We start from the raw sequence: 228,086 nt of genomic DNA, 5'->3' as shown, positions 1-228,086 counted from the left end.
CGCTCGCCGGCCGGGCGCGGCCGCGCGTCCGGGCTGATCTATCCGCTGTCGCTGGCGATCTATTGCACCTCCTGGACCTTCTTCGGCTCGGTCGGCTTCGCCACCCGCGCCTCGACCGACTTCCTCGCCATCTATGTCGGCCCGATCCTGATGATCGGGCTCGGCGCCGGCGTCCTGCGCCGCGTGATCCAGCTCGCGAAAGCGCACAACATCACCTCGATCGCCGACTTCATCGGCGCGCGCTACGGCAAGAGCCAGGCGGTGGCGGCGACGGTGGCGCTGATCGCGATCATCGGCTCGGTGCCCTACATCGCGCTCCAGCTCAAGGCGGTCGCCTCCTCGCTCGAAACGATCCTGAGCGAGGACCAGGCGTTCTCCCACATCCCGATCCTCGGCGACATGGCGCTGATGGTGACGCTGGCGATGGCCGCCTTTGCCGTGCTGTTCGGCACGCGGCAGACCGACGCCACCGAGCACCAGCACGGACTGATGCTGGCGGTCGCAACCGAATCCATCATCAAGCTGATCGCCTTCCTTGCCGCCGGCATCTTCGTCACCTTCTGGATGTTCTCGCCACACGAATTGATCGAGCGCGCGATGAGGACGCCGGAGGCGGTGCGCGCCATCAACTATTCGCCGTCGATCGGCAACTTCCTCACCATGACGCTGCTGTCGCTCTGCGCGATCATGCTGCTGCCCCGCCAGTTCCACGTCAGCGTGGTCGAAAACTCCTCGGATGCCGAGGTCAGCCGCGCGCGCTGGCTGTTCCCGTTCTATCTCGTCGCCATCAATTTGTTCGTGATCCCGATCGCGCTCGCTGGCCTCGTCACCTTTCCGTTCGGCGCGGTCGAACCGGACATGTATGTGCTGGCGCTGCCGATGGAGGGCGGCGCGGGACTTCTCAGCGTCGCCGTCTTCGTCGGGGGGCTGTCGGCGGCGACCGCGATGGTGATCGTCGAATGCGTCGCACTCTCCATCATGGTCTCGAACGACCTCGTGGTGCCCCTGGTGCTGCAGCGGCGGCCGGAGGGGCGCACCGGCGGCGCCGATTTCAGCGACTTCCTGCTGCGCTCGCGCCGGCTTGCGATCTTCGCCATCATGGTGATGGCCTATTTCTACTACCGCGCGCTCGGCAACACCCAGCTTGCGGCGATCGGCCTGCTCTCCTTTGCCGCCATCGCCCAGCTCGCGCCCAGCTTCTTCGGCGGGCTGTTGTGGCGGCGTGCCACCGCGCGCGGCGCCATCGGCGGCATGCTGGTTGGCTTCGCGGTGTGGCTCTACACGCTGTTCATCCCGAGCTTCATGGATTCCTCGACGGCGGGCATCCTGCTGCTCCAGCACGGCCCGTTCGGCATCGAGGCACTGCGGCCGCAGGCGCTGTTCGGCGCCGACCTGCCGCCGCTGATGCACGGCGTGATCTGGTCGCTGTCGCTCAACATCCTGACCTATGTGCTGCTGTCGCTGGCGCGGCGGCCATCTTCGATCGAGCTGGTGCAAGCCGATCTGTTCGTACCCAACACGCTCGCGCCGATCTCCCCGAACTTCCGCCGCTGGCGCACCACCGTTACGGTGCAGGACATCCAGACCACGGTCGCGCAATATCTCGGACCCGACCGCGCCCGGCATTCGTTCGAGGCATTTTCGGTACGGCGCAATGTTCGCCTGGAATCCGGGGCGCCCGCCGATTTCGAGCTGCTGCAGCACGCCGAGCACCTGATCGCTTCTTCGATCGGCGCGGCCTCGTCGCGGCTCGTGATGTCGCTGCTGCTGCGCAAGCGGACGGTCTCGGCGAAGGCGGCGCTGAAACTGCTCGACGATTCCCACGCCGCGCTGCATTTCAATCGCGAGATCCTCCAGACTGCGCTCAACCATGTTCGCCAGGGCATCGCCGTGTTCGACGCCGATCTGCAACTGATCTGCTCCAACCGGCAGTTCGGCGATCTCCTGAACGTGCCGCCGCATTTCATCCAGTTCGGCACGCCATTGCGTGAAATCCTGGAATTCATGGGTGTGAGCGAGCCGGACAATCCGGTCGAGCGCGAAGCCATGCTGGAGCGGCGGCTCGCGGCTTACACCACCGACGGCGAGCCTTATCTCGAGCGCCTGCCCGACCGCCACATGGTGATCGAGATTTTGACCAACCGCATGCCCGGCGGCGGCTTCGTCATCACCTTCACCGATGTCACCCCCACATTCGAGGCCGCCGAAGCGCTGGAGCGCGCCAACGCGACGCTCGAAAAGCGGGTGCGCGACCGCACCGAGGAGCTGACCCGGCTGAATTCCGAGCTGGCGCTGGCCAAGAGCGCGGCCGAGGACGCCAGCATCTCCAAGACGCGATTCCTGGCGGCAGCCAGCCACGACATCCTCCAGCCCCTGAACGCGGCGCGGCTGTATGTCACCAGCCTGGTCGAGCGCCAGCACAGCGGCGAGGAGACGCGGCTGGTCGAGAACATCGACGAATCGCTCCAGGCGATCGAGGAGATCCTCGGCGCACTGCTCGACATATCGCGGCTGGACGCCGGCGCGATGACGACCTCGATTTCGAGCTTCAAGATGGCCGATTTGATGCGCTCGCTGGAGATCGAGTTTGCGCCGATCGCGCGCGCCAAGAACCTCGAGCTCGCCTTCGTGCCCTGCTCGCTGCCGGTCGAGTCCGATCGGCTGTTGCTGCGGCGCCTGCTCCAGAACCTGATCTCCAACGCGATCAAATACACCCCGCGCGGACGCGTGCTGGTCGGCTGCCGCCGCCAGGGCCCTTCGCTGAAAATCTGCGTCTACGACACCGGCGTCGGCATCCCGCCGGTCAAGCGCGGCGAGATCTTCAAGGAATTCCACCGCCTCGAACAGGGCGCGCGGATCGCCCGCGGCCTTGGACTCGGCCTCTCGATCGTCGAGCGTCTTGCACGCGTGCTCAAGCACGGCATCGCCATCGACGGCAACAAGAGCGGCGGCTCGGTCTTCTCCGTGACGGTGCCGACAGCCAAGGCGATCACCCACACCGCTGCCGTCACCAGCGCGACGCCGCTGGCGCGTAGGCCGATCTCGGGCGCCCTCATCGTCTGCATCGAGAACGACGCGGCGATCCTCGACGGCATGCGCACGCTGCTCAAGGCCTGGGACGCCGAGGTGATCGCGGTCGCCGACCCCGAGGGCGCGATCGCCGCGATCGAAGGCGCGGGCCGCCGCGTCACCGGCCTGCTGGTCGATTATCACCTCGACCGCGGCAACGGCATTGCCGCCATCCGCGAGATCCGCCGCCGCTTCGGCGACGGCATCCCTGCGATCCTGATCACTGCCGACCGCAGCCCCGCGGTGCAGGTCGCCGCGCGCGAGGAAAATGTCGCGGTGCTCAACAAGCCGGTGAAGCCGGCTTCGCTCCGCGCCCTGCTGGGACAGTGGCGCACGCAGCAGATGGTGGCGGCGGAGTAAGACGCGGTCAGTAGTCGGTCGAGACGCTGAGCGCGCGCCACTTCTCGAGCTCGTCGAGGCGTTGCCGGTCCGTCGCCGCGATGGCGTTCACGGCGTCGCTGCCGAACGCGATCCGCAGCGGTGGGCTGTCCATGTCGACGAGCTTCAGCACAAGTGCGGCGGCCTTCGCCGGATCGCCAGGCTGGCGGCCATCATAATCGCGCTGCATCCTGACGGCCGCGCCAACGACGGCATCGTACTCCGCCCGCCCTTCGCCGGTCGCATGCGCTGACTGCGCAAAGCCGGTACGGAAGCCGCCGGGTTCGACGATCGTCACGTGCACGCCGATCAACGCCATCTCGCGCGCCAGCGATTCCGAAAAGCCCTCGATGCCCCATTTTGCGGCTGAATAGGCCGCGCGTGCGGGGGCTCCGATCCGTCCGCCGACGGACGAGAACTGCACGATATGCCCGCGGCGCTGCCGGCGCAGCACGGGGATCGCCGCCTTGGTGACGATGATGGTGCCGAGCAGATTGACCTCGATCTGCTGACGGAACGAGGCCAGGCTCGTATCCTCGACCGATCCGAGATCGCCATAGCCGGCATTGTTCACGACCACATCGACGCCGCCGAACGCCTCCACGGCGAGGCCGATGGCCACTTGCGCGGCCGCCTCGTCAGTCACGTCGAGCGTTGCGAGCCGCAGTCTTTCCCCAAAGCGTTCCCGCATCGATTCGAGCGGACCGAGATTCCGGGCAGTGGCAACCACCCGGTGGCCCGCCGCAAGCGCGGCTTCCGTGATGGCGCGTCCGAGCCCGCGTGAGCTGCCGCTGATGAACCAGATCTTTGACACGGTGGGCTCCTGACCGCTCAGGGCGCAAGCCGGGTGAAGACGTAGTCGTGGCTCTTGGCGCGGGCGTCGTGGCAGGTGAAGCAGGTGCGGTGCTGGGCCTCGTCGACCGGCTTGCCATTGATGAAGCGGCCGAATCCCCAGCCGCCGGTGGACGCATATTTCCTGGAATCCTTGACCATCACCTGCACCGTGGTGGCCGCGCCGGGGATCGTCGCGGATGCGAATTCCGGTGACTGTTTCCGCTTCCACGCGCGCTTGACCAGAATGGTGCCATCGGGGAACGGAAGCTTGCCGGCCTGATAAGCGTCGATTGCCGTCTGGTTGCCGACAACGGCGCGAAGCTCGTCGAGTGGCGCCGCCTCCTCGGCGGGCGCGATCAGCTCCCACTGCTTGTAACCCGCAGGAATCGTGACGCCGAAGATCGGCGATGCGTCTGCCGTGTTGCCTTGTGCCGGCCCCTCGGCGAGAGCGATCGAGACCAAGTAGGGCACGCAAGTCAGGAGAACGACGAGAAGGAGCGCGGCAAGCGTGAGAGCCGTCGCATAAGAGCGCTTTTTCATTTCAGGTTCGATGGACGTCATGACGTTCCTTCATGCTGGGAGCGCGGCATAGCCTCGGTCCAGCCGCGCTGGACCGAGGCATCGAATGAACGCTCAGGCGCCGTCGGCGTCGATGACGGCCTTGGCGAAGGCTTGCGGCGCTTCCTGCGGCAGATTGTGGCCGATGCCGCCGGTGATCAGGCGGAAGTCGTACCGGCCTGAGAACCTCTTGGCATAGGCGCTGGGGTCGGGATGCGGCGCACCGTTGGCGTCGCCCTCCATCGTGATCGTCGGGACGCTGATCACCGGAGCTGCGGCGAGCTTCTTTTCGAGCTCCTCGTATTTCGCTTCGCCCTGGGCGAGCCCGAGCCGCCAGCGGTAATTGTGGATCGTGATGGCGACATGATCCTTGTTGTCCAGCGCCGCAGCGCTCCGGCTAAAGGTCGCGTCGTCGAACTTCCATTGCGGCGAGGCGAGCTTCCAGATCAGTTTTGCGAAATCATGCGTGTACTTCTCGTATCCGGCTCGGCCGCGCTCGGTCGCGAAATAGAACTGGTACCACCATTGCAGCTCGGCCGACGGCGGCAGCGGCGCGTTGCCTGCGGCCTGGCTGGAGATCAGATAGCCGCTGACCGACACCAGCGCACGGCAGCGATCCGGCCACAACGCAGCGATGATATCGGCGGTGCGCGCGCCCCAGTCGAACCCGGCGATAACAGCCTTCTTGATGTCGAGCTTGTCCATCAGCGCGATGATGTCGACGGCCATGGCGGCGGGCTCGCCGTTGCGCGGCGTCTCGCTGGAAAGGAAATGCGTCGAGCCGTAGCCGCGCAGGTACGGGATGATCACGCGATAGCCGGCCTTTGCCAGGATCGGCGCGACATCGACGAACGCGTGAATGTCGTAAGGCCAGCCGTGCAACAGGATCGCCACGGGACCGTTCGAGGGACCTGCCTCCGCATAACCGACATTGAGGGCGCCGGCGTCGATCTGCTTGATCGGACCGAACGACGCATTCGATGCGGACGACTTCGGCGCGTCCGTTTCGGCACGGGCGAGGTCGATGACACCGAGACCGACGGCGACGGTTCCCGCGGCGACGCCGAAAAATTTGCGGCGGTGCTGGTCGATGATCTGTTTCATGGTGGTGCTACCTTGTTGATAGTTGGTGATGTCCGTCAGATCAGCGCGACCGTGACGTCGATATTGCCGCGGACGGCCTTGGAATAAGGGCAGGTCTGGTGCGCCTCATCGACGATGCCGCGCGCGATCTCGCGGTCGAGGCCCGGCAGGCTGACGTTGAGGCGCGCGCTGAGCGAATAGGCGCCCTCGTCGAGCACGAGATCGATCTCCGCATCGATCGCGCATTTCCGGGGAAGCTCGATCTTGCGCTTGCGGGCAGCGATCTCCATCGCGCCTTCGAAGCAGGCCGACCAGCCGGCCGCGAACAATTGCTCAGGATTGGTGCCGATGCCTGTGCCGCCCGGCGGCGACAGCTTGACGTCGAGGCGGCCGTCGGAGCTGCGCGATATGCCGTCGTGTCGTCCGCCGCTGGTGTGGGTGCTGGCCGTGTAGAGCAATTTTGCCGCTTGCGTCATGAAGGTCTCCTTGCCGTCGCGCAACTGACTAGCAGCGGCGGCGGCAGGACTCCCGTTTGGACTTGTGAGAAGTTGTGAGGCCCCGGCGCACAGTCCCGCCACAAGGCCTGCATCAGCGGTCTGATGCCGATGCAGGTGCGGCCTTGCCGGATTGCGATCATCTGGCTATCCGGTCCGTTTGAAAGGACAACATTTCGCCATGACCGAGTCGGCCGGCACCGCAACGGGAACCCAATCGTTCGGGCCATTCACCGTGACATCGCATGAAAGGCTCGTGATGCGCGACGGCGTCGCGCTGCCGCTCGGCGCGAAGGCCTTCGACACGCTGATCGCGCTGATGTCGCGGCCAAACGAGGTCGTCAGCAAATGGGACCTGATGGCGCTGGTGTGGCCCGGGCTGACCGTCGAAGAAGCCAATCTGCGCTTTCACGTCGCAGCCCTGCGCAAGGCGCTCGGCGACGGCAAGGACGGCGCCCGCTACATCACCACGCTCTCCGGCCGCGGCTATTGCTTCGTGGCGCCGATCTCGAACGCGGAAATCGCGGCAGAGCGGCGTCCCGCGCAGCGGACGGAATTACCACCCGTCAAGCTGCCGAACCGGCTGCAACGGATGGTCGGGCGCGACGATGCGGTCGCCGCCGTCTCCAACAAGCTCATCGGCTCGCGCTTCGTCACGATCGTCGGCCCGGGCGGCGTCGGCAAGACCGCCGTTGCGGTGGCGATCGCGCACGACCTGCTCGAGACTTTCTCCGACGCCGCGCATTTCGTCGACCTCGCCGCGCTCAGCGATCCCGATCTCGTGATCACCTCGATTCTGCTGATGCTGGGCTTGCCGGCGCAGACCGACGATCCCCTGCCTGCACTGCTCGCGCATCTCGGGGACAAGCGGATGCTGCTGATCCTGGACAATTGCGAGCACGTCATCGCCGCCGCGGCGCCGCTGGCAGCCGAAATCTTTCACGCGGCGCCCCATGTCCATATCCTCGCCACGAGCCGCGAGGCCCTGCGTGTCGAGGGCGAGCAGGTTTATCGATTGGCGCCGCTCGCCGTTCCGCCTGACAATCCCGGGCTGACCGCGGCAGCCGCGCAAACTTATCCCGCGCTTCAGCTCTTCCTCGAACGTGCCATGGCCGGCGGCGCGCAGATCGCGCTCGACGATGCCAATGCCGCGATCGTCGCCGGTATCTGCCGCAAGCTCGACGGCATGGCGCTGGCGATCGAGCTCGCCGCCGGCCGGGTCGAGGCCTACGGCCTGGAGCAGACGGCCGCACTGCTCGACGAACGCCTCAATCTGCTCTGGCAGGGCCAGCGCACCGCGCCGCCGCGACAGAAGACGTTGCAAGCGACACTGGACTGGAGCTACGGGCTCCTGTCCGACACCGAGCGCCTCGTGCTGCGCCGGCTTGCCGTCTTCGCCGGTCACTTCACCATCGACGCCGCGCTCGAAATCGTGCCGGACGAGCGCGTCGACCGCTCGCGCCTGTTCGATGCCATCGACAGCCTGGTCGCCAAGTCGATGGTCGCGCCGCGACCGGTCGGCGCCATGATGCGCTACCGTCTGCTCGACACGACGCGCGCCTATCTGCTCGATATCGAGCCGAACGAGACCGCGCTTGCCGCCCGCCACGCAACCTACTACCGGCGATGGCTGGAGCAGGCCGGCACGACATGGGCGACCGTGCCGAGCGCCGACGAACGCGCGATCCATTTCTCCGCGCTTCACAACGTGCGCGCCGCGCTGGACTGGTGCTTCGGCACGGGCGGCGATGTCGGCATCGGCATTGCGCTCGCCGCCGCGGCGGCTCCGATCTTTCTCGCCATGTCGCTGCTGATCGAATGCCGGCGCTGGTCGGAACGGGCGCTGCTTGCGATCGATCCGCCCTCGCGCGGCAGCGCCGAGGAAATGCACATCCAGGCCGCCCTCGGATTGACCTTGATGTTCACGCGTGGCGGCAGCGAGGCTGCGCGTGCCGCCCTGAGCAGGAGCCTGGCGATCGCCGAGGCGCGCGGCGACGCGACGAACCAGCTCCAGCTGCTCGGCCGCATGCACATCTTCCATGAGCGGATGGGACAGTTCGACGCCGCGCTCGGTTATGCGCAGCAGAGCCTCACGGTCGCCGAGACGCTCGGCGATGCCGCCTCCATCGCGCTCGCCCATTCGCTGCTGGGTGTCTCCTTGCATCTGGCCGGCGAGCATCGCGACGCCCTGAGCATGCTGGAGGCCGCCTGGCACGGGCCGGGCACGGAGCGGATCAGCACGGTCCACGGCTTCGATCACCGCAACCGGGCCGGCATCTCGCTCGCGCGCGAGCTTTGGTTGCAGGGCCGGCCGGCGGCTGCGCGGCAACTGGCGCGGCAGACGGTCACCGAGGCCGCGCAGATGGACCATCCGATCACGCTCTGCATCGCGCTGATCTGGGCGGTCTCGATCGATCTCTGGAGCGGGGATCTCGACGGCGCGGAAGAGAACCTCGACCGCTTCATCGCACATGCCGAAACGCGCTCGATGGGCCCTTATCTCGCGGTCGGCCGCGGCGTCAAAGGCGAGCTGGCGATCCGGCGCGGCGACGCCGCTGGCGGCGTCGAGACGATACGGGCCTGTCTGCGAGAGCTCCACGACGCCGGCTACGAGCTGCTCACCACGACCTTCAACATCGCACTCGTGCATGGCTTGTTGGCGCTCGGGCAGATCGAGCGGAGCGCGCGCCTGATCGACGACGCGATCGGCCTCGTCGAGCAAGGCGGCGACCATCTCTACATGCCCGAGCTGCTGCGCATGAAGGGCAATGTGTTGCTGTCACTGCCGGAGCCGAACCGTGGAGAGGCCGAAAACCACCTGATGCAGTCGTTGGAACTGAGCCGTCGCAACGGTGCAAAAGCCTGGGAGCTGCGGGCTGCGATCGATCTCGCCGAGTTCCTTGCTGAACGTGGCCGGTGTGAGGAAGCGAAGCGGTTGCTGCAGTCGGCGCTCGAGGGCTTTGCCGAGGGCTCCGAAACTGCGGATATCAGGGCCGCCAAAAGGCTCCTGGGGTGACACAGGTTGGCAGTGCGCGCCGGAACGACGGGCTTATCCCGTCGGGGTGCCCTGCTTCCACTGGCCGCCGGCGATCTTCGCCGCGGCAATCACCGCCTGCGTGCGGCTCTCGACGCCGAGCTTTTGCAGGATCGCCGAGACGTGCGCCTTGATGGTGGCTTCGGAGACGCCGAGCTCATAGGCGATCTGCTTGTTGAGGAGGCCCTCCGACAGCATCATCAAGACCCGGACCTGCTGCGGCGTCAGCGTCACCAGGCGGTCACGCAGGCGCGTCATGTCGGGATCGGCGGCAGCCGATAGATCGGTGTCGGTGGGAACCCAGACGTCCCCCTCCATCACCTTGAGGATCGCGTCGCGCAAGGTCTCGACGCCGAATCGCTTCGGGATGAAGCCGGAGGCGCCGAAATCGAGCGAGCGGCGAATCGTGGCGCTGTCGTCGGAGGCCGAGACGATCACCACCGGGATGGCCGGGTACTGCGCGCGCAGATAGATCAGCCCGGAAAAGCCGGAGATCCCGGGCATCGAGAGGTCGAGCAGGACCAGATCGACGTCGGATGTCTGTTCCAGCAGCTTGGTGAGATCCTCGAACGATCCCGCTTCGTCGATCCTGGCCGAGGTCAGGACGCCCGCCACCGCTTGCCGCAACGCGTCGCGGAACAGGGGATGGTCATCGGCAATGACGAGATGGGTCGAAGGAGCGCTCATCGTTCTCTTGCTGGCATTCACACCGGGCCAGTAGGCCGGCCCGGGGCCTTGGTCAATTCTTTCCCGACCGGCCGTGGCATGCAAGTGGGCATTATCCCTTTGCGGGAACGGGGTTAACCCATGGTCGAGCGCGATCGTGCCGGATTGAAAGGTCCGCGGCGTCAGGTGCGCGTCAGTGCGCAAGGCCGAAAGTCGTATTGGGGCGGGTTTCACGCCGATGTTACCTTGGAGCCAAGACCTGGGTTGATCCGGCACGACCGGATATCCGGGGCGCGAGGAAACGCATTTCGGGGAGCGACTCAACATGTCGACAATGGCTGTGTCTCAAGCGGGCGCGGGAGGAATGACGAAGGACGAACGGTTCGTCATTCTCGCCTCCTCGCTCGGTACCGTCTTCGAGTGGTACGACTTCTACCTCTACGGTTCGCTGGCCGGCATCATCGGCGCGCAGTTCTTCTCGGCCTATCCGCCAGCAACCCGCGACATCTTCGCGCTGCTGGCCTTCGCCGCGGGCTTCCTCGTCCGTCCGTTCGGCGCCATCGTGTTCGGGCGCGTCGGCGACATCGTCGGCCGCAAATACACCTTCCTCGTCACCATCCTGATCATGGGTCTGTCGACCTTCATCGTCGGCCTGCTGCCCAATGCGGCGACCATCGGCATCGCGGCCCCGATCATCCTGATCGCGCTGCGCCTCGCCCAGGGCCTGGCGCTCGGCGGTGAATATGGCGGTGCGGCGACCTATGTCGCGGAGCACGCGCCGAACGGCAAGCGCGGCTATTACACCTCGTTCATTCAGACGACCGCCACGCTCGGCCTGTTCCTGTCGCTGCTGGTGATCCTGTTCACTCGCAGCGCGATCGGCGAGGCCGATTTCGCGGCCTGGGGCTGGCGCATCCCGTTCCTGGTCTCGGTGCTGCTGCTCGGCATCTCGGTCTGGATCCGGCTCCGCCTCAGCGAATCCCCGATCTTCCAGAAGATGAAGGACGAGGGGAAGAGCTCGAAGGCGCCGCTGACGGAAGCCTTCGGCAACTGGCAGAACGGCAAGCTCGTTCTGCTCGCGCTGCTCGGCGGCGTGATGGGCCAGGGCGTGGTCTGGTACACCGGCCAGTTCTACGCGCTGTTCTTCCTGCAATCGATCCTGAAGGTCGACGGCTATACCGCTAACCTCCTGATCGCCTGGTCGCTGCTGCTCGGCACCGGCTTCTTCATCGTGTTCGGCGTGCTCTCCGACAAGATCGGCCGCAAGCCAATCATCCTCGGGGGCTGTCTGATCGCCGCGCTGACCTTCTTCCCGATCTTCAAGATGATCACCACCAACGCCAACCCGGCGCTGGAAAAGGCGATCGAGTCGGTAAAGGTCGACGTGATGGCGGATCCCGCGGGTTGCGGCGACCTGTTCAACCCGGTCGGCACCCGCGTCTTCAGCGCGCCTTGCGACACCGCACGCGCCTACCTGTCGGGCGCGTCGGTCAGGTACTCGACCGTGCCCGGCCCGGCCGGCTCCGGCGTGAAGGTGGTGGTCAACGGCAAGGACATCGCCTACGCCAACGCCAAGGACGGCAATCCCGCGCTGCTCGCCGCAGTGCAGGCAGCTGGCTATCCGAAGCCGGGCGATGCGGGCATCGTGAAGATGTCGCATCCGTTCGACATCTTCCGTCCGCAGGTGGCCGCGACCGTCGGGCTGCTGTTCATCCTGGTGATCTTCGTCACCATGGTGTACGGCCCGATCGCCGCGATGCTGGTCGAACTGTTCCCGACCCGCATCCGCTACACCTCGATGTCGCTGCCCTACCACATCGGTAACGGCTGGTTCGGCGGCCTGCTGCCCGCGACCGCGTTCGCGATCGTGGCTTCTACAGGCGATATCTATGCGGGTCTCTGGTATCCGGTCATCTTCGCATCGATTACCGTCGTGATCGGCTTCTTCTTCCTGCCCGAGACCAAGGACGTCGACATCAAGGCGACCTGATCGACAGCAGCGATCGACAATACGAACCGGCCGCGGTCTCCGCGGCCGGTTTTGTTTTGGGATCAGTGATTGCTGCCGATGAATTGCAGCACCACCTCGCGCCGGTGCGGGCGCCTGCGGTGCTCGATCAGGTAGATCGCCTGCCACGTACCGAGCGCGAGCTTGCCGTTCAGGATCGGGACCTGAAGCGAGGCCCCGGTTAGCATCGTCTTGATATGCGCCGGCATGTCGTCCGGTCCCTCGGTGTCGTGCGTCCAGCCGCCGTTTTCAGGCGCGAGCCTGGACAGCGACGTGGTGAGATCGACGAGCACGGACGGATCGGCGTTCTCCTGGATCGTCAGCGAAGCCGAGGTGTGCCGGATGAACAGCGTCAGCGCGCCATCGCGCGCCTGAACCTCATTGATGAACTTCGCGGCTTCGCTGGTGAGATCCGTGAAGCCGCGGCCGGGCGTCTGCACGGTCAGCAGTGACGATGCGACGGTGGTGGCTTGCACCGACGATGGCGCCGAGCGCGTGACGGATTTGCCTGATGTCATGAAAGATCTCTCAACTCGGAATGCCGCCGTAGGGTGGGCAAAGGCGCGTAGCGACGTGCCCACGTCTTCTAACGTCACGGTGGAAACATGGTGGGCACGGCGTAAGAACGCCTTTGCTCACCCTACGGCAGCTCAACGCATGGATAGCGCGAAGAGGTCCTCAAATCTTCCCCGAGACGTCCTTCTGCACGCGGTTGGCCATGTCGATCAGCCGGCGCCAGGCCTTTTCCAGGAACGACATCACCCGATCGACATCCTGGTCGCTGGGCAGCGGAATCTCGATCTTGCGGTCCCCCTCGGCGACCTTCGGGTCCTTCTTGAGCGGATCGGATTTCGGCAGCGCCTCGTCGATCTTGCCGGACACGGTCGGCCCCGCCGCGATCTGCCCCTTCAGCTTCTCGACTTCGGCCTGGAGCCGGCCGATCTCGGCGTCGAGCGCGGTGCGTTCGTCGGGCACCGCGTAACAGGCCCAGCCGGCGCCATTCCTGCTGCAGGTCGATACCGTGCCGGTGCGGGTGTCGAGCCGCAGCACGCCTTCGGGGATGGGCGTCATGCTGTAGCGGCCGTTTTCGCTGTCGGGCGCGGACTGTGCGGTAACCAGGCCGCCGCCGATGGTCATCATCGCGGCGAATACCGCCGCTGCAAGCCATGATGCTGTGGATGAATTTGCTGGTCTCATCGCGCTCTCCGCCATGGCGCTTCTGTGGCTCTCTTCAATTCTACACCGCGGCGAGGCGATCTGCCGCCCAAAACGCGCCACCGATATCAACGATCGCGGCAATCCCTTTGATCCCGCCGGCAGGACGAAATGGTGGTCGCATTCGCCGATCATGAAGAGAGCTGCTGCGGTGCGGCGTCACGCTGTGTGCAGCGTTGCCGGGCGCGCCAATATCATCAAGTAAATCAGATACATAATAGAACGCGACGCAATCGTGACTTGGCTTGACTTGATTATGGGCCATCAGTATGGTCCGCGCGGCTTTTGAGGGTGGCGGGCGTAATTTCCATTCAGCCGCGGCGTTTCGGGTCTTCGTTGCATGACACAGGGCACGGGACACGGCGAGAATGGGGATCGCGATAGATCGTCCGAGGAAGCTGCGCTTTCCGAACGGCTCGGAAATCTTGATCAGCGGTTGTCCGAATTCCGGGACCGACGAATCAAGACCGAGCAACCCGCAGGTGACGGTGAAGACAGAGCGGCCAGAGCTTCGGCGATGGCGCTTGGTTTCCGGTTATCCTCCGAGTTGGTCGCCGGGGTCGTTGTCGGAGCGGGGATTGGCTGGGGTTTCGACCGCTTGCTGTCGACGTCGCCTTTCGGATTTATCGTGTTCCTGCTGCTGGGCTTCGTGGCCGGCGTGGTGAATGTGGTGAGAACGGCAGGCGCGGGTCAAAACAGGCGCGGTGATTCTTAAGCGATCCGCACCAACAGAGGAATGATCGTGCCGGCCATGCCGGTACGGGCCGGCCCGGCCGGCAGACCGAGACCCGCCGGCATTGCCCGGCAGACCAAGAGATGCCGCGCTGATGAAAATCGACCCGATCCACCAGTTCAACATCGAGCCTCTCTTCACCCTGGGCCATATCGGCAATCACACGATCGCCTTCACCAATTCGTCGCTCTACATGCTGGTGGCGGTGGCGATCATCTCGTTCCTGATGCTTGCCAGTGGCACGCAGCTGGTTCCCGGGCGCCTCCAGTCGGTCGCCGAGATCTCCTACGAATTCGTCGCCTCGACCATCCGTTCGACGGCCGGCGCGGAAGGCATGAAGTTCTTCCCGCTGATCTTCTCGCTGTTCATGTTCATCTGCGTCTCGAACCTGGTCGGCATCATCCCCTATACCTTCACGATCTCGAGCCATCTGATCGTGACGGCCGCGCTCGCGCTTTTGGTCTTCTTCACCGTGCTGATCTACGGCGTCGCCAAGAACGGCCTGAAATTCTTCTCGATCTTCGTGCCTCACGGCGTCCCCGGCTACATCCTGCCGCTGGTGATGTTCATCGAGATCCTGTCGTTCTTCCTGCGGCCGGTCTCCCACAGCGTCCGTCTGTTCGCCAACATGCTGGCCGGCCACATCGCGCTCAAGGTTTTCGCGGGCTTCGTCGCCATGCTCGGCTTCTCGCTCGGCGCGCTCGGCTGGGTCGGCGGCGTGCTGCCGCTGGCGCTCACGGTCGCGCTGTACGCTCTCGAGATTCTGGTCGCGTTCCTGCAGGCCTATGTGTTTGCGATCCTGACCTGCATCTACCTGAACGACGCCATTCATCCGGGACACTGAGCGGTCCGGGGAATTTCCACCCACAACCCAATCTTTCTTCCAAGGAGTCTAAAATGGATCCGGCAGCAGCAAAACTTATCGGCGCGGGCATCGCATGCATCGGCATGGGCGGCGCGGGCGTCGGCGTGGGCGTGATCTTCGGCAACTACCTTGCCGCGGCCGTTCGCAATCCGTCGGCCGCTCAGGGCCAGTTCGGCAACCTGATCTTCGGCTTCGCCGTGACCGAAGCGCTTGGCATTTTCTCGCTGCTGATCGCGCTGCTGCTGCTGTTCGTTCCGCTCTGAGGACGATGTTTCGCGCCGCTTCGACCGAAGCGGCGCGCATGACGGCAACAGGAGTAATCCATGGCTGAGAGTCATGGCGGGGCGAAAAGTCCGGCGGCGGGCGCCCACACCGAGTCCGAAGGCGGTCACGGTGGCGGTTTTCCGCCTTTCGAGAGCGGCACCTATGCTTCACAGCTGGTGTCACTCGCGATCTTCTTCGTCGCGCTTTACGTGATCGTGTCCAAGCTCGCTCTGCCGCGCGTCGGCGGTGCGATCGAGGCACGTCAAAACAAGATCGAGGGTGACCTCGCCGAAGCGCAGAAGCTGAAGGACCAGTCCGACGCGGCGCTGAAGGCCTATGAGGGTGAGCTTGCTTCGGCACGTTCGCGCGCGCAGGCGATCGGCAACGAATCCCGCGACAAGGCGAATGCGCAGGCGGAAGCCGAGCGCAAGGCGCTTGAAGAGCAACTGGCGGTCAAGCTCGCCGAGGCGGAAAAGACCATCGCCTCGACCCGCACGACGGCCATGAGCAACGTCCGCGGCATTGCGGCCGATGCGGCAGGCCAGATCGTGCAGCAGCTCACCGGTATCGTTCCGGACGCAGCCTCGGTCAGCACTGCCGTTGACGCGTCCTTGAAGGGTTAGTCGATATGTTCTTCGATCCTGAAACCTGGGTCGCCATCGCCTTCGTGATCCTGATGGTCCTGTTCGGCTATCTCGGGGTCTTCAAGAAGGTGACGACTGCGCTCGACCACCGCGCCGACCGCATCAAGGCCGAGCTCGACGACGCGACGCGCCTCAAGCAGGAAGCGGCCAAGGTGCTCGCCGACTACAAGGCGCGCAGCGCCACGGCCGAGCGCGAGGCTGCCGACATCATCGCCAACGCCAAGTCCGAAGCCGAGCGCATCGCGACCGAGGCCAAGGCGAAGATGGAAGACTTCGTCGCCCGCCGCACCAAGACCGCGGAGAGCAAGATCGCGCTCGCCGAGGCCCAGGCGGTGGCCGATGTCCGCGCCGCAGCCGCGGAAGCCGCCGTCCAGGCCGCCTCCACGATCCTGTCGCAGTCGGTCAAGGGCCAGGTCGCCGACGACCTGCTCGCCAAGGGCATCAACGAGGTTCGGCAGAAGCTGAACTGAGGGGTTTCGCCTCACCAATCAAAAAGCCGGCGCGCGAGCGCCGGCTTTTTTGTTGGGCAGGCCTGTAGCCGCAAATCAGGTGTCATCACCCGCGAAGGCGGGTGATCCAGTATTCCAGAGACAGCAATGGGATACGGAGAAGCCGCGGCGTACTGGATGCCCCGCCTTCGCGGGGCATGACAGCGAAGCTATTTCTTCTTCGGCCTTGCCTTTGGCTCGGGCGAGAGCGCCTGCGGGTCGAAGCCGACATAGAAGATGTAGGAATCGGCGATCTTGGCCGAGGGCACCGGATAGGCCAGATCCTCGGCGATGAAGGTGAAGGGCACGCTGCCGCCCTCCGACATCTCGACCGTGGTCCGGTACGCCTTCGAGGCGATCACCTTCTCGCCGACGCCGCCCTGCACCACGGCAATGCGCAAGGGCACCTCGACGGTCGCAGGCGCACCGGCGGGACCGGCGATGACACGGCCCTGGATGCCGATCCGGGCCGTGATATCGCCGCCATTCCGGGTACATTCACGCGCCATCTTGGTGATCGTGGCCTGGAAGCGGATCTCATTGCCGACGGCCGGCTTGCCGGCGGCGCCGACCGCGTAGGTCGAGGCCCCGGCGCGCACCGTGACCTGCGGACAATCGACGTCGTCGGCCGCCGGCTGGCCGGGTGCCGGCGCCGGCGCGGGCTGGGCCGGCTCGTCGGACTTGCCGCCGAACAGGCTCTTGAAGCGGTCGGTGAGCGACTGGGCCGCCACCGGCGAGACGGCGGCGAGGGCAACCGACAACGCCAGCGCGATCCCCGTACCCCGCCGCAACGCATTCCGCGATGACCGAAGCTTCTTCACCATCAACGCCCATACTCCATGACCATCCTCCAGCCGATCGCCGGCCGGCCAGCGGTTTATATCGCCAAAATCGGCGAACCCAAGGCAGCAAACAAGGAGACTTTGGCAGCACGAGCGGCAGCTCAGCCGCGGAAATCCTCGTGCAGCAGGCCGAACAGCAGGTGGTCCTGCCAGACCCCGTTGATGCAGAGATAGCGGCGCGCCAGGCCCTCGCGGGAGAAGCCGCACTTCTCCAGCACCCGGATCGACGGCGCATTGGTCGGGATGCAGGCGGCCTCGACCCGGTGCAGATTGAGCTCGCCGAACAGCGTCGGCAGCAGCACCCGGAGCGCCGCCGTCATGTAACCGCGATGGGCATGAGGCTTGCCGACCCAATAGCCGATGGTGCCGGCCTGGACGATGCCACGGCGGACATTGGCGAGCGTGATGCCGCCAACCATGGCGCCATCGAGCTCACGGAAGATCAGGAAGGGATAGGAGCGGTCCGCGGCGATGTCCTCGGAATAGCGCCGCAGGCGGCGGCGGAAGCCGGACCGGGTCAGGTCATCCGACGGCCAGATCGGCTCCCAGGGCGTGAGATAGTCGCGGCTGGACTCGCGCAAATGCGCCCACTGTATGAAGTCCGACATCTGCGGCGCGCGCAGCAACAGGCCGTTGCCGCGCGGCGCGAGGGCGGCGGGTCCACTGGATGGCAGGCGAAACAGGGCCATGGTGATGCTTCCCGGGGCAGATCAGCCCGTGCGCGGCTCCTAATGCAGCCGCGCCTTGGCACGTGCCCGGGTCAATCCTTCCGCAAAAGATACCGCCGTGTCCAGACCCCTGCCACTGCCCAATGCGACAACTGCAGGGCGGCTCCGCGAAAGCAGCGCACGCGCGGCATCCCGGGTTGATTCGACGCTGACGGCGTCGATCCGGGCCACCAGTTCCTCGACCGTCTGCGGCCGGCCATAGGCCAGCACATGCCGGGCCAGCTGCTCGGCGCGGGACGAGCAGCTCTCCAGCGCCATCAGGAGGCCCGCCTTCATCTGCGCCTTGGCCCGCGCGATCTCGGCCTCGGTCAGCGTCTCCACCGAATCATTCATGATATCGACCACGACCTCCATCATCTCCGGCGCGTCGGCCGGATCGGTGCCGGTGTAGAGGCCGAAGAAGCCCGTGTCGGTGTAGGGCGCGTGGAACGAGTAGATGGAGTAGCAGAGGCCGCGCTTCTCGCGCACCTCCTGGAACAGCCGCGACGACATCCCGCCGCCGAGGATGTTGGTGAAGACCTGGAGCGAGAATAACGACAGATCGCTCTGCGGCACGCCTTCCAGCGCCAGCGTCAGATGCGCCTGCTCGAGCTCGCGATGCACCACCTTGGCGCCGCCCTTGCCGAACTGGGCGGCTTGCGGCTTCGGACCCGGCGTCCCTTCGAAGCTCGCAAAGCGCTTCTCGACCTCGGCGACGACCTGCTTGTGATTGACCGCGCCGGCTGCCGCCACCACCATGTCGGGGCCGCGATAATGCGTCGACAGATAGCCGCGCAGCATGTCGCGGTTGAAGGCGCGCAGGGTCTTGGCGGTGCCGAGCAGCGAGCGGCCCATCGGCTGGTCGGGATAGCAGAGCTCGTTGAGATGCTCGAACACGACGTCGTCGGGCGTGTCCTGCGCGGCACCGATCTCCTGCACGATGACGTTCTTCTCGCGCTCGAGCTCGTCGGGCTCGAAAGCGGGATTGGCGAGGATGTCGGCGAGTACGTCGAGCGCGAGCGGCACGTCGGCCTTCAGCACCCGCGCATAATAGGACGTGGTCTCGGTCGAGGTGCCGGCATTGAGGTCGCCGCCGACCGCCTCGATCTCCTCGACGATCTCGCGCGAGGAGCGCTTGGTCGTGCCCTTGAACGCCATGTGCTCGAGCAGATGCGAGATGCCGTGCTCGTTCGGCTTCTCGTCGCGCCCGCCAACGCCGGCCCAGACGCCGAGCGCCGCGGTCTCGAGATGGGGCATCTCGTCGGTGACGACGGTCAGGCCGGAGGCAAGCTTGGACATCTCGACACTCATCCGGCAACTCCCTGTTTTGCGGCCCGGCTGACCGACAGCACGAACCGCTCGACCTCGGCCTGATCGTTCTTCATCACCTTCATGTGTTCGGATTTGGTCATGAGACCGTCGAGCCAGGCGGGCAATTGCGGCCGCTGGCCGCAGGCTGCCTCGACCGCATCGGGGAATTTGGCCGGATGGGCGGTGGAGAGCACGATGCTGGGCACCGTCGTATCGGTGGTGTCGCGGTCAGCGACAGCAAGCGCGACCGCGGTATGGGGATCGACCAGCTCGCCCGCCTCGCGCCAGGCGGCGCGGATCGCGGCTGCGGTTTCGGTCTCGTCGGCCCGGCCGGCGTCGAATTCTTCACGGATTGCGGCCAGCATCGCGTCAGGCAACACGAAGCGCCCCGACTGCTTCAGCGAGTCCATCAGACGGCGCACGCCGGCCGCATCGCGCCGGCCGGCCTCGAACAGCAGCCGCTCGAAATTCGAGGAGATCTGGATGTCCATCGATGGCGACGCGGTGGCGTGCACCTCGCGCACCTCGTAGATCCCGGTCTTGAGCGTGCGCGCCAGGATGTCGTTGACGTTGGCGGCGATGCGCAGCGTGCGCACCGGCAGCCCCATCCGCTTGGCGACATAACCGGCAAAGATGTCGCCGAAATTTCCGGTCGGCACGACGAAATCCACCGTGCGCGCCGGCGCGCCGGCGGCGACGGCGGAGGTGAAGTAGTAGACCACCTGGGCGACGATGCGCGCCCAGTTGATGGAGTTGACGCCGGAGAGCGAGGTCGCATCGCGGAAGCGATGGTTGTTGAACATCCCCTTCACGAGCGCCTGGCAGTCGTCGAAATTGCCCTCGATGGCGAGCGCATGGACGTTGGCCGCGCCCGTGGTCGTCATCATCCGCTGCTGCACTTCGGAGATGCGGCCGTGCGGGAACAGCACGATGAGATCGACATTCTCCAGGCCCGCGAACGCGTCGACCGCGGCGCCACCGGTGTCGCCGGAGGTCGCGACCACGATGGTGGTGCGCTGGCCGCGCTTGGCGAGCACGTGGTCCATCAGCCGCGAGATCAACTGCATCGCCACGTCCTTGAAGGCGAGCGTCGGACCGTGGAACAGCTCCAGCACGAATTGATGCGGCGTCATCTGGCGCAGCGGCACCACCGCCGGATGGCGGAAGGTGGCATAGGCCTCGTTCGCCATGCGGCCGAGCTCGGCATCCGAAATCTCGCCGCCTGCGAACGGACGGATCACGTCGACTGCGACCTCCCAATAGGGGCGGCCGAAGAAGCCAGCGATGGCCTCGGTCGAGAGCTGGGGCCAGGTCACTGGCACATACAGGCCGCCGTCACGGGCAAGCCCAGTCAGCATCACGTCACAGAAGCCGAGTTCTGGGGCCTCACCCCGGGTCGAGATATAGCGAGTCAAACTGCCCTCCAAAGGCCGGCCGGCCTTGAGCCAGATCCATAAGCCTTTGATTTCATGAAACTACTTGTTAACGGCCAGAGGCGTTGGGCCACCATAAAGTGTTTTGCGGCATCGGGAAACCGCTTCCCGCCTGTGCCCCGCTCAACGAAAAAGGGCTGCGGCGATGCCGCAGCCCTCTCTTGGAAGGTCTGTCGTTGATATGTGCAGACCCGGTTTGCCTCGTGCGGGTTGCCGGCCCGCCAAAACTGTCGGCCAAGTTCTCGGCGCCCGTCACGAAATCGTCAAGAGCCAAAACGGCGGGGGCAAGAAAATGTTCCTATTTTTCCCGGCGCGTTACGAGTTTCGCAAAGGCATCCCTGCGAGCGCTCGCGCACCATTGCCGCTTTTTCCCGAAATTTCGGGTGGTTCAGGAACGAATAGCACTCCGGCCCATTGTGTCGGCGGATGGTGTCGGCGCTGTCCATGCATTGCCCGGCTAAGCGTCGAGACCCGATCCGCCCGGCCGGACCGGCTGCATCCTGGAGCAGCCGGTTCGGTGCCGGGCCGCAAGTGCGCGGGCGTCAGCTCATCCCGATTTCGACCGCGATCCTGATCAGGTCGGAATGGTTCTTGGCGCCGAGCTTCTGCTTGAGCAGGGACGTGGTGTTGGCGACCGTCTTGTAGGAGATGCCGAGCGCCTCGGCGACCTCGACGATCTTGTCGCCACGGCCGAGCAGGCGGAGAATCTCGAGCTCCCGCGGCGTCATCTGCGAGGCCGGATTGGCCTTGATCGCCGCACCGGAGAACGTGACCGCCTCCGCGAGCTGCGGCGAGATGAAATTGTCGCCGGCGACCACCTTGCGCACCGCCTTGAGCAGAATCCGGGGATCGTCGCCCTTGGAGACATACCCCTGCGCGCCAAGCTCGACCGCCCGCACCACGAAGGCCGGATCGTCGTTCATGCTGAACATGATGATCTTGGCATCAGGGTCGTCCTTGCGGATCCGCCGCATCAGCTCGAAGCCGGAGACGTCGGGCAGGCTGATGTCGATGACGGTGACGTCGGGCCGCTTGCTGATATAGGCGCGATGCCCGGATTTGGCGTCGGTCGCCTCGTCGATACGGATCGAGTGGTCGGACGCGAAAAGGGTGCGGCATCCTGACAGCACCACGGGATGGTCGTCGACGATCAGAACTCGGGTCGCCGGTTTGGCGGTATCTTGCATCGCGCGCTCTCTTGTTTTTCGACTCATAGACCGACGGGAACAAATGGAAAGAGCAAATCCCGTCAATGCGCGTTAGAATTGACCTAATGTGGCAGCGGCTCTCATTCAGAACACAATTGTTTCTTCCGCTCGGCTTGAGCTTCCTCGCCGCACTGGTCATGGGCGGCGTGCTGCTCCAGAGCTTCGCGACGGGGCAGCTTGCCGACGAGAATGAGCCGGGCCGACGCTCGACCCGGACGGTCGCCGAGGCCCTCAACAACAGCCTGAAGGCCTCGGACGACCCGCGGAAGATACTCGATGCATTTGTCCATTCTTTGGACAGCTCCTCGGATATTCAATTCCGTTCAGTGGAAGCAGGTCCCGCCCCCTCTCCAAAGGACAGCCTGCGTGATCTGCATGGCGTGCCGCATTGGTTCGTGGACCTGATCGCCATCCCGGAGATGGACGCAGCATCTCCCGTCATCATCGACGGCAGGCGCGTCGGCGACATCGTGTTCATGCCGGACCTGTCAGCCGATCTGTTCGAGAAATGGATCGGCTTCCTGGCGCTGACGAGCCTCATCGCCGTGCTGATGATGCTGACTGGGACAATTGCCTATCTCTTTGCGGGATCGGTGCTGCGTCCCCTGCAAGATCTCGGCGCGGGCCTCACGCGAATCCGGCGCGGCGATTATGCAACGCCTATCCCGGTCGCAGGACCGCAGGAGATCCGGCAGAGCTGCGAGGAAGCCAATGCGCTGGCGATGACGCTCGCGCAATTGAGTCAGGATAATCGCGACCTGCTGCACCGCCTGGTGTCGCTCCAGGACGACGAGCGGCGCGATCTCGCGCGCGAGCTGCACGACGAGCTCGGACCGCTATTGTTCGGCATCCGCGCCAGCACGATCGCGCTGAGCGAGGCCTCGGGAAATCTCGGCAACCCGGCGCAGGAGGTGATGCGATCTGTCGAAGCGCTCCAGCAGACCAACCGCCGCATCCTCGACCGGCTGCGGCCGCTTTACATCGAGGAATTGGGGCTCAAGACCAGCGTGCAGACGCTGCTCCAGAACTTTCGCAGACAGGCGCCGCATATCAGCCTGACGGCCACGATCGATCCTGGCCTGAACGAGATCGACCGACCGCTGGCCCAGACCGTCTATCGCCTGATCCAGGAGGCGCTGACCAACGTGCTGCGCCACGCCGGGGCGAACAATGTCCATGTGCTGGCGACCATGGCCGGCAAGGTGCTCACGATTGAGATCTCCGACGACGGCGGCGGCTTTCCCGCCGACAACGTCTTCGGCCGCGGCCTGACGGGCATGCACGAGCGCGTGCGCGCGCTCAGCGGATCGCTGTCACTGCTGCGCGCCGACGAGCGCACCTATGTACGCTGTCGCCTGCCGGTCGAGACGGCGCGGGACGAGCCGGCTGCCGGCTAGCTAGCACGCACCATCGGCATGCGGAGTCTGCTCCGCCGGCTCGCACATGGTGCTGTAGATCTTGCCTTCGGGACTGAAGCGAAACGAGGCGTGGATACGCAGCGAGCCCGCGACGGAATATTCGAGATCGATGCCATGCGGCACTGGATTGATCTCCTCCAGACCGAAGCCTGCCGACGAGAAGGTGCTGAGCCGCGGTCCCCAGTAGGTTTCGAGCTCGCGCCGCCCGCGATAATGTCGCTTGCCGTTGCACATGCATTCGACCCGGGCGTCGTCCGCATAGAGATCGAGGAGCGTCGCGAGGTCGCCCTTCCGGCAGGCGTCCACCCAGTCGACGACAATTCCCATCTGGTCGAAATCGCTCACACCAAAATCCTGTCTGCCGCGAAAAATTTGCGTGCGGCTTAGGACCACCCTCGTGAATATGTCCTGAATAATAAACCCCGGGCGATACCGGGTTCCCTCCGGGAGCCTACGGAAATTTTCAGGCCGGACGCCGCCCCCTCGCCCAGACCCCGAATGCGATCAGCACCGCGCCGGCGAGCGCGAACCAGGTGATGGCGTATTGCAGATGATCGTCCTTCAGATGGACGTCGAGCGGGCCGGGACGCGGAATGCCGTTCTCGGGGACGGGTTGCTCGAGATCGACGTAGAACGGTGCGACCGTGCCCCAGCCGAGCGCCCGGGACATGGCGAGATGATCGCGGGTGAACCACAGCCGTTTGTCACGCTCAGCGTCAGGCATCAGCACGCTGGCTGTTTCGGGGAAACGGACGTAGCCGGTCAACATCGCCGGCTTGTTGGTAATGAGTCGCGCGACCGCCCGATCCTGCAGGGCGCGGTCCTGTTGGGTGTTCGGCACGAAGCCCGCGTTGACCGCGACCATATCGCCGCCAGGCAGCCGTGCGGGAAGGAAAGCCCAGGTGCCGGGGCCGGAAATGTCGGAGCGGATGGCGGAGCCGGAACTGTAGACCATCGCATCCAGACGGGACTCGTAGGTCGCCGTAAATGTGACCCGACGGAATTCGTCCCGCTCCGGCGTCAGCGTGCTCCATTGCGACGGCGGCGGCAACGCAACAGGTGCCGCCGCGAGACGCTCGGTCAATGCGGCGATCAACTGATGTTTCGCGACGCGGCGCTGCAATTGCCAGACGCCGAGCGCGACCAAGACGGCGGCCAGGAAAAGCGTGAACAGCGCGAAGCCGGCCACGCGGGGCTTGCGCGCGGTCTCGTTCATTTCGCGCGGTCGACCAGCCGGCCCGGCGCCGCCTTGTGGTGGAATTGCAGCGCGATCAGCAGCGACTTCATCGCGCGCAGCGGCAAGAGCGTGGTCACGAGGATCAGCGGCAGCCACAGCGCGGCATGCAGCCAGTACGGCGGCTGGTATTTGACCTCGACGATCAGCGCGCACGCAACGACGATCCCGCCGGCCAGCATGATGATGAAGATCGCAGGACCGTCGCCGGTGTCGATGAAGGCATAGTCGAGGCCGCAGCGGTCGCAGCTGGGCGCGAGCGTCAGGAAACCCGCATAGAGCTTGCCCTGGCCGCAGCGCGGGCACTTGCAGGCAAGCCCGCGCAGCGCGCTTTGCAGGACGGTCGTCTCGGGCTCGGATGGGCCGGTGGTATCGTTCATGATGACGGACTCTAGAGCATTATCGGTTCTGATTGAATCAGAACCGAAGCTCCAGACTCTTGTTTTGACGCGTTCTCTTCACGCGAACCGGTATCCACTTCGCTCGAAAACGCTCAATCACGGTTTCCGCCAAGCTTCCGGCGGCCCAAAAGCGAAAGGGCGGCCCTGCGGCCGCCCTTTCTGATCGGTCCAATGCGGCTCAGTGCGCGCCGTGGGCCATGGTCTCGGCGCCGTGTCCCCACACATAGATGCAGAGGAACAGGAACAGCCAGACCACGTCGACGAAGTGCCAGTACCAGGCGGCGAACTCGAAGCCGAGGTGCTGTGTCGGGGTGAAGTGGCCGGCATAGGCGCGGAACAGGCAGACCAGCAGGAAGATGGTGCCGACCAGCACATGGAAACCGTGGAAGCCGGTCGCCATGAAGAAGGTCGCGCCATAGACGTTGCCGCCGAACGAGAACGCCGCGTGGCTGTACTCATAGGCCTGCACGCAGGTGAAGAGCGCGCCGAGCACGACGGTGAGGATCAGGCCGTATTTCAGGCCCTGGCGATCGTTCTCGAGCAACGCGTGGTGCGCCCAGGTCACGGTGGTGCCCGACGTCAGCAGGATCAGCGTGTTCAGGAGCGGCAGATGCCAGGGATCGAAGGTCTCGATGCCATGCGGCGGCCAGGTGCCGGGCACGGCGCAGGCGCCAGCCGCGGTGCCGAGACCGCAGCCGAACACGGCGTCGCGTGTGGCGTGGACGGCGTCGGCCGGGAACAGCGCCGCGTTGAAATAGGCCCAGAACCAGGCGACGAAGAACATCACCTCGGAGGCGATGAACAGGATCATGCCGTAGCGGTGATGCAGCTGCACGACGCGGGTGTGATCGCCCTTGTACTGGGCTTCCCTGATCACATCGCCCCACCAGCTCACCATGGTGTAGATCACGCCGACGGTGCCGGCACCGAAGATGATCGGCGCGGCCGAGAACATGTGGTGCATCCAGGTGATCGCGCCGACCGCCATGACGAAGGCCGAGATGGAGCCGACGACGGGCCACGGGGAGGGATCCACCAGGTGGTAGTCGTGATGCTTGGTGTGCGCCGTTGCCATTTGCGGTCTCTCTCCTCAATCCCGTGCCTGTCCGGCACTTATCCCCTTGTGTCCGACCCCCGCGGCATGAGCCCGGCGGTCAGAGATTTCCCTTGCGTTTGTCGTCCTCGCCCGACGCCAGCGGCTTCACCACGGGATCGCGCACCGGATAGAACGTGTAGGACAACGTGATCGTGTTCAGCCCGTCGTTCTCGTGATCGTCGGCGATCGACGGATCGACGTAGAACACGACCGGCATCTCGCGCTTCTCGCCCGGCGCCATGGTCTGTTCGGTGAAGCAGAAGCAGTTGATCTTCTGGAAGTAGGAGCCGACCGTCAGGGGCGCGACGTTGTAGGCCGCCTGGCCCGCGGTGGTGCGCGCGGCCTGGTTGGTCACGGTGTAAAAGACGGTCACGACCTGGCCGATATTGACCTCGATCTCGCTCTGCTCCGGCTCGAACTTCCAGGGCAGGCCGGGCGCGACGTTGGAATCGAAGCGCACCGCGATCTTCCGCGCGATCGGGCCGGTGGCCGGCGCCGAGGTCGCAACCTGCGTCGTGCCGTTGAAGCCGGTGGCGCGGCAGAACCAGTTGTAGAACGGCACCGCCGCGTAGGAGGCACCGACCATCAGCGCCACCACGCCGCCGCAGATCGAGGCGACCAGCACGTCGCGGCCAAGACCCTTGGAAGGCCCCCGCCCCTGCCTAGCTGTCCGGCTCTGATCCCGCGATATGGTGGGCTCTCGATCCATGTTTCCTACATCGGCCGGACGAGTACTGCCGGTCCCTTGACGATGGTGACGGCGAAGAACAGCACCACGAGCACGCCGAGCGCGAGCGCGATCGCGATCGAGCGCTGGCGGCGGCTCTTCTTCTGCGCCTCCGTGAGGACGATTCCATTCATCTCAGGTTTGTCGGCCATTCCAGCGATCATGCGCCCCCTACCATCGGAGCAAGCGCCCGGAACACGACTTCGGCCAGCAGGGTCGCAAACAGTGCGAACAGATAAAGGATGGAGAAGGCGAACAGCTTGCGGGTCGCGCGCAGCGATTGGCTGCGCTCGCGGCGCATATAGACGTTGATCGCGAGCACAAGCATGCCGGCGCCGAGGATCAGCGAGACGATGCCGTAGATGGCGTCGAAATAGCCGAGCGCCCACGGGGCGGCGGCGACCGCGATCAGCACGATGGTGTAGAGCAGGATCTGAAGCCGCGTCGCGTCGGGACCGGCGACGTTGGGCAGCATCGGAATGCCGGCACGCGCATAGTCGTCGGAGCGGAACAGCGCCAGCGCCCAGAAGTGCGGCGGCGTCCAGAAGAAGATGATGGCGAACAGCAGCAGCGGCTCGACGTCGACGGTGCCCGTGACCGCGGCCCACGCCACCACTGGCGGCAGCGCACCAGCGGCGCCTCCGATTACGATGTTCTGTGCGGTCCGGCGCTTCAGGATCATCGTGTAGATCACGACGTAGAAGAAGATGGTGAAGGCGAGCAGCGCGCCCGCGATCCAGTTGACGAGGATGCCGAGCGTCATCACCGAGAAGAAGGCGAGCGTCATGCCGAACGCCATCGCCTCGGGACGGGTGATGCGGCCGCGCGGAATCGGCCGGTTTGCCGTGCGCGACATCTTGGCGTCGATATCGCCTTCGAGCGCCATGTTGAGCGCTCCGGAAGCGCCGGCACCGACCGCGATGCAGAGCAGCGAGGTGATGGCCAGCACCGGGTGGAAATGCCCGGGCGCCATCGCCAGTCCGACCAGCGCGGTGAAGATCACCAGCGACATCACCCGCGGTTTGAGCAGCGCAATGTAGTCGCCCACGTCCGCTTCGGAGATGCGGGGATCGATGTCGATGGCGTTATGGTCGAGGACGGACACTAGTTTTGACTCGCTTCGCTAAAGAGCCGCGGCGCCCGTCACGGGCGCCGCGAGCGTTGGTTTACTGCACGCGGGGCAGCACTTCGAACTGATGGAACGGCGGCGGCGAGGGCAGCGTCCATTCCAGCGTGGTCGCGCCCGCACCCCACGGATTGTCGCCAGCCGGCACCTTTTTCGCGAAGGCGTCGAACACGCAGTAGAGGAAGATCAGCACGCCGAAGCCGGAGATGTAGGAGCCGACCGAGGAGACCAGGTTCCAGCCGGCGAACGCGTCGGGATAGTCGACGTAGCGGCGCGGCATGCCCGACAGGCCGAGGAAGTGCTGCGGGAAGAACACAAGGTTCACACCGATGAAGGTGACCCAGAAATGCGCCTTGGCCAGCCCCTCATTGTACATGTAGCCCGACATCTTCGGGAACCAGTAGTACCAGCCGGCAAAGATCCCGAACACCGCACCGAGCGACAGCACGTAATGGAAGTGCGCGACGACGTAGTAGGTCTCCTGGAGCACGCGATCGACGCCGGCATTCGCCAGCACGACGCCGGTGACGCCGCCGACCGTGAACAGGAAGATGAAGCCCACCGCCCAGATCATCGGCGCACGGAACTCGATCGAGCCGCCCCACATCGTGGCGATCCACGAGAAGATCTTCACGCCGGTCGGAACCGCGATGACCATCGTCGCGGCGACGAAATAGGCCTGCGTCGCCGAGGACATGCCGACCGTGTACATGTGGTGCGCCCAGACCACGAAGCCGATGCCGCCGATCGCGACCATGGCGTAGGCCATGCCGAGATAGCCGAACACGGGCTTGCGAGAGAAGGTCGAGACGATCTGGCTGACCATGCCGAAGGCGGGCAGGATCAGGATGTACACTTCGGGGTGACCGAAGAACCAGAACAGATGCTGGAACAGCACGGGATCGCCGCCGCCGTCCGGCGCGAAGAACGTCGTGCCGAAATTGCGGTCGGTGAGCAGCATGGTGATCGCACCGGCGAGCACCGGCAGCGACAACAGCAGCAGGAACACCGTCACCAGGATCGACCACACGAACAGCGGCATCTTGTGCAGGGTCATGCCCGGCGCGCGCATGTTGAAGATCGTGGTGATGAAGTTGATGGCGCCGAGAATCGACGAGGCGCCCGCCAGATGCAGCGACAGGATCGCGAAGTCGACGGCCGGGCCCGGATGGCCGGAGCTCGACAGCGGCACATACATGGTCCAGCCGGCGCCGACGCCGTTGGCACCCGGCTCGCCCTCGACGAAGGTCGACATCAGCAGCAGCGCGAAGGAGGCCGGCAGCAGCCAGAACGAGATGTTGTTCATGCGCGGGAACGCCATGTCGGGCGCGCCGATCATCAGCGGCACGAACCAGTTGCCGAAGCCGCCGATCATCGCGGGCATGACCATGAAGAAGATCATGATCAGGCCGTGAGAGGTCACGAACACATTATAGGTGTGCGTTTCGTGGAAGATCTGCACGCCCGGATACATCAGCTCGGCACGGATCGCGATCGACATCGCGGCACCGATGACGCCGGCGATGACCGCGAAGATCAGGTACATCGTACCGATGTCCTTGTGGTTGGTCGAATAGACATAGCGCCGCCATCCGGTCGGATGGGCGTGCTCGTCATGTCCGTGGTCTTGCGCGTGATCGCCGTGTGCCGCTGCGCTCGTTGCCATTTTCAAATCCTGCCTTGCGTCCCGTTCGGACCTTCTGCGGTCCCGCCCTTTATGTCGCTTTCTGTCCCTCGAGCCTTCGCCCGGCGCTTACTGCGTCGGGCCGGCCGCGGAGGCGAAAGTGCTGGTGCCGCCGCTCGCATATTTCTTCTTTGCCGTTTCGACCCAGGAGGCGAAGTCCTTGTCCTCCACGACGCGAATCGCGATCGGCATGAAGGCGTGGTCCTTGCCGCAGAGCTCAGAGCACTGGCCGTAGAACATGCCGGTCTTGGTGGCCTTGAACCAGGTCTCGTTCAGCCGCCCCGGAATGGCGTCGATCTTGACGCCGAAAGCCGGCAGCGCAAAGGCGTGGATGACGTCCGCGCCGGTGACCTGGACACGAATCACCTTGTTGACCGGCACCACCATCTCGTTGTCGACGCCGAGCAGGCGGGGCTGCTTGTCCTGGGCCATCAGCGAGTCGAACTCGAACTTGCCGTTATCAGGATAGGCATAGGACCAGTACCACTGCTTGCCGGTGGCCTTGATGGTCAAATCCGCCTTCGGCACGTCGAGTTCGAGGAACAGCAGGCGGAACGACGGCACCGAGATACCGACCAGGATCAGCACCGGAACGAGCGTCCAGGCCACCTCGATCAGCGTGTTGTGCGTGGTCCGCGACGGCACCGGATTGGCCTTCGCGTTGAACTTCATGACCACGATCACCAGCAACGCCAGAACGAACAGCGTGATCAGCGTGATCAGCACGAACAGAAAGTTGTGGAACCAGACGATATTGTCCATCACCGGCGAGGCGGATTGCTGGAGCGTCCATTCCCACGGCGCCGGCTGCCCGAGTTCGGCGTATGCCGCACCGCCCGTCGCCAGCGTCAGACCCGCCACGGCCAATCCCAGCAAGTGCCGGCCCACATGGCCCATCGACATCCTCATGCCGTTCGCGCTCCCCTAACGAAATCACCCCAAGTGCATCCCCCTATTTCCGGGAAACGCTTATTCGATCCGCCCGTCTGACAAACCGCCGCGCAAGAATACCTCTAAGAGGAATTGGGGCCAGATCGCTAGAACGCCGAAATCAAGCCTCTCAAACCATAATTCTTGATCTATCGCAATGCAGTCTTGAGACCCGTCTGTCAGCCATCACCCGCAAGATATTTCCTAGTAACATCAGAGAAAAATACCGTTTCCCGGGATGCCGCGGCTTGACAGCGGCATTGCCCGCGGTAGGCACTGGCAGACAGCCGCGCAGGAACCTGATTCGTGCGGGCGATGGCGGTGTTGGCGGCGCGGAATTTGCTTGCGAATTGCCTTCAAGACGCCGTCATTCCCGTATCAGTCCGCCAGGCGCGAGCGACCCAGGCGAGCAGAGGGACCGACCCGATGGGGTTTTCGAGAAGCATGGCAAGGCAGGCGAGCGGCCCCACGATGCTGGCGGCCCTGCTGGCGGCGGTCGTCGTCTTGGCGATCCCGGGCCTCGCCCATGCGCAGGGCGCGGTGCGCTCCGTCCATGGCGACTGGCAGATCCGCTGCGACACCCCGCCCGGCGCCCAGACCGAGCAATGCGCCCTGATCCAGAGCGTGGTGGCCGAAGACCGCTCCAATGCCGGCCTTACCGTGATCGTGCTCAAGACCGCCGACCAGAAGAGCCGGCTGATGCGGGTGGTGGCACCGCTCGGCGTGCTGCTGCCCTCCGGCCTTGGACTGAAGCTCGACAACCAGGACGTCGGCCGCGCCGGCTTCGTCCGCTGTCTGCCCAATGGCTGCGTCGCCGAGGTCGTCATGGACGACAAGCTGCTCGGCCAGCTCCGCACCGCCAAGACCGCGACCTTCATCATCTTCGAGACCCCGGAAGAAGGCATCGGCTTCCCGCTCAGCCTGAACGGGCTCGGCGAGGGCTATGACAAGCTGCCGTAGGGCGGCAGGCGCGTCCGCGCGCGGCGAATCCTATCGTTTCGTAATGTGGCACCTGGCACCCTCGCGGAACCGCCGGGAAACCATTATCTTGCCCTACATCTTTCGATAATGGACGGACGCATGACCAATCCAGCCACAACCTCCCTGCTCGACCGCGCCAATCTCGACCGCGACCAGGTTCGCAACGAGGTCGCACGCGGGCTTGCCGGTGCCGACGACGGCGAATTGTTCCTGGAATACAGCCAGACCGAAGCGCTGATGTTCGACAATGGGCGGCTGAAGCAGGCGACCTATGACACCTCGCAGGGCTTTGGCCTGCGCGCCGTCAAGGACGACGCGGTCGGCTATGCCCATTCCTCCGACGTCTCGCTGCCGGCGCTGATTCGCGCCGCCGACGCGGTCGCCGCCGTGCGCGGCGGCTATTCGGGCAGCTTTGCGGCCCCGCCCCCGCACACCAATGTGCGGCTCTATGCCGACGACAATCCGCTTGATGCGCCGGGCTTCGAGACCAAGGTGAAGCTGCTCGCCGAGATCGACGCTTACTTACGCGACAAGGATCCGCGGGTGCGGCAGGTCAGCGTCAGCCTGGGGGCGACCTGGCAGGTCGTCGAGATCCTGCGGCCCGACGGCGAGAGCTATCGCGACATCCGCCCGCTCGTGCGCGTCAATGTCTCCGTCGTCGCCGGACAGGGCGATCGCCAGGAGAGCGGCAGCAAGGGCTATGGCGGCCGCGCCGGCTATGCCGAATTCATCGAGAGCAAGAACTGGCGCGACGCCGCCGACGGCGCGCTGCGCGAAGCCCTGGTCAATCTGGAATCGATCCCCGCCCCCGCTGGCGAGATGGACGTCGTGCTCGGGGCCGGCTGGCCCGGCGTGATGCTGCATGAGGCGGTCGGCCATGGCCTCGAAGGCGATTTCAACCGCAAGAAGACGTCCGCGTTCGCCGGCCTGATGGGCCAGCAGGTTGCGGCCAAGGGCGTCACCGTGATCGACGACGGCACCATTGCCTCGCGCCGCGGCTCGCTGTCGATCGACGACGAGGGCACGCCGACCAACCGCACCGTGCTGATCGAGGACGGCATTCTGGTCGGCTACATGCAGGACCGCCAGAACGCGCGCCTGATGAACATGAAGCCGACCGGCAACGGCCGCCGCCAGGGCTACGCCCATGTGCCGATGCCGCGCATGACCAACACCTACATGCTCGCGGGCGACCGCGATCCGGCCGAGATCCTGGCGTCCGTGAAGAACGGCGTGTTCGCCGCGAATTTCGGCGGCGGCCAGGTCGACATCACCTCGGGCAAATACGTCTTTCAGTGCACCGAGGCCTACAAGATCGAGAACGGCAAGATTGGCGCGCCGCTGAAGGGCGCCATGCTGATCGGCAACGGGCCGACCGATTTGCATCGCATCCGCATGATCGGCAACGATCTCGCGCTCGATACCGGCATCGGCACCTGCGGCAAGAACGGTCAGGGCGTGCCCGTCGGCGTCGGCCAGCCGTCGCTTCTGATGGAACGTATTACTGTAGGTGGAACGGGCGCATGAGCGTTGAGAAGGTAACTGTCACCGCCAAGCGGAAGAGCAGCGGCTGGGCTGGTCAGCTCATGCAGCTCGCCGGCATCGTCGCCGCCGTGTTCATCGCCAAGGGCGCGCTTGCCGAGCCGTTCTACGTACCGTCGGGTTCGATGGAGCCGACGCTCCTGATCGGCGATGCGCTGCTCGCCTCGAAATTCCCCTATGGCTACGGCACCTCGTCGCTGCCGATCCAGATCAACCTGCCCGAAAGCGGCCGCGTCTTCGCGGAGACGCCGAAGCAAGGCGACGTCGTCGTGTTCCGCTGGCCCGGCGATCGCTCGCAGGCCTGGGTCAAGCGCGTCGTGGGTCTGCCCGGCGACCGCATCCAGATGCGGCAGGGGCAGCTCTTCATCAACGACCGTCCCGCCGAGCTGAAGCCGGATGGTGTCGGCGCTGCCGAAGACGACAATGGCGGCAGCGAGCCCGCCTACCGCTATGTCGAGACGCTGCCGAACGGCGTGTCGCATCTGATCTTCAAGATGCGCGACAACGGTCCGCTCGACAACACGCCTGAAGTGACGGTGCCGCCCGGCCATCTCTTCGTGCTCGGCGATAACCGCGACAATTCCGCCGACAGCCGCGTGCCCCTGCGCTCCGGCGGCGTCGGCCTGCTGCCGATCGACAATCTGGTCGGACGCGCGGATGCCGTGCTCGGCTCCTGGGATCTGGGCATGCGCGGCCAGCCGGTGTGGACCTGGCTCTCCGGCTTCCGGCTCGCGCGATTCTTCACCGCCGTGCACTGAGCTGATCTCGTGACCTTCGACGACGTCAGAAAACTTGCGCTGACGTGGCCGGAGGTCGAGGACGGCACCTCCTACGGCACGCCGGCACTGAAAGTGCGCAAGAACATGCTGGTGCGTCTGAAGGAGGACGGCGACAGTCTGGTGATGCCGGATGTCCCGATCGACGAGCGCGCCATGCTGGTCGGGAGCCAGCCAAAAATCTTCTATTTCACCGATCACTACGCCGACTATCCGATCGTGCTGATCCGCCTGTCCAAGGCGAAGCGCGCGATCGTCGAGCCGTTCCTGCGGCGGCGCTGGCGTGGCCTCGCCTCGAAGACGGCACGCGCGGCGTACGATGCCAGCGCGTGAATGATGGCCGCGATGGATCGCGACCGCTTCCTCACGCTGGCGCTGAAGAACCCGGTCAATGTTGCAATCATCGGCGAGCTCGCCTCGCTCGCGCTTCCCGATGCGTGGCTTGTGTCGGGGTGCCTGGTGCAGACGGCGTGGAACGTACTCACGGACCGCGCGGTCGATCATGGCATCGCCGATTACGACGTGTTCTATTTCGATCCTGACACCTCATGGGAGGCGGAGGACACGGTGATCCGCACGCTGCACGCGCGGCTCTCGCATCTCGGCGTCAAGATCGAGACCCGCAACCAGGCGCGCGTGCACCTTTGGTATCCCGGCAAGCACGGCCTGCCCTATCCGCCTCTAACCTGCTCGACCGACGGCATCGACCGTTTCCTCACCCAGAACACGCAAGTCGGTGTGAGGCACGCTGGCGACAGCTTTGAGGTCTACGCGCCGCACGGCTTCGACGACATAACCGGATTGATCGCGCGGCCCAATCCGGGTCCGAACTTCTCTGCGGCAAGTTACGCGGTGAAGGCCGCGCGATGGAAGGCGTTGTGGCCGGAACTCACAGTGATTGCCGCGGAGTGATCACGCCGCCTTGGCCTGTACATTGTCGCAGAACTCTGCGAGCCGATCCGCCAACCGCAGCGTCGCGGGGCTGGCACCGGGCGAGGCCATCAGCGCCACTTCGGTCCGGTTGATCGGCTCAAATCCGTCCTTGGCCGTCAGCACGCGGTGGTCGGACTGGATCGACATCTCCGACAAGATGCTTAAGCCCATGCCCGCGGCGACCGCAGCCTGGATGCCCGCGAGACTCGATGACGAGTAAGACATGTGCCAGGCGCGGCCCGCGCTTTCCAGTGCGTGGATGGCGCCGGCGCGATAGAGACAGCCGAGCGGAAATCCGATCAGCGGCACCGACGAGGCGTTGACGTCGACCGGATGGCTCTTGCTGGTGACCCAGTGCACCCGCTCCGGCCACACCGCGATAGCGCCTTTCGCGCCGGCCTCACGCTTGAACAGCGCCAGGTCGAGCTCGCCGCGTTCGAGGTCGCGGGACAGGTTCTTGCTCTGGTCGGCGCGCACATCCATTCGCAGACCCGGATGTGAGCGCGAGAAGGCGCCGAGCAGTTTTGCCAGCCGGTACGCCGCAAAATCCTCGGGGATGCCGAGCCGGATCGCGCCTTCACTGTCGGGCTCGCGCAGCACGTCGCGCGCCTCCTCGGCGAGCGTGAGCAGCCGCCGCGCATAGGACAGCAACCGCTCGCCGGCCTCGGTGGGGCGCACGTCCTTGCCGTCACGGTGCAAGAGCACCTGGCCGACGTCCTCCTCCAGCCGCTTGATCTGCTGGCTGACGGTCGATTGCGTGCGGTGGACGCGCTCGCCGGCGCGGGTGAAGCCGCCGGCCTCGACCACCGAGACGAAGCTGCGCAGGAGCTCCAGGTCGAGCATGGCCGCCTCCATTCGAAAATCCACTGATCGGAAGTTAATCATTTAATTTCCAAATGACAAGCCGTCTCCCTAGATCGAGGGCTCAGGAGAATGCCCTCATGTCGCTCGCCACATCTATTCCCGCGCCCCGCAGCCGGTTCAACACGCTGCCGCTCGCCATCGGACTGTTTTGCCTGCTCTGGAGCTATGCCTTCGTCGCCGGCAAGATCGGCGTCACCCATTGCCCGCCGCTGATCCTGCTCGCCGCGCGCTTCTCGCTCGCCGGCATTTTGATCCTCGGTGCGACGCTGATCCGCGGTGATGGCTGGTCCTTGTCCTGGCGCGATGTCGCGATCTTCGCCGTGCTCGGCATCGCCAACAACGCGCTCTATCTCGGGCTCGGCTACACCGGCCTGCAATCGGTCTCCGCCGGCCTCGGCGGCCTGATCGTCTCGGCCAATCCGGTCTTCACGGCGGCGCTCGCTGCGTTGCTGCTTGGCGAAGGCATGACCTGGCGCAAGGCGGGCGGTCTCCTGCTCGGCATCATCGGCGTCACCCTGATCGTCTGGCATCGCCTGTCGGTCGGCACCGACTCCCTGCACGGCATCGTCTTCACCCTGGCCTCACTCGCCTCCATCGTCGCCGGCACGATTCTGTTCAAGCTGCTCGCGCCGAAGGGAAGCCTGTGGATCGGCAACGGCGTGCAGAACCTCGCCGCCGGCATCGTGCTGACGCCGGTCGCGTTCACCTTTGCCGACGTCCACGCAATCGATTTCACCCCGGGCCTGGTCGGCGCCTTCGCCTTCCTCGTGCTCGGTGGCTCGATCCTCGCCTACTGGCTCTGGTTTCATCTCCTGAAAGTGTGTGGCGCAACGGCTGCGAGCGCCTATCATTTCCTGATGCCGCCGCTCGGCATGCTGTTCGCCTACATCGTGCTCGGCGAGCATGTCGAGGCCCGCGACCTGCTCGGCATCATCCCGGTCGCGCTCGGAATTTACCTGGTGACGCGCCCCGCAAAGCCCGTCGCGTAAGAGGAGTTTTCTGATGCCCATTTCCATCACCCTGATCGGCGGCCCCACTGCGCTGATCGAGATCGACGGGTTCCGCCTGCTCACCGATCCGACCTTCGATGCGCCGGGCGCCTATCAGCTGCCGCATGTGACGCTGGAGAAGACAATCGGTCCCGCACTGAAGGCCGACGCGATCGGCCCGATCGATGCGGTCCTGCTCAGCCACGACCAGCACTCTGACAATCTCGACAATTCCGGCCGCGCGTTTCTCAAACACGCAAAGCGCGTGCTGACGACCGAGGCCGGCGCAGAACGCCTGGGCGGTCATGTCGAGGGCCTCGCGCCCTGGGCGACCTCGCATCTGAAGGACCGTGACGGCAACACGCTGACGATCACCGCGACGCCCGCGCGCCACGGCCCCGCCGGCATCGAGCCGCTGTCGGGCGACGTCATCGGCTTCGTGGTGTCCTCGAGCCGCACGGACACGAGCGACGTCTACATCAGCGGCGACACCACCTGGTTCGACGGCGTCGCCGAGGTCGCGCGCCGCTTCAAATGCGGCGTGGTGCTGCCGTTCGCGGGCGCGGCGCAAACGCGCGGGCCGTTCCATCTCACCATGGACACCAACGACACCATCGAGACGGCGCGCGCCTTTCCGGATGCGATGATCGTGCCCTTGCATACCGAGGGCTGGGCGCATTTCCGCCAGGACGGCGAGGATCTGCGCAAGACCTTTGATGTGCTCGGCTTCGGGACCCGGTTGCGATTGCTGGAGCCGGGCCTGCCGACGGTGGTTGAGGCGCCGTGATCGCGCCCCACCGTCATTGCGAGCGCAGCGAAGCAATCCAGAGTCCCTCCGCGGCGACAGTCTGGATTGCTTCGCTGCGCTCGCAATGACGGACGCTAATCCTTCCGAAACACGATCGACGCCATCCAGCCCGTCATCAGCGCCATCGCGGCGGTCGCGAGGCCATAGATCAGCCCGTGCTGGCGCGCACTGGTCGCGACGAACTGCTCGAAGCCGACCTTGACGATCTCGAACGCGGTCTCGGTCTTGGTGACCAACGCGCCATTGGCGAACAATTTGATTTCCACCTCATAGGTGCCGATCGGCACCTCCTCCGGCAGTGGAATGCCGGTACGGAACAGCGTCGGTGTCAGGAACGTCACCGCGCTCGGGTCCTCGCGATAGAGACCTTTTTGGGTTCGCAGGCGGATGTAGGCCGAGCGGAACGCATCGTTCGGCACCACGTCGGCATAGTCGCCGCTGACCCGTTGGGTCAGCAGCACGTTGTTGAGCCCGATCTGCTGCCGCCGCGCGATCTCGGGTGAGGTGATGACATCGAAGGGGCGGTTGGCGAACAGCGCGAGATAGCTCGGCACCGCCAGGAACTGCCGGTAGTCGGTGTTGATCCAGATCCCGAAGGTGCGCTCCTTGCGTCGCGTCACCATGTCGGCGCGCGGGCCCATCACGGTGACGACGAGATCGTAGCTCTTGCGGTCCGCGGGCGTGGAGGCGTCCTTCTCGACCGAGCCGAACAGCACCAGTTCCTCGCCGGAATAGTTCGGCGTCACCGTGACACGATGGTTGGAGACCGACACGATCAGTCGCTCGGCACGCGCGGCCGAGCCGAGCAGCAGGACGAGAAGGACCGCGAGAGCTGCGCGCATCATCCGCTCACTCCCAATTCACGGATGGTGAAGAGATCCTCGGGCCGGATCACCAGCTCGATGGCGAAGCGGACGCCGACCGAAAGGATCAGCAGGCCCAGCAACAGCCGCAGCTGCTCGCCCCGGATCTTCTGGCCGGCGCGGGCGCCGAACTGCGCGCCGGTGACGCCGCCGACCATCAGGATCAGCGCCAGCACCGCGTCGACGAGGTGATTGGTCACCGCATGCAGCAAGGTCGCGAACAGCATCGTGACCAGCGTCAGGACCATCGAGGTCCCGATCACGGTCGAAGTCGGCACCCGCAGCAGATAGATCATGATCGGCACCAGGATGAAGCCGCCGCCGATGCCCATGATGGCGCCGATGAAGCCGATCACGATGCCGACGATCACGACCGGAATGACCGAGAGGTAGATCTTCGAGCGCTTGAACCGCATTTTCAGCGGCAGGCCGTGGATCCAGCTGTGCGTGCGCCGTGGCGGCACCGCGCCGCGACGGGTCCGCATCAGGGCGCGCAGGCCCTCGGAGAACATCAGGCTGCCGACCGTGGTGAGCAGCACCACGTAGGACAACGCGATCATCAGATCGAGTTGGCCGAGCGCGCGAAGCTGCGTGAAGGTCCACACTCCGAGCGCCGTGCCGGTGACACCGCCGCATAACAGCACACTCGCCAGCGCCGGATCGATCGCACGCCGCCGCCAGTAGGACAGCGCGCCGGAAAAGGAGGAGGCCGCGATGTGGCTCGCAACGGAGGCGACCGCGACCGCCGGCGTGATCCCGATGAAGATCAGAAGCGGCGTCATCAGGAAGCCGCCGCCGATCCCGAACATGCCGGAGACGAAGCCGACCGCCGCGCCCATCGCCAGCACCAGGAAGATGTTGACCGGCAGATCGGCGATCGGGAGATAGAGCTGCATCGAAGGACCACACTCCGGCGAAATGGATCGATTGCGCGGGAATGCTCGCCGGACGGTCGGAACGATTGCCGCGCCCCTCAATAGCGGAATTCGTTGTCGGGCGGGACCATGAATTTAGGGCGTGGTGAATGCGGCGCGCGAGCTGTCTCCCCTCACCCTGAGGAGCCTGCGCAGCAGGCGTCTCGAAGGGCGAGGCCCGGATCGGTGGTGGGGGCCTGCATGGTTCTCGCGGCGATGCGAAGCATCGTCCGCTACGCGCGCCAGGGCGCGCTCCTCACCATGAGGAGTGAGAGTGCGCTTTAGTGCGCCGCTGACGCCGCGCGCTTGGTTGCGACCGGCTTCGGCGCGGGCTTTGCGTTTGCCTGCGGCGCGCTGTCCCAGCCGCCGTTCGGGGCGGGAACATTGACCGCGTCGTCGGGCTGCGGCTCGGCGCTGAACGTCTGGATCGCGAGCTTGGCGGCGGCGAGCGACTGCGGATCGAGCCGCTTGGCGACGTCGTCGCGCTTGCCGGATGCATCCGCGTCACCCTGGGCGGCTGCGAGAGTGAACCATTTGTAGGATTCGGCGAGGTTCTGCTCCACGCCGATGCCGCGGGCATAGAGGATGCCGAGGTTGAACTGGCTGTCGGCGACGCCGCGATCGGCGGCCTTGCGGAACCACTGCGCCGCGCTCTTGTAATTGGCGCCGCGTCCGCCGCCGTCGGCGTCGAGCACCGCGAGATTGTGCATCGCCTTGGCGTTGCCGCGCTCGGCGGCCTGCGTGTAGTACCGGCGGGCGATGTCGGCGTCCTTCTTCACCCCGAGGCCCTTCTCATAGAGCGTGCCGAGGCGGAAGGTCGCGGGCACCACGCCGGCCTGCGCCGCGCGGTCGTACCATTTGGCGGCTTCATCGTAATTCGCAGCGACGCCCTTGCCCTCGGCAAAGCGCACGCCGATCTCGTAGGCCGCGGTCGCATCGCCCTTCATCGCGGCGGTGCGCAGCACCGGACCGCCGATGCCGTCAGGGAGCTTCTCGCTCGGCGGCACCTGGATCATGCCAAGCTTCGCGCGGCTCATGCCCGACAGCGCGCCGGTGACGTCGTTGCTCGCCGCAGGCGGTGGTGGCGTCGCGGGGACCGGCGGGATTTCGACCGAAGCCGAGCTGCCCGCCCCTGCCATGGGAGCCGGCGCGGGATTATTCAGCGACTGCTTCCCGATCGGCGTCGGCGAGGTCATCGACGGCGTGACCTGCTCGGGCGTGGCGGGCTTGGTCTCGACCGGCGGCGGAGGAGCCTGCGGCGCGGGCGCGCTCGACGAATTCTCCATCGCCTGCGGTGACGGCGGCGGGCTGCCGCCATCGAGCAGGTTCATCGCCATCTTGAAGGTGCCGAGCACGATCACGACCACGCTGGCGCCGACCAGCAGCGAGCGGATCTTCGAGGTGATGGTCGAGCCACCTTCCTGGCCCGTGTCCTTGGCGCGGCCTGCGATGGCCGCCTTGGCAGCTGCCTTTGCACTTGCCTTGGCACCGCGGGCCGGCTTTTCCGGCTGCGCGGCGGCGGCCTGCGCGGCACGGCGCGCGGCCGCGATAAAGCTCGACGACGACACCGGCTCTTTCGGCGCGGCGGGGATTTCGCTGATCGCGCTTTCGGACGCGGCAATGCGCTCCGAGGGCGTGGCGACGCGGCCGCCCGGCCGTGTGCCCGGCTCGAGCGGATGGTCCGGCGGCAATTCCGGTGCGAGCGCGGCGCGCGCGGGCGCCGTGTGCGGCTCGAGGATCTCGCTGATCGCACGCGGCGGAACGGGCGGTGCGGTTGGCACCGGCGGCGGCGCGGCCGGTGCGGCGGCATGGAATTCGCGCGGCGCGGCGACGAAGGCGCCCTGTGGCGGCTGTTGCGCGGCGGCCGGGTTCTGCAGCTCCGGCTTCGGATCGTATTTCGGCTGCTGCTGCGGCTGCTGCCACGGCTCGCGCGCGACAGGCGGGGGCTCCATGGGCGCGGCCATTGGCATCGACATGGACGTCGAACTGGGCATCGGCTGCGGCGCGGGTGCCGGCGGCGCCGTGCGCACCGCGCGCAGATCACCCTCGATCATCGAGAGGCGATCGACGACATGGCCGAGCGCGCTGTGCACGGCCTCGAGCGAATCCTGGGTGCTGCGGTTGGTCTCGGCCTGGCTGAAGCGGATGTCGGAGAGCTCGCGCTTGACCAGATCGACCATGCCGGAATCGGCAGATGGTGCCGAATTGCGGCTTTCGGCGAGGGCGGAATAGGTCGCCTGCTGCCGCTCCAGATGCCGCAGGATGTCGTGCAGCCCGTCCTCGACGCGGCTTAGATTGCCGTTGCGCGGATCGGAGGCAGCTTCGATCCGCTCCAGCAGATACGAGACCCGCTGTTCGAGATGCGCAAAGGTCGACGCGGAATCGTTGCCGACCTGCATGCGGTCGAAACGGTCCGACAGCGCGCGGATCGCGGCTTCGAGATGCTCGCTGCTCTCGGTGGGCTGCGGCCGCTCGCGCGTTTCCAGCGCGGCGGTGAGCGCCGCGATGCGCTGCTCCAGTACCGCAAAGCTGTCGCTGGGGCCGGACGAGCGGGTGACCTGGTCGACCTTGGAGGACAGCAGCTGCACGTCGTCGGAAAGACGCGCCAGGGCTTCGTTGGAAGCGACGTTGGAGACGATGCCGCGCAACGCCGAGATCGCGCCTTCGAGCTGGCGCACCGTCGACGGGTCGTCATTGGCGCGCAGGATCAGATCGAGCTTGGCGCCGAGGTTGCGGATCGCTTCATCATAACCGGTGAGCTGCTCGGCCGGTGTCAGCGTGCGCAGCACCTGCTTGATCTCGGACAGCGCGTGCTCGATGCCCGACAGGACCTGGCCATCCGTCCCGGACGAGCGGGTCTCGTCGATGCGACGGTGCAGCGAGCGGATCTCGTTCTCGATCGATTCGATCGCACGGCGCGGCATCGCCTCGGTGATGGCGTGGCGGATCTCGGCAAGCTCGCTGCGGAAAGCGTTGATTGCCTGCTCGGTGTTGTCAGGGCGCTGGAGCGACTCGATCTGGCTCGTGATCTTGAGCAAATGGCGCTCGAGCGACGAAAAATCCGGCCCCGGCTGCGGGGGCGGCGGGGCATAGGCAGGCGCGGGCGGCGCCATCGGGGGCGCGAAAGGAGCTGCCGTCGGTGCAATCGAGGGCGCTGCGCGCGGCGGTATCTGCCGCGGCGCAAAGCCGTCGAGCTCGCTCTGCCGGGCCGTGATCTCGGCGACGGCAACGTCGAACGACGCGGGGCTCAAGGGAGGTGAATTGCGATAGACCTGTGCGGCCGCGCGCTCGACCATATCGGCCTGGCGCTGGCGCGTCTCGACGGGTGCCGGAGCCGGTACCGGCCGCTGAGGCTGCTGCGGCTTTGAGATTTGCGACAGCCGCGCATCGAGCCGCGAGATCGCGTCGTTGAGCTGGCGCGCGACGCCCTGCTCGCGCGAGACGTCTGGTCGCGACGCGTCCTGTCGTGAAGCATCTTGGCGCGGCGCGGGCTTTGAAATCCGTTCGATCTGCTGGGTGATCGCGTCGAGCCGCTGGTGGATATCGGCGACGTCGCGGCTCTCCTGGCTCGGCATCTGTTGCGGGCGCTGATCCTGGCGCTGCTCTTGACGCTGGTCTTGACGTTGTTCTTGGCGTTGATCGTAAGGTCCGCGAAAATTCGGCGGGGCCGTCTCGCCGAGCGTGGAGTTCAGCCAATCGTTGAGTGACATGCCGGCACGACGCGCAGCAGCTTCGGCCCGCTCCCTGACGGATGGATCGATGCCGTCAACACTCCACGATACGCGCGAATTCATGACTCTGTCCGGTTCCGACTCCGGCGCCCCACCCGGCGCCTCCAGCCTCCCCACGCGTGCCGGTTGTGAAGACAATCGGATTTGGCGCGGGTCGTCTGCCTCGAAAACCGACTTTTTCCTGTTACGGTAAATAACGGGTTAAGGAACGCGTTGCCGGTGTCTTAAAGTTGGGCGCCGGGAACCCGATTGCCGCCGTTGGCCCCGCCCCAAAGCTGCGTCCCGACAAAGATTTCGCCACGCGCCCGATCCGCACGTCTCAATGGATAGAGAGCGGCCCGATCCACGGGCGGGTTCTTGCCTGACTGGATTGTTGGCTGACATGAAAAGGTTGCTCGTGGCCGCGATGGCGGCCGGACTGGCATCGCATGCTGTTGCCGCCGATGCCCCGGCGGCAGCGCCTGCGGTGAAGGCACCGGCGCCCGCGGGATACAATTGGACCAGCTGCTATGTCGGCATCCAGGGCGGCGGCAACTGGGGCAAGAGCGAGCATGTCCGGCGCGCTGGCGACGACTCCGGGCCAACGATCACAGGGACTTTCAATCTCAGCGGTGCTGCCGTCGCGGGCGGTGTCTTCGGCTGCGATTTCCAGATCGAAAAGACCGTGCTCGGCTTCGAGAACGACGCGTCATGGACCAACCAGCACGGCAAGGTGCAGGATCTGCCGCCCTTCAACGTCGGGGTGACGAGCGGCACGCGGGAAAAATGGATCGATATGTTCCGCGGCCGTGTCGGTTACGCGCTCGATCAGTTTCTGATCTATGGCACGGCCGGTATCGCCTTCGCGGGCACCGAGGTCACCGTGTCCAACCAAGTGGTGCAGGTCACCAGCTCCCAGACCCGCACCGGCCTGGCGGCCGGGCTCGGTGGTGAATGGGCGGCCTATGTCGATACCTGGGGCGCCGTGACCCTCAAGCTCGAATATGTGCACGTCGATTTTGGCAGCAAACGATATGTCGATCCGCCGATCAGCGGCGCCGTCACGCGCGACGTCAGGCTGACGGACGACATCGTCCGCGCCGGCGTCAATGTCCGGTTCAACTGGGATAGGCCGGTCGTCACGAAGTACTAGGGCTGCGCGGGCTCAGCCCTTCCCCTCGCGCTTGCCGTCCTCCAGCGGCACGACCGTGCTCTTGCCGCTCATCGCCGATAGCGCCTGGAGCGCCTCTTCGCAGAAATCGGCCACCATCTGCTCGTGGCGGGCACCGAGCTGAAGCAGCAGCAGATTGCCGAGGTCGAGCACGCCCGACGCCGAGCCCTCCGGAAATCGCTTCTTGAGGATCCGCTCGTAATTCTCGTGCCGGTCGCGATGGTGCTCCAGACGGGCCATCAGATCGGTGCGCATGGGCTCGATGTCGATGCTGTCGAGCGCGTGCAGCCGCACCAGCAGGTCGTCCTTGATCGAGGGCGGCGTGCTCGGCCGCGCGGCCCAGTGCCGCAGCGCTGTTCGCCCCTCGGGAGTCAGCGTATAAATCAGTTTGTTGGGCTTGCCCGATTGCACGACCTCGCGGCCCTGGATGTAGCCGCGGTCGCGCAGCTTGGAGAGCTCGCGGTAGATTTGCTGGTGGTCGGCTTTCCAGAAGAAGCCGATCGAGGAATCGAATGTCTTGGCGAGCTCGTAGCCCGTCATCGGACGTTCGGTCAGGCATGCGAGGATTGCGTCGCCGAGCGCCATGGCACCAGCTCCCTTTCGAGGTCTCGACCAATTGACTTGACTTTATGCGCATTGGTGCATATGCGTCAATGTGCATATGAGGCGGGCTTCAGACCCGCCCTTATCGGCCATCGCGCTACTGTGCATGGGGTTGTTTTCGCGTTTTTGCCAAGGCCTTTGATCGAGAAGGCCTTTGACTAAGGGAGGCACCTGAGAATGACCGGCCTCGACTCCTGGTACGCCTTTATGAAGTCCCACGACCGCGCCGCGCTCTGGGACCTGCTCCATCCTGACGCCGTGTTCGAAAGCCCCGTCGTGCATTCGCCGCAGCGTGGCCGCGACATCACCTTCAAATATCTCGCCAGTGCCGAGAAGGTGCTCGGCGGTCCCGGCTTCACCTATGTCGGCGAGTGGAAAAGCGCCAACGGCGCGGTGCTCGAATTCAAGAATGTCATCGACGGCATCGAGATCAACGGTGTCGACATCATCACCTTCGATGCTGAGGGACGCATCACCCATTTCAAGGTGATGGTGCGTCCGCTCAAGGCGATCAACATGCTGCACCGCCTGATGGCGGAGCAGTTGGCCGCCGCCCAGTCATAAGCCAACATCATCACTTCAGACCGCCTGCCGGGAGACCATCATGCCGATCTATAAAGCCCCCGTCGAAGACGTGAACTTCCTGCTCAACGACGTCTTCCAGATCGACCGCTACGACAATCTGGCCGGCTTCTCCGATGCGTCGAGCGACGTGCGCGAAGCCATTCTCGGCGAAGCCGCGAAGCTTGCGGAAGAAGTGCTGCAGCCGCTCAACCGTGTCGGCGATCTCGAAGGCTGCAAGCGCGCCGATGACGGCAGCGTCACCACGCCGAAGGGCTTCAAGGACGCTTTCAAGCAAGTGGCAGAGGGCGGCTGGCTTGGCCTGTCGGCGCCGACCGAGTTCGGCGGCCAGGGCCTGCCGGTGACACTGAGCCAGGCGGTCAACGAATTCCAGATCTCCGCCAACATGGCGTTCTCGATGTATGGCGGCCTCACCATGGGCGCGACCGCGGCGCTGATCGTGCACGGCTCGCCCGAGCAGAAGCAGACCTACGTGCCGAAGATGGTGGCGGGTGAGTGGACCGGCACCATGAACCTGACCGAGCCGCATTGCGGCACCGATCTCGGCATGCTCCGCACCAAGGCGGTCCGCCAGCCCGACGGCAGCTTCAGGATCACCGGCACGAAGATCTTCATCTCGGCCGGTGAGCATGACCTTGCCCCCAACATCATCCACCTCGTGCTCGCCCGCATCGAGGGCGCACCCGCCGGCATAAAGGGCGTGTCGCTGTTCGTGGTGCCGAAATTCCTGGTCAATGCCGATGGTTCGGTCGGCGCACGCAACGGCGTGGTGTGCGGCTCGATCGAGCACAAGATGGGCATTCACGGCAATTCCACCTGCGTGATGAACTACGACAGCGCCACCGGCTGGCTGATCGGCGAAGAGAACAAGGGCATGCAGGGCATGTTCGTGATGATGAACGAGGCCCGCCTCGGCGTCGCCGTGCAGGGTCTCGCGCAGTCCGAGGTCGCCTATCAGAACGCGGTCGCCTATGCCCGCGAGCGCATCCAGGGCCGTTCGCTGACCGGCGTGAAGGCGCCGGACAAGCAGGCCGACCCGATCATCGTGCATCCCGACGTACGCCGCACGCTGCTCTCGATCCGCGCCTTCAACGAGGCGGCGCGCGCCTTCGTGATGTGGACCGCGCTGAAGAGCGACGTCGCCCATCGCTCCGAGGACCCGAAGGACCGCCAGGCCGCCGACGACCACATGGGCCTGATGACGCCGGTGCTGAAGGGCTTCCTCACCGATTACGGCTTTGCCAACGCGGTGCAGGCGCAGCAGATGTATGGCGGCCACGGCTACATCGCCGAGCAGGGCATGGAGCAGTTCGTGCGCGATGCCCGCATCGCCATGATCTATGAAGGCGCCAACGGCATCCAGGCGCTCGACCTCGTCGGCCGCAAGCTGCCGCGCGACGGCGGCCGTGCCATCATGGCCTTCTTCGGCGAGGTCATGGCCTTCGCCAAGGAGAACGGCGGCGACGAGGCGCTGAAGCCTTTCATCACCCCGCTCTCGGCCTCGCTCGGCCATCTCCAGCAGGCCACGACCTGGCTAATGCAGAACGCGATGGCGAAGCCGGACAATGCGGGCGCTGCCGCAACCGATTACCTGCATCTCTTCGGCTTCGTCGCGCTCGGCTACATGTGGGCGAAGATGGCCAAGGTGACGCAGGCGAAGATTGCCGCGAGCGGAGCGACGCCCTATCTCTCGACCAAGCTCGTCACCGGCCGCTTCTTCATGGAGCGCATGCTGCCGGAGACCGCCGCCAATCTCGCGCGCATCCAGGCCGGCTGCGCCACCATCATGGAACTGCCGGCGGAAGCTTTCTGAGGCTTCCCGCTTCGCCAATGATCCGACCGCGCCGCGGTCGTAACCAATAACTGCAATCAGGAGGCTCCCATGGCAGATGCCTATATTTACGACCACGTCCGAACCCCGCGCGGCCGCGGCAAGGCAGACGGCGCGCTGCATGAGGTGACGGCGCTCGCGCTCGCCACCGTGCCACTGAAGGCGCTGAAGGACCGCAACAATTTGCCGGAAGATTCCGTCGACGACGTCGTGCTCGGCGTGGTCGACCCCGTCGGCGAAGCTGGCAGCGACATCGCGCGCTTCGCCGCGCTCAAGGCCGGCCTCGGCGAAGCCGTGCCCGGCGTACAGATCAGCCGCTTCTGTGCTTCCGGCCTCGACGCCGTGAATTTTGCCGCAGCCCAGGTGATGAGCGGCCAGCATGAGTTGGTGATCGGTGGCGGCGCCGAATCCATGAGCCGCGTCGGCATCGGCGCCTCCGGTGGCGCCTGGCCGATGGACCCGTCGATGGCGGTGCCGGCCTACTTCATGCCGCAGGGCGTCTCGGCCGATCTGATCGCCACGAAATACGGCTTCTCGCGCGACGACGTCGACGCCTATGCCGTGCAGAGCCAGCAGCGCGCCGCCAAGGCCTGGGACGAGGGCCGTTTCAACAGGTCCGTCGTGCCGGTGAAGGACATCAATGGCCTCACCATCCTCGCCAAGGACGAGCACATGCGGCCCTCGACGACGATGCAGTCGCTGGCACAGCTTCAGCCGTCGTTCACGATGATGGCGCAGATGGGCGGCTTTGACGGCGTCGCGGTGCAGTCGCACCCAGAAATCGAGCGCGTGAACTACGTGCACCACGCCGGCAACTCGTCGGGCATCGTCGACGGCGCCGGCGCCGTCCTGCTCGGCAGCAAGGAAGCGGGTAGCAAGTACGGCCTGAAGCCGCGCGCAAAGATCCGCGCCTTCGCCAATGTCGGCTCCGAGCCGGCGATGATGCTGACCGGTCCGGTCGACGTCACCGAGAAGCTGTTCGCGCGTTCGGGCATGAAGAAGTCGGACATCGACCTGTTCGAGCTCAACGAAGCCTTCGCTTCCGTCGTGCTGCGCTACATCCAGGCCTTCGACATCGACAACGCCAAGATCAACGTCAATGGCGGCGCGATCGCACTCGGCCATCCGCTTGGCGCCACCGGCGCGATGATTTTGGGCACCGTGCTCGACGAGCTCGAGCGCACCAACAAGGCGACCGCCTTGGTGACGCTGTGCATCGGCGGCGGCATGGGCACCGCGACCATCATCGAGCGGGTCTAACGAGCTGCCGTCGGGTGGGCGTGCCCACCATTGCTGTCTCCGCGAAGGATGGTGGGCACGGCGCAAGAGCGCCTTTGCCCACCCTACGAGATCTCAAGTCAACCGCCGCGCCTGAGATTGGCTGCGGCACCGAGGAGCAACCAACATGGCTTACAAGAACTTCAAGGTTGAGACCGATTCCGACGGCATCGCGCTCGTCACCTGGGACATCCCGGGCCGTTCGATGAACGTGCTCGACGAGACCTCGACCAGCGAGCTCGATGCGATCGTCAAGGAAACCACGGCCGACGCCGCCGTGAAGGGCGTCGTCATCACCTCCGCCAAGGAGGCGTTCTGCGCCGGCGCCGACCTGTCGATGCTCGAGGGCATGAACCAGGCCTACGCCAAGGTCTTGAAGGAGCAGGACGAGACCGCCGCAAACCAGATGCTGTTCGACCAGAGCCGGCGCTTCTCGCAGGTGCTGCGTTCGATCGAGACCTCCGGCAAGCCGTGGGCGGCCGCGATCAACGGCCTCGCGCTCGGCGGCGGTTTCGAGATCACGCTGTGCTGCCACTATCGCGTCGCGGCGGAAAATCCCAAGACGCGCCTCGGCCTGCCCGAGGTCAAGGTCGGCCTGTTCCCCGGCGCCGGCGGCACGCAGCGCGTGCCGCGCCTGGTGCCGCCGCAGGACGCGATGACGATCCTGCTCAAGGGCGATCCGGTCACGGTCGAGAAGGCCAAGGCGCTTAATCTGATTCACGCCATCGTTCCGGCCGCCGACCTCATTAAGGCAGCGAAGGACTGGATCAAGGGCGGCGGCAAGGCCGTCGCGCCCTGGGACGAGAAGGGCTTCAAGCTGCCGGGCGGTCCGGTGTTCTCCAAGGCCGGCATGATGATGTTCCCGGCGGGCAACGCGATCTATCGCCGCGAGACCTACGACAATTATCCGGCCGCGCGCGCGATCATGAGCTGCGTCTATGAAGGCCTGCAGTTGCCGATCGACGCGGCACTGCGCGTCGAGTCGCGCTACTTCACCTCGGTGCTGCGCTCGAAGGAAGCGGCCGCGATGATCCGCAGCCTGTTCCTGTCGATGCAGGAGCTGAACAAGGGCGCGCGTCGCCCGAAGGACGTAGCCCCGACCAAGGTGAAGAAGATCGCCGTGATCGGCGCCGGCTTCATGGGTGCGAGCGTCGGCTACGTCTCGGCCCGTGCCGGCCTCGACGTCGTCCTGATCGACCGCGACCAGGAGAGCGCCGACAAGGGCAAGGCGCATGCGCAGAAGGTGATCGAGGAGCAGATCAAGAAGGGCCGCGCCAAGCCCGGTGACGCCGACGCGCTGCTCGCGCGCATTACGCCGACTGCCGATTATGCTGCACTCAAGGACGTCGACCTCGTCATCGAGGCCGTGTTCGAGGATCGCAAGGTCAAGGCTGATACCTTCGCGAAGGCGCAGGAGTATATGAAGCCGGACGTGATCTTCGCGTCGAACACCTCGACGCTGCCGATCACCTCGCTGGCCGAGGGCTTCAAGGACCAGGGCAAGTTCGTCGGCATCCACTTCTTCTCGCCGGTCGAGAAGATGATGCTGGTCGAGATCATCAAGGGCAAGAACACCGGCGATCTCGCTCTGGCGACGGCGCTGGACTACGTCCGGCAGATCGGCAAGACGCCGATCGTCGTCAACGACAGCCGCGGCTTCTTCGCCAATCGCTGCGTCGGCCGCTACGTCGCCGAGGGCAACGAGATGTTCCTGGAAGGCGTGCCGCCGGCGATGATCGAGAACTGCGCCAAGATGGCCGGCATGCCGGTCGGTCCGCTCTCGCTCTCGGACGAAGTCGCACTCGACCTCGGGCTCAAGATCATGAAGGCGACGGAAGCCGATCTCGGCCCGAACGCCATCAACCCCGATCAGAAGAAGCTGATGGTGGAGATGGTCGAGAAGCAGGGCCGTCTCGGCCGCAAGAACAGCAAGGGCTTCTACGATTACCCCGAGAAGGGCAAGGGTCAGAAGAGCCTGTGGCCGGGCCTCTCGGCGCTGCAGCCGAAGCAGCTCGACCCTGACACGCTCGACATCGAGGAGCTGAAGCAGCGTTTCCTGGTGGTGCAGGCGGTGGAAGCCGCGCGCACGGTCGAGGACCACGTCATCACCGACCCGCGCGAGGCGGATGTCGGCTCGATCCTCGGCTTCGGCTTCGCGCCGTTCACCGGCGGCACGCTGTCCTACATCGACTTCATGGGAACGAAGAAATTCGTCGAGCTCTGCCACAAGCTGGAGGCGAAGTACGGCTCGCGCTTCACCCCGCCGAAGCTTCTCGAGGAGATGGCCGCGAAGGGAGAAACCTTCTACGGCCGCTTCGCGCCGAAGAAGGCCGCGGCCTGATCACCCAAGATCATTTGAGAAAGAAGGCCGGATCGTCGATCCGGCCTTTTTGTTTGGGGAGACGTCATCACGGTTGCGTCAGATTTGTTCCCGGCTTGTGGAACCAATCACAGAATTCGCGTAGGACCCGTGTCAGAGTCCCCCGCTGCCGCGGTGTCGCGCAATTGTCATAGGCGTGTCGAAGCGGCGCCGTTCTTTTGCTCGGCCCTGGCACTAGTCTTGCTCCGGGTCAGGGTTCCGAATCCGGTTGGGACACTTGCCGAGCCATCGGCAGGTTGAAGACAAAATAAGAAAGTATCCATGATGAACTCTTTGGTGCTGCGGAAGACCGCGCTCGGTCGCGATCTCACCGCGAAATATGCTGTTGGACCCGCCACTCGCCGCCTCTCGCCGCAACAGAAGCCGGCGCGCCTGCGCCGCAAGGGGCCGATGCTTTGGGCCGCTTTGGCGCTACTTGTGCTGGCGGCGGATTTTATGCTGGCTTCCCTCGCCTGGCTCGCCGTCGACTTCGTCATGGGCTGAGACCGCCCGCGCGTGCAGCAGGTAGGCCGCCGCGAAGTAGGCGAGCTGGCAGGCGGCAAGACAGATGGCGATGACGGTCACACCCGCCATCATGCCGAATTCGTAAACGCGAAGAATGATTGCCGAGAAAACCGCGATCGCCGGCGCAATCAATATCAGCGCCCAGATCCTGAAAGCATAACCTGTCGCTATTCCCACCAATGCACTTGCGACGATCAGGACCAAGGCAATCGTCAAGTTCAACTCCGATGAAATAATCCTCTAACAATTCCGCCAAGCTCGCGCGCTTTACGGGTACTGACAAGACAGCACTACTTACATTCGGCGAACAGTAGTTCATAAGTCTAATGATAGGTACGATGATCCGGCGAGATGGGTTCGTGCCACCCCGCTCGGGGCAGAATAAAAACGGGCCGGATCGACGATCCGGCCGTTCTTATTTGCGGTCTCCGAGCGGCGAGAACGCCCGGCCCGAGACCGCATCGTCGGCAAGACTCGCTCTCCAGCTGCCTTCATCGCCACGGCCGATGCGCACCTCGAAGCGCCAGCCATTCTGGTTGGTGAAGGCGATGTCCGTTCCGCCCATCTTCCTGACATAGCTGCACGGATATTCGGTCGGCCGATCGGGAAAGACGATTTTTCCTTCCTTGCTCTCGAACACGGCCGAGGTGACCTGCGGATGGATCATGAGGATGCAATTGCGCTGCGGCAGGTCCGGCGTCGACAAGCCAAGCATCGCGAGCGGCGCGCCCGCGGCGGTCATAAGGACGATCATGTTCATGGCGGCGGCTGTCTCATGGAGGCGCTCCGCGATTTCGACGTGGCCGCCGATCTAATGGTTCACAAAGAAAAAGGCCGGATCGTCGATCCGGCCTTCGATTGTTGCATCTTGCGATGCGCTTACTTCGCCTGCGCAAGGCCTTCCTTCTTCAGCGCCTCCTGCACCTGCGGCCGCGCCGCGACGCGAGCCTTGTAGGCGGTCAGGTTCGGCATGGCCGAGAGGTCGAACTTCATCCGATCGCCCCAGGTCAGCATCGTGAAGAGATAGCCGTCGGCCACCGTGAACTGCTTTCCCATGAGGTAGTCGCGGCCGGCGAGCTGGCTGTCGATGTATGTCAGCTTGCCCATGACGCGATCCCTGAAGAAGGCCTTGGCCTCGTCGTTCAGCGCCGGCGCGAACAGCGGTCCGAAGCTCTTGTGCACCTCCGAGGTGAGGAAGTTCAGCCATTCGAGCAGCTTGTAGCGCTCGGAGCTGCCGTGAGCTGGCGCCAGCGCCTTGGCCGAAGCCTGGTCGGCGATCATCTGGACAATGACCGGGCCTTCGGTCACGATCTCGCCGCTGTCGAGGCCCAGCGCAGGGACTTGGCCCTTCGGGTTCAGCTTCAGATAATCCTCACCATTTTCGAGCTTCTTGGCCCGGATATCGACCTTGACCAGCTCATAGGGCAGGCCGGCTTCCAGGAGCGCGATGTGGGGGGACAGGGAGCAGGCGCCGGGCGAGTAATAGAGTTTCATGGAATTTCTTTCTCTTGACGCTTGGTTGGGGCGAAGGAACGCCTACATGCATTTGCATCCAATAGTCAAGATTGATGCAGGTGCATTGAGTGAGGTAAGAGACGGAACGACGAGCTTGAGCGGGACCATGAAACGCAAACCATCGACCGAGGCAACTTCGGCCTGGATCCGCCTGATGCGGGTGCAGAGCCGCGTGCTCGATTGCGTCGAGCAGGACTTGAAGAAGGCGGGGTTCCCCCCGCTGGCCTGGTACGACGCGCTGCTCGAATTGTCGCGGGCGCCCTCGGGGGAGCTGCGGCCGGTGGAACTCGAGCGGCAGATGCTGATCCCGCAATACTCCACTTCGCGCCTGATCGACCGCCTGGTCGACGAGGGGCTCGCCTCCCGGCGCGAATGCAAGATCGACAAGCGCGGCCAGTTCGTGGAGATCACGGAAGCCGGCCGCGAGTTGCAGAAGCGGATGTGGGGCGCCTATTCGGCCGCAATCGAAAAATATGTCGGCTCGAAACTGTCCGATGCGGATGCCGTCAAGCTCAGCGGTCTGCTCGACCGTCTCGGCTGCTCGTGCGGCGAGATGAAACTGCCGCCCGTCCACGTCAACGAAACCACGCCGTCGCGATGATCGTGCGGCACACCAGCTCGTCCGTGCACCCCCTGGGTTCGCGGACCACCCCGTCACCCGCGCGCCTTCGATCGAAGCGCCCTTTTTGATTAGAGTTTGATATGGCGCGAGACCAGATCGATATGACGCCGCTGCAGTCGCGCGACGAGCTCGTCGCGTGGTTCGAGGCCGGCTGCAAGGACCCGTCCGAATTCCGCATGGGCACCGAGCACGAGAAGACGCCGTTCACGCTCGAAGGCCACCGTCCGGTGCCTTACGAGGGTGCGCGGGGCATCGGCGCGCTGCTCGAAGGCATGAAGCTCCTGCTCGGCTGGGAGCCGATCATGGAGAAGGGCAACATCATCGGCCTCTACGACGTCACCGGTGGCGGCGCCATCTCGCTCGAGCCCGGCGGACAGTTCGAGCTCTCCGGCGCGCCGGTCGAGAACGTGCACCAGACCCAGAGCGAGCTGATGGCGCATCTGGCGCAGGTGCGCGAGATCGCGACCCCGCTCGGCATCGGCTTCCTCGGGCTCGGCATGACGCCGTCCTGGTCGCGCGCCGACATCCCGGTGATGCCCAAGGGCCGCTACAAGATCATGACCAATTACATGCCGAAGGTCGGCCAATACGGCCTCGACATGATGTACCGGACCTGCACCGTGCAGACCAATCTCGACTTCTCCTCCGAAGCCGACATGGTCAAGAAGCTGCGCGTCTCGCTCGCGCTGCAGCCGGTCGCGACCGCGCTGTTTGCCAATTCGCCGTTCACCGAGGGCAAGCCGAACGGCTTCCTGTCGTTCCGCTCCGAGATCTGGCGCGACACCGACAATGCGCGTTCGGGCATGATGCCGTGGGCATTCGAGGACGGCATGGGTTTCGAGCGCTATGTCGACTACGCGCTCGACGTGCCCATGTATTTCGTCAAGCGCGACGAGGATTACATCGACGTCTCGGGCTCCTCGTTCCGCGCCTTCTTCGATGGCCGCAACAACAATCTGCCCGGCGAACGTCCGACGCTGTCGGACTGGGCCAACCATCTTTCGACGATCTTCCCGGAGGTGCGCCTCAAGCGCTATCTCGAGATGCGCGGCTCCGATGGCGGCCCGTGGGGCCGCCTGCCGGCGCTGTCGGCGTTCTGGGCCGGGCTGCTCTACGACGATGTGTCGCTCGATGCCGCCTGGGACCTCGTGAAGCACTGGACCGCGCATGAGCGCCAGGCCCTGCGCGACGACGTGCCGCGGTTCGGCTTCAAGGCACGGATCAAGGACCGCTATCTGTTCGAGATCGCCAAGGAATGCCTCGTTCTGGCCCATGCCGGCCTGCGCCGCCGCGGCCGGATCGACCAGCTCGGCCGCGACGAAACCCGGCATCTGGAGCCGCTCGATCGCATCATCGATTCCGGCCGGACCCCGGCCGAGGAGATGCTGGAGAAGTTCAACGGCGCCTGGAACGGCTCCGTGGAACCGGCCTACGCGGAATACGCGTTCTAGGCCAGAGGCCGACGACCAGGACCTGAGCCGTTCATCGCCCATACAGGTTTGCGGCGATCAAATGACCGGCTGAAAAAACCTGAGCGCCGTCAATAACTCGAAAGCTGTTCCGATGGGGAAGGGCCGCCTGCGTGGGGCCGTCATGGCAAGCGTCGTGGCCTGCGCCACGTTGCTTGCGCTCGTGTTTGCGAGCGCGCCTGCGCGCGCCCAGACGGCGTTCGACCGGCCCGGCGGCGACTATTTCAGCTCGCCGGTGACGTCAGGTGACCCCGAGGATTGCGCGCTGCAGTGTGAGCGTGACCGCCGCTGCCGCTCCTGGAGCTTCAACTATCCCGACGTCGAAGGCGGCTCGGCTGTGTGCTGGCTCAAGAACACGGTGCCGCCGCGTGTCCCGGGCAGCTGCTGCATCTCCGGTGTGCGTGGCGCCGGCGTGATCGAGCCGCGGATCGAAGGCGTTGAAACGTCGATCGACCGCCCCGGCGGCGACTTGCGCAATTTCGAGATCAAGGACGGCGAAGGCGAAGAGGCCTGCAAGGCCGCCTGCATCGCCGACAACAAGTGCCGCGCCTTCACCTATGCCCGTCCCGGCTACACCGGGCGTGAAGCGCGCTGCTTCCTGAAAAAGGAAATCAAGCCGCCGCGCCGCAAGGCGGGCTTCACGTCGGGCGTGGTCAGATAGCGCGCTGCGAATCCGGTGACCCGCTCCTCAATTCGCCGCCGACACCAGCCTGTCCCCGCACGCATTCGCGTAGAACTTGCCGCCGCATTGGCGCTTGATGGCGGCGCAGCGCACCGCGGGAGACGCATTTTCCGGACCGCTGAAGCCGCAGCTCAGGCCGTCGGCACTGCGACCCGTCTTGCCGGCGGCAAAGGCGGCGCTGGAGGCGGTGATGCAGACGACGAGGAAGGCCGCGGCGGCGATTTCGATCAGCAGTCTCATGGACGTTTCCTCCACACTGATGGCTGAATCTGCCCTCAATCTAGCACCGAATCCGCATCTCTCCGTACGCTTCCGGGTTCCCAAATCGGCCCGTTCCTTGCATAAATTTACGCCAGCGCAGTGCACGGCCGCGCCAGCGATGGTTCCGGTGCAGGGGCAAGACGCGTAGAGTTAGTGGTGTTCTCGCGACCAGGAAGTGACGGCCTTGCAAGATCAATCGTTCCAGCCAAGTTTGCCGGCCTCCAGCCAGCCCATCGACGAGCTCGCGCTGGCTGACGTCAAGGGCGCGATCCTGGCGAAGCTGCGCCTTGCCATCGGCAAGGATGCGGGCATGGCCACCAAGCACGACTGGTACCAGGCCGCAGCGCTCGCGCTGCGCGACCGCATCGTGCATCGCTGGCTCACGGCCGAGAAGCACAGCTACGATGCGGGAAGCAAGCGCGTCTATTATCTCTCGCTCGAATTCCTGATCGGCCGTCTCTTCACCGACGCGCTCAACAACATGGGGCTGCTCAAGATCTTCGAGGTCGCGCTCGGCGATCTCGGCGTATCGCTGCCTGAGCTCCGCAAATGCGAGCCGGATGCCGCGCTCGGCAATGGCGGCCTGGGGCGGCTCGCCGCCTGCTTCATGGAGAGCATGGCCACGCTCTCGATCCCCGCGATCGGCTACGGCATCCGCTACGATTATGGCCTGTTCCGCCAGATCATCAATCAGGGCTGGCAGCAGGAATATCCGGACGAATGGCTGAGCTTCGGCAATCCCTGGGAATTGCAGCGGCCCGAGGTGATCTATCACGTCCATTTCGGCGGTGGCGTCGAGCATGTCGACGACAAGGGCCGCGACCGAGCGATCTGGCATCCGGCCGAGACCGTGCAGGCGATCGCCTATGACACGCCGATTGTCGGCTGGCGCGGCCAGCACGTCAACGCGCTCCGCCTGTGGTCGGCACGCTCGCCCGATCCGTTGAAGCTCGATGCCTTCAACAAGGGCGACTATGTCAGCGCCAGCGCCGAACAGTCGCGCGCGGAAGCGATCTGCAAATTCCTCTATCCGAACGACGAGAGCCCGGCGGGCCGCGAGCTGCGGCTGCGCCAGGAGTATTTCTTCGTCTCCGCCTCGCTGCAGGACCTGGTCAATCGCCACCTGACCTCCGACGGCCAGCTTCGCAGCCTCGCGATGAAGGTCGCGGTCCAGCTCAACGACACGCATCCGAGCCTCGCCGTCACCGAGCTGATGCGCATCCTGGTCGACCTGCACAATTTCCGCTGGGACGAGGCCTGGAAGATCACGGTCGCGACGCTGTCCTACACCAACCACACGCTGTTGCCCGAGGCGCTGGAGACCTGGCCGGTCGAGCTGTTCGAGCAGCTATTGCCGCGCCATCTCGAGATCATCTACCGCATCAACGTGCAGCATCTCGCGCTGGCCGAAGCGCGCGCGCCCGGCGACATCGATTTCCGTGCCTCGGTTTCGCTGATCGACGAGAGGAGCGGACGCCGCGTGCGCATGGGCCAGCTCGCCTTCGTCGGCTCGCACCGCATCAACGGTGTCTCGGCGATGCATTCGGACCTGATGCGCGAGACCGTGTTCCACGATCTCAACCATCTCTATCCCGGCCGCATCACCAACAAGACCAACGGCATCACCTTCCGCCGCTGGCTGATGCTGGCGAATCCGAAGCTGACCGACCTGCTGCGCGAGACCTGCGGCGAAGCCGTGCTCGACGATCCGACCCAGCTCAGCCTGATCGAAACCCGCGCCAGCGACGTCGAATTCCAGAAGAAGTTCCGCAGCGTCAAGCTTCACAACAAGACCGCGCTGGCGCGCCTGATCGGCGAGCGGCTCGGCATCAAGGTCGATCCGACCGCGCTGTTCGACGTGCAGATCAAGCGCATTCACGAATACAAGCGCCAGCTCCTCAACATCATCGAGACGGTGGCGCTGTACCAGGCGATGAAGGACGATCCCAACGGCAACTGGGTGCCGCGGGTGAAGATCTTCGCCGGCAAGGCGGCGGCGAGCTACCGCTACGCAAAATTGATCATCAAGCTGGTCAACGACGTCGCAGAGGTCGTCAACAACGATCCCGCGATCGGCGGCAAGCTCAAGGTCGTCTTCCTGCCCGACTACAATGTCAGCCTTGCGGAGGTGATCATTCCCGCGGCCGATTTGTCCGAGCAGATCTCGACCGCCGGCATGGAGGCCTCCGGCACCGGCAACATGAAGCTGTCACTGAACGGCGCTCTCACCATCGGCACGCTCGACGGCGCCAACATCGAGATCCGCGACCATGTCGGCGCGGAGAACATCGCGATCTTCGGCATGGAGGCCGGCGACGTGATGATCCGCCGCAAGCAGGGGCTGGATGCCTCCGACGTGATCCGCAATTCGCCAAAGCTCCAGCGCGCCATCAACGCGATCGGCACCGGCGAGTTCTCGCCCGGCGATCCCGGCCGCTTCGAATCAATCGCGCACGCGCTGCGCTATCTCGACCACTACATGGTCAGCGCCGATTTCGATTCCTATTACGAAGCGCAGCGCAGCGTCGACGCACGCTGGCAGGTGGCGCCGGCCTGGACGCGCGCCTCCATCCTCAATGTCGCGCGCATGGCCTGGTTCTCCTCGGACCGCACCATCCGCGAATATGCCGAGGAGATCTGGAACGTGCCGGTCAATCCGACCACGCCGCTGCTGCCGGATCTGCGCGACGTCGCGGGCTGATTTTCCGCAACGTGAAATCGGCGATACCTGCGAGGTTATTGATTTGGCAGGATAGGCATCATATTACGGCTTGAGCTTTTTCTGGCCGGAGTCGATCGTGCCTGTCGGCGAGTATACGAGCCCGGATGGGCAGCTTCGATTGCTGGTCATATGTCCCGACGGGGACTGGACGCTGGGGTTCGACGGATTCTCCTGGCACACGCACGGCAGCATCCTTGCCAGTCTTTCAGGCAAGGACGAGGAAGCTGCCATCGGCGACTTCGTCGCCGATCTGATCAGCGGCAAGAGTATCATTGCGCTGAAGCGCATAGGAGGCTCCGTCGCGGATGCCTGGGTCACAGATAATCCGGCAGACGATGTTTTGAGTTCGCAGCAATATGGCCCTGGTGATGAGACGATGGAGTTTCGTCGTTGGGACGGAAGCTCAGTAGAGGTCTAATCCCATGCACGCCAAGCTCCCGCACCCGTTCGACGACGCCACCCGCATCAGCGCCGGTGACTCCAGCTGGCAGGGGCACACCAGCGACGACTACTGGGCGTTTGTCGGCCCGTTCGGCGGCGCCACGGCCGCGACGATCCTGCGTGCGCTGATCGACCATCCGCAGCGCGCCGGCGATCCGCTGGCGCTGACCGTCAATTATTGCGCGCCGATCGCCAAGGGGCCGTTCGATCTGGACGTGCGGCTGGTGAAGGCCAATCGCTCCAGCCAGCATTGGAGCGTCGAACTGTCGCAGGACGGCGCAGAGGTCGCAACGCTAGCCACCGCCGTATTCGCCGAGCGCCGGCCGTCCTGGGAGCACAGGGTGGCGCAATATCCGAACGCCACGGCGTTCGAGGCAACGCTGCCATTCCCAAAGATCTCGGCGTCCTGGGCCAACCAGTATGAATTCCGCTTCGTCGAGGGCGAGATGCGGATCGGCCCACCGCAGACCGAGCTCGCCAGCACCTATTCCAAGCTCTGGATCGGCGACCGCACGCCGCGCAAGCTCGACATGCTGTCGCTGATGTCGATGTCGGACGCCTTCTTCGGCCGCATCTTCCACGCCAGGCGCGAGTTGGTGCCGTTCGGCACGGTGTCGCTGACGACGTATTTTCACACCGGCAGCGAGGAGCTCGCCGCCGAGGACATCACGCGCGTGCTCGCGACGGCCGATTCGAAGATCATGCACAAGAGCTATGCCGATCAGAACGCCGAGCTGTGGTCGCCGAACGGCAGGCTGCTCGCGACCACGACGCAGATTGCGTATTTCAAGGCGTAGATGCTCTTCCCCTCTCCCCTTGTGGGAGAGGGTGGCTCGTCGCGAAGCGACGAGACGGGTGAGGGGTCTCTCTCCGCGAGCGCTTCTCTTGCAGTTGAACGCGCGGATACAACCCCTCATCCGGCGCTTCGCGCCACCTTCTCCCACAAGGGGAGGAGGAAGAAACAAAAAGGGCGGCCTCGCGGCCGCCCTTTTGCCTTGAAGACAGAGCGAGCGATTACTCCGCCGCGAGCTTCACGTCCGGCGCGGCTGCGCGCACTTCGGCGTCGACCTGGGCTTCGAACTTGGCAAAGTTCTTCTGGAACATGCCGACCAGCGCGCGGGCGGTCTTGTCGAACTCGTCCTTGTCCTTCCAGGTGTTGACCGGGTTCAGGATCTCGGCCGGCACGCCCGGCAGCGCGGTCGGGACCGCGAAGCCGAAATATTTGTCGGTGCGGAATTCGACGTTGCGAAGCGAGCCGTCGAGCGCGGCGGTGAGCAGCGCGCGCGTCACCTTGATCGGCATGCGCGAGCCTGTGCCATACTTGCCGCCGGTCCAGCCGGTGTTGACCAGCCAGCAATCGACATTGTGCTGGGCGATGAGGTCGCGCAGCATGTTGCCATAGACGCTGGGGTCGAGCGGCAGGAAGGGAGAACCGAAGCAGGTGGAGAATTCCGGCTGCGGCTCGTTGCCGAGACCGCGCTCGGTACCGGCAACCTTGGCGGTGTAGCCGGACAGGAAGTGATACATCGCCTGCGCCGGCGAAAGCTTTGCGATCGGCGGCAGCACGCCGAAGGCGTCGGCTGCCAGCATCACCACGTTCTTCGGCTGCGGCGCGCGGCCGGTGCGCGAAGCGTTCGGGATGAAGTCGAGCGGGTATGCGGAGCGCGTGTTCTCGGTCTTGGAGCCGTCGTCGAAATCGACGATTCGGGTGTCTTCGTCGAGCACGCAGTTCTCGAGCACCGCGCCGAAGCGCGTCGACGCCGCATAGATCTCGGGCTCGGCTTCCTGCGAGAGCTTGATGCACTTGGCGTAGCAGCCGCCCTCGAAGTTGAAGACGCCGTTCGGGCCCCAGCCATGCTCGTCGTCACCGATCAGCGTGCGGTTCGGATCGGCCGACAGCGTGGTCTTGCCGGTGCCTGATAGCCCGAAGAAGATCGCGGTATCGCCATTGGCGCCGACATTGGCCGAGCAGTGCATCGGCATCACGCCGCGCTCGGGCAGATAGTAGTTCAGCGTGGTGAAGACGGACTTCTTCATCTCGCCGGCATAATAGGACCCGCCGATCAGGACGATCTTGCGGGCGAAATCGATCGCGACGACGTTCTCCGACTTGCAGCCGTGGCGTTTGGGATCGGCGCGGAAGCTCGGCATGTCGATGATGGTGAGCTCCGGCGTGAAGCTCGGCAGCTCGACCGCCTCGGGGCGGATCAGCAGCGTACGGATGAACAGCGAGTGCCAGGCGAGCTCGGTGAACACGCGGGTCTTGATCCGGTAGGCCGGATCGGCGCCGCCATAGAGGTCCTGCGCGAACAGGCTCTTGCCTTCAGCGTGCTTGAGGAAGTCCTGGTAGAGCGCCTCGAACTGCTCGGCGGTGATCGACTGGTTGCCGGCCCACCACATCTTCTTGTCGGTGGTGGCGTCACGCACCGTGAACTTGTCCTTCGGGCTGCGGCCGGTGAACTCACCGGTGTCGGCGCAAAGCGAACCGTCTGCCGACAGCACCGCCTCGCCCGCAGAAAGTGAGTATTGATAGAGTTGCGGCGCGCCGAGGTTCCAGTGAACCCGTTTGAGATTCTTTAAGCCGAATTTGTCGGCACCGAAGGCACCGTTGCGCACGCCCGTCTCTTGCACGAAAAATCCTCCTAGAACCCGCGACACTCAGCGCGATCAAGCTTTGGCGCCATCGCAGTCACCGTGAATTATAGGCCGTCCGGCCTCGGTTGAACGACGTAATAATGGTGAACGCTGGCGTTGCCAAGCCGATCTCGCAGGATTTGGTTTATTCAAGGACCGCGCCAAATGCCGCGCATGTCAGCTCTGAGCGAGCGTATCAAAAAAACACGAATGATCGCGCAACCAAATGCGCAATTCGGCGTTTCCTCTGGTTATTGCGACGCACAATCGCGGGACCGTCCTATCGTACCTCGCCTTCGCCGATGAGCGCGAACGGCCCCCACATCGCGGGATAGGCGTTGCGCGGTGACGCGGTGTCATCAACGTACGTCAACATCGCGCGGCGCAAGGCTTCGGCACGGCCGATTTTTGGTTCGTTCTTGAGCAGTTCGAAAGTCGACGTGGTCAAGCGGGTGGCAGCTTCCGAATCCACTGCCCAATGCGAGACCAGCAGCGCACGTGCACCCGCGTAGAAGAACGAGCGCGCCAGCCCCGACAGGGCCTCGGCGCCGGGCTTGTCGCCGGCGATGGTGTTGCAGGCCGATAGCACAACCCAATCCGCGTTGAGCTTGAGCTGAGCGACTTCACTTGCCGTGAGCAAGCCGTCATCCAGCTCCGTCGGCCGATCGGGAATGGAGAGCGCAAGCGAGGGCTCGCCCAATCCCTTGATATCGCCGGCAACGAGACCGTGGGTGGCAAAGTAGATGATACTGTATTGAGCAAGCGCTGCACGCTTCAGCGTCGTTTCGCTGGCATCGCGGCCGAGATGGATGTCGGCCTCGGCCGCGCCGACATCCTTTGCCACCGCGTTCAACTCGTCCGCGGTATCCGGCAGTTGCGGCAGCGCCTGCGCAAGCCGCGCGCGATCGACGCCGGCACCGCGCCAAAAATCGCTATAGGCAATTGTTGCAATGTTGCGTGCAGCGACCTTGCCGCTTGCCGCGCGACGATCGGCCGGCCCTTCCAGCGCGGGATTGAACACGGGATCGCCAAAGCCGGTCATCGGCTTCACGCCCTGCTCCCGGCGCGCGACGGCACGCAGCGATTTCAGGCTGACCACCGAGGGCAGCACCGACACCGCCTGACGCCGCAACAGCCAGGCGGCGCTGCGATAGCCTTCGAGCGTGTCCGGGATCGCAGCTTGCGGCGTCTCCGTGACGAGCAGATGAAACGGCAACGCCGTCAGCGCGGCCGACGGCACCACCAGCAGGTTGCGCTTGTCCTTCGTCAGCCCTTCGACCGGGCCGAGAAGCGCGACATAAAGCTCGTTGGCGAGCCCGAGGTCGAACAACCCTGATTTGCCGGAGGCATCACGCGCCTTGCCGACATCGAGCCCCTTGCGGAAGGCAGTCACCTTCTGCATCAGCGCGTCCGCGCCGAGCGGAATCTCCTTCCAGTCGACGCCTTCGCGCGTGATCGCGACGACATAGCTCTGCTTGTCGACGACGGAGTAGAGCACCATCGCCTCGTCGGGCGACAGCAAGGGCTGGATATCCTTGACCGCCAGCGGCAGGGGGTTGGAGAGCGACGCATAATCGGGAAACTCGACCGCGAGCGTCTTCTGCAAGCCTGTGCGCTCGTTCGCTATCGCCGCGATCCGCACCCGGCTGCGCTGCTCGGCCGCGACGTCGCGCTGGGCCGACTGCTTCGACACCGCGGCGATGATCGCCTTGTCGAGCGCCTCGGACTCGGCCGCAAGATCCTGGTCCCGGCGCACGAGCTCAGCGAGCCTGTCGCTGCCCGCAGCAAGGCGCACGGCCAGCTTGTTCACGGCGGAGGCAGCGGAGGATTGCGTGCCGCGCTGAATCGCGGCAAGCGCCTCGTCCAGCGCCCTGTCGTCAGGCAGCAGATATTGCTGTCGCGCGGCGAACAGGACCGGCAGCACGACGCGCAACTGCGCGCGATTGGTCGCAAGCGTCTTTTCCGCGAGCGGCAGCGCGTCGGCGTTCCGGCCGGAGACGTAGAGGAAATAAGCGAGATTGCTGGTCGAGGTCGTGACGTCCGGATGATCGGGACCGAGCGCACGTTCGCGGATCGACAGCGCACGGCGATAGAGCGGCTCCGCATCGGCATAGCGCTGCTGGTGCTCGTAGAGACCGGCGAGATTGTTCAGCGAGCGCGCGACGTCGGGATGGTCCGGTCCCAGCACTTTTTCGCGGATCGCGAGCGAGCGCCTGATCGGCGCCTCGGCATCCGCATCGCGGTTGAGGTCGCGATCGAGCTGGCCGAGATTGTTCAGGAGCGTCGCGACCGCCGGATGCTCGGGGCCACCGGCCTTCTGGTAGATCGCGAGCGCGCGCTGAAACAACGGCTCGGCTTCGGCCTGACGCTGCTGCTTGACATAGTATGTGGCGAGATTGTTGAGGGACTGACCGACGTCGGGATGCTCGCGCGACAGCGCCTTCTCGCGCACGGCGAGCGCACGCTTGAACAGCGGCTCGGCCTCTGCAAAGCGGCTCTGCCTCTGATAGAGCGCGGCGAGGTTGTTCAGCACCGGTGCGATCTCGACACTGTCGAGACCGGTCCCCTTCTCCATCAGTGCAATGGCGCGCTTGTAGAGCGGCTCGGCCTGGTCGTCGTGGCCCTGGTCGGCGTAGATCTGCGCGAGGTTGTTGAGCGCACCGGCGAGATCGCGATTGTTGGCGGTCTTCTCGAGAGACGCCACCATGGCCTGCGCCAGCGGCAGCGCCTCCGAATATTTGCCGGCGCTTCGGAGTGCGTTGATCCGCGCGCTCTCCGCGGCGAGACCTTTCTGGGCAAAGCCGGGCGTGGCAAGCGATGCGGTGATCGCGAGCGCCAAACCCGCAACCAACGTCAAATAGCGGCGTGTCATGAACCCTCTCGCTGCCGACTTCGAACCATTACGGTCTTGGGTCGCAGCGATGGGGGGCAGCGTTCAAATTGTTGCGCGCTAGTCCACCTTAGCGCGCGCTTCGCCAGCAAGGCGGACCAGCATCTTGCGGAGCTCCGTGCCGTCAGTCACCCGCTCCGGGAAGTCCAGCCGCAGCGCCGTCTGACCATCCTGCATGTCGAGGCCTTCGGGGTCGCAGCCGGTGCAGCGCCAGTCGCCCTCCGCCGCGCCGAGGAGTTTTGTTGCATAGAGGCCCATGGCGTCGCGGTGGTCGGCATTCATGTGCGCGACCGCCCCCTCCTCTGCCGCCAGCAAATCCTCGGCACCTGTTAGGTCCGTCAGGAACTGCTTGGGCTTGAGATCGACGATGCGGCCGAAGCCGGCGACCAGATGGGTTCCCGTGGGCCGAATTCTGAAGAAGGAGAAATCCTTAAACGAAACAAAGGCTTCGGCCGATGGATGGGCATTGAGATACCGCCGCTGGAGTAGATCCTTGTCGGCATCGGCCTGTTCCGCCCGACCGGACAGCATGATTCGGGCGCCCTCCAGCGGATCGCCGGCCGCGCGCTCGTCCAGCATCAGGGAGACCCGGTGATCCGCCAGGATGTTCCTGGTGTGCACGGCCAGGCCCGAGATCAGCAGGATCGGCGAGCCGTCGGGGTGGCTCGCCAGATTGACGAGGGAGCAATAGGGATCGCCGCTGCCGGCCATCAGCGTTGCCAGCGCGCCCTGGCGCGAGCGCCTGAGCAGCGATTTGGCGAGCTTTCCGGGGTCGAAATCAGGGGTCGGGTGCATCGGCTTTCTCGGGTCAGGTGGTTGCAAGGGAGGTCTTTTTTCGGGTAAACGGGGGTCAGGTTAAGGGTCGAAACGCGGCGAATCTGCTGCGCTTCGTGGAACTTGGTCACACTTCAGCCCAGCTTGCATTGCTCGGTGACAAGGTTCGACCGCCGAATTCGGCACCCGTGTATGCGGCGCATCAGTGAATTGCTCGCCGTTTCAAGCCACGACCCAAACGGAAAGCAGAAAGCAGAGGCTCATGCCCACAATCGCTTTGGTCGACGACGACCGCAACATTCTCACATCCGTCTCGATCGCGCTGGAGGCCGAAGGCTATCGCATCATGACTTACACCGACGGCGCCTCCGCGCTCGACGGCTTCCGCACCACCCAGCCCGATCTTGCCATCCTCGACATCAAGATGCCGCGCATGGACGGCATGGAAACGCTGCGCCGGCTGCGGCAGAAATCCGACCTGCCGGTGATCTTCCTGACCTCCAAGGACGAAGAGATCGACGAACTGTTCGGCCTCAAGATGGGCGCCGACGACTTCATCCGCAAACCCTTCTCGCAGCGCCTGCTGGTCGAGCGCGTCAAGGCTGTGCTGCGCCGCTCTGCGCCGAAGGACCCGACCGTCGCGCCGAAGGAGAACGATGCCAAGGCGCTCGACCGCGGCCTGCTGCGCATGGACCCCGAACGGCACACCTGCACCTGGAAGAACGAGCCGGTGACGCTGACCGTCACCGAATTCCTGATCCTCCAGGCGCTGGCGACCCGGCCCGGCGTGGTGAAGAGCCGCAACGCGCTGATGGACGCCGCCTATGACGACCAGGTCTATGTCGACGACCGCACCATCGACAGCCACATCAAGCGGCTGCGCAAGAAGTTCAAGGTGACCGACAACGAGTTCGAGATGATCGAGACGCTCTACGGCGTCGGCTACCGCTTCAAGGAAGCCTGAGGCTCACGCGCCTTCACGAAAGACTGAGAGCATCGCCGGTTCTCGTTCCATCGGGACCGGGATGGCTCTAGGATGCGGGGACCCTTCGCACGAGATGTCCTAACGCGGGCGTAAGCATTGCTTGACCGAACGCAGCCTGACGAGAACCAGAATGCCGGGGATATCGCATCCGACGGCGTACCGGAGCACGTCGCCGACGACAAGCCGGCCGCGCAAGGTTGGCGGCCGCTGTCCTGGCTGACGCGCGCCGGTCAGTATTTCTTCGCACTCTCCTTCTCGAGCCTGACCCGCCGCATCGTCTCGCTCAACCTCGCCGGCCTCGTCGCGCTGGTCGCGAGCATTCTCTATCTCTCGCAGTTCCGCGCTGGCCTGATCGACGCGCGTGCGCAGAGCCTGCTGGTGCAGGCCGAGATCATCGCCGGTGCCATCGGAGCGTCGGCGACCGTGCAGACCAACGCGATCACGGTCGATCCTGACCGCCTGCTCGATCTGAAGCTCGGCGACAGCTACGGCGAATCCGACGATTATTCGGCGCTGAACTTTCCGATCAGCCCGGAGCGCGTGGCACCCGTGCTGCGCACGCTGATCTCGCCGACCAAGACCCGCGCACGGATATTCGATCCCAACGGGACGGTGCTGCTCGACAGCCGCGACCTCGAGAACGTGCTGATCTTCCCGTTGCCGCCGCCATCGCAGAAGCCCGGCGTGATCGAGCGCGGCCTGACCTCGGTGCGCCTCTGGATCAACCGCGGTGACCTGCCGCTGTATCGCGAGCTCGGGCGCGAGAATGGCAATGGCTATTCGGAAGTGAGCGACGCGCTCCAGGGCCAGAAGCGTTCGATGGTGCGGGTCAATTCGCGCGGCGAGGTGATCGTCTCGGTCGCAGTCCCCGTGCTGCGCTCGCGCGCCATCCACGGCGCCCTGATGCTGTCGACGCAGGGCGACGACATCGACCAGATGGTCACCGCCGAGCGCCTGGCGATCCTGAAGGTCGGCGGCGTCGCTGCCGCGGTCATGATCATGCTGTCGCTGCTGCTCGCCAGCACGATCGCAGGTCCGGTGCGCCGGCTCGCCGACAGCGCCGAGCGCGTCCGCCGCCGCATCAAGGCCCGCATCGAGATTCCCGACTTCACCCGGCGCCGCGACGAAATCGGTCACCTTTCCGGCGCGCTGCGCGACATGACCAGCGCGCTCTACAGCCGCATCGAGGCGATCGAGATGTTCGCCGCCGATGTCGCGCATGAACTGAAGAACCCGCTGACGTCGCTGCGCTCAGCGGTCGAGACGCTGCCGCTGGCGCGCAACGAGACCAGCCGCGCGCGCCTGCTCGAGGTGATCGAGCATGACGTCAAGCGGCTCGATCGCCTCATCTCCGACATCTCCGACGCCAGCCGCCTCGACGCCGAATTGCAGCGCCAGGATGCGGTCCGGGTCGACCTGCGCCGCCTGCTGACGACGCTCGTGTCCGTCGCCAATGAAACCAAGCTCGGCCATGACGTCGCGGTCGAAACGCGCTTCGAAGGCCGCGGCGCGACCGACGCGTTCTCCGTGACCGGGCACGATTCGCGGCTCGGGCAGGTGGTCTCCAACCTGCTCTCCAACGCGCAGTCATTCTCCGAGCCCGGCAGCAAGGTGCGCCTCACCTGCCGCCGCGTCCGCTCCGAGATCGAGATCGTGGTCGACGACGACGGTCCCGGCATCCGCGACGACGCGCTGGAGCGCATCTTCGAGCGCTTCTACACCGACCGTCCGCACCAGGGCTTTGGCCAGAACTCCGGCCTCGGCCTGTCGATCTCCAAGCAGATCGTCGATGCCCATGGCGGACGCATCTGGGCCGAGAACCGCCCGGGCCCGGCGGACGAGGACGGAGCGCCTACGGTTGTCGGCGCGCGTTTCGTGGTGAGGCTGCCGGCGCTATGAGCGACGGTGGCCCCAGCGTTCACGCCTCCGCAGTCAAGGTCGGGACTCTGGCGGTGCTGATCCGCGGGCCCTCAGGCTCCGGCAAGTCGCGCCTTGCCTTCGATTTGATCATGGCGGGACGCGCTGGCGTGGTCGAAAGGGCCGTTCTGGTCGGCGATGACCGTGTCCATCTGGCGACAGTCGGCGACGAAATTGAAGTCCGCCCCGCGCCGCTGCTGGCCGGCCTGATCGAGATTCGGGGACTGGGAATCCGCCGCTGCGACTTCGTGGAGCATGCGACCGTCGGCCTCGTGGTCGATCTGGACGCCGCCGACGCAGAACGGCTGCCTGCGGCGGAATCGCTGAAAACAAGCATTTTCGGTGTCGAAATACCGCGAATCCCCGTCGGGCGCGACTATTCGCCCCTCCCTTTGGTTGTTGCGGCCTTGACCACTACCAAGAGTTCATCTTCCGTTAACCCTTCAGGCGATTGTTTGAAGGGAAATGGTAACCATATGAACCCCACTATCGCGACCGAATAGACCGGCGCAGCTCCCCTCATCCATCCGTCTAGTTTCAGGGAGATACGCAACATCCCCTCTTGCGCGGGGGCTCTGGATGGTCAAAGTGGCGCGTTCGTGCGGTGCACCAAAAGCGCCCGCGAGGAGTTTTCCGATGATTGGTCTAGTACTTGTGACCCACGGGCGCCTTGCCGACGAATTCAAGGCAGCGCTTGAGCATGTCATGGGCCCACAAAAGCAAATCGAAGCGATCACGATCGGTGCCGAAGATGATTCCGATCTCTGCCGAAGCGACATCATCGAGGCGGTCAACCGCGTCGATTCCGGCGACGGCGTCGCGATCCTCACCGACATGTTCGGCGGCACGCCGTCGAACCTTGCAATATCCTGCATGAGCCGGCCGAAGGTCGAGGTGCTCGCGGGCATCAACCTTCCCATGCTGGTGAAGCTTGCCAAGGTGCGCGAGGAGCGTCCGCTGCCCGACGCGATCGCGATGGCCCAGGAAGCGGGTCGCAAATACGTCACCATTGCCAGCCGCGTGCTCGCCGGCAAATGAGCGACGACGCGCCGCTCGGAAACCAGGCCGGGACAGGCGTGCCGGCGGGAGCCATTTCCAAAGACCTCCTGATCATCAACAAGCGCGGCCTGCACGCCCGCGCCTCGGCGAAATTCGTCCAGGCGGTCGAGCGCTTCAACGCGCAGGTGTGGGTGACGCGCGGCGGCGAGACCGTCGGCGGCACCTCGATCATGGGCCTGATGATGCTGGCCGCAGGACCGGGCACGACGATCACGGTCGCCGCCGCCGGTGACGATGCCCAGGCTGCGCTTGCGGCGATTACCGAGCTCGTTGAGAGCAAGTTCAACGAGGAAGGGATCTGAGCCACGCGCTCAGTGCCGTAGGGTGGGCAAAGGCGCGAAGCGCCGTGCCCACCATCTCGCGACAATCGCCATAGAAGTGGTGGGCACACTTCCGCCGTCGCTCTTCGAGCTATGGCGGACAAGTCGCTTTGCCCACCCTACGAGACCGACAACGCCGAAATCACTTCGCCGGCGGCGCGATGTAGATATTCCAGCTCATCGCCGGGCCGGCCTTGCCGTGGGTGAAGCGGCGCGTCGTCATCACGATGCGCTCGGCGGTCGGCGCGATCTCCGAGACCCATTTCTCGAACGCCGGGAGGCGGCCATCGGTCGGATCGAACACGCCGATGAAGCCATACTTCTTGGCATCCTCGCGCGACGTCAGCCCGGAATCCCAGGCTTCGAGCGGCATCAGCGCGGCGGGATGATCGGGGCTGTAGAACACCATCGGCTGGATCGACTCCATGGTGCCGGCGACGACCGCCCAGCGCGAGCCGAAACGCGTGTGCCAGGCCTGCGTCAATTCATGCGCCAGCTCCGAGCGCGCGCCGTAGGTCGCCGTATTGCTGGCATTGGCCGCCATCTCGCGCGCGGCGATCCAGGGCGAGGCGGCGAGCGTGGCGACGCTGAGCACGAGCCAGATCGCGGCGATGTTGAACAGGGCCGCACTCTGCACCCGCAGCGCCGGGATCGCGACCAGTGCCAAGGGCACCAGGAAGAACAGCGAGATGCCCCAATCGGTCTTCATGTAGATGCTGAAGGCCAGCGCGCCGAGCGGCGGGCCGACCGCGACGATGATCTGGATGATCCAGACGTTCAACGCCTGCGCAACATTGACGCCGGGATTGGCGCCGCGCCCCCAGGCGCGCGTGACGATGCGTAACGGTGCGCGCAGCAGCAGCGTGAACCAATGCGGCACCAGCGCCATTGCGAGAGCGGCCAGCGCCACCGGCAACGCCAGCAGCGCCAAATTATGCAGGGCGTAGCCCGCCACGAGCTGATGGACCTGGCGGCTGTCATCGAGGCTGTAGGTATCGCCGGCATAGGTCAGCGGCACGAAATGCACGCCCGCAAGCCAGACGATGTGCGGGATCATCGCCACCACCATCGTCACGATCGCCACCCACGGCGCCGGCGACAGCAGGAATCGCAGCCGATCGGGATGAATCAGCGCGGCAAGGCCGATGGCGCCGATCATGGTCAGCACCCAGTATTTCGTCATCAGCGCCAGCGCGCCGGCGAGCCCGAACCAGATACCGGACTGCCAGGTCCGCTTCTCGAAGGCGTTGAGATAGGCGAGCACGAGCAGCGGCAGCGTGACGAGCTGGAGCAGGTCGGGGTTGTACTTGAAACCCTTGAAATTGAAGATCGGATAGAGCGCGACCATCACCACGACCAGGAACGCGCGCCGCGCGTCCACGACGCGCAAGCTCAGCAGCCAGCAGATCACCATGCCGACGCCGACGGTCGCCATCGCCAGCGCATAGGTCGCCCAGTCCGCAGCCGGGAACACCTTGAACCAGAGGCCGGCGACCCAGCCCGACAGCGGCGGGTGCTTGCCGTAGCCCCACAGGAACTCCTGGCCCCAGCCATAGGCTTCTGCGACGTCCATGTGAACGTCCTGCGCTGCCTTGAGATTGATCAGGATGAAGGTCCAGATCACCGCATGCAGGATGGCGAGCTGGATCACCAGCCAGAGCCGCGCTTCGGGCCGGATCGCGCAGGCGACCAGCCAGGCCCGGAAGCGGTTAAGGCTCACCCGGGCTTTTACGCGTGTTCGGGCGGAGGGGATCGAGGTCGTGGACATGAGCCTGGACATGGGCCGTTGCGTAGCGCGTTTTGGGCCCTCGTGGAATCAGCTTGGCGTGAAGAAAGGCCCTGAAAATACAGCAATATGGTTGCCGCACGGGGATGTGAGTGGTATCCCGCGCCCATGACGACCGTCCCCATTTCCAACATCCGCAACTTCTCCATCGTCGCCCATATCGACCATGGCAAGTCGACGCTGGCCGACCGCCTGATCCAGATGACCGGCGGCCTCACCGACCGCGAAATGGCGGGCAAGGAGCAGGTGCTCGATTCTATGGACATCGAGCGCGAGCGCGGCATCACCATCAAGGCGCAGACGGTCCGCCTTGCCTACCACGCCAAGGACGGCAAGGATTACATCTTCAACCTGATGGACACGCCCGGCCATGTCGACTTCGCCTACGAAGTCTCGCGGTCGCTGGCGGCCTGCGAGGGTTCCCTGCTGGTGGTCGACGCCAGCCAGGGCGTCGAAGCGCAGACGCTCGCCAACGTCTACCAGGCGCTCGACAACAACCACGAGATCGTCCCGGTCCTGAACAAGGTCGACCTTCCCGCGGCCGAACCCGAGAAGATCAAGCAGCAGATCGAGGACGTCATCGGCATCGATGCCTCCGACGCCGTGATGATCTCGGCCAAGACCGGCCTCGGCGTCCCCGACGTGCTGGAAGCCATCGTCACCCGCCTGCCGCCGCCAAAGGGCGACCGCGACGCGACCTTGAAGGCGCTCTTGGTCGACAGCTGGTACGACGTCTATCTCGGCGTGGTCGTGCTGATCCGCGTCGTCGACGGCGTCATGAAGAAGAGCCAGCGCATCCGCATGATGGGCACAGGCGCGGCGTATGACGTCGAGCGCGTCGGCTTCTTCACCCCGAAGATGGAGCAGGTCGACGAGCTCGGCCCCGGCGAGATCGGCTTCATCACCGCGGCGATCAAGGAAGTCGCCGACACCCGCGTCGGCGACACCATCACCGACGACAGGAAGCCGGTCACCGAAATGCTGCCGGGCTTCAAGCCGGCGATCCCGGTGGTGTTCTGCGGCCTGTTCCCGGCCGACGCCAATGACTTCGAAACGCTGCGCGGGGCGATGGGCAAGTTGCGCCTTAACGACGCGAGCTTCTCCTACGAGATGGAAACCTCGGCTGCGCTGGGCTTCGGCTTCCGCTGCGGCTTCCTCGGGCTGTTGCACCTCGAGATTATCCAGGAGCGGCTGTCGCGCGAGTTCGACCTCAATTTGATCGCGACCGCGCCAAGCGTGATCTACAAGATGCACCTGACCGACGGCCAGGAGATCTCGATCCACAATCCCGTCGACATGCCCGACGTGGTCAAGATCGCCGATATCGAGGAGCCCTGGATCGAGGCCACCATCCTCACTCCCGACGAATATCTCGGCAGCGTGTTGAAGCTGTGCCAGGACCGCCGCGGCGCGCAGAAGGAGCTGACCTATGTCGGCTCCCGCGCCATGGTGAAGTACGATCTGCCGCTCAACGAAGTCGTGTTCGACTTCTACGACCGCCTGAAATCGGTCTCGAAAGGCTACGCCTCGTTCGACTATCACCTGACCGACTACAAGGTGGCCGATCTCGTCAAGATGCAGATCCTGGTCAACAACGAGCCGGTCGACGCGCTGTCGATGCTGGTGCATCGCACCCGCGCGGAGGGGCGCGGCCGCGCCATGGTCGAGAAGATGAAGGAGCTGATCCCGCCGCACATGTTCCAGATCCCGATCCAGGCGGCGATCGGCGGCAAGGTGATCGCGCGCGAGACGGTGCGCGCCCTGCGCAAGGACGTCACCGCGAAGTGCTACGGCGGCGACATCACGCGTAAGCGGAAACTTCTGGAGAAGCAGAAGGAAGGCAAGAAGAAGATGCGGCAGTTCGGCAAGGTCGACATCCCGCAGGAAGCCTTCATTGCCGCGTTGAAGGTGGATAGCTGAGGCGAACGCTCAGGCCACTCCGGACCCGACGAGATCGGGGCCCGGCCCGACATAGCGGGGGCAAGCAAAATTCGCGAAAACAACCCCATGCACAGTAGCCGCGCCCTTGTCGGCATTGGGTTTTTTCGATTTTACGAAATCGATTTGACCCGTCGGGCAAAACAGGGGCATGATGGCATCATGGCAGCGGGTGTCCAGCAGGCGTCCATCAGAACGCACCATCTCCGCCGCCGACCGATTGGCAACCTTTGAATTCGATATCCAGGCGCCACGTCGGTGACGGCCTGCTTCGGCTTCTGACCCGTCAGCCGACCTGCCAAGCACTGCTCCTCGAAGACCGCTTTTGACCCGAAGGCGACATTGGAGCAACTCCGTCCATTGCCCTTCGGGAATAAGGTTGTTATGTTTAATCGACGCCACCACTGCTTGTAGCTCTCTTGAATAGTCGCCCACTTCGAGGTGGAGTTGTGGAGGACATTACTATGAGATTTTCCTCGCTGTTCCTTGTGGGCTTAGCTGTCGCCATCTTGTCGAATGCACCCGCCAACGCCGTGAAGAAAACTACGAGGCCGAACACTCCATCGACAGAGATATTTTACTCGGGTGCGCATGCCAAAGTGCTTGACCCGGATATAAGGGCGTTTGCGCCAGCCAAGGCCAGGACGTACGTGGAATGCAAACAAGGGTTATGGGCGCAAGGTGCAAACCCCAACTATCAATACGCGATCTGTAGCAGTATGGGGTACAAGAACTGACCAATTCACGCACGCAGCAGAGGCCGCCCTCAGATGGTGGCCTCTCTGTCATATCGGGTCTTATGAGGCGAGCAGGGAACGTCGCCTCCTGGCCCGTGTGAGACATGGCGGTGCAGTCCGACGATTTCCGTTCACAGGGGTAAACCGGAAGAGAACGGCACGCGGCCATAGTGACGCGATAGACTGATCGCCGGCATCACCCCTCCGGTACTCCGGCGATGTATAATCCCCTAACCAAGCGCCTGGCTCCTGCAACGAAATTCGCGTTGCCGCGCACTGGAACGTTTCTGACGCGACGGATCGTAAATGTTGGATCAAGTGCAAGTCCAGTTTTGGCGGCCACTTGCGCCTCGTCCAGCCTCCCAAGAAGCGCGAGCGCTGCAGCGTACCCGAAATGCAGCAGCGGATAGTTTCGGTTGGCCTCGATTCCTCGGGCACACCAAGCGGCCGCTTCAGCGTCTGCTGAGATCTGGAGCTTGGCAAAGCCCGCCGTATTCATCCATCGGAAGGCGGAGATATCGCGAGGGGAAAGGCGCAGTGCTTCGTTGACGTGGAACTCGGTATCCGCACCGCAACCCATATAAAATTTGGCCTGACCCATCATCTCGTGAGCGTCAGCCAAATTGCGATCCAGGGCCAAGGCTCGCTCGCACTCAGCTACGCCTTGGGCCGTCCGGTTCGTATAGATGAGCACCATGGCCAAGGTGAAATGAGCCCAGGCATGGTCCGGAGCGAGGCGGAGCGCCTTTAGCACCATGGTCTCTGCCGCTGCCAGATACGGAGGCCCGTTGTCTTTCAAGAACGCCGCGACAAGCACCGTCTCGACCAACGCTCTCCAACTCATGGCGTCGACATTTTGCGGATCAGTCGCCAGAGCCCGTTCAAAAGAATTGCGAGCTTCTGTCAAATTCTCGAGTGTCACCCCCCTATTGCAAGAATGGCGGCCCTGGAAATAGAGATCCATGGCATCGGGATTCAACGTTCTTGCCGCGCGACGCGCCTCGGCCACGATGAGTTGGTTGTCTAAGGTCCGCGCAATCCTGGCTACGATTTCGTCCTGCATATCGAGCAGATCGGCGAAGGGCTTGTCGAAGCGGTCGGCCCACAAATGATTGCCCGTCGTCGCGTCGATCAATTGAACATTCACCCGGAGACGATTGTCGCAACGCTGCACCGAGCCTTCAAGCGCGTAGCGAACATTCAACTCACGACCGATCTGCCTGACATCGACCGATTTGCCTTTGTAGGTGAACGCGGTGTGTTGGCCGATGACAAATGAGCCACTGATGCGTGATAAATCCGTGGTGAGGCTCCCGGTCACACCATCGACAAAGTAGTCCTGCTCGGGGGCGCTGCTGAGATTGACGAAGGGCAACACAACGATGGAAAGGCGAGGTGGTGAAAGCGACCTCTGCGCCGTATAATCGTTCTGCGCCACATGGCCAGGGGGGACGGTTGTGGACCTTTGCGCCTCCTGCACTGTGCCAACAAAGCGGAAACCCTTGCGGGGCATCGTCCTTATCAGACGCTGTCTCTCGCCCGTGTCGCCAATTGCGCCGCGAGCAGCATTCATGCGCGTCGTGAGCGCGGCATCCGAGACGATGCGACCACTCCAGACAGCGCCGAGGAGGTCGTCCTTGCTGACAACCCGCTCCCTGTTGCGAATGAGGTAAAGGAGCAAGTCAAACGTTTGTGGCGCAGTAGCAATCAGCACGGCTCCGCAGCGCAGCTCGCGCTGGTCCGTGTCCAATACGTAGTCTTCGAAGAGATAGCGCAAGGCCGTCTTCTCCGCCCGATAGACCACATTTCTTCCCAAACGCGCTCATCGCAGAAGGACACCAAGAATAGGCCGGAGACGAGAGAAAAGTAAGCTGTTCGTTCAGGGATGACCGACGGCGGCCGATATGGAGCGGCTAGGCACTTCCGCTCGTGCCCCATCGCTTCCGTTGACGCGGTGCAGCTATGTCGGGTGATGGCGGCAGAGCGGAAGTTTGCCCCTGAGCGTCAAACCGACGCTTTTGACCCAACCCGGACATCGCAGAGCCACCTTTGATTTTCAGTATGGCCTTTTAGACGCTAAAATGCGTTGACCTAGACTCTGGCTAGGGGGCGAACATGAGGCGGCGTGCTTTTCTCGGTGCCGTTTGTGGTGCGGTAGCATTGCCGCGGCTGGCTGCGGCGGCGGAGAGCGCCAAGAAGAAACTTCTTGCTATTTTCGTCCCGTCAGAGCCGAGCGCGGACTGGCACGAGCTTAGCGGGAAAAGGTATCCTCGAGCCCTCTTCGCCGAGCTGCGACGGTTGGGACAGATCGAGGGACAAAACCTCAAAGTCGAAAGTTATGGACGAGAGCAAAACACGTCCGGCCTCGAGGCCTTGGCGACGGAAATCGTTAGCAGCAACCCGGACGTCATTCTCCTCGGTGGTCCTGGCGCACTCATCTTCAAAAAACTGACATCGCGTATTCCAATCGTAACGATAACTGCCGACCCCGTTCGACTGGGGATTGCCGAAAGTCTGGCTCGCCCGGGCGGAAATTTTACGGGAGCCAGCATCGACGCCGGTCCATCAATTCATGGAAAGCGGATTGCACTGCTGCGCGAAATCTTTCCTTCAATATCAAAACTTGGCTTGCTCGCTCTTCACATCCAATACAGCGGGCTCGTCAAGGATTCGCCTATCCCCGCAGCGGCCCAGGAGGCTGGCCTACCTATCGCGGTGTCGCTACTGGATGTTGGTGCTCAAGAAAATGACTGGCGGGCAGCGGTAGAGAGCCTTTCCGGCGAAGGCGCGAATGCAGTCATGGTGGTCGACTCCCCTGAAACTTTTCAAAACAGCGCTTTGATCGCCAAGTTGCTGACCGACGCGAGACTTCCGGCGATTTTCGCGTTCACCGAATCCGTCGAAGCCGGGGGCCTAATGGCCTACTCCTTTGATCTAGTCGAATTGTATAAGCGCGCGGCCAACAACATCGACGCAATTTTCCGCGGAGCAAAAGCTGGCGATATTCCATTCTACCAAGTGACCAAATTCGATCTGTCCATCAACTTGAAGACGGCCAGGCAGCTGGGCCTTTCCGTCTCTCCTGCACTCTCGGCCAGCGCCGACAAGGTCATCGAGTGAACAGGTCCGGTTATAGCCCGCGGGTGACATGCCCGCGCAGTCTGACGATTTCCGTTCACAGGGGCAGACCGGAAGGGAGCGGCACGCGGCCATAGTGACGCGATTGATCCGAAGGCGACACGGCGAGCTTCAACTTCGGGACGTCAACCCTATTGGCCAATCATAGTTCGAGATTACTGAGCCTGCTTCAAGTAGGCTTCAACCTCGCGCAGGTCGTTCTGCGGAGGAAATGACAGGAGAGCCTGAGACGGACTGCACCACGGATAGGGAAGCGAAGATAGCCAGCGCATCACGCCATCGAGTTCGGCGCCCGATAAGACTTTCATGACTTCAATGGTGATCACCAGCCTCACCACTTTTCCGTGCTCATTGAAATGCCAGTCGTAACGTCCGCATCCAACTCGCAGCGCTTGCCCGCTGGCCTTTGCGGACATCCCCACCAACCAATGGCACTGAAAGCGCGCTCGGTCAGTCTCGGAAGGCCGGGATAGGCAGAACGTGTAGATGTTCTCGTATTCGACACCAAAACGACGCACCAAAATTTCTTCCACGGCGTTCAAGCCGGAAGCCGTGGTGGGGAACGAAATGGCGTCGGTCTTGACCACCATTTCGAGCGCAATGTCTTCAGAGAACGCCCGCCTCATCAAGAACGGTCGGTTGCCGTCCTTGGCCAAGATATAGGTTCTTACTGCTTCGGCAGGTGTGGGCATGGTGCCTCAGGCTAGCACACTCAGGCTCCAAACGGGAATGTCCGCTTCTCGCCCATCAGCGAAGTGGCAACACCTTTCATTGAGGTCCGCTTGGTGGGGTAGAACGGACTGACTTTGCTCACTCTGAGTTCTTCGCATTTTGACCCAATTGAGACATCGGTCGCGTTCCAGCGTACCCAATATGAAGAGCTACAACCCGCCGATTCAGGCCCCGACCAAATTTGACTGGTGATCAACTTCAAGATCGCCAAAAAGCGCTCGACCTCGACGTGTCGTTGCATCTCCAGCGGCCCCACCGACGAGGTGATCAAACCAAATTGGAGATGCTGTTTGCCGCCGGTTCCAGCCAGCCGATGATCTCTTTGTTGACGTGGTGAATTGCGAATGCGAGGTGCGTGTCGGTGGACTTAACGCCGCCGAAGCAGATGACTCCGCAATCGTTGAAGCGGTGAGGATTGGTGCAGTCAGCCGCCCAGGGAACTGGTTACGCGCCAGTCGTCACGATGCAGTTGATCACAGACGGGTAATCACTTTGCTCCTGTAAGCGAATAAATTCTTTGATTGCGCGATAACACGTCGGCATCGACGCACTTCCACCCATGCTTTGGTTCGCCCAACGATCCAACATGACATGCGTCTTGACAATTTCTGCGTTCGCCGCACGCAGTATGCCGATGGAAGGCGAAGCCGTTTCAAACAGATACTTGTGGAAGCTGATCACGAAAGTATCGCTTCTCGGTAACCCGTTGCCATACGGAAGAAGGTCCACATCCCGCACAGTCTTGATATTTTTATAGAGCCACTGCGAATCGATCAACGCTTTCCCAATCCCTCTTCCCTCAACGCCAAGCGGAGCAACCCACTCGGGGCCCGGGGCTATGGTGGACCAAAAGATCACGCGATCATCACGGCGGTTCTCCATCGCCTTGAGCATGCAGAGGAATCGTTCCTTTTGTGGATCGTTCGAATGCTCCACATCGTACTGGAGCTTCTTGAGTTTGTCGGGCCAAGGTATGGGTGCAGGTGGGGGCGGCGGCGGCACAGCGGGAAGATAGATTTTGCGCAGCTTCGGGTCAGCCCCGATAAACGCGTAATTGCGCCCCCCGTCACGGCTGTGGCGGCAACCCACGAGCTCTCGCAAATACCAATTCACCTCCTCAGGAACGTGCGTTTGGAAATTGAACTCGATTAACGCCCACGCATCTATGTGCTCGCGCGCCGCAATTTTCCACCAGTCGTCCGTATCTAAGACCGGATATTCGCGCCCGCCTTTGGGCGGCCACAAGCCGCGTTTCTGCACTGGATTAAGAGGAACTTTGATATTGACCATTCAACGCCTCCCGCACAGCCCGAACCGTAGCGCGATACGCACCGGCCACGGTGGCGAAAGAAATGAAGTTTCGCCGGAAACATCGGAATGGCAACACGTCGGCGACGCGCCGGATATGAACTATCTCACATTTGTTCTGGCGCCAGCCGCTCGCGGACAATGTCGCCCCTTGGCGCCACGAGAGAACTTCCGAAGCTGGCGCTAGACCGGAAGTCGTCGGCTAAGGTCCAGGCTGGTGCTTCTGACCCAAAGCGGAAAATCAATGCGCTATCACCTTACCTCGTCAGCGCGGGGCGGGAACAATACGGGACTTTTCTCTGGCATGTCTCCTCTTCGATTTGTGGCGCAATCGAACAGCCACCGCGGCGGCAAATCCGTGAGTAGCGCCACCAAGTGACATGCAGCCTGTTCCTTTGAGACGCCCGGCGGGTAATAGATTGAGGAGTCGCGATCGATTCCGCGACGCGCGCGGGCGGTTGGCAAATGCTCCATCCGCGAGACCAAGGCTTCGTTCAATGTATGCGGCACGTCTCACGAGTTCATCATACAGCTCGTCATTTCTCGTATTGTAGGTCACGAGCCCGATCGTTGCGATCAGGCCAAACAACGAGAATACAAAGCTCCGGCCATCAATGTGGTCGACTTTGAGCGCAATGGCTACGGCGGTCGCGATCGGCAGCAGACCCAGCAACTTGAACCGGATGTCGGTCAGCGTCCGAAAGTTGCTGCAGACCTCGCCGTATTCCGTGGAAAGTGCGTTTCGACGATCTTGGTCCATGGCCTGCTCCGCGAAACGTCCAGTTCTTGTCGAACCGAAGTTAGTTGGCGCGCACAGTGCAGTTTAGCACGCGCGCGGGTCTACCAAATGTGGGCTAGTTCACGCTTGCGCTCCGGCATACTGAAGTCAGTCCGCCCCCCAACGACGTTGGTGAAGTTGGGTTTTCGTCTCTGATCAATGTCTGCTGCTGGCCCATCAGCGAAGTGGCGACACCTTTCATTGAGGTTCGCTTGGCGGAGTAGAGCGGGCTGACTTTGCTCACTCTGAGTTCTTCGCATTTTGACCCAAAGCAGACCTAATCTGTTCAACTTCTCAAAATTGGATTATAGTGCCACTACAACCATTCGGTGCGCAGTGCTGTAGATGAAATCGGTCAAGCGAAGCCTAGCTCTTGTCGCTGCGATGACGAGCGCAATCATTGTCGGTCCGCCGCGTTCCTCGGCGATGGAGAACAAGACGCCCATTGCGTATTTTTCAGAAGGCGCGCCAGACAATCTCGTAGAGGCACTGAACAATTTGTCTCCCGACGCTAGGGATGTCGTCGTTGCGAGAGTTCGCTTGCAGCAACCCGTAATATGGATGGGTGGCCGTCACTGCGAGCTTTGTACCAACGATGTATGGTTCGCCCGTCTGAGAATCACGGAGACTCTCAAAGGCAAAGCTGAAGTCGGCCAAGTGCTCGATGTTTTCCTAGGCCAGCGTAGCGAACACCGAAGGTACATCGCCATTCCTCGCACACCGGATCAACGGGGCCGAGAGTACACGGTGGCGATCTATTCTATGGGAGATGGCATTCAGCGGCTCGCTTCATTTCCAATAAGTAAACCACAATACGACAGATTATCCTCTGATTGGCTTGCATATGAAGGCGAGCGGTCGAGGGCAGGATTTCGGGATTAGGTCGTGGGTCCGCTTCTGGCCCGTGTGAGACGTGCCGGTGCAGTCTGACGATTTCCGTTCACAGAGGTAGACCGGAAGAGATCGGCACGCGGCCATAGTGACGCGATTGACCCACAACGGAAGTCGGCTGGCCAGGTTTACTCAAGCGCGCGCCCGCCACAGCGTAACCGCAAGCAGGATATAGGCCGCACAAGTCCACAGCGACTGCCAATTGTTCGGTCCTTCGCTAAGCGCCGCATAGATGGCTGCCACCAGGAATACGACGGCAAACATCGCTTCCGCCATGGGGCGGATTCCTTTCTTCGGGCGATTGAGCTGCGTCATCGCCGCAAAAGGGACCGCCGCCATAGTGAGCGCCGCAAAGGGAAAATCCTTTTCGCGCGGGTCAAACATCAAGCCCAGCGCGGTCTCCGTGCCGATCACGATGATTACGATCAAGATCAATCCGTGCATGATCGCCAACCCCGATGGGGTCCGGTAGTCCTCCGGACCCAGCAATTCCAGAAATGTGGGCGGTGCGCGCCCGGACATCAGGGCGTTGGCGCCGAACAGCGGCGAGGCAGTTGCCGCCGCCAGAAGTGCGCCCCACAGAAGCCAGCTGCCCGCGCCGTAGCTTTCATAGAACATCTTTTGAGCGGCCACCCCGAACAGGACTCCGGCGGTGGTTGCCGATATTCCGACCGCAAGCCACGAGACGAGCCGGGGCTGCGAGAGCTTCCGGCGCAAGGTCAGCCATGCAGCGCCGAACACCAGGATCGCCAGCGCCATTCCGCTGCTCATTTGCAGTTTCCAGAGCGGATAATTGCTGACGGGGATGCCGGGCGGATATTTCAGCGTGCGCTGCGCGGAATCGAATAAGCCCCACGATCCGCCGACGGTGCCCTCGAACTCATGCTTCCACAATTCATCATACGCCTCGAACAGGTTGACGCGGAAATTCTCGCGCCGGGCAAGATCGAGGACCTCCGAGATCACCCGCGCCTGGTTGGTGCGCGATGGTAGCGCCGACTCGCGCATCCGCCCTTCGCTCGGCCAACCTGTTTCTCCAATCAGGATTTCCTTACCCGGAAACGCCGACGCCACCTGCTTTCGGACGGCGTCGACGTGAGCAGCGGCGGATTTCGCCGCGACCGGGACATTTTCCCAATATGGCAGGATATGAAGGGTGACGAAATCGACGGCGTCACCGAGTTCCCGATAGCGCAGCCAGTACTCCCAGACGTCGGAATAGGTGACGGGGACCGGCACCTGTGCCTTGACCGAGCGGATCAAGGCAGCAAGATCGGAAGGTGTCATCTTCCGATGCAACAGAACCTCATTGCCGACCACGAGTGCGGTGATGGTTTCCGGATATTGCCGGGCGAGGCGTATGCCCGTGGATATCTGCGTCGCGCTCTTCCGTCGGTCCCTATCGAGCCAAATTCCCTGAATGACTTTCAGCCCCACCTTGGACGCAAGTTCGGGGATCTGATCGAGACCAAGATCAGTCGCATAGGTACGGATACATTCGGTTATTTTGGCAAGCTGGGCGAGATCTTCCGCGATCTGGTCCCGCGGCACCGGTGTCGGCGACTCCGACGTTTGGTTGTTGCGGAAGGGCGGGTAGGATATGCATTGCAGCTTGGCATTCGGATCGATCGGCGCGCGCGCCAGGTTGATCGGTATGGCCAGCCACCACCACACCGCGGCGATCGCACCCAGGGATATGATGAGAAGCGCCAGAGGCGTGCGGGGCGAAATAGTTGACCCTCCAACGTAGAGATCGTCGGTCAACCGGCATGTTGTCGTGACCCGACAACAACAGAGATCATCGTCCGCCGGTCCCTACCTGACGTGTGAAAGCTGGTGCCGGATCGTCCGTGCCGCAAGAGGCGAGTCAACGTCAAACAAAGGCCTTAAGGGCTACCGCGGGGCGGGTAGAAATAATCCTCCCCATCTCCCGAGATGGCCTTCGGGGACCGGCAGCAGAGTGGCCTTGCTCTGACGGTCGCCGTGCCGGCTAACGGACGCCGCCTGTTGGCCCGAATGCGAAGTCCAGATCGGTCACGGGTGGTCCGGTAGTAAGGGCACGCCGGCAGCGGGCTCACCCAGCGCGTAGCAGACGCGATTGACCCGAAGGCGACAGATCCCCATTGCGGCCTGCTCGTGTACAGCTCGCCAATTGTGGGTTAGGTTCCGGCGTTGTCGTGTGCCGCACGTAGCTGATCCTCCAGCAGGCCTGGGAGTTGGTCATGCAGCCGATGAACGAGGTCCCCTTCGAGACGTCCCTGGCTGAATATGCCGAAGACATGCTCGACGCCTGTACGCGATGCGGGAAATGCGTCGAGGCCTGTCCGAGTGTCGAGCCGGCCGGCATCTCGCGGACGACAAAGTCCGAAGACATCATCGGCGGCATTCTCGAGCTGGTGCGTACCGGCAACGGCCCGGAAGCGTCGCGCAAATGGGCGCAGTCCTGCATGCGGAGCGGGGCATGCATCAAGGCGTGCAGCTATGGCGTCAATCCGCGTTTCCTGCTGAGCATGGCGCGGCTTGGCATCGCGAAGTCGGACAATGAGCTTGCCGAACGGCGCCGGCGGGGTGTCGAGAGGTATCGCGACGGCAGTCGTGGCGTGAACGCGCTTTCGCGCCTGCAACTCGATACGGACGTGCTCGAACGACTGGGTCAGAGATCGGCGTCGGTCGCCACGCCCGTTGAAGCGCCGGATTTCGTGTTTTACACCGGCTGCAATGTGCTCAAGACGCCGCACATCGCCTTGCTTGCCCTCGATATCATGGACGCGCTCGGCGTCAGTTACCAGGTGATGGGCGGGCCGAGCCATTGCTGCGGCATTCTCCAACTCAAGTCTGGCGACGCAGAGATGGCCGGTCGTATGGGATCGAGTACGATGGAAAAGCTGTCGCACTCGAACTCGGGGCAGGTGATCTCCTGGTGCCCGTCGTGCTACGTCCAGTACACGGAGACCATCCTGCCAACGGTGGAGCGACAGCACGGGTCGCGCCCGTTCGAGATGAGCCCATTCATGCGCTTTCTCGGCGACCGGCTGGGGCAGCTCAAGCCGCACCTTCAGCGCAGGGTCGAAATGCGGGTCGCGCTGCACAGGCATCCCGGCGTGGCCGGCGTCGTGGAATCCGCAGCTGAGATCTTGACGGCGGTACCCGGTATCGAACTCGTCGATCTGAACCAGCCGGCGGTGGGTTTGCAGAGCGTGGATGTCGGCGCGCTTCCAAAGTACAAGCGCGAATTGCAACTTATGGAGCTTGAGGCGGCGCGCGATGCAGGTGTCGATGCACTGGTCGCGGTCTATCATTCCGATCATCGCGAACTGTGCGCGCACGAGCGCGACTGGCCATTCCGTATCGTAAATATCCTTGAAGTGGTTGGCGAAAGCATGGGCCTGCATCGGCACGATCGCTACAAAGAGCTCAAGATCATGCAGGACGCCGACCAGATCGTCGCCGACTGTAGCGACCTGATCGCAAAGCACTCGCTTGATCCCGGCAGTGCGCGTGACGTGGTGGTGAAGGTGTTGCTTGGCGACCAGCCACTTCCCCTGAGGCGTGGCGCGCCCCCGGAGACGCGCGCCGGGGGCGTGGAGCCGTCGTAGCAGCTTGACGTCACCTGTTGGCCCACCGCGCCGGTGAGCCCGGCGCAAACCGGAGGTCGCCGGCTGAGGGGTCAACCGACGCGACTGACCCCGAAGCCGGCTATTCCTCGACTGATCAATTTCCGTCAGGTGCTCTGCGCGGAAAGCCGACGACGCCCGTCAAGGACGTCGATCTCCTGCCCCCGCACGGCTTCACGACGTCTTCTGCTTCGCCTGCACGTGTCGCGCGAAGTTGTCGAGGATGGCCTGCCAGCCGCCCTGCTGCTGCTCAACCGAGTGAGTCGGTTCGCTATCGAAGACAACGCGGACGACGACGCCCTTCGCCCCGGGCACGAACTCGACTTCGGCCTTGCGATCGCCGAATGAATATTCGATCAGCTTGTGTTCGACAATCGTCGTGTAAGTCCCGGCGAAGTCAAAGCCCATGCTGCCGTCCTTGGCTTCCATGCGCGACGAGAAGACCCCGCCCTCCCGCAGGTCGACCGTAGCCTTGGTCGTATGCCAGTCGTCGGACGCGGCGTTCCACTCCATGATGTCAGCAGGTGTCGTATAGGCACGCCAGACCTGATCGATGGGGGCTGCTACGGTGGTTTCGACGGTGATCCTCATGAACATAAGCTCCTGGTTCAATTTTCTAGGTGACGGCATCACTGACGTGTGCGGGGTCCATCCAAGGACGATCGAGACTGGTCCAAGCCGACAGGGTCGAGCCGTCAAAGCGTTGAAAACACAAAAATGTCAAAACGTCTGTTGGCCACCCACCAGCGGCCGCGAACAAATTGGGGATGAGGGTCACATTTGTTCGATGCGGCCCGTGGCCATTGAACCCGACCCGGGCTCGACGACACTATCTCCCTGCGTCCTAAGCGGCCCCGCCCATCCGTGGGCGATACGGGGGAGTGTCTGTCATGCGAAAGCGAAACTGGCGATTGATTGCCGTAGGCTCGGTGCTGCTGGTGCTCGCCGTCCTGTTCTTCCTCTCGATGCGGGACATGACGCCGTGGTCCAATGATCCTGCCGCCCTGATGCGCACGGTCGGAGAGGTCTCGGGCGCTGTCGGCGGCATCAGCCTCGTCATGATCGTCTTCGGTCTGATCGGCAGGAAAGCGCCGGCCTGACAAACGTCGTTCCGGAAGGCCGGACCACGGCGGCATCACGCCTGCGCGATGACAGGGAATAGCGGGTCCTCGATGCAAATCTGAATGTCTGAACCGCACATGCAGGGCGGGATGCATTTGGAGACACCTATGATCACCTCAAAGATGCTGATTGTGGTCACGATCGTATCGACGATGGGCGCAGCTTCGGCGCAACCTTTCCACCCGTCGCTGCCCGGAAAGGAAACGACCACCAGGCCGTGGACGGCCCCGGTCGGTCACCGCCAGCCCCACGCCTCCGACGTGCCCTCGGCAAGTTCGGGATCGCTGGATTTCCTCGACCAAGAGGATGCCGACGTCGATCGCAAGATCTCCGGCGTCTGCCGGGGCTGCTGATCGATCCTGCGCCAAGGCCTGATGGAATGAGACTCGACTGCCGCCCCAACGGACGGCAGTCAGTGTCCGACCTTTCGGAATTCGACCAGGCTGAACGAGCCGACACCGCTGGTGCCGACGAAGGCGAAGCCGGCCAGGACGCCAAGCCTGCGATACTCGGCTTCCGTCCGCTCGCGGCCGCCAAGTCCCCGCAGCATATTGAGGTCGCTCATGGCGCAGGAGCGGTCCTGGCTCTCGGTCGTCGCAGGCTCCGGCATGATCCGTTCGATCATGATCAACGTTCCGCTGGCCGGCAGCGCGTCCCGGCAGTTGCGCAGAATGACTTCGCAACGATCGTCTCTCCAATTGTGCAGGATGCTCTTCATCAGGATCGTGTCGGCGCCGCCCAGGACCTTCTCGAAGAAACTGCCGGCGACGAACCGGCAGCGATTGGCGATGCCAAGCCGGTCAAAATGCGCCCGCGCTCCCGGCTCGCAGCGCGCCAGATCGAAGGCGATGCCCTCAAGATGCGGGTTGTGCTGGAGCACGCCGCCGATCAATTCGCCGGTGCCGCCACCGATATCCATGACGACGCGCGCGGTCGCGAAGTCGTGGGCCGCAACGATCCTTGGAACGATGCTCCGCGTCAGGCTGACCATCGCGGCGTTGAAGCGGCGGGTGAATTCCGGCGCATTGCTCGTCGCGGCATAGCGATCGTCGCCATCGCCGCGCAGCTCGCCCGCGCTCTTGCCCGAGCGAACCGACTCGACCAGTCCGATCCAGGATTGCGCGAGCATCTCGCCCTCGAAGAGAACCCAGTCCTTGAAGGAGGGATCGGCGGTCTCGTCGAGCTGCCGGCCGAGCTCGGTCATGGCAAACCGGTCGCGGTCGGCCTGCCTGCACAGGCCAAGTGTCGTCAGGCCAACGAGCAGCCTGCGCAGCGCACTTTCATCGGCGGACACCAGCCGGGCGAGCTCGGCCACCGATTTCGCCTCGTGGCCGATGGCCTCGGCGAGATTGAGCTTCGCCGCCGCATAGATCACCGCGGTGATGCGATGCGACTGCACGAGATCATGCACGGATGCCGGCCCGCTCATGTGTTGCCTCCTGTCAATGCCGGTTCAATCGGTCGGGACGAACCCCGTTGTCTGCACGATCGCCTTCCACCGGTCGGATTCGGATGCGATCAGCCGGGCGAAGTCTTCCATGGCGATCGCGTCGGGCTCGACGGCCAGCTTTGCCATGCCGGCCTTGACCTCGTCGGTGCGCAAGGCCGCCTGGATCGCGGCGTTGAGCTTATCGACGATCGGCGCCGGCGTCTTGGCCGGAACGAAGAACGCAAACCATGTGAGGTCCTCGAGCGACGGATATCCGGCCTCCCGCATCGTCGGCACCGCCGGAACAAACAGGCTGCGGCGCGGTCCGGTGGTCGCCAGCGCGCGAAGATCGCCGGATTGGACGAGCCCGAGCGAGCTGCCGATCGGCATGACGGTCGCGGCAATCACGCCCTTGACCAGATCCTGAATCGCACCGCCGCCCTGATAGGGAACGTGAAGAAAATCGAAGCCGGCGCTGCGGCCCAGCATCGCACCGAGAAAATGCAGCGAGGTTCCGGCGCCCGGCGAACCAAAGGTGGCGTGCTTCGGATTGGCGCGGCACCAGGCCACGAAGTCCGCCAGCGTCTTGACGTCGGCCGGCACGCTGGGACCGACCGTCAGCAATGTCGGGGTCGAGGCGACGGTCGACACAGGTATGAAATCCCGCGGATGGTATCTCAGCGTCTTGTAGACGTGCGGAAAGAACATCATGAAGCCGAGCGGCGCGAACAGCATGACCGATCCGTCGGCGTCGGCGCTCTTCACCGCCTCCACCGCGATGCGACCGGCCGCGCCGGGACGGGTCTCGACCACGATGGTTTCCGCATAGCCGCTCATATGGCCGGCCACGAGCCGCGCCAACCCATCCTGCAGCCCCGGCGTGAAGCCCGTCAGGATATGCGCGGTTCTCGCGATCGGCTGTGCAAGCGCCCGCGGTGAAATATGCGCAGCGGCGAACGCGGCAGCTGCCGCTGACAACACATCACGACGCGTGATCATCACCCGTTTCCCTGATCGAGCCCAGACCAAATGAGATCGCCGCATGCTACCTGGCCATCGCTGCGGTCTCTGGAGCCATGGATGAGCCGGGTCGCACGAACACAAAACGGGATATCGCAGATATCTGCGCGTCCTCACGGCCATCCTGGCCGATCAGGATGAGGCCTGCTCCGCCATTCGCCACCGTCAGGACGACCGCTTCGCCCGCCCACGTTCCGATAGGCTCCATCCCGATGGTGAGAAACTCACCGATCGGCTGGTCCAAATACTGAAGTCTCAGCTGCGGCGCGATTTCGGCGGGCGCCAGAGCAAGACCGAGCTGTTGTGCACGCGCATAGATTTCCCGCAGCGAAGCCTCGCCTTGAAAGCCGAGCTCGGCAACCGACACGGCAACAAGCTCAACCTCCGCCTTCTTGCGACTTAGGGTAAAGGCCGGTCGAGCGAGTATCTCATCAGCCGAATTTCCGACGCCGCAGCCCATTGCGCTCATCGCGCTGCGAAGAGCGAACGTGTCCGTGAATGTTCCTATCCGGATCGTCTTCCACGCCAGGACATCTGCAGCCGAGCTGATCGGAATCTCCGATCTGCGAGCCGGCGGGTCGACCTTGACCGCCAGCTGCCTCCGCAAACCATCCTGCGCAGTGCATTGAGCCTCGGCGCGATCTACGGAAATCAAGCTGAACAGGTTGACGACCAACAGGATCGCAAGCGCACTGCCAATGCGCCAGGGTGCCGGACGATCGGGCCTTGCGCGGCCTTGCTGCAAGGCAATGTAGTCAATCTCGGCGCGCGTCGCGCCGAGATCAATCAGCTCCCGATCGCTGAGGGCACAGAGAGCGGTTTGTACCTTCAGTCGTCTTCGGCGCTTCTGCCATGCGCTCCAGACCCGCAGGAAAAGGCTGGTCACTTGCTGCACGGGTGTGGCAGTCCGTCGCACCTGTGCAACGCCGTTGATGGTACTCATCGGCGATATCCCTTGGCGATACCTTTACCGAGGGCAGGATGTCAGGACTTCGCCGGGCACGCTTGACGTGCAGCTTACATTTTCCTGACCGGCGCCTTACTTTACGCCCCAGCAGGTGCAGAGGCGGCTTCATCCAACGACGGGAGTGGCAACTTGCGCTATCTCTTCGATGAATACGTGCTCGACACGGATCGGCGCGAGCTGCATCGCGGGGCCGATGCTGTTTCCGTTGCGCCACAGGTCTTCGACATTCTCGACTACTTGATCGGCAACAGGGAGCGTGTCGTCAGCAAAGACGACCTCATGAACGCGATCTGGAAGGGGCGCATCGTATCGGAGGCCGCGCTTGCGACCCGCATCAATGGCGTCCGCACGGCAGTCGGCGATTGCGGGGAAGCGCAGCGCCTGATCAAGACGATCCCGCGCAAGGGCTTCCGTTTCGTCGGAGCAGTTCGGGAAGTACGGGAGCCGGATCCTTCAACCGTCCCTCACCGGTCAGAAGCGAGAGGAGCGGCCCTCCCGCTACCGGATAAGCCCTCGATTGCCGTACTCCCTTTCGTCAGCCTCAGCTCCGATCCCGAACAGGAGTATTTCGCAGATGGCATCGTGGAGGAAATCACGATGGCTCTGGCTCATTTTCGCTGGCTGTTCGTGATCGCACGCAATTCGAGCTTTGCGTATAAAGGCCGGGTCGTTGACGTAAAGCAGGTCGGCCGCGAGCTTGGTGTACGCTATGTCCTCGAAGGTAGCGTGCGCAAAGCCGGAAATCGCATTCGAATCGCGGGGCAGCTGATCGATGCCGAAACTGGAACGCATCTCTGGGCAGACCGCTTTGAGGGCCCGATCGAGGACATGTTCGATCTGCAGGACAATCTGACGTCCAGTGTCATAGGCGCAATCGCCCCGAGGCTGCAGCGTGAGGAAATCAAGCGGGCAAGGCGGAAGCCACCCGAAAATCTGGATGCGTATGATCATTATCTGCGCGGGCTGACGAAATCCCGTTGGTCCAACAACGCAAACACCGAGGCGTTGCAGCTCTTTTGCAAGGCGACCGAACTCGACCCTCGACTGGCTTGTGGCTATGCCATGGCCGCCTGGTGCTATACCCGGCGCAAGGCGAACGGCTGGATCAGCGATCCCGCGAAGGAAATTGCGGAAGCCACCCGGCTGGCCCGGAAGGCCGTAGAACTGGGGGCAAATGATCCGGTTGCACTGTCCGTGGGTGGATATGCGCTCGCCTTCATAGCCCACGAGTTCGACGACGCGGCTGCTTTCGTGGATCGAGCTTTGGCTGACAACCCTAACTTCGCGCAAGCCTGGGCCACCAGTGCCTGGCTGAGAGTTTGGAGGGGAGAGCCGGATCTCGCCCTCGAGCACTCCGCACATGCCGTGAGATTGAGCCCGCTCGATCCGCCCATGTACTACGACGCGCAGGGAGCCATGGCGTATGCGCATTTTCTGGCGGGCCGCTATGACGCGGCAGTATCATGCGCCGAGACCGCATTGCGCGGTCAGACGAGTTTCCTGCTCGTGACCTGCATTGCCGCAGCCAGCAACGCATTCGCTGGGCGGCGTGAACGAGCGCAACGATCCCTCCTGCAAGCCCTTGAATGCAATCCAGATCTTCGTGCCAATCTCGAAAATCTGGCACCGTTTCGCCGGGCAGATGACTTCGCGATCTTCGAGAAGGGTCTCTGCGAAGCGGGCCTTCCGGAAAAGCACGACGTTGGCACCCCCTGACGGGGTGGACCAATGTTCGCGGCTTACATTTTCGGGAGCGAAGGCCTATTCTCCACGGATTATTGCTCCCGCGCCCTCGGAGAATAGAGGGCAGGCTTGGAGAATGGTGCCATGCGCTATTTCTTCGAGGACTGTGCGTTGGACACCGAGCGGCGCGAATTGCGGCGCGGGCTCGATGTGGTGCCCACGACACCCCAGGTTCTCGATCTGCTCGAACATCTGATCCGCAGCAGGGATCGCGTCGTCAGCAAGGACGATCTCGTCAACGCGATTTGGAATGGCCGGATCGTATCCGATGCGGCGCTGACGACCCGGGTGAACGCCGTCCGGCGCGCGATCGGTGACTCCGGTCAGCAACAACGTCTTATCAAGACATTTCCACGCAAGGGCTTTCGTTTCGTGGGCGCCGTGCACGATGAGGATCGGCAACCAGGAACCACGGCAGCAGTCATGGTCCCGGTTACCTCTGCAAACGCTGTTGGCGAACGGCGATCCGCAGGCTGGCTGGAGGACCTCAGAGGCCGTTTGAAGCTCGTCGGCAGCGTGCTGGCGTCGGTCGCCGCCATCGGCGCAATTGCCGGTGGCGTTGCCGGATACTGGAATGCCTGGAAGACGGTCCGTACCGACGCACAACGGGAAGCTCAAAATATCCAGCCACAGCCGACAGTCAGGCCCGAGATCGCGCCTCGCCTCTCCCTCGTCGTGTTGCCCTTCGCCAGCCTCAACGACGGTCCGGCGCAGGACTCCTTTGCCGACTTGATCTCGACAGGCTTGACCACCGATCTCGCGCGAACGCCCGCCACTCTCGTTGTTGGACGCGACACCGCCTTGACCTACAAGAAGAAGGTGATCGATTTGCAGCAGCTCGGGACGGATCTCCACGTCCGCTGGGCCGTGCGGGGCGCGGTGAGACGCAACGGAGACCAGGTGCGGGTCAACGTATCTCTGACCGACCTTCAGACCGCCCGCGACATCTGGTCGGATCGGTTCGACGGCGACCTCGCAAACCTGGCCGCCTTGCAGGATACCATCGCAGCGCGGCTTCTCTGCGTGGCACACTTGCACCTCCGTCAATATGAAGAAGCCCTTCAACAGTGCAGCCGCTCCCTCAATATGACCGGCACGGATTTTGAGGCCTACATGAGCCTGATCTCGGCTTACGGGTGGCCGGGGCAACGGGCACGCGGGGGCAGCGAAACTGCGGCACAAGACACATCCTAAGCCGACGTTGCGGCGGCCCATCGCGCGTGCCGATGCTCAAGGCGCTGCAAGGTAACGAGCTCTGTACCCGCGCATTGCGCGTAACCTTGCCCTCCGCCGATAGATGGGCCACCATCCCCGCGCGCACCATCAACAAGAGCAAAAGCGCAGAGGAAACGCATGAGCAAGCCGTCAGGGTTCGACTATGGCTGGGTCGTTGTCGCCGCGGGAGCGCTGATGACCTGTGTCGGCTTCGGCACGATGCTGTCGCTTGCGGTCTTCCTGCAGCCGATCTCCGAAGCGATGGGCTGGTCGCGCGCGGGCGTGTCGGCGGCGGCGACGCTGGATTTCCTCTGCATGGGCGTTGCCGCGTTCTTCTGGGGCACGCTGTCGGATCGATTTGGCACCCGCATCGTGGTGCTTGCCGGAAGCCTGCTGCTGGGCCTCGGTCTCGTGACTGCGAGCCAGGCAACCAGCCTGTGGCAATTCCAGCTGTTCTTCGGCGTGCTGATCGGCGTCGCTGCCGGCAGCTTCTACGCGCCGATGATGGCGCTCGCGAGCGCCTGGATCGAAAAGAACCGCAGCCTCGCGGTGGCGCTGGTCTCCGCCGGCATGGGCGTGTCGCCGGTGACGATCGCGCCGACCGCAAGCTGGCTGATCACGGCCTATGACTGGCGCACCGCGATGCTGGTGATCGGCATCGCCGCGTGGGCGCTGCTGATCCCGGCCTGCTTCCTGGTGCGGCCGGCGCCGCAGGCGGCTGGCCCAGCAAGCACCGACGCGGCACCGGAGATCGAGCTGACCGCGGCACAGGCGCTGCGCACGCCGCAATTCATCGTGCTCGCAGCCGCGCATTTCGCCTGCTGCGCGGCGCATTCCGGCCCGATCTTTCACATGGTGTCCTATGCGATGGTGTGCGGCATCGCCCCGCTCACGGCAGTGACGGTCTACAGCGTCGCCGGCGTCTCCGGGCTCGGCGGACGCCTGCTGCTCGGCGCGGCAGCCGATCGCATCGGCGCAAAGCCCGTGCTGGTCGGCGGCCTGTTCGTGCAGGCGATGTGCATCGCGACCTATCTCGCGGTGGCGCAGCTCGGTGAATTCTATGCGCTCTCGGTCGTGTTCGGCCTCGCCTATGGCGGGGTGATGCCGCTCTATGCAGTGCTGGTCCGCGAGTACTTCGGCGCGCGCATCATGGGCACCGTGTTCGGCGCGGTGTCGGCCTTTGCCAGCCTCGGCATGGCGCTCGGTCCATGGGCCGGCGGGCTCGTGTTCGACAATTTCCAGCGCTACACATGGCTGCACGCCGGCTCCTTCGCGATCGGGCTTGCCGCCGTCGCAGTGGCGCTGAGCTTTCCGACCAAGCGCAGGCAACAGCTCGACCTTGGCCGCGCCGCGGCCTAACGAGGCAACGCATGAACAGGCCGCAGGGCTTCGATCTCGTTGAACGTGCCCGCGCCATCGCACCGCTGATTGCGGGCGAAGCGGACGAGATCGAACGGACGCGGCGGCTGACGTCCACGGTCGTCTCCGCGCTGATCGAGAACGGGCTCTATCGCGCGCTGCTGCCGCAAAGCCTGGGCGGCGCCGAAGTCCCCATCGAAATCTTCATGGAGATGCAGGAGGAGATCGCAAAGGCCGATGCCTCCACGGCCTGGTGTCTCGGCCAATGCAGCGTCTGCGCGATGATCGCAGCTTCGCTCAACCACGACATTGCGTGCGAGATCTTCGACACGCCGCCCGGCATCCTTGCCTGGGGCGCGATCGCGCATGAGGCGCGTGCGGTCGAAGGCGGCTATCGCGTCACGGCGCGCTGGGATTTTGCCTCGGGCTCGCGGCAGGCGAGCTGGCTGGGGGCGCATGTCCGCATCGTCGGAGCCGACGGGACGCCGCGCAAAAATGCCGACGGTTCGCCGGAGGTTCGTACCATCCTGTTTCCGGTCGCGAGCGCGGTGCTGCATGACGTCTGGCAGGCGATCGGGCTCGCCGGCACAGGCACGGACTCCTATGAGGTGAGCGACCTCTTCATCCCCGAGCGCTTCACGGCGTTCCGTGACGTGCCGTCCGCGCTGGTTGAGACGGGTCCGCTCTACAGGATCGGCACCGGATCGACCTTCAGCCTCGGCTTTGCCGCTGTCTCGCTGGGCGTGGCGCGCGCGACGCTGGATGCGGCCATCGCTTTGTCGCGGGCAAAGCACCAGTCGCTGGCAGCGAGCGCCATGCGCGACAACCAGGCCGTCCAAGGCCTGATCGGCCGCACCGAGGGCGATCTGCGCGCCGCGCGCGCCTATCTCTATGCGACGGCGAATGCGATGTGGCGCGACCTCTGCGCGACCGGCCAATTCAGCCCGGCGCATCGCAGCGCCGTTCGCCTCGCCGCGACCTGGACCATCCATCAATCGGCCAAGGTGGTCGACGCCGCCTATCACATGGCCGGCGCGACTGCGGTGTTCCGCAGCAATCCGTTCGAGCGGCGCTTTCGCGACATGCACGCGATCGCGCAGCAGATCCAGGCGCGGGATACGCATTATGAGGATGTGGGGAAGGCGATTTTGGCGGAGGGACGCTGAACTACAGCCGCAACGACGCTGCGCTCCCTCGCCCCGTTCTTACGGGGCCGCGACGAGCTTCGCTCGCGCTGAGAGGGTTGGGGTGAGGGGCATCTCTCCACACGGGCGGTCGTTGAAGGACCTGTACCCACTCACCCGGAATCCGCGCTACGCGCGCATTCCGACCTCTCCCCGCAAGCGGGGCGAGGTAAGGGGCAGCGCACCTCACGCCACCATCGCAGCCTTCTCGTCACCATCGATGCCGCGCTGGACGGCGAGCAGGCTGATGATCTCGGCGTTGGGCCGGGCCTTGCTGAACAGAAAGCCCTGGCCCTCGTCGCAGCCCTCGGCACGCAGGCAGCTCAGTTCGGCTTCGGTCTCGACGCCCTCGGCGGTGATGGTGACGCCAAGGCCTTTGCCGAGGCTGACGATGGAGCGGATGATCGCCTGGGCCTCGCGGTTGGCGCCGAGATCGCGCACGAAGGACTGGTCGATCTTGATCTTGTCGAACGGGAAGCTGCGCAAATAGCTGAGGCTGGAATAGCCGGTGCCGAAATCGTCCATGGAGATGCGGACGCCGAGCGCGCGTAGCGCATGCAGCGTCGCCAGCACCTGCGCGCTCTTTTCGAGCAGCAACGTCTCGGTGATCTCGAGCTCCAGCCGCCGCGCCGGCAGGCCGGAATGTTTCAGCGCGTCCGTCACCACCGAGAGCAGATTGCCGCTGCGGAACTGGAGCGGCGACAGGTTGACGGCGACGCGGACATCGTCCGGCCAGGTCGCGGCATCCAGGCACGCCCGGCGCAGCATCAGGCCGCCGAGCGGATTGATCAGCCCGGTTTCCTCGGCGACCGGAATGAACTCGGCCGGCGAGACCATGCCGCGCTCGGCATGCGGCCAGCGCACCAGCGCCTCGAAGCCGGTGATGCGGCCGCTCGAGAGGTCGATCAGCGGCTGGTAATAAGGGCGCAGCACGTCGTTCTGGATCGCGTCGCGCAGCTCAACCTCGATCTTGCGGCGGCTCTGCGCCTTGGCGTCGAGCGCGGCCTCGAAGAACGCAAAGGTGCCGCGGGCATCGGCTTTGGCGCGCGACAGTGCCATGTCGGCGCTCTTGAGCAGTTTTTCGGAATCATCGCCGTCGCCGGGCGCCATCGCGATGCCGATGGAGGCGCCGATCACCACGGAATGGCCATCGAGCAGATAGGGATCGGCGATGGCTTCCAGTAAGCGCTTGGCCAGCATCACCGCATCCTCGGGACGCGTTAGCCCGCTCTGCACGATCGCGAACTCGTCGGAGTTCAGCCGCGCCAGCGCGTCCTCCTCGCGCAAGGTCGAGCGCAGCCGCTTGGCGACGCCGCGCAGCAGCTTGTCGCCGACCGCGTGTCCCAGCGTGTCGTTGACCGCCTTGAAATTGTCCAGCCCCAGCATCAGCAGCGCGACCTTGTCGGAGCTGCGCCGCATATGCAGCAGCATCTCGTCCACCTGCTGGCGCAGCAGGTTGCGGTTCGGCAAGCCAGTCAGCCCGTCATGCTGGGCCATGAAGGCGAGCCGCGCCTCGGCGCGCTTGCGCTCGGTGATGTCCATCAGCGCCAGCAGCACCGCGGGCCGATCGGCATAGGTCAATTCGCGCGAATAGATCGCAAGGTCGATCAGCGCGCCGTTGGCCTTGACGTGCTTCCAGGTGCGCGCGGCCTGCTCCTCGCTGGACCGATCGGTGGTCCAGGGCGGCTCGCTGTCGAAAGCCTGCAACGAGCGGATCTTCAGCTTCTCGAACTCGGCGCGGCTATAGCCGTAATGGGAAATCGCGGCATCGTTGACGCCGAGGATGCGCTCGTCGTCGAGCGCACAGACGATCATCGGGACGGGATTGCCGTCGAACAGCAGGCGGAACGAGGCCTCGCGCTGCTTCAACTCGGTGATGTCGACGCGCAGGCCGACCACGCCGCCGTCGTCGGTCAGCCGCTCGTCGATCAGGATGACGCGGCCGTCCGCGAGCATCTGCTCGTGGCGCGCGCCGGGCTGATAGAGTTTCTGCAGCCGCTCGGCGATCCACTCGTCCTCGTGGCCGGCAGCCTCGGGATAGTCGCCACGCGCGACGCCGATGCGCAGCGTGTCCTCGAGGCGCGCGCCTTCCTCGAACAGATCGGCGGTCTTGCTGTAGATCTCGGCGTATTTCCTGTTCCAGAGCACGTAACGGCCTTCGGCATCGAGAAACACGATGCCTTGCGGCAGGATGTCGATGGCCTGGCGCAGGCGCTCATGGGATTTGCGGGCCTCGGCAATCGCGGCTTCCGCCTCGGCGCGGCGGCGCAGGAGTTCGTCGCGTTCGGAAACGGGTTGAGGCGCGCGCGCGAAGCGCGGCTTGCGCGGCTGTCGGCGAGCCCGGGCGAGCACGCCTCTCTTTCGCTTTGCTGTTTTTCGAGACCCCAAACTCAACTCTATGCGTCCCAGTCGCGCCCAGTGGCAGCAAGTTTTGGGGCAAGTGTCTGAAAAAAAAGTAATCTTGGGTGGCTTGTCGGTCGGTCGCACAGTCTGGTGGCCGCAGAAAAGCAGCCCTCATTGCCGCTTTGCGCGGCGCGACAGCGCCGCCGGGCGTGCCAAGCCCATCACATCGTCGTCATCGGAGAACGCGATGGCGCAAAATTGCGCGCTGCCTTGAATCATTTCCGAGATCGCGCGCGAATGCATACAGAGGGCTGGGAGCACGCCTCCCACGCACGAATTTTGGTCAATGCACGAGAGGGTTATCGCGTCGTTAAAAATCGGCCGGCCGCGCGTAGGGAACTGCGACTTTCGGACAATATTTCGGCCGAAGGACTGTTTCTTAACCCTGACGCAGCGTTGCGTTATAAGGATGACAGCATGAGTCCCCGCCGCCTCGCCCCTCTCCTCCTTGTCATGACGTTCCTGACCGTCGGCGCCGCGCTGGCCCAGGACAAGGGCAGCGTCAACTCAAAACCGCTACCGCCGCTCGCCAACCCAAACGATCCCAGCATCGGCGCCAAGGAGCTGTTCGCGCGAAAGCTGCTGCCGTCGAAGGGAACGGCTCATGTCATCGGCTCCTACACCAAGGGCTGTATCGGCGGCGCCATGCAAATGCCGCTCAACGGCGACAATTGGCAGGTGATGCGGCTGTCGCGTAACCGCAATTACGGTCATCCCGACATGATCGCGCTGATCAAACGGCTCGCGGCCAGAGCGCACAAGGACGCGGGATGGCCGGGCATTCTGGTCGGCGACATCGCCCAGCCGCGCGGCGGGCCGGCACTGTCAGGCCATGCCAGCCATCAAATTGGCCTGGATGCCGACATCTGGCTGACGCCGATGCCGGACCGTCGTTTGTCACGCGAGGAGCGCGAGGACATGTCGGCGGTGATGATGGTGCGCCAGGACCGGCTCGACATCGACCCCAAGGTGTTCACGCCTGCTCATGTGCTGGTGCTGCGCGACGCAGCGCAGGAGCCGGCAGTACAGCGCATCTTCGTCAATCCCGCGATCAAGAAGGCGCTGTGCCGGGAGGCCAAGGGCGACCGCTCGTGGCTGTCGAAAATCCGGCCGTGGTGGGGCCACGACTATCACTTCCACATCCGCATGCGCTGCCCTGCGGGCTCGAGCGAATGCGAAGGCCAGTCGTCGCAATCCGAGGACGAAGGCTGCAAGCCGTCCGACCTCGCCTACTGGTTCAGCGACGCCGTGCTGCACCCGAAGCCTCCGCCGGAGCCGCCGAAGCCAAAGCCGCCGATGACGCTGGCGCAGATGCCGGCGGCCTGCAAGGCGGTGCTGCACGCGGTGGATGCGAAGCAATAGGCGGCTGGCTGGGCAAGCTGCCGCCTCGCCCACCGCTGTCGTCCCGGGGCGCTTGAAGCGCGAGCCCGGGATCCATAACCATAGGGGGCGGTGGTTGAGCGAAGCGGTAACTCCGAGTCTTCGTCAAATTCCTCCCTGGGACTATGGATCCCGGATCTGCGCTCCGCTTCGCTGCGCTTGTCCTGGATGACAGAGTCATTACTGGCTCCCATCCTCTGAAATGCGCTAGGATCGCCTTGCCGCTTTGCCGTAAGCCGAGCGGCCCTGTCGGGACGCGCATCCCGCCCTTCAGCAATGACCGCAAGCCCCGCATCGTTCGCGTGGCCAACGATGAGATTTGACATGCGCGTCCTCACCTTCCTCGCCGTGCTCTCGCTCAGTGCGACCTCCGCTCTGGCCGCCGAAGAGCCCAGCGGCTGCGACAAGTTCAAATGGCCGATCGAGCGTGAGCGCGCCGCGCTCACCGCGCCGGACCGCGCCAAGCTCGTCTCGGGGAGCGAGCAGGCGGCCTTGCCGTCGTCGGCCATCACGCTGGGGCTGGTGGCCCCCGCGGACGCAAAGCTGCCGACGTCGCCCGAAAGGGCGCCGAAGGACGGCACCTTCGCGGGCTTCACCAGCATCAAGGCGCCGAAGGCCGGGCTCTACACCGTCAGCCTGTCCAGCGGGGCCTGGGTGGACGTGGTCCAGGACGGGCATTTCCTCAAGCCCGTGGCCTTCAGCGGCGCGACCGATTGCGACGGCATCCGCAAGACCATGAAATACGAGCTGTCGGCGCAGCCTTTCGTGCTCCAGGTCAGCGGCGCCAAGGACAATTCGCTGTCGATCGCGATCCTGCCGGCACAATAGGCCAAACGGTCGCCTTTGACCTCGGGCTCCGGCCTGCTATCTTCGCAGCTGCGATATCCCTGCCGGCCGTAAGCCGTCGCAAGGCCCCGTGGAACAGCGCTTTCCGCCCGTCGCACGCCAACCCACCCAACGCCAGATTTGCGCGTGCATTCGCGCGCGCGAACTCGCACGGAGCGCACTCCATGATTCGTATTGCCGGACTTTTCACCGCTTTCGTCCTCCTCGCAGGCGCGAGCCTTTCGCCCGCCGCCGCCGAGGACAAGACCATCACCGTGTTCGCCGCGGCCTCGATGAAGAACGCGCTCGACGAGATCGACGCCGCCTACACCGCCAAGACCGGCGTCAAGTTCAGCGTCAGCTATGCCGCAAGCTCGGTGCTTGCCAAGCAGATCGAGCAGGGCGCGCCGGCCGACGTGTTCGTCTCCGCCGACACCGACTGGATGGACTACGCGATCTCGAAGAAGACCATCAACGAGCCGACCCGCGTCAATTTGCTCGGCAACAGCATCGTGCTGATCGCGCCGAAGGACTCCAAGATCGACAACGTCACGATCGCGCAAGGCTTTGACCTCGCCAAGCTCGCGGGCGACGGCAAGATCGCGACCGGCGACGTCAAGTCCGTGCCGGTCGGCAAATACGCCAAGGCGGCGCTGGAGAAGCTGGGCGCATGGCAGGCTGCGGAGCCGAAATTCGCCATGGCCGAGAGCGTGCGCGCCGCGCTGACGCTGGTGGCGCGTGGTGAGGCCAATCTCGGCATCGTCTATTCGACCGACGCCAAGGTCGAGCCCGGCGTGAAGGTCGTCGGCACCTTCCCGGCGGATTCGCATCCCGCGATCATCTATCCGGTTGCCGCGACCACCACCGCGAAGCCCGAGACCAACGACTATCTCGCCTTTCTGCGCTCGACCGCTGCCAAGACCATTCTGGAAAAATACGGCTTCAAGTTCCTGATCAGCCCGACGACTTGATATCTACAACTTGATGCTCGAGATCTCTCCCGCCGAATGGACGGCGATCCTGCTCTCGCTCAGGGTCGCCGTCATCGCCACGCTGGTCGCAACGCCGTTCGGCATTGCGCTGGCATGGCTGCTTGCCCGCCATGATTTCTGGGGCAAATCGGTGCTCGATGCGCTCGTGCATCTGCCGCTGGTACTGCCGCCTGTCGTTACGGGCTATCTCCTGCTCCTCACCTTTGGTCGCAAGGGACTCGTCGGCGGATTTCTGGCCGACTATCTCGGTATCGTCTTCGCGTTTCGCTGGACCGGGGCGGCGCTCGCCTGCGGCCTGATGTCGTTTCCGCTGCTGGTGCGCCCGATGCGGCTGTCGATCGAGGCGATCGACCGCCGACTCGAGCAGGCGGCTGAGACGCTGGGAGCGGCGCCCTGGAAAGTGTTCTTCACGGTGACGCTACCTCTGGCGCTGCCCGGCGTGCTAGCCGGCATGGTGCTGGGCTTTGCCAAGGCGATCGGCGAGTTCGGCGCGACCATCACCTTCGTCTCCAACATTCCCGGCGAAACCCAGACGATTTCCTCGGCGATCTACTCGCTAATCCAGACGCCCGATGGCGACGCGGCCGCGGGACGACTCGTGATCATCTCGATCGTGCTCGCGCTCGGCGCGCTGATCGCCGCCGAATGGTTCGCCCGCCGCGCCACACAGCGCTTGCACGGGAACTGACCATGCTGCGCGTCGACATCGAAAAACAACTCGGCGAATTCTCGCTCTCCGCAACCTTCACCAGCGAAGGTCGCGTCATCGGCCTGTTCGGCGCGTCGGGCGCCGGCAAGAGCTCGCTGGTCAACATGATCGCAGGCCTGCTGCGGCCCGACCGCGGCACCATCGTGATCGACGGCGAGACCGTCGACGACACCGCGGCCGGCATCCATGTGCCGACCTATCGCCGCCACATCGGCTATGTATTCCAGGACGCGCGGCTGTTTCCGCATCTCAACGTCGCGCAGAATCTCGACTATGGAAGGCGGATGAACGGCCTCACGCCCGATCCTGCCCAGCACAAGCGCATCATCGAGCTGCTCGACATCGGCGCGCTCCTTGATCGCCGTCCAGGAAAGCTCTCCGGCGGCGAACGCCAGCGCGTCGCGCTCGGGCGCGCGCTGCTGTCGAGGCCGCGCCTGCTGCTGCTCGACGAACCGCTCGGCGCGCTCGACGAGGGCCGCAAGCTGGAGATCCTGCCCTATCTGGTGCGGCTGCGCGACGAGGCCAATGTCCCCATGGTCTATGTCAGCCACGACGTCGCCGAGCTGCGCCAGCTCGCGACGCAGATCGTGATGCTGAAGCAGGGCCGCGTGACGTCGTTCGGCGGGGTGAAGGTGTTGACGTGAGGGGCGCTGACGGCTTGCCGAGACACCTCGCCCCACCATCGCTGTCATGAAGGCGGGGCATCCAGTACGCCGCGGCTTCTCGGTTCAATCACAATCGTCTCGGATTACTGGATCGCCCGGTCAAGCCGGGCGATGACAGCGAGGTTGTGGCGGCGGCGCGCAAGCAATGGTGAGCGCTAAACCCCCGCCACCGACGTCCACAAATCCGCGAGCTTGCGCTGCAGCGCCTGCCGGCGCGTCAGCGGCGCGGGCGTTTCCTCGTCCTCCGGCAGACGCAGGCCGACGAGGTTGACGCGGCCGCCGGAGATGCTGCGCGCGACCAGCACGATCTCGTCCAGCGGCAGCTCGGCGCCCTCCTTCGGCGCGCGGTCGAGATGGACGTCGAAATAGTCGGCGAGGGTCAGCTTGCCGTCATCCTCGCCGACCTTCACGCCGTAGATCTCGGCAAGCTCGGCCAGCGTGTGCTCGCCGGAGACCATGAAGTCGCCGAGCAGATGCGGATCCGGCGCCGAGCTCGGCTGCATGTCGACGAAGAAGCGGTCGAGCGACTCGGCCTTTTCCGGCGGGGCCAGCAGATAGATGTAGTCGCCGGGCGCGATCGGCTCGGCTTCCGTCGGGGTCAAGATGTTCTCATTGCGGATGACCAGCGTCGGCTTGGACCAGGACGGGATCAGACCGCGGCGGAAATACAGGCTCTTGGGCCGCACCGGATAGCCGACAAGTTGCTGCTCGAGCTGGCCGGGCAGATCCAGCTCGACGCGGCGTGGACCACGCTCGGCGCGCGGCAGCGCCACGTGCAGCTTGCGCGCCGCGGGCGCAAGCGTCCAGCCTTGCAGCAGCAGTGAGATGATGACGACGACGAAGGCGACGTCGAAATAAAGATAGGCCTTCGACAGGCCGACCAGCATCGGGATCGACGCCAGGAAGATCGCGACGGCACCGCGCAGGCCGGTCCAGGCGATGAAGATCTTTTCGCGCCAGTTGAAGCGGAACGGCGCCAGGCACACGAACACCGCGATCGGCCGCGCGACCAGCATCAGGACGAACGCAACCCCGACCGCCGGCAACACGCTGGTGCCGAGCCGGCTCGGCGAAACCAGCAGGCCCAGCAGCACGAACATCACGATCTGCGCCAGCCACGTCGCGGCATCCAGGAATGCCACCACGGAATTATGCGCGCGGGTCGGGCGGTTGCCGATGATGATGCCGGCGAGATAGACCGCGAGGAATCCGGAGGCGTGCATGATCTGCGAGCCGCCGAAGATCACGAGCGCCGCGGTCGTGACAAACGGCGCATGCAGGCCCTGCGGCAGCGCAACCCGGTTGAGCGCGACGACGACGAGACGACCCCCGAGGAAGCCGACGACGGCGCCCAGCACCGCCTCCTGGATGAACTCCATCGCCACATGGCCCGCCGAGCTCGATCCCAGCGAGATGTATTCGACCAGCATCAAGGTGAGGAAGATCGCGAAGGGATCGTTGGTGCCGGATTCGGCCTCCAGCGTCGCGCCGACGCGCGGACGCAGGCGCAGGCCCTGGGTGTGCACCAGCAGGAACACCGCAGCCGCGTCGGTCGAGGCCACGACGGCACCGACCAGCAGCGCTTCCGTCCAGTTGAGGTCGAGCGCGTATTTGGCGAACGGCGCCGTGATCAGCGCGGTCAGAAGCACCCCGACGGTCGCGAGCACAACGGAGGGCGCGAGCACGGTGCGGATGCTGGCAAAGCGCGTCTTCAGGCCGCCGTCGAACAGGATCAGGGCGAGCGCCACCGAGCCGACCAGATAGGTGGTGCGGACATCGTCGAACTGAAGCTGCCCGGGGCCGGAATCGCCTGCGAGCATGCCGATGGCAAGGAAGACGAGCAGCAGGGGCGCGCCGAAGCGCAGAGCAAGCAGGCTCGACAGGATACCGGCCATGACGAGGACGGCGCCGAGCAATATGGCGAGGCTGACAGAGTCGAGGGAAGCCATCCACCTTCCGGGTACAAATCGCTGGAATTGCATCCTTATCGTCGGCAGACTCCCACGCCAACCCATTTTCTCCCGCTCGCGGCAATCTGCCCGTATTTTGCGGCCTTAACGCGCTTCACTTAGCGGTGTATCGATGGCCCGGCGGCGCCCTTTGTGGAATTCTGCGCCGCCCTCGAATCAAATCCTCCCGCCTGCTTGCCGACGAGACCGATGGACATGGACCTCAAAGACTTCATGGAGTTCGTGCAGACCACCGCGCGCAGCGTCGGGGCGGAAATCTCCTCGCCCTGGTTCTACCTGCAATTCGGCCTGATCCTGGCCGCGGCCGGCATCGCCTATGCCGCGGAAGCCGGGGTTCGCAACCGCATCGACATGACAACGCTGGCGATACACTGGCCGCTGCCGCTCCGGCACTTCGCCCGGGTGATGGTCTCGAGCGCCTCGACGGCGGTGTTCACCCTGATGGTGATCCTCTCCCGCGTGGTGATGTATCACGCGACCTGGCCGAGCCGCAGCTATCTCCTGATGGTCGCCGCCAAGCTGGGACTGGCCTGGCTTGCGATCCGGCTCGTGACCTCGGTGCTGCGCAACGCCTTCATCGTCAAGCTGGTGTCTATCTCGGCGTGGTTCGTCGCGGCGCTGTCCATCATCGGACAGCTCGACACGACGGTCGAGCTGCTCGATTCCTTTGCGATCGTGCTCGGCGGCCTGCGGCTGACGCCGCTGCTGGTGATCAAGGCCGGCGCGCTCCTGCTCATCGCGCTCTGGGCCACCAACATCGCCAGCAATTTCGCCGAGAGCCGGATCAACTCGACCACCGATCTGACCCCGTCGGTGCAGGTGCTGCTGGTCAAGATCATCCGGATCGGGCTGCTGGCCATCGCAATCGTCATCGCGCTCGGCGCGGTCGGTATCGATCTCTCGGCGCTCGCGGTGTTCTCCGGCGCGGTCGGCGTCGGCATCGGTATCGGCCTACAGAAGATCGTCGCCAACTTCATCTCGGGCATCATCCTGCTTGCGGACAAGTCGGTGAAGCCGGGCGACCTCGTCACCATCGGCGACAATACCGGGCGCATCAGCGCGATGAAGACGCGCTATATTTCCGTCGCCGCCGGCGATGGCCGCGAATTCCTGGTGCCGAACGAGGACCTGGTGACGCAGAAGGTCGTCAACTGGACCTATACCGACAAGAACACGCTGGTGAAGATCGCCTTCGGCACCAATTACGACGCCGACCCGCGGCTGGTTTGCAAGCTCGCCGCGGAGACCGCGGCCGCCCATCCCCGCGCGCAGAAGGGCAAGCCGCCGAACAGCATCCTGACCGAGTTCGCGGAAGCCGGGATGAAGTTCTCGCTGACCTTCTGGATCGCGGACCCCGACGGCATGGATGGCGTCAAGAGTGACGTGATGCTGGCGCTATGGGAGGCCTTCAAGCGCGAGGGCATCCGGGTTCCCTATCCCGTCCGCGAGATTCGCGTCCGGGGCGGCGCCCTGCCGGTGGAAACCACCGTAGAAGTCCCGAATTAGGCCCTGTTTCGGGCGCAAGAGCCACACCTGACTTGCATGAGGGCCCGTGATCATTAGATTATGGCCCTGAAATCAAGCCCTTCCGCCGACATCGAGACCAGCCCCGCATGAGCTACGTCGAAGCCTCCGATACCTCCCTGCGCAAGACCGGACAGATCAAGCTGCACGGGCCGAGCGCCTTCGCCGGCATGCACAAGGCGGGCGCGCTGGTGGCGAAGTGCCTCGACGAGCTCACCGATATCGTCGGGCCCGGCGTGCCGACCGAGCGCATCGACCAGTTCGTCCGCGACTTCGCTTTCAGCCACGGCGCCTATCCGGCGACGCTGATGTATCGCGGCTACCGCTACTCGACCTGCACCTCGCTCAACCACGTGGTCTGCCACGGCATGCCCGGTGACCGTCCGTTGAAGGAAGGCGACATCGTCAACATCGACGTCACCTTCATCGTCGACGGCTGGTACGGCGATTCCAGCCGGATGTATGCGGTCGGCCCGATCGCCCGCAAGGCCGAGCGGCTGATCGAGGTGACGTATGAGGCGATGATGCGCGGCATCGCCGCGGTCAAGCCGGGCGCCACCACCGGCGACATCGGCCACGCCATCCAGAGCTTCGTCGAGCCGCAAGGCATGAGCGTGGTGCGCGATTTCTGCGGCCATGGCCTGGGGCGCATGTTCCACGACGAGCCGAACATCATCCATATCGGCCGGCCCGGCGAAGGCGTTCAGCTCAAGCCCGGCATGTTCTTCACCATCGAGCCGATGATCAATCTCGGCAAGCCGCACGTGAAGATCCTCTCCGACGGCTGGACCGCGGTGACCCGCGACCGCTCGCTGTCGGCGCAGTTCGAGCACTCCGTCGGCGTGACCGCGACAGGCGTCGAGATCTTCACGCTGTCGAAGCGGCACGGCGAGACGCAGATCGGGTGATGCCCGGCAGGACCGCGATGCGATCCTGCCATCCTGTTCGCCGGCGACGATCCGTCGTCAGAGGCGGACCTCTTACAGCACGTAGCCACCATCGATGGTGAGGCTGGCGCCGGTCATATAGCCGGATTCCGGGCCCGCCACATATGACACCAGCGCGGCGATCTCGCCGGGCTCACCGACGCGCTTCAACGGAACGATCTCTTTCAGCCGCGACACCATCGTGGCCGTCATGTCGGTCTCGGTCGGGCCCGGCTGGACGTTGTTGACCGTGATCCGGCGAGGCGCCAGGTCGAGCGCAACGCCGCGGACCAAGGAGGCAACGGCGGCCTTCGTCATGGCATAGACGCTGCCTCCCGGCGTCCCTGTCCGGATCGCCGTGTTGCTCCCGATCGTGATGATGCGGCCGCCGTCACGCATCTGCCCGGCTGCCGCCTGGATGGCCAGAAAGACGCCGCGGATATTCACATCGAGAATGAGGTCGAGGTCTTCCAGGCTGAACTGCTCGACGGGACCGAGGCGGAGAATGCCCGCGTTGACGACGACCGCATCAAGCACCCCAAGCCGGCTCACGGTCTCGGCGACGGCCGCGCGAATCGCGGCGGGATCGGCGCTATCGGCCTTGATCGCGATGGCCTTGCGGCCAGCGTTCTCGATCGCGGCCACGATTTCGGCGGCACTGTCCGGTCGCGACACGTAGGTTAGCGCGATATCGAACCCGTCCCGTGCGAGACGGACCGCGATCGCGGCGCCAATGCCGCGCGCTCCACCAAACACCAACGCGACTTTGCTGCTCATTTTCTCTCTCCTCTTTTTGAACGATCGTTCCAGATTTGACAAAAAAAAATTACCCGAGGGCGCGCAATGCGATTGCGCCGAGCGCCCGTAATTGGCGCGGCCTGGCGCCACCGCGCGCGGCGATTCGAATACCGGCAACATTCGCCAGCAGAAACTCGGCTGCGTCGTCGGCGTCGAGATCCCGCGCCACGTCGCCGTCGGCCTGCGCTTCGCGCAAGCGTTTCGAAACAGCGCCCTGGAGCGCGCGGCCTGACGCCGCATGGATGCTGGTGAGGTCATCCCGCGAGCGGCCGAACTCGCTGATCGAGCCGATGCCCAGGCAAGCCTCGTTCGCGTCGCGAACGACGCGGTCGATCATCGCCCTGAGGCCGTCAATCGCGCGCGGCGGCGCCCGCAGCGCGGCAAGATGGGCTTCGACCTCGCTGGCCGCGTAGCGGCGCACCGCGGCGCAATAGAGTTGCCATTTGTCGCCAAACGTATCGTAGATGCTCTGGCGGCCGATCCCCATGGCGTCAACAAGCATCTGCGTAGAGGTTCCCTCGAAACCGTGCTCGCGAAACGCACCGATCGCGGCATCGAGCGCCTCGTCCTGATCGAATTCCTTGGTCCTTGCCATGATACGACAATAGTTATTCTGGAACGAATAGTCAATTATCAAATGCAGCGGCATTGCCCGCGACATGGCGGGAAGCAGATCGGGTGATGCCTGGCTCGGCGGCCTAGTGGCGGCGCCGGAATGACGACGGCGGCCGCTTGTAGGTCGCGACAAATGCATCGTTGAATCTGCGAACGCTGCCGAAACCGGCGGCGAAGGCGATCTCCGACAATGTCATGCTGGTCTGGTCGATCAGACGCTTGGCTTCCTGCACACGGCGGGTCGCGGCGATCTCGCTCGGGCTCGCACCGGCGTGGCGCATGAACAGGCGGAGCAGATGGCGCGGCCCGACTCCCAGGACTTCCGCAAGGTCCATCATCGACGCGCGATCCAGGAATCCGTCATTGATCAGGCGCATCCCGCGCGCGACGGTGGTGGCCGTTCCCATCCAGGCCGGCGATCCCGGCGCGGTTTCCGGCCGGCAGCGCAGGCACGGGCGAAAGCCGGCGCGCTCGGCGGCAGCGGCGGTCGCATAAAAGGTGACGTTCTCGGAGCGCGCCGGGCGAACCGGGCAGACCGGCCGGCAGTAGATCCTCGTCGAGCGAACGCCGGAGAAGAACAGCCCGTCGAACGCGCGTGCCCGCGCCAGCCGCGCCCGATCGCAGGTGTCCCAGTCGAGATGCGGCGGCAGCGTTTGCCGATGTGCCGAGCCTGTTGCCATGGCGGAAGAATAGTTTCATCGCAGCCCGCCGAGTAGCTGGAATCGGACTCGATCGGGCGATGAGGTCCGAATCCAGCCAGCCTGCGCCACCACGCCGGATCATGGTCCCGGTCCATCCCGGAGCAGATTCGCAATGCACACGCAGGCCCAACAAACGACGTCAGGACAAACCACGCTCACGTTCGAGATCGGGCTCCTGCTCCTCCTCTCATTAATCTGGGGCAGCTCGTTCACGCTGATCAAGGTCGCAATCCCGACGATCCCGCCGTTCACGATGGTCGCCGCGCGCGTGACGATCGCGGCCATTCTCCTGATCGCGATCGCTCGCGCTCAGGGGCACGCTCTTCCCGCCCGGGGACCGGTGTGGGCGGCTTTCTTCGCGCAGGGGCTGCTACAGAGCGCGCTGCCGTTTACCCTGATCAGCTGGGGCGAGCTGCATATCGCAAGCGGTCTCGCCGGCGTGCTCAATGCGACCCCGCCGATGTTCGTGCTCGCGATCGCGATGATGACCGGACGCGGGCGACAGGCGATCAGCAGCCGGAAGATCATCGGCGTCGCGCTCGGTCTTGCGGGCGTCGCGGTGACGATCGGCATCGATGCGCTGTCCGCCTTGGGCACGACGGCCCCGCTGGCGCAGGCCGCCGTGCTCGGCGCAAGCCTCTGCTACGCGCTCGCACCGATATGGGGGCAGCGGTTCTCCGGCTTTCCCGCCACCGTCACGGCGGCCGGCGCCATGAGCTGTGCCGCGATCCTCATGGTCCCTGCCGCACTCGTCCTCGAGCGACCCTGGACGCTGGCACCGACTTCGCACGCGGTCGCGGCCGTCGTCAGCCTCGCGGTGATCTGCACGGCGCTCGCGATGGTGATCTATTTCCGCCTGATCCGCACGCTCGGCCCACTCGGCACGACCAGCGGCAGCTATCTGCGCGCCGGCTTCGCGGTGGCGCTCGGCACGGCATGGCTTGGCGAACGCTTCACCTGGTCGGCCCTTGCAGGCATGACGCTCATTCTCGCCGGGGTCATCGCCATCACGATGCCCCTGCCGGCGCGGCAGCGTGGTCTCGAACAGTGAGAGCGTCAGCGGGGCGGTCTCTTGGACCGCCCCCGAACCGCCGTTACCGATCAGGCGTGATTGACCTCGACGACCTCGCACAGGATCGTCTCGGCCTTCGACAGCGCCGCAAGGCTCTGGATGTACGGCGCAAATCGCGGATCCCGGCGAAAATTCTCGATGTCCCCCGCGCTTGCCCATTGCGAGTAGTTGATCGCGCGCCGGCCCTCCTTGCTGGCGTGGACGCTGGACGAGATGAACCCGGGCTGCTTGCTGAAGAAGGTCTCGGTGCCCTCCTTCAGCAACTGAACCAGCTTTTGCTGGTTGTCCGGCTCGACCGTGAAGACGTTGACGAGGGTCGTGACGTCGCTACCGGTGCGAATGGTCGCTTCCATTTTCGAACTCCTGTTCTGGCCGTGGGACGGCGCCGCTTGCGCGACGAGCAAGACGCCCGCTCCGAGGCCGGTGGCAACGAAGGCACGGCGCGACGGCTCAGGTCTGGTCCGGGACATTGATATTCTCCTGTTGCGGAAGATCGGCTGGCCACTCGACCGGCCAACAGCGCTGAGACGAACGAGGCAGGAGAACGAAGACAGCTGGTGTGAAATTTTTTCCGACGGCTCAATCGCCCCGAGCATAGGCGGCGCCGGGAATCCGGGCCGGCAACATCCTGACCGGCTCCCGGCGTTGCCGATGCGCGCGAACTCTGCTACCCGGAGCGCGCCGAAAAAGGCATGGCCGGATTGGTAAGCCCGGCCTGTTCCTGACTTGCCAGGAATTCTGCCACCGTCTCCACGGTAGGACCCACGGCCGGACAGAGTGACGCGATCGTCACGCTGCTCGGCGGGTCATGTCATCGTGTCAACTCGGCCGCCGCTCAGTGTGGAATCTCGTTCCGTCCGTTCCTTCACCTGACCGGAGAGCACCTATGCGACTGCAACATCTCAACCTCGTGACCTCGGACGTCACCGCGCTTGCCGCCTTCTTCCAGCGCTTCTTCCGCTTTGCACCCTATGCCTCGCGCGGCGAAGCCCTCGTCGTCCTGCGCAACAAGGAGGATTTCATCCTGACCGTGATGCGCGGCAAGACAGGCGAGCCGGCCGAATATCCCGCCAATTTCCATATCGGCTTCTACTACGACGAGGCCGCCGAGGTGGAAGCCAAGCACGCCGAGCTAAAGGCCGCGGGCCTCAACCCGAGCAGGATCGCCTCCATGGACCGTGGCGGCGGCGTCCGCGTCCCGCACTTCTATGTCACCGCGCCGGGCAATGTCCTGGTCGAGGTCTGCACCCCGCCGGGAGGGCTTTCGCCGTAGGCGGACGACGAGGCGCCGGCGGTCGTGCCAATGAGCGAGCCGCCGGGGCCGGACACTTCCCGGTTGCAAAACACGCGCCGTACGGCATGGTTATGCCTGATGCCCGCCAAGACCGACCACGACAAGAGCAAGCCCGAGGACGCGCCGCACTATCACGGCCATCGCGAGCGGCTGCGCGAGCGCTTCTACAGCGCCGGCGCGGATGCGCTCAGCGACTACGAGCTGCTGGAGATGGCGCTGTTTCCGGCGCTGCCGCGGCGCGACACCAAACCGCTGGCGAAAATGCTGATCAAGACCTTTGGCTCGTTCGCCGAGGTCGTGCACGCGCCGGTGGCACGCCTGCGCGAGGTCGACGGCATCGGCGAAGCCGCGATCCACCAGCTCAAGCTGATCGCGGCGGCGACCCATCGCGTCGCCAAGGGCGAGGTCAACAGCCGCAACGCGCTGTCGTCCTGGAACGAAGTAATCGATTATTGCCGCTCCAGCATGGCCTTTGCCGACAAGGAGCAATTCCGCCTGCTCTTCCTCGACAAGCGCAACCAGCTCATCGCCGACGAGGTGCAGCAAACCGGCACCGTCGACCACACCCCGGTCTATCCGCGCGAGGTGATCAAGCGCGCGCTGGAGCTGTCGGCGACCGCGCTGATCCTGGTGCACAACCACCCCAGCGGCGATCCCTCGCCGTCACAGGCCGACATCCAGATGACCAAGGCCATCATCGACATCGCCAAGCCGCTCGGCATCGCCGTGCACGACCACATCATCGTCGGCAAACAAGGTCACGCCAGTCTGAAGGGACTGAAGCTGATCTAAACGACGTCCCCTCTTGGGGGCTAAAGCGGACCTTACCGCGAACCTCGCAAAACGACGCGATTGCCCCAGAGCAGTCATCAGTCCCGCTGGCAACTCGAGGTTGTCCAGAGAGCACGGCGTAGATCCGTTGGATCAGCATTGTTGTCCCATGCGTGACGCGTAAGCGACAGCGGTCGGGATAATGGATTGCTGCCGCGATCGCCACAGATGCGGCGTCTTCGCACAACAATTCTGGTGCTCGTTGCCTTTCGCGATCGCGTGTGATCGGGCGCAACAAAATGGAACTGCGCAAGCCTTTGCGATTACTTGCCGGTCAGGCGCCGCGTCGGCACCCTCTGCGAGCACGGGTGCTTTCCGTTGTTCTGCCTTGCGTGATTATCATCGCCGCACCGCAAGCGGCCCGCGCTCAATGTACAACTGATCCCGTCAACGGCGGCATCCTTCAGAACGGCGGAACCTGCGTAGCCAATAATCCGGTGAGCACCGGTTTCAACATCGCGGTCAGCGCGTTGAACGGCGCAAACGTGACGACCAATGGCACGGTGTCGGCCAATGGTGGTGGAACAGGAATCCAGGCCACCACCAACGCCACGGTCACCGCAAACGCAAATGTAACCGCCGCCAGCACTGGCCTGATTGCGAACACCGGCGGCACGATCATCATTAATGCGATCACCCTGGCGAATTCTGGCGGCGGCGGCGCGGCCATGATCGCCACCACCGGCACGATCATCGCGAATAGCACGACCGTGAATTGGAACGGCGGCGCCGCGGTCGGGGTGGGCGGGGTAGTGCAGGCCACGGCGGGAGGTCTGATTCAATTCACACCTGGCTCGTCGATCAATCTCGCCGGTGGCTTCGGCAAGTTGATGACCGCCGACGGTGCGACAAGCCAAATCATCGCCAATGGTCTTTCCGTGAACATGGGTGTTTCGGGCGGCATGACCGCGGCTACGGCGCAGAACGGGGGGAGTATCCAGCTCGCGAGCGGCAGCAGCATCACGTTCGCCGGAGGCGGCGGGAATACCGGCCTATCGGCAACAGGGGCCAACAGTTCGATCACGGCGACCGATCTGAGCTTGTCGGTAGGTAATGGCGGTGGTGATGTCGGTGTGAACGCCGTGTCCGGGGGCCAGGTAACGTTGACGCGCGGCTCCGTTACCGTTCCGGGCATTGGCGGCGGGGAGATAGGACTTCGGGCGACGGGGGCGAACAGCCTGGTTACCGCAAACGATGTGGTCGTCAGCGTGACGGGAGGCGGTGGAAACGCTGGAGTGAATGCGACGACTGGCGGCACCGTTACGACGAGTGGTGGCTCGGTGTCCGTCGTCAACGGCGCGGGCGGGCTGCTGCAGAACGGCGGCAACGTAACTATGACCGGAACCGACGCGACCGCGTCAGGAAATGGCGGCTTCGGCTTTCTGTTCAACGGTAGCGGAAACACGTTGCAGTACAGCAACGCCACCATCGTGGCCAGCGCCGCCTCCTTCTCGGTGCAGGGCGCCGCGGCCAACATCAGTCTTAGTAATGCCGTCGCAGTAACAAATAACAACACCCTGCTCGAAACGGTGTCTGGAGCCAGCACGACGTTCAACGCACAGGCATCGACCTTGCGAGGGGTGATCACGACGGCGGCCGGCGGCATCAGCACAGTCACCCTTGCGCAGAATACCGTCTGGACGATGACGGGCAATTCGAACGCAACCAACCTGACCAACAACAGCAGTGAGATCATCTTCACCCCGCCGACCGCGGACCCCACACAACTGTCGAGCTACAAGACGCTGATTGCGAATAACTATGGGGGCGCAGGCGGCTCGATCACGCTCAATACTTTTCTCGGCAACGACACTTCGCCATCCGACAGGTTAGTCATCAACGGCGGCGCAGCGACGGGCTCGACAGCTCTCAGAGTATTGAACACGACCGGTCCCGGCGATCAGACCGTTGCGAACGGCATCCTTTTGGTGCAGACCGTCAACAACGCCACCACGGCGCCCGGCGCTTTCTCGCTCGCCGGCGAGGTGCGCGGCGGCGCTTATGATTACTTCCTGTTTCGCGGCGGCATTAACGGCAATGCGCCCCAGGATTGGTTCCTGCGCTCGACTTTCGATTCGGGGCCGACACCCCCGGACCCGCCGATTGTCCCGCCGCCGATCCTGCCGCCCGATCCGCCGCCGGACGGCCTGCCGCCCGGCTCCTACCCAATCATCGGGCCTGGACTTGCAACCTACGGGTCCGTTCAACCTATGGCCCGGCAAATCGGCCTCGCCACGCTTGGTACGCTCAACCAGCGAGTCGGCGACACAATGACATTGTTGAATGCGGGTGCCGACCCCAATGGCTGGGGCCGGTCAGACTGGGCGCGCGTTTTCGGTCAGCAGATCAACGGCCACTACCAGGCCTTCGCCGACCCGCGCACCGATGGCTGGCTGGCGGGCTTCCAAGGCGGAATCGATCTCTGGCGCGGCAGCACCATCCCCGGTCACCGCGACTCTGCTGGACTTTACTTCGCCTATACCCAGGCGCGGGCCGACGTGACCGGGCTGGTCACAAACCCGGCGGCCACTGGCTACATGCTCACCCACACCGGGACCAACGACATCCAGGCTTACTCGGCCGGCGGCTACTGGACACACTACGGTCCGACCGGCTGGTACCTCGACGCGATCCTGCAGGGGACGCTCTATCGCGGCAACGCGACGACGCAATTCACGCAATTGCCGCTCACGGGCGCCGGCTTCGTTGCTTCGCTGGAGACGGGCTATCCAATCCCGATGCCGCTTGGCCCAGGCTTCGTGCTCGAGCCGCAGGCCCAGATCATCTGGCAACGGGTCTCGTTCGACGAAGCCAATGACGGCCTGGGCCCGGTCGGGCTGGGCACGACGTCGGGTCCGATCGGACGGCTCGGCCTGCGCGGGCAGTGGAATACCACGAGCAGCAACGGGATGCTCTGGCAGCCTTATGCAGGCGTCAATTACTGGCGCAGCTGGGGCGCGGGAGCGGACACCACTTTTGGCATCGATCAAGTGCTGCTGCTGCAGAAGATGCAGACGGTCGAAACTTTCGTCGGCTTCACCGGCAAGCTCGACAAGAGCTACAGCGTCTATGCTCAATTCGGTTATCAATTCGAGGTCGGCAGCACGGTCAACGCGGGCCCGCAAGGCGCCAAAGGCACCGCGGGCATACGCTACAGCTGGTGAATAGGGTTTCATCAAGCTGCTTGCGATCTCTACGCGCAGCGAGGCCCGCATTCCGCGGCCTGCCGTATACACTATGTGCATGTCCGGATGCGGCCCTGTTTGGCCGCTTCCATGCGGCCGTCTTCGCTTGGTCACCAATGCCCCGGATTGGCAGCCTACAACGCGCCGATCGCCTCGGCTAAAGCATGATCCGGAAAAGTGCGCAGCGGTTTTCCCTCGCGACAAACGCGGAGCGCGTTTGCGCGGAGATCATGCTCAAACAACAACCTAAAGCGCGATGACGATTCATCCCAATCTCATCGCGCTTTAGGCAAGATGACTGGCCAGCCGGAAGGTCTCTCAGCGAGCTCGGCAGGGCGGGCCGATGATCACTTCCTTACGGCAGCGACCCTCTAAGGTCCGCGACACCAAAATCTACCGTGGCTCCGCCACCGTTCTCAGAAGTCGTCTGGGTGCGGGCCTCGCTGTGCGCTGACACAGCGATGACCCGGTCGCCTTTCTTCTCCGCCAGTCCGACATTTCGAGCGAGGATCGCGCCAAGCAAAAGCATCGTGACCATCAGCCCGCTCACGGACGCAGTCACATAAACATTGGACCAATTGCGCATCACTACACCACCCATGCGCATCGCCCCGGCCCGATGCAACATGCGTCGTTGAGTCGTTAGGCGATTTGGTGGCGCGGCAGTGGCGTTCTGGAGTTCACCTCACTTGTTACGCGGTGGCGGCCACTCGTTGCATGTTCGTGGCGAGCGGATTGCTTTGAGCAGCCTTTCCTGTGGACCGCCGCACTTCCATCACAGGAGGCAGCATGGACTCAGGCATACTCCGAAATTGCGCGGCTTGCTCTCCCGGCCGCGCGGATCTGGCCTGGAGCCCCGGCTGTTACGGTCGGGGCTCTCTTTGGAGCGGCTCTCTGAGACCGTTCAGCTTGGCCTCGGACGGCGGTCTTGGTGCTGCCAGTCGCCTAAGCCACTAACCCGATCACTAGCTCCGTCAGAACTGCTGACGTTGCTATCCGCTTCCGGGATTTCAGCGCTGTTCGTCTGGATCAGACATAGCTGTTTCTGCATCTCGACGAGGCGCGCGCGGCCATACTGCCACCGGATAAAGCCGCAGCCGCGCCGTGCTAATTGTTGCGCGCAGCTCAAATGACGACAATTCCGGGCTGCATCGTGCGCGTCGGACTGAAGCATCACTTGCGCTGATCTGTTTACGGCGACTTCCGCTTCTGGCCCGTCTCGGACCTCACGACGCCGAAGCAGAATGTCCGCCACTGAGGTGAGAGCTGAAGTCCGCTGATGGTCCCTAGTGAGTGAAATGGCTTATAAAGGCGCTTCCACGTGTTAACGTGATCATCACGAACGATCACTGCTTACAGTCCCCTGCTACTACCCAACCTAAAAAATCTATTGTGTGTTCAACGCATTACGTGAAGCGATAGATTCATCCACAATCACCCCTCAGGCGATCCCTCGCCGTCACAGGCCGACATCCAGATGACCAAGGCCATCATCGACATCGCAAAGCCGCTCGGCATCGCCGTGCACGACCACATCATCGTCGGCAAGAGCAGGCATGCCAGGCTGCGCGGGATGCGGTTGATCTAGAGCCTCAAATCAGATGACAAGGACACAATGAGCGACTGGCTGCACAATCTGCCGGTGCCTGCAATGGCGCTGGTGATCTTTGGATTCACGTACCTGCTCGCCGCGGCCATCTTCGCAGGCATCGCGCTGGTCGCAACGGAGGAGCGCGCGAAGTCGCTGAAGGCGATCTCGCCGGGCATGCTGCCGGTGCTCGGCATCATCTTCGGCCTGTTCGTCGCCTTCATCGCCGCGCAGGTCTGGGGCGACAGCGACCGCGCCAGCGCTGCGGTGAGCCGCGAGGCCAGTGCGCTGCGCAGCGCCGTGCTGCTGGCCGCCGGCCTGCCGGCGGAGCAGGAGACGAAGCTGCGCGGCCTGGTGCGCGACTATGTCGGGCAGGCCGTCGCGGTGGAATGGCCGATGATGGCGCATCAGGAGGTGTCGCTGAAGGTCACACCGCCGGCGCTCGCCGAAGCCCTGCAGTTCGTCGTTGCCATGACGCCGCAAGGCCCCGGGCAGGCGAATGTGCAGCGCGAGCTCATCGCCGCGCTGGAGCAGGCGCTGGACGCGCGGCGGCAGCGGATCATCGTCAGCCTCGCCGCAGTGAACCCGGTCAAATGGTGGTGCCTGTACCTCCAGGCGGCCTGCGCGCTGCTGGTGATCGGCCTCGTTCATTGCGACAACCGGCTGGGATCGGCAATCGCGATGGGCCTGTTCGCCACCGGCGTCGCCACCTCCGTGCTGCTCATCGCCGCGCATGACCGGCCGTTCGCCGGCCAGATCTCGATCCAGCCGGAGCCGCTGCTCCAGATCATGCCGGCAGACCCCGGCAAGAGTTGAGCAGAGCGGCCGCCCGAGAGGGCATCTCACCGGACGAGTTGCCATCCCTTCGGCGTCCAGCGCAGCAGCGTGCCGGACAGCGGCTTCGGGGCGCGCGCCATCATGTTCCGGGCCAGCGTCCGCAGCGCGTCGATCGCGGCACTGCCGTCTTCGCTTGCATAGAGCACGAGATCGGCCGACGGCGCCGCGACGATCAGGACACCGCCCTGGGCCTGCGCGAGCGGCGCCCAGCTGTCGATCAGCGCGAGCCGGCTGGTCTGATAATAGTCCCCCGTCAGCGTGCCAAACTGTCCTGATGGGACCGCTTTTGCAACGGTCGTGAGCGGCTTCACGCTGCTGCGCAGATTGGCGATGGCGATGTCGAAGACCTGGTCCTGCGTCAAGCCGAGCGCGGCACGATCCTTGTCGTTGAACACCTTGACCGCCCGCGGCGAGTCCAGCACCGGGACGATCACCAGCCCCTCTGCCAGGGGCCGCGTCTGCGCCGGGCCGCGCGCATCGACCTCCCGAAGCGCCTGCCGCATGTAGTCAGCCGAGCGCACGACCACGCGAAGGGCTGCTCGGGTCGGCGGATCGTTCCGGCTGCTCGCCGTTGCCTTGACGCCGCTGACATAGGCGCCGATCTCCCTGGCGCAGCCGCCCGTATTGGCCTTGCAGAAGGCGTAGATGCGGTCGATGTTGGTTTGCAGTGGACCGACCGACAGCGTCAGCGGTCCCTTGATCACGACCGGGGTGTCACGAATCTCGGCGCGGATACGCTCGGCCACGAAAGCCGTAAACGCGGGTTCGTCGGCTGGAATCTGTTGCGCCCGGGCAGCCCCGGCTCCGACGAGATCGCCGGCCACGATCGCGGCGATCAGCCACCGGCATATGCGAGATCGGATGCTCATGCGAACCACCAGCTCGGGAGAGCGGCTCGCCGGCCGATACTCACCCCTCCGCGTCCAATCTACTGCCGGGCGCCGTCAATCCTGTGGGCGCCGGCGGTTGATCGATCAATAGCAATAGCGTTGGCTGACCCGGACGTAATAGCCGTCGGGACGCTGCACATAACAGCCGCGCTGATAGGCGTAGTAACCGGAGCGGCGGCGCTCGCCCTCGGAAGCGATCGCAGCGCCCGTGCCGGCACCGACGACGGCGCCGATTGCGGCGCCGCGGCCTCCGCCGAGCGCACCACCGAGGATCGCCCCGCCGACACCGCCGATGATCGCACCGCCGATGGCATCCTGGGCTGCAGCCTCATGCGCCGGCATCGCCATCGCGACCGTCAGACATGCCGCGATTCCAAAACTTCCAATGCGAAGACCTCGAAGCATGCTCGCCCTCCCTGTGATGAGCCAGTCATAGCGCCGGAAGCGGATTCGGACCAGACAAATAGCCGGCAGCGCGGCTCGCGACGCCTACGCGATGGCGCCGGAGGCGCAGCGCGAAGACGGCTCAAACCATGCCGCGAGCGACGCACAGGCCGGCCAATCGGACGTCAGGGATAGATCCAGCGCTGCACGGCCTCGGCGGTGTCGGCCGGCGTGAAGTTGAAGCAGATCGCGGCGTCAGGCGCCAGTTGATGGACGAGGTTGAGCACCTTCTCGAACAGCAGCGGGCGCTCTTTCGGCTCGCGCAGCCCCGCGCCGATCACGATGCAGTCGAAGCGCTCGTCGCGCAGTGCGGCCGTGACGCCGGCTTCGGCGGTCGCGTCGAGATCGATCAGGCAGCTCGTGACCTCGTAGCCGAGATCACGCAGGCGCAGCAATTGCGCTTCGATGTAATGGCGCACGAGCTCCGGCGTGAGCTGCGGAATGCGCTGTAATCCGCACTGCCGGGTTCGATGCCGATCGCGAGGACGCGCTTGGCCATGCAGGGCTCCCTACCGCATCATCTAAAATGCTAACGGACGAACGACCTTGCCGGTTCCCCCACTGGCGGGTCGCGCCGCCGGCGAAGGCGCGGGTCCCGTCCTGCGGCACATTTTCCCGCCCAGGCTGTAAGCCATTTCACATGCGCCGGGCCGGCAACCTGCCACATTTGCCGGAGATCCCGTTGGAGTCACACCCCTATCACGGCGCCTCGTCCATATCTGACTTGCACGAAATTTCGATAATTCATCAATTTTCGGGAGCGGAAGATGGTCTCATTCGAGAATCTGAAAAGCGAGTACGAGCGGAATTGGTCCAATCTCGAGATCCGGCCTTCCCGCCTCGCCGACGCGAATGGAGTCGCGCGCAAGGCGATCAACGGCAAGGCGACCTATCAGCAGATCGAGCGGCTGACCGGAGTCCCCTGGTATTTTGCCGCGCTGTGCCACTACCGCGAATCCAACTTCGATTTCGACACCTATCTCGGCAACGGCGAAACGCTTCATCGCGTGACGAGCATCGTTCCGAAGGGGCGCGGCCCCTTTACCACGTTCGTGGACGGCGCCGTGGACGCGTTCAGAATCGAGAACTTCATCGGCGCCCACGACTGGGGCATCGCGCGGATGCTGTTCCGGCTCGAGGCGTTCAACGGCTTCGGCTATCACTCGAAGGGCTGCAATTCGCCCTACCTCTATGGCGGTTCGACGCTGTACGGCCCGCCCGAGGCGAGGGCCGGCAAATTCGTCCGCGACCACGTGTTCGACTCGAACCACGTCGATTCCCAGCTCGGCACGGCGGTGATCTTGCATGCGATGATGTCGCTCGATTCCTCGATCACCCTCGACGGTAGCCCGCAATTCGCCGGCCGCACCGAGCCCGAGGACGATGCCGCGTCGACGATTGTTCTGATGCAGCAGGCGCTCAACAAGCTCGGCGCCAATCCGCCGCTCGTCGAGGACGGCATCAGTGGACCGAAGACCGGGGCCGCGGTCTCGCAATTTCAGCAGCAGAACGGCCTGAGGGATACCGGGCTTCTCGACGGGGCCACGGTCGCGGCGCTCACGCGTGCAACGCAGGCGGGAGGCTCCCTGCCGAGTGGCGATATTTCCAAGGTCCTGAAGCGGCTGGAAGACCTCGCACAGTTGCTGCGACCGGCAGCCGGCGGCGTAACACCGGGAACGACGACACCGGGCAACACGCTGCCCGCCACCAACGATCCGATCAGCCTGTTCGAACGGCTCTTCTCCCTCATCAACAAGACGGCGCCCGTGCCAGGACCGGTCAGTCCGACCAACCCGGCCCCCGTCGATCAGTTGAAGCAGGTCGTCGACCTGCTCAGCACCTTGCTCAACAAGGACGGCAAGCCCATGCTCGGCCAGGTCAACGGCGCGCTCGGCGAGACCATCGGCAAGCTGCTCGACGGCAAGAAGACGGCACTTGGCATCGGCGGCTCGGTGCTCACTGCGCTGCTCTCTTCGGTGACCGCGAGCCCGAATGCAGGCGGTATTGCCGGACTGCTCGGAACGATCGTATCGGCGGTGCCGGGCCTCGGCCAGTTCGCGATGCCGATCTCGCTGGCGCTCACGGCCTGGGGCGTGCTCGGCAAGTTCGAGAAGTGGGCGCAAGGCACCGCGCCGCCGCCGAAGCCGACGACGTAAAGCCGTTTGCGTCTTCAGCCGTCGGCATTGGCAATAGCTGCCGCACGCCGCTCCATCAACACGCGCTCGCGCGCATTGTTCGCGAGACGTGCGGCGGTCTCGAACGATAATCGCGCCTCGGCGAAGCGGCCGAGCTTCTCCAGGAGGTCGCCGCGGACGGAATGGAGATGGTGGTAGGCCCCGAGCGCCGGTTCGTCAGCGATCATGTCCACGAGATCGAGACCGGCCTGCGGCCCTTCGGCCATGCCAAGCGCGACCGCCCGGTTGAGCTCGATCACCGGCGAGCGCACCAGCGCCGCAAGCTGGCCATAGAGTTCCGCAATGCGGCGCCAGTCGGTGGCAGCGGCCGTCTCCGCCGTCGCGTGACACGCGACGATCGTGGCCTGCAGCGTGTAGAACCGGCCGGCACCACCGAGCTCGCGCGCGCGATCGAGCGCGCGAAGGCCGCCACCAATCTGGCGCCGGTCCCAGAGCCTGCGGTCCTGGTCCATGAGCAGGATGGGCTCGCCATCGATGCCGGTGCGCGCCTGCTTCCGCGCGGCATTCAGCTCCATCAGCGCCATCAGACCGTGGACCTCGGGCTCGAGGGGCGCGAGCCCGACCAGCACCCGCCCCATGCGCAGAGCCTCGTCGCAGAGCTGCGGCCGCAGCCACTCCTCGCCGCCTGAGGCCGAATAGCCCTCGTTGAATATGAGATAGACGACCTCGAGCACCGAGGCGAGACGCTCCGAAAGCGCCTCGCCGCCCGGGATCTCGTAGCTCAGGCCCGACCGCGACAGCGTGCGCTTGGCGCGGACGATGCGCTGGGCGATGGTTGCCTCCGTGACCAGGAAGGCGCGCGCGATCTCGTCGGTGGTCAGGCCGCAGATCATGCGCAATGCCAGCGCCGCGCGGGCCTGCCGCGGCAGCAGCGGGTGACAGGCCGTGAAGATCAGCCGCAACCATTCGTCACCGATATCGTCGTCGAGGGCGGCGTCGAAATCCGGCATCGCGTCCTGCTCCTGCATCAGCTCGTGCGTCAGCAGGTCCTGCTTGCGGGTGAGCATCTTTGCCCGGCGCAGATGATCGAGCCCGCGGCGCTTGGCCGTCGCAACCAGCCAGGCGCCGGGATTGTCCGGCACCCCGCTGTGCGGCCACGCTTCCAGCGCTGCGACCAGAGCGTCCTGGGTCAATTCCTCCGCCAGCGGCACGTCGCGCAGCATGCGCGACAGCGTGGCGATCAGCCGTGGCTGCGCGACGCGCCAGGTTGCGTGAATCGCGGCGCGGATCGCGTGATCGATGTCGGCGGTCGTCATCGCCGCCGACCAGAGCCCTTTCCGTTCCGATGGAATCGGAACGGGGCTCTAGATTCTTGTTTTGACGCGTTTTCTTGACGCGAAACGGTATTCACTTCGCGAGAAAACGCTCCAGGACGAGCGGTGGTGTCCATCAGGCGTGGGCAGCCACCCTGGACTGCGCGTCGACCTGGCAGGCGATCTCCACGCCCGGCGTGGCGAATGCCCGTAATTCGCAGGTCCCCTCCCAGCCCGGCATGTGATCGAGGTGCAGCTGCATGAATTCCTTCGCCATGGCCACGGCTTCCGCCTTGTCGCGCAGCTCGAAAATGGCATAGCCGCCGATCACTTCCTTGGCCTCGACGAAGGGGCCGTCGATGACGCTGAGCTCACCGTCGACGATTCGCACCCGTGCGCCGGTCGCAAGCGGCATCAGGCCGCCATTGTCGATCATTCGACCGGCCTTGATCTCCCGCTCGGATATGTCCTGCATGGCCTCCATCAGCGCCGGGCTCGGGGCAGCCATCGGCTGGCTGGAGGTGACGATGTACATGAAGCGCATGAAAAACTCCCTTGGCGAGCAGCAGCCGCTCCGGCTGCAAACCGGCTCGCTATGGATGTGACGATTGAGCCTTGGCTAAATCGACATCGACCGGAAGATTTATTGCCGCAGCATGATCAGGGGATCGGCGGTATCGGGGACGCGCCGCCATTGCGCGTTGTCATCGGCCTCGAACTGCCAGGCCTCGCCTGATTTCGACATCAGGACGATCTGGCCGCGCTCGAGCCGCCATTGCGCCGGATTGAACTGAGCGATCGCCGGATCGCATTTCGGCTTGACGAAGACCTGGAAATTGTCCGGGCCGGCTTCCGTGTTGGTCAGCGTCAGCCCGCACACCGGCTGGCCGTTGCCGCGCACCATCGACCAGTCGCCGATCATCTGGTCCATCGACTTGGCCATCGAGCGGGCGGCGGCGAGATCCTGGAGGATGTAGACGCCCTCGCCCTGCCGCAGGCCTTCGAAGATGCCGGCCTCGACCTCGGTGAAGTCGATCACGGCTTCACCGGTCGCGTCCTGCAAACGAACGATGTCGAGGCCCCTGACGCTCCAGGCAACGATATCCTTCGTAAAGGGCAGCGTGGTCTTGCAGGCCGGCTCCAGCTCCAGCTTGAAACCCTGCGCCGCGGCATCGCCCTTCATCGTGACGACGCAGGTCTTGCTGCGCTCGGTGGTCGAGAGCTCCCACTGCCCGGGCATCGTCTTCTTCAGGGTCGTCGCATCCTGCGCATGCGCGATGCCGATCGCGGCCACGCAGGCCGCGACGGCGAATGCAACGACCCGAAGACCTCTCATCAGCGCCCCTTGAACGGCGTTTCCGCAACCGGCGTCAACGGCGCCTTGCCGGCGAACCAGGACTTGAGGTTGTCGACCACGAGCTGATCCATCGCGTTGCGCGTCACCACCGACGCCGAGCCGATATGCGGCAGCAGCACGACGTTCTGCATGGTCTTGAGCTCGTCCGGTACGCTCGGCTCGGCCGCGAACACGTCGAGACCGGCGGCGAGGATGGTGCCTGATTTCAGCGCCTGGACCAGCGCCGCCTCGTCGACCACCGAGCCGCGCGCCACGTTGACCAGCACGCCGCGCGGACCGAGCGCCTTCAGCACCTCGGCATTGATCATCTTGTTGGTCGAGGCGCCGCCGGGCACGATCACCATCAGCGTGTCCACCGCCTTCGCCATCTCGATCAGATCGGGATAGTGCTTGTAGGAGACGTCCTTCGACGGATTGCGGGAGTGGTAGACCACCGGCACCAGCGAGGCATCGAGCCGGCGCGCGATGGCCTGGCCGATCCGGCCCATGCCGACGATGCCGACCTTGCGGTCGCGCAGCGAGCCGACGCTGAGCGGATAGTTCTGCGTCTGCCAGAGGCCGGAGCGGACGTAGCGGTCGGCCTTGATGAACTCACGCACGGTGGAGATCAGAAGACCCATCGCGACGTCGGCGACCTCCTCGGTCAGCACGTCGGGCGTGTTGGTGACGATGATGTTGTGCTCGGCCGCGTATTTGGCGTCGACGTGGTCGTAGCCGACGCCGAAGCTCGCCACCATCTCGATCTTGGGCAATTGCGACAGCGAGTCCCTGTCGGCACGCACGGTGTGATAGGTCACCGCCACGCCGCGGATTTTTTCGCGGATCGCCGGTGTCAGCCGCTCGAGATCGCCCCGGGTCTCCGCCTTGTGCACGACGAAATGATCGGAAAAGCCGTTGTCGAGAATTGGCCGCACCGGCCCATAGATCAGAAGGTCGATCTTTTCGGACGAAATCGAACCGGTAGTCATCAGTTTTCCTTTCCAAGCGCGCTCTCGTGCCAGCGCCGTAAAACGAGGTGGGAAACTAGCGCCAGCACCCCATAGATGACAATCCCGGCCAGCGACAACAGCAGCAGCGCTGCGAACATGCGGGGTATGTTCAATCGATAGCCGGATTCGGCGATCCTGTAGGCGAGTCCGGAGCCTGCGCCGGCCGTTCCGGCCGCAATCTCAGCCACGACCGCGCCAATCAGCGACAGGCCGCCGGCAATGCGCAGGCCCCCGAGGATATAGGGCAGCGCCGCCGGCAGCTTCAGGAAGCGCAGGGTTTGCGGCGGCGAGGCGCCATAGAGCTGGAACAGGCCGGCAAGGTTGCGATCGACCGAATTCAGCCCGAGCGTGGTGTTGGACAGCACCGGGAAAAAGGCAACGATGAAGGCGCAGACGACGACCGCGGTCTGCTGCTCCAGATAGATCAGGAGCAGCGGTGCAATCGCGATGACAGGAGTCACCTGGAGGACGATTGCATAGGGGAATAGCGAATATTCCACCCATTTCGACTGGTTGAACAGCAGCGCCAGCGCGATGCCGCCGATGCTGGCGGCGACAAAACCTTCGAGCGTGGTCAGCAGCGTGGTCGCGAGCGATTGTGACAGCACCGCCCAGTCCTTGATCAAGGTCAGGAAGATGACGGAGGGTGCTGGCAGAACGTAAGGCGGGATGTCCTTGATGCGGACGACCAGTTCCCAGGCCGCGAGTCCGGCTGCGAACACGATGACGGGAAGCACGAAGCGCATCGCGCGTTGCGCGCCGGATGGTTTTGCGGTGACGGTAGCTTGCGCGTTCATAGCATCGATTTTCCCGAATAGGACGGCGCCAGCGCGGCCGACACTTTCCGGCAATAATTGGAATAGGCGGCCGAGGTCCGAAACTCCTCACCGCGCGGCTCGACCGTCTCGATGCGGATATCGGCCTGGATGCGGCCGGGCCGCGCGGTCATGACCACGACCCGCTGCGACAGGTAGACGGATTCGAACACCGAATGGGTGACGAAGATGACGGTCTTGCCCAGGGCTCGCCACAGCGCGAGCAGGTCGTTGTTGAGGCGAAAGCGCGTGATCTCGTCGAGCGCGGCGAACGGCTCATCCATCAGGAGGATATCAGGGTCGGTGACGAGCGCACGCGCCAGCGACACTCGCATCTTCATGCCGCCGGAGAGCTCGCGTGGGAAAGCATCGGCGAAATCGGCAAGACCCACGCTGGCCAATGCCTCATCTGCCCGCGCGCGCGCCTCCGCCTTCGGAACGCCTGCGAGCCTCAAGGGCAGCCGCACATTCTCGCGCACGCTGGTCCAGGGCATCAGCGTCGGCTCCTGGAACACGAAGCCGATGCCATGCCCCGGCAGCACATCGCCCTCGTGGCGCGCCACCCGCACGATGCCGGACGATGGCGCGCTGAGCTCTGCGATCAGGCGCAGCGCAGTGGACTTGCCGCAACCGGACGGGCCCAACAGCGAGATGAACTCGCCCTTGCGAACGGCAAGGTCGAGCGGGCCGAGCGCCATGACGCCATTGTCATACGCCTTCGTCACGCCGCGCAGGCTGACGGCGAGAGCCGTCAGTCCGGCCTCGACCCCGGACGAGCTTTTGACGGATGACATGGACCTTGCGCTACGGCTTGCTCGGGCGCAGCTCGACGCCGACGCCCTTGTTGACGAAGCGCAGCGTATAGGACTTGCGGAAGTCGAGATCCGCCTTCACGACGCCGGCCTTCACCATCTTGTTGAAGAAGGACGTGTAGCGCTCGTCGCTCATCGCGCCGATGCCGTTCTTCAAGGACTCGCCGGAATCGACGATGCCGTATTCCTTCATCTTGGCGACGGAATAGGCGAGCAGCTCGTCGGTCATCTCCGGGTTGAGCTTCTTGATCATGGCATTGCCCGCGGAATTGTCGCGGTAGATGTAATTGTACCAGCCGACCATGGAGGCATCGACGAAGCGCTGCACCAGGTCCGGCTTCTTCTCGACCATGTCGCGGCGGGTCTCGATCAGGGTCGAATAGGTGTTGAAGCCGTAATCGGCGAGCAGCAGCACATTCGGCTTGAAGCCGGCGGCCTTCTCGACCGCGAAGGGTTCGGAGGTGACGTAGCCCTGCATCGCGCTCTTGGGGTTGGCGATGAAGGGCTGCGGATTGAAATTGTAGGGACGGACGTTCTTCTCGTTGAAGCCGTATTCGGACTTCAGCCACTGGAAGTAGCTGGTCATGCCCTCCTTGGAGACGAACAAAGTCAGCGGCTTGAGATCCTCGATCTTGGCGACCTTGGCGTCCGGCTGCGTCAGCATCACCTGCGGATCCTTCTGGAAGACCGCTGCGATGGTGACGACGGGGACGTTATTCGCCACCGCGTCGAACGACATCAGCGTGTTCGCGGCCATGAAGAAATCGATCTTGCCGGCGATCAGCAGCATCCGGTTGTTCTCGTTCGGACCGCCGGGAACGATGGTGACGTCGAGCCCGTATTTCTTGTAGGTGCCGTCGGCGACCGCCTGGAAGAAACCGCCATGCTCCGCCTCGGCGACCCAGTTCGTGCCGAAGGTGACCTTGTCCAGCGTCTCTGCACGCACCGGCGCGAGAGAGACGAAAGCGGCCATCAAGCTCGCCGTTAACGCTCGCCGCAGATGAGAGGGGGTCATGATGGCACTCCGTCGATCGTGGCTGGCCGATGTGAGGGCAACGCGATAGAACCGCATGAAGTTCGGGGACGCGAGCCGGCCAGGCCCGCGTCCCCTGATAACCCCAAAATACGCGACAAATTCGGGCAAAGAAACCACGATGACGCCGTCCCGCGACTGGATCGACATCAACTGGGCCGATGGGAGCCTTGCAGACGTGTCGCGCCGGATCGCGGTGCTGCCGCTGGCGGCGACCGAGCAGCACGGCCCGCATCTGCCGCTCGAGACCGACGTGCTGATCGCGGACGCGTATCTCGCGCGCGTGCGCGAGCTGTTGCCCGCAAATGTTCCGGCGACGTTCCTGCCCGTTGAACCGGTCGGGATTTCCACCGAGCATATCGACTTTCCGGGCACGCAGACGCTGCCGACCGAGGTGGCGCTGAAGCGATGGACCGCAATCGGCGAGGACGTCGCGCGGCGCGGCTTGAAGAAGCTCGTCATCATCACCAGCCATGGCGGCAACAGCGCGGCAATGATGCTGGTCGCGCAGGATCTTCGCGCGCATCGCAAGCTCTTTGTGGTGACGACGTCGTGGTCGCGGCTGTCGGGCGCGGAGAAACTGTTCCCGGCGGATGAAGTGCGCCACGGCATCCATGGCGGCGCGGTCGAGACCTCGATCATGCTGGCGCGCTATCCCGATCAGGTGCGCAAGGATGCGATCGCGGATTTTCCCGCGAGCAGCATCGCCATGGAAAAGCAGTATCGCTGGCTGTCGACGCAGCGGCCCGCACCGTTCGCCTGGCAGGCGCAGGATCTCCACACGAGCGGCGCGATCGGCAATGCGACGCTGGCTGTCCCCGAGAAGGGTGTGCAGCTCGTCGATCAGGGTGCGCGCGCCTTTTGCGAGCTGCTGGCCGAGGTCGATAACTTCGACGTGAAGAGGCTCGCCAAAGGGCCTCTCGGCTAGCTCGCATCCGACTGGAATCATTCGGGAAACAGCCGATCTGCACGCTCACTTTTGCTGGATTCGAACCGGACGCGGCAAGCCTCCGTCCAACTGGGCACGCGGGCCACAACGGACCGCCTCAACCCGGATGGAGTTTCACATGTCGATCAAGACCAGGATTGCCGCCGTCGCACTCGCTGCCCTCGCCGTCACCGGCAGCATCGTGTCCACCACCTCTTCGGCCGAAGCCAAGCAGCCCGGCTGGGTCTGGGGTGTGGGTGCCGGCATCGCCACCGCCGCCGTCGTCGGCTCCGCGATCGCCGCCAGCAACGACCCCTATTACTACGGCTATCACCGCTGCGGCTGGGTCGCCCAGTACAACGCCTTCGGCCAGTACGTCGGCCGCGTTCGTACTTGCTACTGATTTGAGTACCTGAGGCCGATCTCACGTGGATCCCGCGTTCGACACGGGCGCCTCATCCACCCCGTGTCGTGCCCCCGACCCGCCCGGCTGTCCCCCCGGGCGGGTCATTCATTTTGGACCTGAGAATTTGTTGCAGCTCCGTCACACAAGAGTGCGAACCATCCCCTGCGGCAATCCGTGCCAGTTGCTATTGCGAATTAATCGCAATAAGGTTTGTAACAAGCACAGGGGCTTGGGAAGAAATCGCGTCGAATCGGGATCGTCTGGTCCGATCGCGTGAACAACCAAGACTTCGTGACAGGGTCGCCGCGAATCTGCAGGGATATCGCGGCGAATAGGACACATTCGCGTTTGGGGGCGTGCGTTTTGAAGTTGAGAGGTCACCGGCACCGGTATTTGCGAACGGCCGCGGCGATTGCCTCGGGCGTGCTGGCTTTTCCCGCCGCCGTACACGCGGCCGATCTGCCGCTGAAGGCGCCGGCGCTGAAAGCGGTCTATGACTGGACCGGCCTCTATATCGGCGCGCATGCCGGCTACAGCCGTGGCTCGTCCAGCTTCGCGCTGAACGACGGCACCGCGATCAACGGCAGCGGCGTCTTCAGCGGCATGATCGGCGGCGTGCAGGCCGGCTACAACTACCGGCTCAACTCCGGCTGGCTCGTCGGCGTCGAAGGCGATTTTTCGTTTCCCAATTACATCACCTCCAACTCGATCGTTTCCTTCCTCGCGACACCTGCCAACACGGTCATCCAGCAGTGGGACTACACCGCCAGCCTGCGCGGCCGCGTCGGCTACACCAGCGGTCCATGGCTCGTCTATGCCACCGGCGGCTTTGCGTGGATGGGCGAGCGCTATTTCGACACGCCGGCCGCGGGCGACGTCCCGAAAATCCTGAACACGCGGCCCGGCTGGATCGCGGGTGCCGGCATCGAATACGGCTTCGCGCCGCATTGGAGCGCACGGCTCGAATATCTCTATAGCCGCTTCGACGGCGCCAACGTCGCCTTCTCCACGGGGGCCCAATACACCTCCTCGTCGCTCGACTTCCAGTCGATCAGGCTCGGGCTCAACCGCAAGATCGATTGGCCGGGCATGCCGAGCTACAATCCGAAGAGCTCCCTGATCGACACGGAATCGGATCGCTGGGAGATTCACGGTCAGAGCACTTATCTGCCGCAAGGCTATCCGTCGTTCCCCGCTCTCTACAGCGGAACAAACTCGCTCTCGCCTTCAACCCAGGCCAAGGCGACCTGGAGCAACAGCCTGTTCCTGAACGCGCGGCTGTGGGACGGCGGCGAGGTCTATTACAATCCCGAACTGCTCCAGGGATTTGGACTGAACGACACGGTGGGCGCGGCAGGCTTTCCCAACGGCGAAGCGCAGAAATCGAACTTCCCCTATCCGCATTACAACACCTCGCGGCTGTTCGTGCGCCAGACGTTCGGCTTTGGCGGCGAGCAGGAAGAGCTCGCGAGCGGCCAGTTGCAGCTTGGGCAAAAGGTCGACGTGTCCAGGCTCACGGTGCAGGCCGGCAAGTTCGCGGTGATCGACGTGTTCGACGGCAATGCCTTTGCCAAGGACACCCGCAAGGATTTCATGAACTGGTCGCTGTGGGCGCCGGGCGCCTTCGACTATTCCGCCGACAAGGTCGGTCTCACCTATGGCGTCACCGCCGAGCTCAACCAGAAGCAATGGGCGCTGCGCGGCGGCTATTTCCTGATGGTCGCGGAGTCCAATTCGAATCATTTCGACACCAGGGTCGGGGAACGCGGTCAGTACGCGATCGAGCTGGAGACGCGGTTCTCGCTGCTCGGCCAACCTGGCAAGCTCAGGACCATGGGCTGGGTCGACAGCGCCAACATGGGCAGCTTCCGCGAGACGCTGGACAATCCTGCGCTCAATCTCGACATCGCGCAGACCCGCCGCGGCCGCCTCAAGGTCGGCTACGTCGTCAACCTCGAGCAGGCGATCACAGAAGATATCGGGCTGTTCGGCCGCTGGAGCTGGAACGACGGCAAGACCGAAACACTCGCCTTCACCGACATCAACAGCAGCCTGGCCGGCGGACTGTCGATCAAGGGCACGAAATGGGGCCGGCCTGACGACGTCGTCGGCATCGGCGGCGCGGTCAATGCCATCTCGCAGGATTATCGCGACTTCCTGGCCGCCGGCGGCCTCGGTGTTCTCATCGGCGACGGCGCTCTCAACTACCGCAAGGAGCGCATCCTTGAGGCCTACTATGCCTATTCGGTGAACAAGAACGTCACGCTGACCGCGGACTATCAATTGATCACAAACCCGGCCTATAACGCCGACCGCGGGCCGGTCTCGATCTTCTCGGGCCGCCTGCACGCAGAGTTCTAGCCCAAAATTCCAGCCCAAGGGCGGGCCTATGAAGCCGAGAGATATCCGCACGGCCGCGATCGGCCGGGCGCTACTCCCCAATGTCTGGGATGTCGCGGCGCTGATCCTCGTGATCGGCGCCATGGTCCTGATCGTCTATGGCGGCGAGCAGACCACGGCGCCGCTGTCCGAGCTCGAGCGCGCACCGGTCACGCTCGATCCGGCAAACCTTCCGCTTTATGCCTTGCGCACCGTCTTGCGGATGCTGCTCGCCATCGTCTGTTCGACGGTCTTCACCTTCATCTACGCGGCGATCGCAGCCAAGAGCCGGCGAGCCGAATTGGTGATGATCCCGCTGCTGGATATTTTGCAATCCGTCCCGATCCTGGGCTTCCTCACCTTCACCGTCGTGTTCTTCATGAATTTGTTTCCGGGGCAGGTGCTCGGCGCCGAGCTCGCCTCGGTGTTCGCGATCTTCACCAGCCAGGCCTGGAACATGACGTTCAGCCTGTACCAGTCGATCCGCAACGTTCCGAAGGATCTGGAAGAGGCCACGCAAAGCTTCCATTTGTCCGGCTGGCAGCGCTTCTGGCGCCTCGACGTCCCCTTCGCGATGCCCGGCCTGATCTGGAACGCGATGATGTCGATGTCGGGCGGCTGGTTCTTCGTGGTGGCCTCGGAGGCGATCACGGTCGGCAACACCACGGTGACGCTGCCGGGCATCGGCTCCTATGTCGCGATGGCAATTCAGCAGCAGGATTTGCCGGCGATCCTCTACGCCATGCTGGCGATGCTGCTCGTGATCATCGCCTATGATCAGCTGCTGTTCCGCCCCATCGTCGCCTGGGCCGACAAATTCCGCTTCGAGCAGACCGCCTCAGGCGAGGCGCCGGCCTCCTGGATGCTCGACCTGTTCCGCCGGACTCGGGCGCTGCGTGCGCTGACCCTTCCTTTCGCGGCGCTGAACCGCGCGATCTCGAACTTGCGCATTCCGCTGCCAAAGCTGCCGCCCGCGGCACCAGGTAAAGACCAGACGTCACGCCTCGTCGATACGGTCTGGATCGCATTGATCCTCGCCGGCACGGCATATGCCGCCTGGCTGACCTATCGCTATCTCTCGGCCAGTCTCGGAATGTCCGACGTTCTCGTCGTCATCAGGGACGGGCTCATCACGTTGTTGCGCGTCGCCATCCTGATCACCCTCGCCACACTGATCTGGGTGCCGGTTGGCGTGTGGATCGGGCTTCGCCCGAAGCTCGCCGAACGAATCCAGCCGCTGGCCCAGTTTCTGGCGGCCTTCCCGGCCAATCTCGCCTTCCCCGTCTTTGTCGTCGCCATTGTCAGCTTCAAGCTCAATCCAGACATCTGGCTGAGCCCGCTGATGATCCTGGGCACGCAGTGGTACATCCTGTTCAACGTGATCGCGGGCGCGAGCGCCTTTCCGACCGATCTGCGCGAAGCCGCCGGCAGCTTCCATCTCGGGGGATGGCGATGGTGGTTCAAGGTGATACTGCCCGGCGTCTTTCCTTATTACATCACCGGCGCGATCACCGCGTCCGGCGGCTCCTGGAATGCGTCGATCGTCGCGGAGGTCGCAAGCTGGGGCGACACGCATCTGAAGGCCACCGGGCTCGGTGCCTATATTGCTTCCGCCACGGAAGCCGGTGACTTCCCGCGCGTCGTGCTCGGAATTGCCACGATGTGCATTCTGGTGACGTTGTTCAATCGTCTGGTCTGGCGGCCGCTCTATGCCTTCGGCGAGCGTCGCCTGCGGCTCGGCTGACGAGGAGACCATCATGCTCGATCAACCCTCTGCGCTCATCGACATCCGCGGTGTCTGCCGATCCTTCCCGAAAGGCAGCGGCGAACAGCTCCTGGTGCTGGACAAGGTCGACCTGACGATCCGCTCGGGCGAGATCGTCGGCCTGCTCGGCCGCTCCGGCTCCGGCAAGTCCACCTTGCTGCGGATCATCGCCGGTCTGGTCAGCCCGTCTGCGGGACAGGCGACCTGTCGCGGCGAGATCATCGTCGGGCCGCCGAACGGCGTCGCCATGGTGTTCCAGTCATTCGCGTTGTTTCCCTGGTTGACCGTGCTCCAGAACGTCGAGCTCGGGCTCGAAGCGCTGGGCGTCGATGCCACCGAGCGCCACAAGCGCGCTCTTGCTGCGATCGACCTGATCGGCCTTGACGGGTTTGAGTCCGCCTTCCCGAAGGAACTGTCGGGAGGCATGCGCCAGCGCGTCGGCTTCGCCCGCGCGCTGGTGGTGCATCCCGACCTCCTGCTGATGGACGAGCCGTTCTCGGCACTCGACGTCCTCACGGCCGAGACGCTGCGCACGGACCTGATCGACCTCTGGATCGAGGGCCGGTTGCCGATCAAATCGATCCTGATGGTGACGCACAATATCGAGGAGGCGGTCCTGATGTGCGATCGCATCCTGGTGTTCTCATCCAATCCAGGGCGTGTCGCCGCCGAGATCAAGGTCGACATGCCGCATCCGCGCAACCGGCTCGACCCCCATTTCCGGCAGCTCGTCGACAACATCTACGCGCGCATGACCCAACGCGCCGAACCGAAGGCGCCCCCCGTCGAAGGCATCCTGGGCTCCGGTGTCGGCATGACCCTGCACCACGTATCGTCCAACGTGCTGTCGGGCCTGATCGAGACGCTGGCGGGGCCGCCCTATCACGGACACGCCGACCTGCCCGTGCTCGCAAGCCAGCTCCAGCTCGAGGCCGACGAGATCCTCCACCTCGGTGAGTCCCTGCAACTGCTGCGATTCGCCCAGCTGAGCGAAGGCGACCTGATGCTCACCGACACGGGCAAGCGTTTTGCCCATCTCGAAACCGACGCACGCAAGAAGCTGTTCGCCGAACATCTCGTCACTTACGTGCCGGTGATGGGATTGATTCGCCGCGTGCTCGACGAACGTCCCTCCCATACCGCCCCCGCGGCACGGTTCCGCAACGAGCTCGAGGACTACATGTCCGAGGACTATGCGGACGAGACGCTCAGGACCGTGGTGTCCTGGGGACGTTATGGCGAGCTGCTCGCATATGACGAGCAGTCGGAGACGTTCAGCCTCGAAAACCCGGGCGAGAGCGCTTGATCCCGCCTGCGGCAATTTGGTCGGGAACCGGACAAATTGTGCATCGAGTTCATATATAAGGGGCTTGGTCCGGCGTTCGCCGGGTCAAGTATCCCTTCTCTTTGCGCACAATGTTGTCCGTCGAAATCATCATCGTCGTCGTCCTGATCGTCATTAACGGCCTGTTATCCATGTCCGAGCTGGCGGTGGTCTCGTCCCGCCCGGCCCGGCTGTCGCTGCTCGCGGCCAAGGGGGTGCGCGGCGCCGAGCGGGCGCTGACGCTGGCGGCCGATCCCGGAAAGTTCCTCTCGACGGTGCAGATCGGCATCACGCTGGTCGGCGTGCTCTCGGGCGCGTTCTCCGGCGCGACGCTCGGACAGCGGCTGACGCAATGGCTGGTCGAGCTCGGCCTGTCCTCAGGGATTGCCGACATCGTCGGCGTCGGCATCGTCGTCACGCTCATCACCTACACCACCCTGATCGTCGGCGAGCTGGTGCCGAAGCAGGTGGCGCTGCGCGACCCCGAGAGCATCGCGGTCAAGGTCGCGCCCGCGATGCACGTTCTGGCGCGGATCTCGCTGCCGCTCGTCTTCCTGCTCGATCTCTCCGGCAAGCTGATCCTCACGCTGCTCGGCCGCGGCGGCAAGGCCGAGGAGAAGGTCTCGGAGGACGAGATCCATCACCTCGTCAGCGAAGCCGAGAACGCGGGCGTGCTGGAGTCGGGCGAAAAAGAGATGATCGCGGGCGTCATGCGGCTCGGCGACCGGCCGGTCGGCGCGATCATGACGCCGCGCACGGAGGTCAACGAGATCGATCTGAACGATGCGCCGGAGGCCATTCAAGCGATCATCGCGAAGAGCCCGCATTCGCGCTTTCCCGTCTCGGACGGCGATCGCGACAAGCCGATCGGCGTGCTCCAGGCCAAAGACCTGCTGGTCGCCTACATGAACGAGCGCACGCCGGATCTGCGAGCGCTGGTGCGCGAGGCGCCCGGCATTCCGGCATCAGCCGACGCCCGCGACGTGCTGGCGATCCTGAAAGCCGCTCCGGTTCATGTCGGCCTGGTCTACGACGAATACGGCGCCTTCGAGGGCATCGTGACGACGGCTGACATTCTGGAATCGATCGTCGGCGCCTTCCATTCCGAGGAGGGACCGCCGGAGCCGGCCTATGTCAGGCGCGATGACGGCTCGCTGCTGGTCTCCGGCTGGATGCCGGTCGACGAGTTCGGCGAGTTGCTCGGCGTCGAGCTGCCGCCGCACCGCTACAACACGGTGGCGGGCCTGGTGCTGCAACAGTTCAACGTGCTGCCCAATGTCGGCGATGCCTTCGACTTCGCCGGCTGGCATATCGAGGTGGTCGATCTCGACGGACGCAGGATCGACAAGATTCTGGCGGGCCGGTTGAGTGAGGTCGAGACGGGGTGATTGCGCACCCAACCCTCCACCCGTCGTCCCGGACAAGCGCGCCCTAAGCGCGCGCCGATCAAACGCAGACCGCTCACCCGAACCGCACGCCGATCCGCTTCTCCTTGCGCCGGACGACCGTGCAGGCGAGATGCGTTCCGTCGGCCTGGATGACCAGGGTGAAGCGCTCCGGGATACCGACCGGACTGGTGACATCGAGCGCGGCACCCGTATCGGAGAAATTGCGGATGGTGCAGTCGATCGCGCCGCCGCCGAACTCGATGGTTCCGGCTTTCAGCACGCGGTGCCTGGTTTTGTCGCGTCGCTCGTCCATGGGGCCAATTTACACCCCAAGCTGACACAGACGTTAAAACACAACCACAATCCCCGATGAATTTTCACCGCCGCAGGATCCGGCGGATCATGCGGTGGCCCCTACGGCGCCGGCTGGAACGTCTCCGCCCGCGCCATCTGCCAGGCTTCACGGAAGCGCGGATCTTCGGTGCCTTCGAGCAGCTCGCCCGGACGCAGCGACGGATAGAGCTGCGCAAAGGATCGCACCTGGGTGGTCGATGTCCGCTGGCTGAAGTGGATCGGGCGCAGCTGCTGCGGATGTTCGAGACCGGCCGCGGCGATCAGCTCGGTGAGCGAGTGCAGCGTGGCGTGGTGATAATTATGCACGCGGTCGATCTTGAGCGGCACGTAGAGCGCACGCGCACGCGTCGGGTCCTGGGTCGCAACCCCGGTCGGGCAGCGGTCGGTGTGGCAGCTCAGCGACTGGATGCAGCCGAGCGAGAACATGAAGCCGCGCGCCGAGTTGCAATAGTCGGCGCCAATCGCCATCGCCCGCGCCATGTCGAAGGCGGTCGCGATCTTGCCGGACGCGCCGATCCTGATGCGGTCGCGCGCATTGATGCCGACCAGCGCGTTGTGGACGAAATTGACGCCCTCGCGCATCGGCATGCCCAGATGGTCCATGAACTCCAGCGGCGCGGCGCCGGTGCCACCTTCATTGCCGTCGACGACGATGAAATCAGGATAGATGCCGGTCTCCAGCATCGCCTTGCAGATCGCGAGGAATTCCCAGGGGTGGCCGATGCACAGCTTGAAGCCGGCCGGCTTGCCGCCGGACAAGCGTCGCATCTCGGCGATGAACTGCATCATGCCAACCGGCGTGGAGAAGGCGCGGTGCGAGGCCGGCGAGATGCAGTCCTCGCCCATCGTGACGCCGCGGATTTTTGAGATCTCCTCCGACACCTTCGCAGCCGGCAGCACGCCGCCATGGCCGGGCTTGGCGCCCTGGCTGATCTTGAGCTCGACCATCTTGATCTGGTCCTGGCTCGCGACGCGCGCGAACGCCTCGGGATCGAACGTGCCGTCGAGATGACGGCAACCGAAATAGCCGGAGCCGATCTCCCAGATGATGTCGCCGCCCATCTCGCGATGGTAGGGGCTGAAGCCGCCCTCGCCGGTGTCATGCGCGAAGCCGCCCTTCCTGGCGCCGGCATTGAGCGCGCGCACGGCGTTCGGGCTGAGCGCGCCGAAGCTCATCGCGGAGATGTTGAACACCGATGCCGAATATGGCTTTGCGCAATCGGGGCCGCCAATGGTGACGCGAAACTTCTCCTCGGCGTGCGTCTTCGGCGAGACCGAGTGATGCATCCACTCGTAGCCCTCGCGGTAGACGTCCTCCTGGGTGCCGAACGGGCGCTTGTCGAGCTCCATCTTGGCGCGCTGATAGACCAGCGAGCGGGTATCGCGCGAGAACGGCATGCCGTCCTTCTCGCTCTCGAAGAAATACTGCCGCATCTCGGGGCGTATCTCTTCGAGCAGAAAACGGATATGCGCCGAGATCGGATAGTTGCGCAGCACCGCGTGACTCTTCTGCATGAGATCGCGGACGCCGAGCAGCGTGAGAGCGCCGAAGATCGCGATCGGGATCAGCAGGATGTCGAAGATCTTGCCATCGGCGAGGCCGATGCCAATCAACAGCGCGGTGACGACCGCGCAGATGGTCAGCACGATGAAACGCGGCGAGAACGGCAGCAGCAGGGTTTCCATCAGCCCTTCGGGCGAAGCTTGCGTCTTGTTATCGTTGGCCACGACCACATCCCTCTCGTCAGTCTGACAGGGCATGATACGCCCGCGCCACGTCCATGGTTATGACGCGGACCCCGCCTTGAGGCTACCGAATCCGGATGCCGCAAATCAATCCATCCCGCGGCGGGCTTCGCAGTGCAATAGATTCAAATGAAATGACAAATCAGTGACCATGAGGCTGCGCCTCGTGCGGAATGACGCCGTGCTGCTCGAGGCCGCCTCGCGCCAGCCAGGCATCGGTGCTCGCGACCGCACGCTCGATATGGTCGTCGGTCCGCGAAAAATCGTAGGGCGATCCCACCAGCGGACAGAGCGGCGGCACCACGACATATTCGATGTCGGACGCCACCCCCTCGAGCTCCGCCACCAATTGCCGGGCGATCAGCAGCGTCAGCGCATGCAGGGCATTGGCAACCGCGCCCACCGGCGGATCCTTCACCGCGCAGGCGTGCCCGGTCGGCAGCACGACCAGCCGTTTTGCGCCTTTCTTGATCGCGACCCGGACCGGGGTGTTTGAGGAGATCGCACCGTCGGCGAGGAACCGATTGCGGTAGTAGACCGGCGAGAACGCGCCGGGGATCGCAGTGGACGCCAGGATCGCGTCCACCGTCGCCCCCTCCGACAACACCACGCTCTCTCCGGAGACGAAATCGGTGGTGACGATGTGCACCGGAAGCGCGGCATCCTCGAGGTTGCGATAGGGGATGTGGTCCTCGACCAGCTTGCGGATGCCGTCATGGGGAATCAGGAAATCGCGCCGCCACATGAATCCGGCGAGGCTCTTCCAGGTGACCGGGAAGACATCATGACGCTTCAGGCCGCGCCAGACCGCTTCCAGCCCCAGCACGCCCTTGAGCGAGGGATCGCCGGCATAATAGGCGCCGTTGATCGCGCCGACACTGGAGCCGACCACGAGATCGGCGACGACCCCGTGGCTCGCCAGCGAATGCATCATCCCGACCTGGATCGCCCCGAAGCTGCCGCCGCCCGCCAGCACGAAGGCGGTCGGTTTCGGCGAACCATGGTCGATCACAGACAAGATTTGCGCAGCTCCCCAGCTCTCGCATTGCAACATCGCGGCGAGATTTTGGCGCGAGCTTATAACAAGGGGCGCGCGAGACGCGCCAATAACAAAGTCGGGGGAGGAGGGTGAGGGACGTGGATGGCCTAGCGAGTGTGAGGCGAGATGCCAGCCAAACTCTCAACTGTCGTCCCCGCGCACGCGGGGACCCATAACCACAGGGAGAGGTTATGGAGCGAGCTGATAGCCACTAGCCGTCGCCAAACCACGTCCTGTGGTTATGGGTCCCGGGCTCGCGCTTACGCCTTCGCTCTTCGAGCTACGGCGGACAAGTCGCGCGCCCCGGGACGACACCGATGTTGTGGCTAAAGGCGTCGCTCAGAAAACGAGCGGCTTACCGCTCGACGAACGCCTTCTCGATCACGAAATGGCCGGGCTTGTTGCCGCTTCCCTCGATGAAATCGCGGCCTTCGAACATCACCTTCAGCTCTTCCAGCATCGCCGGGCTGCCGCACATCATGATGCGGTCGGTTTCGATGTCGAGCGGGCCCTGTCCGATATCGTTGAAGATCTGCTCGGAGTTGATGAGGTCGGTGATGCGGCCGCGGTTCTTGAACGGCTCGCGGGTCACGGTCGGATAGTAGATCAGCTTGTCCGCCAGCAGCTCCCCGAACAGCTCGTCCTCGCGCAAGGAAGCAACCAGCTTCTCGCCATAGGCAAGCTCGGAGACCTGGCGGCAGCCATGCACCAGCACGATGCTGTCGAACTGGTCGTAGACCTCGGGGTCCTTGATCAGGCTGGCGAAGGGCGCGAGACCGGTGCCGGTCGAGAGCAGCATCAGCCGCTTGCCGGGAATGAGGTTGTCGGTGATCAGCGTGCCGGTCGCCTTGCGGCCGACCAGGATGGTGTCGCCTTCCTTGATCTTCTGCAGGCGCGAGGTCAGCGGACCGTCCTGAACCTTGATCGAGAAGAACTCGAGCTCTTCCTCGTGGTTGGCGCTCGCCATGCTGTAGGCGCGCAGCAGCGGACGGCCATCGACCTCGAGGCCGATCATGGCGAACTGGCCGTTCTGGAAGCGAAAGCCGGTGTCGCGCGTGGCGCGGAAGCTGAACAGCGTGTCGGTCCAGTGCTGGACGGAAAGAACCTTCTCTCGGTAAAACGCGCTCATGATTTTCGATATTCCGAATAATTGCGGTTTTAGGGCAAAAGCATTGCCCGGCCCCTGAAAGCGGGGCGGACACCATTGCCATGGCGGAGGATTTCGCGTGTGTGATCTACGCCATTGAGGCCAATAATCAACCTCGTTCCGGATGCAATTGATGCCGCTCAAACCGGCATTTGCGGCGGAAATGGCCACATCATTAATGAATCTGCTGCCGGGCATGCGCGGCGGGCAATTTCTTTTCCCTTCAGGGCCTGATTGCAGCACTTAATTTCCGTCGCGCTCGCGAGAATTTCATTAAGAATAGCTCTGACTTTCACCCCGGTTTGGCGCCGTTTCCCGCATTTTTGCGGCTTTTGGCGACAGGAACGACTGAACACATGGCAAGCGGCGAGCGGATCTTCGTCCAGGCGATCAGGCGCTATTGCGCGACCCATGGCATCGCGCTCGATGTCCGCGCCGGCGGCTGGCTGCTCGCGATGCGCAGCCGCGCGAAGCGCCACTTCGCGTTCGGCTACGACATCGGTCTCAACAGCGCCATCGCGCACCGTCTCGCCAACGACAAATCGGCCACTGCCGAGGTGCTGGCGCTTGAGGGCGTACGATGCGTTCCCCATCGCCTCTTCCTCAACCCAAAGCTGGGCAAGAACGTTGTTGGTCCCAATTGGCGAGACGCAATGCTCGAGCTGCTTCACGACCATCCGCAAGGCGTGGTGGTGAAGCCGAACGAGGGAACATCGGGGCGCGCGGTGTTCAAGGTGACGACAGAGGCGGAACTCGACCACGCGGCCGCCGAGGTCTTTTCGATGAGCGCCGGACTCGTGATCTCGCCCTATGTCGCGATCGAGCAAGAGGTGCGCGTGATCCTGCTCGATGATGTGCCACTCGTCGTCTACAGCAAGCAGCGTGGGTCGGATTGGCGACACAACCTCGATGCCGGCGCAAAGCCGGTGCTGCTGGAGGACGACAAGGTTCGAACGGCCTGCGTGAAGCTCGCGACCGATGCCGCGAGCGCCATCGACATCGCCTTCGCATCGATTGACGTGGTCCGTGTCGATGGCGAGTGGCGGGTGCTGGAAATCAATTCCGGCGTGATGATGGAAGCGCTGGCGAAGCTGCATCCGGAGCTGGTGCAGGCGACGTACGATGCGGCGCTGGATCGGGTGTTTGGGGCATAACGTTGATCGAACTCTTGCGACAAAGTGCGCTGCGTCCCCTCTCCCCTTGTGGGAGAGGGTGGCTCGCCGCGTAGCGGCGAGACGGGTGAGGGGTCTCTCTCCTCAACGTAGATTTAACGTGCGGATAGAGCCCCCTCATCCGGCGCTTCGCGCCACCTTCTCCCACAAGGGGAGAAGGAAGTAAGCGCTCAATTATTCGCGCTCGCGGAATCGTCCATCGCCTTGAAGGCTTCCTCCAGCTGCAGGGAGATCGGCACGTTCAGGCGTTCGCCGGTGGGCAGCCGCGCGGTGAACCATTTGTTGTAGAGAGGAACGAGATCGCGATTGGAGCCGAGCTTGCGGAAGGTGCGGTCGACCACCGCCGTCAGCTGAGGCTCACCCTTCCTGAACATGATGCCGTAGGGGTCATAGGACAGGTAATCGCCGGTGACGCGGAACTTGTCCTGCGCCTTATGGCGAGCGATCAGGCCGGAGAGCAGGATGTCGTCGGTTGCAAACGCGTCGGCCTTGCCGTCGACGAGCATCTGGTAGGACTGCTCGTGATCCGGCGAGGTGACGATGTTGAGGCCGAGCGAGGACTTCTTGTCGGCCGCCTGGATCGCCTGCTCGTTGGTGGTGCCCTTCGTCACCACCACGGTCTTGCCCTTCAGGTCGGTCAACGACTGGACCTTTGATGCCTTCGGCACCATCAGCTTGGTGCCGGCGACGAACATCAAAGGCGAGAACGCGACGCGCTTGCCCCGCTCGGCATTGGCCGTGGTCGAACCGCATTCCAGGTCGATCTTGTTCTGGAGCACGGCGTCGATGCGGTCGTCCGAGGTGACCTTGACGTAGTCGATCTTCAGATCGGGATCGTCGACCTCGACGCCGATCTCCTCGACGATGGCCTCGCAGAGTTCGAGGCTGTAGCCGATCGGGCGGCCTGACTGGTCGAGGAAGGAGAACGGCGGCGAGCTCTCGCGATAGCCGAGCCGCACGGTGTGCCTGTTCTTGATGGCCGACAGCGTCGGGCTAAGCCCTTCGCTGCCGCCGGTCTGGGCGGAGGCGCCGGTTGCCAGCAGGCACGCCGCCAGCAACAGGCCACCCGATATCGCCGTTGAAAGGCGCATGATGCACTCCCGTCAATGGCCGGCCATCGCGGGCAGTTCGCCCGGAACCATGTCCGGCGTCGTCGCTTCGCCGGGTCCGAGCTCGTGCTCGGGCCCGAGCTCACCTTCCCACTTCGCGACCACGGCGGTCGCGAGCGAATTGCCGATGACATTGGTGGCGCTGCGTCCCATGTCGAGGAACGTGTCAATGCCCATGATCATCAGCAGGCCTGCCTCGGGGATGCCGAACTGCGACAGCGTCGAGGCGATCACCACGAGGGATGCGCGCGGTACGCCGGCAACGCCCTTGGAGGTGATCATCAACGTCGCGAGCATCGCCAGCTGCGTCGCGAGCGACATCTCGATGTGGTAGGTCTGCGCGATGAAGATGCTCGCGAAGGTGCAGTACATCATCGTGCCGTCGAGATTGAAGGAGTAACCGAGCGGCAGCACGAAGCTCGAGATCCGCGACGACGCGCCGAACTTGGTCAGCCCCTCCAGCGTCTTCGGATAGGCCGCTTCCGAGCTCGCGGTGGAGAACGCGATCATCAGGGGTTCGCGGATCAGCTTCAGCAGATGGCTGTATCGCGGCCCGATCACCACAAAGCCGACGATCATCAGGATGACCCACAGGATCCCAAGCGCGAGATAGAAGCCACCCATGAAGACGATGAGCTTCCACAGCACGCCGAGGCCGTTCTTGGCGACAGTGGCCGTGATGGCGGCCCATACCGCGAGCGGGGCGAACAGCATCACATAGCTCGTCACCTTGAGCATGATGTGAGCGACGTCGTCGATCATTGCCAGGATCGGCTTCGACCGTTCGGGCATCGAGCCCATCGCCACCGAGAAGAACACGGCGAAGATCACGATCTGCAGGATCTCGTTCTGCGCCATGGCGTCGGCGATCGAGGTCGGGATCAGATGGGTCAGGAATTTTTCGATCGAGAAGGCCGAGACCGGCAAGCCGGTCGATTGCCCCGCCTGCGGCAGCGTGCCGGGGAAGTTCGCGCCGGGCTGGAGCAGATTGACCATGACGAGGCCGAGCAGCAGCGACACGAAGGACGCGCTGACGAACCAGCCCATGGTCTTGGCGAAGATGCGCCCGAGCCGCGAGCCGCTGCCCATATGCGCGATGCCACCGACCAGCGTCGCAAACACCAGCGGCGCGATGATCATCTTGATCAGGCGCAGGAACATCATGGCGATCAGGTTGATGGAGGAAGCCCATTCGGCTCTGGTGTCAGGCAGGAAGTTGAAGATCGCCGCCCCCATGACGATGCCCAGCACCATCGCGGCCAGAATGTATTGCGTAAACTTGTTCGACATCGCTTACCCCCACCTACACCGGCGCTTCATGATGTCGCAGATATGACGACGACGCAACACGCTTGGCGTGCTCGCGCGATGGCCTGATGTTCCCGTTGCGAAACGGGTCGGCGCGATCTAGCCTTCATGCAGCGCACAACGAATGCGGCTTGCACGTTTTCTTTGCGGCGGCTGCATCCATAATCGTCAAGCAAACGAAGAGGAAACGCCATGAGCAGCAGCATCAATCGCCAGATTCTTCTGGTCGAAAAGCCCAGCGGCAAGCTCGGTGCCGAGCACTTCAAGATGGTCGAGGGTGCGATGCCGGAGCCGAAGGACGGCGAGGCCTTGCTGCAGGTGCGTTACATCTCGCTCGACGCCGCCAACCGCGCCTGGATGCATGGCGCGACCTATCGTTCCGCGGTCGAGGCCAACAGCGTGATGGCCGGCGGCGGCATCGCTGAGGTCGTCAGCTCGAAGGCGCCGGGGCTGGCTGCCGGCGACATCGTGTTCGGCGACACCGGCTGGCAGGAGTTTGCCGCGGTGCCGGCAAAGCATCTCACGAAAATGCCGAAGCTCGAACCGATGACGCATCTGCTCAGCGTGTTCGGCATCGCCGGCCTCACCGCCTATTTCGGCCTGCTGGAGATCGGCAAGCCCAAAGAGGGCGAGACCGTCGTGGTGTCCGCGGCGGCCGGCTCCGTCGGCTCGATCGTCGGGCAGATCGCCAAGATCAGGGGATGTCGCGTGGTCGGCATCGCCGGCGGCGCAGACAAGTGCAACTGGCTGACCTCCGAGCTCGGCTTCGATGCCGCCGTCGACTACAAGGACGGCGCGGTGTTCAAGGCCCTGCGCGCGGCGGCGCCAAAAGGCATCGACGTCTATTTCGACAATGTCGGCGGCGACATTCTGGAAGCCTGCCTGCCGCAGATGAACAATTACGGCCGCATCGCCTGCTGCGGCGCGATCTCGCAATATGACGGCGCACCTGCCGCGCACGGCCCGCGCGGCGTGCCCGGCCTGATCGTGGTGAAGCGGCTCGTCATGCAGGGCTTCATCGTGATGGACTACATGAAGGAGAGCCAGCGCGCGCTCGCCGACCTCCAGGGCTGGGTCGCATCCGGCAAGCTGAAGGTGCAGGAGGACATCATCGACGGATTGGAGAATACGCCGAAGGCGCTGATCGGATTGCTGGCGGGAGAGAACCGCGGCAAGCGCATGGTCAAGCTCTGACGCCGTATTGTTTGAGCATGATCTCCGCGCCAACGCGTTCCGCGTTTGTCGCGAGGGAAAGCCGCGGCACACTTTTCCGGATCATGCTCTGGTTACGTCGCAATTGCGCCCGTATAATCTACTTGCGGTAGAGGCCGAGGCAGCCAATGATGCTGCACGCGGCATCACCCGCAATGATTGCTTGCATTACATTTAAAAATCGTCGGCGTGACCGACAGGGCAGGGAATTTACCCAAATGTTCAACACGTTGAAACACGCGTCAACGCGTCGCGCGCTGCTGGCGGCAACGCTCTTCGCAACTGCAACAGGCGCATTCGCGCAAGCGCCGACCGAGGCTCAGAAGAGCGCCATCCGTTCCGCATGCCGCTCGGACTTCATGGCACACTGCGCGAGCGTCACGCCCGGTGGCGCGGAGGCGTATCAATGTCTCCAGAAGAACATGTCCAGCCTGTCATCGGGATGCCAGACCGCGGTTCGCGCGGTCGAGCCCGCTGCGGCGCCGAAGACTGAAGCTGCGCCCGCCAAATCTGAACCGGCAAAGACCGAAGCGGCCCCCGCCGCCGGGGCGAAGCCCGCCGCCGCAGCCGCTCCGAAAGCGGCAGCGTCAAAGCAGCCGAGCAGCACGCAGATTGCCGCGGTCAAGAGCGCGTGCCGCGCCGATTATCCCAAGGTGTGCGCCAGCGTGCCGCCGGGCGGCGCCCCCGCCCTCGAATGCCTCGAGAAGAACAAGGCCAAGGTTTCGCCGGCCTGTGAGAAGGCGGTGAGCGCCGCAACCGGTGGCGGCAGCGCTGCTGCGACAGCAGCACCTGCGGGCGCAGCTCCTGCGGCAGCAGCACCGGCGGCGGCGCCGGCCGTGATCGTTCTGCGCCCGCTACGGCCGCGCGAAGAACTGTTCATCGTGCGCTCGGCCTGCGGTGCCGACATCCGCACGCTCTGCGCCGGCGTCGCGCCGGGCGGGGGCCGCATCGTGCAATGCATCTCCAGCAATGCCGCATCACTGTCGCCCGCCTGCAAGGAAGTGCTGGCGCCATTCGCGGCGCGATAAGCGGCGCGGGATTGCGCGCCAAGCGCGCGACCACGATCGGGCGCGCGCGAATGAATTTTCGCGCGCCGGCCGCGACAAACCCTTTGCAAGTAACCGATTTCGATCACGACAAGACCGGGAGAAAGACATGCGTTCATTTCTGCTTATTGCTGCCGCGCTCCTCGCCTTCGGCGCGAGCATGACCTTTGAGTCTACCGATGCCAACGCGGTGGTGTGCGCCCGGGGCGTCTACCGCGCCGGCTGTGCCGGGCCGAATGCGGCCGTCGTGGTGCGCAAGCCGGTTCCCGCGGTCCGCTGTACCAGGGTGCTGGTGAACGGCGTCTACGTGAAGCGCTGCGTCTGACCCCGGATGGCCAAGCCCGCGCGGTTTGGTTATGGTTCGCAACGTCACTGCTTCGGACACGCGCCAGACGCGTGTCCGGGAGTAAGCTTCGGCGCGCCTCGCCTTCGATAATTCCGCTGGCGTGGAAAGCCGGAGCACATTAGTCTACCCCTAGATAGTAAGTATACTGTCAATTAGGGAGGCAGACGTTGCGGATCGCCGTGATTGGCGGGGGGCCCGGTGGGCTCTATTTCGCCTATCTCTGGAAGAAGCGTCATCCCGAGGATCAAGTCGACCTGTTCGAACAGAACCCGGCCGACGCGACCTGGGGCTTTGGCGTCGTGTTCTCCGATCAGGCCCTGGAATTCCTGCGCGCCGACGACCCCGAAACGGTCGATGCGATCGCGCCGCATATGGAGAGCTGGGAGAACATCACGCTGAACCTTCACGGCGACAGCGTCGCCATCGACGGCGTCGGCTTCTCCTCGATCGGCAGGCTGGAGCTCCTGCAGTTCCTCCAGCAGCGCGCGCTCGACGCCGGCGTCACGCCGCGCTTCGACACGCAGATCCACGCCATCGACCAGCTCAACGGCCACGACCTGATCGTCGCGGCCGACGGGCTGAATTCGCTGGTGCGGCGCGCCTATGAGGGCGATTTCGGCACGTCGCTGTCCTACTCCTCCAACAAGTTCGTCTGGTACGGGACCTCGAAACGCTTCGACACGCTGTCGCAGACCTTCGTGAAGACGGACCGCGGCGCCTTCAATGCCCATCACTATCGCTACTCCCCGACCATGAGCACCTTCCTGGTCGAATGCGACCACGCGACATGGCAGGCCTATGGCTTCGCCTACAAGGATGCCGAGCAGTGCAAGGGCGTCTGCGAGGAGGTCTTTGCCGACACGCTGGGCGGCCACTGCCTGGTCTCCAACAAGTCGGTCTGGCGCAACTTTCCCTGGGTCTGGAACGAGCACTGGTCGTTCAAGAACATGGTGCTGCTCGGCGACGCCCTGCACTCGGCGCATTTCTCCATCGGCTCGGGGACGCGGCTCGCGATCGAGGACGCCATTGCGCTGGTCAAGGCGCTGGAGTCGGATGCGCATCTGTCGACCGCGCTGCACCGTTATCAGGCCGCGCGAAAACCGGTGGTGCAGAAGCTCGTCAATGCCGCGCGCACCTCGGCCTTCTGGTACGAGCACTTCGCCCAGCACATGCAGCTCGGCCTGATGGACTTCGCCTACAGCTACATCACCCGCTCCGGCCGTATCGACGACCCCCGGCTGCGCGCGATGTCGCCCGCCTTCATGACGCGCTACGAGGCCGAGAAGAACGGCGGAGATGCCGCATGAGCAGCGAGATCCGCGACCAGGTGCCCGCTGACGGCCCGGGCGCCCGTGAAATCGGCTTTGCCATTCCGCAAACCTACAATGCCAGCCGCGTGCTGTTCGACCAGCTCGCCAAGGGCCGCGGCGACAAGCCTGCGCTGATCGGACCCGCGGGGACCCGCAGCTATTCCGAGCTTTGCGCGGAAACTTGCCGCTGGGGCAACGGTTTCGCGTCGCTTGGCCTGAAGCGCGGCGACCGCGTGCTGCTGTTCCTCGACGATACCCCGGCCTATCCGGCCGCATTCTTCGGCGCGGTGCGCGCCGGCTTCGTGCCGCTCCTGATCAACACGCTGACGCCGCCGGACCTGCTGCAATTCTATCTCGCCGATTCCGGCGCCGCGGTCGCGGTGGCGGATGCCGAATTCGCGACGCGCTTCGATGCGGAGGCCTGCGCGGCGACCTGCCTGCGCACGCTGATCGTCGTCAACGGCGAAGCGCGCGCCCACGCCGCGCCTGCTGCGATCGCGGCGCCAGGCTGGCTCGCGCAGTTCCCGGCCGAGCTCGCGGAAGCGGACACCCATCGCGACGAGATGGCGTTCTGGATGTACTCCTCCGGCTCGACCGGCCGGCCCAAGGGCATCGTGCATCTCCAGCACGACATGGCCTACAGCGATGCCGCCTTTGCGCAGAACGTGCTGAAGCTGACGCCCGGCGACATCTGCTTCTCGGTGCCGAAGATCTTCTTCGCCTACGGTTTCGGCAACTCCGTCACCTTCCCGTTCTCCGCGGGTGCCGCGACGCTGCTGCTGCCGGGCCAGCCGAAGCCTGCATCGATCTTTGCCGCGATCGAGCAATACAAGCCGACGGTCTTCTTCGGCCTGCCGACGCTGTACACCTCACTGACCAAGGCGGAGGGGGCAGACAAGACCAACTTCTCGTCGCTGCGCATGTCGCTTTCGGCGGCCGAGGTCCTGTCTGCGGACGTCTTCAACGGCTGGAAGACGCTCACCGGCCTCGAAATCGTCGAAGGCCTCGGCTCGACCGAGGTGCTGCACATCTACCTCTCCAACCGCCCCGAACAGAAGAAGCTCGGCGCCGCCGGCCTGCGCGTGCCAGGCTACGAGGTCGCACTGCGCGACAAGGACGGCCGCGACGTCGCCGACGACGAGGAAGGCATCTTGTGGGTGCGCGGCGGTTCCAACACGCCGCTGTACTGGAACCGGCCGGACAAATCCGCCGAGACCATCCGCGAGGGCGGCTGGATCTACACCGGCGACCGTTTCGTGCGCGATGCCGACGGCTTCCACTTCTTCCGCGGCCGTGCCGACGACCTCATCAAGATCTCAGGCCAGTGGGTCTACCCGCTCGAAGTCGAGCTGTGCCTCGCCGACCACCCCGACATCCGCGAATGCGCCGTGTTCGCCGCCGAGCTGCCGGACCGGCGCATGACGCTGAAGGCGGTCGTGGTGATGAACAACCGCGCGACCGATCAGAATGAGGCGACGCGGCGGCTGCAGGATTACGTCAAGGGCAAGCTGCTTCCCTACAAGTATCCGCGCGAGGTGATCTTCATCGACGAGCTGCCGAAGACGGGGACTGGGAAGATTGACCGGCAGGCGTTGTTGCGGATGTAGCAATCCCAAACTCGCTGTCATCGCCCGCGAAAGCGGGCGATCCAGTATTCCGAGGCGGTTGTGATTGAACCGAGAAGCCGCGGCGTACTGGATTCCCCGCTTTCGCGGGGAATGACAGCGGAGATAAAGGCGACAGCGTCACCGCATCCGCCGACCATCCCGCTCACCCCGCCTTCCCCATATGCTCCAGCGCGTCCTCCGCGCGCAGCGGCACGCGCGAGGCCTCGTTGTTGAGGTCGACGAGCTGCACCAAAAGCCCCATCAGCGCCTTGCGGTCGGCGGGTTTCAGCGGCTCCAGCATCCGCGCCTGGGCGCGCTCGACGGCGGGGATGATCTCGCGCAGGATCGCGGCGCCCGATTTCGTCAGATAGAGCAGCTTGATCCGCTTGTCTTCGGGTGCCGGCTTGCGTTCGATAAAATCCTTGGCCTGCAGCCGCTCGATCACGCTGCCGAGGGTGGAGCGGTCGAAGGCGATCACCGCCGACAGCCGTGTCGCGTCGATGCCGGGGTGGGTGTGAATCGCGATCAGCGCCGCATATTGCACCGGCGTGAGATCGAACGCCTTGCACTCCTCCATGAAGATCGAGACTGCGATCTGCTGCATGCGCCGGAACAGATAGCCCGGCGCGGCATAGACCGCGTCGATCGTGATCGGAGGGGCGGGCTTACTCGGCATCGGGCTGCTTCTCCGGCGCGGCGTTTGCGAAGGCCGGCAGCGCCTTTGCCGCAGCCTCCGCCTTCAGCAGCCGCGGATAGGTCGACACATCGACGCCGAAGCGGCGGGCATTGGCGAGCTGCGGCACCAGGCAGAGATCGGCGAGCGTCGGCGCATCGCCGAAGCAGAACGGCCCCGGCTCGTCCCTGATCAGCGTCTCGCAGGCCGACAGCCCCTCGCGGTTGACCCACGCCGCCCAGTCCTGGACCTTCTCCTCGGCGAGCCCAAGCTCGCGCAGCCGCGCCAGCACCTTCAAATTCTGCACCGGGTGGGTGTCGCAGGCGATCGCCAGCGCGAACGCCCTCACCTTCGCGCGCCGCAGCGGATCCTTCGGCAGCAGCGGCGGATTGGGATGCGTCTCGTCGAGCCATTCGATGATGGCGACCGATTGGGTCAGCACCGCTCCCGCATCGTTCTCCAGCGTCGGCACCAGCCCTTGCGGATTGATGGCGAGATAGGCGGGCGCACATTGCTCGCCCTTGCGAAGATGATGCGGCAGGTGCTGGGCGCCGAGGCCCTTGAGGTTCAGCGCGATCCGCACCCGATAGGCGGCGCTGGAGCGGAAATAGCCGTGCAGCTTCATCGGAACCCTCCCTGTATTTTGTTCGTCATTCCGGGGCGACGCGTTAGCGTCGAGCCCGGAATCCATAACCACGATCGGGAGTATGGATTCAGGCCTCGCGCCTTTCGGCGCGCCCCGGAATGACAGCGGCTTTGTAGGCCGTTCGTCACGTTGACGCTACCTAGATCGTCAGTATACTGTCAATCAACAAAACGAACGGGAGCCGCACCATGGAAGCCGTGACCAAGACGCCGGAACGCGAGGCCTTCTACAAGAAGATTGACGGCGAAAACCTCACCGCGCTGTGGACGGTGATGAGCGATTTGATCACGCCGGAGCCGAGGAGCGCCTGCCGGCCGCATCTGTGGAAATTCGACGTCATCCGCGACTACATGACGGAAGCAGGCCGACTGATCACGGCCAAGGAAGCCGAGCGGCGCGTGCTGGTGCTGGAGAACCCCGGCCTGCGCGGCCAGTCGAAAATCACGACCTCGCTCTATGCCGGCGTGCAGATGGTGGTGCCCGGCGACGTCGCGCCCGCACACCGCCACAGCCAGTCGGCGCTGCGCTTCGTGCTCGAAGGCAAGGGCGCTCACACCGCGGTCGACGGCGAGCGCACCGCGATGGAGCCCGGCGATTTCATCATCACGCCGTCGATGACCTGGCACGATCATTCCAACGAGACCGACCAGCCGATGTTCTGGCTCGACGGCCTCGACATCCCGCTGGTGCAGTTCTTCGACTGCTCCTTTGCGGAAGGTTCCAAGGACGACCAGCAGAGGATCACAAAGCCCGCCGGCGACAGCTTTGCGCGCTACGGCCACAATCTGCTACCGGTCGACGTGAAGCGATCGTCCAAGACCTCTCCGATCTTCAGCTATCCCTATGCCTACACCCGCGAGGCGCTGGAGAAGGCACGCGCGAGCCAGGAGTGGGACGCCTGCCACGGATTGAAGCTGAAATTCAGCAATCCCGAGACCGGCGATTTCGCAATGCCGACCATCGGCACCTTCATCCAGTTGCTGCCGAAGGGTTTCAAGACCGCACGCTACCGCGCGACCGATGCGACGGTGTTCTGTCCGATCGAGGGCAAAGGACGCAGCCGGATTGGCGATGCCGTTTTCGAATGGGGCCCGCGCGATCTGTTCGTGGTGCCGAGCTGGCAGTGGGTGACGCACGAAGCCGAAGACGACGCCGTGCTGTTCAGCTTCTCGGATCGCCCGGTGCAGCAGAAGCTGGATCTGTTTCGGGAAGATCGCGGGAATGCGTGAGCCGCCGGTTTCGTAGGGCGGGCAAAGGCGCCCTTGCGCCGTGCCCACCACACTTCAGCGACTGATGAAGAGATGGTGGGTACGCTTACGCTTTGCCCACCCTGCAGTCGCGCGGGTTGCGGCTACCGCCAGTGCAGCAACCGCGTCTCCAGCCAGCCGATCACCTTCCCCACCACAAGCCCGAACACCGACAGGATCACCACGCCCGCGAGCAGCTGGTCCGTCTGCATCAGATTGCCGGCCTGAAGCACGAAGGCGCCGATGCCATACTGGGCGCCGATCATCTCGGCACTGACGACGAGCAGCAGTGCGACAGACGCGGTGATGCGGAAGCCGGCGAGGATGGCGGGCAGCGCGCCGGGCCAGATCACCTTGCGCACGATGGTGGCGAAGGGAACGTTGAAACTCTGCGCCATGCGGATGAGGTTGCGCGGCACCGCATCGACGCCGCTATAGACCGAGATTGCGGTCGAGAAGAACACGCCGAGCGCAATGGTCGCGATCTTCGGCTCTTCGCCGATGCCGAGCCAGAGAATGAGCAATGGCAGAAGTGCGATCTTCGGGATCGGGAACAGCGCCGAGATGAAGGTGATGCCGACGCTGCGCGCAAGCCGCGACAGGCCGATGGCGAAGCCGACCGCGACGCCGGCCGCCGTTCCCAGCACCCAGCCGACGCCGATGCGCAGGATCGAGGCCGACAGATGCTGCCACAGCGCGCCTGACATCGCGAGCTCGTAGATCGCGCGCGCGATCGCAGCCGGCGCCGGCAGGAACAGCGGATTGACGAGCCCGGCGCTGCCGGCCGCCTGCCAGATCGCGATGACGAGGGCGAGCGCGATCCAGCCGCCGAAGCGGCTGCTGGCGGGCACGAAGCCGGCGCCGCGAAAACGGACGCGCCGCGTCGTGTCGTCCTTCGCAGACGTCCCCGCGCGATCAAGCATGCTGGACCTCGCGCTCGGCGTCGATCGCCTCGTTGCGGATCAGCGACCAGATCTGGTTCTGAAGCGCCAGCAGCTTTTCACGCGCAGCGATCTCGCCGCGCTCGGTGCGCGTCATCGGTACGGCCACGACTTCGCGAATACGGCCCGGCCGCCGCGACAGCACCACGATGCGGTCGGCGAGCCGTGCGGCTTCCTCGAGATTGTGGGTGACATAGACTGCGCCCATGCCGCCATCGGCGAGCAGGCGGACGAAGTCTTCCATCAAAAGTTCGCGGGTCTGCGAATCCAGCGCCGACAGCGGCTCGTCCATCAGCAGGATGGCGGGCTTGACCGCAAGCGCGCGCGAAATGCCGACGCGCTGGCGCATGCCGCCGGAAAGCTGCTTCGGATAGGTTGTGCGAAAATCGGTCAAGCCGGTGCGGCGCAGGGCATCGTCGACCAGCGCGCGGCGCTGCACGGCCGAGAGCTGGGTATGCAGCAGCGGGAATTCGACATTCTCCTCCACCGTCGCCCAGGGCAGCAGCGCGAAATCCTGGAACACGAAGGTCAGCGGATTGAGACTGTCCGCCGGCGGCGATCCGCGCAGCTCGGGCGCGCCCGACGATGGCTGCAACAGTCCGCCGAGAATCGACAGCAGCGTGCTTTTGCCACATCCCGAAGGCCCGACGATCGCCACCACCTCGCCGGCACCGACGGTGAAGGAAACGTCGTCGAGCACGGCGAGGTCACCGAAGCGATGGCTGATGTGGTTGGCGATCAGGTCCATAAGCTGCGTTCTACTCTCAATCCGCCTTCACAAAATCCTTGGCAATGATCGTGTTCACATCAAAGCCCTTGTCCGCGAATCCCTGCTCTTGGAGCCATTTGATCTGGTTGTCGACGTTCTTGACGTCCAGCTTGCCGTCGGGATCGATATAGGCGCAATTGCCGACCACCTGCTCGACCGGCAAATTGGTGTATTTGGCGATGATCTCCAGCAGCGGCCTGGTCTTGTCGTTGATGGGGGCGACGCCGTCCTTCATGGCTGCGAGGATGACGTCGTGATATTCGCGGTCGGCTTTCGCGAGCACGCCGAGAAATTTCGTCACCAGCACCTTGTTGGTCAGCGTCTTCGGCGAAGCGAACACTGCGCCGAGCTGCCACGGCGTCTCGTCGCCGACCCATCCCAAAAACTTCGCGCCGCCTTCGTCCATCAGCTTTCGCGCGGTGGAGATCGGCAGCAGCGCCGCATCGACCGTCTCGCCCTTCAAGGCGGCGGCCGCGTTCGACAGCGATTGCAGCGGCACGATCTTCACGTCGGCGAGCTTGAAACCGTATTTGTCGGCGAGCAGCCCCAGCGAATAGTGGAAGGACGAGCCAACCTGCGTCACGGCTACGCGCTTGCCCGCGAGGTCCTTCGGCGTCTTCAGCCCGGCGGCATAGGCGTTGTTGCTGGCGAAATAGCCGATCAGGGGATAACCGGCCTTCTCTCGGCTCATGCCGCCGATCACTTTCAGCGTGCCCTTGCCGGCGAGATTGTAGAGACCGGCGGTGAATGCGGTGACGCCGAAATCGACGTCGCCCGATGTGGTCGCCACCGCGATCGGCTGCGCCGCATCGAAGAACTTCAGCTCGACGTCGAGACCGGCCTCGCGGAAATAGCCCTTGTCCTGCGCAATGAAGACGGGCGCGGACGACGACAGGCGGAGCACGCCGACCCTGGCCTTCAGCGCGTCTTCGGCCCGGGCCGTGCCCATCGCTGTGATCGCCATCAGGCCAGCCAGTGCGAGCCGCGCAATCCCGATCATTCCGTCTCCTCCGTCGTCGTTCTCTCGGTCGTAATGTTACAACCGTCACAAACCTTCAGGCACGGGCTGGTCCCGCCCGATGAAGGCGCCCTGTTGTTTCAACGTTTCCTGTAATTTTTCAATGGGGATATCGCGCGGGATGCGGTTTCCTGAGAGCGCGAGCGCCGCGGCGGAACCGGCGGCCTCCCCCATCACGAAACAGGCACCGGACACCCGCGCCGCCGACTGGCCCTCATGGGTCATCGAGGCGCAGCGGCCGGCGACGAGGAGATTGTCGACGCCCTCGGGCACCAGCATCCGGTAAGGCAGCTCGTTATAGCCGCGCGATTCCGGGATTGGCGGGAACGTGAAGACGACGTCGCCGGGAACATGGGCCTCGATCGGCCAGCCATTGACGCCGATGGAATCCGCGAACGAGGCGCAGCCGAGCACATCCTCGCCGCTGAGCTGGTAGCCGCCCTTGATGCGGCGGGTCTCGCGGATACCGAGCTGCGGCGGCAAATCGACGATGTAGGACTTTTCGAAGCCCGGCACGGTGCTGCGCAGGAACTCGAATGCGGCCAGCGCCTGCTTGCGGCCCTCGATCTCGCCGCGGGTGAGGTCGTCGGGCTCGATGCCGTTGATGGCATGGCCGTCCTCACGCGCCACTTGGGTGAAATTCACCCGCCATTCGATGCCTGATTTCTGCGGCCGCACGATTGCGCTCTTGCGCGGGAATGTGTGGGTGCCGGCGGCGATCGCCTTCTCCATCAATTGCGGGATGGTGCGCCAGGCATCGCCAGCCTTCTCGGGATCGATGCCGTTGAGGCGGAGCATCATCGAGGGGTACATCGGATGGCCGTGCTCGTCACCGAGCTCGAAGGGCGCCCCGGCCCAGACCGCGAGGTCGCCGTCGCCGGAGCAGTCGATAAAGATCTCGGCGCGGACGGCCTGCCGTCCGGCCTTGGTCTCGACCATCAGCGCATCGATGCGGCAGTTGTCGCCCATCACGACGCCGGCACCGAGCGCATGGAAGAGGATGTGCACCTTGTGGCTGGCGAGCAGCTCGTCGGCCGCGATCTTGTAGGCCGCGGTGTCATAGGCCTGGGCGAAGACCTTGCCGAGGATCAGGTGCGGTGCGTTGAGGCCGTTCAAATGATCGATCCGCGCCAGCAGATCGGACGCCATGCCCTGTACCAGCCGGTGGGCCTGGCCGTAGACATTGCCATGCAGGCCGCAGAAATTGGTGACGCCGGCAGCCGTGCCCATGCCGCCGAGGAAGCCGTAGCGCTCGATCAGCAGCGTCTTTCGTCCCGCGCGCGCCGCTGACGCCGCCGCCACGATGCCGGCGGGTCCGCCGCCGAGAACGACGACTTCATATTCGCCGTAGAGCGGCACCTGGCGTGCCGGTTCTTCGATCATCATGGCCCGCATGCGCGTCCGCTCCCAAAATCTCTTGCTTGAAGCCGACTATGAATTAACGCAGGGCGAGCTACAATCCACCAAAATACGCGATCAGCTTTCTCGAATCGAGAAAGGTCGACATGGACATCCTGGTGAACCTTCAGGCCTTCCTCGCCACCGCGGATACGGCCGGATTCTCCGCCGCCGCGCGCAAGCTCAATGTCTCGACCTCGGTCGTGGCCAAGCGCGTCACGCAACTGGAGGCGCGGATCGGCGCGCCGCTGTTCCATCGCTCGACCCGGCAATTACGCCTGACGGAAGCCGGCCAGCGCTATGTGCATCGCGCCCGCAGTGTCGTCGCCGATGCCACCGACCTGCTCTCGCGGATGGGCGAGAAGGGACACGATCTCGTCGATCACCTCCGCATCAAGGCGCCGACCTCGCTCACCGTGGCGCGCCTTGCCGACGCCTTCAGCGCCTTCCAGACGCAGAACCCGCGATTGAAACTCGAGATCGTGCTGATCGACCGCCCGGTCGATCCCGTCACCGAAGGCTTTGACATCGCCATCGGCGCCTTCCCTCATTCCTTCGGCGGTGTGGTCGACGAGCCGCTGTGTCCGCTGAAGCGGCTGCTCTGCGCCTCACCGGCCTATTTGAAGAAGCACGGCGCGCCAAAGCACCCGCGCGACCTTGTCGACCATCGCTGCCTCAGCTTCCTGCCGACGGGACCGGAGTGGATCTTCGACGGCCCGCGCGGGCGCATCAGCATCCAGGTCAGCCCGCTGCTCTCCTCCAACGAGGGCCATGTGCTGGCGCGCAGCGCGATCGCCGGCAACGGCATCGCGCTGATCTCCCATTATCTCGTGGCGGATGCCCTGCGCGACGGTACGCTCAAGCCGGTGCTGCGCGACTTTCCAATTCCCGAGCTGTGGGTCAAGGCCGCGATCCCCGAGCGGCGGCGCAACGCCGCCGCGGTGCAGGCGCTCTTGCGCGAATTGAAGAGCGCGCTGCTACCGGTGCTGTAAGGCCGCCTCGTTCGCCCCCGTGGCGTCCCCGGTTTTCCCGGGGTTCAGGCCGCCGAGCGGATGGTGTGGAGGAAATCGTCGACGTTCGACCTCATCGAATCCGCCTGCTGCTTCAGGGCGGCTGCGACCGTCAGGGCGGCTTCGGCGCCGGCGTCGGTCTCGCCTGCCACGGCGCGCACCTGCCCGATTTCCTGCGTCACCGCCGAGGTGCCGTTGGCCGCCTCTTCGACGTTGCGCGCGATTTCGCCCGTGGCCGCGCCCTGCTCTTCGACGGCCGCGGCAATCGCCGTGGCGATGTCGGCCATTTCCTTGACGGTGGAGCCGAACTGCCTGATCGCCTGAACCGATTGGCCGGTCGCACTCTGGATCGTCGCGATCTGGCTGGCGATCTGCTCGGTCGCCTGCGCCGTTTGGGTGGCGAGACTCTTGACCTCGCTGGCGACGATCGCGAAGCCCCGGCCGGCGTCGCCGGCGCGCGCCGCTTCGATGGTCGCGTTCAGCGCCAGCAAATTGGTCTGGCTGGCGATGGCCTGAATCAGCTGAATGATGGTGCCGATCTTCTCAGCCGCATCCGACAGCCCATGCATCAATTCTGAGGTGCGGTTGGTCTCGTCGGTCGCCCTGTTCGAGACCGCGACGGAGCGGTGCACCTGGCTCGAGATTTCACGGATCGAGGCCGCGAGTTGCTGGGTGGCGGAGGCGACGGTCTGCACATTCATCGATGCCTGCTCGGCGCGGGTCGCGACCGCTTCGGCGAGCCCGCGTCCGCGTTCGGCGACCTTTGCCAACTCCTCGGCGCTGCGCCCCATGTCGTCGGCACGGCCGCCGACACCGGAAATGACTCCCTGCATGCCCTGCTCGAAGCGGCCGGCAAGATCCGACATCATGCGGGCGCGGTCAGCCTCGCTGGCTTCGCGCTGTGCCGTCGCCTCGCCTTCCATGCGGCGAACCGCCAGCGCGTTTTCGCGGAACACCTCGACGGCGCGCGCCATGCGGCCGATTTCGTCGCGCGAGTCGCCGCCGGGGATCGGCTCATCGAGCTCGCCCGCCGCCAGCGATTGCATCCGGTCGGTCATGCTGCGAATCGGACCGGACACGCTGGCGCCGATCAACCACGCCAGCACCGCTCCCAGCAGCAGCGCGCCGGTCGCGGTCGCGATGACGGTCTGCTTGGTCTGATCGACCGCTGCCGCGGTCTTGTCGCCCTGCTCGGCGCGCACAGTGCCGAGCTTCGCGTTGATCTTGTTGACGTGGTCGTCGATGGCCGCACTGGCCTTCTTCAATTCGGCCTGCCTGGCGCGCAGATCGGCGGCCACCTTGATGACCTCGTCCAGCGCGGCCGCGTCGGCAGTGATCGCGGTCTTGAGCGCGGCGACCAGCGCCTTCAGTTTGGCGTCGTTCGCCCCCGCCAGCTCAGCCTCGGTGTCCGCGATCGCCAGCTGGGCGTAGGACAAGGCCTGCTTGGCGTCGTCGGCATCGCCCGTCGACAAAGTGGAGCCATAGCGCATCACGGTGATCCGCAGTGCGTCAACGACGCCGGCCAGACGCATCGGGTTGACCAGCCGTTCCGCGTCTTCGGACCGGTTGGCGAGCGCAACCTGAATGCCGCTGACATTGAGGCCGGCGGCTGCACCCTGGGCGTCGGTTTTCGTGGTCGCGGCGCGCAGCCGATCCGCCGCCTCCGCTGCCGCGGTGAACGACGAGCGATAGGTTTCCAGCGCGGTCTTGACCGGGCCGATGCCTTCCGCGATCGCTTGCAGCTTGCCGAACTGCCGGTCGACCTGATCGGCCAGTTTGCCGACGCCGTCGATCGCCTTGGCCGCGGCATCCTTGTCGCCGACATTCCAGGTTCGGATGAATTTCTCGACCGCCGAGTTCGCCTCCAGAAGCGCGGCCCGCGCCTGTGACATGCCGGCGTCGCCGGCAGCGCTGGTCACGAGCTCATTGACCGTTCCGCCGATCCGCTCGACCTGGACCATGGCGAAGCCCCCGAGCAGGACCAGAAAGCTGAGAACCAGCGCGAAGCCGCCGAACACGCGCGGACGAACGCCGACGCGGGACATCATGTGCGATAATTTCATGGCAAATCCGAAATTCTTCAACGGGTGGAGCGGATGGCGGCGAGCAGATCCTTGCCGAACCGCTTCTCGAATTCCTGATCGAGCGGTTTGACCGCGTCGACGAACGGCTGGCGATCGAATGTCTCGATGACGTCCATGCCGCCGCTACGCACCTGCTCGAGCGACGCGGCATCGAGCTTCGCCTGCCAGGTCGCCTCCGCTCCCTCCTTCGCCAGCGCGATCAGCATGGCCTGGTCGGCCGGCGGAAGCTGTTCGAACATGGCACGGTTGGCGACGAATGCGATCGGCGCGAAGAAGTGACCGGTCAGCGTGAGGTATTTCTGGACTTCGTAGAGCCGGGAGCCGGCGATGGTCGGCACCGGATTTTCCTGCCCATCGAGCCGGCCGTCCTTCAGCGCGGTATAGACCAGCGGAAATTCCATCGGGACCACTTCGGCGCCGAGCGCCTTGAACGTCATCTGGTAGATCTCGTTCGGAATGACGCGAATCTTGAGCCCTTTGATATCCTCGGGCGAGCGAACCGGCCGTTTGGAATTCGTGACGTTGCGAAATCCCTGTCGGCCGATCGCCAGCAGCGTCAGCCCCTTGTCGGCGAATTTAGTGGCGATCGCCGCGCCGGCCGGACCTTGCGCCACGGCCTTCGCGTGGGCTGTGTCGCGGAACAGGAAGGGAATGTCGAACACGCCAAGTTCGGGGACGACCGAACTGACCACAGACCCCGACAGCACCGCCATATCGACCGAGCCGGCCCGGGTCGCCGCCAGGATGGCGTTCTCGCTGCCGAGCGCGTTGGTGGCCCGCTCGTCGATCACGATGCGCTTGCCGGCCGACGCCACCAGCTTCTGGCGAAACTCATCGGCTCCGATTTGCTGCGGGCTCCCCAGCTGGGAATTGAACGCCAGAGAGATCAATCGCGGTGAAGCGGCAGCCGATTGCAGAACCAGCAGCCCCGCCGCCGCGGCGACGATCGATCCGGCTTTCCAAAGTCCCAAAACTTGTCTGTGCATTCGACACCATGGCGTGACAATTGTCGTAACCCTAATGGCGGGGAATGATTGAACCCTTAAGGAAGGCCCCGCGGAATTACGGAGATTCGCCTCGATCCGCCGCCGACGAGATTTGGGACAGAGGTCCGATGCAGATGGTATCGGATTGCTATGTGATAATGAGTGGTTCGGGGGAATGACGATGGGATCAAGGATAAACGTGGCCGCCGCCATCGCGATCGGCATCATGGGCGGTACGGCCCCGGCCCGCGCCGAGGTCGCGCAATGCCGGCTCATACAGGCCAAGCCGGAGCGCGAAGCGTGTTACCAACGTCAGGAAGCCGCGCTGGCCGCCAAGCGCAAGCCGGAGCCGAGCGCGGAAAGCAAGACGCTCGAATCGATGCGCCAGATGCGGCAGGACGACGATGCCGTCTATCGCAGCATCAACAACATCTGCCGCGGCTGCTGAGATCGCAACCGAGCTCAAGGCGCCTAACGTTCCGACTGATTTCGATAGATCAGTGAGATCACGAAGGCCTCGATCGACCTGCTGCCGGGAGGCAATGGCGGGAACGGTTGTGCCTGCCTAAGGGTATTGAGCGCCGCCTCATCCAGCATGGCCGAGCCTGAGCTGGTTTTCACGCTGCTCGCCGCGAGCAATCCCCAGCGGGTGATGCTGAATGCAAGCTCCGCCACCCCTTCGACCCTGTCGCTGACGGCCTGCCGCGGATAGGACTTTTCGATTTGCAGCCGCGCAACCAACATGCGGCCGTATTCATCGATGGATTTCACACCTGCGCCCTTCGCCGCGCGCACATTGTCACGCGCCAGCGTGCTGCGGCCGTCGCTCGGGTCACGCTTGAGCAACCGGTCATAGTCCGCGATCGCGAGATCGAATGCCTTTTTCCGGCTGTAAGCCCATGCGCGATCCGCATAGGCGTCCCCGGAACGAGGATCGAGCTTGATCGCCCGTGTCATGTCGGCGATCCCAGCATCGAACTGTCGCAGCAAAACGTATCTCCGCCCCCGGGACAACAGGCGCGATGGCGCCGGATCAAGCCGGAGCGCCGCATCGAAATCCTTGAACGCGGCGTCATCTTCGAGACGGTACCAGTGCAGGAAACCGCGATGCATGAAGGCGTCAGCATTCCCCGGATGATTTGCAATCGCTTCGTCCAAATCGGTCAAGGCATGTGCGAAGTCGTCCTTGTCAAAATAGGCATCGGCGCGGCGGGCCAGCAGTCGGGATCGGCTCTCCTTGTTCTTCTCCTGATCGAGCAGTCTTGTGCAGATCTCGATGCGTATGTTGGAGGCAACCTTCTCGTCATTGCAGACGACGCTGTCATCGGAGCTTGCATGACCGGGCCAGATTGCGACGAGCAACGGCAGTGCAAGAATGAACTTCCGACGCATGACCTCTCAGCCCCCACACTCTCGATAGTGGTGGCCATCCAGCACATCGCCGGAGCAAAATCTACCCTTGGTTGCTCCAACGCCCCGCGCGCTTTTCGGCGAACGACGCTAGGCCCTCCGCCGCCTCCGCGCTCTGACGCTTGACCGAATGCAGGTGCACGAGCCGCTTGTACGCGGCATCGTCCACCGCCATCCCGCCAAACGAGCTCTCCAGCGCGAGCCGCTTGGTCTCGGCCATCGCCTCCGGTCCGTTGGCAAGGAGCTGCTCGACCACCTTGGCGCCGGCAGCCTCCAGCTCGGCGAGCGGGACGACCTCGTGGACGAGGCCGATGCGGCGGGCGTCTTCGGCGCCGAAGCGTTCGCCTGTCAGCGCGTAACGGCGGACTTGCCGTACACTAATGGCATCGCAAAGCTGCGGGATGATGATCGCGGCGGTCAGCCCCCAGCGCACCTCCGTGATCGAAAACAGCGCATTGTCCGCCGCGATCACGACGTCGCAAGCGGCAATCACGCCGGTGCCGCCGCCAAAACAGCCGCCCTGTACCAGCGCGATGGTCGGGATTGGCAAGGTATTGAGCCGCTGCACGGCCTCGAAGGTCGCCCGCGACGCCGCCTCGTTCGCCTCAGCCGATTGCGGCCGCACGCCGTTGATCCATTTGAGGTCGGCGCCGGCCTGGAAATGCTTGCCATTGCCCCGGAGCACGACGACGCGAAGGTTGGACTTCCTGCCGAGATCGTCCATGGCCGCGAGCACGCCTGCGATCAATGCGCCGTCATAGGCATTGTTCACTTCAGGCCGGTTCAACGTGACGGTCGCAACCCCACGCTCATCGAGGGTCCACAGGACGGGGTTGGCAGTCATCGGCGATCCTCCGGTCATCTTGTTTGCCGCCCACTATGGCTGAGGCAACTCATCCCGATCCATATCTTTCCGGCGTAGGGCGGCCGCGTCCATCGCATGGCGGCTTGTGTCATGCTGCTGCCGGGCGACATCACGGGATCAGGGACGGGACATCACACCATGCGCATCTGCATTTTCGGCGCGGGCGCCGTCGGCAGCCATATCGCGGTCAGGCTGGCCCGCGCCGGCCATGAGGTCTCGTGCGTGATGCGCGGCGCCCATCTGGAGGCGGTCCGCGCCAATGGCCTGAAGCTGCGCGTCGGCGATTCCGAGGTCACCGCCAAGGTGAACGCCTCCGGCGATGCGGCCCAGCTCGGCCCGCAGGACGTCGTGATCAGCACGCTCAAGGCGACCGCGCTGACGGGCCTGGTCGCCAGCATAAAACCGCTGCTCCATGACGACACCGCGATCGTCTTTGCGCAGAACGGTATTCCCTGGTGGTACGGCATCGGCCTGCCGCCGCGGCATCCGACGCCGCCCGACATTTCCTTCCTCGACCCCGGCGGGCGCTTGCGCGCTTGCATCCCGAAAGAGCGGATCGTCGGCGGCGTCGTCTTCTCCTCCAACGAGGTGACCGCGCCCGGTGTGGTGCAGAACCTGACGCCGGACCGCAACCGCCTGCTGATCGGCGAATGCGACGACCGCAATTGCGAGCGCATCACCAGGCTTCGCGGCGTTCTCAACGATGCTCGGCTGGAATCGCCGCCGGTGGCGGAGATCCGCGAGGCGATCTGGTCAAAGCTCCTGACCAACATGTCACTGTCGGTGCTGTGCCTGCTCACCGGCCAGACCGCGCGCGGAGTGCGCGACGACCCGGCCTTTGCCGAGGTCATTCCGCGCATGCTGAACGAGGCTAACGACATCGCGCAGCACTTCATCCCCGAGGTCAAGCGCGTGACGCGCAGCGGCCCCGCCCCCAACCACAAGCCGTCGCTGCTCCAGGATTACGAGCTCGGCCGCGCCATGGAGATCGACGTGCTGGTGAAGGCGCCCGCCGCCTTCGCCCGCACCGCCGGCCTGTCGACGCCGACGCTCGACCTGATCGCCGCGCTCGCGATCCAGAAGGCGCGGGACAAGGGGCTTTATTCCGCTTGAGCCTTAAGCGAGCTCATCGATCCAGGCCGCCAGCGTATCGAGCACCTCTGTGAGGGCCTCTTCATTCGTCCGGCCGGACTTCTTCAGCACCGCGAAGGAATGATCGCCGCCGGCGACCTCGTGCAGCGTCGCCTTCGGGCCGAGCTGCGCGATCACGGGCTTGAGGAGGCCGAGATCGGCAAGCCCGTCACGCGTGCCTTGCAGGAACAGCATCGGGATCTCGACATGGACCAGGTGCTCGGCGCGCTCCGTCGACGGCTTTTTGTCGGCGTGCAGGGGAAAGCCGAGGAAGGCGAGCCCTTTGACGTCAGGTAGCGGCGCCTTGGACTGCGCCTGCGAGGTCATGCGCCCGCCGAACGACTTTCCGCCGGCAACGAGCTTCAAGCCGGGGCAGAGCCGCGCTGCCTCCTCGACGGCCGCACGGATGGCGGCATGCGCGACCGCAGGCTGATCGGGACGCCCCAGCCTCTTCTCCATGTAGGGGAAATTGAAGCGAAGCGTCGCAATGCCTCGACCGGCGAGCCCCTCCGCAATCTTGTCCATCGATGCATGGCGCATGTCGGTACCGGCGCCGTGCGCAAGGACGTAGCAGGCGCGCGCATTGTCCGGCTGCGTCAGGATCGCCGAGACCGTGCCGATGCGCTCGATGTCGAGCTTGAGCTCCTGCATTTTGACAGCCAAGATCAGACACCCCGACAGACGCGTTTTCCGGCCGCCTTGGTAGCGTCACCGGCGCAGCCTGAAAACACAATAATTGCCGCCGCCGACCAGCCTACCAAGGCCGGAAAGCCGCATTGACCGAGGTGACCATGTCCTACCGCTCCTCCTGGATGACCGAAGAGCTCGAAATCTTCCGCGACCAGTTCCGGAAATATCTGGCCAAGGATCTGGCGCCGCATGCCGAGAAATGGCGCGAGCAGAAGATGGTCGACCGCTTCGCCTGGCGCGGGCTCGGCGAGATGGGCGCCCTGCTGGCGAGCGTGCCGGAGGAATATGGCGGCCTCGGCGCCACCTTCGCCTATGACGCCGCCGTGCTCGACGATCTCGAAAGCACGGTGCCGGAGCTCACCACCGGCGTCTCCGTGCACAGCGCCATCGTCGCGCACTACATCCTCAACTACGGCTCGGAGGAGCAAAGGAAGCGCTGGCTGCCGAAGATGGCTTCCGGCGAGATGGTCGGTGCCATCGCCATGACCGAGCCCGGCACCGGCTCGGACCTGCAGGCCGTCAAGACCACCGCGAAGAAGCAGGGCAATTCCTACGTCATCAACGGCCAGAAGACTTTTATTACCAACGGCCAGGCCGCCGATCTCGTCGTCGTGGTCGCGCGCACCGGCGATGTGGGTGCCAAGGGCATTTCGCTGATCGTGGTCGAGACCGCGGGCGCGGACGGCTACAAGCGCGGGCGCAACCTCGACAAGATCGGCCTGCATGCCTCCGACACGTCAGAACTGTTCTTCGACAACGTCACGGTGCCGCCGGAAAACCTGCTCGGCAAGGAGGAAGGCCAGGGTTTTGTCCAGCTGATGCAGCAATTGCCGCAGGAGCGCCTCGCGCTTGCGGTTGGCGCGGTCGCCTCGATGGAGCGCGCGGTCAAGCTCACCACCGAATACACCAAGGAACGGAAGGCGTTCGGCAAGCCGCTGATGGATTTCCAGAACACCGCCTTCACGCTCGCCGAGCGCAAGACCGAAGCGATGATTGCGCGCGTCTTCGTCGACTGGTGCATTGAGCGCCTCGTCGCCGGGGATCTCGACACCGTCACGGCGTCGATGGCGAAATACTGGTGCTCGGACAAGCAGGTCCAGACCGCCGACGAATGCCTCCAGCTGTTCGGCGGCTACGGTTACATGCAGGAATACCCGATCTCCCGCATCTTCATCGATTCCCGCATCCAGAAGATCTATGGCGGCACCAACGAGATCATGAAGCTGCTGATCGCGAGGTCGCTGTAGCTCTGTTCATCGCGCACGCCAATCGCGTGGGCGGCAGCCGAAGCGCCGCTTGAAGCGCCGCGCGAAGTGGGAGAGATCGGAGAACCCCCAGTCGAAGGCGATAGCGCCGATCGCGCGGCCGCCCGATGCCGGATCCTTCAGGTCGGCCGCCGCGCCCACGAGGCGGCGATCGATCACGTAGTCCGAAAATGTCGTGCCGGAGCGTTCGAACAGCTTGTGGACATAGCGCTCGCTGATGCCGACGGAGCCGGCGACCGCCGCGACCGTCAGTCCCGGCTCGCGCAGCCGCTCGTGAATGGCGCGGCGCAGCGCCAGCACGGTCGCGTCTGCAAAGCTTGCGGCTTCCGCCGTCTGCGCCCGCGAGCGGCGCGACAGGCTGAGCGCAACGAGATCGAGCAGCACGTCGAACAGCCGAATGCTGTCCTCTTCCGCCATCCGCAATGCGCCGGCGTTGAGGGAGCGCGCGGTCTCGACGATGAGGTGACCGACATGGGGATCGTCGGAGACGCGCTCGGCCCTGAAATCGAACGACGGCGGCAGCCGGTCGCGCAGGGCGCGCGACGGCACCCAGAACGAAGCGACCCCCAGCATCGGACCGCGATCGTGCAGCAGCGTCACCTCGCGGTCGCTGTCGACGATGCCGACCTGGCCGCGCGACAGGCTGACCTCGCTGTCGCCCTGGAGCATGCGGCAGCGCCCGGCCAGCTTGAAGTTGAGATAGAAGCAGCTCTCGGTCGATGCTGCGATATCGGCGCGCGAGCGATTGACGGTATGCTCGGGAAACATCACCCGGTTGATTGCGCCGGCGCCGAGCCCGATCGTCTCCACCTTCGCAGGGAAGCGCGACGTCGTCGCCGATTCCGGCGTCAGGTTCATGAATGCCTGGCAGATCGCCTCGCGGTAATAGGAAAACTGCTCGTCCGGCCGCGTCACTGCGGTGTTCCAGACGACGTGCCGCGGCCGGCTTGTGACCTGCTCCATCAGTTCGCTCCGAGACCAATCCGGTTCAGCGCCAGCCAAGCGGAAAATGGCCGGCCGGTTCACACTTCGCACAACAAGAATTGTCCGCTGCGCCTCGCGAGCGCCGCAAAGGACCCACGTCATGCCGATCTAACCACACCCTCGGGAGCAGCTACAACATGTCGACCTACGTTCTCGTCCATGGCGCCTGGCACACCGGTGCCGAGTTCGAACCCGTCGCGGCCCCGATCCGCGCCGCCGGCCACAAGGTCTATACGCCGACAATCAAGGGCAATCGCCCCGGCGATGCCAAGACGACCGGGCTGAAGGACGCGATCCAGTCGATCGCCGACTATCTCGCCGAAAACAATCTGAAGGACATCGTCCTGCTCGGCCATTCCTATGGCGGCATGATCATCACCGGCGTCGCCGACCTCGCGCCCGAGCGCATTCGCCGCCTGGTGTATTGGAATGCCTTCGTGCCCAACAACGGCGAATGCCTCAACGACATGGTGCCGCCGCACTTTATCGGGCTGTTCGAAGCGATCGCGGCCGAACGCGGCGACAGCTCTGTGGTGTTGCCCTTCCCGATCTGGCGCGAAGCCTTCATCAACAATGCCGATCTCGAGACCGCGCAGCGCGCCTATGACGTGCTCAACCCGCATCCGTTCGCGACTTTCACCGACAAGATCGCGCTCAAGACCAATCCGGCGGAGATGCCGCTGGCAAAGTCCTACATCAACTGCACCGAGGACGTCGCGATGCCGCACAGCCATCCCTGGCATCCGCGGCTCTCGGAGAAGCTCGGCCTGTTCCGTCTGGTGCAGGTGCCGGGAAGCCACGAGCTGTGCTTCTCCGATCCGGCGCGGCTGGCCAAGGCGATCATGGAGGCGGGGCGCGACTGACGCGCGTCCGTCAAGAGCGCGACGACTTTCGACGATTGCTCCTACCGCCGGCTTCGGCGGCACAGCCCTTGCTTGTCCGCTAACGAATCCAGATCGGTAGAAGCAACCCCTGCTTGTCACGTGTGGCTCCCCGCCATACGCTGCCCGTGTTCGGCAACCGCCATCTGGTTTCGTTTTGCGTCAAGTCAGGAGAAGCGAATGGTTCACGTCTCGCGACGGAAACTGCTTCAGCTTGCGGCTGTTGCGCCATCGGCACTTCCTCTGGCCTGGACGTCGGTTGTATCTGCCGCGACCGGAAAGAAGACCCTGAGCGCGGTGATGCAATCGGACCTTCGCGTCACCGACCCTGGCTTCACGACAGCCATCATCACCCGCGACCATGGCTACATGGTCTACGATACGCTGCTCGGCATCGATTCCAGCTTCAAGGTGCAGCCGCAGATGGCCGACTGGACAGTGTCCGCGGACAAGCTGACCTACACCTTCACCTTGCGCGACGGCCTGAAGTGGCATGACGGTGCACCGGTGACGGCCGAGGATTGCGTGGCCTCCCTGAAGCGCTGGGGTACGAGCGTCGACGGCATGGCGCGCAAGCTGATGGACTTCACGGCCGGTATCGAAGCCGCGGACGCCAAAACAATCGTCTTCAAGCTGAAGGAGCCCTATGGCCTGGTGCTGGAGACGATCGCCAAGCCATCGTCGGTCTGCGCCTTCATGATGCCCAAGCGGCTTGCTGAAACCCCGATCACCAAGCAGATTCCCGAGCAGATCGGCTCCGGCCCGTTCAGATTCGTCGCGGCCGAATTCCAGCCCGGCGTGAAGGCCGTCTACGAAAAGAACACCGACTATGTGCCGCGCAAGGAGCCGGCCGAATGGACCTCGGGCGGCAAGGTGGCCAAGGTTGACCGGGTCGAGTGGATCACGATGCCGGACGCGCAGACCGCGCTCAACGCGCTGCAGTCAGGCGATGTCGATTTCGTCGAGACGCCGCCATTCGACATGCTGCCCGCGCTCGAGTCCAATCCGGACATCAACGTATCCATCCTGAACAAGTTCGGCTTCCAGTCGTTCGGCCGGATGAATTTTCTGCATCCGCCATTCGACAATGTGAAGATCCGCCGCGCCGCGATGCTGGCGATCAACCAGAAGGACGTGCTCGACGCGCAGATCGGCAATCCCAAATACTACAAGCTGTGCGGCGCGTTCTTCATCTGCGACACGCCGCTCGCCAGCGACGCCGGCGGCGAGACCCTGATAAAGGGCAACGGCATGGCGGACGCCAGGAAGGCGTTGGCCGAGGCCGGTTATGACGGCACGCCCGTGGTGATCCTGGCGCCGACCGATCAGATCCTGCTGAAGGCGCAGCCGGTCGTGGTCGCACAGCTGTTGCGCGACGCCGGCTTCAAGGTCGATCTGCAGGCGATGGACTGGCAGACCGTGGTCACCCGCCGGGCAATCCAGAAGCCGCCGAAGGAAGGTGGCTGGAACATGTTCTTTACCTACCAGGGCGCCGCCGACTCCTTGAACCCGCTGGTCAACGTCCCGATGGTCGGCAAGGGCACGAGTGGCGGCTGGTACGGCTGGTCCGAGGACCCCAAGCTCGAGGAGTTGCGCGATTCCTTTGCCCGCGCGACCTCGCCCGAGGAGCGCAAGAAGATCGCGCTTGAGGTGCAGAAGGAAGCCTACGACCAGGTGATCTACGTCCCGCTCGGCCAGTTCCAGGCGCCGAGCGCCTGGCGCAAATCGCTCACCGGCGTGATCGACGGCCCGGCGACGCCGATGTTCTGGAATGTAGACAAGAACGAGTAGCTTCCTCTCCCCGTTCTCACGGGAAGAGGCAAAGCCCTAATTCGGATGCCACCAGCGGCCGCCGATCACGACGCCCTCGGAGACGATCTTGCGATCCCCGATCAGGTGCTCGCCGACGACGTCCTCATAGTCGAACTGGCCCTGCCTGACCGTAACAAGCGTGGCGTCGCCGACGCTACCGGGCTTGAGGCTGCCGAGCTCGGGACGCCGCAGCGCCATGGCCGCGTTCACCGTCGAGGCGGCGACGACGTCCGACAGCTCCATGCCCATGCACAGGAATTTCGACATGGTCGTGACCTGGTCGAACGCCGGGCCGTCGATGCAGAGCTGATGGATGTCGGAAGAGATCGTGTCGGGATAGAAGCCGTTGGCGAGCATCGCGCGCGCGGTCTTGAAGGCGAACGAGCCCTTGCCGTGGCCGATATCGAACAGCACGCCGCGCTCGCGCGCGTCCAGCACCGCCCTCTTCACTGTGCCTTGCGCGGTCGCCGGCGTGTTGGGGAAGGGGCGGAACGCATGGGTCAGCACGTCGCCCGGACGCAGGCGGCCCAGCACCTCCTCGTAGCTCGGCGGCGGATGGTCGATATGCGCCATCAGCGGCATGCCGACCTCGTTCGCGACCTCGAGCGCGATGTCGAGCGGCACGATCCCCGACGTGCCCGAGGAGTGCAGCCCCACGCGCACCTTGATGCCGACGATGAGGTCGCGGTTGGCATCGGCCACCTTGGCCGCCTCGATCGGGTTCATCAGCCGCAACTCCTCGCTCTCGCCGACCATGATCCGGTGCGAGAAGCCGAAGATGCCGGCATGCGAGACGTGCAGATAGGCGAGGATGCGGACCTGGCTCGGCTCGATCACATGCTTGCGGAAGCCCGCGAAATTGCCGGGACCGGCACTGCCGGTATCGACCGCAGTGGTGACGCCGGAGAGGCGGCAGAATTCCTCGGCATCGATGCCGAGCGAGGTGCCGCCCCAATAGACATGGGTGTGCAGATCGATCAACCCCGGCGTCACGATGTAACGCGAGACGTCGCGCACATCGGTGCCCGGATCGGCCTTGAGCCCGGTCCCGACGGCGGCGACCTTGCCGCCGGCAAAGGCGATGTCCGTCACGGCATCGAGCTTCTGGGACGGGTCGACCACACGGCCGCCGCGCAGGATCAAGTCGAAAGGCATTGTTGTCTCCGGATGGGGTAGCGAGGCGTGGCCGGCACGTCGGCAAGGCCAGGAAGGACGTCTTTCGCTTCTAGCAAATTTTGCGCCGACGAGCGTGGCAAACTGCGACGATTGCCCATGACAAAATGGCGATCCCGGGACGACTCGAACTTTCAACCCATGTTTTACGAAACCGCTCTCAGGTCAACAATATCAGCGGCCTGTTCGCTCGGATTCCGGCTTCACGTGCGAAGCTGAAACATCCGCGGCCTATTGAAAAGACGGCGAGCGCGCATCCGGCAAACATGGAGTCGTCGGCAGGTCTCGGGCCAATGAGTGTCCGGCAAAGGTCGAGACGTGGCCGACATCATGTAGCTGGAGAAAAAACGATGGAACGACTGAAATTGCTTGGCGTGATCGCTCTTTGCGCAACCTTGGCGCCGGGAGCGGCCGCCTCTGCGCGCGGCGGCGGACATGGGGGCGGTGGACATGGGGGCGGTGGCGGACATTTCGGAGGCGGCGGCGGATTTCACGGTGGTGGGCACTTCGGAGGCGGCGGAGGCTTCCACGGCGGAGTTGGTCACTTCCGGGCCGCCGGCGGCTTCCATGCGCCACGTCCCGTCGCGGCCGGCGCCGGCTTCCATGGCGGTCAATTCCATCATGCCGGATTCCGGCATCGCTACCGCCACGCATTTGCTTACGGCGGGGGTCTTGGCCTTGGCGGCGCCTTAGCGCTGGGCGCCTATTCGGGCTGGCCTTACTATGGCGGCTACGACGACGGCTACTACGGCGATTACGACGACTCCGCTGATGGCTCGTCCTATTGCGAACAAAAATATCGGTCGTACGACCCGGCTTCGGGAACGTATCTCGGCTACGATGGCAAGCGACACCCCTGCCCATAGCTCGATGTGGTGATGTCTTCGAGCCGTGCTCGCCGGCACCTTGGGAATCCCTGAGATCGCTGACGACGCACGGCTCGAATTGCCGGCGCGTTGCTGTTGCCAGTCTCCCCAAAGCAATATGGTTGTGACGAATGTCGTTGGGAGGCTGCTGATCAATCAGCTCATGATGCGTAGCGTTGCGAAACCACCACGCTCCGCCCCTGGCGGCATCAAGCTAAGTCATCGAAAAGCTGGCGATCCCGGCATGACTCGAACATGCGACCTACGGTTTAGGAAACCGCCGCTCTATCCGGCTGAGCTACGGGACCGCGGAACCCGCTGGTATGGGTTCGATCCCGTCATAGCAGAGCAAAATGCGGTTCGCCAGCCGCAAGGCGGGCCGGATCATCGTCAACCTGAACGGGGCGGCTATACAATCGCTTCCAGGCCCCTCTCGGCGGAGCAGCTCACATGATCGAAAGCATCAGTGCCATCACGCTCGGCACGCATGACATGGGGCGCGCCGTGCACTTCTACCGTTCGCTGGGGTTCGAGCTCCTGTATGGCGGCGAAGCCGCCGCATTCACCAGCTTTCGCGCCGGCACCGGCTATCTCAACCTGACGGCGCAGCCGGACGACAAGCGCTGGTCCTGGTGGGGCCGCATCATCTTCTACGTCGCCGATGTCGACGGGACCTACGAGCGCGCACGCGCCGCCGGATGGCAGCCGTCGACCACGCCGCGCGATGCAGAATGGGGTGAGCGCTACTTCCATCTCACCGACCCCGACGGCCATGAGCTCAGTTTCGCGCGGCCGTTGTCCTGACCGAATAAGTCACATCCGCTGACGTTCCCAACGCGCAGTAGCGCTGTCTCAGCCGCCGTGGCAAGCTCGGCGCGGTTGCCTCAAGCGAGAATTGGATCTGGGTTCTAACCAGGGAGGACGACCATGGTAACCTATGTCGTGCTGGGAAGCTTCACTGATCAGGGAGTCCGCAACGTCAAGGACTCGCCGAAGCGGGCCGACGCCTTCAAGGAGATGGCCAAAACGTTCGGCGTGACCGTGAAAGAGATCGTCTGGACGCAGGGACGATATGACGTTGTAACCGTTCTCGAGGCTCCAGATGAGGCTGCCGCGATGTCGCTCAGCCTTAGTCTCAGCGCACTCGGCAATGTCCGCACCGAAACGCTGCGCGCGTTTTCGGCGGCAGATATGACAAAGATCGTCGGCAAGATGCTCTGACGCTCAAGCCCGCGCGAGCGCACTGGACCCGGGATGGCAATCCCGGGAATAGGCCTCTCATGCCCTGATATTGTTCTCGCGCACCACCTTGCCCCAATAGGCGACCTGCTTGTCGAAGAAGCTCTTGAAGGCGGCGCCGTCCTGGAGCAGCAGCGTCATCTGCTGGGTCTCCTTGAGCTGGGCGGCGGTCGCGGGCTCGCTCAGGATCTCCCTGGACGCCGTCGCCATGGCCGCGACGATATCCGGCGGCGTGCCCGCGGGCGCGAAAACGCCCCACCACGCCAGCGTCTCAAAGTCCGGAAAGCCGGCCTCGATCGCGGTCGGCGTATCCGGTAAGCCCGGCAGCCGCTCGCGGCCGAGTTGCAGGATCGGCCGCAGCATGTTGGTGCCGAGTTGGGCCGAGACCAGCGCCGCCGATCCCGCGATCAGATCGACATGGCCGCCGAGCACGTCGTTCATCGCCGGGCCGCCGCCGCGATAGGGCACGTGCATGATCTCGACGCCGGCCTTGGTGCCGAGCACCGTCATGGCGAGATGGCCGAGCGTGCCGATGCCGACGGAGGCATATTTCACCGCGCCGGGCGTCGCCTTGCAGGCGGCGACCACGTCGGCAAAGCTCTTGTAGGGACGGCCGGCGCCGGCGGCGATCACGTAGGGCGCGGTGCCCACCAGCAGCACCGGCATCAGCTCGCGCTCGACATCGACCGGCGGCTTGTCGAGGATGGACGGGATCACCGCGTGGGAATCGAAGGTGACCAGGAACGTCGAGCCGTCCGGCGGGCTCTTGGCAACCTGCGCCGCGCCGAGCGCGCCGGCGGCGCCCGACTTGTTCTCGACCACGACGATGCGGTTGAGTTTTGTCTGTAGATTGGCCTGCAACAGCCGCGCCATCGCATCGGTCGATCCGCCCGGCGGAAACGGCACCACCAGAGTAATCTTGCCGGCCTGCGCCACCGCTGGCGCGATTGCGAGAATAGCGGGCGCTGCCAGCAGCGTGCGTCGTGTGATCGTCATAGTCCCCTCCCCTTTGGTTTTGCGCCTGGCTTTTTGCTCTTTGGCGCTTAAGTCGTGCCGAAGCCCGACCCCGCTTTTTTGTATTCTGGCCGTGGTGGACTGAAAATGTCCAGCACGCGGGCCCCATCGGGGCCGGCGCGCATCGTGTGCGGCACATTGCCGGGCGTGCGCCAGAAATCGCCCTTCTTTACCGGAATTTCCTCATCGCCCTGGACGCGGATGGCGGAGCCGTCGAGCAGCACGCCCCATTGCTCCTCGGGATGATGATGCAGCGTGCCCTGCGCATGCGGGGCCAGCGTCACCACCGACAGCATCGCCTGCTCGCCGGAAAAGATGCGCGTGGTCACCCCCGCCGCGAGCTCGCGGAAGAGGCCATCGCTGGGATCGTCGATGTTGTGAAATTCGTCCTTCTGGCTCAAGCCGCCCTCCCCTTCATTCTGATCCGATCAGGATTTGCCATAGGAGCCCTGGTAGCGGCCCTCGCGGATCGCCTTCATGGTCTCCTCCTCACGCGCGACCTGGGCGCGGACGGCTTCCAGCAGCGCCGCGGCGCCGGCGGCGGGGAACGACACCACGCCGTCCTCATCGCCGACGACGATGTCGCCGGGCGAGATGACGCTGCCGCCGATCGTAACAGGCACGTTGATCTCGCCGGGGCCGTTCTTGTAGGGGCCGCGATGGATCACCGCGCGGGCGTAGCAGGGAAAGTCGTCAGCGGCGAAGGCCGCGACATCTCGGATCGCGCCGTCGATGACATAGCCTTCGGCTTTGCGCCACTGCGCGATGTTCTTCATGATCTCGCCGACCAGCGCGCGCGTCTCGTCGCCACCGCCATCGACCACGATGACGTCGCCGGGACCGACCAGTTCAAGTGCGCGGTGGATGGCGAGATTGTCGCCGGGGCGGGTGCGCACGGTGAAGGCCGTCCCCACCAGCTTGCCGCCGCGATGATAGGGTTTCAGCCCGACCGCGCCCGGCAACCGGGCGAGATTGTCTGAAATGACCGAGGTCGGCGCGCCGCGAAAACCCTCGATGATCTCGGCCGGCGGCCTCGGCACGCTGTTCGCTGCGATGGTGATCGTCATGTCTCAATCCTTCTGTATTCTTCTTATTCGGCGTGCGCCCGCGCCTTCGCCGGCCGAATCCGGAAGGCGCGCCCTTCCTTCATCCACGCCGCGCGCTCGTCGCGCAACAGGGTGCGGCGAACTTTTCCGGAATCATCGCGCGGCGGGGCGCTGACGATCTCGAAACTCTCGGGGTGCTTGTAGCGGCTCAGCCTGTCTTTCAAGAAGTCCGCCATGCCGTCGGCGATGGCCTGGCCGTCCGCGCCAGGTTCGGGCTCGACGATGGCATGCACGCGCTGGCCCAATTCCGGATCGGGCAATCCCACCACCACGCAGGACCGCACACCGGGGCATTCGGAGACCGCGGCCTCGACCTCGGCCGGATAGATGTTGGCGCCGCCGCGCAGCACCATGTCGGCGAGACGGTCGCCGAGATAGAGATAGCCTTCGGCGTCCAGCCGGCCGATGTCGCCGAGCGACTCCCAGCCGTCCGCGCGGCGCTTCGGCTCGGCGCCGAGATAATGATAGGTGGCATCCCTGCCGTCATTGTTGAGGAAATAGATCTCGCCGGTCTCGCCGGGCGCGACGTCGTTGCCGTCCTTGCCGACGATGCGCAAGCGCGCCATCTCCCCGATCTTGCCGACCGAGCCCTTGTGGGTCAGCCATTCCGTGCCTGATATGATGCAGGAGCCCTGGCGCTCGGTGCCGCCATAGAGCTCCCAGACGCGCTCAGGGCCGAGCCAGGCGATCCAGTTCTCCTTCAGCCAGGGCGGCATCGGAGCCGCCATGTGGAAGACGGTCTGAAGGCTCGACATGTCGTAAGAGTTCCGCACGTTCTCCGGCAGCGCCCAGATTCGGTGCATCATGGTCGGCACGAAATTGACCCATTGCACGCGCTCGCGTGCGATCTGCCGCAACGTCTCCTCGGCGTCGAACTTGACGAGGCCGGTAAGCTGGCCGCCGGTGAACAGCGCGTAGTGCGACACGATGAACGGCGCATTGTGGTAGAGCGGACCGGGATTGAGCAGCGAAACCCCGAATGGAATGTTGAGCGGCGGCGCGGCGACGGTGTCGGTCACGGCCGGCTGATGATCGAGGATCACTTTCGGCCGGCCGGTCGAGCCGCCGCTGGTCATGGCTTTCCAGTAGCGAGCCACCGGCGGATCGAGCGGCTCGTCCGAAAAACCTTCCGGCACGAAATCCGCCGGCAGGCGGTTCGGCGCGTTCCAGTCGGCCTCGCCGCCGACCACCAGCGCGGGCTTCAGGATGTCGAGCACCGCGGCGGCTTCGCCGCGCGGCAGCCGCCACGACAGTGACGTCGGCGTCGCTCCGCACTTCCAGACCGCAAACGAGGTCTCGAAGAACGCGTTGCCATTAGGCAAACCGATTGCGACAAAGTCGCCGGGCTTGACGCCCTTGGCCATGAACGCCCGTGCGCGCCGATTGGCGCCGCGTTCGAGCTCGTCCCATGTCAGCGTATCCTGCCCGTGACGGACGGCGATCGTGCCTTGCGGTTTGCGTTGAGCGTACCAGCGAGGCACGTCGGACAGGGGCAGCAGCATCAGGTGTTTCCACTTCGTCTTCTTGGCGTCGTCTCAGGATGAGGCGTCGCGAGACGAAGTGTAACAGCCGGAGCCAACGCTTCAAGGGATCTGCCTTCAAGGGATCTGGCTTCAAGGCATCTGCCTTCAAGAGATCTGCCTTCAAGACGTCCGCATCAGCGCTCCGCCCCGCAGCCCGGAATATCGAACAGCGCTGCGAGGCCGCATTTCGAGGTCAGCATCTTGTCGCCGTCGTGGCCGACCCCGGCGACGTCCCAGACCCGGTGATTGGGCGTGCCGCGGTCGCGCTTGGCCATCGCATCCGCATAAGCGTGGCCGCGGGCGTAGCGCGTGGGACCTTGCGCCTCGGCCATGCAGCTCTTGTCCAGCGCAGAATGCTTCGGATTGGTGTCGAGCGTGCCGAGCAGATAGATCACCTCGCGCTCGACATAGCGCTGCTCCAGCGCTACCGGCGTTGCGTTCGCAAGATAGGGCGGACGCCCGTCCATGCCGTATTTCCAATTGTTGTAGCCCGGGCAGGATGCGGCGATCGCCGGCACGGGCCGCGTGTTGCTGAAATAAGCGTAGGAGGAGGGATTGGCGACAACGTAGCGGACATCGATATGCTGGCGCGACAGCGCCGCCTCGCCTTTGCCGGCGATGGCATAGCGTTGCGCGACCTGGCCACCGCCGGAATGGCCGGCGACGACGACCTGCTTCAGATTCGGGAAGATGCGCCGGTCCGAGAGTTTTACGAGGATCGCATCGAGCGCATCGAAGGACGACACCGGATTCGGCGCCAGCGCGGCGTCGCCGCCCTCCCATCCCTCCAGCGACCAGCGCAACGTATCCGCGGGCAGCCTGTGCGCGTCGATATCGATCTCCGCCAGAAACTGCGGGACGATCATGAGCGCGCTCTTGCCGTCGTCGCCCGCGGCAACCTGCGCAGTATGGGCCGACATGTAATATTCGTCGGCATTGCGCAGGCGTCCGTGCAGCACGATGATGGCGCGCGAGATCGCCGGCAGCGGCAGCGACCAGTCGCTGGAGAGATAGAGCGGCAGCATTCCCTGGCCGCCGACCGAAAGCCGCGCGTCGGCGATCGCCCTCACCGGCTTGCGGTTGGGCGCTTCTTCGTCCGCCGCGAACGCATAGCTGGAAATGAACGCCAATGTGATTGCGGCGAGGCGGGCCAACGCTCTCATGACGGATATTCCCCTTCGAATTCAAACCAATAAAGTCTAAGCCGATCATGTGCCGCGCGGCTGTGACTCCCGCGCCACGTCAAGCAAAAAATGTCAGCATTGCAGCCATGAAATTCCCGAGTTCCACGGGTGACAAGCCGGCGATAAAGGGGCAAAAATCGGACCCGACTCAGTTCGGGTTGAGTTTTGCAAGGAATGCTCTCGTAGAATGTCGGACGTAGTTGCATCGCGTCGTGCGGCGCTAGTCGTTGCCGCAGCAGGATTTCTTCTGCTGACGCCGTTGCATGCCCACGCCCAATGGTGGAAGCGCGCGCCGGTCGATTTCGAGGAATGCGCCGACGCCGCCGAGAAGGCCGCGAACAAGACCGAGAAGACGGCTGCGCTTGCCGATTGCAACGCCAAGTTCGCGGGCCGCCGCAAGCCAGGCGGCGGCTATTCCTATTACGATTTCCTCCAGGACCGCACCTTCGACATCGCAGGTCCCAATCCGACGCCGGAGGAGCAGAAGAGGATCGACGAATCCTACACCTCCTACCTCGCCAATCAGCGCCGCAGCAATGAAGCCGCCCAAGCCGCCGCGCGTCAGCAGCGCGAGCAGCAGGAACAAGCGCGGCAACAGCAGGTCGCACTGCGAACCGAGGTCGAGCGCGTGTCCGTCCCGGTCGCGCGCGTGCCTGTCCCGGTCGAGCGGCCGAAGGTGCAGCAGTCCGTCAGCCCGCGACCGAAGGGCGCGCCCTGCACCAAGGGCTCGTTCTCCTGCGAATGGCCGCGGCTATCGGAAAGCTTGAGCGATCTGAAGAAGCTGTTCACCCCCGCGCCAAGCAAGCCGGCGAAGAAGGGGTAAGCTCATCGCGCGGCAAACTCCGCTGTCGTCCCGGACAAGCGGAGCGCTGATCCGGGACGACAGCGAGCGTGTGGCGTCAGTTCGGCTGCTTCTTCTTGCCGCGCTTCGGTTTGACCACCGGCGCACGCGTGGGCTCTGTTGTCGTTGGCGAATTGCCCAACTGCGACCTGCTCTCTTGCAACCGCCTGTCATAGCCGGGCGAGCTCACGACCGTTGGCGGCCTTGCGTAGGCCAGCGTCGACGTGCCGCAGAGCGCGGCCAGCGCGAGCCCAATCATCAAACAACGCCTCATCGTTGCTCCTCCCGCCGCCCGGCTCGCACTCAGGCCGCTCCGCGGATCTGCTGCGGCGTCAGCCGCGGCGGACCATTGCCTGCCGTCTCGGCCTGCTTGATCAGCGCAACAATACGGCGCATCAGCGGCACGTCGACGTTGTTCTGCTCGGCGAGCGCGATGACTGCGCCCTGGAGATAGTCGATCTCGGTCTTGCGGCCCTGCTTCAGGTCCTGCCACATCGAGGAGCGCGCCTCGGGATCGATCTTCATCGTGCGCCCCAGGATCGCATTGAAGATCACATCAGGCAGCCTCAGCAGGGTCGGCGTCCACCTCAGCGGGATCGGCGTCGCCGAGACCGGCGTGATGCCGGCGGCCTTCATCGCAGTCACGCCTTCGGCCATCTGGTCGGCGAACAGTCTTCGCCAGTCGCGGTTCGCCAGTTGCGCGGCGAGCGGCATGTCGGACAGCGCACTGAGCGCATTGTTCAAATTGATGATCAGCTTGCCCCATTGCACGCCGGTGATGTCGCGGCTTGCGCGCATGGCGAGGCCGGGCACCGACAGCGCTACGGCCGTATTCGCCTCATCCGCGCCGACATGGATGTCGCCGGACGTCGAGCGGTGGAAGCGTCCCTCGCCCATCGCGATCACGTTGAACGGCACCATGCCGGCGAGCACGTGCCGGCCGCCGAGCCGCTCGCGCAGAACCGCGACATTGCCGACGCCGTTCTGCAGGGAGACGATGACGGCGTCCTGCGGCGCGTGCCGGGCAATCTGGTCCGCGACATCGGCGGTGTCGGCGCTCTTCACCGTGACCAGCACGATGCCGGCGTTGTGAAAGATCGCGGGATCCTCCGACAGCGCCAGCTGGCCCGCGCCGAGCTTCTGCTCGGAGCCGTCGAAATCGGTCAGCCGCAGGCCGAACCGCTCGATCTCGGTTTTGACCCGCGGCCGCACCAGCAGCGCGACGCGGCGCCCTCCGGCCGCCAGCTGGCCTCCGACGAAACAGCCGATGGCGCCCGCGCCGGCCACCACGATCGGTCGATCCGCAACCACCTGACCTTGCTCCCTTGAATGACCTGCCCTCGATAGCAGAGGCAACGCCGGCTGCCCATTGGTTGCGGTGCATTCGCCTTGTAACCGTCATGAGAGCCTCATATGTTTTTGCCCCGGGGGCTGTCACCGGCGAGAACTCGCCGACGAGAACGCCAAAGGAGAGCACCATGGGTCTACTCGACGTCCTCAACGGCATGCAGAACGGCCCCCGCGGCCCGAGCACGCCCAGCTCTGAGCAATCCTCCGGCGGCATGTCGCCAATGACCATGGCGCTGCTCGGCCTGATCGCCTGGAAGGCCTTCAAGCATCTGACGGCTGGCCAGCCCGACGCGGCGCCGGCGCCGCAGCAGCGCTCGCCGCTGCCGCCTCCGACGCCTGTCAATACGGGCAGCAGCGCTGTTCCCGGCGGCCCCGGTGGTAGCGGCGGCCTCAGCGATCTGCTCAAGGGTGGCCTCGGCGGCCTGCTCGCGGGCGGCGCGGCCGGCAGCGTGCTCAGCGGCGGCCTCGGCGATCTCCTCAACCAGCTCCAGCAGGGTGGCCACGGCGAGACCGCGAGCACCTGGGTCGGCAAGGGCGAGAACAAGGCGATCGCGCCCGGCGATCTCGCCAGCGCCCTCGGCGCCGACCAGATCCAAAGCCTGTCCGCCCAGAGCGGCCTGTCGCGCGACGAGCTGCTCTCCGGCCTCAGCCAGTATCTGCCACAGGTGATCGACCACCTGACGCCGGACGGACGGCTGCCGACCGAGAACGAGCTCTCGGGCAGACTTTAATCGAACTTTGATCTACGCATTCTCGGGAAGGGGAGCACTGACATGAGCATGGGCGGCCTGTTGTGGATCATCGTCGTCGGCTTCATCGCCGGCCTCATCGCGCGCTGGCTGGCGCCGGGACCGAACAACCCGAGCGGCTTTATCCTCACCACCATCCTCGGCATCGCCGGTGCGTTTCTTGCGACCTTCATCGGACAGGCGATCGGGCACTACAGCCCAGACCAGGGCGCCGGCTTCATCATGGCCACGATCGGCGCGGTGGTGGTGCTGTTCATCTGGCACCGGCTGGTCGCGAGCGGCGTGATAAAAGGGTAGTGGTGCCGGACGTCGGGCACGACGCCGCCCTCGCACTCCATCATCGCGAGGAGCCCTTGCGACGAAGCAATCCAGACTGTCCGCGCGGACGCTCTCTGGATTGCTTCGCTTCGCTCGCAATGACGAATTAAGTTATCAGATGCATCCCCGCATCCATCCGCACGACCTCGCCGGTCATGTTGCTCGACGCCGGCGTTGCCAGGAAGCAGACGAGCTGCGCGATGTCATTGGCGGATGAAGCGACCTTCAGCGGGACCTTCGCCACCACGCTGTCGCGCACCTGCTTGGCGCCGGCCTCGCCGCGGCCCTTGGTGAACCAGGGCGTGTCGATATAGCCGGGGCACACCGTGTTGACGCGGATCAGCGGCGCCAGTGCACGGGACAGCGACAACGTCATCGTGTTGAGCGCGCCCTTGCTCGCAGCATAGGCGATCGACGAGCCGACGCCGCTGATGCCGGCAACCGAGGACACGTTGACCACGGCGGACGGCCGTTCCGAAGCCTTCGCGCCGGCCTCGAGCAGGCTGCGTGCTGCGCGCACCATCTGGAACGGGCCGATCGTGTTGACGCCGTACAAGCGCTGGAAATCTTCAGCCGACAATCCATCGAGATCGGCATGCGCAACATGCTTGGTGATGCCGGCATTGTTGACGAGCACGTCGAGCCGGCCCCAGCCGCTGGCTGCCGCAACGATCTTGCGGCAATCGTCATCTTTTGAAACGTCGCCCTGCGCGACCAGCACTTCCGCCGCCCCCGCCTTGCGGCAGAGTTCGGCCGTGGCCTCGGCTTCCTTCTGGCTCGAGGAATAGTTGATGACGAGCCGCGCCCCGCTCCGCGCGAGAATTTCCGCAGTCGCTGCACCAAGTCCGGATGCGGACCCCGTCACGATTGCGCACAAGCCATCTTTTGCCATCCGGATTTCCTTCCCCTTGATTGAATACAAGCCTTAAGCAGCTGGCCCTGTTTAGCGAGTTTGCCGCGCCCTGCAAATCGACCAAACTCCGCTAAGCGGAATTAGTCCATAGCAGCTCTTGCGCCCATGCCGGAGCCGCAGATGGGCCTGCGGTCAACGCTTGTCAGGGCCATGGCTTTTTCGGATCATCGGGCGCAAGAAGAGACCGCGCGCCGCGCCGACCGGACGGAACGCGCCAATGGCAAAACACGGGGAACGCTGTGGCGGAGAGTGACAATATCGTCGTCGAGACCGCGGAGAAAATCTTCGCCGATCTCGCCGATCCGCAGACCATCAACAACGACAAGAAGGGTTCGTGGCAGGCGCCGCTGTGGCAGGCGCTGAGCGAAGCCGGCTTGCCATTGTCCTGGGTGCCTGACGATCTCGGCGGCTCCGGCGCCAGCCTTGCCGACGGTTTTGCGCTGCTGAACGCCGCCGGCCGCTTCGCAGTCGCGGTTCCTCTGGCCGAGACCATGCTGGCGGGCTGGCTGCTTGCGCAGGCGAAAATCGCCTCACCGGAAGGTGAGATGACGGTGCTGCCGGCCTCGCCGAAGGATCGCATTACCCTCGATGCCGACGGCGCGCTCTCCGGCCGCGCCCGCGGCGTGCCCTTTGCCAAGGCGGCGAAGCACTTTGCGGTGCTGGCGCACGGCAAGGATGGTATCTCGATTGCCTTGGTCGAAGCGAGCAAGGGCCGGATCGAATCCGGACTCAACGTCGGCTACGACCACAGCGATACCGTGACGCTCGACAAGGTCCAGCCCGTCACCGTCAAGCCCGCGAAGGGCTTTGACCAGACCACGCTCATGCTGATGGGCGGCGTCGCGCGCAGCCTTCAGATCGCGGGCGCGCTGGAAGCGATGCTCGACATCTCCGTGCGCTATTCCAACGAGCGCGTCGCGTTCGAGAAGAAGATCTCGAAGTTTCAGGCCGTGCAGCACAACCTCGCCCGTCTCGCCGGCGAATCCGCCGCGGCGCTTGCGGCCGCGACGTCGGCGGCCGACGCCATCGCGAACGCAAAGTCATTCGACGACGAGGTCTATCTCGAGGCTGCCTCGGCAAAGATCCGCTGCGCGGAAGCCGCGGAAAAAGGCGGCGCCATCGCGCATCAGGTGCACGGCGCCATCGGCTTCACCAGCGAGCACATCCTGCACCGCTTTTCGCTGCGGGCTCTGGCCTGGCGCGATGATTTCGGTTCGGAGAGCCATTGGGCCGTCGAGCTCGGCAAGCTGGTGGCAAACCGCGGCGCCGACGAATTGTGGCCGCTCGTGGCTTCGCGCTGATCAGAGGACGAGACAACAATGACCGCTGCCCTCCGTTTCGATCCGATCCGCCTGCCCGAGAAGTGCGAGCAATTGCGCAAGGAAGTGCGCGCCTTCCTCGCCGAGGAAATCGCGGCCGGCACCTTCGATCCGCACAAGCCCAACCGCGAAGACACCGACGCGCCGGAATTCTCCCGCCGGGTCGGCGCCAAGGGCTGGCTCGGCATGACCTGGCCGAAAAAATATGGCGGCCAGGAGCGCTCCTTCCTCGAGCGCTACGTGGTGACCGAGGAAATGCGCGTCGCCAACGCGCCGACGCGGCGTTTCTTCGTCGCCGACCGCCAGAGCGGGCCGGTGCTGATCAAATACGCGCCCGAGCATATCAAGATGGATATCCTGCCGCGCATCTGCCGCGGCGAGATCTGCTTTGCCATCGGCATGAGCGAGCCGAACTCCGGCTCCGACCTGTTCGCGGCCAAGACGCGCGCGACCAAGACCGACGGCGGCTACCTCATCAACGGCACAAAGATCTGGACCTCGTCGGCGCACATCGCCGACTACATGATCGCGATCTTCCGGACCTCGCAGCCGACCAAGGAAAACCGCCGTCACGGCCTGACGCAGTTTCTGGTCAAGATGAAGCAGCCGGGCATCCAGGTGAACCCGATCGGCCAGATCACCGGCCAGTACGAGTTCAACGAGGTCGTCTTCACCGATTTCTTCGTGCCCGATGATCACGTGCTCGGCGAAGTCGACGGCGCCTGGAAGCAGGCGACGAGCGAGCTCGCCTATGAGCGTTCGGGCCCTGAGCGTTTCCTCGAGACCTATTATGTGTTGACCGAGCTGGTGCGCGCGGTCGGCCCCAACCCGGATACCCGCAGCGCCGAAGGCATCGGCCGTCTCGTGGCGCAGCTCCACACCATGCGGCGCATGTCGGTCTCGGTTGCGGGCATGCTGCAGGCCGGCAAGGAGCCGGTGGTGGAAGCCTCCATCGTCAAGGACATCGGCACGGTCTGGGAGCAGCAGCTTCCGCACCGCGTGCGCGATCTCGCCGCCTTCGTCGAGGAGACCGCGACCAACCGCGAGACGCTGGAGCGGCAACTCGACTTCGCCATCAAGACCGCACCGAAACTCACCATCCAGGGCGGCACCACCGAGGTGCTGCGCGGCATCATCGCGCGCGGACTTGGCCTGCGCTAGTCGCGCGGACTTGGTTTGCGCTAATTCAATCGAGGATCGTCATGAGCACCTATAAAGATATCGGCGTCGAAAAAGTTGGCCACGTCGGCACCATCGAGATCCGCCGCCCGCCGCTGAACTTCTTCGATATCTCGCTGATCAACCAGATCGCGGATGCACTCGACGAGTTCGATCGCGACATCGAGATCCGCGCATCCGTGCTGTCGGCACAAGGCAAGGCATTCTGTGCCGGCGCCAATTTCGGCGATCCGGCGCGCCAGGCGCAGGAAGCGCGCGAGGCCGAGAAGAAGGGCGACCCGGCCGACAACCTCGGCCCGATCAACCATCTCTACATCCAGGCCGTGCGTATCTTCCGCGCCAAGAAGCCGATCGTCGCGGCCGTGCAGGGCGCAGCCATCGGCGGCGGGCTCGGTCTCGCAGTGTCGGCCGACTTCCGCGTCACCTGCCCGGAAGCGCGCTTCTCCGCCAATTTCACGAAGCTCGGTTTCCATCCCGGCTTCGGCCTGACCGTGACGCTGCCCGAGCTGATCGGCAAGAACAACGCTGAGCTGATGTTCTACACCAGCCGCCGCGTCACCGGCGAGGAGGCAGTGAAGTGGGGCCTCGCCAACGAGCTGGTGCCGCAGGACCAGGTGAAGGCCGGCGCGATGAAGCTCGCCGCCGAGATCGCCGAATGCTCGCCGCTCGGCCTCCTCTCCACCCGCGCCACGATGCGCGCCAACCTCGCCGACCGCGTGATGGCCGCGACCAACCACGAGCTCGCCGAGCAGACGCGGCTGCGTGCGACGGAAGACTTCAAGGAGGGCGTCAAGGCGACGGAAGAGCGCCGCGCGGCGAATTTTAAGGGAAGGTGATTGCGGCGACGTCTCGCCGTATCACACCAGCGTCACCATAATCTCCCTGTCGTCCCTGCGAAAGCAGGGACCCATAACCACAGGAAGGGGTTTGGCGGAGACGCGGAGTTATCATCCCGCATCATAACCACTCCCTGTGGTTATGGGTCCCGGATCTGCGCTTCGCTTGTCCGGGACGACAGCGGTGTGTGAGGCAACCGCTCAAGCCGCAAGCCGGAACGTCACCCCGCCGAGCAAAAACTCGTTCCCCGCAATCGCGAGCCCCTTCGCCTTCGCGGCATGCAGCACGCTTGCGGCATCCGCCACCTGAAACTCCAGCGCGCTCATGATCTCGCTGGCGCCCTTCACGAAATGGAAGGTGGCATTGGGCAGTTTCAATTCGGCGCCGCCACTCGGTACGACCCCGATGATCTTCCCCCAATGTTCCGCGAGCCCCTGAGGATCCGGGCTCTGCATCTCCACGCCCGTCAGCGCCTGCGTCACATCCTTGCGGATGAACTTTTGCCAGTCCGGCCCTGCGGGCGGGTACGGCCCCAGAATATCGTCGCTGCCTTTGGTATGGTTGAATTCGATGAAGGCGGCGCGGCAGTCGCGGGGGTGGAGCTGCACGCCGTGATAGGGCGCGTGGTCGATCACGTTGGCGGTGCGCACGCCCATCGCATTGGCGTTGCGGCCGCGTTCGTCCGGATCGTTGCAGCAGAAGATCGCCATATAGCCGCCGCGGCCGCCGGTCTTCTCGATGAAGCGGCCGGCGGTGGTGCCGCCCTTGAACGGCGCGACCACCTCCAGCAGGATCGTGTCGACCGGGAGCAGCGCGTTCTCCAGGCCGTATTTGGCGACATTGCCATCGCGGTAGCAGACGTCGAGGCCCATGATCCCGGCGATGTCGGAGACCACAGGCACGAGCTGCGGCGCGACGAGGCAGATCTGCCGGAGCCGCATATAGGGCGCCATCGTCATGCGCCCTTGAAGGTCGGCTTGCGCTTCTCGACAAAGGCCTTCGCGGCTTCCTTGTGATCCTCGGTGTCGCTGCAACGGGTGTGATGGATCGCCTCGCCGTCGAAGCAATCTTCCAGCGCCAGATGCTCGGCGTTGTTGATGTTGCGCTTGATGAAGCCGAGCGCGATCGATGGCCCCTGCGCCAGCGACAGCGCGAGCTCGTGTGCGGCGGCATCGATCTCGGCGTCGGGAACGACTTTCGTCACCATGCCGATCGCATACGCCTCCTTCGCCGAGAGCACCGGCGACATCAGATAAAGCTCGCGCGCCCGCGCGCTGCCGAGCAGCTGCGTCAGGAAATAGGTGCCGCCATAATCGCCTGAGAAGCCGACCTTGGCGAAGGCGGTCGTGATCTTGCAGGATTCGCTCGCGATGCGCAGGTCGCAGGACAGTGCCATCGAAAGGCCGGCGCCGGCTGCCGCGCCGTCGAGCTGCGCCACCACGGGCTTTGGCATCTGGTGCAGGATGCGCGACACTTCCATGCCGCGGCGCAGGTTCGCCATTTTCACTTCGAACGGCAGCGGCGCACGGCCTGCCGCCATCGACTTGACGTCCCCGCCGACGCAGAACGAGCCGCCTGCGCCTTTGAACAGCACCGCGCGCACCTCGGGATCGTCGGCCGCGCGCCGCGCGGCCTCGACCAGCCCCGCGACCATGTCGGGGTTGAGCGCGTTCTTCCGCTCCGGGCGATTCATCGTGATGGTGAGCAGCCCGCCTTCGAGCTTTTGCAGGACCATGTCGTTCATGGGACGTCTCCCTTGTTGTTGTTTTGCTCGGGCCTCAGCCACACCCGTCATTGCGAGGAGCGAAGCGACGAAGCAATCCAGACCGTCTCTGCGGAAACATCTCTGGATTGCTTCGCTTCGCTCGCAATGACGATCTCTATTTCTTCACCAGGGGGCAGCGCGACTGCTCCAGCGACTGGAACGCCTCGTTGCCGGACACGGTGGCGAGCAGCTTGTAGTCGTCCCAGCGGCCCTTGGACTCCGACGGCTTCTTGACCTCGAACAGGTACATGTCGTGGATCATGCGGCCGTCCTCGCGGATCTTGCCGTTCTTGGCGAAGAAGTCGTTGATCGGTGTCTCTTTCATCACCTTGATGACCGCGGCCGAGTCGGTCGTGCCCGCCGCCTTCACAGCCTTCAGGTAATGCGTGACCGACGAATAGACGCCGGCCTGCGCCGAGGTCGGTACGCGCTTGGTGCGCTCCATGAATCGCTTCGAGAACGCGCGCGTGTCGTCGTTGAGGTCCCAGTAGAAGGCTTCGGCGAGCAGCAGGCCCTGCGCGGTCTCCAGCCCGATCGAATCGATGTCGGAGACGAAGGCGAGCAGCGGCGAGACCTTCTGGCCGCCCTTGGTGATGCCGAACTCGGCCGCCTGCTTGATGGCGTTGACGGTATCGCCGCCGGCGTTGGCAAGGCCAATCACCTTGGCCTTGGACGCTTGCGCCTGGAGCAGGAACGACGAAAAATCCGAGGTGTTGAGCGGATGGCGCACGGCTCCGAGCACCTTGCCGCCGGTCTTGGTGACGACGGCGCTGGTGTCCTTCTCCAGGTCCTGGCCGAAGGCGTAGTCGGCGGTGAGGAAGAACCAGCTGTCGAGGCCGGACTTCACGGCGGCAAGACCGGTCACGTTGGCCTGGCCGTAAGTGTCGAACACGTAGTGGATGGTGTAGGGACCGCAGGCCTCGTTGGTGAGACGGATCGAGCCCGGGCCGTTGAACATGATGATCTTGTTGCGCGCTTTCGCGATCTCGCCGGCGGCGAGTGCAGTGGCCGAGGCCGCGACGTCGTAGATCATCTCGACGCCCTGGTTGTCGAGCATGTCGCGGGCGATGTTGGCGGACAGGTCAGCCTTGTTGAGATGGTCGGCCGCCAGCACCTGGATCTTGCGTCCCAGCACCTCGCCGCCAAAATCTTCGACGGCCATCTTGGCCGCGGTCTCGCTGCCGGGGCCGGTGATGTCGGCATAGAGGCTCGACATGTCGAGGATGCCGCCGATCTTCAGCGGCGGCTTGTCCTGGGCCTGCGCGGCGGCGCTCGCACTCAGCGCAAACGCTGCGGCAAAAATGCCCGACAAAATATGCTTCATAGAAAAAGACCTCCCTTATCGCGCCGTACTCTGATGGCGGCTTGGTTATTGCTCTTGGTTGAAGCTGTTGCCGCAATCATGCCGCATGCGCAAGTGCGCAGCAAGCGCGAGGGCGTTGCGGGCGCATGATTGCCGCACATGTTTTCCGCAAAGCGGAATGGCATGTTGCGGCGAAATGTTTCCACCGTCATTGCTGTGCAAGTTCATTAATTCGCTGATCGAGTGTGAGGCAATGGCGACGCGTCACGCGAACTGCCGTAGGGTGGGCAAAGGCGCGCTCTTCGCGCCGTGCCCACGAGCCCGCGCGACAAATCAAAGACGTGGGCACGCTTCGCTTTGCCCACCCTACGATAGCCTTCGCGGTTCGCCACGTTTGCGTTAGAACTAGAGCACAACGCAACCTTTCCGGGCACCGTGACGCGACTGCTTCATCTCATCCTCGCACTTCCTCTCGTCGCCGGTCACACCGCGTTCGCCGCACCGTGCCAGTTCGAGTCCCAAGGCGACGGCCGCGTCGCCGCAATCGTCGATGCGCGTGGCGTGCGTCTCGACGACGGCCGCGAGGTGCGCCTCGCCGGGATCGAGCCAACCGCAACGACGAAGCAGGCGCTGACGTCGCTGCTCACCGGACGCGACGTCACGCTGCGCGGCACCGACGACACGCCCGACCGCTACGGCCGTCAGGGCGCACTCATCTTCGTCGGCGAAAGCGAGGCCCCCATCCAGGCGACGCTGCTCGCCCAGGGCGACGCCCTCGTCTCCGCCGAGATCGCGGACAAGGACTGCGCGGCGGCCCTGATGGCGGCGGAGACCGAGGCACGGCGCCAAAAAAAGGGCAACTGGGCTGACCCGTCGGCCATAAAAAACGCGGAAAGTCCGGACGATATTTTGGCGGGGATCGGGCGCTTTATGGTGGTCGAGGGCAAAGTCCTGTCGGTCCGGCAAGCTGGGGCAATGACCTACCTCAACTTCGGACGAAACTGGACACGCGGCTTTGCCGTCACTATTTCAAAGCGTACGCAACCCGCGCTCGAAAACGCCGGGATCACTCTTAAGTCCCTGGAAAATAGACGGATTCGCGTCCGGGGCTGGGTCGAGGGGAATTCAGGGCCGCGCATCGATGTGCGCCTTGCGGGGCAGGTCGAGTTGCTGGGTGCAAACGAGCCGACAGGGGTAAGGCCCTAAAAGGGCCAGGCACGGGTTAAGCGACGTGGATGGGGTGCTAGAACGGCACGTATCGAGTGAACGCCGCCGCCTGCGGGCTGCGCCGGCGGCGCTGTGCCTCGTGCTGGGCGCAGCCCTTGCCGGTTGCGGCGACATGAACCGGTTCCAGACCGCGGCGGCCCCGCCGACCGTGGCGATGCCCAAGCCGAAACCGGCCGTCGCGCAGACCCCCGCCACCGAAAAGGAGCACGAGCGCATCCTGGCGAGCTATGGCGGCACCTATGACGACCCCAGGCTCGAATCGCTGGTCAGCAAGACCGTCGACCGGCTCGTCGCGGCGTCCGACCGCCCCGACCAGGGCTATAAGGTCACCATCCTCAATTCCGGCGCGGTGAACGCGTTCGCGCTGCCGAACGGCCAGCTCTATGTCACCCGCGGCCTGCTCGCGCTCGCCAGCGACACTTCGGAATTGTCCTCCGTGCTCAGCCACGAGATGGCGCATGTGCTGTCCAAGCACGCCGCGATGCGCGAGGACCAGGCGCGCCAGGCTGCGATCGTCACCCGCGTCGTCACCGACATGAGCAACGATCCCGATCTCACCGCGCTTGCACTGGCCAAGACCAAGCTCACCATGGCGAGCTTTTCGCGCAACCAGGAGTTCGAGGCCGACGGCATCGGCGTCGGCCTTTCCGCCAAGGCACATTTCGATCCCTATGGCGCCGCGCGCTTCCTGTCGGCGATGGAGCGCAATGCCGAGCTCAAGGTCGGCAAGACCTCGCTCGATCCGCGCGCGCAGGATTTCACCTCGTCGCATCCGGCCACCCCCGAGCGCGTGCAGAATGCGCAGACCATCGCACGGCAATATGCGGCGCCCGAGGGCGCCGAGCGCGACCGCGAGACCTATCTCGCCGCGATCGACAACCTCGTCTATGGCGAAGATCCCAGCGAAGGTTTTGTCCGCGGCCGGCGTTTCCTGCACCCGAAACTCGGCTTCACCTTCCAGGCGCCGGACAATTTCACGCTCGACAACACCGCGCAGGCGGTGATCGGCGTGCGCGACGGCGGCTCTCAGGCGATGCGCTTCGACGTCGTGCGGGTGCCGGCCGAGCAGTCACTCGGCGATTACCTGAATTCCGGCTGGATGGAGGGCGTCGAGAAGGCCTCCACCGAAGACATCACCATCAACGGTTTTCCGGCTGCGTCCGCCACCGCCAAGGGCGATCAGTGGCAGTTCAAGGTCTATGCGTTGCGCTTCGGCAGCGACGTCTATCGCTTCATCTTCGCGACACGGCAGAAATCGACCGAGAGCGAGCGCAACGCGCGCGAGACCGTCAATTCATTCCGCCGCCTGACGCTCGACGAAATCCAGGCCGCGCGCCCCCTGCGCATCAAGGTCATCACCGTGCAGCCCGGCGACACCGTGGAATCGCTCTCCCACCGCATGGCCGGCGTCGATCATCCCGCCGAACGCTTCCGCGTGCTCAACGGGCTCGATCGCAACGCGCAGGTGAAGGTGCGGGATCGCGTGAAGGTCGTGGCGGATTGACGCGCGCTAAGCGCGCGTCAATCCCGCGGCGCGCTTAGCGCGAACCCGGGATCTCGGGCCACAAAGACAGTGCCGTAGGGTGGGCAAAGGCGCGTAGCGCCGTGCCCACGATCCGTAATGATAGCGACAGATGGTGGGCACGCTTCGCTTTGCCCACCCTACGAGACCTGCTCTGCCGACCTACCGCGCCTTTTCCTTCAGAAACGCGATGATGTCAGCACGATCCCGCGCGTCCGGGACGTCGAAGAACATCTTGGTTTCCGGCACCATGGCCTGCGGTCCGGCCAGCCATTTGTCGAGATTGTCCTCGGTCCAGACGATCCCTGAGTTCTTCAGATCGGCCGAATAGTCATAGCCGGGCACGCTGCCCGCCTTGCGACCGACCACGCCCTTGTGCATCGGGCCGACAGCGTTCTCATTGATGGAGTGACAATCTGCGCAGCCCTTGTAGAGCGTTTGGCCGCGCGCGACGTTGCCGGTGGCGTGGGCAAGCCCGGTCGAGAAAACGACCGCGACGATGGTGAGGACCAGGCTTACGGTGAGGAGGCTTGCAAAACTTTGCGGGTGGACGGGATTGGACCGGACGTTCATGGGATCTCCTGCTTGCGTCGCCGCAAACAGGATCGTCCAGCCCGAGTTTTATTCCCGTCCGCTGGACGCGGCTTAACCGCCCGCGTCCATGTCGCCCGCCTCGCGCTGGCCGCTGAGCCAGAGTGCGAGCAGCGTCCAGAACGCGCCTGACAGCAGATACGCACCCGACGCGATGACGCCGAGATTGGTGGCGAGCAGAAGCGCCACCAACGGCGCGAAGCCCGCCCCGAACAGCCAGGCCATATCCGAGGTCAGCGCGGAAGCCGTGTAGCGGTACGCCTGCCGGAAGTTCGAGGCGATCGCGCCCGAGGACTGGCCGAAGGAGAGACCCAGCAGGATGAAACCGATCACCATGTAGATGGTCTCACCGAACGCGCCGGCATCGAGCAGCTGCGGAGCAAAACCGCTGTAGATGGCGATCGCGATTGCCGATCCCATCAGCAGCGATTTGCGGCCGACGCGGTCGGCGATGATGCCGGAGGCCACGATGGCCGCGACGCCGAACACGGCGGCGACGATCTCGATGATCAGGAAGCGCACCGGGCTTTCGCGGGTGAACAGGAACACCCAGGACAGCGGAAACACCGTGACCATGTGGAACAGCGCGAAGCTTGCGAGCGGCGCGAATGCACCGAGCATGATGTTCTGGCCTTCGCGCGCGACGGTCTCGGAGATACGCGCGGGCTGCAATTCGCGGGTCTCGAACAACGAAGCATATTCTTCCGTCGTCACCATGCGCAGGCGCGCGAACAGCGCCACGACGTTGATGGCGAAGGCGACGAAGAACGGATAGCGCCAGCCCCAGTCGAAGAAGTCGTCGGCCGAGAGGTTACCGGCGAAATAGGCGAACAGCGCGCTCGCCACGATCAGGCCGAGCGGGGCGCCGAGCTGCGGCACCATCGCGTACCAGCCGCGCTTGGAGGGCGGCGCGTTCAGCGCCAGCAGCGAAGCCATGCCGTCCCAGGCGCCGCCCCAGGCCAGACCCTGCGCGATACGCGCCAGCGCCAGCAGCCAGATCGCGGCGCTGCCGATGTCGTGATAGCCGGGCAGGAACGCGAGCGCGACTGTGGCGGTGCCGAGCAGAAACAGCGCCGAGACCAGCTTGGCGGTTTTGCCGTACTCGCGATCGACCGTCATGAAAATGACGGTTCCGATCGGCCGGGCCACGAAGGCCAGCGCGAAGATCATGAAGGAATAGAGGGTGCCGGTCAGCTCGCTGGTGAACGGGAACACCAGGCGCGGAAACACGATCACCGAGGCGATCGCGTAGACGAAGAAGTCGAAGAATTCCGAGGTGCGGCCGATGATGACGCCGATGGCGATCTCGCCGGGACTGGCCTGGTCGTGGCCGTGCTCGCCCGAGTGGAGGTCTGCCATTGCGGGGGTCTGTGCCGTCGCCATTCGTGCGCCCTTAACGTCCTGAAAACCAAAGCCGACCGCCCGGCGGGGCGCCAGGCAATCTGCCCTTGTCTGACCCAACATTCCGCACTGCAACATTGGACAAATTGTCCAATGTCCGGATTGCTGCGCCGCAGCTACCCCTTGGGCCCGCAAAGGAAACTCATTCTCATAAGGCTCGGCCCGTGTCCCGTCTCAAGATCCTGGCGCTGCTACCCCTGGCAGCTGCGCTCAGCGGCTGCAACTACGTCGTGCTGTCGCCGGCCGGCGACATCGCCGCCCAACAGCGCGACCTCGTCATCATCTCCACCGTCCTGATGCTCCTGATCGTCGTCCCCGTGATGGCGCTGACGGTGCTGTTCGCCTGGCGCTACCGCCAGTCCAACACCTCGGCCCGCTACGAGCCGGATTGGGACCACTCGACCAAGCTCGAGCTGGTGATCTGGTCGGCGCCGCTGCTGATCATCATCTGCCTGGGCGCGCTGACCTGGATGGGCACGCATCTGCTCGACCCCTATCGCAACATCGGCCGCATCCATGCGGAACGCGCCGTGGACCAGTCCAAGGCTCCGCTCGTCGTCGATGTCGTCGCGCTCGACTGGAAGTGGCTCTTTATCTACCCCGATTACGGCATCGCCACCGTCAACGAGCTCGCCGCGCCGGTCGACCGCCCGATCAACTTCCACATCACCGCCTCCTCGGTGATGAACTCGTTCTACATCCCCGCACTCGCCGGTCAGATCTACGCGATGCCGGGCATGGAGACGTCGCTCCACGCCGTGATCAACCACGCCGGTACATACAAGGGTTTTTCGGCGAACTACAGCGGCGCCGGCTTCTCTGGCATGCACTTCAACTTCCAGGGCCTCGACGACAAGGGCTTTGACGCCTGGATCGCGCAGGCCAAATCGGCCGGCGGCTCGCTCGGCCGCGCCGAATATCTCCAGCTCGAAAAGCCGAGCGAGAACGAGCCGGTGCGCCGCTGGGGCACCGTCGATTCCGACCTCTACCGCCTGATCCTCAACATGTGCGTCGAGACCGGCAAGATGTGCCAGAGCGAGATGATGGCGATCGACGCCAAGGGCGGTCTCGGCCATGAGGGCCTGAACAACACCCTGCCGCTGGCCTACGACAAGTACGCACGCCGCGGCACCGCGCTCGGACCCGAGCCGACCTTCGTCGCCGGCACCTGCACGCCGGATGCGCCCCAGGGCAGGACCACCGCCTCCATCACGGCACCCGCCGACACCGCGCCGCTGCTCGGTGCCGGCCTGAAGCGGCCGATCTTCACGCCGCTGAAGTCCTCGTCCTTCTTCCTCGGACAACGTCCCAAGTCAGACTCCTGAAGTCAGACTCCTAAAGAGAGCTCGCATGTCTCCTGATCTTCTCAAGCTCATCTTCGGCCGTCTCGGCCTCGATTCGCTGCCGCTGCACGAGCCGATCCTGGTCGGCACCTTCGTGATGGTCGCGCTCGGCGGCGGCGCACTGTTCGCCGGCATCACCTATTTCCGCCTCTGGGGCTATCTGTGGCGCGAGTGGTTCACCACCGTGGACCACAAGCGCATCGGCATCATGTACATGATCCTCGGCATCGTGATGCTGCTGCGCGGCTTCGCAGACGCGCTGATGATGCGCGCACAACAAGCACTCGCGTTCGGCGGCTCCGAAGGCTTCCTCCCCGCCCATCACTATGACCAGGTCTTCACTGCCCATGGCGTGATCATGATCTTCTTCGTGGCGATGCCGCTGGTCACCGGCCTAATGAACTACGTGGTGCCGCTGCAGATCGGCGCGCGCGACGTGTCGTTCCCGTTCCTGAACAATTTCAGCTTCTGGATGACGGTCGGCGGCGCAGTGCTGGTGATGGCTTCGCTGTTCATCGGCGAATTCGCCCGCACCGGCTGGCTGGCCTATCCGCCGCTGTCGAACATCGGCTACAGTCCTGACGTCGGCGTCGACTATTATATCTGGGCGCTGCAGGTCGCGGGCGTCGGCACGACCTTATCCGGCATCAACCTGATCTGCACCATCGTCAAGCTGCGCTGTCCCGGCATGACCATGATGAAGATGCCGGTGTTCACCTGGACCGCGCTCTGCACCAACATCCTGATCGTCGCCTCCTTCCCCGTCCTGACCGTCGTGCTCGCGCTGCTCTCGCTTGACCGCTACGTCGGCACCAACTTCTTCACGAACGATTTCGGCGGCAGCCCGATGATGTACGTGAACCTGATCTGGATCTGGGGTCATCCCGAGGTCTACATTCTGGTTCTCCCCGCCTTCGGCATCTTCTCGGAAGTGACCTCGACCTTCTCCGGCAAGCGGCTGTTCGGCTACACCTCGATGGTTTACGCCACGGTGGTCATCACCATCCTGTCGTACCTGGTCTGGCTGCACCACTTCTTCACGATGGGCTCGGGCGCCAGCGTCAACTCGTTCTTCGGCATCACCACGATGATCATCTCGATCCCGACGGGCGCGAAGATGTTCAACTGGTTGTTCACGATGTATCGCGGCCGCATCCGCTTCGAGCTGCCGATGCTGTGGACGATCGCCTTCATGCTGACCTTCGTGCTCGGCGGCATGACCGGCGTGCTGCTCGCAGTGCCACCGGCCGACTTCGTCCTGCACAACAGCCTGTTCCTGATCGCGCACTTTCACAACGTGATCATCGGCGGCGTGGTGTTCGGCGCGTTCGCCGGCATCAACTACTGGTTCCCGAAGGCGTTCGGCTTCAAGCTCGATCCGTTCTGGGGCAAGCTGTCGTTCTGGTTCTGGGTCACCGGCTTCTACATGGCCTTCATGCCGCTCTATGTGCTCGGCCTGATGGGCGTGACCCGCCGCCTGCGCGTGTTCGACGATCCGTCCTTGCAGATCTGGTTCGTCATCGCCGCGATCGGCGCCGGCCTCGTCTTCCTCGGCATCCTCTCGATGCTGATGCAGTTCGCGGTCTCCTTCCTCAAGCGCGAGCAGCTCAAGGACGTCACCGGCGATCCCTGGGATGCACGCACGCTGGAATGGGCGACCTCCTCGCCCCCGCCGGACTACAACTTCGCCTTCACCCCCGTCGTTCACGACAATGACGCGTGGTGGGACATGAAGAAGCGCGGCTACCAGCGTCCGCTCACCGGGTTCAAGCCGATCCACATGCCCTCCAGCACCGGCACCGGTGTCATCCTCGCCGGCCTCGCCACCGCGATGGGATTCGGCCTGATCTGGTACATCTGGTGGCTGGCGGCCGTGAGCTTCATCGCGATGCTCGCCGTCGGGATCGGTCACACCTTCAACTATCACCGCGACTTCGACATTCCGGCTGACGACGTCATCCGGACCGAGGACGCGCGTACCAAACTGCTCGCCGGAGCCAAGTAAATGACTGTCGCTGTCAATCCCGCCCAGACCGGCGAGCCGATGTTCTACCTCGCCGACGAACACCCGCATCCGGAAGGCTACAGCACCCCGCTCGGCTTCTGGATCTACCTGATGAGCGACTGCCTCATCTTTGCGATGCTGTTCGCCACCTTCGGCGTGCTCGGCGCCAACTACGCCGCCGGCCCCGCCCCGAAGGACCTGTTCGAGCTGCCGCTGGTCGCGGTGAACACCTCGATGCTGCTGCTGTCGTCGATCACATATGGCTTTGCCATGCTGACGATGCAGCAGAACAAGATCGCCCAGACCCAGATGTGGCTGGCGATCACCGGCCTGTTCGGCCTCGCCTTCATCGGCATCGAGCTCTCCGAGTTCGCCCACATGATCCATGAAGGGGCGACCCCGCAGCGCAGCGCCTTCCTGTCCTCCTTCTTCACGCTGGTCGGCACCCACGGCCTGCACGTCTCCTGCGGCCTGATCTGGCTGGTGACCCTGATGGTGCAGGTCTGGAAGTTCGGCCTGATCGAAGCCAACCGCCGCCGCCTGATGTGCCTGTCGATGTTCTGGCACTTCCTGGACGTGGTCTGGATCGGCGTCTTCACCTTCGTCTATCTCCTGGGAGTTCTGCGATGAACACCGATACCCACGCCGCCCACGCGGACGGCCATCACCACGGCGACGACCACGCCCACGGCACGTTCTCGACCTATATGCTCGGCTTCGTGCTCTCGGTCGTGCTCACCGCGATCCCGTTCTGGCTGGTGATGAGCGGCGCGCTGCCGAGCAAGCAGATCACCGCGCTGGTCATCATGGCCTTCGCGGTCGTGCAGATCGTCGTGCACATGATCTACTTCCTGCACATGAGCACCAAGTCCGAGAACGGCTGGAGCATGATGGCGCTGATCTTCACCATCGTCATGGTGGTGATCGCGCTGTCCGGCTCGCTGTGGGTGATGAACCATCTCAACAGCAACATGATGCCGATGCACCAGATGACGGGAATGAAGTGAGCGAGACTTCGAAGTGAGCAAGGCTTGGAAGTGAGCAAGGCTTGGACCGTGACAGGCAAGGATAAGGACGCGCGTCGCAAGGCTGCGCGTCCGCGCCTGTGGCTCACGGTCCTCTCGCTCGCGGCCTTTGCACTTCTGATCGCACTCGGCGTCTGGCAGATCGAGCGACGCGCCTGGAAGCTGGCGCTGATCGACCGCGTCGAGCAGCGCGTCCATGCCCCGGCCCAACCGATCCCGTCGCCCGCGGCCTGGCCGACCGTCTCCACCGCAAACGACGAATACAGGCACGTCAGCCTCACCGGCCTCTTCCTGCATGACCGCGAGACGCTGGTTCAGGCGGTCACCGAGGAAGGCCCCGGCTATTGGGTGGTGACGCCGCTTCAGCGCGGCGACGGCACGCTGGTCTTGGTCAATCGCGGCTTCGTGCCGTCCGAGCGGCGCGACGCATCGACGCGCCAGAGCGGCAATCGGGACGGGCAGGTCGAGATCACGGGCCTGCTCCGCATGACCGAGCCGAAAGGCGGGTTCTTGCGGAACAACGTCCCCCAGCACAACCGCTGGTACTCGCGGGATGTCGCCGCGATTGCGGCAGCGCGCGGCCTCGACCATGTCGCACCCTTTTTCGTCGATGCTGACGCCGGATCACAAACCACCAGCGGCCCGATCGGCGGATTGACCGTGATCAGCTTTCCCAATAACCACCTGATCTACGCGCTGACGTGGTTTGCCCTGGCTTTCATGCTGGCGGGTAAACTTTTCGTCACATTCGGCGGCGGGCTGTTCCGCCGCAAGCGCTTCGTCCACGAACCGGCCGGCTGCTCCGATGCAACCGCCCGCAGGACGGGATCAGATGCTGGAACGATCGTCGAATCTACCTGACGACGGAATGACGCATGACGCCGTCACGCTGCAATCGCAGGCGGACGCGCGCAGCGAGCTGATCGGCGTTGCGCCGACCGACGACGAGACCAACCGCAAGAACATGGCGCTGCTGATCCAGCTGCGCTGGACCGCGGTGGTCGGGCAGATCGTGACCATCGGCGGCGTGCATTTCGGCCTGGGTATTCCCCTGCCATTGGAACGGATGGGCGCGGTGATCGGCGCGCTGCTGCTGCTCAACGTCTCCAGCCTCGTCTGGGTGCGCCATCGCGCCGCGATCACCAACAACGAGCTGCTGGTCGCCTTGATGCTCGATGTCGCCGCGCTGACCGCTCAGCTCTACCTCAGCGGCGGCGCCACCAATCCCTTCACCTCGCTGTTCCTGCTCCAGGTGACGCTGGGCGCGGTGCTGCTTAATGCCCGCTCGACCTGGTCGCTGGTCGCACTGACCTGCGCGAGTTTCATCTGGCTGACCATGGCCTACCGGCCGCTCGACCTGCCGCCGAACCCGATCAGCGAGGCCTACAGTCTCACCGTGACAGGCATGCTGCTGGGCTTCGTCCTCAACGCCGTGCTGCTGGTCGTGTTCGTCACCCGGATCAACAGGAATTTGCGCGAGCGCGATGCGCATCTGGCGGCATTGCGCCAGCATGCGGCCGAGCAGGACCACATCGTCCGCATGGGCCTGCTCGCCTCCGGCGCTGCGCATGAGCTCGGCACGCCGCTCGCCTCGCTGTCGGTCATCCTCAGCGACTGGCGCCGCATGCCCGATCTCGCCGCCGATCAGGAACTTGCCGAGGATCTCGCGGAGATGGAAACCTCTCTGCAACGCTGCAAGACCATCGTGACGGGCATCCTGGTGTCGGCGGGCGAAGCGCGCGGCGAAGGCTCCTCGCCGACGACGGTGACGGCCTTCGTCACCGCGCTGGTGAACGAGTGGCGCGACGCACGCTCGGCCCGCACGCTCTATTTCGTCAACACGTTCGGCGAGGACGTCGCGATCGTCTCCGACATCGCGCTGAAGCAAGTGATCTTCAACGTGCTCGACAATGCCTATGAGGTCTCGCGCGAATGGGTGGAGCTGCTGGCCGAGCGCGAGGGCGACAATCTCGTGCTGTCGATCAGCGATCGCGGCCCGGGCTTTGCGCCGGAGATGCTGGCGCAGCTGGGAAAACCCTATCACTCGAGCAAGGGCCGCGCCGGCGGCGGGCTCGGCCTGTTCCTGGTGGTGAACGTCGTGCGCAAGCTCGGCGGCAGCGTGACCGCCGAGAACCACAGGAAGCGTGGCGCCACCGTCCGCCTGACGCTGCCGCTCGCAACGCTCGCGATCGGAGGAACTTTTGACGCCTGACCGTTCGCTCATCGTCGTCGAGGACGATGCCGGCTTCGCGCGCACGCTGAAACGCTCGTTCGAGCGCCGCGGCTACGACGTCGTCCTCGCAGCTTCGATCGAAGAGGTGCGGAAGGTGCTGGAGGAGCGATCCTTTGGACACGCGGTGGTCGATCTCAAGCTCGGCGGCGCCTCGGGCCTCGCCTGCGTCGAGCTGCTGCACACGCACGATCCGGAGATGCTGATCGTGGTGCTGACCGGCTTTGCCAGCATCTCCACCGCCGTCGAGGCGATCAAGCTCGGCGCCTGCCACTACCTGGCAAAGCCGTCGAACACCGACGATATCGAAGCCGCCTTCAACAAGGCCGAAGGCAACGCCGAAGTCGCCCTCGATGCACGGCCGACCTCGATCAAGACGCTGGAATGGGAGCGCATCCACCAGACGCTGATCGAGACCGATTTCAACATCTCGGAAGCGGCGAGACGATTGGGCATGCACCGGCGCACGCTGGCAAGAAAGCTCGAGAAGCGGCCGGTGAAGTGAGCCTAGGACGACGCCGTCGCGAGCTTGCCGACCTCGGAGAGAAGCAACTTCAGGATCGGGGATTGATTCGCCTTGTGATAGGCGACAACGAGATCAAGCTTGGGTGCTTCTCCCCGCACCGGCCGGGTGGTGATGGTCTCCGGCAAATATCGCTTCGTGTAGGCCGGCAGCATCATGACGCCGCGCGTCGACGCAATCATCGAGATCGCGTGGACGACGTTGTGCACTTCGCGATCGGGCTTGAGGTCGATTCCGGTCCGGCTGAAATAATCCAGAACGATACGGCGAACCGCGGGAGCGGATTTGGACGGTAGGTAGAAGGTCTCGTCCCTGATCTCCTCGGGCGCCACCGCGGCTTGCGATGCCAGCCGATGGTCGCTCGGAAAGACGAAGACCAGCGGATCGGTGCGCACGCGCCGGCAGACCAGATCTTCCATGTGCTCTTCCGACCGGATGAAGGCAGCATCGAGCTTTCGCCGCATCAGGGCCTTGGCAAGCGAGGGCGAATAATCGCTCGACAGGCGGATATCGATGCCGGGAAATGCGTCGCGCAGAATGCGATCCACCTCGGGCAGCAGGTCGATTTCGGCGCCCGACAGAAAGCCCAACGAGAAAGCGGGCTGCGGGGGCTGCGCGGCACGGAGCGCCGCTTCCTTGGCAGCCTCCGCCTGAAGCAGCGCCATTCTGGCGTGCTCGAGAAAGGCCTTGCCGGCCGCCGTCAGCGCGATGCCTTGGGCGCTGCGGTTCATCAAGGGAACGCCGACCTCCCGTTCGAGATCCCGGATTTGCCGGCTGAGCGACGGTTGCGACGTGTGCAGCTTCTGCTCGGCCGCAACAGTCAAACTGCCCGCATCGGCAACGGCGACGAAATAGCGGAGATGCCGAAGCTCCATCGCGATCTCCCATATCTCGCAGGCATGGGGCCAGCTTACAAAGTCTTTTTCCAAGCGGCCAGCTGCCCGTATAGCCGGCGTGAACGAAGTCTGCCTGGCAGGCAGAGGCGCACGGGAGCGAGCTTCACATGCTCAAGAGCATTCAAACGTCTCTGCTGATCCTCACGCTGGCGGGATCTGGCGAAGTGGCTGCGCAATCCTCCAACACGCAGGCAAAGGCAAACAACATGGAACTGGATGTGACAGGATTGAAGCAGGCGTTGCTCGGCGACTGGGAAAGCATCGCACCGGAGGTGCGCCCGAGCGCGGCGAAGAACGCCGATGGCACGCTCAAGCCGTTCTATCTCAAGCGGGCCTTCAAATATCTCCCCTCCGACCGTTTCGAGCTCGAGATCGTCAACTCGGCCGATCCCTACAGCGCCGTGCCGCTCGCGCGGATCAGGATTGGCGGCCATATGCTGTGGAGGGGTGCGCATCCCATCGCTCCGGGCGCGCAGAAGGTCGACTTCGTTGCCGACGAGACCTACGAGGTTACGCCGCTGGCACAGGGATTTGCCGATGTGCTCAACAAGGTCGCCGCGGTCGGATATGCACCGTGGGACGTTGGCGCGCCCCAGAGCATCTTCGGCAAGACCTTCGCTCCCTTCGGTCTCGCCGAGGCCACGAACTTCATGGAATATGATCTCGTCTATCTCAGGGGCGACCTCCTGTTCTGGGGCGCCCGCAACATCGACGGCCGTGGCTTTGACACCGAGCAGAACCGGCCGACCAATTTGCAGATTCCGCTGATCAGGAAGTGACTCGGGTCAAGTTCGTCACACTCTCCCTCGACGCGATGCCCTCAACACGGGGCCTGAACACCCGTGGCCGTGCGAACGCATGGATTGCACCGTCACAAAGCCTGATCCGCTCAAAACAAAAAAGCCCGGCCAACCGGCCGGGCTTTTGATTGCTTGCAATCGACGCTGCGAGACGCTTACGCGGCCTCGTCGGCGACGGCGGTGTCGTCGCCATCGGTATCGCCGTCGGCATCCGCCTCGCCCTCGCCGTCGGCGGCTTCCGCCTTGGCGTTGGTGCGGCGCGGGCTCTTGGCGAGCTGGGCCTCGATCTCCTTGACCGCTTCGGTCTCGGTCGAGTGCTGCACAACCGCGATCTCGCGGGAGAGACGATCGAGCGCCGCTTCATAGAGCTGGCGTTCAGAGTACGACTGCTCGGGCTGCGACTCGGAACGGTAGAGGTCGCGCACGACTTCCGCGATCGCGACGATGTCGCCCGAATTGATCTTTGCTTCGTATTCCTGGGCGCGGCGCGACCACATGGTGCGCTTGACGCGGGCGCGGCCCTTCAGCGTCTCCAGCGCCTTCTTCACCAGCGCGGGGTCGGACAGCTTGCGCATGCCGACGTTCGCGACCTTGGCGGTCGGCACGCGCAGCGTCATCTTGTCCTTGATGAAATTGATGACGAACAGCTCGAGCTTCGCACCGGCGATCTCCTGCTCCTCGATGGCCAGGATCTGGCCAACGCCGTGAGCGGGATAGACGACGAATTCGTTGGCCTTGAAGCCCTGGCGCTGGGTCACGACCTTCTTTTCCTCGACCTTCGGCGCGGGTGCAGCAGCCTTCACGGCCGGCTTCGCAGCAGCAACGGGGGCTTTGGCAGGGGCGGCAGCAACAGGAGCCTTCGGAGCAACGGGCTTGGCAGCGGAAGCCTTGGCAGCAGCAGGCTTGGCAACGGTCGCTTTCGCGGCCGGTTTGGCAGTCTTGTGAGGCATTGCGCTTCTTTTGTTCTTCGAGGACTTTGCAGCCGGTGCCTTAGTCGCGGTCCGACCCTTGGATGCGCTACGGCTGGCCGCGGCGACTTTTTTGGCCTCCTTATGGGAAGCCCTCGCTGAAGTACTCTTTTTACGCGTTTTCTGTGACACAGCCTGCGCGCGGAAACTGCCACGCCCCTGTTCGACATTTGGTTTCACGGGAACCCAACGGGGCCAACTGGGCTGACGGGGGTTCAGCTTAATGTGCTCAATATAGCACATTTCCCGCAAAAATCAATGATTTAGGGGTCTTGAGGGCTGGTTTTCGGCGCTGACGAAGGTATTAGGGTTAAGTTTGGGCGAGAATTAGTCTCCCGAGCCCGGGTTCGGAGAAAAATATTTCTCGAACTTTCCTTCCTGGCCGTCGAATTCCTTCGCGTCGGGGGGTGATTCTTTCTTCTGGGTGATGTTCGGCCAGCTTTTGGCGTAGTCGGCGTTGACCTGGAGCCACTTTTCGAGGCCCGGTTCCGTGTCCGGCTTGATCGCGTCAGCGGGGCATTCCGGCTCGCACACGCCGCAGTCGATGCACTCGTCAGGATGGATGACGAGCATGTTCTCGCCCTCGTAGAAACAGTCGACCGGGCAGACCTCGACGCAGTCGGTATACTTGCACTTGATGCAGGCTTCAGTGACGACGTAAGTCATCCAACGCTCCGAAAAGCTCTTTTAAAAGTCGCGGCTTGCGTAGCGCGGATGGCCCGGCGCCGCAAGGTCGGGAACGGCCGATCATGACGGCTTTACGCGTTTGATCGACCAAGAAATGAATTCAGAGCGCAATTAATTGCGCCGAGAACTTTGATTGCCTTCGCTCAGCTCCTCGTAGAGCACGCGGGCCGAGGCGGCATCGCCGCGGCGCTCGTTGAAAGCGGTTACTTTCAGCACGCGCACAGTGCGATCGAGCGCGATGGTGATCACGTCGCCGATCTTGATCGCATGGCCCGGCGACTTCTCGCGTGTGCCGTTGATGCGAACGTGGCCGGACTCAACGAGCTCGGCCGCGGAGGTGCGCGCCTTCACCACCCGCGCGTGCCACAGCCATTTGTCGAGACGCTGCCGCTCGGTCGTGGGATCACTCCTTGCGACCGGACAGCTGCTCTTTCAGCGCAGCAAGCTTTGCGAAGGGCGAGTTCGGATCGGCCGGACGATCGCGCTCGCGCGGGTTCGCGCTCGAGGCGTAGGGGCGCAGCGACGGCCCGCCCTGACGGTCGCGGCCCTTGTCGCGGTCACGACCGCGATTGTCGCGGCCCTTGTCGCGATCGCCGCCGAACTTGCCCTTGTTGCGATCGCGATCCTTGTTGTCGCGATCCTTGCCCTCGAAGCGGCGGTTCTTGTCGTCGCGCCCCTCTTGGCGCGGTGCACCTTCGGCGCCACCTTCGCGCGGCTTGCGGAAATCCTTTGCCCCATCTCTGCGATGACCGCCGTGACGATGGCGCTCATTGCGCTTCTCGCCGTCGGCTGACTGCGCGGCCGCGCCTTCGGCGGGGGCGGCGCCAGCTTCAGCACCGGCCTGCTGCGGGCGCTGATTGTGGTGACGCTGGTGGCGATGACGCTCGTGGCGGGGCTTGCGATCGTCGTGGCGGCCGCCGGGACGCCAGACCTCGACGAGCTCGGGCTCGGCAGGCACAGCGGCAGCCTCGACCGGCGCGGCGGCATCGGCGGATGCAGCGGCTTCCGTTGCAGCGGCCTCGGCGGGAGCGGCTTCCACCGCCTCGCTGGGCGCAGCAGCCTCTTCCGCCGGCGGCGCGATGCCGGGGGCATCCTCGGGCGTGACGGGGGCATCAGGCGATGCTTCGAGCGCCGGCTCTTCGTGTGCGGGCTCGTCGTGCTGCTCCATGCCGGGCGCGTCTTCGACGGTGACGGGCTCGGCGGCGGCTTCGATTGCGGTGTCCGCGCTTGCGGTGGCATCATCGGTCGCCGTCGGTTCAGTCGGAGCCTCTGCGCTTGCTTCGGCCGCCGGCGTCTCCACGGCAGCAGCCACCGGCTTCGGCGGCAGCGGCGCACGCTTCTCCATGCGATAGCCGAGCGCGCGCAGCACCGAGGCGAAATCCTCGCCGGCCGAGCCGGTGAGCGAGGTCATCGCCTGCGTCACCACAAAGCTGCGGCCGTCGAACGCGCCGGCAGGCTTTTCGCCGGGCGAGTTCTCGCGCCAGGCCAGCGCCGGCCGGATCAGATCGGCAAGGCGCTCCAGAATGTCGACGCGCACCGCTCGCTCACCGGCCTGCTTGTAGCCGAGCACGCGATAGGCATCGCGCGGCAGCTGCTTGTCGACCGGGAACGAGGTGCGGCCCGAAGATGCCAGATGCTGCGCGCCGGACAGCGACGACAGATCGACATTGTCCTGCTTCAGCGCCCACAGCAGTGCGGCCAGCGCACGGCCGGCGGGCTTGAGCAGGCCGGGGAAATAGATATGATAAGCACCGAAACGGACGCCGTATTTGCGCAACACGGCGCGCGAGGGCTGGTCGAGGTCCTTCAGCTCGTTGGCGATCTTGGGACGCTCGAGCACGCCGAGCGCCTCGACCAGCTGATAGGCGATGCCGCGGGCAATGCCGGTGACGTCCTCGGCCTTCGACAGCTCGAACATCGGCCCAAGCAGCTTTTCGATATGGGTCTTGAGCCAGAGCTCGAGCCGGGCCTGCACCTTCTCACGCGGCGCACCGGTGAGGCGCTCGTCGGAGATGATGCGGATGCGCGGATGCAGCGCCTCCTCCGCGGCAGACAGGCGCGCCACGGCATCGCCGGTCCAGCGGATGGTGCCTTCCGAGGTCAGCACGAACTGATCGTCCGGCGCATTGCCCAGTTTTTCGGCGCGCGCGTTGATCTCGCCGGCGAGCACCGCTTGCGCTGCAGCCTGCAAGGCTTTCGCATCGGAGCCTGCTTCCGCCGCATCCGGTGCAAAGGTGAAGCCATCGAGGCGGCCGATGACATGGCCTTCGACGATGACTTCGCCGGTCTTGCCGATTTCAGTATTCAAGCTCGTGTTCTCCCGCAGGCGGCGCATCAATACACTGGTCCGGCGATCAACGAAACGCTCAGTCAAGCGTTCATGGAGCGCATCCGATAATTTATTTTCGACCTCGCGGGCGATCCCCTGCCAGCGTTCGGGGTCTTTCAGCCAGTCCGGGCGGTTGGCGACGAAGGTCCAGGTGCGGATCTGGGCGATCCGGGCCGACAGCGTGTCGATGTCGCCGTCGATGCGGTCGGCCTGGTCGACCTGGGCCGCGAACCAGGAATCGGGGATGCAGCCCTTCTGCATCAGGAAGCCGTACAGCGTGGTCACGAGCTCGGCATGGGCGGCCGGCGACAGTTTTCGGTAATCGGGGACCTGGCAGGCCTCCCACAGCCGTTCCACGGCCGCCTTGCCATGCGCGATATCGCGCACCTCGACGTCGCGGGCGGCGTGGTCGAGCACGCGCATGTCCTCGGCGATCGGCGCGCGCGTCAGCGCCTCATGGCCGGGCGACTGGTTCAGGGACACCTGGAGCGCGCCGAGGGAGGCGAAATCCAGCTTCGAATTGCGCCATTGCAGCATCTTCACGTTGTCGAAGGTGTGGTTCTGCAGCGCGTTGACGAGCTCGGGCTCGAACGGCCCGCAGCGGCCCGTCGTCCCGAAAGTACCGTTGCGCGTGGCGCGGCCCGCGCGGCCTGCGATCTGCGCGAATTCGGCCGGCGTCAGGCGGCGGAACTGGTAGCCGTCGAACTTGCGGTCGGAGGCGAAGGCGACGTGGTCGACGTCGAGATTGAGGCCCATGCCGACGGCGTCGGTGGCGACGAGATAGTCGACGTCGCCGTTCTGGAACATCTCCACCTGCGCATTGCGCGTGCGGGGCGAGAGCGATCCCAGCACCACGGCCGCGCCGCCATGCTGGCGGCGGATCAGCTCGGCGATGGCGTAGACCTCGTCGGCCGAGAAGGCGACGATGGCGGTGCGGCGCGGCTGGCGCGTGATCTTGCGGTCGCCGGCGAATTCGAGCTGCGACAGGCGCGGCCGCGTGATCATGGACACGCCCGGCAGCAGCCGCTCGATGATCGGGCGCATCGTGGCCGCGCCCAACAGCAGCGTCTCGTCGCGGCCGCGGCGGTTGAGGATGCGGTCGGTGAAGACGTGGCCGCGTTCGAGATCGGAAGCGATCTGGACCTCGTCGACGGCGAGGAAGGAGACGTCGAGATCGCGCGGCATCGCCTCGACGGTCGACACCCAATAGCGCGGGTTCTTCGGCTTGATCTTCTCTTCGCCGGTCACAAGCGCGACGGCCTCGCTGCCGACCCGTGCGGCGATCTTGTTATAGACCTCGCGCGCGAGCAGCCGCAGCGGCAGCCCGATCAGCCCAGAGGGATGCGCGAGCATCCGCTCGATGGCGAGATGGGTCTTGCCGGTGTTGGTCGGCCCGAGCACCGCAGTGACGCCCGCGCCGGGTGCGCGCTCGGAGGCGAAGAGGGAGGAGGAGAAGGCCATGTCTGGGGATTAGGTAGTGGCGATTTGGGCGAATGTCAGTGCTGCTTTGGGGTGTGTTGAGGGCTGGGAGGTGTCGGCCATGTCTCCGAACGCTACGCTGCAGCCAAGCATTCCGCTGTCATGCCCCGGCCTGCCGCCTTCGCCAAGGCTTCGGCGGGCCGAGCACCCCCCTGAGCCCCGGCGTAGCCTTGGCGGAGCCGGGACCGGGGCATCCAGTACGCCGCGGCCTGTCCGCTCAACCACAACGGCCTCGGCGTACTGGATCGCCCGGTCAAGCCGGGCGATGACACCGAGCGTGTGGGAGCGCACTCCCCAAACCTCGCGCAACTGTCTCACTTTGCGACGCTTTTCCCGTTGGCCTTAAGCTTCGGAACGACTCTAGAACGAATCGCGGCCGAATCGCTGACTCCCGCTGAAGCCTGTTCCGTTCACGCCACATGTCGCGGGACTCTTATTGGTTGTGCACTAGATGGAGTTTTGCCCTGCCGCACAAGCGGCGTTTCGATGACCGGTTCCTTAAAATTGGGGACGGCGCGGAGTCGAATCAGAATCGGGCAGGAGTCAAATGGATTCCCGGGATCACGACCCCCAAACTCATTTTCGCGAAAACAACCCCATGCACAGTAGAAATGCCATTGAAAGGATTACATTTCTTTCCAGCCAAATTGCCTCCCCGTCATTCCGGCGCGCGACGCGGTCTTTCCGTCATCCTGAGGTGCGAGTGGCGCGTTGCGCAGCATCGCGCCGGGAGCCTCGAAGGATGGACGGCCCGGATGCGGCGGCACGCACGGATATTCCCTGCGGGAACAGCCGGGCTGTCGCCCTTCGAGGGCCGCTGAAGAAGCGGCCACCTCAGGGTGACGGTCTCTAAGGGGGAATGCGCAGCTAAAGCCCTACTGCGTCTTGGCGACCTTTGGCGGCTGGGCTGAGGTGATGAAGCTGGTGGCTTCCAGCATGGCCGGGCCGAGCGGCGTCGGCACTTTCAGCCAGAACGGGACCAGGATGCGCGTGCCCGCGACGGGGGCGAAGGCGATCTCGATGTTGCGCTGGGCGGCGAGGTATTTGATCACGGGACGGTCGGGAATGTAGCCCGCCACGGGCACGAAATAGAGCGCGCAGACCACGACCGGGCCCCTGTAGCCCTTCTCCGCCTTCACGCTCTCCATGCGCTTGAAATCGAGTTTCAGCTCGTAGCGCATGCGGCCGTCGAACACCGGCGCGGCGTTGTGGCAGGCGTCGGGCGTAACAGGGTCGCCGGTGCCGGGCACGCGCAGCAGCGAGGCCGTCATCGGGTCCCAGACGCCGCGGCGATGCGCATCGGTGACGACGATGCGGTCGGCATCGACAGGCGGCTCCGGCACGATGCCGAACTCCTTCACATTGCCCTTGTCGAGCGTGATGCGGATCTCTTCGGTCTTCTTCGAGGTGGTGGTGGAGGCCTGGTAGCCGGTCGCGACCAGCGCGCCGTTCACCACCCTACCTTGCGAGGCGCCGGTGCCGGACCCGCCCGCGAAGGATTTCAGCAGCCCCGTGGTGCCGCCGCTTGCCGCGGCCGCGAACACGTCGTCGCCGATGTCGATGTTCCAAGCGCCCTTGCCGACGGGAATGCCCGCCAGCGTCGCCTCATACTGCGCCTCGAGCTTGCCCTGTGCCGCCACGGGCTCCGCGCCCCAGGCCACGACGAGCCCGCAAAGGGCTGCGAAGGCCAGCCGGCCGGCAGAGCGCGGACTGGCTGAGCCGTGACTGACCAAGCCTTGGAGCCAAAGTCGGGGGGATGCGAGCACGAAACAATCCAATCGGGGCGCGAACGGTTGTTACTTAAGCCAAAAACCGCGGCAAACAATGTGTCCGGGCGCGGAGGCTTGCGGAACTCCATTTGATACTTCGGGTGCGAATACGCCCTTTATGTGATGGTAAGGCACTTCAATCATTGCCGTTTTGGTGATCGGGGGTGTGTCAGGGACGCGCACCTCGCCCCGCCCATTCCGCCGTCATGCCCCGGCTTGACCGGGGCATCCAGTACGCCGTAGCCCCTCGGCTCCAGCCGCACCGCCTCGGCGTACTGGATCGCCCGGTCAAGCCGGGCGATGACACCTGTTGTGGGGGATGCCGCGGAGCATGAATCCCCGCCCAAAACCTTGACGTCCCGTCCCTTCCCCCCTATACGTCCGCCCGCTCCCTACAAGGACACAGAATTAGCCCCCGTGGCGCCCAGAATGGCGGCCGCAAATCGTTTGGGGGACAGAAGAGGATTTCTACCATGTCTCGCCGCTGCGAACTGACGGCCAAGGGCCCCCTCGTCGGCCACAAGGTCAGCCACTCCAACATCAAGACCAAGCGCCGCTTCCTGCCGAACCTCGTCAACGTGACGTTCATCAGCGAAGCGCTCGGCCGCAACGTGCGCCTGCGCGTCTCCACCAACGCGGTCAAGAGCGTCGACCACAATGGCGGCCTCGACCCCTTCCTGCTCAAGGCCAAGGCCGACGTCCTGTCGCCGCGCGCCCTCGAGCTGAAGCGCGCCATCCAGAAGAAGGTCGGCCCGACGGCCGCGCCGGCGAAGAAGGCCAGCTAATCCAATTTTGAAATCGGGCGGGGGCTAAGTTGCGTCGCGTGGCGTAGTCTTAGCCAGTAGAGTTTTGCGTCGCGGCCGGATCGAAAGATCCGGCCGTTTTTGTTGTTGCCGGTAGGCCAGTAGCGAATTTGGAGTGACATCAGCAAAAGGGAGTACACAAGATCGTACAGCCCTTAGTTGCAGGTTCAATGTGAATCTGTTTGTGTCGGTCAGAGGATAACCGATGCATATTGATTCAGTTGAAATTGCTAACTTTCGCAAGCTTCGTTCTACTCGGGTGAGTTTTGCACGAGACAAGACAGTCTTCGTCGGCGCGAACAACAGTGGCAAAACTTCCGCCATGGTCGCACTACGATATTTCCTCGTAGCTCATGAACGAAGTAGCTTCACACTAAACGACTTCAAGTTCCCTTATCCGAGCACTCGAATTTATCAAACAGAAGAACCTTCCAAGGCTCCGCCTTAGGGGGCAACAGGTTGCTGTGGTCACGTACACCAACGCAGCCTGCGACGAGATCCTTCGGCGATTGAAATTCGATCCAACCTTTCACGTCTCAACAATCCATAGCTTCGCTTGGAAGCTAATTTCTGGATTTAACAAAGATATTCGAGACTGGCTTCACAAAAGGCTTGAGAACGAAATTCGCGAAATTCAAGAACTGGAGGCGAAGGGGCGCCCCGGCACGAAAGCTTCCCTGACTCGCCAAGCACAGATCGAATCGAAATCTCGCCGACTCAGTGGCCTGAGCGGGATAAAGAAGTTCACCTACAGCCCGACTGGAGACAACAAAGAGCGAGACGCGCTAAATCATGCTGAGGTAATTGAACTCTTTGCGAGCTTCCTCACTGAGAAGAAGTTGATGCAAAGCATTCTAGTGAATCAATTTCCTTTCCTTCTAGTAGATGAAAGCCAGGACACGAATAAGCGGATCGTTGACGCCCTTCTAACCGTACAAGGTGCTCATACCGGAAAATTCAGCCTCGGCTTCATCGGCGACACGATGCAGAGAATCTATAACGACGGGAAAGAGCGAATAGAGGAAGAATTGCCGGCTGATTGGGCAAAACCGGTAAAGCGCCTCAATCATCGATGCCCGAGACGGGTCGTTCGGCTCATCAACCAGATTCGTAGCCAAGTCGATAGCCATGCTCAGGAAGCCAGGTCCGACAGCATCGACGGAATTGTCCGATTGTTTGTTTTGCCGACGGGCGAAGACAACAAATCTTCGATGGAGGACTCCGTTCGCGCCTACATGGCGGAGCTCACTCGTGATGCAGATTGGCAGGATCGCCAAAAGTGTAAGATATTGACACTCGAGCATCATATGGCCGCCAGACGCATGGGATTCGAGACGATCTTCGAAGCGCTTGCTAGCGTTGACACCTTCAGAACAGGACTTCTTGACGGGTCTTTGCCGGTCACACGTTTGTTTACGGCCAACGTCCTGCCTCTCGTCTCCGCTCTCCAGAACAATGACAAATTTGCTACCGCAAGAATTGTGCGTGAGTCCTCGCCACTGCTGAGCGCTGAAAGACTCAAGAATGCGACCGACCAGCGCAATCAATTGCGCAATGCCAAGATCGCAGCTGAGGGCCTATTGAAACTGTGGCAGCAGGGGACACCTACCTGCGGCGAAGTCCTGGCTTATGTCGCCGAGCAACATCTCTTTGATCTCCCAGAAGCTTTGAAGCCATTTGCCATTCACCGATCGGACGATGAAGCCCAATCTAGCTCTGACGACGAGTCTCGTGATCCTTTAGATGAGGCAGACGCGGCAATTGAGAAATTTCTGCTCGCATCATTTTCGGAAATCGCGCCATATGCTCAGTACATCTCGAATACGGCCGAGTTCGGCACACACCAGGGGGTTAAGGGGCTAGAGTTCGATCGCGTTATGGTGTTGATGGACGATACCGAGGCGCGCGGCTTCATGTTCGGATATGAAAAGTTCTTCGGCGCCAAAGAACTTTCAGCGAGCGATTTGTCAAATGAATCTGAGGGCCGCGACAACTCGGTTAGCAGGACGCGTCGCCTATTTTATGTCACCTGCAGTAGAGCCAAGAAGAGCCTTGCGTTGGTGCTCTACACTTCCGCTCCCGAGGCGGTGAAAATGCAGATGCTTAGAAACGAGTGGTTCGACGAGCATGAAATTTTATTAGCGGTGCCCGACCATCCGATTCCAGCGTGACCGACTCGCACATGAGTTCCAGGGCTACTTGAACCATGTCATCTGCTCCACTTTCCGCTCTGCTCGCCCCCTAGCCTCACCGGGAGGGGCCTTCCGTGAGCACGAACCCCAATCCGAGCCGCGAAACCTCGTCATCTGCTGTGACGGCACCCTAAACAACGCCCCACGCGCGTTAACCGTCCGTTAACCAACGCAGCCTAGCCTGCGGTAATCGTCCAGCCATCATTAGCTCGAAATGCCTTCCCGGTTCGCTCCAGGAGAAGCGCCAATGTGCGTTGCGTTGTTGACGTATGCCGATCTCAGTGCCCGCCTCAATATCTCGCGCGAGGCCGCGCGTGCCCTGGCGAGACGTCGCCGTTTGCCGCGCTCGCGGTCGGAGGACGGCAAGGCCCTGGTGAGCGTCGATCTCGCCGAGCTCCGCTACACGCCCCGCCCGCGAATTGGCCGCAAGGCAGCCCCCATCGCTGCCCCCATGGCTGAGATCGAGGCCTTCAAGGTCGAGGCCTTCAAGGTCGAGGCCTTCAAGATCGAGGCCTTCAAGATCGAGGCATTCAAGGCGGAGATCGCGCGGCTCGAAGCCCTCGCAGCCGGCGCCAGGTTAGTTTTCGAGCGTGAGCGCGAGCGCGCCGATCGCCTGGCCGTCGAGTTGCTGCAGGCGGCCGCCGAGACGGCGGCAGCCAATGCGTGGGCGGCACGACTGGAAGACGAAGTGGCGGACTTACGGACCGGTCGCCAGGCTGGCGGCGCGACCGCGGGACAAGCCGCGCGTCGATTGGGACATCTGGCCGCGGCCATCGTGGGCGCAGACCGCGCGGCTCGCAGATAGCACTCGAACCCTTCTCCATCCCGGCCTGCCGGAGCAATCGCGAGGACAGAATGACTGGCATGACCGATATTCACGAGATGAAGGCGCGCATTGTCGTATTCGGGGTCGGCGGCGCCGGCGGCAATGCCGTCAACAACATGATCACATCCGGGCTGCAGGGGGTCGACTTCGTCGTCGCCAATACCGACGCTCAGGCGCTTGCCATGTCGAAGGCGCCGCGCCTGATCCAGCTGGGCACCCAGGTCACCGCAGGCCTCGGCGCCGGCTCTCAGCCCGAATTGGGACGCGCCGCAGCCGAGGAGGTCATCGATACGATCCGCGATCAGTTGACCGGCGCGCACATGGTGTTCGTGACCGCCGGCATGGGCGGCGGCACCGGCACCGGGGCCGCCCCCATCATCGCCAGGACCGCGCGCGAACTCGGCATCCTCACGATCGGCGTCGTCACCAAGCCATTCTACTTCGAGGGCCAGCGCCGCATGCGCTTTGCCGAAGCCGGCATCGAGGAGCTGCTGAAGACGGTCGACACCCTGCTGATCATCCCGAACCAGAACCTGTTCCGGGTGGCCAGCGCCAAGACCACATTCGCCGATGCCTTTGCCCTTGCCGACCAGGTGCTCTATTCGGGCGTGGCCTGCATCAGCGACCTCATCGTCAAGGAAGGCCTGATCAATCTCGATTTTGCCGACGTTCTCTCCGTGATGCGGGAGAAGGGCAAGGCCATGATGGGACGGGGCGAGGCGTCCGGCGAGAAGCGCGTGCTCGCCGCCGCCGTGGCCGCCATTTCCAATCCGTTGATCGAGAACCCCTCGATCAAGCGCGCCAGCGGCCTCATCATCTCCATCACCGGCGGCAAGGATCTCATGCTGTACGAGGTCGACGAAGCCGCGACGCGGATTCGCGACGAGGCCGACCCGGACGCCAACATCATCGTCGGCGCCTCGTTCGACGAAAGCCTCGAAGGCATCGTCCGCGTCTCGGTGGTGGCGACCGGGATCGACAATGTCGACCCGGCGCAGCTGGCGGCGCCGGTGGAAACCGCACTCACGCAGCTCGCCGGCAGGCTGCGCGACGACAGCCGCCGCATCGCCGATCGCATCGAGCAGCGCAGTGCGCCGCTTCCGCACGTGGAAAGCCCGCCGCTCCGCCCGGCGGCCGGCCGACCCGCAGTGCAACCGGCAAGGCCCGATCCGGAATATGCGCGCCGCGCGGCGCCTCAGCCGCTCGATCCCTACGGACGCACCGCTCCGCGCAATATAGCCGACGAAGACCTTCTCGACATCCCGGCCTTCCTGCGCCGCTCCGCTAATTGAGCGGGCGCGGGGGAAGCGCGGGGCGATCGCATTTGGTCTTAGTGAGCTCGCGTGCGATGCCCCACAGCGTCATGGCCGGGCTTGTCCCGGCCATCCACGCCTTTCCCACGGCACGAAGAACGTGGATGCCCGGGACAAGCCCGGGCATGACGAGTTTGTGGCCCCGGCTGTGCCGAACCACTGTGATATGAGGCTCTGATATCTCGCCGCGCACTCCGCCCTCATCCTGAGGGCCCGCCGTAGGCGGGCGTCTCGAAGGATAGCCGCAGGCGAGCTTCCGATCTGCGCAGCGCGCCGATCGTTCACGCTGCCGTGCTGCGCGGGGTCTCCGCCGTTTCCCTTTTTTCCGGCTCCTTGTCGCGAGACAGCCATGCCGGGAAGCGAAGCAGGCGATCGTTGCCGTCTTTTGGCGGCTCGATGGGCGGTGCTTCATTGGCCGAACGCGGGAGGTCCAGCACGGCCTGCCCTGCCCGCACCGCATCCGCGCGCTGATCCAGTTCGCGCATCAGGGGATCGAGCACGCTGTCGATTTCGGTCGCCACCGACACGATGAAACTGTTGAGCTCGCGAGCCTCGGGCACAACGGCCGAGGCCGACTCGATCGCCCTGGAGAGACCGTCGACGACCGGTGCGAACGCGCCGGCGGCTTGTTTGATTCGCGTTCTTATCGCTTCGATCTCGGCCAAGACGCGATCACGCTCCCGCCTGGTCTTCTCTTCCGAAAGGCGGGCTTCGATTTCGGCGATCTGAGCCGTGAGAGTCGTGGCTTCGGATGCGAGTGCATCGCGGCGCAGGCGCGCACGATCGAGATCGCGACTGAGATTGTCCACTAGATCGTCCTTCCCGAACATGGCTTTGCTCCGTAGGACAGCCGTGACGCGAACCGCCAGCCGGTTAAGCGAACCAAAGGCTGGATCGGCCGAAAAAGGCATCAACTTCGGTCGCGTCATATGGGCCGACATGGTGACCCCCACCGTCCTCATTAGGCGACGACATGGTTAACAGGTGGTTAATGTCAACAGATGATGGGGCAATGAGGCACCATGCCGCCGATGCCGACTTCGTCTCCTCGCTGCCATCCATTTTCGCTATACTCGCCCCGGTAGCATCACCGGGAGGGGCATACCGTGGAGCACGACGACCAGCACAAACCCAAAACCGAGCCGAAAAACCTCGTCATCTGCTGTGACGGCACCGGCAACGAGATCTCGGAGAACATCTCCAACGTCCTGAAGCTCTATCGCTGCCTGCGCAAGACCGACAAGACGAAGCCGCGGCAGATGGTGTTTTACGATCCGGGCGTCGGCACGGTGACGGAGCCTTCGACGTGGCACCGGCTCAAGGCCAACGTCAATCTGGTGCTGGGGCTCGCCACCGGCTACGGGCTCGATGACAACGTGCTGTCAGCCTATTGCTTCCTGGTCGAGCATTACGCGCCGGGCGACCGCATCTACCTGTTCGGCTTCTCGCGCGGCGCCTACACCGTGCGGGTGCTGGCGGGGCTGATCCACAAGATCGGGCTGATCTCGCCGGAGCAGGCGAACCTCGCGGGCTCGGGCCTCGTCGCCTACAAGCAATATTCCGGCACCGGGCGCGGCAACGACATCGAGGACCTCAAGGATGTCGCCTTCGACGAGAGCGGGCCGCTGCCGAAGGACGAATTCGACCTCGCCGCCCAGTTCGCGCGCATCACCTCGACGCGCTGGCCGACCATCCACTTCATCGGCGTCTGGGACACGGTGGCGAGCGTGATCGTGCCGCGGCGCGACAATTTCTTCTTCGTATTCAGCCTGGAGGAGCTCGCCTTCACGCTGCGCAATCCGAGCGTAAAAATCTTCCGGCAGGCGATCGCGATCGACGAGCGGCGCTGCATGTTCCGCCTCAAGGCGTACAAGGAGCCGCAGGAATATTGGAGTAACCGCTATGTGCCCGACGAGAAGAAGGTGCCGCAGGACATCATGCAGGTGTGGTTCGCCGGCGTTCATTGCGACGTCGGCGGCGGCTATCCGGAAGCCGAGAGCGGCGAGTCCAAATATCCGCTGATCTGGATGATCGAGGAAGCGGCGAAGGCCGGGCTGAACTTCAACCCGCGCACCGTGAACCAGCTCGCCTGGGGCATCCAGCGCAAGAACTCGCCGTTCCAGTATGTCGAGCCTGCCTACACCGGCAAGGTGGGCGAGCTGCACAATTCGATGACGGCGCTCTGGCGCGTGCTGGAATTTGTGCCGAAGAGCGCAAAGTACAAGGAATGGCCGCAGCGAAAGGTTTTTCTGGGCTTCTACATCCCCGATTGCGAGCCGCGCGTGATCCCCGAAGGCGCCCATGTGCACGAGAGCGTGCTGAAGCGGATGGCGGTGGAGCCGGGCTACCGGCCGGTGAACTTGCCGAGGGATTATGTGACCGTGCCGATGCCGGTGCGGCCGCATGCTGAAGCCGCTCCGGACTCGCTGCCACCCTCCCCTGAAGGGGGAGGGTCGGCTCATATTGAGCACAGCGAAATATGAGACGGGGTGGGGTGAAGGTCTCTCCACCTCCAACAGTGCCCGTGTTGAGAGATCACCCCACCCCGCTCGCGCTACGCGCGATCGACCCACGAGCGAGCTTCGCTCGTCTCGGACCCCTCCAGGGGAGGGTGGGCATCCCGCTACCGGCGTTTTCTCCGTTCGCTGCTACTTTTCATTAAAATTCTCGGGCCGCCCTTAGTCGGATCGCATCAACTCTTTTCCATCATGCCTCCCAAGACCACCCGCGCCGTCCGCGGAATTGGAGGAGAGTGCCAATGCATCCGCGCCGACATGCCCGCGTGAAACCGTCCGGGCTGGTATCCCGCCAGGCCAAGATCATCACTGACCCGCGCGCGCCGGTGATTCCCTGCACGCTGATCGACTACTCGCCCGGCGGCGCCTGCGTCGATCTCGGCGGGCAGGTGAATATCCCCGACAGGTTCGAGCTGCTCCACGTCAACACCAAGAAGCGCTGCCGCATCGCCTGGAAGCGCGGCTCGCGGATCGGCGTGGTGTTTTAGGGGGACGCTCTCTCCGTAACTGAATAATTCCGCCGAGCACTCCGCTCTTCCCCCTCCCCCTTGCGGGGGAGGGTTGGGGAGAGGGGTGGCCCGGCAATAGGTGTTAGCTGCGTGCGAGGTGATGCAACACAGGCGCGCTTCATTCGATAGCGCGTGCCGTGTGGCTACCCCTCTCCCTAGCCCTCCCCCGCAAGGGGGGAGGGAACGCAGCGGTGATGCGGCACGACCTTTTTCCAACAGCTGTCGTAGCTACGCCCGCATCCTGGCTTTCGTGCCGGCGACGATCTGCATGGCGACGCCGGCGATCCAGCCGAACAAAGCGAGCCAGGTCCACGCCAGGTGCGGCTCGAGGCGGAGCACGATGACGCCGACGGAGGCGAGCGCGGTGAGCGTGGCGCAGAGCGTGCCGGCGGCGCTGAGGAATTCCGCGGCGTCGATCGCGCTGTGGGCGTCGTCGAAGGGCAGCTGCGGCGTGTCGATGCCGAGATAGAAGCCGACGAAGCCGAGCAGCATCATCAGCAGCAGGAAGCCCTGCGTGGTCAGCGGGGCGATCGAAGATCCCACATAGGCGCCGACGAACAGCCCGCACGCCGCGCCTGCCATCGCGAGGCCCACGCGCTCGAAAACGTGGGCAGTCTTGCGAACACGAAACCGCATGGCGGGCCTCCCTGAGGAGTTGGGTGCGCGGGAGGGTAGGCCAGTTTTGCGGTGCGTGGAAGGTGAGGAGAGTTACGGATGCGTGAGGGCGCGGGATAGTGAGGGCACGATCGCCCGCGCTGCCCCCACCGCTGTCGTCCCGGACAAGCGAAGCACAGATCCGGGATCACCACAGGGAGAGATTTGGCGAAGACTTTAAGTTGTGCAGTGGCAACTCATACCGCGCATCATCGTGAGATCACGCGGTATGGCAGCGCCCTCTCGCGCCCTACCTTGCCCCGAACGTGGTCTTGCCGAACAGCGCCTTTTGCGTCGACGGCTGCGAGCGCCAGTATTGCGGCGGGGCTTCGACTTCGCCGCCGAGTTCGGCCGCGGCGTGCCAGCCCCAGCGGGGATCGTAGAGCAAGCTGCGGCCGAGCGCGACCATGTCGGCCTTGCCGGATGCCACGATCTCCTCGGCGTGTTTGGCTTCGGTGATCAGGCCGACGGCGATGGTGGGCAATCCGGTCTCGCGCTTGATGGCCTCGGCAAACTGCACCTGATAGCCGGGGCCGAGCGGGATCTTCTGCAGCGGCGAGACGCCGCCGGAGGAGGCATCGATCCAGTCGACGCCGCGCGCCTTCAGCGCGTTTGCGAACGTGATGGTCTGCGCCAGGTCCCAGCCGCCCTCGACCCAGTCGGTCGACGACACCCGCATGCCGACCGGCTTGTCGTGCGGGAAGACCGCGCGCACCGCGTCGTAGATCTCGAGCGGAAAGCGCATGCGGTTTTCGAGCGAACCGCCATATTCGTCGGTGCGCCTGTTGGAGATCGGCGACAGGAACTGATGCATGAGATAGCCGTGCGCGCCGTGCAGCTCGATCGCGTCGATGCCGAGCCGGGCAGCGCGCTTGGCGCTGTCGACGAAGGCCTCGCGGATGCGCTTCAGGCCGGCGGCATCGAGCGCCAGCGGCGCGGCCTCGCCTTCCTTGTGCGGCAGCGCCGACGGCGCCACCGTCTGCCAGCCGCCTTCACTCTGCGGAATGAGCTGGCCGCCGTCCCAAGGCCGCGCGCTGGAGGCCTTGCGGCCGGCATGGGCGAGCTGCATCGCGACGGCCGTGGTGGAATGCTTGCGCACGGAGGAGAGGATCTGCTTCAGCGCGGCTTCGCAGGCGTCGCTGTAGAGCCCGAGACAGCCCGGCGTGATGCGGCCGATCGCCTCCACATGGGTCGCCTCGATGCAGAACATCGACGCGCCCGACAGCGCGAGGTTGTTGATATGGGTGAAGTGCCAGTCGGTGGCGACGCCGTCGTCGGCCGAATACTGGCACATCGGCGACACCACGACGCGGTTCTTCAGCGTCAGGCCGCGCAGCTTGATCGGGGAAAACAGGGCGCTCATGCGGGGAGTTCCGGGGGATGGAGGAATGGAAGCGATTGCATGAAGTTTAGTAGCCCTACGGCGAATTGCCAGCTGCGCGGCGGACATGCCCGCCCGCGGCGCCATGCATTGCGCGCGTCATATGATCACAAGGCGGAGATAACCCTCGGCCGCTTGCCAGGAACTCCACTGTCATCCCGGGGCACGCGAAGCGCGAGCCCGGGATCCATAACCACGGGATTGGGTTTTACGAAGATCGACAACAGCTGGTCTTCGCCAAACGTCTCTCTCCCTGTGCCTATGGGTCCCGGGCTCGCGCTTCGCGCGCCCCGGGACGACGATCGAATTTGAGGCCCCTACTCCAGCTCCTCGAACCTGCCCGGCACGGGCTTGCCCATGCGGATGCGGCCGTCGGGCAACAGCTCGCCGTCGGCTTCGGCCGAGAACTGGATCGTGTTGCCGCCGCCGTCGCGCTTGCTGACCTTGCCGAGCGGGCCGAGCTTGTCGGCAAGCGCGGTGTCGTCGAGCACGAACACGCGGTACTCGGTGAGGTGAAAGCGGCGCGGCGCCTGCCATGTCAGCGCGGGCACGGATGTGCGCATGTCGCCGTCGGTCTTGATGTCGACGCTGCGGCCGGTCACGTCGCGGAACAGATCCGGCCCGGCGACCAGCCGCGCGCGGCCGCCGTCGATGGCGTAGAGATTCAGCGTGACGATATGGCGCTCGCTGCGGAACGAGACCGCGACGGTGCGTGAGTCCTGCGACCAGGCGGCGTGGAAGGCATCCGGCGCCGAGTCCAGAATGTTGTCGTCGTTGACATTGTCGAGCGTCATCAGCCGGCGATGGCCGGGCTCGGCCATCAGGTAGATGCGAAAGCCTTCGCTTCCAGACTCGCCGCCGCCATGGGCTGCGACCGACAGCTTCCCATTCGGCGCGCGGCCGCCCTGGATGATGGCGTATTCGTTCTTTCCGTACCGGTGCTCGGCCGTGGCGAAGGCCGGCGACAGCGCGGCGAGCGTGAAAATGAGGGCGAGGGCGAGGATGGCGCGGCAGGGCATGACGGTTTGTCGGAGAAGGGCGGGCGGACGTTCACTCCACCAGCGTGAACTGCAGCAGCAGCGTGCGCTGGAGCATCGAGAAATTGTCGTCCGACACCAGCGTCAGCACGGTCTCACCCTCGGGCGTGACGTGGGCGTCGATGCCTTCCATGTTGTCGACCTCGTGGCCGAGATCGGCGGCGAACAGCGCAGGGCCGTCGACCAGCGCGTTGGGCGCGATGGATTTCAGGGGGATCGACCGGATGCGGATGTTGATGCCAGTGAACCAGGAGAATTTGCGTTCGAGGATGAGAAGCTCGCCGGACGGCAGCAGCACGGCATCGCTGATGTCGAATTTTTCGGTGCGGCGGACGCTGAACTGGCCGGGCGACGGACCGCCGATCAGGAACGCGACCAGATTGCCGTCGGCGTCCAGTCCGCGTTCGGAGAAGGCGATCAGGGTGCCTGCCAGCGGCTGGCCTTTCGGCACGACGACCATCGCTTCGAGCCCCTTGTTGGAGGGCAGCTTCCGCACGGCGGGCGGCGTCGGCAACACCTCGCCGCGGGCGCGCGTGCCGCCTTTCGCGAAATCGAAGCGCAGGACCTGGTTGACGCGCTCGAGCCCGACGTAAACGACATTGCCGTCGCGCGCGAGCGACTCGGTGTCGTACCAGAACCGCCTCTCCGTGATCGGCCGGCCCTCGGAATTGAGCATCGGGGACGCCTCGACATCGTCGAGCCCGATCATCTTGCCGCCGGAATAGCGGATGCTGCCGGTGAACCAGCCGCCCTGGTCGGAGATCGCGAGGAAGCGCTCGCCCTTCGCATCGAGCCGGATGCCGGACAGGCCACCGAAGCCGCGATAGGGCGAAGTCAGCACCAGGCCGCTGCGATATTGCAGCTGACCGAAGCGCACGCGCGAGCGGTCGCGCGGCTCGAAATTGGGAATCGGCCGCGCGTTCACCTCGACGCTGACAGCCTCGGTGACGGCGTGCTCGATCTGCGCGGTGCGCGGCGGCGGCTCGGTCGTCGGCTGCGCCTGCGCCAGTCGGGAGAGTGCGAGAGTGGAAAATCCCGCCGCCGCGTGGCCAAGAAAGCTGCGGCGGGACGATTGCGTGCTCACGAATGCAGTTTGCGTCGCGGGCGACCGGCCTGATGCGTGGGCGCGGTATTGGTCTCGCTGAACAGTTCGGCGAGCTTCTCGGTGATGGCACCGCCGAGCTCTTCGGCATCCACGATCGTTACCGCGCGGCGATAGTAGCGCGTCACGTCATGGCCGATGCCGATCGCGATCAGCTCGACCGGCGAGCGGGTCTCGATCTCCTCGATGATGTGGCGCAGGTGCCGCTCGAGATAGTTGCCGGGATTGACCGACAGCGTGGAATCGTCGACCGGCGCACCGTCGGAGATCATCATCAGGATCTTGCGCTGCTCGGGCCGGCCGAGCAGGCGCTTGTGCGCCCAGTCCAGCGCCTCGCCGTCGATGTTCTCCTTCAGCAGACCCTCGCGCATCATCAGGCCCAGATTCTTCCGCGCGCGGCGCCAGGGGGCGTCGGCGGACTTGTAGATGATGTGGCGGAGATCGTTGAGGCGGCCGGGATTGGCCGGCTTGCCGGCGGCAAGCCACGCCTCGCGCGATTGCCCGCCCTTCCAGGCGCGCGTGGTGAAGCCGAGGATCTCGACCTTGACGCCGCAACGCTCCAGCGTGCGCGCCAGGATGTCGGCGCAGGTCGCGGCGACCGTGATCGGGCGGCCGCGCATCGAGCCGGAATTGTCGAGCAGCAGCGTCACCACGGTGTCGCGGAACGTCGCCTCCTTCTCGTGCATGAAGGACAGCGGGTGATAGGGATCGGTCACCACGCGCGACAGCCGCGCCGGATCCAGAATGCCCTCTTCGAGGTCGAAGTCCCAAGCGCGGTTCTGCTGCGCCATCAAGCGTCTCTGAAGGCGGTTGGCGAGGCGCGCGACGATGCCCTGCAGATGCGCGAGCTGCTTGTCGAGATAGGCGCGCAGGCGCTCCAGCTCGTCATGGTCGCAGAGGTCTTCGGCCGCGATGACCTCGTCGAATTTCGGCGCGAAGGCGTGATATTCCGGCCCGCGCGGCTCGTTCTTGCCGTGAGCGTTCGGACGCGTCGCCTCGCCCGGCGTCTCGTCGTCGCCGAGTTCGCCGTCGTCGAACGTGTCGGAGGTCGAGGCCTGCGCGCTTTCCATCGCGCTCTCGCTCATCTCCTCGCTGGAGGCCTGCGCCTGGTCGGCGCTCATCTCCTGCGCGGCATCGGAATCGGGCGAGCCTTCGGCGCCGGACTGGTCGTTGTCGCCGTCGCGGTTTTCCTCGTCGTCGTCGTTGTCTTCGCTGTCGGCGCTGCGCTCGTCGCCGAGCTCGAGCGCGGTCAGCAGGTCATGCACGGCGTCGCCGAACCTGGTCTGGTCCTCGACCAGGCCATCGAGCCGGTCGAGCCGCTTGCCGATCTTGTCCTCGAGAATGGGCCGCCAGAGATCGACCATCTTCTTCGCCGCCGTGGGCGGCGCCATGCCGGTCAGGCGCTCGCGCACCAGCATCGCCAGCGCATCCGCCAGCGGCGCATCGGCACGGTCGGTGATTTCGTCGAACTTGCCGCGATGGAAATGGTCGTCGAGCATCGCGCTGAGGTTTTTCGCAACGCCCGCCATGCGGCGCGCGCCGATCGCCTCGACGCGGGCCTGCTCGACCGCCTCGAACACGCCGCGCGCCTGCGGATTGCCGGGCATCAGCTTGCGATGCAGCTTTGCATCGTGACAGGCGATCTTGAGCGCGATGGAATCGGCGTGGCCGCGCACGATCGCAGCGTCACGCTTGGTCATCTTGCGCGCGGGCTCGGGCAGCCGCGCTTTGCCCGGCGCCAGACCAGGGCGCTCGGCAGCAAAACTGACCTCGAGCTCCGGCGACTTCGCGATCGCCTTCAGGCAGGAGGCCACCGAGCGCTTGAACGGCTCGGTCGGGGCTTCCTTGGTGTTACGGAATTTGGAGTTGGATGATGATGTGCTCATAGCGACTTCGTAAACGAGTGGCGCGTCACGCCGCCGGGATAGCCCTTGAGGGTGCCGAACTCCTCGTACCCGCAGGAACGATAGAAGCCCGGCGCCTGGAAACTCATCGTGTCGACATGGGCCTGGATCGCGCCCTGCCGTCTTGCCTCGTCCTCGATCGCCGCGATCAGCTTCGTGCCAAGACCCTTGCCGCGCTGCTTCTGGTCGATCCAGAAGTACTGGATGAACAGAACCGTGGCCCACAGGTGTCCGACGATGCCGCCGACGATCTTGCCGCGGTCTTTCAGCGAGACCGCGATGCTCCTGACCTTCTGCTTCCCGAACTGCTCGTCGTTATAGGCGCCGAGCCCGGCGAGCACAGCCTTCTTGGTGGTCCCAATGGTGCGCTCGACGGTGATGTTTGGCATGGTCTAGCTGAGCGCCACGTTGACCGCCGATTCCGGCAGCTCCGCGTTGAAGCAGCGCTGGTAGAACTCGGCGACCAGGGGACGCTCGAGCTCGTCGCACTTGTTGAGGAAGGTGACCCGGAACGCGAAGCCGATATCGCCGAAGATATCGGCGTTCTCGGCCCAGGTGATCACCGTGCGCGGGCTCATCACCGTCGACAGATCGCCATTGGCGAAGGCGTTACGGGTGAGATCGGCAAGGCGGACCATCTTGTTGACGATGTCGCGGCCTTCCTGCGTGCGATAGTGCTTGGCCTTGGCCAGCACGATCTCCACTTCCTCGTCATGGGCGAGATAGTTCAGCGTGGTGACGATCGACCAGCGGTCCATCTGGCCCTGGTTGATCTGCTGGGTGCCGTGATAGAGGCCCGAGGTGTCGCCGAGGCCGACCGTGTTGGCGGTCGAGAACATGCGGAAGGCCGGATGCGGCTTGATCACCTTGTTCTGGTCGAGCAGCGTCAGGCGTCCGGAGACTTCCAGCACGCGCTGGATCACGAACATCACGTCGGGGCGGCCGGCGTCGTATTCGTCGAACACCAGCGCGATGTTGTGCTGGAGCGCCCAGGGCAGGATGCCGTCGCGGAATTCGGTGACCTGCTTGCCGTCGCGGACCACGATGGAGTCCTTGCCGACGAGGTCGATACGGCTGATGTGGCTGTCGAGGTTGACGCGCACGCAGGGCCAGTTCAGGCGGGCAGCGACCTGCTCGATATGGGTGGATTTGCCGGTGCCGTGATAGCCGGTCACCATCACGCGGCGGTTGCGGGCAAAGCCGGCGAGAATGGCAAGCGTGGTGGCACGGTCGAAGCGGTAATCAGAATCGACTTCGGGCACATGAGGATCGACTTCGGAATAGGCCGGGACTTCAAGATCGCTATCGATCCCGAACACCTGGCGCACCGACACCTTCATGTCGGGCAGACCGGAAATTTCCTCAACTTTGGACAGAGCGGCGGTCGTCATCAATCCTCCGAGGCCCCGGGCGATCCCGAGACCAGTTATTTGCACGTTGGCTGCGGCTGGGTGCGGTTGCGAACTTATCAGAGACAACGTGCCGGCAGAAGCCCGCGCCCCAATCAAAGTTCCATTGTCTTTTCATTTAGATAGGCAAGGAACGCGATTTTTGGAGGGCTGCCTTGCGAATCACGCTCAAATTTCAAGCGGGCCAGCGGCCCTGCCCGCGCGAATGGCACTTTTACCGCGTGCACCTACTTATGTAGGGTCCGAACCCCGGTGCTCCAGCCCCCCACGAAAGACGACGTGACGTCCTTTCTCGATCCCCTCATATCCTTCGTTTCAGCCCATGTGTGGCTGGCCTATCTGACCCTGTTCCTGGCGGCGCTGCTCGAAGCCGTTCCGGTGGTGGGATCGGTGATCCCCGGCTCGACCATCATTCTGGCGCTGAGCGCGCTGGTTCCAGGCGGGGAATTGAAGCTGCAATGGGTGCTGCTGGCGGCGGCAATCGGCGCCGTGCTGGGCGACGGCTCGGCCTACTGGATCGGGCACCGGCGGCAGCGCGAAATCCTCAACACCTGGCCGCTGACCAACTATCCGCGCGTGGTTGCCGAGAGCGAAAGCTTCTTCCACCGCTTCGGCACCTGGGCCGTGTTCTTCGCCCGTTTCGTACCGCCGATCCGCGCCTTCGTGCCCGTCACCGCCGGCGCGCTGGGGATGACCCCCGCGAAGTTTTATGCCGTGAATATCCCGGCGATCCTGGTCTGGGCCCCCGCGCATGTGCTGCCGGGCGTGCTGGCGGTATCGGCCTTCCACCAATATTTCGGCGTGCCGCACCATGGGCATCCGTTCAAGCACATCTGGATCTTGATGGTGGTGGCCGTGGCGATCATCGGCGGCCTTGGCATCTGGTACTACCGCCGCCGGCAGAACGGCCTCGTCGCGACGTCCAAGCCGCGGGCTTAGTGCGCCGGTGTCGTCCCTGCCTAGTGCGCAATTGCGCACTAGGCAGGGACGACAGCGGAGGACGACGCGCTCGCAGAGAGATTTTAACTAGCCCTTCTTCCCGGCGCCGGTCCGACATAGCGCGCCCGCGGGCGGATCAGCTTGCCGAACTGCAATTGCTCGCTGGCGTGCGCGATCCAGCCGACGCTGCGGGCCATCGCGAACAGCGCGAGCTCGCTGCCTAAGGGCAGGCGCAGCGCGTGCACGAGGACGGCCAGTGCATAGTCGATGTTGACGAGCTCGCCGGTCGCCTCGACGATCCGCTCCGGCACTTCGCGCGTGAATTTGCGCGGCGCGCCGGCACGCGCCAGCGCGTTCAGCAGCGACTGCGCGCGGGGATCGCCGCGCTTGTAGACGCCGTGGCCGAAGCCGGCAAAGCGCTCACCCAAGGCGACGCGCTCGCGAACCATCGGGGCGACATCGCGATCGACCAGCGCCTTGACGAGCTGCGAGGCCAGCACGCCGGCGCCGCCATGCTTCGGCCCTTTCAACGCGGCGAGGCCGGCGATGACGGAGTCATAGAGGTTGAGGCCGGTCGATGCCGCACAGCGCGCGGTGAAGGTCGAGGCGTTCAATTCGTGATCGGCGAGCAGCACCAGCGCGCGGCGGATGAGGTCGGGCGCGTGCTTGTTGTCGGGCGCCCAGGCCTTCGCGATCTGCTGGTGCAGCGGCTCGGACGACGGCTCGGCGTTGAGCATGGTCGCAACCAGGAGCCGGACAATGCGCCCGCCGACCATCGCGCGGCCGTCGGGCGCGCGGGTGAAGGCACGCGCGTCCGCGCTGGTCGCGAGCGCCAGCACTGCGATGGCACGGTCGATCGGCGCGGCGCGGCGCGCGGCCTCTGCGATCGCGCGCATCTCGTCGGATATCTGGGGCTGATTGTCCGGCGTGAAGGGATCGACGTCGGAGACGTCCCACAGCAGCGTCGCCGTGTGCTCCAGCGTATCGTTCTCGGCGAGATCGACGCAATTGACGCCGCGGTAGATCGCGCCCTCCTCGGTGATGGTCGAGATCTCCGTGTCCATGACAGGCAGGTCGGCATCGAAGCTGCGCAGGCCGCGCGGCTCCGGCGACGGCACCCGGCGCTCCTTGAGCGCGCGGACGTCCTCCGCCCGATAGCGGTTCTTGCGCGAATCCGGCGTCGGCTCGGAGCGGATCAGGCCGCGGCTGACATAGGCGTAGAGCGTGGCCGGCGAGATCGCGAGCTCGGCGGCAGCTTCCCGGGCCGACAGACAGAGTTCCTCGGAATTATTCATATTGATTTATGTAATCAAGATTGATCAATCTGTCGAGAGGCCTGATTTTCTCCTGGTGCAGTGCAAAGGAGATTGGGTCATGAACATCCACCTCACCAAAAGCCAGATCGGGCTGGACGGCGTTCCCGCGGCCGAGACCGTGCTGAGCCATGTCGACGGCGAGCGCGGCGAGTTGATCATCGCCGGCGAGCATGTCGGCACCCTCGCAAGCCAGTCGAGCTTCGAGGGCGTCACCGCCCGGCTCTGGAACGGCGCGAGCAAGACCACGCTGAGCGAAGCCAATGTGCGGGCGAGCCTGGGCGCGGCGCGCGAGCGTGCGTTCGCGCGTTTGCCGGAGCTGTTGCCGGCGACACGCGGCATGAGCATCGTCGACGAGTTCCGCGCGGCGGTCGCGGGCCTGCGCGCGGAAAACGGGCTGGAACATGAGGCGACGATCGTCGGCGCGTTTCCGGTGATCGCTGGCGCGCTGGTCCGTCGCGCCAAGGGATTGGAGCTGCTCGCGCCCGATCCGAATGCGAGCCATGCCGCCGATACGCTGCGGATGCTGCGTGGCGCCTCACCGAAGCCGCGTGAGGTCGCGGCGCTGGACGCCTATCTCGTCACGGTCTGCGACCACGGCATGAACGCTTCGACCTTCACGACGCGCGTGGTGGCCTCGACGCAGGCCGATCTGTTTGCCGCCGTCACCGCCGGATACTGCGCGCTGACCGGCCCCTTGCACGGCGGCGCGCCGGAGCCGGTGCTGGAAATGCTCGATGCGATCGGCTCCAGCGAACGCATCAAGCCATGGGTCGATGCGGCCCTCGCCCGCGGCGAGCGGCTGATGGGCTTTGGCCATCGCGTCTATCGCGTGCGCGATCCGCGCGCCGACGTGCTCAAGGCCGCGATCAGGCGGCTTTCGGCGGATGGCGCCGACCTGCCCTTTGCCGGCGAGGTCGAGGCCTATATCCGCAGCGCGCTGCGCAAGAAGAATCCTGACCGGCCGCTGGAGACGAACGTGGAGTTCTTCACGGCGATTCTGCTCGATGCCCTCGCCATTCCACGCCAGGCCTTCACGCCGATCTTCGCAGTGGCGCGTGCAGCGGGGTGGACCGCCCATGCGCGCGAGCAACAGCGGACGGGGCGGTTGATCCGGCCGAGTTCGTCATATGTGGGGGAAATGCCGAAGGCTTCCGGCGAATAGAGCACAAGGGCACGACAGCCGGGCCGTTCACTGCGCTGTCGTGCCTCGCCCGGACGAACAATGACACGGCAGAGCCGTCGCGCGAGATCGTGATTGCGGGAACGCGCGCACGGTCCGGGCGACGAACTTGGAACATCTCCGGGTCTGGGGACTTAACTGTGAGCCCCCTCGGATCAAGATTCCAATGCTGGACCTGTTTGGACAAGCGGACGAGGCCAGGATCGGCGAGATCGCCGCCGGCTATGCCGCCAACCGGACCGAGGCCGGCACGGATTCTGAAAGACGATTCCGCGACTTGCTGCAGGCTCTGCCTGCCGCGATCTACACAACCGACGCGGAAGGCTGCATCACCTTCTTCAATCGCGCCTGCATCGATTTTGCCGGACGCATGCCGAAGATCGGCGAGATGTGGTGCGTGACCTGGAAGCTCTATCTGCCCGACGGCACGGCGCTTCCCCACGATGAATGCCCGATGGCAATCGCGCTCAAGCAGAACCGGCCAGTGCGCGACGTCGAGGCCGTGGCCGAGCGGCCGGACGGCTCCCGGATCTGCTTCATGCCATATCCGACGCCGCTGCGCGACGAACGGGGGCGTTTGGTTGGTGCGGTGAACATGCTGGTCGACATCACGGCTCGCAAGGAGGCCGAGCAGAGGATGATGCTCCTCACCTCCGAGGTCGATCACCGTTCCAACAACCTGCTCGCGGTGGCTCAGGCGATGCTGCGGCTGACGAAGGCGGATACCGCGGAAGAGTTCCAGACCGTGTTTGCAGGCCGGCTCAGCGCGCTTGCCAACGTGCAGAGGCTGTTCTCGGCTTCGCGTTGGACCGGCGCGAATCTGAAGACCATCGTCGAAGAGGAACTCCGGCCGTACGCAAGCCGGGACGGCGAGCGGATCAGGATCGCGGGAGACGACGTCCGCCTGCCGCCCACGCTGGCCCAGTCGATCGCCGTCGCGCTGCATGAGCTCGCCACCAACGCCGCCAAGTATGGCGCGCTGTCGAGGCCTTCGGGCAGGCTGGAGATCAGCTGGGAGACCAATGGTGCAGAGCCTCTCGTGCTGCACTGGTCGGAGAGCGGCGGTCCTCGGGTCAACGAGGCGCCGACGCGCAAGGGCTTTGGAATCGGCGCGGTCGACGGCATCATCCGGACCTTGCGCGGAACCATTACCCGACAGTGGAGGCCGGAAGGACTGGTTTGCGAACTGTCCTTCCCGGAAGGCGTAGCCTAGGCCTCGCGGACCACCGTCTTCAGATAATTGTAGGCCTTGATGATCTCGATCAGGCGGTCTTCGGTCGACCGGTCGCCACCGTTGGCGTCAGGGTGATGCTGCTTGACCAGCGCCTTGTACTTGCTCTTGACGTCGGCGAGCGTGGAATCGGGGCCGAGGCCCATGACCTGGAGCGCCTTGCGCTCGGCGTTCATCACCTTGCGCGTCTCGGCCTTGGGCTCGGCCTGCGGACCCTTCCGCCAGCCCGCACGGCCGTTGATCTCACTGAACATGCTGAACGGATCGGACGCCATGTCGATCTCGGCTTCCGCACCCTTCTTGCCGCCATTGGCGCCCATCTTCCAGGTCGGGCGGTGACCGGTCAGCGCATCCTTCTGGTAGCGCGCGA

At 64.4% G+C, this 228,086-nt stretch carries 211 protein-coding genes, 1 tRNA gene and 3 pseudogenes (2 of these 215 running past the window's edge); 104 read left to right on the top strand and 111 right to left on the bottom strand.

The genetic code is table 11. From position 1 onward, the window contains the following. Positions 1 to 3,429, top strand: partial view of a PAS domain-containing hybrid sensor histidine kinase/response regulator gene (locus tag AB7245_RS04285; protein WP_085402608.1) — the 3' portion only. Its footprint begins 81 nt before the window's first position; only the last 3,429 of its 3,510 coding nucleotides appear in the window; its start codon lies beyond the left edge, outside the window; it ends in the stop codon at positions 3,427 to 3,429. A 7-nt stretch (positions 3,430 to 3,436) separates the two neighbouring features. Here the strand turns inward: AB7245_RS04285 and AB7245_RS04280 are convergent, their stop codons facing one another. From AB7245_RS04280 to AB7245_RS04265, 4 genes are all read right to left on the bottom strand, one after another. Then, positions 3,437 to 4,261 carry an SDR family NAD(P)-dependent oxidoreductase gene (locus AB7245_RS04280; RefSeq protein WP_085402609.1) on the bottom strand — a complete coding sequence of 275 codons (825 nt, stop codon included), beginning with the start codon at positions 4,259 to 4,261 and terminating at the stop codon, positions 3,437 to 3,439. A gap of 17 nt (positions 4,262 to 4,278) precedes the next feature. After that, positions 4,279 to 4,842, bottom strand: coding sequence for a cytochrome P460 family protein (locus AB7245_RS04275; protein ID WP_085402610.1), 564 nt, complete (start codon positions 4,840 to 4,842; stop codon positions 4,279 to 4,281). 72 nt (positions 4,843 to 4,914) lie between these two features. Further along, on the bottom strand, positions 4,915 to 5,943 hold the full coding sequence (locus AB7245_RS04270) for an alpha/beta fold hydrolase (protein ID WP_085402611.1): 1,029 nt from the start codon (positions 5,941 to 5,943) through the stop codon (positions 4,915 to 4,917). A 35-nt stretch (positions 5,944 to 5,978) separates the two neighbouring features. Beyond that, positions 5,979 to 6,398: an organic hydroperoxide resistance protein gene (locus tag AB7245_RS04265; protein WP_063980781.1), complete on the bottom strand. Its 420-nt coding sequence runs from the start codon at positions 6,396 to 6,398 to the stop codon at positions 5,979 to 5,981. A 199-nt stretch (positions 6,399 to 6,597) separates the two neighbouring features. Between AB7245_RS04265 and AB7245_RS04260 the strand changes: the two genes are divergently transcribed. Continuing rightward, positions 6,598 to 9,432, top strand: a complete 2,835-nt coding sequence (locus tag AB7245_RS04260; RefSeq protein WP_085402612.1) for an ATP-binding protein — start codon at positions 6,598 to 6,600, stop codon at positions 9,430 to 9,432. 33 nt (positions 9,433 to 9,465) lie between these two features. Here the strand turns inward: AB7245_RS04260 and AB7245_RS04255 are convergent, their stop codons facing one another. Further along, positions 9,466 to 10,137 carry a response regulator gene (locus AB7245_RS04255; protein ID WP_071917775.1) on the bottom strand — a complete coding sequence of 224 codons (672 nt, stop codon included), beginning with the start codon at positions 10,135 to 10,137 and terminating at the stop codon, positions 9,466 to 9,468. Between the two features lie 343 nt (positions 10,138 to 10,480). On the opposite strand from AB7245_RS04255, the gene AB7245_RS04250 reads away from it, so the two are divergent. Further along, positions 10,481 to 12,106 carry an MFS transporter gene (locus AB7245_RS04250; protein WP_193560909.1) on the top strand — a complete coding sequence of 542 codons (1,626 nt, stop codon included), beginning with the start codon at positions 10,481 to 10,483 and terminating at the stop codon, positions 12,104 to 12,106. 62 nt (positions 12,107 to 12,168) lie between these two features. Here the strand turns inward: AB7245_RS04250 and AB7245_RS04245 are convergent, their stop codons facing one another. Together AB7245_RS04245 and AB7245_RS04240 are read right to left on the bottom strand one after the other, a co-directional pair. After that, complete coding sequence (locus AB7245_RS04245; protein WP_085402614.1) at positions 12,169 to 12,642, bottom strand: secondary thiamine-phosphate synthase enzyme YjbQ; 474 nt, start codon at positions 12,640 to 12,642, stop codon at positions 12,169 to 12,171. A gap of 160 nt (positions 12,643 to 12,802) precedes the next feature. After that, positions 12,803 to 13,321: a hypothetical protein gene (locus tag AB7245_RS04240; RefSeq protein ID WP_085402683.1), complete on the bottom strand. Its 519-nt coding sequence runs from the start codon at positions 13,319 to 13,321 to the stop codon at positions 12,803 to 12,805. Here AB7245_RS04240 and AB7245_RS04235 point away from each other — a divergent pair. The 6 genes from AB7245_RS04235 to AB7245_RS04210 all read left to right on the top strand — a co-directional run bounded on the left by AB7245_RS04235 (position 13,254) and on the right by AB7245_RS04210 (position 16,315). Further along, on the top strand, positions 13,254 to 13,544 hold the full coding sequence (locus AB7245_RS04235; protein ID WP_167768151.1) for a hypothetical protein: 291 nt from the start codon (positions 13,254 to 13,256) through the stop codon (positions 13,542 to 13,544). The two genes, AB7245_RS04240 and AB7245_RS04235, sit on opposite strands and share 68 nt — an antisense overlap. Before the next feature lie 135 nt (positions 13,545 to 13,679). Continuing rightward, entirely contained in the window at positions 13,680 to 14,054 is a 375-nt protein-coding gene (locus tag AB7245_RS04230; RefSeq protein ID WP_063980777.1) for an AtpZ/AtpI family protein, read from the top strand. 112 nt (positions 14,055 to 14,166) lie between these two features. Then, a complete protein-coding gene (locus AB7245_RS04225) occupies positions 14,167 to 14,916 on the top strand; it encodes a F0F1 ATP synthase subunit A (RefSeq protein WP_071916889.1) in 750 nt (249 codons plus the stop codon). A gap of 53 nt (positions 14,917 to 14,969) precedes the next feature. Continuing rightward, entirely contained in the window at positions 14,970 to 15,200 is a 231-nt protein-coding gene (locus AB7245_RS04220; RefSeq protein ID WP_007599451.1) for a F0F1 ATP synthase subunit C, read from the top strand. 60 nt (positions 15,201 to 15,260) lie between these two features. Next, entirely contained in the window at positions 15,261 to 15,824 is a 564-nt protein-coding gene (locus AB7245_RS04215) for a F0F1 ATP synthase subunit B family protein (protein ID WP_085402616.1), read from the top strand. A gap of 5 nt (positions 15,825 to 15,829) precedes the next feature. Next, a complete protein-coding gene (locus tag AB7245_RS04210; protein ID WP_085402617.1) occupies positions 15,830 to 16,315 on the top strand; it encodes a F0F1 ATP synthase subunit B family protein in 486 nt (161 codons plus the stop codon). A 188-nt stretch (positions 16,316 to 16,503) separates the two neighbouring features. On the opposite strand, the gene AB7245_RS04205 is transcribed toward AB7245_RS04210, so the two are convergent. From AB7245_RS04205 to AB7245_RS04185, 5 genes are all read right to left on the bottom strand, one after another. After that, positions 16,504 to 17,157, bottom strand: coding sequence for a hypothetical protein (locus AB7245_RS04205; RefSeq protein ID WP_085402618.1), 654 nt, complete (start codon positions 17,155 to 17,157; stop codon positions 16,504 to 16,506). Positions 17,158 to 17,276: 119 nt separating this feature from the next. Beyond that, on the bottom strand, positions 17,277 to 17,864 hold the full coding sequence (locus AB7245_RS04200) for a GNAT family N-acetyltransferase (RefSeq protein WP_014498500.1): 588 nt from the start codon (positions 17,862 to 17,864) through the stop codon (positions 17,277 to 17,279). Between the two features lie 39 nt (positions 17,865 to 17,903). Next, positions 17,904 to 19,193, bottom strand: a complete 1,290-nt coding sequence (locus AB7245_RS04195) for a M16 family metallopeptidase (protein ID WP_028148714.1) — start codon at positions 19,191 to 19,193, stop codon at positions 17,904 to 17,906. Further along, positions 19,190 to 20,608 (bottom strand): threonine synthase, encoded by a 1,419-nt coding sequence (gene thrC / locus AB7245_RS04190; protein WP_014498502.1) that lies wholly within the window; start codon positions 20,606 to 20,608, stop codon positions 19,190 to 19,192. The genes AB7245_RS04195 and thrC overlap by 4 nt, the downstream gene beginning before the upstream one ends. A gap of 560 nt (positions 20,609 to 21,168) precedes the next feature. Then, positions 21,169 to 21,813, bottom strand: a complete 645-nt coding sequence (locus AB7245_RS04185) for a response regulator transcription factor (protein ID WP_014498503.1) — start codon at positions 21,811 to 21,813, stop codon at positions 21,169 to 21,171. Between the two features lie 86 nt (positions 21,814 to 21,899). Here AB7245_RS04185 and AB7245_RS04180 point away from each other — a divergent pair, with 86 nt between their 5' ends. After that, positions 21,900 to 23,231, top strand: a complete 1,332-nt coding sequence (locus tag AB7245_RS04180) for a histidine kinase (protein WP_085402619.1) — start codon at positions 21,900 to 21,902, stop codon at positions 23,229 to 23,231. Here the strand turns inward: AB7245_RS04180 and AB7245_RS04175 are convergent, their stop codons facing one another. From AB7245_RS04175 to coxB, 9 genes are all read right to left on the bottom strand, one after another. Next, positions 23,232 to 23,597: a nuclear transport factor 2 family protein gene (locus tag AB7245_RS04175; RefSeq protein WP_085402620.1), complete on the bottom strand. Its 366-nt coding sequence runs from the start codon at positions 23,595 to 23,597 to the stop codon at positions 23,232 to 23,234. 118 nt (positions 23,598 to 23,715) lie between these two features. Further along, the gene (locus AB7245_RS04170) at positions 23,716 to 24,468 is read right to left on the bottom strand and encodes an SURF1 family protein (RefSeq protein WP_085402621.1); all 753 of its coding nucleotides are present in this window, start codon (positions 24,466 to 24,468) and stop codon (positions 23,716 to 23,718) included. Next, the gene (locus AB7245_RS04165; RefSeq protein WP_085402622.1) at positions 24,465 to 24,866 is read right to left on the bottom strand and encodes a DUF983 domain-containing protein; all 402 of its coding nucleotides are present in this window, start codon (positions 24,864 to 24,866) and stop codon (positions 24,465 to 24,467) included. The genes AB7245_RS04170 and AB7245_RS04165 overlap by 4 nt, the downstream gene beginning before the upstream one ends. Positions 24,867 to 25,065: 199 nt before the next feature. Then, positions 25,066 to 25,962 (bottom strand): cytochrome c oxidase subunit 3, encoded by an 897-nt coding sequence (locus AB7245_RS04160; protein ID WP_085402623.1) that lies wholly within the window; start codon positions 25,960 to 25,962, stop codon positions 25,066 to 25,068. A 79-nt stretch (positions 25,963 to 26,041) separates the two neighbouring features. Then, positions 26,042 to 26,692, bottom strand: a complete 651-nt coding sequence (locus AB7245_RS04155) for a cytochrome c oxidase assembly protein (RefSeq protein ID WP_028151626.1) — start codon at positions 26,690 to 26,692, stop codon at positions 26,042 to 26,044. Positions 26,693 to 26,697: 5 nt separating this feature from the next. After that, positions 26,698 to 26,874, bottom strand: coding sequence for a hypothetical protein (locus AB7245_RS04150; protein ID WP_014498510.1), 177 nt, complete (start codon positions 26,872 to 26,874; stop codon positions 26,698 to 26,700). After that, the gene (locus tag AB7245_RS04145) at positions 26,871 to 27,815 is read right to left on the bottom strand and encodes a heme o synthase (protein WP_085402624.1); all 945 of its coding nucleotides are present in this window, start codon (positions 27,813 to 27,815) and stop codon (positions 26,871 to 26,873) included. The genes AB7245_RS04150 and AB7245_RS04145 overlap by 4 nt, the downstream gene beginning before the upstream one ends. 61 nt (positions 27,816 to 27,876) lie before the next feature. Further along, positions 27,877 to 29,502: a cytochrome c oxidase subunit I gene (ctaD, locus tag AB7245_RS04140; protein ID WP_085402625.1), complete on the bottom strand. Its 1,626-nt coding sequence runs from the start codon at positions 29,500 to 29,502 to the stop codon at positions 27,877 to 27,879. Between the two features lie 87 nt (positions 29,503 to 29,589). Continuing rightward, complete coding sequence (gene coxB / locus AB7245_RS04135; RefSeq protein WP_063980764.1) at positions 29,590 to 30,429, bottom strand: cytochrome c oxidase subunit II; 840 nt, start codon at positions 30,427 to 30,429, stop codon at positions 29,590 to 29,592. A gap of 447 nt (positions 30,430 to 30,876) precedes the next feature. Between coxB and AB7245_RS04130 the strand changes: the two genes are divergently transcribed. From AB7245_RS04130 to AB7245_RS04110, 5 genes are all read left to right on the top strand, one after another. Further along, positions 30,877 to 31,410: an invasion associated locus B family protein gene (locus tag AB7245_RS04130; RefSeq protein WP_085402684.1), complete on the top strand. Its 534-nt coding sequence runs from the start codon at positions 30,877 to 30,879 to the stop codon at positions 31,408 to 31,410. Between the two features lie 120 nt (positions 31,411 to 31,530). Beyond that, positions 31,531 to 32,958: a metalloprotease TldD gene (gene tldD / locus AB7245_RS04125; RefSeq protein WP_085402685.1), complete on the top strand. Its 1,428-nt coding sequence runs from the start codon at positions 31,531 to 31,533 to the stop codon at positions 32,956 to 32,958. Next, entirely contained in the window at positions 32,955 to 33,731 is a 777-nt protein-coding gene (gene lepB, locus AB7245_RS04120) for a signal peptidase I (protein ID WP_085402626.1), read from the top strand. Before tldD ends, lepB begins: the two co-directional genes overlap by 4 nt. Before the next feature lie 9 nt (positions 33,732 to 33,740). Beyond that, on the top strand, positions 33,741 to 34,082 hold the full coding sequence (locus AB7245_RS04115) for an MmcQ/YjbR family DNA-binding protein (RefSeq protein ID WP_085402627.1): 342 nt from the start codon (positions 33,741 to 33,743) through the stop codon (positions 34,080 to 34,082). Positions 34,083 to 34,094: 12 nt separating this feature from the next. Next, positions 34,095 to 34,661, top strand: coding sequence for a nucleotidyltransferase family protein (locus AB7245_RS04110; RefSeq protein WP_085402686.1), 567 nt, complete (start codon positions 34,095 to 34,097; stop codon positions 34,659 to 34,661). Here the strand turns inward: AB7245_RS04110 and AB7245_RS04105 are convergent, their stop codons facing one another. Beyond that, the gene (locus AB7245_RS04105; RefSeq protein WP_063986047.1) at positions 34,662 to 35,525 is read right to left on the bottom strand and encodes a LysR family transcriptional regulator; all 864 of its coding nucleotides are present in this window, start codon (positions 35,523 to 35,525) and stop codon (positions 34,662 to 34,664) included. Positions 35,526 to 35,623: 98 nt separating this feature from the next. On the opposite strand from AB7245_RS04105, the gene AB7245_RS04100 reads away from it, so the two are divergent. Together AB7245_RS04100 and AB7245_RS04095 are read left to right on the top strand one after the other, a co-directional pair. Then, positions 35,624 to 36,535: a DMT family transporter gene (locus AB7245_RS04100; protein ID WP_085402628.1), complete on the top strand. Its 912-nt coding sequence runs from the start codon at positions 35,624 to 35,626 to the stop codon at positions 36,533 to 36,535. A 13-nt stretch (positions 36,536 to 36,548) separates the two neighbouring features. After that, on the top strand, positions 36,549 to 37,322 hold the full coding sequence (locus tag AB7245_RS04095) for an MBL fold metallo-hydrolase (protein WP_085402629.1): 774 nt from the start codon (positions 36,549 to 36,551) through the stop codon (positions 37,320 to 37,322). Between the two features lie 95 nt (positions 37,323 to 37,417). Here the strand turns inward: AB7245_RS04095 and AB7245_RS04090 are convergent, their stop codons facing one another. The 3 genes from AB7245_RS04090 to AB7245_RS04080 all read right to left on the bottom strand — a co-directional run bounded on the left by AB7245_RS04090 (position 37,418) and on the right by AB7245_RS04080 (position 42,914). Next, positions 37,418 to 38,188: a TIGR02186 family protein gene (locus AB7245_RS04090; protein ID WP_439033901.1), complete on the bottom strand. Its 771-nt coding sequence runs from the start codon at positions 38,186 to 38,188 to the stop codon at positions 37,418 to 37,420. After that, a complete protein-coding gene (locus tag AB7245_RS04085; RefSeq protein ID WP_071916904.1) occupies positions 38,185 to 39,102 on the bottom strand; it encodes a sulfite exporter TauE/SafE family protein in 918 nt (305 codons plus the stop codon). The genes AB7245_RS04090 and AB7245_RS04085 overlap by 4 nt, the downstream gene beginning before the upstream one ends. Before the next feature lie 299 nt (positions 39,103 to 39,401). Continuing rightward, entirely contained in the window at positions 39,402 to 42,914 is a 3,513-nt protein-coding gene (locus AB7245_RS04080) for a tetratricopeptide repeat protein (protein ID WP_167768153.1), read from the bottom strand. A 319-nt stretch (positions 42,915 to 43,233) separates the two neighbouring features. Here AB7245_RS04080 and AB7245_RS04075 point away from each other — a divergent pair, with 319 nt between their 5' ends. Then, positions 43,234 to 43,983, top strand: a complete 750-nt coding sequence (locus AB7245_RS04075) for an outer membrane protein (protein WP_161495873.1) — start codon at positions 43,234 to 43,236, stop codon at positions 43,981 to 43,983. Between the two features lie 12 nt (positions 43,984 to 43,995). Here the strand turns inward: AB7245_RS04075 and AB7245_RS04070 are convergent, their stop codons facing one another. Continuing rightward, positions 43,996 to 44,586, bottom strand: coding sequence for a PadR family transcriptional regulator (locus tag AB7245_RS04070; RefSeq protein ID WP_085402632.1), 591 nt, complete (start codon positions 44,584 to 44,586; stop codon positions 43,996 to 43,998). A 195-nt stretch (positions 44,587 to 44,781) separates the two neighbouring features. Between AB7245_RS04070 and AB7245_RS04065 the strand changes: the two genes are divergently transcribed. The 4 genes from AB7245_RS04065 (at position 44,782) to AB7245_RS04050 (ending at position 50,636) form a co-directional block, all read left to right on the top strand. Further along, a complete protein-coding gene (locus AB7245_RS04065) occupies positions 44,782 to 45,168 on the top strand; it encodes a nuclear transport factor 2 family protein (protein ID WP_028151642.1) in 387 nt (128 codons plus the stop codon). A gap of 40 nt (positions 45,169 to 45,208) precedes the next feature. Beyond that, positions 45,209 to 46,999, top strand: coding sequence for an acyl-CoA dehydrogenase C-terminal domain-containing protein (locus AB7245_RS04060; protein ID WP_085402633.1), 1,791 nt, complete (start codon positions 45,209 to 45,211; stop codon positions 46,997 to 46,999). 69 nt (positions 47,000 to 47,068) lie between these two features. Continuing rightward, complete coding sequence (locus tag AB7245_RS04055; protein ID WP_085402634.1) at positions 47,069 to 48,277, top strand: acetyl-CoA C-acetyltransferase; 1,209 nt, start codon at positions 47,069 to 47,071, stop codon at positions 48,275 to 48,277. Between the two features lie 145 nt (positions 48,278 to 48,422). Next, complete coding sequence (locus AB7245_RS04050; protein ID WP_085402635.1) at positions 48,423 to 50,636, top strand: FAD-dependent oxidoreductase; 2,214 nt, start codon at positions 48,423 to 48,425, stop codon at positions 50,634 to 50,636. Between the two features lie 450 nt (positions 50,637 to 51,086). Here AB7245_RS04050 and AB7245_RS04045 read toward each other — a convergent pair whose 3' ends face one another. The 3 genes from AB7245_RS04045 to gstA form a co-directional block, all read right to left on the bottom strand. Beyond that, positions 51,087 to 51,395: a hypothetical protein gene (locus AB7245_RS04045; RefSeq protein WP_085402636.1), complete on the bottom strand. Its 309-nt coding sequence runs from the start codon at positions 51,393 to 51,395 to the stop codon at positions 51,087 to 51,089. A 199-nt stretch (positions 51,396 to 51,594) separates the two neighbouring features. Then, a complete protein-coding gene (locus AB7245_RS04040) occupies positions 51,595 to 51,939 on the bottom strand; it encodes a hypothetical protein (protein ID WP_085402637.1) in 345 nt (114 codons plus the stop codon). A gap of 119 nt (positions 51,940 to 52,058) precedes the next feature. Continuing rightward, entirely contained in the window at positions 52,059 to 52,673 is a 615-nt protein-coding gene (gstA, locus tag AB7245_RS04035; RefSeq protein ID WP_071916910.1) for a glutathione transferase GstA, read from the bottom strand. 127 nt (positions 52,674 to 52,800) lie between these two features. On the opposite strand from gstA, the gene AB7245_RS04030 reads away from it, so the two are divergent. From AB7245_RS04030 to AB7245_RS04020, 3 genes are all read left to right on the top strand, one after another. Next, on the top strand, positions 52,801 to 53,295 hold the full coding sequence (locus tag AB7245_RS04030) for a MarR family winged helix-turn-helix transcriptional regulator (RefSeq protein ID WP_014498535.1): 495 nt from the start codon (positions 52,801 to 52,803) through the stop codon (positions 53,293 to 53,295). 101 nt (positions 53,296 to 53,396) lie between these two features. Then, positions 53,397 to 54,767, top strand: coding sequence for a glutamate--cysteine ligase (locus tag AB7245_RS04025; RefSeq protein ID WP_038933719.1), 1,371 nt, complete (start codon positions 53,397 to 53,399; stop codon positions 54,765 to 54,767). A gap of 112 nt (positions 54,768 to 54,879) precedes the next feature. Continuing rightward, positions 54,880 to 55,446 (top strand): PAN domain-containing protein, encoded by a 567-nt coding sequence (locus tag AB7245_RS04020; RefSeq protein ID WP_063980748.1) that lies wholly within the window; start codon positions 54,880 to 54,882, stop codon positions 55,444 to 55,446. 27 nt (positions 55,447 to 55,473) lie between these two features. Here AB7245_RS04020 and AB7245_RS04015 read toward each other — a convergent pair whose 3' ends face one another. Then, positions 55,474 to 55,707: a hypothetical protein gene (locus AB7245_RS04015; protein ID WP_085402638.1), complete on the bottom strand. Its 234-nt coding sequence runs from the start codon at positions 55,705 to 55,707 to the stop codon at positions 55,474 to 55,476. Positions 55,708 to 55,912: 205 nt separating this feature from the next. Between AB7245_RS04015 and AB7245_RS04010 the strand changes: the two genes are divergently transcribed. The 3 genes from AB7245_RS04010 to AB7245_RS04000 all read left to right on the top strand — a co-directional run bounded on the left by AB7245_RS04010 (position 55,913) and on the right by AB7245_RS04000 (position 59,688). Next, positions 55,913 to 58,429, top strand: coding sequence for a glycogen/starch/alpha-glucan phosphorylase (locus AB7245_RS04010; RefSeq protein WP_085402687.1), 2,517 nt, complete (start codon positions 55,913 to 55,915; stop codon positions 58,427 to 58,429). A gap of 97 nt (positions 58,430 to 58,526) precedes the next feature. Then, the gene (locus AB7245_RS04005) at positions 58,527 to 58,868 is read left to right on the top strand and encodes a hypothetical protein (protein ID WP_085402688.1); all 342 of its coding nucleotides are present in this window, start codon (positions 58,527 to 58,529) and stop codon (positions 58,866 to 58,868) included. Between the two features lie 4 nt (positions 58,869 to 58,872). Beyond that, the gene (locus AB7245_RS04000; protein ID WP_085402639.1) at positions 58,873 to 59,688 is read left to right on the top strand and encodes an acyl-CoA thioesterase; all 816 of its coding nucleotides are present in this window, start codon (positions 58,873 to 58,875) and stop codon (positions 59,686 to 59,688) included. A 217-nt stretch (positions 59,689 to 59,905) separates the two neighbouring features. Here AB7245_RS04000 and AB7245_RS03995 read toward each other — a convergent pair whose 3' ends face one another. The 3 genes from AB7245_RS03995 to AB7245_RS03985 all read right to left on the bottom strand — a co-directional run bounded on the left by AB7245_RS03995 (position 59,906) and on the right by AB7245_RS03985 (position 65,210). Beyond that, the gene (locus AB7245_RS03995; protein WP_085402640.1) at positions 59,906 to 61,522 is read right to left on the bottom strand and encodes a phosphoenolpyruvate carboxykinase; all 1,617 of its coding nucleotides are present in this window, start codon (positions 61,520 to 61,522) and stop codon (positions 59,906 to 59,908) included. 283 nt (positions 61,523 to 61,805) lie between these two features. Further along, a complete protein-coding gene (locus AB7245_RS03990) occupies positions 61,806 to 64,397 on the bottom strand; it encodes a CHAT domain-containing tetratricopeptide repeat protein (protein ID WP_439033900.1) in 2,592 nt (863 codons plus the stop codon). Between the two features lie 78 nt (positions 64,398 to 64,475). Continuing rightward, positions 64,476 to 65,210, bottom strand: coding sequence for a HugZ family protein (locus AB7245_RS03985; RefSeq protein ID WP_085402642.1), 735 nt, complete (start codon positions 65,208 to 65,210; stop codon positions 64,476 to 64,478). 241 nt (positions 65,211 to 65,451) lie between these two features. Here AB7245_RS03985 and AB7245_RS03980 point away from each other — a divergent pair, with 241 nt between their 5' ends. The 5 genes from AB7245_RS03980 (at position 65,452) to AB7245_RS03960 (ending at position 69,452) form a co-directional block, all read left to right on the top strand. Continuing rightward, on the top strand, positions 65,452 to 66,153 hold the full coding sequence (locus AB7245_RS03980; protein ID WP_038952081.1) for a response regulator transcription factor: 702 nt from the start codon (positions 65,452 to 65,454) through the stop codon (positions 66,151 to 66,153). 117 nt (positions 66,154 to 66,270) lie between these two features. Beyond that, positions 66,271 to 68,073, top strand: a complete 1,803-nt coding sequence (locus AB7245_RS03975; RefSeq protein ID WP_085402643.1) for a sensor histidine kinase — start codon at positions 66,271 to 66,273, stop codon at positions 68,071 to 68,073. After that, a complete protein-coding gene (locus tag AB7245_RS03970) occupies positions 68,070 to 68,594 on the top strand; it encodes an HPr kinase/phosphorylase (protein ID WP_063980740.1) in 525 nt (174 codons plus the stop codon). Before AB7245_RS03975 ends, AB7245_RS03970 begins: the two co-directional genes overlap by 4 nt. 133 nt (positions 68,595 to 68,727) lie before the next feature. Further along, positions 68,728 to 69,129 carry a PTS sugar transporter subunit IIA gene (locus tag AB7245_RS03965; protein ID WP_007597752.1) on the top strand — a complete coding sequence of 134 codons (402 nt, stop codon included), beginning with the start codon at positions 68,728 to 68,730 and terminating at the stop codon, positions 69,127 to 69,129. Further along, entirely contained in the window at positions 69,126 to 69,452 is a 327-nt protein-coding gene (locus tag AB7245_RS03960) for an HPr family phosphocarrier protein (protein WP_063980739.1), read from the top strand. Before AB7245_RS03965 ends, AB7245_RS03960 begins: the two co-directional genes overlap by 4 nt. Before the next feature lie 160 nt (positions 69,453 to 69,612). Here the strand turns inward: AB7245_RS03960 and AB7245_RS03955 are convergent, their stop codons facing one another. After that, positions 69,613 to 71,238, bottom strand: a complete 1,626-nt coding sequence (locus AB7245_RS03955; RefSeq protein WP_439035696.1) for a glycosyltransferase family 39 protein — start codon at positions 71,236 to 71,238, stop codon at positions 69,613 to 69,615. A gap of 126 nt (positions 71,239 to 71,364) precedes the next feature. Here AB7245_RS03955 and lepA point away from each other — a divergent pair, with 126 nt between their 5' ends. Continuing rightward, positions 71,365 to 73,176, top strand: a complete 1,812-nt coding sequence (gene lepA / locus AB7245_RS03950; protein WP_085402644.1) for a translation elongation factor 4 — start codon at positions 71,365 to 71,367, stop codon at positions 73,174 to 73,176. Between the two features lie 9 nt (positions 73,177 to 73,185). Here the strand turns inward: lepA and AB7245_RS03945 are convergent, their stop codons facing one another. Beyond that, positions 73,186 to 73,398: a hypothetical protein gene (locus AB7245_RS03945; RefSeq protein WP_135217216.1), complete on the bottom strand. Its 213-nt coding sequence runs from the start codon at positions 73,396 to 73,398 to the stop codon at positions 73,186 to 73,188. 729 nt (positions 73,399 to 74,127) lie between these two features. Next, positions 74,128 to 75,708, bottom strand: coding sequence for a winged helix-turn-helix domain-containing protein (locus AB7245_RS03940; protein WP_085402690.1), 1,581 nt, complete (start codon positions 75,706 to 75,708; stop codon positions 74,128 to 74,130). A 338-nt stretch (positions 75,709 to 76,046) separates the two neighbouring features. Between AB7245_RS03940 and AB7245_RS03935 the strand changes: the two genes are divergently transcribed. Further along, complete coding sequence (locus AB7245_RS03935; protein ID WP_085402645.1) at positions 76,047 to 77,051, top strand: ABC transporter substrate-binding protein; 1,005 nt, start codon at positions 76,047 to 76,049, stop codon at positions 77,049 to 77,051. 173 nt (positions 77,052 to 77,224) lie between these two features. On the opposite strand, the gene AB7245_RS03930 is transcribed toward AB7245_RS03935, so the two are convergent. From AB7245_RS03930 to AB7245_RS03915, 4 genes are all read right to left on the bottom strand, one after another. Continuing rightward, complete coding sequence (locus tag AB7245_RS03930) at positions 77,225 to 77,761, bottom strand: hypothetical protein (protein WP_085402646.1); 537 nt, start codon at positions 77,759 to 77,761, stop codon at positions 77,225 to 77,227. A 484-nt stretch (positions 77,762 to 78,245) separates the two neighbouring features. After that, positions 78,246 to 79,091 (bottom strand): hypothetical protein, encoded by an 846-nt coding sequence (locus AB7245_RS03925; RefSeq protein WP_135217265.1) that lies wholly within the window; start codon positions 79,089 to 79,091, stop codon positions 78,246 to 78,248. Between the two features lie 283 nt (positions 79,092 to 79,374). Then, positions 79,375 to 79,869, bottom strand: coding sequence for a hypothetical protein (locus AB7245_RS03920; RefSeq protein WP_439033899.1), 495 nt, complete (start codon positions 79,867 to 79,869; stop codon positions 79,375 to 79,377). Between the two features lie 1,041 nt (positions 79,870 to 80,910). Further along, positions 80,911 to 82,542, bottom strand: coding sequence for a glycosyl hydrolase family 17 protein (locus AB7245_RS03915; RefSeq protein ID WP_439033898.1), 1,632 nt, complete (start codon positions 82,540 to 82,542; stop codon positions 80,911 to 80,913). Positions 82,543 to 83,000: 458 nt separating this feature from the next. On the opposite strand from AB7245_RS03915, the gene AB7245_RS03910 reads away from it, so the two are divergent. After that, on the top strand, positions 83,001 to 84,374 hold the full coding sequence (locus tag AB7245_RS03910; RefSeq protein WP_135215883.1) for a (Fe-S)-binding protein: 1,374 nt from the start codon (positions 83,001 to 83,003) through the stop codon (positions 84,372 to 84,374). 192 nt (positions 84,375 to 84,566) lie between these two features. Here the strand turns inward: AB7245_RS03910 and AB7245_RS03905 are convergent, their stop codons facing one another. Beyond that, positions 84,567 to 84,983, bottom strand: a complete 417-nt coding sequence (locus AB7245_RS03905; RefSeq protein WP_085402692.1) for an SRPBCC family protein — start codon at positions 84,981 to 84,983, stop codon at positions 84,567 to 84,569. Between the two features lie 299 nt (positions 84,984 to 85,282). Here AB7245_RS03905 and AB7245_RS03900 point away from each other — a divergent pair, with 299 nt between their 5' ends. Continuing rightward, positions 85,283 to 85,492: a hypothetical protein gene (locus tag AB7245_RS03900; RefSeq protein WP_014498566.1), complete on the top strand. Its 210-nt coding sequence runs from the start codon at positions 85,283 to 85,285 to the stop codon at positions 85,490 to 85,492. A 129-nt stretch (positions 85,493 to 85,621) separates the two neighbouring features. Beyond that, a complete protein-coding gene (locus AB7245_RS03895) occupies positions 85,622 to 85,867 on the top strand; it encodes a hypothetical protein (protein ID WP_085402649.1) in 246 nt (81 codons plus the stop codon). Positions 85,868 to 85,926: 59 nt separating this feature from the next. Here AB7245_RS03895 and AB7245_RS03890 read toward each other — a convergent pair whose 3' ends face one another. Genes AB7245_RS03890 through AB7245_RS03880 form a run of 3 tightly spaced genes read right to left on the bottom strand, consistent with a single transcriptional unit; the run spans position 85,927 to position 88,906 of the window. Next, the gene (locus AB7245_RS03890) at positions 85,927 to 86,943 is read right to left on the bottom strand and encodes a methyltransferase (protein ID WP_085402650.1); all 1,017 of its coding nucleotides are present in this window, start codon (positions 86,941 to 86,943) and stop codon (positions 85,927 to 85,929) included. A 24-nt stretch (positions 86,944 to 86,967) separates the two neighbouring features. Next, complete coding sequence (locus AB7245_RS03885) at positions 86,968 to 87,942, bottom strand: Bug family tripartite tricarboxylate transporter substrate binding protein (RefSeq protein ID WP_085402651.1); 975 nt, start codon at positions 87,940 to 87,942, stop codon at positions 86,968 to 86,970. Positions 87,943 to 87,988: 46 nt separating this feature from the next. Next, positions 87,989 to 88,906: a DUF1127 domain-containing protein gene (locus tag AB7245_RS03880; protein WP_085402652.1), complete on the bottom strand. Its 918-nt coding sequence runs from the start codon at positions 88,904 to 88,906 to the stop codon at positions 87,989 to 87,991. 153 nt (positions 88,907 to 89,059) lie between these two features. Between AB7245_RS03880 and AB7245_RS03875 the strand changes: the two genes are divergently transcribed. The 4 genes from AB7245_RS03875 (at position 89,060) to AB7245_RS03860 (ending at position 94,413) form a co-directional block, all read left to right on the top strand. Further along, a complete protein-coding gene (locus AB7245_RS03875) occupies positions 89,060 to 90,646 on the top strand; it encodes a winged helix-turn-helix domain-containing tetratricopeptide repeat protein (RefSeq protein ID WP_085402653.1) in 1,587 nt (528 codons plus the stop codon). 111 nt (positions 90,647 to 90,757) lie between these two features. Then, on the top strand, positions 90,758 to 91,867 hold the full coding sequence (locus AB7245_RS03870; protein WP_085402654.1) for a winged helix-turn-helix domain-containing protein: 1,110 nt from the start codon (positions 90,758 to 90,760) through the stop codon (positions 91,865 to 91,867). Positions 91,868 to 92,026: 159 nt separating this feature from the next. Then, positions 92,027 to 93,247, top strand: a complete 1,221-nt coding sequence (locus tag AB7245_RS03865) for an MFS transporter (RefSeq protein WP_135215884.1) — start codon at positions 92,027 to 92,029, stop codon at positions 93,245 to 93,247. Positions 93,248 to 93,258: 11 nt separating this feature from the next. Next, positions 93,259 to 94,413 (top strand): acyl-CoA dehydrogenase family protein, encoded by a 1,155-nt coding sequence (locus AB7245_RS03860; protein WP_085402656.1) that lies wholly within the window; start codon positions 93,259 to 93,261, stop codon positions 94,411 to 94,413. A gap of 204 nt (positions 94,414 to 94,617) precedes the next feature. On the opposite strand, the gene AB7245_RS03855 is transcribed toward AB7245_RS03860, so the two are convergent. Beyond that, positions 94,618 to 96,783 (bottom strand): putative bifunctional diguanylate cyclase/phosphodiesterase, encoded by a 2,166-nt coding sequence (locus AB7245_RS03855; RefSeq protein WP_439033897.1) that lies wholly within the window; start codon positions 96,781 to 96,783, stop codon positions 94,618 to 94,620. A 468-nt stretch (positions 96,784 to 97,251) separates the two neighbouring features. On the opposite strand from AB7245_RS03855, the gene mepA reads away from it, so the two are divergent. The 5 genes from mepA to modC all read left to right on the top strand — a co-directional run bounded on the left by mepA (position 97,252) and on the right by modC (position 101,384). Next, positions 97,252 to 98,196 carry a penicillin-insensitive murein endopeptidase gene (gene mepA / locus AB7245_RS03850; protein WP_085402658.1) on the top strand — a complete coding sequence of 315 codons (945 nt, stop codon included), beginning with the start codon at positions 97,252 to 97,254 and terminating at the stop codon, positions 98,194 to 98,196. 342 nt (positions 98,197 to 98,538) lie between these two features. Then, positions 98,539 to 99,042: a hypothetical protein gene (locus AB7245_RS03845; protein ID WP_085402659.1), complete on the top strand. Its 504-nt coding sequence runs from the start codon at positions 98,539 to 98,541 to the stop codon at positions 99,040 to 99,042. A 182-nt stretch (positions 99,043 to 99,224) separates the two neighbouring features. Continuing rightward, positions 99,225 to 100,010 carry a molybdate ABC transporter substrate-binding protein gene (gene modA, locus AB7245_RS03840; protein WP_085402660.1) on the top strand — a complete coding sequence of 262 codons (786 nt, stop codon included), beginning with the start codon at positions 99,225 to 99,227 and terminating at the stop codon, positions 100,008 to 100,010. 13 nt (positions 100,011 to 100,023) lie between these two features. Further along, a complete protein-coding gene (modB, locus tag AB7245_RS03835; RefSeq protein WP_028148288.1) occupies positions 100,024 to 100,719 on the top strand; it encodes a molybdate ABC transporter permease subunit in 696 nt (231 codons plus the stop codon). A 2-nt stretch (positions 100,720 to 100,721) separates the two neighbouring features. After that, positions 100,722 to 101,384 (top strand): molybdenum ABC transporter ATP-binding protein, encoded by a 663-nt coding sequence (gene modC / locus AB7245_RS03830; protein WP_439033896.1) that lies wholly within the window; start codon positions 100,722 to 100,724, stop codon positions 101,382 to 101,384. 176 nt (positions 101,385 to 101,560) lie between these two features. Here the strand turns inward: modC and AB7245_RS03825 are convergent, their stop codons facing one another. After that, positions 101,561 to 103,354 (bottom strand): potassium/proton antiporter, encoded by a 1,794-nt coding sequence (locus tag AB7245_RS03825; protein ID WP_085402662.1) that lies wholly within the window; start codon positions 103,352 to 103,354, stop codon positions 101,561 to 101,563. A gap of 210 nt (positions 103,355 to 103,564) precedes the next feature. Here AB7245_RS03825 and AB7245_RS03820 point away from each other — a divergent pair, with 210 nt between their 5' ends. Together AB7245_RS03820 and map are read left to right on the top strand one after the other, a co-directional pair. Next, positions 103,565 to 104,881 (top strand): mechanosensitive ion channel family protein, encoded by a 1,317-nt coding sequence (locus AB7245_RS03820; RefSeq protein WP_085402663.1) that lies wholly within the window; start codon positions 103,565 to 103,567, stop codon positions 104,879 to 104,881. Between the two features lie 107 nt (positions 104,882 to 104,988). After that, positions 104,989 to 105,807 (top strand): type I methionyl aminopeptidase, encoded by an 819-nt coding sequence (gene map / locus AB7245_RS03815; protein ID WP_063980716.1) that lies wholly within the window; start codon positions 104,989 to 104,991, stop codon positions 105,805 to 105,807. 72 nt (positions 105,808 to 105,879) lie between these two features. Here the strand turns inward: map and AB7245_RS03810 are convergent, their stop codons facing one another. The 3 genes from AB7245_RS03810 to AB7245_RS03800 all read right to left on the bottom strand — a co-directional run bounded on the left by AB7245_RS03810 (position 105,880) and on the right by AB7245_RS03800 (position 107,918). Beyond that, positions 105,880 to 106,602: a 3-oxoacyl-ACP reductase family protein gene (locus AB7245_RS03810; RefSeq protein ID WP_094184218.1), complete on the bottom strand. Its 723-nt coding sequence runs from the start codon at positions 106,600 to 106,602 to the stop codon at positions 105,880 to 105,882. Positions 106,603 to 106,651: 49 nt separating this feature from the next. Further along, complete coding sequence (locus AB7245_RS03805) at positions 106,652 to 107,218, bottom strand: TetR/AcrR family transcriptional regulator (RefSeq protein ID WP_439033895.1); 567 nt, start codon at positions 107,216 to 107,218, stop codon at positions 106,652 to 106,654. Between the two features lie 103 nt (positions 107,219 to 107,321). Beyond that, complete coding sequence (locus tag AB7245_RS03800) at positions 107,322 to 107,918, bottom strand: bifunctional transcriptional activator/DNA repair enzyme AdaA (RefSeq protein ID WP_085402665.1); 597 nt, start codon at positions 107,916 to 107,918, stop codon at positions 107,322 to 107,324. 133 nt (positions 107,919 to 108,051) lie between these two features. On the opposite strand from AB7245_RS03800, the gene AB7245_RS03795 reads away from it, so the two are divergent. After that, on the top strand, positions 108,052 to 108,990 hold the full coding sequence (locus AB7245_RS03795; RefSeq protein ID WP_085402666.1) for a DMT family transporter: 939 nt from the start codon (positions 108,052 to 108,054) through the stop codon (positions 108,988 to 108,990). Between the two features lie 50 nt (positions 108,991 to 109,040). Here AB7245_RS03795 and AB7245_RS03790 read toward each other — a convergent pair whose 3' ends face one another. Next, on the bottom strand, positions 109,041 to 109,481 hold the full coding sequence (locus AB7245_RS03790) for an antibiotic biosynthesis monooxygenase family protein (protein ID WP_439033894.1): 441 nt from the start codon (positions 109,479 to 109,481) through the stop codon (positions 109,041 to 109,043). Between the two features lie 416 nt (positions 109,482 to 109,897). Between AB7245_RS03790 and AB7245_RS03785 the strand changes: the two genes are divergently transcribed. The 3 genes from AB7245_RS03785 (at position 109,898) to AB7245_RS03775 (ending at position 114,300) form a co-directional block, all read left to right on the top strand. Continuing rightward, positions 109,898 to 110,284: a VOC family protein gene (locus tag AB7245_RS03785; RefSeq protein ID WP_085402668.1), complete on the top strand. Its 387-nt coding sequence runs from the start codon at positions 109,898 to 109,900 to the stop codon at positions 110,282 to 110,284. 99 nt (positions 110,285 to 110,383) lie between these two features. Further along, positions 110,384 to 111,097, top strand: a complete 714-nt coding sequence (radC, locus tag AB7245_RS03780; protein WP_085402669.1) for a RadC family protein — start codon at positions 110,384 to 110,386, stop codon at positions 111,095 to 111,097. Between the two features lie 278 nt (positions 111,098 to 111,375). Then, a complete protein-coding gene (locus tag AB7245_RS03775) occupies positions 111,376 to 114,300 on the top strand; it encodes an autotransporter family protein (protein WP_244623291.1) in 2,925 nt (974 codons plus the stop codon). 376 nt (positions 114,301 to 114,676) lie between these two features. On the opposite strand, the gene AB7245_RS03770 is transcribed toward AB7245_RS03775, so the two are convergent. Then, the gene (locus AB7245_RS03770; RefSeq protein ID WP_135215889.1) at positions 114,677 to 114,922 is read right to left on the bottom strand and encodes a hypothetical protein; all 246 of its coding nucleotides are present in this window, start codon (positions 114,920 to 114,922) and stop codon (positions 114,677 to 114,679) included. Positions 114,923 to 115,747: 825 nt separating this feature from the next. Here AB7245_RS03770 and AB7245_RS03765 point away from each other — a divergent pair. Both AB7245_RS03765 and AB7245_RS03760 read left to right on the top strand, forming a co-directional pair. Then, a pseudogene (locus tag AB7245_RS03765) lies at positions 115,748 to 115,909 on the top strand (JAB domain-containing protein); the annotation flags it as partial. A 27-nt stretch (positions 115,910 to 115,936) separates the two neighbouring features. Beyond that, positions 115,937 to 116,725, top strand: a complete 789-nt coding sequence (locus AB7245_RS03760; RefSeq protein WP_085402671.1) for a DUF4239 domain-containing protein — start codon at positions 115,937 to 115,939, stop codon at positions 116,723 to 116,725. 26 nt (positions 116,726 to 116,751) lie between these two features. Here the strand turns inward: AB7245_RS03760 and AB7245_RS03755 are convergent, their stop codons facing one another. From AB7245_RS03755 to AB7245_RS03745, 3 genes and pseudogenes are all read right to left on the bottom strand, one after another. Continuing rightward, positions 116,752 to 117,615 (bottom strand): hypothetical protein, encoded by an 864-nt coding sequence (locus AB7245_RS03755; RefSeq protein ID WP_244623292.1) that lies wholly within the window; start codon positions 117,613 to 117,615, stop codon positions 116,752 to 116,754. Between the two features lie 105 nt (positions 117,616 to 117,720). Then, a complete protein-coding gene (locus AB7245_RS03750; protein WP_063980706.1) occupies positions 117,721 to 118,041 on the bottom strand; it encodes a hypothetical protein in 321 nt (106 codons plus the stop codon). Positions 118,042 to 118,205: 164 nt separating this feature from the next. Then, positions 118,206 to 118,579 (bottom strand): annotated as a pseudogene (locus tag AB7245_RS03745) (hypothetical protein). 268 nt (positions 118,580 to 118,847) lie between these two features. On the opposite strand from AB7245_RS03745, the gene AB7245_RS03740 reads away from it, so the two are divergent. Continuing rightward, positions 118,848 to 120,236, top strand: a complete 1,389-nt coding sequence (locus AB7245_RS03740; RefSeq protein WP_085402672.1) for a peptidoglycan-binding protein — start codon at positions 118,848 to 118,850, stop codon at positions 120,234 to 120,236. A gap of 14 nt (positions 120,237 to 120,250) precedes the next feature. On the opposite strand, the gene AB7245_RS03735 is transcribed toward AB7245_RS03740, so the two are convergent. The 7 genes from AB7245_RS03735 to AB7245_RS03705 form a co-directional block, all read right to left on the bottom strand. Then, the gene (locus tag AB7245_RS03735; protein ID WP_085402673.1) at positions 120,251 to 121,531 is read right to left on the bottom strand and encodes an RNA polymerase sigma factor; all 1,281 of its coding nucleotides are present in this window, start codon (positions 121,529 to 121,531) and stop codon (positions 120,251 to 120,253) included. Between the two features lie 133 nt (positions 121,532 to 121,664). Then, positions 121,665 to 122,072, bottom strand: a complete 408-nt coding sequence (locus AB7245_RS03730; RefSeq protein WP_085402674.1) for a YciI family protein — start codon at positions 122,070 to 122,072, stop codon at positions 121,665 to 121,667. Between the two features lie 99 nt (positions 122,073 to 122,171). Then, the gene (locus tag AB7245_RS03725) at positions 122,172 to 122,864 is read right to left on the bottom strand and encodes an AprI/Inh family metalloprotease inhibitor (RefSeq protein ID WP_085402675.1); all 693 of its coding nucleotides are present in this window, start codon (positions 122,862 to 122,864) and stop codon (positions 122,172 to 122,174) included. Beyond that, positions 122,864 to 123,853 (bottom strand): 2-hydroxyacid dehydrogenase, encoded by a 990-nt coding sequence (locus AB7245_RS03720; RefSeq protein WP_085402676.1) that lies wholly within the window; start codon positions 123,851 to 123,853, stop codon positions 122,864 to 122,866. The genes AB7245_RS03725 and AB7245_RS03720 overlap by 1 nt, the downstream gene beginning before the upstream one ends. Further along, entirely contained in the window at positions 123,853 to 124,671 is an 819-nt protein-coding gene (locus AB7245_RS03715) for an ABC transporter permease (protein ID WP_085402677.1), read from the bottom strand. Before AB7245_RS03715 ends, AB7245_RS03720 begins: the two co-directional genes overlap by 1 nt. Continuing rightward, complete coding sequence (locus AB7245_RS03710; RefSeq protein ID WP_085402678.1) at positions 124,668 to 125,483, bottom strand: ABC transporter ATP-binding protein; 816 nt, start codon at positions 125,481 to 125,483, stop codon at positions 124,668 to 124,670. The genes AB7245_RS03715 and AB7245_RS03710 overlap by 4 nt, the downstream gene beginning before the upstream one ends. 10 nt (positions 125,484 to 125,493) lie before the next feature. Beyond that, complete coding sequence (locus AB7245_RS03705) at positions 125,494 to 126,516, bottom strand: ABC transporter substrate-binding protein (RefSeq protein ID WP_085402695.1); 1,023 nt, start codon at positions 126,514 to 126,516, stop codon at positions 125,494 to 125,496. 139 nt (positions 126,517 to 126,655) lie between these two features. Between AB7245_RS03705 and AB7245_RS03700 the strand changes: the two genes are divergently transcribed. The 6 genes from AB7245_RS03700 to AB7245_RS03675 all read left to right on the top strand — a co-directional run bounded on the left by AB7245_RS03700 (position 126,656) and on the right by AB7245_RS03675 (position 134,724). Further along, positions 126,656 to 127,462, top strand: coding sequence for a creatininase family protein (locus AB7245_RS03700; protein WP_063980697.1), 807 nt, complete (start codon positions 126,656 to 126,658; stop codon positions 127,460 to 127,462). Positions 127,463 to 127,589: 127 nt separating this feature from the next. Continuing rightward, positions 127,590 to 127,865, top strand: coding sequence for a hypothetical protein (locus AB7245_RS03695; protein WP_354097903.1), 276 nt, complete (start codon positions 127,590 to 127,592; stop codon positions 127,863 to 127,865). Between the two features lie 396 nt (positions 127,866 to 128,261). Then, positions 128,262 to 130,229, top strand: coding sequence for a carbohydrate porin (locus AB7245_RS03690; RefSeq protein WP_439033893.1), 1,968 nt, complete (start codon positions 128,262 to 128,264; stop codon positions 130,227 to 130,229). Between the two features lie 28 nt (positions 130,230 to 130,257). Continuing rightward, the gene (locus AB7245_RS03685) at positions 130,258 to 131,991 is read left to right on the top strand and encodes an ABC transporter permease (protein WP_354130258.1); all 1,734 of its coding nucleotides are present in this window, start codon (positions 130,258 to 130,260) and stop codon (positions 131,989 to 131,991) included. A gap of 13 nt (positions 131,992 to 132,004) precedes the next feature. After that, complete coding sequence (locus AB7245_RS03680) at positions 132,005 to 133,318, top strand: ABC transporter ATP-binding protein (protein ID WP_439033892.1); 1,314 nt, start codon at positions 132,005 to 132,007, stop codon at positions 133,316 to 133,318. A gap of 110 nt (positions 133,319 to 133,428) precedes the next feature. After that, complete coding sequence (locus tag AB7245_RS03675; RefSeq protein ID WP_063980693.1) at positions 133,429 to 134,724, top strand: hemolysin family protein; 1,296 nt, start codon at positions 133,429 to 133,431, stop codon at positions 134,722 to 134,724. Positions 134,725 to 134,797: 73 nt separating this feature from the next. Here the strand turns inward: AB7245_RS03675 and AB7245_RS03670 are convergent, their stop codons facing one another. From AB7245_RS03670 to AB7245_RS03655, 4 genes are all read right to left on the bottom strand, one after another. Further along, the gene (locus AB7245_RS03670) at positions 134,798 to 135,037 is read right to left on the bottom strand and encodes a PilZ domain-containing protein (RefSeq protein WP_439033891.1); all 240 of its coding nucleotides are present in this window, start codon (positions 135,035 to 135,037) and stop codon (positions 134,798 to 134,800) included. Between the two features lie 101 nt (positions 135,038 to 135,138). Beyond that, positions 135,139 to 136,764 carry an FMN-binding glutamate synthase family protein gene (locus AB7245_RS03665; RefSeq protein WP_063986035.1) on the bottom strand — a complete coding sequence of 542 codons (1,626 nt, stop codon included), beginning with the start codon at positions 136,762 to 136,764 and terminating at the stop codon, positions 135,139 to 135,141. Positions 136,765 to 136,966: 202 nt separating this feature from the next. Beyond that, positions 136,967 to 137,878 carry a patatin-like phospholipase family protein gene (locus AB7245_RS03660; RefSeq protein WP_187387907.1) on the bottom strand — a complete coding sequence of 304 codons (912 nt, stop codon included), beginning with the start codon at positions 137,876 to 137,878 and terminating at the stop codon, positions 136,967 to 136,969. Positions 137,879 to 138,218: 340 nt separating this feature from the next. Beyond that, positions 138,219 to 138,992 (bottom strand): ferredoxin--NADP reductase, encoded by a 774-nt coding sequence (locus AB7245_RS03655; RefSeq protein ID WP_014490313.1) that lies wholly within the window; start codon positions 138,990 to 138,992, stop codon positions 138,219 to 138,221. A 374-nt stretch (positions 138,993 to 139,366) separates the two neighbouring features. Here AB7245_RS03655 and AB7245_RS03650 point away from each other — a divergent pair, with 374 nt between their 5' ends. Then, entirely contained in the window at positions 139,367 to 140,164 is a 798-nt protein-coding gene (locus AB7245_RS03650; protein WP_231143805.1) for an ATP-grasp domain-containing protein, read from the top strand. A gap of 188 nt (positions 140,165 to 140,352) precedes the next feature. Here the strand turns inward: AB7245_RS03650 and AB7245_RS03645 are convergent, their stop codons facing one another. Continuing rightward, positions 140,353 to 141,273 carry an amino acid ABC transporter substrate-binding protein gene (locus tag AB7245_RS03645; protein ID WP_063980690.1) on the bottom strand — a complete coding sequence of 307 codons (921 nt, stop codon included), beginning with the start codon at positions 141,271 to 141,273 and terminating at the stop codon, positions 140,353 to 140,355. A 12-nt stretch (positions 141,274 to 141,285) separates the two neighbouring features. Beyond that, positions 141,286 to 142,581: a dicarboxylate/amino acid:cation symporter gene (locus tag AB7245_RS03640; protein ID WP_063980689.1), complete on the bottom strand. Its 1,296-nt coding sequence runs from the start codon at positions 142,579 to 142,581 to the stop codon at positions 141,286 to 141,288. Between the two features lie 210 nt (positions 142,582 to 142,791). Here AB7245_RS03640 and AB7245_RS03635 point away from each other — a divergent pair, with 210 nt between their 5' ends. From AB7245_RS03635 to AB7245_RS03615, 5 genes are all read left to right on the top strand, one after another. After that, entirely contained in the window at positions 142,792 to 143,793 is a 1,002-nt protein-coding gene (locus AB7245_RS03635; protein ID WP_063980688.1) for an NADP-dependent oxidoreductase, read from the top strand. 236 nt (positions 143,794 to 144,029) lie between these two features. Beyond that, positions 144,030 to 144,839, top strand: a complete 810-nt coding sequence (locus AB7245_RS03630) for a cysteine rich repeat-containing protein (protein ID WP_063980687.1) — start codon at positions 144,030 to 144,032, stop codon at positions 144,837 to 144,839. Between the two features lie 127 nt (positions 144,840 to 144,966). Continuing rightward, positions 144,967 to 145,182, top strand: a complete 216-nt coding sequence (locus AB7245_RS03625) for a hypothetical protein (protein WP_028148322.1) — start codon at positions 144,967 to 144,969, stop codon at positions 145,180 to 145,182. A 188-nt stretch (positions 145,183 to 145,370) separates the two neighbouring features. Further along, complete coding sequence (locus AB7245_RS03620; protein ID WP_063980686.1) at positions 145,371 to 146,510, top strand: FAD-dependent monooxygenase; 1,140 nt, start codon at positions 145,371 to 145,373, stop codon at positions 146,508 to 146,510. After that, a complete protein-coding gene (locus AB7245_RS03615) occupies positions 146,507 to 148,120 on the top strand; it encodes a benzoate-CoA ligase family protein (RefSeq protein WP_063980685.1) in 1,614 nt (537 codons plus the stop codon). The genes AB7245_RS03620 and AB7245_RS03615 overlap by 4 nt, the downstream gene beginning before the upstream one ends. 163 nt (positions 148,121 to 148,283) lie before the next feature. Here the strand turns inward: AB7245_RS03615 and AB7245_RS03610 are convergent, their stop codons facing one another. Next, positions 148,284 to 148,796, bottom strand: a complete 513-nt coding sequence (locus tag AB7245_RS03610) for a MarR family winged helix-turn-helix transcriptional regulator (protein WP_063980684.1) — start codon at positions 148,794 to 148,796, stop codon at positions 148,284 to 148,286. Then, on the bottom strand, positions 148,786 to 149,418 hold the full coding sequence (gene maiA / locus AB7245_RS03605; protein WP_063980683.1) for a maleylacetoacetate isomerase: 633 nt from the start codon (positions 149,416 to 149,418) through the stop codon (positions 148,786 to 148,788). Before maiA ends, AB7245_RS03610 begins: the two co-directional genes overlap by 11 nt. A gap of 209 nt (positions 149,419 to 149,627) precedes the next feature. Between maiA and gtdA the strand changes: the two genes are divergently transcribed. After that, a complete protein-coding gene (gene gtdA, locus AB7245_RS03600; protein ID WP_063980682.1) occupies positions 149,628 to 150,668 on the top strand; it encodes a gentisate 1,2-dioxygenase in 1,041 nt (346 codons plus the stop codon). 122 nt (positions 150,669 to 150,790) lie between these two features. On the opposite strand, the gene AB7245_RS03595 is transcribed toward gtdA, so the two are convergent. From AB7245_RS03595 to AB7245_RS03580, 4 genes are read right to left on the bottom strand one after another with little or no spacing between them, the layout of a single operon-like run. Next, positions 150,791 to 151,609: an ABC transporter permease gene (locus AB7245_RS03595; protein WP_063980681.1), complete on the bottom strand. Its 819-nt coding sequence runs from the start codon at positions 151,607 to 151,609 to the stop codon at positions 150,791 to 150,793. Beyond that, positions 151,602 to 152,375, bottom strand: coding sequence for an ABC transporter ATP-binding protein (locus tag AB7245_RS03590; protein WP_063980680.1), 774 nt, complete (start codon positions 152,373 to 152,375; stop codon positions 151,602 to 151,604). Before AB7245_RS03590 ends, AB7245_RS03595 begins: the two co-directional genes overlap by 8 nt. A gap of 16 nt (positions 152,376 to 152,391) precedes the next feature. Further along, positions 152,392 to 153,396 (bottom strand): ABC transporter substrate-binding protein, encoded by a 1,005-nt coding sequence (locus AB7245_RS03585; protein ID WP_063980679.1) that lies wholly within the window; start codon positions 153,394 to 153,396, stop codon positions 152,392 to 152,394. Positions 153,397 to 153,441: 45 nt separating this feature from the next. Continuing rightward, positions 153,442 to 154,809: an FAD-dependent oxidoreductase gene (locus AB7245_RS03580; RefSeq protein ID WP_063980678.1), complete on the bottom strand. Its 1,368-nt coding sequence runs from the start codon at positions 154,807 to 154,809 to the stop codon at positions 153,442 to 153,444. Positions 154,810 to 154,919: 110 nt separating this feature from the next. On the opposite strand from AB7245_RS03580, the gene AB7245_RS03575 reads away from it, so the two are divergent. Continuing rightward, positions 154,920 to 155,804, top strand: a complete 885-nt coding sequence (locus AB7245_RS03575) for a LysR family transcriptional regulator (RefSeq protein WP_063980677.1) — start codon at positions 154,920 to 154,922, stop codon at positions 155,802 to 155,804. Between the two features lie 44 nt (positions 155,805 to 155,848). Here AB7245_RS03575 and AB7245_RS03570 read toward each other — a convergent pair whose 3' ends face one another. Both AB7245_RS03570 and AB7245_RS03565 read right to left on the bottom strand, forming a co-directional pair. Beyond that, entirely contained in the window at positions 155,849 to 157,885 is a 2,037-nt protein-coding gene (locus AB7245_RS03570) for a methyl-accepting chemotaxis protein (protein ID WP_231143802.1), read from the bottom strand. A 17-nt stretch (positions 157,886 to 157,902) separates the two neighbouring features. Beyond that, on the bottom strand, positions 157,903 to 158,892 hold the full coding sequence (locus AB7245_RS03565) for a TRAP transporter substrate-binding protein (protein WP_231145451.1): 990 nt from the start codon (positions 158,890 to 158,892) through the stop codon (positions 157,903 to 157,905). 199 nt (positions 158,893 to 159,091) lie between these two features. Between AB7245_RS03565 and AB7245_RS03560 the strand changes: the two genes are divergently transcribed. Continuing rightward, positions 159,092 to 159,340: a hypothetical protein gene (locus AB7245_RS03560; protein ID WP_231143801.1), complete on the top strand. Its 249-nt coding sequence runs from the start codon at positions 159,092 to 159,094 to the stop codon at positions 159,338 to 159,340. 23 nt (positions 159,341 to 159,363) lie between these two features. Here AB7245_RS03560 and AB7245_RS03555 read toward each other — a convergent pair whose 3' ends face one another. Both AB7245_RS03555 and AB7245_RS03550 read right to left on the bottom strand, forming a co-directional pair. Then, positions 159,364 to 160,284 carry a TonB family protein gene (locus tag AB7245_RS03555; protein ID WP_439033890.1) on the bottom strand — a complete coding sequence of 307 codons (921 nt, stop codon included), beginning with the start codon at positions 160,282 to 160,284 and terminating at the stop codon, positions 159,364 to 159,366. A 61-nt stretch (positions 160,285 to 160,345) separates the two neighbouring features. Further along, positions 160,346 to 161,146, bottom strand: a complete 801-nt coding sequence (locus AB7245_RS03550) for an enoyl-CoA hydratase-related protein (RefSeq protein ID WP_063980674.1) — start codon at positions 161,144 to 161,146, stop codon at positions 160,346 to 160,348. A gap of 159 nt (positions 161,147 to 161,305) precedes the next feature. Between AB7245_RS03550 and AB7245_RS03545 the strand changes: the two genes are divergently transcribed. Then, positions 161,306 to 162,280, top strand: a complete 975-nt coding sequence (locus AB7245_RS03545; RefSeq protein WP_063986031.1) for a 2-dehydropantoate 2-reductase — start codon at positions 161,306 to 161,308, stop codon at positions 162,278 to 162,280. A 3-nt stretch (positions 162,281 to 162,283) separates the two neighbouring features. Here the strand turns inward: AB7245_RS03545 and AB7245_RS03540 are convergent, their stop codons facing one another. Beyond that, the gene (locus tag AB7245_RS03540; protein ID WP_063980673.1) at positions 162,284 to 162,961 is read right to left on the bottom strand and encodes an alpha/beta hydrolase family protein; all 678 of its coding nucleotides are present in this window, start codon (positions 162,959 to 162,961) and stop codon (positions 162,284 to 162,286) included. A gap of 128 nt (positions 162,962 to 163,089) precedes the next feature. On the opposite strand from AB7245_RS03540, the gene AB7245_RS03535 reads away from it, so the two are divergent. After that, positions 163,090 to 164,235 carry an acyl-CoA dehydrogenase family protein gene (locus tag AB7245_RS03535; RefSeq protein ID WP_063980672.1) on the top strand — a complete coding sequence of 382 codons (1,146 nt, stop codon included), beginning with the start codon at positions 163,090 to 163,092 and terminating at the stop codon, positions 164,233 to 164,235. Positions 164,236 to 164,241: 6 nt separating this feature from the next. Here the strand turns inward: AB7245_RS03535 and AB7245_RS03530 are convergent, their stop codons facing one another. Then, positions 164,242 to 165,216, bottom strand: a complete 975-nt coding sequence (locus AB7245_RS03530) for a helix-turn-helix domain-containing protein (protein ID WP_439033889.1) — start codon at positions 165,214 to 165,216, stop codon at positions 164,242 to 164,244. A 158-nt stretch (positions 165,217 to 165,374) separates the two neighbouring features. On the opposite strand from AB7245_RS03530, the gene AB7245_RS03525 reads away from it, so the two are divergent. Beyond that, on the top strand, positions 165,375 to 166,100 hold the full coding sequence (locus AB7245_RS03525; protein WP_439033888.1) for an alpha/beta fold hydrolase: 726 nt from the start codon (positions 165,375 to 165,377) through the stop codon (positions 166,098 to 166,100). Between the two features lie 198 nt (positions 166,101 to 166,298). Then, positions 166,299 to 167,909, top strand: a complete 1,611-nt coding sequence (locus AB7245_RS03520; protein WP_063980669.1) for an ABC transporter substrate-binding protein — start codon at positions 166,299 to 166,301, stop codon at positions 167,907 to 167,909. Positions 167,910 to 167,945: 36 nt separating this feature from the next. Here AB7245_RS03520 and AB7245_RS03515 read toward each other — a convergent pair whose 3' ends face one another. Both AB7245_RS03515 and AB7245_RS03510 read right to left on the bottom strand, forming a co-directional pair. Further along, complete coding sequence (locus AB7245_RS03515; protein ID WP_063980668.1) at positions 167,946 to 169,085, bottom strand: amidohydrolase/deacetylase family metallohydrolase; 1,140 nt, start codon at positions 169,083 to 169,085, stop codon at positions 167,946 to 167,948. Between the two features lie 221 nt (positions 169,086 to 169,306). Then, entirely contained in the window at positions 169,307 to 169,726 is a 420-nt protein-coding gene (locus AB7245_RS03510) for a hypothetical protein (protein WP_231145503.1), read from the bottom strand. Positions 169,727 to 169,798: 72 nt separating this feature from the next. Between AB7245_RS03510 and AB7245_RS03505 the strand changes: the two genes are divergently transcribed. Then, the gene (locus tag AB7245_RS03505) at positions 169,799 to 169,969 is read left to right on the top strand and encodes a BA14K family protein (protein WP_231145450.1); all 171 of its coding nucleotides are present in this window, start codon (positions 169,799 to 169,801) and stop codon (positions 169,967 to 169,969) included. A 231-nt stretch (positions 169,970 to 170,200) separates the two neighbouring features. On the opposite strand, the gene AB7245_RS03500 is transcribed toward AB7245_RS03505, so the two are convergent. Then, positions 170,201 to 170,277, bottom strand: a tRNA-Arg gene (locus tag AB7245_RS03500). A 142-nt stretch (positions 170,278 to 170,419) separates the two neighbouring features. On the opposite strand from AB7245_RS03500, the gene AB7245_RS03495 reads away from it, so the two are divergent. Together AB7245_RS03495 and AB7245_RS03490 are read left to right on the top strand one after the other, a co-directional pair. Beyond that, positions 170,420 to 170,773: a VOC family protein gene (locus tag AB7245_RS03495; RefSeq protein WP_063980666.1), complete on the top strand. Its 354-nt coding sequence runs from the start codon at positions 170,420 to 170,422 to the stop codon at positions 170,771 to 170,773. 123 nt (positions 170,774 to 170,896) lie between these two features. Continuing rightward, positions 170,897 to 171,190, top strand: coding sequence for a GYD domain-containing protein (locus tag AB7245_RS03490; RefSeq protein WP_063980665.1), 294 nt, complete (start codon positions 170,897 to 170,899; stop codon positions 171,188 to 171,190). A 57-nt stretch (positions 171,191 to 171,247) separates the two neighbouring features. Here the strand turns inward: AB7245_RS03490 and AB7245_RS03485 are convergent, their stop codons facing one another. From AB7245_RS03485 to AB7245_RS03465, 5 genes are all read right to left on the bottom strand, one after another. Next, complete coding sequence (locus AB7245_RS03485) at positions 171,248 to 172,204, bottom strand: tripartite tricarboxylate transporter substrate-binding protein (protein WP_063980664.1); 957 nt, start codon at positions 172,202 to 172,204, stop codon at positions 171,248 to 171,250. A gap of 47 nt (positions 172,205 to 172,251) precedes the next feature. Beyond that, the gene (locus tag AB7245_RS03480) at positions 172,252 to 172,623 is read right to left on the bottom strand and encodes a dimethylsulfonioproprionate lyase family protein (RefSeq protein WP_028159929.1); all 372 of its coding nucleotides are present in this window, start codon (positions 172,621 to 172,623) and stop codon (positions 172,252 to 172,254) included. A gap of 27 nt (positions 172,624 to 172,650) precedes the next feature. Further along, positions 172,651 to 173,289: an RraA family protein gene (locus tag AB7245_RS03475; RefSeq protein ID WP_063980662.1), complete on the bottom strand. Its 639-nt coding sequence runs from the start codon at positions 173,287 to 173,289 to the stop codon at positions 172,651 to 172,653. A 23-nt stretch (positions 173,290 to 173,312) separates the two neighbouring features. Further along, complete coding sequence (locus AB7245_RS03470; protein ID WP_231143797.1) at positions 173,313 to 174,830, bottom strand: AMP-binding protein; 1,518 nt, start codon at positions 174,828 to 174,830, stop codon at positions 173,313 to 173,315. Positions 174,831 to 174,985: 155 nt separating this feature from the next. Next, on the bottom strand, positions 174,986 to 176,014 hold the full coding sequence (locus AB7245_RS03465) for an alpha/beta hydrolase (RefSeq protein ID WP_063980661.1): 1,029 nt from the start codon (positions 176,012 to 176,014) through the stop codon (positions 174,986 to 174,988). 208 nt (positions 176,015 to 176,222) lie between these two features. Here AB7245_RS03465 and AB7245_RS03460 point away from each other — a divergent pair, with 208 nt between their 5' ends. Beyond that, a complete protein-coding gene (locus AB7245_RS03460) occupies positions 176,223 to 176,858 on the top strand; it encodes a hypothetical protein (RefSeq protein WP_063980660.1) in 636 nt (211 codons plus the stop codon). Positions 176,859 to 176,934: 76 nt separating this feature from the next. Here the strand turns inward: AB7245_RS03460 and AB7245_RS03455 are convergent, their stop codons facing one another. Next, positions 176,935 to 177,150, bottom strand: a complete 216-nt coding sequence (locus AB7245_RS03455; RefSeq protein ID WP_063980659.1) for a hypothetical protein — start codon at positions 177,148 to 177,150, stop codon at positions 176,935 to 176,937. A 29-nt stretch (positions 177,151 to 177,179) separates the two neighbouring features. Then, a complete protein-coding gene (locus AB7245_RS03450; protein ID WP_063980658.1) occupies positions 177,180 to 178,187 on the bottom strand; it encodes a 2-dehydropantoate 2-reductase in 1,008 nt (335 codons plus the stop codon). Between the two features lie 167 nt (positions 178,188 to 178,354). On the opposite strand from AB7245_RS03450, the gene AB7245_RS03445 reads away from it, so the two are divergent. After that, positions 178,355 to 178,957, top strand: a complete 603-nt coding sequence (locus AB7245_RS03445; protein ID WP_063980657.1) for a YidB family protein — start codon at positions 178,355 to 178,357, stop codon at positions 178,955 to 178,957. 42 nt (positions 178,958 to 178,999) lie between these two features. Then, entirely contained in the window at positions 179,000 to 179,272 is a 273-nt protein-coding gene (locus tag AB7245_RS03440; RefSeq protein ID WP_080586664.1) for a GlsB/YeaQ/YmgE family stress response membrane protein, read from the top strand. Positions 179,273 to 179,399: 127 nt separating this feature from the next. Here AB7245_RS03440 and AB7245_RS03435 read toward each other — a convergent pair whose 3' ends face one another. Beyond that, on the bottom strand, positions 179,400 to 180,185 hold the full coding sequence (locus tag AB7245_RS03435; protein WP_063980656.1) for an SDR family NAD(P)-dependent oxidoreductase: 786 nt from the start codon (positions 180,183 to 180,185) through the stop codon (positions 179,400 to 179,402). Positions 180,186 to 180,445: 260 nt separating this feature from the next. Here AB7245_RS03435 and AB7245_RS03430 point away from each other — a divergent pair, with 260 nt between their 5' ends. Genes AB7245_RS03430 through AB7245_RS03420 form a run of 3 tightly spaced genes read left to right on the top strand, consistent with a single transcriptional unit; the run spans position 180,446 to position 183,540 of the window. Further along, positions 180,446 to 181,507: an acyl-CoA dehydrogenase family protein gene (locus AB7245_RS03430; protein WP_063980655.1), complete on the top strand. Its 1,062-nt coding sequence runs from the start codon at positions 180,446 to 180,448 to the stop codon at positions 181,505 to 181,507. A gap of 18 nt (positions 181,508 to 181,525) precedes the next feature. Next, positions 181,526 to 182,686 carry an acyl-CoA dehydrogenase family protein gene (locus tag AB7245_RS03425; RefSeq protein WP_008133127.1) on the top strand — a complete coding sequence of 387 codons (1,161 nt, stop codon included), beginning with the start codon at positions 181,526 to 181,528 and terminating at the stop codon, positions 182,684 to 182,686. Between the two features lie 41 nt (positions 182,687 to 182,727). After that, on the top strand, positions 182,728 to 183,540 hold the full coding sequence (locus AB7245_RS03420) for an enoyl-CoA hydratase/isomerase family protein (RefSeq protein WP_063980654.1): 813 nt from the start codon (positions 182,728 to 182,730) through the stop codon (positions 183,538 to 183,540). 201 nt (positions 183,541 to 183,741) lie between these two features. Here AB7245_RS03420 and AB7245_RS03415 read toward each other — a convergent pair whose 3' ends face one another. The 3 genes from AB7245_RS03415 to AB7245_RS03405 form a co-directional block, all read right to left on the bottom strand. Further along, the gene (locus AB7245_RS03415; RefSeq protein ID WP_063986030.1) at positions 183,742 to 184,494 is read right to left on the bottom strand and encodes a hypothetical protein; all 753 of its coding nucleotides are present in this window, start codon (positions 184,492 to 184,494) and stop codon (positions 183,742 to 183,744) included. A gap of 2 nt (positions 184,495 to 184,496) precedes the next feature. Further along, on the bottom strand, positions 184,497 to 185,285 hold the full coding sequence (locus AB7245_RS03410; RefSeq protein WP_063980653.1) for an enoyl-CoA hydratase: 789 nt from the start codon (positions 185,283 to 185,285) through the stop codon (positions 184,497 to 184,499). Positions 185,286 to 185,421: 136 nt separating this feature from the next. Beyond that, a complete protein-coding gene (locus AB7245_RS03405; RefSeq protein ID WP_063980652.1) occupies positions 185,422 to 186,630 on the bottom strand; it encodes an ABC transporter substrate-binding protein in 1,209 nt (402 codons plus the stop codon). A 414-nt stretch (positions 186,631 to 187,044) separates the two neighbouring features. On the opposite strand from AB7245_RS03405, the gene AB7245_RS03400 reads away from it, so the two are divergent. Further along, positions 187,045 to 187,815 (top strand): thermonuclease family protein, encoded by a 771-nt coding sequence (locus AB7245_RS03400; RefSeq protein ID WP_084794943.1) that lies wholly within the window; start codon positions 187,045 to 187,047, stop codon positions 187,813 to 187,815. A 133-nt stretch (positions 187,816 to 187,948) separates the two neighbouring features. Further along, on the top strand, positions 187,949 to 189,340 hold the full coding sequence (locus AB7245_RS03395) for a M48 family metalloprotease (RefSeq protein WP_028159916.1): 1,392 nt from the start codon (positions 187,949 to 187,951) through the stop codon (positions 189,338 to 189,340). A 180-nt stretch (positions 189,341 to 189,520) separates the two neighbouring features. On the opposite strand, the gene AB7245_RS03390 is transcribed toward AB7245_RS03395, so the two are convergent. Together AB7245_RS03390 and AB7245_RS03385 are read right to left on the bottom strand one after the other, a co-directional pair. Further along, a complete protein-coding gene (locus AB7245_RS03390; protein WP_187387906.1) occupies positions 189,521 to 189,931 on the bottom strand; it encodes a c-type cytochrome in 411 nt (136 codons plus the stop codon). Between the two features lie 72 nt (positions 189,932 to 190,003). Continuing rightward, positions 190,004 to 191,332, bottom strand: a complete 1,329-nt coding sequence (locus tag AB7245_RS03385; RefSeq protein ID WP_063980650.1) for an MFS transporter — start codon at positions 191,330 to 191,332, stop codon at positions 190,004 to 190,006. A gap of 182 nt (positions 191,333 to 191,514) precedes the next feature. Here AB7245_RS03385 and cyoA point away from each other — a divergent pair, with 182 nt between their 5' ends. The 7 genes from cyoA to AB7245_RS03350 are packed head-to-tail and all read left to right on the top strand — an operon-like array spanning position 191,515 to position 198,458. Next, positions 191,515 to 192,675, top strand: coding sequence for a ubiquinol oxidase subunit II (cyoA, locus tag AB7245_RS03380; RefSeq protein WP_063980649.1), 1,161 nt, complete (start codon positions 191,515 to 191,517; stop codon positions 192,673 to 192,675). A 25-nt stretch (positions 192,676 to 192,700) separates the two neighbouring features. After that, the gene (cyoB, locus tag AB7245_RS03375; RefSeq protein ID WP_063980648.1) at positions 192,701 to 194,698 is read left to right on the top strand and encodes a cytochrome o ubiquinol oxidase subunit I; all 1,998 of its coding nucleotides are present in this window, start codon (positions 192,701 to 192,703) and stop codon (positions 194,696 to 194,698) included. After that, complete coding sequence (cyoC, locus tag AB7245_RS03370; protein ID WP_063980647.1) at positions 194,699 to 195,328, top strand: cytochrome o ubiquinol oxidase subunit III; 630 nt, start codon at positions 194,699 to 194,701, stop codon at positions 195,326 to 195,328. Next, the gene (gene cyoD / locus AB7245_RS03365) at positions 195,325 to 195,705 is read left to right on the top strand and encodes a cytochrome o ubiquinol oxidase subunit IV (RefSeq protein ID WP_063980646.1); all 381 of its coding nucleotides are present in this window, start codon (positions 195,325 to 195,327) and stop codon (positions 195,703 to 195,705) included. Before cyoC ends, cyoD begins: the two co-directional genes overlap by 4 nt. A 30-nt stretch (positions 195,706 to 195,735) precedes the next feature. Then, positions 195,736 to 196,584, top strand: a complete 849-nt coding sequence (locus AB7245_RS03360; RefSeq protein WP_063986027.1) for an SURF1 family protein — start codon at positions 195,736 to 195,738, stop codon at positions 196,582 to 196,584. After that, on the top strand, positions 196,556 to 197,935 hold the full coding sequence (locus AB7245_RS03355) for an ATP-binding protein (RefSeq protein WP_063980645.1): 1,380 nt from the start codon (positions 196,556 to 196,558) through the stop codon (positions 197,933 to 197,935). The genes AB7245_RS03360 and AB7245_RS03355 overlap by 29 nt, the downstream gene beginning before the upstream one ends. Next, positions 197,925 to 198,458, top strand: coding sequence for a response regulator transcription factor (locus AB7245_RS03350; protein ID WP_014490373.1), 534 nt, complete (start codon positions 197,925 to 197,927; stop codon positions 198,456 to 198,458). The genes AB7245_RS03355 and AB7245_RS03350 overlap by 11 nt, the downstream gene beginning before the upstream one ends. Before the next feature lie 2 nt (positions 198,459 to 198,460). On the opposite strand, the gene AB7245_RS03345 is transcribed toward AB7245_RS03350, so the two are convergent. Continuing rightward, complete coding sequence (locus AB7245_RS03345; RefSeq protein ID WP_063980644.1) at positions 198,461 to 199,351, bottom strand: LysR substrate-binding domain-containing protein; 891 nt, start codon at positions 199,349 to 199,351, stop codon at positions 198,461 to 198,463. 128 nt (positions 199,352 to 199,479) lie between these two features. On the opposite strand from AB7245_RS03345, the gene AB7245_RS03340 reads away from it, so the two are divergent. Beyond that, positions 199,480 to 200,151: a hypothetical protein gene (locus AB7245_RS03340; RefSeq protein WP_210387282.1), complete on the top strand. Its 672-nt coding sequence runs from the start codon at positions 199,480 to 199,482 to the stop codon at positions 200,149 to 200,151. 176 nt (positions 200,152 to 200,327) lie between these two features. On the opposite strand, the gene AB7245_RS03335 is transcribed toward AB7245_RS03340, so the two are convergent. The 5 genes and pseudogenes from AB7245_RS03335 to AB7245_RS03315 all read right to left on the bottom strand — a co-directional run bounded on the left by AB7245_RS03335 (position 200,328) and on the right by AB7245_RS03315 (position 207,368). Next, a complete protein-coding gene (locus AB7245_RS03335) occupies positions 200,328 to 201,122 on the bottom strand; it encodes a CarD family transcriptional regulator (protein WP_084794942.1) in 795 nt (264 codons plus the stop codon). A gap of 345 nt (positions 201,123 to 201,467) precedes the next feature. Beyond that, positions 201,468 to 201,806, bottom strand: coding sequence for a ferredoxin FdxA (fdxA, locus tag AB7245_RS03330; protein WP_063980643.1), 339 nt, complete (start codon positions 201,804 to 201,806; stop codon positions 201,468 to 201,470). Positions 201,807 to 201,938: 132 nt separating this feature from the next. Then, a pseudogene (locus tag AB7245_RS03325) lies at positions 201,939 to 202,220 on the bottom strand (RNA-binding S4 domain-containing protein); the annotation flags it as partial. Between the two features lie 10 nt (positions 202,221 to 202,230). Then, positions 202,231 to 205,617, bottom strand: a complete 3,387-nt coding sequence (locus tag AB7245_RS03320; protein ID WP_063980642.1) for a helicase-related protein — start codon at positions 205,615 to 205,617, stop codon at positions 202,231 to 202,233. Positions 205,618 to 206,510: 893 nt separating this feature from the next. Beyond that, positions 206,511 to 207,368: a DUF3108 domain-containing protein gene (locus AB7245_RS03315; RefSeq protein ID WP_187387905.1), complete on the bottom strand. Its 858-nt coding sequence runs from the start codon at positions 207,366 to 207,368 to the stop codon at positions 206,511 to 206,513. A gap of 509 nt (positions 207,369 to 207,877) precedes the next feature. Between AB7245_RS03315 and rpmB the strand changes: the two genes are divergently transcribed. The 5 genes from rpmB to ftsZ all read left to right on the top strand — a co-directional run bounded on the left by rpmB (position 207,878) and on the right by ftsZ (position 212,517). Continuing rightward, the gene (rpmB, locus tag AB7245_RS03310) at positions 207,878 to 208,189 is read left to right on the top strand and encodes a 50S ribosomal protein L28 (RefSeq protein ID WP_063980641.1); all 312 of its coding nucleotides are present in this window, start codon (positions 207,878 to 207,880) and stop codon (positions 208,187 to 208,189) included. Between the two features lie 223 nt (positions 208,190 to 208,412). Continuing rightward, positions 208,413 to 208,655 (top strand): AAA family ATPase, encoded by a 243-nt coding sequence (locus tag AB7245_RS03305; RefSeq protein ID WP_084794940.1) that lies wholly within the window; start codon positions 208,413 to 208,415, stop codon positions 208,653 to 208,655. Further along, positions 208,603 to 210,378 carry a UvrD-helicase domain-containing protein gene (locus tag AB7245_RS03300; protein ID WP_084794939.1) on the top strand — a complete coding sequence of 592 codons (1,776 nt, stop codon included), beginning with the start codon at positions 208,603 to 208,605 and terminating at the stop codon, positions 210,376 to 210,378. Before AB7245_RS03305 ends, AB7245_RS03300 begins: the two co-directional genes overlap by 53 nt. 268 nt (positions 210,379 to 210,646) lie before the next feature. Then, entirely contained in the window at positions 210,647 to 211,204 is a 558-nt protein-coding gene (locus tag AB7245_RS03295; RefSeq protein ID WP_354102341.1) for a hypothetical protein, read from the top strand. A gap of 50 nt (positions 211,205 to 211,254) precedes the next feature. Next, positions 211,255 to 212,517, top strand: a complete 1,263-nt coding sequence (gene ftsZ / locus AB7245_RS03290) for a cell division protein FtsZ (RefSeq protein WP_063980638.1) — start codon at positions 211,255 to 211,257, stop codon at positions 212,515 to 212,517. A gap of 302 nt (positions 212,518 to 212,819) precedes the next feature. On the opposite strand, the gene AB7245_RS03285 is transcribed toward ftsZ, so the two are convergent. Continuing rightward, on the bottom strand, positions 212,820 to 213,368 hold the full coding sequence (locus AB7245_RS03285; protein WP_225005617.1) for a hypothetical protein: 549 nt from the start codon (positions 213,366 to 213,368) through the stop codon (positions 212,820 to 212,822). Between the two features lie 276 nt (positions 213,369 to 213,644). Between AB7245_RS03285 and AB7245_RS03280 the strand changes: the two genes are divergently transcribed. Further along, complete coding sequence (locus tag AB7245_RS03280) at positions 213,645 to 215,021, top strand: DUF2235 domain-containing protein (protein WP_063980636.1); 1,377 nt, start codon at positions 213,645 to 213,647, stop codon at positions 215,019 to 215,021. Between the two features lie 275 nt (positions 215,022 to 215,296). Next, a complete protein-coding gene (locus AB7245_RS03275; protein WP_028149457.1) occupies positions 215,297 to 215,542 on the top strand; it encodes a PilZ domain-containing protein in 246 nt (81 codons plus the stop codon). Positions 215,543 to 215,791: 249 nt separating this feature from the next. On the opposite strand, the gene AB7245_RS03270 is transcribed toward AB7245_RS03275, so the two are convergent. The 7 genes from AB7245_RS03270 to cobS form a co-directional block, all read right to left on the bottom strand. Next, positions 215,792 to 216,199, bottom strand: a complete 408-nt coding sequence (locus tag AB7245_RS03270; RefSeq protein WP_063980635.1) for a hypothetical protein — start codon at positions 216,197 to 216,199, stop codon at positions 215,792 to 215,794. 268 nt (positions 216,200 to 216,467) lie between these two features. Beyond that, a complete protein-coding gene (locus tag AB7245_RS03265; RefSeq protein ID WP_063980634.1) occupies positions 216,468 to 217,580 on the bottom strand; it encodes an NADH:flavin oxidoreductase/NADH oxidase in 1,113 nt (370 codons plus the stop codon). A 335-nt stretch (positions 217,581 to 217,915) separates the two neighbouring features. Beyond that, positions 217,916 to 218,617, bottom strand: a complete 702-nt coding sequence (locus AB7245_RS03260; protein WP_063980633.1) for a hypothetical protein — start codon at positions 218,615 to 218,617, stop codon at positions 217,916 to 217,918. A gap of 31 nt (positions 218,618 to 218,648) precedes the next feature. Then, positions 218,649 to 219,719, bottom strand: a complete 1,071-nt coding sequence (locus AB7245_RS03255) for an esterase-like activity of phytase family protein (protein WP_063980632.1) — start codon at positions 219,717 to 219,719, stop codon at positions 218,649 to 218,651. Next, entirely contained in the window at positions 219,716 to 221,623 is a 1,908-nt protein-coding gene (gene cobT / locus AB7245_RS03250; protein WP_014490393.1) for a cobaltochelatase subunit CobT, read from the bottom strand. The genes AB7245_RS03255 and cobT overlap by 4 nt, the downstream gene beginning before the upstream one ends. Then, positions 221,620 to 222,030: a GNAT family N-acetyltransferase gene (locus AB7245_RS03245; RefSeq protein ID WP_028149462.1), complete on the bottom strand. Its 411-nt coding sequence runs from the start codon at positions 222,028 to 222,030 to the stop codon at positions 221,620 to 221,622. The genes cobT and AB7245_RS03245 overlap by 4 nt, the downstream gene beginning before the upstream one ends. 3 nt (positions 222,031 to 222,033) lie before the next feature. Continuing rightward, positions 222,034 to 223,032, bottom strand: coding sequence for a cobaltochelatase subunit CobS (gene cobS / locus AB7245_RS03240; protein WP_063980631.1), 999 nt, complete (start codon positions 223,030 to 223,032; stop codon positions 222,034 to 222,036). 297 nt (positions 223,033 to 223,329) lie between these two features. On the opposite strand from cobS, the gene AB7245_RS03235 reads away from it, so the two are divergent. Then, positions 223,330 to 223,989, top strand: a complete 660-nt coding sequence (locus AB7245_RS03235; protein ID WP_063986024.1) for a DedA family protein — start codon at positions 223,330 to 223,332, stop codon at positions 223,987 to 223,989. 83 nt (positions 223,990 to 224,072) lie between these two features. Here the strand turns inward: AB7245_RS03235 and AB7245_RS03230 are convergent, their stop codons facing one another. After that, a complete protein-coding gene (locus tag AB7245_RS03230) occupies positions 224,073 to 225,284 on the bottom strand; it encodes a citrate/2-methylcitrate synthase (protein WP_439033887.1) in 1,212 nt (403 codons plus the stop codon). Positions 225,285 to 225,363: 79 nt separating this feature from the next. Here AB7245_RS03230 and AB7245_RS03225 point away from each other — a divergent pair, with 79 nt between their 5' ends. After that, on the top strand, positions 225,364 to 226,467 hold the full coding sequence (locus tag AB7245_RS03225; protein WP_063980629.1) for a citrate synthase/methylcitrate synthase: 1,104 nt from the start codon (positions 225,364 to 225,366) through the stop codon (positions 226,465 to 226,467). Between the two features lie 184 nt (positions 226,468 to 226,651). Continuing rightward, a complete protein-coding gene (locus AB7245_RS03220; RefSeq protein ID WP_063980628.1) occupies positions 226,652 to 227,698 on the top strand; it encodes a sensor histidine kinase in 1,047 nt (348 codons plus the stop codon). On the opposite strand, the gene AB7245_RS03215 is transcribed toward AB7245_RS03220, so the two are convergent. After that, positions 227,695 to 228,086: the 3' portion of a J domain-containing protein gene (locus tag AB7245_RS03215; protein WP_014490400.1), read on the bottom strand. 241 nt of this gene lie beyond the right edge of the window; 392 of the gene's 633 nt are visible here — the last part of the coding sequence; its start codon lies off the right edge, out of view; its stop codon occupies positions 227,695 to 227,697. The two genes, AB7245_RS03220 and AB7245_RS03215, sit on opposite strands and share 4 nt — an antisense overlap.

The organism is Bradyrhizobium sp. 604_D8_N2_3, assembly GCF_051810765.1.
In the GTDB taxonomy this organism is placed as follows: domain Bacteria; phylum Pseudomonadota; class Alphaproteobacteria; order Rhizobiales; family Xanthobacteraceae; genus Bradyrhizobium; species Bradyrhizobium barranii.
The sequence above is the reverse complement of the archived record's forward strand: the minus strand, read 5'-3'. Positions and strand labels throughout refer to the sequence as shown.

Coding starts and splice junctions, on each gene's coding strand:
- AB7245_RS03680 (WP_439033892.1), top strand. CDS start 132,005: ATGCTCGATCAACCCTCTGCGCTCATCGACATCCGCGGTGTCTGCCGA.
- AB7245_RS03845 (WP_085402659.1), top strand. CDS start 98,539: ATGCGCGTCCTCACCTTCCTCGCCGTGCTCTCGCTCAGTGCGACCTCC.
- AB7245_RS04080 (WP_167768153.1), bottom strand. CDS start 42,914: ATGAATTCGCGCGTATCGTGGAGTGTTGACGGCATCGATCCATCCGTC.
- AB7245_RS03760 (WP_085402671.1), top strand. CDS start 115,937: ATGAGCGACTGGCTGCACAATCTGCCGGTGCCTGCAATGGCGCTGGTG.
- AB7245_RS04195 (WP_028148714.1), bottom strand. CDS start 19,193: ATGAGTGTCGAGATGTCCAAGCTTGCCTCCGGCCTGACCGTCGTCACC.
- AB7245_RS03735 (WP_085402673.1), bottom strand. CDS start 121,531: ATGACGACCGCCGACATCGATCACGCGATCCGCGCCGCGATTCACGCA.
- AB7245_RS03570 (WP_231143802.1), bottom strand. CDS start 157,885: ATGAAATTATCGCACATGATGTCCCGCGTCGGCGTTCGTCCGCGCGTG.
- cyoD (WP_063980646.1), top strand. CDS start 195,325: ATGAACACCGATACCCACGCCGCCCACGCGGACGGCCATCACCACGGC.
- AB7245_RS03725 (WP_085402675.1), bottom strand. CDS start 122,864: ATGAGAGGTCTTCGGGTCGTTGCATTCGCCGTCGCGGCCTGCGTGGCC.
- AB7245_RS04070 (WP_085402632.1), bottom strand. CDS start 44,586: ATGGCGCTCGGCGACGCAATCCTCGCATGCCTGACCGAACGTCCGATG.
- AB7245_RS04265 (WP_063980781.1), bottom strand. CDS start 6,398: ATGACGCAAGCGGCAAAATTGCTCTACACGGCCAGCACCCACACCAGC.
- AB7245_RS03460 (WP_063980660.1), top strand. CDS start 176,223: ATGTCGGACGTAGTTGCATCGCGTCGTGCGGCGCTAGTCGTTGCCGCA.
- AB7245_RS03520 (WP_063980669.1), top strand. CDS start 166,299: ATGGTTCACGTCTCGCGACGGAAACTGCTTCAGCTTGCGGCTGTTGCG.
- AB7245_RS04100 (WP_085402628.1), top strand. CDS start 35,624: ATGTCGCTCGCCACATCTATTCCCGCGCCCCGCAGCCGGTTCAACACG.
- AB7245_RS04060 (WP_085402633.1), top strand. CDS start 45,209: ATGCCGATCTATAAAGCCCCCGTCGAAGACGTGAACTTCCTGCTCAAC.
- AB7245_RS03395 (WP_028159916.1), top strand. CDS start 187,949: ATGAACCGGTTCCAGACCGCGGCGGCCCCGCCGACCGTGGCGATGCCC.
- AB7245_RS04225 (WP_071916889.1), top strand. CDS start 14,167: ATGAAAATCGACCCGATCCACCAGTTCAACATCGAGCCTCTCTTCACC.
- AB7245_RS03465 (WP_063980661.1), bottom strand. CDS start 176,014: ATGAGAGCGTTGGCCCGCCTCGCCGCAATCACATTGGCGTTCATTTCC.
- AB7245_RS04220 (WP_007599451.1), top strand. CDS start 14,970: ATGGATCCGGCAGCAGCAAAACTTATCGGCGCGGGCATCGCATGCATC.
- AB7245_RS04210 (WP_085402617.1), top strand. CDS start 15,830: ATGTTCTTCGATCCTGAAACCTGGGTCGCCATCGCCTTCGTGATCCTG.
- gtdA (WP_063980682.1), top strand. CDS start 149,628: ATGGAAGCCGTGACCAAGACGCCGGAACGCGAGGCCTTCTACAAGAAG.
- AB7245_RS04215 (WP_085402616.1), top strand. CDS start 15,261: ATGGCTGAGAGTCATGGCGGGGCGAAAAGTCCGGCGGCGGGCGCCCAC.
- AB7245_RS03755 (WP_244623292.1), bottom strand. CDS start 117,615: ATGAGCATCCGATCTCGCATATGCCGGTGGCTGATCGCCGCGATCGTG.
- AB7245_RS04020 (WP_063980748.1), top strand. CDS start 54,880: ATGGGGAAGGGCCGCCTGCGTGGGGCCGTCATGGCAAGCGTCGTGGCC.
- AB7245_RS03345 (WP_063980644.1), bottom strand. CDS start 199,351: ATGGAGCTTCGGCATCTCCGCTATTTCGTCGCCGTTGCCGATGCGGGC.
- AB7245_RS03705 (WP_085402695.1), bottom strand. CDS start 126,516: ATGACCCCCTCTCATCTGCGGCGAGCGTTAACGGCGAGCTTGATGGCC.
- AB7245_RS04165 (WP_085402622.1), bottom strand. CDS start 24,866: ATGAACGATACCACCGGCCCATCCGAGCCCGAGACGACCGTCCTGCAA.
- AB7245_RS03535 (WP_063980672.1), top strand. CDS start 163,090: ATGTCCTACCGCTCCTCCTGGATGACCGAAGAGCTCGAAATCTTCCGC.
- AB7245_RS04025 (WP_038933719.1), top strand. CDS start 53,397: ATGGCGCGAGACCAGATCGATATGACGCCGCTGCAGTCGCGCGACGAG.
- AB7245_RS03795 (WP_085402666.1), top strand. CDS start 108,052: ATGCACACGCAGGCCCAACAAACGACGTCAGGACAAACCACGCTCACG.
- AB7245_RS03930 (WP_085402646.1), bottom strand. CDS start 77,761: ATGCCCACACCTGCCGAAGCAGTAAGAACCTATATCTTGGCCAAGGAC.
- AB7245_RS04185 (WP_014498503.1), bottom strand. CDS start 21,813: ATGCAAGATACCGCCAAACCGGCGACCCGAGTTCTGATCGTCGACGAC.
- AB7245_RS03275 (WP_028149457.1), top strand. CDS start 215,297: ATGCATCCGCGCCGACATGCCCGCGTGAAACCGTCCGGGCTGGTATCC.
- cobT (WP_014490393.1), bottom strand. CDS start 221,623: ATGAGCACATCATCATCCAACTCCAAATTCCGTAACACCAAGGAAGCC.
- AB7245_RS03715 (WP_085402677.1), bottom strand. CDS start 124,671: ATGAACGCGCAAGCTACCGTCACCGCAAAACCATCCGGCGCGCAACGC.
- AB7245_RS03980 (WP_038952081.1), top strand. CDS start 65,452: ATGCCCACAATCGCTTTGGTCGACGACGACCGCAACATTCTCACATCC.
- AB7245_RS03220 (WP_063980628.1), top strand. CDS start 226,652: ATGCTGGACCTGTTTGGACAAGCGGACGAGGCCAGGATCGGCGAGATC.
- ctaD (WP_085402625.1), bottom strand. CDS start 29,502: ATGGCAACGAGCGCAGCGGCACACGGCGATCACGCGCAAGACCACGGA.
- AB7245_RS03420 (WP_063980654.1), top strand. CDS start 182,728: ATGAGCACCTATAAAGATATCGGCGTCGAAAAAGTTGGCCACGTCGGC.
- AB7245_RS03305 (WP_084794940.1), top strand. CDS start 208,413: ATGCATATTGATTCAGTTGAAATTGCTAACTTTCGCAAGCTTCGTTCT.
- tldD (WP_085402685.1), top strand. CDS start 31,531: ATGACCAATCCAGCCACAACCTCCCTGCTCGACCGCGCCAATCTCGAC.
- AB7245_RS03625 (WP_028148322.1), top strand. CDS start 144,967: ATGCGTTCATTTCTGCTTATTGCTGCCGCGCTCCTCGCCTTCGGCGCG.
- AB7245_RS03730 (WP_085402674.1), bottom strand. CDS start 122,072: ATGCGCTTCATGTACATCGTCACCTCCAGCCAGCCGATGGCTGCCCCG.
- AB7245_RS04040 (WP_085402637.1), bottom strand. CDS start 51,939: ATGAACATGATCGTCCTTATGACCGCCGCGGGCGCGCCGCTCGCGATG.
- AB7245_RS03895 (WP_085402649.1), top strand. CDS start 85,622: ATGATCACCTCAAAGATGCTGATTGTGGTCACGATCGTATCGACGATG.
- modA (WP_085402660.1), top strand. CDS start 99,225: ATGATTCGTATTGCCGGACTTTTCACCGCTTTCGTCCTCCTCGCAGGC.
- lepB (WP_085402626.1), top strand. CDS start 32,955: ATGAGCGTTGAGAAGGTAACTGTCACCGCCAAGCGGAAGAGCAGCGGC.
- AB7245_RS03475 (WP_063980662.1), bottom strand. CDS start 173,289: ATGACGATCACCATCGCAGCGAACAGCGTGCCGAGGCCGCCGGCCGAG.
- AB7245_RS03485 (WP_063980664.1), bottom strand. CDS start 172,204: ATGACGATCACACGACGCACGCTGCTGGCAGCGCCCGCTATTCTCGCA.
- AB7245_RS03230 (WP_439033887.1), bottom strand. CDS start 225,284: ATGAATAATTCCGAGGAACTCTGTCTGTCGGCCCGGGAAGCTGCCGCC.
- AB7245_RS04180 (WP_085402619.1), top strand. CDS start 21,900: ATGTGGCAGCGGCTCTCATTCAGAACACAATTGTTTCTTCCGCTCGGC.
- AB7245_RS03955 (WP_439035696.1), bottom strand. CDS start 71,238: ATGTCCACGACCTCGATCCCCTCCGCCCGAACACGCGTAAAAGCCCGG.
- AB7245_RS03945 (WP_135217216.1), bottom strand. CDS start 73,398: ATGGTGCGTTCTGATGGACGCCTGCTGGACACCCGCTGCCATGATGCC.
- AB7245_RS03225 (WP_063980629.1), top strand. CDS start 225,364: ATGAACATCCACCTCACCAAAAGCCAGATCGGGCTGGACGGCGTTCCC.
- AB7245_RS04015 (WP_085402638.1), bottom strand. CDS start 55,707: ATGAGACTGCTGATCGAAATCGCCGCCGCGGCCTTCCTCGTCGTCTGC.
- AB7245_RS03295 (WP_354102341.1), top strand. CDS start 210,647: ATGTGCGTTGCGTTGTTGACGTATGCCGATCTCAGTGCCCGCCTCAAT.
- AB7245_RS04235 (WP_167768151.1), top strand. CDS start 13,254: ATGGTCATCATCGCGGCGAATACCGCCGCTGCAAGCCATGATGCTGTG.
- AB7245_RS03335 (WP_084794942.1), bottom strand. CDS start 201,122: ATGCCTCACAAGACTGCCAAACCGGCCGCGAAAGCGACCGTTGCCAAG.
- AB7245_RS03565 (WP_231145451.1), bottom strand. CDS start 158,892: ATGCACAGACAAGTTTTGGGACTTTGGAAAGCCGGATCGATCGTCGCC.
- AB7245_RS03670 (WP_439033891.1), bottom strand. CDS start 135,037: ATGGACGAGCGACGCGACAAAACCAGGCACCGCGTGCTGAAAGCCGGA.
- AB7245_RS03445 (WP_063980657.1), top strand. CDS start 178,355: ATGGGTCTACTCGACGTCCTCAACGGCATGCAGAACGGCCCCCGCGGC.
- AB7245_RS03385 (WP_063980650.1), bottom strand. CDS start 191,332: ATGGCGACGGCACAGACCCCCGCAATGGCAGACCTCCACTCGGGCGAG.
- maiA (WP_063980683.1), bottom strand. CDS start 149,418: ATGAAGCTGCACGGCTATTTCCGCTCCAGCGCCGCCTATCGGGTGCGG.
- gstA (WP_071916910.1), bottom strand. CDS start 52,673: ATGAAACTCTATTACTCGCCCGGCGCCTGCTCCCTGTCCCCCCACATC.
- rpmB (WP_063980641.1), top strand. CDS start 207,878: ATGTCTCGCCGCTGCGAACTGACGGCCAAGGGCCCCCTCGTCGGCCAC.
- AB7245_RS03885 (WP_085402651.1), bottom strand. CDS start 87,942: ATGATCACGCGTCGTGATGTGTTGTCAGCGGCAGCTGCCGCGTTCGCC.
- map (WP_063980716.1), top strand. CDS start 104,989: ATGAGCTACGTCGAAGCCTCCGATACCTCCCTGCGCAAGACCGGACAG.
- AB7245_RS03575 (WP_063980677.1), top strand. CDS start 154,920: ATGGACATCCTGGTGAACCTTCAGGCCTTCCTCGCCACCGCGGATACG.
- AB7245_RS03425 (WP_008133127.1), top strand. CDS start 181,526: ATGACCGCTGCCCTCCGTTTCGATCCGATCCGCCTGCCCGAGAAGTGC.
- AB7245_RS03470 (WP_231143797.1), bottom strand. CDS start 174,830: ATGCTGCTGCCCCTGTCCGACGTGCCTCGCTGGTACGCTCAACGCAAA.
- AB7245_RS03415 (WP_063986030.1), bottom strand. CDS start 184,494: ATGGCGCCCTATATGCGGCTCCGGCAGATCTGCCTCGTCGCGCCGCAG.
- AB7245_RS03320 (WP_063980642.1), bottom strand. CDS start 205,617: ATGGCCTTCTCCTCCTCCCTCTTCGCCTCCGAGCGCGCACCCGGCGCG.
- AB7245_RS03925 (WP_135217265.1), bottom strand. CDS start 79,091: ATGGTCAATATCAAAGTTCCTCTTAATCCAGTGCAGAAACGCGGCTTG.
- AB7245_RS04230 (WP_063980777.1), top strand. CDS start 13,680: ATGACACAGGGCACGGGACACGGCGAGAATGGGGATCGCGATAGATCG.
- AB7245_RS04260 (WP_085402612.1), top strand. CDS start 6,598: ATGACCGAGTCGGCCGGCACCGCAACGGGAACCCAATCGTTCGGGCCA.
- AB7245_RS03750 (WP_063980706.1), bottom strand. CDS start 118,041: ATGCTTCGAGGTCTTCGCATTGGAAGTTTTGGAATCGCGGCATGTCTG.
- AB7245_RS03985 (WP_085402642.1), bottom strand. CDS start 65,210: ATGCACCCGACCCCTGATTTCGACCCCGGAAAGCTCGCCAAATCGCTG.
- AB7245_RS03510 (WP_231145503.1), bottom strand. CDS start 169,726: ATGATGGAATTGACCGCCATGGAAGCCGGCGCCGGCCGCGACGGGACG.
- AB7245_RS04245 (WP_085402614.1), bottom strand. CDS start 12,642: ATGACATCAGGCAAATCCGTCACGCGCTCGGCGCCATCGTCGGTGCAA.
- AB7245_RS03890 (WP_085402650.1), bottom strand. CDS start 86,943: ATGAGCGGGCCGGCATCCGTGCATGATCTCGTGCAGTCGCATCGCATC.
- AB7245_RS04065 (WP_028151642.1), top strand. CDS start 44,782: ATGACCGGCCTCGACTCCTGGTACGCCTTTATGAAGTCCCACGACCGC.
- ftsZ (WP_063980638.1), top strand. CDS start 211,255: ATGACTGGCATGACCGATATTCACGAGATGAAGGCGCGCATTGTCGTA.
- AB7245_RS03285 (WP_225005617.1), bottom strand. CDS start 213,368: ATGTTCGGGAAGGACGATCTAGTGGACAATCTCAGTCGCGATCTCGAT.
- AB7245_RS04110 (WP_085402686.1), top strand. CDS start 34,095: ATGGATCGCGACCGCTTCCTCACGCTGGCGCTGAAGAACCCGGTCAAT.
- AB7245_RS03355 (WP_063980645.1), top strand. CDS start 196,556: ATGCTGGAACGATCGTCGAATCTACCTGACGACGGAATGACGCATGAC.
- AB7245_RS03440 (WP_080586664.1), top strand. CDS start 179,000: ATGAGCATGGGCGGCCTGTTGTGGATCATCGTCGTCGGCTTCATCGCC.
- modB (WP_028148288.1), top strand. CDS start 100,024: ATGCTCGAGATCTCTCCCGCCGAATGGACGGCGATCCTGCTCTCGCTC.
- AB7245_RS03675 (WP_063980693.1), top strand. CDS start 133,429: ATGTTGTCCGTCGAAATCATCATCGTCGTCGTCCTGATCGTCATTAAC.
- AB7245_RS03650 (WP_231143805.1), top strand. CDS start 139,367: ATGGCAAGCGGCGAGCGGATCTTCGTCCAGGCGATCAGGCGCTATTGC.
- AB7245_RS03550 (WP_063980674.1), bottom strand. CDS start 161,146: ATGACTGCCAACCCCGTCCTGTGGACCCTCGATGAGCGTGGGGTTGCG.
- AB7245_RS03390 (WP_187387906.1), bottom strand. CDS start 189,931: ATGAACGTCCGGTCCAATCCCGTCCACCCGCAAAGTTTTGCAAGCCTC.
- AB7245_RS04000 (WP_085402639.1), top strand. CDS start 58,873: ATGCACGCCAAGCTCCCGCACCCGTTCGACGACGCCACCCGCATCAGC.
- AB7245_RS03515 (WP_063980668.1), bottom strand. CDS start 169,085: ATGCCTTTCGACTTGATCCTGCGCGGCGGCCGTGTGGTCGACCCGTCC.
- AB7245_RS03990 (WP_439033900.1), bottom strand. CDS start 64,397: ATGACACGCCGCTATTTGACGTTGGTTGCGGGTTTGGCGCTCGCGATC.
- AB7245_RS03495 (WP_063980666.1), top strand. CDS start 170,420: ATGATCGAAAGCATCAGTGCCATCACGCTCGGCACGCATGACATGGGG.
- AB7245_RS03645 (WP_063980690.1), bottom strand. CDS start 141,273: ATGCGCCTTTCAACGGCGATATCGGGTGGCCTGTTGCTGGCGGCGTGC.
- AB7245_RS04105 (WP_063986047.1), bottom strand. CDS start 35,525: ATGCTCGACCTGGAGCTCCTGCGCAGCTTCGTCTCGGTGGTCGAGGCC.
- AB7245_RS04085 (WP_071916904.1), bottom strand. CDS start 39,102: ATGCAGCTCTATCTCCCGATCGCCGATCTGCCGGTCAACATCTTCCTG.
- AB7245_RS04150 (WP_014498510.1), bottom strand. CDS start 26,874: ATGATCGCTGGAATGGCCGACAAACCTGAGATGAATGGAATCGTCCTC.
- AB7245_RS03695 (WP_354097903.1), top strand. CDS start 127,590: ATGGAGTTTCACATGTCGATCAAGACCAGGATTGCCGCCGTCGCACTC.
- AB7245_RS03630 (WP_063980687.1), top strand. CDS start 144,030: ATGTTCAACACGTTGAAACACGCGTCAACGCGTCGCGCGCTGCTGGCG.
- cyoB (WP_063980648.1), top strand. CDS start 192,701: ATGTCTCCTGATCTTCTCAAGCTCATCTTCGGCCGTCTCGGCCTCGAT.
- AB7245_RS03825 (WP_085402662.1), bottom strand. CDS start 103,354: ATGGCTTCCCTCGACTCTGTCAGCCTCGCCATATTGCTCGGCGCCGTC.
- AB7245_RS03810 (WP_094184218.1), bottom strand. CDS start 106,602: ATGAGCAGCAAAGTCGCGTTGGTGTTTGGTGGAGCGCGCGGCATTGGC.
- AB7245_RS04160 (WP_085402623.1), bottom strand. CDS start 25,962: ATGGCAACGGCGCACACCAAGCATCACGACTACCACCTGGTGGATCCC.
- AB7245_RS04075 (WP_161495873.1), top strand. CDS start 43,234: ATGAAAAGGTTGCTCGTGGCCGCGATGGCGGCCGGACTGGCATCGCAT.
- AB7245_RS03785 (WP_085402668.1), top strand. CDS start 109,898: ATGCGACTGCAACATCTCAACCTCGTGACCTCGGACGTCACCGCGCTT.
- AB7245_RS03635 (WP_063980688.1), top strand. CDS start 142,792: ATGAGCAGCAGCATCAATCGCCAGATTCTTCTGGTCGAAAAGCCCAGC.
- AB7245_RS03530 (WP_439033889.1), bottom strand. CDS start 165,216: ATGGAGCAGGTCACAAGCCGGCCGCGGCACGTCGTCTGGAACACCGCA.
- cyoC (WP_063980647.1), top strand. CDS start 194,699: ATGACTGTCGCTGTCAATCCCGCCCAGACCGGCGAGCCGATGTTCTAC.
- AB7245_RS03720 (WP_085402676.1), bottom strand. CDS start 123,853: ATGACTACCGGTTCGATTTCGTCCGAAAAGATCGACCTTCTGATCTAT.
- AB7245_RS03435 (WP_063980656.1), bottom strand. CDS start 180,185: ATGGCAAAAGATGGCTTGTGCGCAATCGTGACGGGGTCCGCATCCGGA.
- AB7245_RS03700 (WP_063980697.1), top strand. CDS start 126,656: ATGACGCCGTCCCGCGACTGGATCGACATCAACTGGGCCGATGGGAGC.
- AB7245_RS03820 (WP_085402663.1), top strand. CDS start 103,565: ATGGACATGGACCTCAAAGACTTCATGGAGTTCGTGCAGACCACCGCG.
- AB7245_RS04200 (WP_014498500.1), bottom strand. CDS start 17,864: ATGGCCCTGTTTCGCCTGCCATCCAGTGGACCCGCCGCCCTCGCGCCG.
- AB7245_RS04250 (WP_193560909.1), top strand. CDS start 10,481: ATGACGAAGGACGAACGGTTCGTCATTCTCGCCTCCTCGCTCGGTACC.
- AB7245_RS03660 (WP_187387907.1), bottom strand. CDS start 137,878: ATGTTGCAATGCGAGAGCTGGGGAGCTGCGCAAATCTTGTCTGTGATC.
- AB7245_RS03800 (WP_085402665.1), bottom strand. CDS start 107,918: ATGGCAACAGGCTCGGCACATCGGCAAACGCTGCCGCCGCATCTCGAC.
- AB7245_RS03610 (WP_063980684.1), bottom strand. CDS start 148,796: ATGCCGAGTAAGCCCGCCCCTCCGATCACGATCGACGCGGTCTATGCC.
- lepA (WP_085402644.1), top strand. CDS start 71,365: ATGACGACCGTCCCCATTTCCAACATCCGCAACTTCTCCATCGTCGCC.
- AB7245_RS04095 (WP_085402629.1), top strand. CDS start 36,549: ATGCCCATTTCCATCACCCTGATCGGCGGCCCCACTGCGCTGATCGAG.
- AB7245_RS03900 (WP_014498566.1), top strand. CDS start 85,283: ATGCGAAAGCGAAACTGGCGATTGATTGCCGTAGGCTCGGTGCTGCTG.
- AB7245_RS03870 (WP_085402654.1), top strand. CDS start 90,758: ATGCGCTATTTCTTCGAGGACTGTGCGTTGGACACCGAGCGGCGCGAA.
- AB7245_RS03665 (WP_063986035.1), bottom strand. CDS start 136,764: ATGGAAACCCTGCTGCTGCCGTTCTCGCCGCGTTTCATCGTGCTGACC.
- coxB (WP_063980764.1), bottom strand. CDS start 30,429: ATGAGGATGTCGATGGGCCATGTGGGCCGGCACTTGCTGGGATTGGCC.
- AB7245_RS03455 (WP_063980659.1), bottom strand. CDS start 177,150: ATGAGGCGTTGTTTGATGATTGGGCTCGCGCTGGCCGCGCTCTGCGGC.
- cobS (WP_063980631.1), bottom strand. CDS start 223,032: ATGACGACCGCCGCTCTGTCCAAAGTTGAGGAAATTTCCGGTCTGCCC.
- AB7245_RS03970 (WP_063980740.1), top strand. CDS start 68,070: ATGAGCGACGGTGGCCCCAGCGTTCACGCCTCCGCAGTCAAGGTCGGG.
- AB7245_RS03790 (WP_439033894.1), bottom strand. CDS start 109,481: ATGTCCCGGACCAGACCTGAGCCGTCGCGCCGTGCCTTCGTTGCCACC.
- AB7245_RS03340 (WP_210387282.1), top strand. CDS start 199,480: ATGCTCAAGAGCATTCAAACGTCTCTGCTGATCCTCACGCTGGCGGGA.
- AB7245_RS03710 (WP_085402678.1), bottom strand. CDS start 125,483: ATGTCATCCGTCAAAAGCTCGTCCGGGGTCGAGGCCGGACTGACGGCT.
- AB7245_RS03585 (WP_063980679.1), bottom strand. CDS start 153,396: ATGATCGGGATTGCGCGGCTCGCACTGGCTGGCCTGATGGCGATCACA.
- AB7245_RS03805 (WP_439033895.1), bottom strand. CDS start 107,218: ATGGCAAGGACCAAGGAATTCGATCAGGACGAGGCGCTCGATGCCGCG.
- AB7245_RS04090 (WP_439033901.1), bottom strand. CDS start 38,188: ATGATGCGCGCAGCTCTCGCGGTCCTTCTCGTCCTGCTGCTCGGCTCG.
- AB7245_RS03640 (WP_063980689.1), bottom strand. CDS start 142,581: ATGTCGAACAAGTTTACGCAATACATTCTGGCCGCGATGGTGCTGGGC.
- AB7245_RS03655 (WP_014490313.1), bottom strand. CDS start 138,992: ATGAGCGCGTTTTACCGAGAGAAGGTTCTTTCCGTCCAGCACTGGACC.
- AB7245_RS03260 (WP_063980633.1), bottom strand. CDS start 218,617: ATGCCCTGCCGCGCCATCCTCGCCCTCGCCCTCATTTTCACGCTCGCC.
- AB7245_RS04275 (WP_085402610.1), bottom strand. CDS start 4,842: ATGACGTCCATCGAACCTGAAATGAAAAAGCGCTCTTATGCGACGGCT.
- AB7245_RS03580 (WP_063980678.1), bottom strand. CDS start 154,809: ATGCGGGCCATGATGATCGAAGAACCGGCACGCCAGGTGCCGCTCTAC.
- AB7245_RS03410 (WP_063980653.1), bottom strand. CDS start 185,285: ATGAACGACATGGTCCTGCAAAAGCTCGAAGGCGGGCTGCTCACCATC.
- AB7245_RS03935 (WP_085402645.1), top strand. CDS start 76,047: ATGAGGCGGCGTGCTTTTCTCGGTGCCGTTTGTGGTGCGGTAGCATTG.
- AB7245_RS04240 (WP_085402683.1), bottom strand. CDS start 13,321: ATGAGACCAGCAAATTCATCCACAGCATCATGGCTTGCAGCGGCGGTA.
- AB7245_RS03405 (WP_063980652.1), bottom strand. CDS start 186,630: ATGAAGCATATTTTGTCGGGCATTTTTGCCGCAGCGTTTGCGCTGAGT.
- fdxA (WP_063980643.1), bottom strand. CDS start 201,806: ATGACTTACGTCGTCACTGAAGCCTGCATCAAGTGCAAGTATACCGAC.
- AB7245_RS03740 (WP_085402672.1), top strand. CDS start 118,848: ATGGTCTCATTCGAGAATCTGAAAAGCGAGTACGAGCGGAATTGGTCC.
- AB7245_RS04270 (WP_085402611.1), bottom strand. CDS start 5,943: ATGAAACAGATCATCGACCAGCACCGCCGCAAATTTTTCGGCGTCGCC.
- AB7245_RS03555 (WP_439033890.1), bottom strand. CDS start 160,284: ATGCGTCGGAAGTTCATTCTTGCACTGCCGTTGCTCGTCGCAATCTGG.
- AB7245_RS03960 (WP_063980739.1), top strand. CDS start 69,126: ATGAGCGACGACGCGCCGCTCGGAAACCAGGCCGGGACAGGCGTGCCG.
- AB7245_RS03525 (WP_439033888.1), top strand. CDS start 165,375: ATGTCGACCTACGTTCTCGTCCATGGCGCCTGGCACACCGGTGCCGAG.
- AB7245_RS03595 (WP_063980681.1), bottom strand. CDS start 151,609: ATGCTTGATCGCGCGGGGACGTCTGCGAAGGACGACACGACGCGGCGC.
- AB7245_RS04255 (WP_071917775.1), bottom strand. CDS start 10,137: ATGAGCGCTCCTTCGACCCATCTCGTCATTGCCGATGACCATCCCCTG.
- modC (WP_439033896.1), top strand. CDS start 100,722: ATGCTGCGCGTCGACATCGAAAAACAACTCGGCGAATTCTCGCTCTCC.
- AB7245_RS03590 (WP_063980680.1), bottom strand. CDS start 152,375: ATGGACCTGATCGCCAACCACATCAGCCATCGCTTCGGTGACCTCGCC.
- AB7245_RS03920 (WP_439033899.1), bottom strand. CDS start 79,869: ATGGACCAAGATCGTCGAAACGCACTTTCCACGGAATACGGCGAGGTC.
- mepA (WP_085402658.1), top strand. CDS start 97,252: ATGAGTCCCCGCCGCCTCGCCCCTCTCCTCCTTGTCATGACGTTCCTG.
- AB7245_RS03860 (WP_085402656.1), top strand. CDS start 93,259: ATGAACAGGCCGCAGGGCTTCGATCTCGTTGAACGTGCCCGCGCCATC.
- AB7245_RS04030 (WP_014498535.1), top strand. CDS start 52,801: ATGAAACGCAAACCATCGACCGAGGCAACTTCGGCCTGGATCCGCCTG.
- AB7245_RS03685 (WP_354130258.1), top strand. CDS start 130,258: ATGAAGCCGAGAGATATCCGCACGGCCGCGATCGGCCGGGCGCTACTC.
- AB7245_RS03245 (WP_028149462.1), bottom strand. CDS start 222,030: ATGCCAAACATCACCGTCGAGCGCACCATTGGGACCACCAAGAAGGCT.
- AB7245_RS03265 (WP_063980634.1), bottom strand. CDS start 217,580: ATGAGCGCCCTGTTTTCCCCGATCAAGCTGCGCGGCCTGACGCTGAAG.
- radC (WP_085402669.1), top strand. CDS start 110,384: ATGCCCGCCAAGACCGACCACGACAAGAGCAAGCCCGAGGACGCGCCG.
- AB7245_RS03880 (WP_085402652.1), bottom strand. CDS start 88,906: ATGAGTACCATCAACGGCGTTGCACAGGTGCGACGGACTGCCACACCC.
- AB7245_RS04205 (WP_085402618.1), bottom strand. CDS start 17,157: ATGGTGAAGAAGCTTCGGTCATCGCGGAATGCGTTGCGGCGGGGTACG.
- AB7245_RS04050 (WP_085402635.1), top strand. CDS start 48,423: ATGGCTTACAAGAACTTCAAGGTTGAGACCGATTCCGACGGCATCGCG.
- AB7245_RS04130 (WP_085402684.1), top strand. CDS start 30,877: ATGGGGTTTTCGAGAAGCATGGCAAGGCAGGCGAGCGGCCCCACGATG.
- AB7245_RS03770 (WP_135215889.1), bottom strand. CDS start 114,922: ATGGGTGGTGTAGTGATGCGCAATTGGTCCAATGTTTATGTGACTGCG.
- AB7245_RS04170 (WP_085402621.1), bottom strand. CDS start 24,468: ATGAACGAGACCGCGCGCAAGCCCCGCGTGGCCGGCTTCGCGCTGTTC.
- AB7245_RS03865 (WP_135215884.1), top strand. CDS start 92,027: ATGAGCAAGCCGTCAGGGTTCGACTATGGCTGGGTCGTTGTCGCCGCG.
- AB7245_RS03910 (WP_135215883.1), top strand. CDS start 83,001: ATGCAGCCGATGAACGAGGTCCCCTTCGAGACGTCCCTGGCTGAATAT.
- AB7245_RS04055 (WP_085402634.1), top strand. CDS start 47,069: ATGGCAGATGCCTATATTTACGACCACGTCCGAACCCCGCGCGGCCGC.
- AB7245_RS03545 (WP_063986031.1), top strand. CDS start 161,306: ATGCGCATCTGCATTTTCGGCGCGGGCGCCGTCGGCAGCCATATCGCG.
- AB7245_RS03965 (WP_007597752.1), top strand. CDS start 68,728: ATGATTGGTCTAGTACTTGTGACCCACGGGCGCCTTGCCGACGAATTC.
- AB7245_RS03615 (WP_063980685.1), top strand. CDS start 146,507: ATGAGCAGCGAGATCCGCGACCAGGTGCCCGCTGACGGCCCGGGCGCC.
- AB7245_RS03490 (WP_063980665.1), top strand. CDS start 170,897: ATGGTAACCTATGTCGTGCTGGGAAGCTTCACTGATCAGGGAGTCCGC.
- AB7245_RS03905 (WP_085402692.1), bottom strand. CDS start 84,983: ATGAGGATCACCGTCGAAACCACCGTAGCAGCCCCCATCGATCAGGTC.
- AB7245_RS03775 (WP_244623291.1), top strand. CDS start 111,376: ATGGAACTGCGCAAGCCTTTGCGATTACTTGCCGGTCAGGCGCCGCGT.
- AB7245_RS03270 (WP_063980635.1), bottom strand. CDS start 216,199: ATGCGGTTTCGTGTTCGCAAGACTGCCCACGTTTTCGAGCGCGTGGGC.
- AB7245_RS04155 (WP_028151626.1), bottom strand. CDS start 26,692: ATGGATCGAGAGCCCACCATATCGCGGGATCAGAGCCGGACAGCTAGG.